At 70.4% G+C, this 164,341-nt stretch carries 168 protein-coding genes, 1 rRNA gene and 4 pseudogenes; 83 read left to right on the top strand and 90 right to left on the bottom strand.

Annotated elements, in window-relative coordinates:
• The 11 genes from rrf to HWD93_RS03135 form a co-directional block, all read left to right on the top strand.
• Positions 1-73: ribosomal RNA gene (gene rrf, locus HWD93_RS03185) — 5S ribosomal RNA — on the top strand; the annotation flags it as partial.
• Between the two features lie 1,387 nt (positions 74-1,460).
• Positions 1,461-2,201, top strand: a complete 741-nt coding sequence (locus HWD93_RS03180; protein ID WP_261646009.1) for a hypothetical protein — start codon at positions 1,461-1,463, stop codon at positions 2,199-2,201.
• A gap of 25 nt (positions 2,202-2,226) precedes the next feature.
• Positions 2,227-3,204, top strand: coding sequence for an HAD-IIA family hydrolase (locus HWD93_RS03175; protein WP_261646008.1), 978 nt, complete (start codon positions 2,227-2,229; stop codon positions 3,202-3,204).
• A 10-nt stretch (positions 3,205-3,214) separates the two neighbouring features.
• Positions 3,215-3,424, top strand: a complete 210-nt coding sequence (locus HWD93_RS03170) for a hypothetical protein (RefSeq protein ID WP_139199341.1) — start codon at positions 3,215-3,217, stop codon at positions 3,422-3,424.
• Complete coding sequence (locus HWD93_RS03165) at positions 3,417-4,262, top strand: TlyA family RNA methyltransferase (protein ID WP_229085522.1); 846 nt, start codon at positions 3,417-3,419, stop codon at positions 4,260-4,262. Before HWD93_RS03170 ends, HWD93_RS03165 begins: the two co-directional genes overlap by 8 nt.
• Positions 4,259-5,185 carry an NAD kinase gene (locus HWD93_RS03160; RefSeq protein ID WP_070417894.1) on the top strand — a complete coding sequence of 309 codons (927 nt, stop codon included), beginning with the start codon at positions 4,259-4,261 and terminating at the stop codon, positions 5,183-5,185. The genes HWD93_RS03165 and HWD93_RS03160 overlap by 4 nt, the downstream gene beginning before the upstream one ends.
• Positions 5,182-6,876, top strand: coding sequence for a DNA repair protein RecN (gene recN, locus HWD93_RS03155; RefSeq protein WP_261646007.1), 1,695 nt, complete (start codon positions 5,182-5,184; stop codon positions 6,874-6,876). Before HWD93_RS03160 ends, recN begins: the two co-directional genes overlap by 4 nt.
• A 173-nt stretch (positions 6,877-7,049) precedes the next feature.
• Complete coding sequence (locus tag HWD93_RS03150) at positions 7,050-8,765, top strand: CTP synthase (protein ID WP_070417896.1); 1,716 nt, start codon at positions 7,050-7,052, stop codon at positions 8,763-8,765.
• A 95-nt stretch (positions 8,766-8,860) separates the two neighbouring features.
• Positions 8,861-9,436, top strand: a complete 576-nt coding sequence (locus HWD93_RS03145) for an NUDIX hydrolase (protein WP_229085520.1) — start codon at positions 8,861-8,863, stop codon at positions 9,434-9,436.
• A complete protein-coding gene (locus HWD93_RS03140; protein ID WP_261646006.1) occupies positions 9,433-10,014 on the top strand; it encodes a DUF1349 domain-containing protein in 582 nt (193 codons plus the stop codon). Before HWD93_RS03145 ends, HWD93_RS03140 begins: the two co-directional genes overlap by 4 nt.
• A gap of 32 nt (positions 10,015-10,046) precedes the next feature.
• Positions 10,047-11,060 (top strand): site-specific tyrosine recombinase XerD, encoded by a 1,014-nt coding sequence (locus HWD93_RS03135; protein ID WP_229085528.1) that lies wholly within the window; start codon positions 10,047-10,049, stop codon positions 11,058-11,060.
• A 51-nt stretch (positions 11,061-11,111) separates the two neighbouring features.
• Here HWD93_RS03135 and HWD93_RS03130 read toward each other — a convergent pair whose 3' ends face one another.
• On the bottom strand, positions 11,112-11,591 hold the full coding sequence (locus HWD93_RS03130; protein WP_261646005.1) for a DUF2510 domain-containing protein: 480 nt from the start codon (positions 11,589-11,591) through the stop codon (positions 11,112-11,114).
• 91 nt (positions 11,592-11,682) lie between these two features.
• On the opposite strand from HWD93_RS03130, the gene HWD93_RS03125 reads away from it, so the two are divergent.
• Positions 11,683-12,222, top strand: coding sequence for an ASCH domain-containing protein (locus HWD93_RS03125; RefSeq protein ID WP_308202933.1), 540 nt, complete (start codon positions 11,683-11,685; stop codon positions 12,220-12,222).
• A gap of 7 nt (positions 12,223-12,229) precedes the next feature.
• On the opposite strand, the gene HWD93_RS03120 is transcribed toward HWD93_RS03125, so the two are convergent.
• Positions 12,230-13,261: an LLM class flavin-dependent oxidoreductase gene (locus HWD93_RS03120; protein ID WP_306576880.1), complete on the bottom strand. Its 1,032-nt coding sequence runs from the start codon at positions 13,259-13,261 to the stop codon at positions 12,230-12,232.
• A 56-nt stretch (positions 13,262-13,317) separates the two neighbouring features.
• On the opposite strand from HWD93_RS03120, the gene HWD93_RS03115 reads away from it, so the two are divergent.
• Both HWD93_RS03115 and HWD93_RS03110 read left to right on the top strand, forming a co-directional pair.
• A complete protein-coding gene (locus HWD93_RS03115) occupies positions 13,318-13,650 on the top strand; it encodes a TraR/DksA C4-type zinc finger protein (protein ID WP_071295664.1) in 333 nt (110 codons plus the stop codon).
• 130 nt (positions 13,651-13,780) lie between these two features.
• A complete protein-coding gene (locus HWD93_RS03110) occupies positions 13,781-14,224 on the top strand; it encodes a TIGR02611 family protein (RefSeq protein ID WP_070417903.1) in 444 nt (147 codons plus the stop codon).
• A gap of 18 nt (positions 14,225-14,242) precedes the next feature.
• Here the strand turns inward: HWD93_RS03110 and HWD93_RS03105 are convergent, their stop codons facing one another.
• Positions 14,243-15,499, bottom strand: a complete 1,257-nt coding sequence (locus tag HWD93_RS03105; protein WP_261646004.1) for an MFS transporter — start codon at positions 15,497-15,499, stop codon at positions 14,243-14,245.
• A gap of 111 nt (positions 15,500-15,610) precedes the next feature.
• On the opposite strand from HWD93_RS03105, the gene HWD93_RS03100 reads away from it, so the two are divergent.
• Both HWD93_RS03100 and HWD93_RS03095 read left to right on the top strand, forming a co-directional pair.
• A complete protein-coding gene (locus HWD93_RS03100) occupies positions 15,611-15,985 on the top strand; it encodes a helix-turn-helix transcriptional regulator (RefSeq protein WP_071295666.1) in 375 nt (124 codons plus the stop codon).
• An 86-nt stretch (positions 15,986-16,071) separates the two neighbouring features.
• Entirely contained in the window at positions 16,072-17,679 is a 1,608-nt protein-coding gene (locus tag HWD93_RS03095) for a methyltransferase (RefSeq protein WP_261646015.1), read from the top strand.
• Positions 17,680-17,682: 3 nt separating this feature from the next.
• On the opposite strand, the gene HWD93_RS03090 is transcribed toward HWD93_RS03095, so the two are convergent.
• Together HWD93_RS03090 and HWD93_RS03085 are read right to left on the bottom strand one after the other, a co-directional pair.
• Positions 17,683-18,546 (bottom strand): NAD(P)-dependent oxidoreductase, encoded by an 864-nt coding sequence (locus tag HWD93_RS03090; protein WP_261646003.1) that lies wholly within the window; start codon positions 18,544-18,546, stop codon positions 17,683-17,685.
• Positions 18,547-18,649: 103 nt separating this feature from the next.
• The gene (locus tag HWD93_RS03085) at positions 18,650-19,240 is read right to left on the bottom strand and encodes a TetR/AcrR family transcriptional regulator (RefSeq protein WP_083414008.1); all 591 of its coding nucleotides are present in this window, start codon (positions 19,238-19,240) and stop codon (positions 18,650-18,652) included.
• Between the two features lie 133 nt (positions 19,241-19,373).
• Here HWD93_RS03085 and HWD93_RS03080 point away from each other — a divergent pair, with 133 nt between their 5' ends.
• Both HWD93_RS03080 and HWD93_RS03075 read left to right on the top strand, forming a co-directional pair.
• Entirely contained in the window at positions 19,374-20,642 is a 1,269-nt protein-coding gene (locus tag HWD93_RS03080) for an MFS transporter (protein WP_229085513.1), read from the top strand.
• A 46-nt stretch (positions 20,643-20,688) separates the two neighbouring features.
• Positions 20,689-23,148, top strand: a complete 2,460-nt coding sequence (locus HWD93_RS03075) for a glycoside hydrolase family 3 C-terminal domain-containing protein (RefSeq protein ID WP_261646002.1) — start codon at positions 20,689-20,691, stop codon at positions 23,146-23,148.
• 420 nt (positions 23,149-23,568) lie between these two features.
• Here the strand turns inward: HWD93_RS03075 and HWD93_RS03070 are convergent, their stop codons facing one another.
• Positions 23,569-24,585: an LLM class flavin-dependent oxidoreductase gene (locus tag HWD93_RS03070; protein ID WP_092388340.1), complete on the bottom strand. Its 1,017-nt coding sequence runs from the start codon at positions 24,583-24,585 to the stop codon at positions 23,569-23,571.
• Between the two features lie 120 nt (positions 24,586-24,705).
• Between HWD93_RS03070 and HWD93_RS03065 the strand changes: the two genes are divergently transcribed.
• On the top strand, positions 24,706-27,294 hold the full coding sequence (locus tag HWD93_RS03065; RefSeq protein WP_261646001.1) for an RNA helicase: 2,589 nt from the start codon (positions 24,706-24,708) through the stop codon (positions 27,292-27,294).
• Between the two features lie 5 nt (positions 27,295-27,299).
• Complete coding sequence (locus HWD93_RS03060; protein WP_261646000.1) at positions 27,300-27,851, top strand: GNAT family N-acetyltransferase; 552 nt, start codon at positions 27,300-27,302, stop codon at positions 27,849-27,851.
• A gap of 3 nt (positions 27,852-27,854) precedes the next feature.
• Here the strand turns inward: HWD93_RS03060 and HWD93_RS03055 are convergent, their stop codons facing one another.
• Together HWD93_RS03055 and HWD93_RS03050 are read right to left on the bottom strand one after the other, a co-directional pair.
• The gene (locus HWD93_RS03055) at positions 27,855-28,376 is read right to left on the bottom strand and encodes a ribonuclease H (protein WP_070417909.1); all 522 of its coding nucleotides are present in this window, start codon (positions 28,374-28,376) and stop codon (positions 27,855-27,857) included.
• Between the two features lie 63 nt (positions 28,377-28,439).
• A complete protein-coding gene (locus HWD93_RS03050) occupies positions 28,440-29,267 on the bottom strand; it encodes a hypothetical protein (RefSeq protein ID WP_261645999.1) in 828 nt (275 codons plus the stop codon).
• 228 nt (positions 29,268-29,495) lie between these two features.
• On the opposite strand from HWD93_RS03050, the gene HWD93_RS03045 reads away from it, so the two are divergent.
• Genes HWD93_RS03045 through HWD93_RS03035 form a run of 3 tightly spaced genes read left to right on the top strand, consistent with a single transcriptional unit; the run spans position 29,496 to position 30,336 of the window.
• Positions 29,496-29,834 (top strand): hypothetical protein, encoded by a 339-nt coding sequence (locus HWD93_RS03045; protein ID WP_070417911.1) that lies wholly within the window; start codon positions 29,496-29,498, stop codon positions 29,832-29,834.
• A 47-nt stretch (positions 29,835-29,881) separates the two neighbouring features.
• Positions 29,882-30,118, top strand: a complete 237-nt coding sequence (locus tag HWD93_RS03040; protein WP_022908468.1) for a hypothetical protein — start codon at positions 29,882-29,884, stop codon at positions 30,116-30,118.
• A complete protein-coding gene (locus HWD93_RS03035; RefSeq protein WP_070417913.1) occupies positions 30,115-30,336 on the top strand; it encodes a hypothetical protein in 222 nt (73 codons plus the stop codon). Before HWD93_RS03040 ends, HWD93_RS03035 begins: the two co-directional genes overlap by 4 nt.
• 5 nt (positions 30,337-30,341) lie before the next feature.
• Here the strand turns inward: HWD93_RS03035 and HWD93_RS03030 are convergent, their stop codons facing one another.
• Entirely contained in the window at positions 30,342-31,160 is an 819-nt protein-coding gene (locus HWD93_RS03030) for an aldo/keto reductase (protein ID WP_261645998.1), read from the bottom strand.
• A 121-nt stretch (positions 31,161-31,281) separates the two neighbouring features.
• Positions 31,282-32,487, bottom strand: a complete 1,206-nt coding sequence (locus HWD93_RS03025) for an MFS transporter (protein WP_261645997.1) — start codon at positions 32,485-32,487, stop codon at positions 31,282-31,284.
• 356 nt (positions 32,488-32,843) lie between these two features.
• Here HWD93_RS03025 and nrdH point away from each other — a divergent pair, with 356 nt between their 5' ends.
• From nrdH to HWD93_RS02990, 7 genes are all read left to right on the top strand, one after another.
• Complete coding sequence (gene nrdH, locus HWD93_RS03020) at positions 32,844-33,077, top strand: glutaredoxin-like protein NrdH (protein ID WP_022904483.1); 234 nt, start codon at positions 32,844-32,846, stop codon at positions 33,075-33,077.
• Positions 33,078-33,185: 108 nt separating this feature from the next.
• The gene (gene nrdI / locus HWD93_RS03015; protein ID WP_022906556.1) at positions 33,186-33,602 is read left to right on the top strand and encodes a class Ib ribonucleoside-diphosphate reductase assembly flavoprotein NrdI; all 417 of its coding nucleotides are present in this window, start codon (positions 33,186-33,188) and stop codon (positions 33,600-33,602) included.
• Between the two features lie 17 nt (positions 33,603-33,619).
• Entirely contained in the window at positions 33,620-35,725 is a 2,106-nt protein-coding gene (gene nrdE, locus HWD93_RS03010) for a class 1b ribonucleoside-diphosphate reductase subunit alpha (protein WP_083295195.1), read from the top strand.
• A gap of 97 nt (positions 35,726-35,822) precedes the next feature.
• Positions 35,823-36,797 carry a class 1b ribonucleoside-diphosphate reductase subunit beta gene (gene nrdF / locus HWD93_RS03005; protein WP_071303048.1) on the top strand — a complete coding sequence of 325 codons (975 nt, stop codon included), beginning with the start codon at positions 35,823-35,825 and terminating at the stop codon, positions 36,795-36,797.
• A 236-nt stretch (positions 36,798-37,033) separates the two neighbouring features.
• Positions 37,034-37,558: an N-acetyltransferase gene (locus tag HWD93_RS03000; RefSeq protein WP_261645996.1), complete on the top strand. Its 525-nt coding sequence runs from the start codon at positions 37,034-37,036 to the stop codon at positions 37,556-37,558.
• A 216-nt stretch (positions 37,559-37,774) separates the two neighbouring features.
• A complete protein-coding gene (locus HWD93_RS02995) occupies positions 37,775-38,008 on the top strand; it encodes a PLDc N-terminal domain-containing protein (protein WP_042539513.1) in 234 nt (77 codons plus the stop codon).
• A gap of 342 nt (positions 38,009-38,350) precedes the next feature.
• Positions 38,351-39,250 carry a MerR family transcriptional regulator gene (locus HWD93_RS02990; protein WP_042539511.1) on the top strand — a complete coding sequence of 300 codons (900 nt, stop codon included), beginning with the start codon at positions 38,351-38,353 and terminating at the stop codon, positions 39,248-39,250.
• 155 nt (positions 39,251-39,405) lie between these two features.
• Here HWD93_RS02990 and HWD93_RS02985 read toward each other — a convergent pair whose 3' ends face one another.
• On the bottom strand, positions 39,406-40,248 hold the full coding sequence (locus HWD93_RS02985; RefSeq protein ID WP_052481828.1) for a DNA-3-methyladenine glycosylase: 843 nt from the start codon (positions 40,246-40,248) through the stop codon (positions 39,406-39,408).
• 5 nt (positions 40,249-40,253) lie between these two features.
• A complete protein-coding gene (locus tag HWD93_RS02980; protein ID WP_082046946.1) occupies positions 40,254-41,720 on the bottom strand; it encodes an MFS transporter in 1,467 nt (488 codons plus the stop codon).
• A gap of 304 nt (positions 41,721-42,024) precedes the next feature.
• On the opposite strand from HWD93_RS02980, the gene HWD93_RS02975 reads away from it, so the two are divergent.
• Positions 42,025-42,825 carry an SDR family NAD(P)-dependent oxidoreductase gene (locus HWD93_RS02975; protein WP_042539507.1) on the top strand — a complete coding sequence of 267 codons (801 nt, stop codon included), beginning with the start codon at positions 42,025-42,027 and terminating at the stop codon, positions 42,823-42,825.
• Between the two features lie 214 nt (positions 42,826-43,039).
• Here the strand turns inward: HWD93_RS02975 and HWD93_RS02970 are convergent, their stop codons facing one another.
• From HWD93_RS02970 to HWD93_RS02955, 4 genes are all read right to left on the bottom strand, one after another.
• Positions 43,040-43,852, bottom strand: a complete 813-nt coding sequence (locus HWD93_RS02970) for an AAA family ATPase (protein WP_071297642.1) — start codon at positions 43,850-43,852, stop codon at positions 43,040-43,042.
• Positions 43,849-45,240 carry a Mu transposase C-terminal domain-containing protein gene (locus tag HWD93_RS02965; protein WP_083420887.1) on the bottom strand — a complete coding sequence of 464 codons (1,392 nt, stop codon included), beginning with the start codon at positions 45,238-45,240 and terminating at the stop codon, positions 43,849-43,851. Before HWD93_RS02965 ends, HWD93_RS02970 begins: the two co-directional genes overlap by 4 nt.
• A gap of 6 nt (positions 45,241-45,246) precedes the next feature.
• Entirely contained in the window at positions 45,247-45,849 is a 603-nt protein-coding gene (locus tag HWD93_RS02960) for a recombinase family protein (protein WP_071297643.1), read from the bottom strand.
• A 708-nt stretch (positions 45,850-46,557) separates the two neighbouring features.
• Complete coding sequence (locus tag HWD93_RS02955; protein ID WP_240614499.1) at positions 46,558-47,622, bottom strand: TDT family transporter; 1,065 nt, start codon at positions 47,620-47,622, stop codon at positions 46,558-46,560.
• A gap of 165 nt (positions 47,623-47,787) precedes the next feature.
• Between HWD93_RS02955 and HWD93_RS02950 the strand changes: the two genes are divergently transcribed.
• Entirely contained in the window at positions 47,788-48,720 is a 933-nt protein-coding gene (locus HWD93_RS02950) for a LysR family transcriptional regulator (RefSeq protein ID WP_261646014.1), read from the top strand.
• On the opposite strand, the gene eno is transcribed toward HWD93_RS02950, so the two are convergent.
• From eno to HWD93_RS02920, 6 genes are all read right to left on the bottom strand, one after another.
• Positions 48,705-50,039, bottom strand: coding sequence for a phosphopyruvate hydratase (gene eno / locus HWD93_RS02945; protein WP_261645995.1), 1,335 nt, complete (start codon positions 50,037-50,039; stop codon positions 48,705-48,707). The genes HWD93_RS02950 and eno overlap by 16 nt on opposite strands.
• A 145-nt stretch (positions 50,040-50,184) precedes the next feature.
• A complete protein-coding gene (locus HWD93_RS02940) occupies positions 50,185-50,670 on the bottom strand; it encodes an inorganic diphosphatase (RefSeq protein ID WP_055960822.1) in 486 nt (161 codons plus the stop codon).
• Positions 50,671-50,696: 26 nt separating this feature from the next.
• Positions 50,697-51,068, bottom strand: a complete 372-nt coding sequence (locus HWD93_RS02935; protein WP_055960823.1) for a CrcB family protein — start codon at positions 51,066-51,068, stop codon at positions 50,697-50,699.
• On the bottom strand, positions 51,065-51,568 hold the full coding sequence (locus HWD93_RS02930; RefSeq protein ID WP_228506157.1) for a CrcB family protein: 504 nt from the start codon (positions 51,566-51,568) through the stop codon (positions 51,065-51,067). Before HWD93_RS02930 ends, HWD93_RS02935 begins: the two co-directional genes overlap by 4 nt.
• Entirely contained in the window at positions 51,565-52,308 is a 744-nt protein-coding gene (locus tag HWD93_RS02925; protein WP_055960826.1) for a 2,3-diphosphoglycerate-dependent phosphoglycerate mutase, read from the bottom strand. The genes HWD93_RS02930 and HWD93_RS02925 overlap by 4 nt, the downstream gene beginning before the upstream one ends.
• Positions 52,305-52,811, bottom strand: a complete 507-nt coding sequence (locus HWD93_RS02920; RefSeq protein ID WP_261645994.1) for a universal stress protein — start codon at positions 52,809-52,811, stop codon at positions 52,305-52,307. The genes HWD93_RS02925 and HWD93_RS02920 overlap by 4 nt, the downstream gene beginning before the upstream one ends.
• Positions 52,812-53,192: 381 nt before the next feature.
• Between HWD93_RS02920 and HWD93_RS02915 the strand changes: the two genes are divergently transcribed.
• Positions 53,193-54,008: a hypothetical protein gene (locus HWD93_RS02915; protein WP_261645993.1), complete on the top strand. Its 816-nt coding sequence runs from the start codon at positions 53,193-53,195 to the stop codon at positions 54,006-54,008.
• A gap of 8 nt (positions 54,009-54,016) precedes the next feature.
• Here HWD93_RS02915 and HWD93_RS02910 read toward each other — a convergent pair whose 3' ends face one another.
• The 8 genes from HWD93_RS02910 to HWD93_RS02875 form a co-directional block, all read right to left on the bottom strand.
• Entirely contained in the window at positions 54,017-54,556 is a 540-nt protein-coding gene (locus tag HWD93_RS02910) for an AAA family ATPase (RefSeq protein ID WP_261645992.1), read from the bottom strand.
• A gap of 433 nt (positions 54,557-54,989) precedes the next feature.
• Positions 54,990-55,376: a hypothetical protein gene (locus tag HWD93_RS02905; RefSeq protein WP_261645991.1), complete on the bottom strand. Its 387-nt coding sequence runs from the start codon at positions 55,374-55,376 to the stop codon at positions 54,990-54,992.
• Between the two features lie 83 nt (positions 55,377-55,459).
• Positions 55,460-56,215, bottom strand: coding sequence for an SDR family oxidoreductase (locus HWD93_RS02900; protein WP_261645990.1), 756 nt, complete (start codon positions 56,213-56,215; stop codon positions 55,460-55,462).
• 105 nt (positions 56,216-56,320) lie between these two features.
• The gene (locus HWD93_RS02895; RefSeq protein ID WP_261645989.1) at positions 56,321-57,064 is read right to left on the bottom strand and encodes an SDR family oxidoreductase; all 744 of its coding nucleotides are present in this window, start codon (positions 57,062-57,064) and stop codon (positions 56,321-56,323) included.
• A 65-nt stretch (positions 57,065-57,129) separates the two neighbouring features.
• Positions 57,130-58,077, bottom strand: coding sequence for an RNA polymerase sigma factor SigJ (gene sigJ / locus HWD93_RS02890; RefSeq protein WP_070417921.1), 948 nt, complete (start codon positions 58,075-58,077; stop codon positions 57,130-57,132).
• A gap of 117 nt (positions 58,078-58,194) precedes the next feature.
• Positions 58,195-58,635 carry a carboxymuconolactone decarboxylase family protein gene (locus HWD93_RS02885; protein WP_261645988.1) on the bottom strand — a complete coding sequence of 147 codons (441 nt, stop codon included), beginning with the start codon at positions 58,633-58,635 and terminating at the stop codon, positions 58,195-58,197.
• 129 nt (positions 58,636-58,764) lie between these two features.
• The gene (locus HWD93_RS02880) at positions 58,765-60,348 is read right to left on the bottom strand and encodes a cytochrome bc complex cytochrome b subunit (RefSeq protein WP_261645987.1); all 1,584 of its coding nucleotides are present in this window, start codon (positions 60,346-60,348) and stop codon (positions 58,765-58,767) included.
• Between the two features lie 37 nt (positions 60,349-60,385).
• Positions 60,386-61,729 (bottom strand): FAD-dependent oxidoreductase, encoded by a 1,344-nt coding sequence (locus tag HWD93_RS02875; RefSeq protein ID WP_261645986.1) that lies wholly within the window; start codon positions 61,727-61,729, stop codon positions 60,386-60,388.
• A gap of 144 nt (positions 61,730-61,873) precedes the next feature.
• On the opposite strand from HWD93_RS02875, the gene HWD93_RS02870 reads away from it, so the two are divergent.
• On the top strand, positions 61,874-62,650 hold the full coding sequence (locus HWD93_RS02870) for an arylamine N-acetyltransferase (RefSeq protein ID WP_261645985.1): 777 nt from the start codon (positions 61,874-61,876) through the stop codon (positions 62,648-62,650).
• Positions 62,651-62,667: 17 nt separating this feature from the next.
• On the opposite strand, the gene HWD93_RS02865 is transcribed toward HWD93_RS02870, so the two are convergent.
• The 4 genes from HWD93_RS02865 to HWD93_RS02850 all read right to left on the bottom strand — a co-directional run bounded on the left by HWD93_RS02865 (position 62,668) and on the right by HWD93_RS02850 (position 65,184).
• Positions 62,668-63,114: a GNAT family N-acetyltransferase gene (locus tag HWD93_RS02865; protein ID WP_070417926.1), complete on the bottom strand. Its 447-nt coding sequence runs from the start codon at positions 63,112-63,114 to the stop codon at positions 62,668-62,670.
• A 33-nt stretch (positions 63,115-63,147) separates the two neighbouring features.
• A complete protein-coding gene (locus HWD93_RS02860; RefSeq protein ID WP_070417927.1) occupies positions 63,148-64,128 on the bottom strand; it encodes an aldo/keto reductase in 981 nt (326 codons plus the stop codon).
• Positions 64,106-64,546 carry a MerR family transcriptional regulator gene (locus tag HWD93_RS02855; protein WP_261645984.1) on the bottom strand — a complete coding sequence of 147 codons (441 nt, stop codon included), beginning with the start codon at positions 64,544-64,546 and terminating at the stop codon, positions 64,106-64,108. Before HWD93_RS02855 ends, HWD93_RS02860 begins: the two co-directional genes overlap by 23 nt.
• Before the next feature lie 74 nt (positions 64,547-64,620).
• Positions 64,621-65,184: a TetR/AcrR family transcriptional regulator gene (locus HWD93_RS02850; RefSeq protein WP_070419389.1), complete on the bottom strand. Its 564-nt coding sequence runs from the start codon at positions 65,182-65,184 to the stop codon at positions 64,621-64,623.
• Positions 65,185-65,274: 90 nt separating this feature from the next.
• On the opposite strand from HWD93_RS02850, the gene HWD93_RS02845 reads away from it, so the two are divergent.
• Positions 65,275-66,294: an aldehyde reductase gene (locus HWD93_RS02845; protein WP_070417929.1), complete on the top strand. Its 1,020-nt coding sequence runs from the start codon at positions 65,275-65,277 to the stop codon at positions 66,292-66,294.
• Between the two features lie 179 nt (positions 66,295-66,473).
• Positions 66,474-67,211, top strand: a complete 738-nt coding sequence (locus HWD93_RS02840; RefSeq protein WP_070417930.1) for an SDR family oxidoreductase — start codon at positions 66,474-66,476, stop codon at positions 67,209-67,211.
• 133 nt (positions 67,212-67,344) lie between these two features.
• Here HWD93_RS02840 and HWD93_RS02835 read toward each other — a convergent pair whose 3' ends face one another.
• Positions 67,345-68,328: an aldo/keto reductase gene (locus HWD93_RS02835; protein WP_070417931.1), complete on the bottom strand. Its 984-nt coding sequence runs from the start codon at positions 68,326-68,328 to the stop codon at positions 67,345-67,347.
• 89 nt (positions 68,329-68,417) lie between these two features.
• Here HWD93_RS02835 and HWD93_RS02830 point away from each other — a divergent pair, with 89 nt between their 5' ends.
• Positions 68,418-68,822, top strand: a complete 405-nt coding sequence (locus tag HWD93_RS02830) for a MerR family transcriptional regulator (protein WP_261645983.1) — start codon at positions 68,418-68,420, stop codon at positions 68,820-68,822.
• Positions 68,823-68,870: 48 nt separating this feature from the next.
• On the opposite strand, the gene HWD93_RS02825 is transcribed toward HWD93_RS02830, so the two are convergent.
• The 5 genes from HWD93_RS02825 to HWD93_RS02805 all read right to left on the bottom strand — a co-directional run bounded on the left by HWD93_RS02825 (position 68,871) and on the right by HWD93_RS02805 (position 72,307).
• Positions 68,871-69,122 carry a hypothetical protein gene (locus tag HWD93_RS02825; protein WP_070417933.1) on the bottom strand — a complete coding sequence of 84 codons (252 nt, stop codon included), beginning with the start codon at positions 69,120-69,122 and terminating at the stop codon, positions 68,871-68,873.
• Positions 69,123-69,345: 223 nt separating this feature from the next.
• Entirely contained in the window at positions 69,346-69,783 is a 438-nt protein-coding gene (locus tag HWD93_RS02820; RefSeq protein WP_261645982.1) for a VOC family protein, read from the bottom strand.
• Between the two features lie 30 nt (positions 69,784-69,813).
• Positions 69,814-70,479 carry an alpha/beta hydrolase gene (locus tag HWD93_RS02815; RefSeq protein ID WP_261645981.1) on the bottom strand — a complete coding sequence of 222 codons (666 nt, stop codon included), beginning with the start codon at positions 70,477-70,479 and terminating at the stop codon, positions 69,814-69,816.
• A gap of 337 nt (positions 70,480-70,816) precedes the next feature.
• A complete protein-coding gene (locus HWD93_RS02810; protein ID WP_261645980.1) occupies positions 70,817-71,725 on the bottom strand; it encodes an LD-carboxypeptidase in 909 nt (302 codons plus the stop codon).
• A 156-nt stretch (positions 71,726-71,881) separates the two neighbouring features.
• Positions 71,882-72,307 carry a hypothetical protein gene (locus HWD93_RS02805; RefSeq protein ID WP_070417961.1) on the bottom strand — a complete coding sequence of 142 codons (426 nt, stop codon included), beginning with the start codon at positions 72,305-72,307 and terminating at the stop codon, positions 71,882-71,884.
• Positions 72,308-72,427: 120 nt separating this feature from the next.
• Between HWD93_RS02805 and HWD93_RS02800 the strand changes: the two genes are divergently transcribed.
• Positions 72,428-72,814, top strand: coding sequence for a hypothetical protein (locus HWD93_RS02800; RefSeq protein WP_261645979.1), 387 nt, complete (start codon positions 72,428-72,430; stop codon positions 72,812-72,814).
• A 62-nt stretch (positions 72,815-72,876) separates the two neighbouring features.
• Here HWD93_RS02800 and HWD93_RS02795 read toward each other — a convergent pair whose 3' ends face one another.
• A complete protein-coding gene (locus HWD93_RS02795) occupies positions 72,877-73,218 on the bottom strand; it encodes an SdpI family protein (protein ID WP_261645978.1) in 342 nt (113 codons plus the stop codon).
• Between the two features lie 96 nt (positions 73,219-73,314).
• Here HWD93_RS02795 and HWD93_RS02790 point away from each other — a divergent pair, with 96 nt between their 5' ends.
• Together HWD93_RS02790 and HWD93_RS02785 are read left to right on the top strand one after the other, a co-directional pair.
• Entirely contained in the window at positions 73,315-73,608 is a 294-nt protein-coding gene (locus tag HWD93_RS02790) for a PLD nuclease N-terminal domain-containing protein (RefSeq protein ID WP_261645977.1), read from the top strand.
• 52 nt (positions 73,609-73,660) lie between these two features.
• The gene (locus tag HWD93_RS02785; RefSeq protein ID WP_374115134.1) at positions 73,661-74,437 is read left to right on the top strand and encodes a serine hydrolase domain-containing protein; all 777 of its coding nucleotides are present in this window, start codon (positions 73,661-73,663) and stop codon (positions 74,435-74,437) included.
• A gap of 62 nt (positions 74,438-74,499) precedes the next feature.
• On the opposite strand, the gene HWD93_RS02780 is transcribed toward HWD93_RS02785, so the two are convergent.
• From HWD93_RS02780 to HWD93_RS02760, 5 genes are all read right to left on the bottom strand, one after another.
• A complete protein-coding gene (locus tag HWD93_RS02780) occupies positions 74,500-75,294 on the bottom strand; it encodes a CPBP family intramembrane glutamic endopeptidase (RefSeq protein ID WP_261646013.1) in 795 nt (264 codons plus the stop codon).
• 619 nt (positions 75,295-75,913) lie between these two features.
• Entirely contained in the window at positions 75,914-76,489 is a 576-nt protein-coding gene (locus HWD93_RS02775; RefSeq protein WP_261645975.1) for an HTTM domain-containing protein, read from the bottom strand.
• A gap of 310 nt (positions 76,490-76,799) precedes the next feature.
• Positions 76,800-77,354, bottom strand: coding sequence for a hypothetical protein (locus HWD93_RS02770; RefSeq protein ID WP_261645974.1), 555 nt, complete (start codon positions 77,352-77,354; stop codon positions 76,800-76,802).
• 227 nt (positions 77,355-77,581) lie between these two features.
• Positions 77,582-78,631, bottom strand: a complete 1,050-nt coding sequence (locus HWD93_RS02765; protein WP_261645973.1) for a methionine synthase — start codon at positions 78,629-78,631, stop codon at positions 77,582-77,584.
• A 20-nt stretch (positions 78,632-78,651) separates the two neighbouring features.
• On the bottom strand, positions 78,652-79,611 hold the full coding sequence (locus HWD93_RS02760; protein WP_261645972.1) for a DUF1852 domain-containing protein: 960 nt from the start codon (positions 79,609-79,611) through the stop codon (positions 78,652-78,654).
• Positions 79,612-79,686: 75 nt separating this feature from the next.
• Between HWD93_RS02760 and HWD93_RS02755 the strand changes: the two genes are divergently transcribed.
• The 5 genes from HWD93_RS02755 (at position 79,687) to HWD93_RS02735 (ending at position 85,062) form a co-directional block, all read left to right on the top strand.
• Positions 79,687-80,631, top strand: coding sequence for a LysR family transcriptional regulator (locus tag HWD93_RS02755; RefSeq protein WP_261645971.1), 945 nt, complete (start codon positions 79,687-79,689; stop codon positions 80,629-80,631).
• Positions 80,632-80,764: 133 nt separating this feature from the next.
• Positions 80,765-82,666 carry an ABC transporter ATP-binding protein gene (locus HWD93_RS02750; RefSeq protein ID WP_261645970.1) on the top strand — a complete coding sequence of 634 codons (1,902 nt, stop codon included), beginning with the start codon at positions 80,765-80,767 and terminating at the stop codon, positions 82,664-82,666.
• Between the two features lie 74 nt (positions 82,667-82,740).
• On the top strand, positions 82,741-83,313 hold the full coding sequence (locus HWD93_RS02745) for a DUF2510 domain-containing protein (protein ID WP_261645969.1): 573 nt from the start codon (positions 82,741-82,743) through the stop codon (positions 83,311-83,313).
• A 23-nt stretch (positions 83,314-83,336) separates the two neighbouring features.
• Positions 83,337-83,828, top strand: a complete 492-nt coding sequence (locus HWD93_RS02740; protein WP_261645968.1) for a GNAT family N-acetyltransferase — start codon at positions 83,337-83,339, stop codon at positions 83,826-83,828.
• Between the two features lie 121 nt (positions 83,829-83,949).
• The gene (locus tag HWD93_RS02735) at positions 83,950-85,062 is read left to right on the top strand and encodes a GDSL-type esterase/lipase family protein (protein ID WP_261645967.1); all 1,113 of its coding nucleotides are present in this window, start codon (positions 83,950-83,952) and stop codon (positions 85,060-85,062) included.
• Between the two features lie 59 nt (positions 85,063-85,121).
• Here HWD93_RS02735 and HWD93_RS02730 read toward each other — a convergent pair whose 3' ends face one another.
• Together HWD93_RS02730 and HWD93_RS02725 are read right to left on the bottom strand one after the other, a co-directional pair.
• Positions 85,122-86,594, bottom strand: a complete 1,473-nt coding sequence (locus tag HWD93_RS02730; protein WP_261645966.1) for a glycoside hydrolase family 32 protein — start codon at positions 86,592-86,594, stop codon at positions 85,122-85,124.
• On the bottom strand, positions 86,591-87,673 hold the full coding sequence (locus HWD93_RS02725; protein WP_261645965.1) for a LacI family DNA-binding transcriptional regulator: 1,083 nt from the start codon (positions 87,671-87,673) through the stop codon (positions 86,591-86,593). Before HWD93_RS02725 ends, HWD93_RS02730 begins: the two co-directional genes overlap by 4 nt.
• A gap of 137 nt (positions 87,674-87,810) precedes the next feature.
• Here HWD93_RS02725 and HWD93_RS02720 point away from each other — a divergent pair, with 137 nt between their 5' ends.
• The 7 genes from HWD93_RS02720 (at position 87,811) to HWD93_RS02690 (ending at position 94,157) form a co-directional block, all read left to right on the top strand.
• On the top strand, positions 87,811-89,217 hold the full coding sequence (locus tag HWD93_RS02720) for a sugar ABC transporter substrate-binding protein (RefSeq protein ID WP_070417978.1): 1,407 nt from the start codon (positions 87,811-87,813) through the stop codon (positions 89,215-89,217).
• Entirely contained in the window at positions 89,217-90,164 is a 948-nt protein-coding gene (locus HWD93_RS02715) for a carbohydrate ABC transporter permease (protein WP_071303032.1), read from the top strand. Before HWD93_RS02720 ends, HWD93_RS02715 begins: the two co-directional genes overlap by 1 nt.
• The gene (locus HWD93_RS02710; protein ID WP_083295207.1) at positions 90,161-91,069 is read left to right on the top strand and encodes a carbohydrate ABC transporter permease; all 909 of its coding nucleotides are present in this window, start codon (positions 90,161-90,163) and stop codon (positions 91,067-91,069) included. The genes HWD93_RS02715 and HWD93_RS02710 overlap by 4 nt, the downstream gene beginning before the upstream one ends.
• Positions 91,066-92,541: a glycoside hydrolase family 32 protein gene (locus HWD93_RS02705; protein WP_261645964.1), complete on the top strand. Its 1,476-nt coding sequence runs from the start codon at positions 91,066-91,068 to the stop codon at positions 92,539-92,541. The genes HWD93_RS02710 and HWD93_RS02705 overlap by 4 nt, the downstream gene beginning before the upstream one ends.
• 52 nt (positions 92,542-92,593) lie before the next feature.
• On the top strand, positions 92,594-93,523 hold the full coding sequence (locus HWD93_RS02700) for a carbohydrate kinase (RefSeq protein WP_261646012.1): 930 nt from the start codon (positions 92,594-92,596) through the stop codon (positions 93,521-93,523).
• Between the two features lie 63 nt (positions 93,524-93,586).
• Positions 93,587-93,823 (top strand): twin-arginine translocase TatA/TatE family subunit, encoded by a 237-nt coding sequence (locus HWD93_RS19035; RefSeq protein ID WP_308202932.1) that lies wholly within the window; start codon positions 93,587-93,589, stop codon positions 93,821-93,823.
• 31 nt (positions 93,824-93,854) lie between these two features.
• Entirely contained in the window at positions 93,855-94,157 is a 303-nt protein-coding gene (locus HWD93_RS02690) for a Sec-independent protein translocase TatB (RefSeq protein WP_261645963.1), read from the top strand.
• A gap of 78 nt (positions 94,158-94,235) precedes the next feature.
• Here the strand turns inward: HWD93_RS02690 and HWD93_RS02685 are convergent, their stop codons facing one another.
• A complete protein-coding gene (locus tag HWD93_RS02685; protein WP_261645962.1) occupies positions 94,236-94,796 on the bottom strand; it encodes a hypothetical protein in 561 nt (186 codons plus the stop codon).
• A 273-nt stretch (positions 94,797-95,069) separates the two neighbouring features.
• Here HWD93_RS02685 and HWD93_RS02680 point away from each other — a divergent pair, with 273 nt between their 5' ends.
• The 5 genes from HWD93_RS02680 (at position 95,070) to HWD93_RS02660 (ending at position 101,634) form a co-directional block, all read left to right on the top strand.
• Positions 95,070-96,131, top strand: a complete 1,062-nt coding sequence (locus HWD93_RS02680) for a LacI family DNA-binding transcriptional regulator (protein WP_261645961.1) — start codon at positions 95,070-95,072, stop codon at positions 96,129-96,131.
• A gap of 105 nt (positions 96,132-96,236) precedes the next feature.
• Positions 96,237-97,628 (top strand): ABC transporter substrate-binding protein, encoded by a 1,392-nt coding sequence (locus tag HWD93_RS02675; RefSeq protein ID WP_217637376.1) that lies wholly within the window; start codon positions 96,237-96,239, stop codon positions 97,626-97,628.
• A gap of 11 nt (positions 97,629-97,639) precedes the next feature.
• Complete coding sequence (locus HWD93_RS02670) at positions 97,640-98,584, top strand: carbohydrate ABC transporter permease (protein ID WP_229085480.1); 945 nt, start codon at positions 97,640-97,642, stop codon at positions 98,582-98,584.
• Complete coding sequence (locus HWD93_RS02665; protein ID WP_070417984.1) at positions 98,581-99,489, top strand: carbohydrate ABC transporter permease; 909 nt, start codon at positions 98,581-98,583, stop codon at positions 99,487-99,489. The genes HWD93_RS02670 and HWD93_RS02665 overlap by 4 nt, the downstream gene beginning before the upstream one ends.
• Before the next feature lie 3 nt (positions 99,490-99,492).
• Positions 99,493-101,634, top strand: a complete 2,142-nt coding sequence (locus HWD93_RS02660) for a beta-galactosidase (protein WP_261645960.1) — start codon at positions 99,493-99,495, stop codon at positions 101,632-101,634.
• A gap of 63 nt (positions 101,635-101,697) precedes the next feature.
• Here HWD93_RS02660 and HWD93_RS02655 read toward each other — a convergent pair whose 3' ends face one another.
• Complete coding sequence (locus HWD93_RS02655; protein WP_261645959.1) at positions 101,698-102,168, bottom strand: sigma-70 family RNA polymerase sigma factor; 471 nt, start codon at positions 102,166-102,168, stop codon at positions 101,698-101,700.
• Between the two features lie 432 nt (positions 102,169-102,600).
• On the opposite strand from HWD93_RS02655, the gene hisD reads away from it, so the two are divergent.
• From hisD to HWD93_RS02640, 3 genes are all read left to right on the top strand, one after another.
• Complete coding sequence (gene hisD / locus HWD93_RS02650; RefSeq protein WP_261645958.1) at positions 102,601-103,941, top strand: histidinol dehydrogenase; 1,341 nt, start codon at positions 102,601-102,603, stop codon at positions 103,939-103,941.
• 65 nt (positions 103,942-104,006) lie between these two features.
• The gene (locus HWD93_RS02645) at positions 104,007-105,545 is read left to right on the top strand and encodes an APC family permease (protein ID WP_261645957.1); all 1,539 of its coding nucleotides are present in this window, start codon (positions 104,007-104,009) and stop codon (positions 105,543-105,545) included.
• Positions 105,542-106,372, top strand: a complete 831-nt coding sequence (locus HWD93_RS02640; protein WP_261645956.1) for a nitrilase-related carbon-nitrogen hydrolase — start codon at positions 105,542-105,544, stop codon at positions 106,370-106,372. Before HWD93_RS02645 ends, HWD93_RS02640 begins: the two co-directional genes overlap by 4 nt.
• Before the next feature lie 9 nt (positions 106,373-106,381).
• On the opposite strand, the gene HWD93_RS02635 is transcribed toward HWD93_RS02640, so the two are convergent.
• Both HWD93_RS02635 and HWD93_RS02630 read right to left on the bottom strand, forming a co-directional pair.
• A complete protein-coding gene (locus HWD93_RS02635) occupies positions 106,382-107,275 on the bottom strand; it encodes a LysR family transcriptional regulator (RefSeq protein WP_261645955.1) in 894 nt (297 codons plus the stop codon).
• Positions 107,276-107,313: 38 nt separating this feature from the next.
• Positions 107,314-108,060, bottom strand: a complete 747-nt coding sequence (locus tag HWD93_RS02630) for an SDR family oxidoreductase (protein ID WP_254790857.1) — start codon at positions 108,058-108,060, stop codon at positions 107,314-107,316.
• Positions 108,061-108,152: 92 nt separating this feature from the next.
• Here HWD93_RS02630 and HWD93_RS02625 point away from each other — a divergent pair, with 92 nt between their 5' ends.
• Positions 108,153-108,782, top strand: coding sequence for a TetR/AcrR family transcriptional regulator (locus tag HWD93_RS02625; protein ID WP_071295699.1), 630 nt, complete (start codon positions 108,153-108,155; stop codon positions 108,780-108,782).
• Positions 108,783-108,794: 12 nt separating this feature from the next.
• Here HWD93_RS02625 and HWD93_RS19410 read toward each other — a convergent pair whose 3' ends face one another.
• Positions 108,795-109,361 carry a TetR family transcriptional regulator gene (locus HWD93_RS19410; protein ID WP_071295700.1) on the bottom strand — a complete coding sequence of 189 codons (567 nt, stop codon included), beginning with the start codon at positions 109,359-109,361 and terminating at the stop codon, positions 108,795-108,797.
• Between the two features lie 72 nt (positions 109,362-109,433).
• Between HWD93_RS19410 and HWD93_RS02615 the strand changes: the two genes are divergently transcribed.
• The gene (locus HWD93_RS02615; protein ID WP_071295701.1) at positions 109,434-110,420 is read left to right on the top strand and encodes an amidohydrolase family protein; all 987 of its coding nucleotides are present in this window, start codon (positions 109,434-109,436) and stop codon (positions 110,418-110,420) included.
• A gap of 27 nt (positions 110,421-110,447) precedes the next feature.
• Positions 110,448-110,978 (top strand): GNAT family N-acetyltransferase, encoded by a 531-nt coding sequence (locus HWD93_RS02610; RefSeq protein WP_261645954.1) that lies wholly within the window; start codon positions 110,448-110,450, stop codon positions 110,976-110,978.
• Positions 110,979-111,319: 341 nt separating this feature from the next.
• Here the strand turns inward: HWD93_RS02610 and HWD93_RS02605 are convergent, their stop codons facing one another.
• The 4 genes from HWD93_RS02605 to HWD93_RS02590 form a co-directional block, all read right to left on the bottom strand.
• Positions 111,320-111,841, bottom strand: a complete 522-nt coding sequence (locus tag HWD93_RS02605) for a hypothetical protein (protein WP_261645953.1) — start codon at positions 111,839-111,841, stop codon at positions 111,320-111,322.
• An 80-nt stretch (positions 111,842-111,921) separates the two neighbouring features.
• Positions 111,922-112,995 (bottom strand): low specificity L-threonine aldolase, encoded by a 1,074-nt coding sequence (locus HWD93_RS02600; protein WP_261645952.1) that lies wholly within the window; start codon positions 112,993-112,995, stop codon positions 111,922-111,924.
• Between the two features lie 4 nt (positions 112,996-112,999).
• The gene (locus HWD93_RS02595; RefSeq protein WP_261645951.1) at positions 113,000-113,683 is read right to left on the bottom strand and encodes an SDR family oxidoreductase; all 684 of its coding nucleotides are present in this window, start codon (positions 113,681-113,683) and stop codon (positions 113,000-113,002) included.
• Positions 113,680-115,128: a DUF6421 family protein gene (locus HWD93_RS02590; protein ID WP_261646011.1), complete on the bottom strand. Its 1,449-nt coding sequence runs from the start codon at positions 115,126-115,128 to the stop codon at positions 113,680-113,682. Before HWD93_RS02590 ends, HWD93_RS02595 begins: the two co-directional genes overlap by 4 nt.
• 218 nt (positions 115,129-115,346) lie before the next feature.
• Between HWD93_RS02590 and HWD93_RS02585 the strand changes: the two genes are divergently transcribed.
• Positions 115,347-115,856, top strand: a complete 510-nt coding sequence (locus HWD93_RS02585; protein WP_261645950.1) for a GNAT family N-acetyltransferase — start codon at positions 115,347-115,349, stop codon at positions 115,854-115,856.
• Between the two features lie 108 nt (positions 115,857-115,964).
• Here HWD93_RS02585 and HWD93_RS02580 read toward each other — a convergent pair whose 3' ends face one another.
• Both HWD93_RS02580 and HWD93_RS02575 read right to left on the bottom strand, forming a co-directional pair.
• Positions 115,965-116,381, bottom strand: coding sequence for a hypothetical protein (locus HWD93_RS02580; protein ID WP_261645949.1), 417 nt, complete (start codon positions 116,379-116,381; stop codon positions 115,965-115,967).
• Positions 116,382-116,424: 43 nt separating this feature from the next.
• Entirely contained in the window at positions 116,425-116,658 is a 234-nt protein-coding gene (locus HWD93_RS02575) for a PLDc N-terminal domain-containing protein (protein ID WP_261645948.1), read from the bottom strand.
• 262 nt (positions 116,659-116,920) lie between these two features.
• Here HWD93_RS02575 and HWD93_RS02570 point away from each other — a divergent pair, with 262 nt between their 5' ends.
• The gene (locus HWD93_RS02570; RefSeq protein ID WP_261645947.1) at positions 116,921-118,687 is read left to right on the top strand and encodes a hypothetical protein; all 1,767 of its coding nucleotides are present in this window, start codon (positions 116,921-116,923) and stop codon (positions 118,685-118,687) included.
• A 28-nt stretch (positions 118,688-118,715) separates the two neighbouring features.
• Here the strand turns inward: HWD93_RS02570 and HWD93_RS02565 are convergent, their stop codons facing one another.
• The 3 genes from HWD93_RS02565 to HWD93_RS02555 all read right to left on the bottom strand — a co-directional run bounded on the left by HWD93_RS02565 (position 118,716) and on the right by HWD93_RS02555 (position 121,572).
• Entirely contained in the window at positions 118,716-119,150 is a 435-nt protein-coding gene (locus HWD93_RS02565; RefSeq protein ID WP_261645946.1) for a hypothetical protein, read from the bottom strand.
• A gap of 80 nt (positions 119,151-119,230) precedes the next feature.
• Positions 119,231-120,859: a phospholipase D-like domain-containing protein gene (locus HWD93_RS02560; protein ID WP_261645945.1), complete on the bottom strand. Its 1,629-nt coding sequence runs from the start codon at positions 120,857-120,859 to the stop codon at positions 119,231-119,233.
• A gap of 26 nt (positions 120,860-120,885) precedes the next feature.
• The gene (locus tag HWD93_RS02555) at positions 120,886-121,572 is read right to left on the bottom strand and encodes a CoA pyrophosphatase (protein ID WP_374115133.1); all 687 of its coding nucleotides are present in this window, start codon (positions 121,570-121,572) and stop codon (positions 120,886-120,888) included.
• Positions 121,573-121,715: 143 nt separating this feature from the next.
• On the opposite strand from HWD93_RS02555, the gene HWD93_RS02550 reads away from it, so the two are divergent.
• The gene (locus HWD93_RS02550; protein ID WP_175473708.1) at positions 121,716-121,883 is read left to right on the top strand and encodes a hypothetical protein; all 168 of its coding nucleotides are present in this window, start codon (positions 121,716-121,718) and stop codon (positions 121,881-121,883) included.
• Positions 121,880-122,272: a hypothetical protein gene (locus HWD93_RS02545; RefSeq protein ID WP_261645944.1), complete on the top strand. Its 393-nt coding sequence runs from the start codon at positions 121,880-121,882 to the stop codon at positions 122,270-122,272. The genes HWD93_RS02550 and HWD93_RS02545 overlap by 4 nt, the downstream gene beginning before the upstream one ends.
• A gap of 41 nt (positions 122,273-122,313) precedes the next feature.
• Here the strand turns inward: HWD93_RS02545 and HWD93_RS02540 are convergent, their stop codons facing one another.
• Positions 122,314-122,898, bottom strand: a complete 585-nt coding sequence (locus HWD93_RS02540; protein ID WP_254790859.1) for a TetR/AcrR family transcriptional regulator — start codon at positions 122,896-122,898, stop codon at positions 122,314-122,316.
• A gap of 159 nt (positions 122,899-123,057) precedes the next feature.
• Between HWD93_RS02540 and HWD93_RS02535 the strand changes: the two genes are divergently transcribed.
• From HWD93_RS02535 to HWD93_RS02525, 3 genes are all read left to right on the top strand, one after another.
• Positions 123,058-124,422: an MFS transporter gene (locus HWD93_RS02535; protein ID WP_071295715.1), complete on the top strand. Its 1,365-nt coding sequence runs from the start codon at positions 123,058-123,060 to the stop codon at positions 124,420-124,422.
• A 107-nt stretch (positions 124,423-124,529) separates the two neighbouring features.
• The gene (locus HWD93_RS02530; protein WP_261645943.1) at positions 124,530-125,351 is read left to right on the top strand and encodes a sugar phosphate isomerase/epimerase; all 822 of its coding nucleotides are present in this window, start codon (positions 124,530-124,532) and stop codon (positions 125,349-125,351) included.
• On the top strand, positions 125,348-126,505 hold the full coding sequence (locus HWD93_RS02525) for a Gfo/Idh/MocA family protein (protein WP_261645942.1): 1,158 nt from the start codon (positions 125,348-125,350) through the stop codon (positions 126,503-126,505). Before HWD93_RS02530 ends, HWD93_RS02525 begins: the two co-directional genes overlap by 4 nt.
• An 80-nt stretch (positions 126,506-126,585) precedes the next feature.
• On the opposite strand, the gene HWD93_RS02520 is transcribed toward HWD93_RS02525, so the two are convergent.
• Positions 126,586-127,308: an SDR family NAD(P)-dependent oxidoreductase gene (locus HWD93_RS02520; RefSeq protein WP_261645941.1), complete on the bottom strand. Its 723-nt coding sequence runs from the start codon at positions 127,306-127,308 to the stop codon at positions 126,586-126,588.
• A gap of 95 nt (positions 127,309-127,403) precedes the next feature.
• Here HWD93_RS02520 and HWD93_RS02515 point away from each other — a divergent pair, with 95 nt between their 5' ends.
• Entirely contained in the window at positions 127,404-128,270 is an 867-nt protein-coding gene (locus tag HWD93_RS02515; protein ID WP_261645940.1) for a LysR family transcriptional regulator, read from the top strand.
• 67 nt (positions 128,271-128,337) lie between these two features.
• Here the strand turns inward: HWD93_RS02515 and HWD93_RS02510 are convergent.
• The 3 genes and pseudogenes from HWD93_RS02510 to HWD93_RS02500 all read right to left on the bottom strand — a co-directional run.
• Positions 128,338-128,451, bottom strand: a pseudogene (locus tag HWD93_RS02510) (DivIVA domain-containing protein); the annotation flags it as partial.
• Positions 128,452-128,496: 45 nt separating this feature from the next.
• Positions 128,497-128,592, bottom strand: a pseudogene (locus HWD93_RS02505) (DivIVA domain-containing protein); the annotation flags it as partial.
• A gap of 57 nt (positions 128,593-128,649) precedes the next feature.
• Positions 128,650-129,987: an NAD(P)/FAD-dependent oxidoreductase gene (locus HWD93_RS02500; RefSeq protein ID WP_261645939.1), complete on the bottom strand. Its 1,338-nt coding sequence runs from the start codon at positions 129,985-129,987 to the stop codon at positions 128,650-128,652.
• 147 nt (positions 129,988-130,134) lie between these two features.
• Between HWD93_RS02500 and HWD93_RS02495 the strand changes: the two genes are divergently transcribed.
• Complete coding sequence (locus HWD93_RS02495; protein ID WP_261645938.1) at positions 130,135-131,850, top strand: APC family permease; 1,716 nt, start codon at positions 130,135-130,137, stop codon at positions 131,848-131,850.
• A 60-nt stretch (positions 131,851-131,910) separates the two neighbouring features.
• Here the strand turns inward: HWD93_RS02495 and HWD93_RS02490 are convergent, their stop codons facing one another.
• Positions 131,911-132,555: a hypothetical protein gene (locus HWD93_RS02490; RefSeq protein WP_261645937.1), complete on the bottom strand. Its 645-nt coding sequence runs from the start codon at positions 132,553-132,555 to the stop codon at positions 131,911-131,913.
• 33 nt (positions 132,556-132,588) lie between these two features.
• A complete protein-coding gene (locus HWD93_RS02485) occupies positions 132,589-132,939 on the bottom strand; it encodes a hypothetical protein (protein ID WP_261645936.1) in 351 nt (116 codons plus the stop codon).
• A 134-nt stretch (positions 132,940-133,073) separates the two neighbouring features.
• Between HWD93_RS02485 and HWD93_RS02480 the strand changes: the two genes are divergently transcribed.
• Positions 133,074-133,679, top strand: coding sequence for an LppP/LprE family lipoprotein (locus HWD93_RS02480; RefSeq protein ID WP_261645935.1), 606 nt, complete (start codon positions 133,074-133,076; stop codon positions 133,677-133,679).
• A gap of 63 nt (positions 133,680-133,742) precedes the next feature.
• The gene (locus HWD93_RS02475; RefSeq protein WP_261645934.1) at positions 133,743-134,807 is read left to right on the top strand and encodes a YeiH family protein; all 1,065 of its coding nucleotides are present in this window, start codon (positions 133,743-133,745) and stop codon (positions 134,805-134,807) included.
• Positions 134,808-134,819: 12 nt separating this feature from the next.
• On the opposite strand, the gene HWD93_RS02470 is transcribed toward HWD93_RS02475, so the two are convergent.
• The 10 genes from HWD93_RS02470 to HWD93_RS02425 all read right to left on the bottom strand — a co-directional run bounded on the left by HWD93_RS02470 (position 134,820) and on the right by HWD93_RS02425 (position 146,048).
• Positions 134,820-135,653 (bottom strand): GntR family transcriptional regulator, encoded by an 834-nt coding sequence (locus HWD93_RS02470; protein ID WP_261645933.1) that lies wholly within the window; start codon positions 135,651-135,653, stop codon positions 134,820-134,822.
• A complete protein-coding gene (locus HWD93_RS02465) occupies positions 135,650-136,270 on the bottom strand; it encodes a TetR-like C-terminal domain-containing protein (RefSeq protein ID WP_261645932.1) in 621 nt (206 codons plus the stop codon). The genes HWD93_RS02470 and HWD93_RS02465 overlap by 4 nt, the downstream gene beginning before the upstream one ends.
• Positions 136,267-136,890 (bottom strand): isochorismatase family protein, encoded by a 624-nt coding sequence (locus HWD93_RS02460; RefSeq protein ID WP_071295724.1) that lies wholly within the window; start codon positions 136,888-136,890, stop codon positions 136,267-136,269. Before HWD93_RS02460 ends, HWD93_RS02465 begins: the two co-directional genes overlap by 4 nt.
• A 112-nt stretch (positions 136,891-137,002) precedes the next feature.
• The gene (locus tag HWD93_RS02455) at positions 137,003-138,460 is read right to left on the bottom strand and encodes an MFS transporter (protein WP_261645931.1); all 1,458 of its coding nucleotides are present in this window, start codon (positions 138,458-138,460) and stop codon (positions 137,003-137,005) included.
• Between the two features lie 43 nt (positions 138,461-138,503).
• The gene (locus HWD93_RS02450; protein ID WP_261645930.1) at positions 138,504-140,156 is read right to left on the bottom strand and encodes an amidase; all 1,653 of its coding nucleotides are present in this window, start codon (positions 140,154-140,156) and stop codon (positions 138,504-138,506) included.
• Positions 140,153-141,061, bottom strand: coding sequence for a carbon-nitrogen hydrolase family protein (locus HWD93_RS02445; protein WP_261645929.1), 909 nt, complete (start codon positions 141,059-141,061; stop codon positions 140,153-140,155). The genes HWD93_RS02450 and HWD93_RS02445 overlap by 4 nt, the downstream gene beginning before the upstream one ends.
• The gene (gene rutA, locus HWD93_RS02440; protein WP_261645928.1) at positions 141,058-142,170 is read right to left on the bottom strand and encodes a pyrimidine utilization protein A; all 1,113 of its coding nucleotides are present in this window, start codon (positions 142,168-142,170) and stop codon (positions 141,058-141,060) included. Before rutA ends, HWD93_RS02445 begins: the two co-directional genes overlap by 4 nt.
• Positions 142,171-142,201: 31 nt before the next feature.
• A complete protein-coding gene (locus HWD93_RS02435) occupies positions 142,202-143,239 on the bottom strand; it encodes an ABC transporter permease (protein ID WP_070418018.1) in 1,038 nt (345 codons plus the stop codon).
• Positions 143,239-144,870: a sugar ABC transporter ATP-binding protein gene (locus tag HWD93_RS02430; protein WP_261645927.1), complete on the bottom strand. Its 1,632-nt coding sequence runs from the start codon at positions 144,868-144,870 to the stop codon at positions 143,239-143,241. The genes HWD93_RS02435 and HWD93_RS02430 overlap by 1 nt, the downstream gene beginning before the upstream one ends.
• Complete coding sequence (locus HWD93_RS02425; protein ID WP_070418020.1) at positions 144,867-146,048, bottom strand: sugar ABC transporter substrate-binding protein; 1,182 nt, start codon at positions 146,046-146,048, stop codon at positions 144,867-144,869. The genes HWD93_RS02430 and HWD93_RS02425 overlap by 4 nt, the downstream gene beginning before the upstream one ends.
• A 641-nt stretch (positions 146,049-146,689) precedes the next feature.
• Here HWD93_RS02425 and HWD93_RS02420 point away from each other — a divergent pair.
• A complete protein-coding gene (locus tag HWD93_RS02420) occupies positions 146,690-147,205 on the top strand; it encodes an NADPH-dependent FMN reductase (protein WP_261645926.1) in 516 nt (171 codons plus the stop codon).
• On the top strand, positions 147,202-147,705 hold the full coding sequence (locus HWD93_RS02415) for a flavin reductase family protein (protein ID WP_070418022.1): 504 nt from the start codon (positions 147,202-147,204) through the stop codon (positions 147,703-147,705). Before HWD93_RS02420 ends, HWD93_RS02415 begins: the two co-directional genes overlap by 4 nt.
• Before the next feature lie 213 nt (positions 147,706-147,918).
• On the opposite strand, the pseudogene HWD93_RS02410 reads toward HWD93_RS02415, so the two are convergent.
• The 4 genes and pseudogenes from HWD93_RS02410 to HWD93_RS02395 all read right to left on the bottom strand — a co-directional run.
• Positions 147,919-148,866 (bottom strand): annotated as a pseudogene (locus tag HWD93_RS02410) (ABC transporter permease); the annotation flags it as partial.
• Positions 148,863-149,744 carry an ABC transporter ATP-binding protein gene (locus HWD93_RS02405; protein WP_070418024.1) on the bottom strand — a complete coding sequence of 294 codons (882 nt, stop codon included), beginning with the start codon at positions 149,742-149,744 and terminating at the stop codon, positions 148,863-148,865. The gene HWD93_RS02405 and the pseudogene HWD93_RS02410, both read right to left, overlap by 4 nt.
• Positions 149,745-149,881: 137 nt before the next feature.
• Positions 149,882-150,562: a response regulator transcription factor gene (locus HWD93_RS02400; protein WP_071295732.1), complete on the bottom strand. Its 681-nt coding sequence runs from the start codon at positions 150,560-150,562 to the stop codon at positions 149,882-149,884.
• Positions 150,544-151,809: a sensor histidine kinase gene (locus tag HWD93_RS02395; RefSeq protein WP_261645925.1), complete on the bottom strand. Its 1,266-nt coding sequence runs from the start codon at positions 151,807-151,809 to the stop codon at positions 150,544-150,546. Before HWD93_RS02395 ends, HWD93_RS02400 begins: the two co-directional genes overlap by 19 nt.
• A 64-nt stretch (positions 151,810-151,873) precedes the next feature.
• Between HWD93_RS02395 and HWD93_RS02390 the strand changes: the two genes are divergently transcribed.
• Positions 151,874-152,212, top strand: coding sequence for a YciI family protein (locus HWD93_RS02390; RefSeq protein ID WP_229085446.1), 339 nt, complete (start codon positions 151,874-151,876; stop codon positions 152,210-152,212).
• Here HWD93_RS02390 and HWD93_RS02385 read toward each other — a convergent pair.
• Positions 152,118-153,359: an MFS transporter gene (locus HWD93_RS02385; RefSeq protein ID WP_261645924.1), complete on the bottom strand. Its 1,242-nt coding sequence runs from the start codon at positions 153,357-153,359 to the stop codon at positions 152,118-152,120. The genes HWD93_RS02390 and HWD93_RS02385 overlap by 95 nt on opposite strands.
• 23 nt (positions 153,360-153,382) lie before the next feature.
• On the opposite strand from HWD93_RS02385, the gene HWD93_RS02380 reads away from it, so the two are divergent.
• On the top strand, positions 153,383-153,973 hold the full coding sequence (locus HWD93_RS02380; RefSeq protein ID WP_261645923.1) for a TetR/AcrR family transcriptional regulator: 591 nt from the start codon (positions 153,383-153,385) through the stop codon (positions 153,971-153,973).
• Between the two features lie 117 nt (positions 153,974-154,090).
• A complete protein-coding gene (locus HWD93_RS02375; protein ID WP_261645922.1) occupies positions 154,091-154,984 on the top strand; it encodes an alpha/beta hydrolase family protein in 894 nt (297 codons plus the stop codon).
• 212 nt (positions 154,985-155,196) lie between these two features.
• On the opposite strand, the gene HWD93_RS02370 is transcribed toward HWD93_RS02375, so the two are convergent.
• Positions 155,197-155,679, bottom strand: a complete 483-nt coding sequence (locus HWD93_RS02370) for a RimK/LysX family protein (RefSeq protein WP_092388521.1) — start codon at positions 155,677-155,679, stop codon at positions 155,197-155,199.
• Between the two features lie 64 nt (positions 155,680-155,743).
• On the opposite strand from HWD93_RS02370, the gene rimK reads away from it, so the two are divergent.
• From rimK to HWD93_RS02350, 4 genes are all read left to right on the top strand, one after another.
• The gene (rimK, locus tag HWD93_RS02365; RefSeq protein ID WP_070418032.1) at positions 155,744-156,937 is read left to right on the top strand and encodes a 30S ribosomal protein S6--L-glutamate ligase; all 1,194 of its coding nucleotides are present in this window, start codon (positions 155,744-155,746) and stop codon (positions 156,935-156,937) included.
• An 89-nt stretch (positions 156,938-157,026) separates the two neighbouring features.
• Positions 157,027-158,100, top strand: coding sequence for a 3-oxoacyl-ACP synthase III (locus HWD93_RS02360; RefSeq protein ID WP_070419407.1), 1,074 nt, complete (start codon positions 157,027-157,029; stop codon positions 158,098-158,100).
• The gene (locus HWD93_RS02355; protein WP_261645921.1) at positions 158,097-160,811 is read left to right on the top strand and encodes an alpha/beta fold hydrolase; all 2,715 of its coding nucleotides are present in this window, start codon (positions 158,097-158,099) and stop codon (positions 160,809-160,811) included. The genes HWD93_RS02360 and HWD93_RS02355 overlap by 4 nt, the downstream gene beginning before the upstream one ends.
• Positions 160,808-161,794, top strand: a complete 987-nt coding sequence (locus HWD93_RS02350; protein WP_261645920.1) for an NAD-dependent epimerase/dehydratase family protein — start codon at positions 160,808-160,810, stop codon at positions 161,792-161,794. Before HWD93_RS02355 ends, HWD93_RS02350 begins: the two co-directional genes overlap by 4 nt.
• Before the next feature lie 248 nt (positions 161,795-162,042).
• On the opposite strand, the gene HWD93_RS02345 is transcribed toward HWD93_RS02350, so the two are convergent.
• The 5 genes and pseudogenes from HWD93_RS02345 to HWD93_RS02325 all read right to left on the bottom strand — a co-directional run.
• The gene (locus HWD93_RS02345; protein WP_070418034.1) at positions 162,043-162,228 is read right to left on the bottom strand and encodes a hypothetical protein; all 186 of its coding nucleotides are present in this window, start codon (positions 162,226-162,228) and stop codon (positions 162,043-162,045) included.
• Positions 162,229-162,266: 38 nt separating this feature from the next.
• Complete coding sequence (locus HWD93_RS02340) at positions 162,267-162,683, bottom strand: MFS transporter permease (RefSeq protein WP_070418035.1); 417 nt, start codon at positions 162,681-162,683, stop codon at positions 162,267-162,269.
• On the bottom strand, positions 162,680-163,783 hold the full coding sequence (locus HWD93_RS02335) for an Asp23/Gls24 family envelope stress response protein (RefSeq protein WP_261645919.1): 1,104 nt from the start codon (positions 163,781-163,783) through the stop codon (positions 162,680-162,682). The genes HWD93_RS02340 and HWD93_RS02335 overlap by 4 nt, the downstream gene beginning before the upstream one ends.
• 78 nt (positions 163,784-163,861) lie before the next feature.
• The gene (locus HWD93_RS02330) at positions 163,862-164,035 is read right to left on the bottom strand and encodes a CsbD family protein (protein WP_070418037.1); all 174 of its coding nucleotides are present in this window, start codon (positions 164,033-164,035) and stop codon (positions 163,862-163,864) included.
• Positions 164,036-164,122: 87 nt separating this feature from the next.
• A pseudogene (locus HWD93_RS02325) lies at positions 164,123-164,341 on the bottom strand (hypothetical protein); the annotation flags it as partial.

The following is a 164,341-nucleotide window of genomic DNA, read 5'->3' as shown; positions in this document are numbered from 1 at the left end:
CCCGGAAGCTAAGCCTCTCAGCGCCGATGGTACTGCAAGGGGGACCTTGTGGGAGAGTAGGACGCCGCCGGACTCAATTTAGTAAGAAGATGTGGCCATCGGCCCTCCATCGAGAACTCGTAGGGGAGACCCTCGTTCTCGGGAGGCCGGTGGCTACTTCTGTTTCTGCCGCACCTCGCTCGACTCGTGCGCTCGTTCGTGATGGACTGGGTACACGCGCACGGGCGGGACAGTGCGGCGCCGACACACACAACGACACAGCGGACGATGGCCTGGGCGAGCGCTCGGGCACGCAATGAGGAGTAACGGTGGCGAACGACGACGATCAGCGGCGGAACGACGGCGATCGTGGAGACCGACGAGGTCGGGATGGCGACCGGTCCCCTCGGCGTGACGGTGGGAACCGTTGGTCGTCCGGGCCGCGCGACTTCGAGCGCCGCGAGGGCGACCGGCGCGATGCTCCCCGGCGCGACGCTCCCCGGCGCGATGGGGATCGTCCTGCTCGGGATGCTGGTCCGTCCCGTGACGGGGCGCGCTCCTACCGGGACGGCGATCGTCCGTTCCGCGATGGTGGCCGGCGGCCCGCCTGGCGTGGTGACCGTGACGACTCGAGTCGTCCTCCTCGTGGTGACGGTCCGCGCGGCTCGGATCGTCCTGCTCGTGACGGGGATCGCCCGTTCCGTGGGGGTTCCGACCGTCCTCGTCGTGATGGCGACCGTCCGTTCCGGTCGGACCGTCCGGCTCGCGATGGGGATCGTCCGCGTCGTGACGGGGACCGTCCGTTCCGTGGTGGCGACGACCGTCCGCGTCGTGACGGTGACCGTCCGTTCCGGTCGGACCGTCCTGCTCGTGATGGTGACCGTCCGTTCCGGTCGGACCGTCCGGCTCGTGATGGCGACCGTCCGTTCCGGTCGGATCGCCCCGCTCGTGATGGCGACCGTTCGTTCCGTGGGGGTACCGACCGTCCGCGTCGCGATGGTGACCGCCCGTTCCGTGGTGGCGATGACCGTCCGCGTCGTGATGGTGACCGTTCGTTCCGGTCGGACCGTCCCGCTCGTGATGGCGACCGCCCGTTCCGCTCGGACCGTCCGGCTCGCGATGGCGACCGACCCCGTCGTGACGGGGACCGTCCGTTCCGCTCGGACCGTCCCGCCCGTGACGGCGACCGACCCCGTCGTGACGGGGACCGTCCGTTCCGCGGCGGCCAGGACCGTGACCGCGGCGGCCGCGACGATCGTCAGCGCTTCGGCGACGGCAGCCGTCACGCCGGTGCGCGGTTCGGCGAGGCCTCGCGGGACGACTGGGAGGACCGCGACCCCTACGGCACCAAGTCGATCCGCCCCCGCCACGAGGACCCGGAGATCCCCGAGGACATCCAGGCACGCGATCTCGACAAGGTCGCCCGGGCGGAGCTCAAGACGCTCAGCAAGGACAACGCCGACTGGGTCGCCCGTCACCTCGTGGCCGCGGCACTCCTGGTCGACGAGGACCCCGAGACCGCGAACCAGCACGCACTGAGCGCGGCTCGTCGAGCCGGCCGGGTCGGCGTCGTCCGTGAGACGGCGGCCATCACGGCGTACCGCCTCGGTGACTTCGCGACGGCGCTGCGAGAGCTCCGGACCTACCGACGCATCTCGGGCCGGAACGACCAGCTGCCGATGATGGTCGACTGCGAGCGTGGTCTCGGCCGTCCCGAGCGGGCGCTCGAGCTCGGCCGGTCCGTCGACCGCGCGGCGCTGGACACGGCCGTGCAGGTCGAGCTCGCCATCGCCATGTCCGGTGCGCGCCTCGACCTCGGGAATCCCACAGCCGCACTCGGCGAGCTGGAGATTCCACAGCTCGACCCGTCCACTGCCTACAGCTGGTCCCCGGCGCTCTACAGTGCTTACGCGGCCACGCTCGAGGAGCTCGGCCGCCAGGACGAGGCCGACGAGTGGTGGGCCCGTGTCGATCGTGCGGCAGCGGCCCTGGCCGAGGTCGCCGACGAGAACGCTTGGGAGACAGTTGATGTGGTCGAGGAAACGCTCGAAGTCGAAGGACCCGCAGACGAGTTCGCCGGAGCCGTCGACGACGAGCCCGACGCCGAGCTCGCCGACGAGCCCCTCGGTGACGAGCCCGACGACGACGAACCGGCCGGAGACGAGCCCGGCGAGATCGACGACGACAACCCCTCCGACGTCGACGGGTCCGCAGCCGACTGACGCGCCGAAGCCGCCGACGGACGGTGTGGACGTCGTCCTCACCGACCTCGACGGGGTCGTGTACCGCGGCCGCAACGCGATCCCGCACGCGGTCGAGGCGCTGACCCGCGCCTCCCTGACCGCGCGCGTCGGCTACATCACGAACAACGCATCGCGCCGCCCCGTCGACGTCGCGGAGCACCTCGAGCGGTACGGGCTCGAGGTGTCCGAGGACGACGTGGTGACTTCGTCGCAGGCGGGCGTCCGGCTGCTCGAGACGCTCGTCCCCGCGGGTGCGACGGTGCTCGTCACGGGTGGTCTGGGGCTGACCAGCATCGTCGAGGCAGCGGGCTTCACCGTGACGTCCAGCGCCGAGGACTCGCCGGCGGCGGTCATCCAGGGGTTCTCCCCGGACCTCGGGTGGACGCACCTCGCCGAGGCGTCCTTCGCCCTGGCCGACCCGGACGTGCCGTGGGTCGCGACGAACATGGACTGGTCGATCCCGGTCGAGCGCGGCATCGCGCCCGGCAACGGCACGCTCGTGTCCGCCGTGCACCAGGCCGTCGGTCGGATGCCCGTGGTCGCCGGCAAGCCCGAGCGGCCGATCTTCGACGCAGCCCTCGCGCGCTTCGGTGGTGAGCGCCCGTTGTTCATCGGCGACCGCCTCGACACGGACATCAAGGGCGCGAACGACGCCGGCATCCCCAGCGTCCTCGTCCTCACCGGGATCGACAAGGCCAAGCAGGTGCTCGCGGCCGACCAACGTTCGCGTCCCACGTACATCCTCGACGACCTCCGTGGCCTGTCCGAGCCCTACCCGGTGACCATCCGGCGGGAAGACCCGGACGGTACCCGCTACGCCACGGTCGGTGCCGTCACGGTGGCGATGCGCGGCCACGTCGTGCGGGTGCTCGACGACGGCGACGCGATCGACCTGCTCCGCGCCGGGACCGCCCTCATCTGGGAGTCCGGGCTCGCGATCTACGGGCTCGACGTCGACCCGAAGCTGTACGGCGGCGAGTAGCGTGACCGAGGTGTCGAACGACGAGCGGGACCCCGAGCGTGACGCCCGCCCGGGCGATCCGGACCAGGTGCGGACGGACGACCATGCCGTGACGGACGACTTCGGGCAGCGCACCGCCGCGGCCGAATCGCTGCCGCTGGCCGAGCGCGCCGATGCGTTCTCCGCGCTGCACGACGAACTGCGGACCCGTCTCGAGAGCGGCGGCAGCACGAGTGCCTGACGAGCACGGCAACGGCGACGAGACACTGCAGGACGAACGGCCCGTCCGGCTCGATGCGCTCCTCGCTTCCCGCGGGCTCGCGAAGTCCCGCACGGCAGCGTCGAAACTGATCCAGGACGGCCGCGTGACCGTCGCCGGCACCGCGATCGTCAAGCCGTCGGCGCCGGTGCGGCCATCGGCCCCGATCCACGTCGCCGGTGCGGACGAATGGGTCTCGCGCGCTGCGCTGAAGCTCCTCGGCGCGCTCGACACGTTCGGCGTCGATCCGTCGGACCGTGTCGCGCTCGACGTCGGTGCGAGCACCGGAGGGTTCACCCAGGTGCTCCTGAGCCGCGGCGCACGACGCGTGGTGGCGCTCGACGTCGGGCACGGGCAGCTCGACCCCCTGGTGGCGCTCGACTCCCGTGTCGCCGTCGTCGAGGGCACGAACGCGCGCAACCTCACGGCCGAGGCCTACCTCGCGCTCGACCCCGCCGCGGCCGAGACGAGCCTCGTGGTGGGGGACCTGTCGTTCATCTCGCTCCGGCTCGTCCTGCCGGCGCTGGTCGAGTCCGTCCCCGCCGACGACTTCGTCCTGCTCGTGAAGCCGCAGTTCGAGGTCGGCCGCGGTGGTGTCCGTGAGGGCATCGTCCGTGACCCGGCGCTCCGGAACGACGCGCTCATGAACGTCCTCTGGGCAGCGTGGGACCTCGGTCTGGGCACCTCGGGGCTCGCGGCGTCGCCGATCGTCGGCACGCACGGCAACCACGAGTACCTGGCGCGTTTCCAGCGGGATGTCGGTACCAATCCGACAGAATGGATCGTCCGGGCGACCGAACTGACGGAAGGGACGGCATGAGCGACGACCGGCACATCCTCCTGGTGTCCCACACGGGCCGCCGCGACTCGATCGACGCTGCGGTCGAGGTCTGCGACCTCCTGCACGCCGCCGGTCTCGTCCCGGTCATGCCGTTCGACGAGTACGCCGACATCCGCCGCGCCGAAGCCTCGGTCGGGCAGGTCGACATCCTCGGCGTCGACGTCCAGGCCGACCAGCTCGAGATCGTCATCGTGCTCGGTGGCGACGGCACGATCCTCCGCGCGGCCGAGCTCGTGCGCGGGACGGGCGCCCCGATCGTCGGCGTCAACCTCGGACACGTCGGGTTCCTCGCCGAGAGCGAGCGGGACGGGCTCCGGGCGACGGTCGAACGAGCCCTGTCCGGCGAGTACCACGTCGAGGAACGCGTCACCCTGCAGGTGGACGTCGTCGTCGGCAACGAGGTCGTCTACTCGTCCTGGGCGCTCAACGAGGCGACCATCGAGAAGGCCTCCCGGGAACGCATGCTCGAGGTCGTGACCGAGGTCGACGGCCGCCCGCTGTCCTCGTTCGGCTGCGACGGTGTGGTCGTGTCGACCCCGACCGGTTCCACGGCCTACTCGTTCTCCGGGGGCGGGCCGATCGTCTGGCCCGACGTCGACGCGCTCCTCATGGTGCCGCTGAGCGCCCACGCCCTCTTCGCGCGGCCGATCGTGGTCGGCCCGGACTGCACCCTCGCGATCGAGGTGCTGCGTCGCACGAGCGGTGTCGGCGTCCTGTGGTGCGACGGTCGACGCACGCACGACCTCCCTCCGGGCGCCCGCGTCGAGGTCCGGCGCTCGCCGGACCCGGTGCGTGTGGCCCGCCTCAAGGACGCCCCGTTCACCGACCGGCTCGTGGCGAAGTTCCAGCTCCCCGTCGCCGGGTGGCGCGGCCCGCAGCAGGACGACGAGGACACCCTGTGATCGAGGAGATCTCCATCTCCGACCTCGGGGTCATCGGCGAGACCACCCTCGAGCTCGGCCCCGGCTTCACCGTGGTGACCGGTGAGACCGGTGCGGGCAAGACGATGATCGTGACCGCGCTCGGGCTGCTCCTCGGCGCCCGTGCCGACGCGGGGTCCGTCCGCCGCGGCGCGTCGACCGCCGTGGTCGAGGGGCGCTGGCACGTGCCCGAGCACGACGCCGTCGCCGAACGTGTCGAGGACGCCGGTGGCATCGTCGAGGACGGCGAGCTCATCCTGACGCGCACGGTCTCCGCCGAAGGTCGCAGCCGTGCGACCGTCGGTGGCCGCAGCGCTCCCGTCGCGGTGCTCGGCGAGCTCGCGGACCAGCTGGTCACCGTGCACGGACAGTCGGACCAGATCCGGCTGACCTCGGCGACGGCTCAGCGTGCCGCACTCGACGGCTTCGGCGGTCCGGCGCTCGAGAAGGTCCTCGCGGCGTACGTGCGGGCCTACGACACCTGGCAGCAGCACACCGGCGAACTCGAGACCCTCACCCGTGACCGTGACGACCGGGTGGCCGAGGCCGAACGCATCCGCGCGGCGTCCGACGAGATCGAAGCGGCGGATCCGCAGCCCGGCGAAGACGTCGAGCTGGCCGACCGTGCCGAGCGCTTGGGGAACCTCGAAGAACTCCGGTTGTCCGCGGGCCTCGCGCACGAAGCCCTCTCGAGCGAGTCGCTCGACGGCGTGCAGGACGTCGTGGGCCTCGTCGAGTCCGCTCGCCGGGCGATCGAGCGAGTCGCGGCGTCCGACGCCGAACTGCAGCCCGTGCTCGAGCAGCTCACGGAGCTCGGCATCCAGGCGTCCGAGGCCTCCGCGAGCCTGTCGAGCTACCTCGGCTCGCTCGAGCCCGACGCCGGCCACGACCTCGAACTCATCAACGAGCGGCGGGCCCTGCTCGCCGGCCTCACGCGCAAGTACGGCGAGACCGTCGACGACGTGATCGCCTACGGGCAGCGCGCGAGTGATCGGCTGCTCGAACTGGACGGCGACGACGACCGCATCGTGGCGCTGCAGCAGGCGGTCGAGCAGGACGAGCAGACGCTCGCCGGCGCCGCCGCGGCCCTGACGACGGCACGGACCAAGGCCGCGAAGGACCTCGCCAAGCGCGTCACCGCGGAGCTGAAGTCCCTCGCGATGGCCGGGGCGACCCTCGTGGTCGAGGTCTCGGACGCGGGCGACTACCGGCGCCACGGCCGCGACCAGGTGTCGATCCTGCTGCAGCCGCACTCCGGTACCGACCCGCGGCCGATCGGCAAGGGTGCGTCGGGTGGCGAGCTCTCCCGCGTCATGCTGGCGATCGAGGTGGTCATGGCGGGCAGCACGACGGTGCCGACGTTCGTCTTCGACGAGGTCGACGCCGGCGTCGGCGGTGCGGCGGCCATCGAGATCGGTCGTCGTCTGGCGAAGCTCGCGGAACGCACGCAGGTCATCGTCGTGACGCACCTGGCGCAGGTCGCGGCGTTCGCGAACAACCACCTCAACGTCGTGAAGGACGCCAGCGGGGCGGTCACCTCGTCGAGCGTCCGTCGCCTCGAGGGCGAGGACCGTCTGCAGGAGATGGCGCGGCTCCTGTCCGGGCTCGGGGACAGCGCCAGCGGCATGGAGCACGCGCGCGAGCTGCTCGACGTCGCCGGCCAGAAGGCCTGATCGCGTCGCCGCACGCCGATCCAGGAGGCGCGGCTCGCGCCCGCCTCGCACCGTGCGGCGGGCCTCGCCGCACGGCGCGACCACGGCCCGGAGACCCGGCCACACGCCCGACGCAACGCCCACGGCGAACCGAGGTCGCGCCTCCTGGCAGTTCTGACGTACGATGGAATCCCGTGGCGGACACTCTCAGCGGCGGAACCAATTCTTCGAACGCGACCCCGAAGGTGACGAAGCAGATCTTCGTGACCGGCGGGGTCGTCTCGTCCCTCGGCAAGGGCCTGACGGCGGCCAGCCTCGGCAACCTCCTCACGGCTCGCGGCCTCAAGGTCGTCATGCAGAAGCTCGACCCGTACCTCAACGTGGACCCGGGCACCATGAACCCGTTCCAGCACGGCGAGGTCTTCGTGACCGACGACGGCGCGGAGACGGACCTCGACATCGGGCACTACGAGCGCTTCCTCGACATCAACCTGTCGCAGTCCGCGAACGTCACGACCGGCCAGGTCTACTCGACGGTGATCGCGAAGGAGCGTCGGGGCGAGTACCTCGGCGACACCGTGCAGGTCATCCCGCACATCACCGACGAGATCAAGCGTCGGATGCGCGAGCAGGCGCAGAACGACCCGCAGCCCGACGTCATCATCACCGAGGTCGGCGGCACGGTCGGCGACATCGAGTCCCAGCCCTTCATCGAGTCGGCGCGGCAGGTCCGCCACGAGCTCGGCCGCAACAACGTGTTCTTCGTGCACGTGTCGCTCGTCCCGTTCATGAACGCCTCGGGCGAGCAGAAGACGAAGCCGACGCAGCACTCGGTGGCCGCGCTCCGCTCGATCGGCATCCAGCCGGACGCGCTGGTCCTGCGGAGCGACCGTCCGGTGTCGGATTCGAACAAGAAGAAGATCGCGCTCATGTGCGACGTCGACGAGGACGCCGTGGTGAACGCGGTCGACGTGCCATCGATCTACGACCTCCCGACGCTGCTGAACAACCAGGGCCTCGACCAGGTCATCGTCGACGCGCTCGGGCTCGCGGCGGGGCCGGTCGACTGGACCTCGTGGACCCCGGTCCTGCGTGCCGTGCACGAGCCGAAGAAGGACGTCACGATCGCCCTGGTCGGCAAGTACATCGACCTGCCGGACGCGTACCTGTCGGTCACCGAGGCGCTCCGTGCGGGTGGCTTCGCGCACGACGCGAAGGTCACGCTGAAGTGGGTCGTGTCCGACGACTGCACCACGCCCGAGGGCGCGGCGAAGCAGCTCGGCGACGTCGACGGCATCTGCATCCCTGGTGGGTTCGGCGTGCGCGGCATCGAGGGCAAGCTCGGCGCACTGCGGTTCGCGCGTGAGCAGGGCATCCCGACGCTCGGCCTGTGCCTCGGCCTGCAGTGCATGGTCATCGAGTACGCCCGGCACGAGGTCGGCCTGACCGACGCGTCGAGCACCGAGTTCGACCCGGAGACCTCGACGCCGGTCATCGCGACCATGGCGGAGCAGGTGGACATCATCGCGGGCGGCGACCTCGGCGGGACCATGCGCCTCGGCCTCTACCCGGCGACGTTCACCGAGGGGTCGCTCGCGGCGTCGCTGTACGGGGCTCCCGAGGCGTCCGAGCGGCACCGTCACCGCTACGAGGTGAACAACAAGTACCGCGAGCAGATCGCGGACGCCGGCCTGGTGTTCTCGGGCACGTCGCCCGACGGCACGCTGGTGGAGTACGTCGAGCTGCCGCGCGAGGTGCACCCGTTCTACATCGCCACGCAGGCGCACCCCGAGCTGCGCTCGCGTCCGACGGACGCGCACCCGCTGTTCGCGGGGCTCGTCGGTGCCGCGATCGAGCGGCACGAGGCGTCGAGCCTCTTCGACCCGCAGGAAGAGGAGCAGGTCGCGTAACGCGAGTGGTCTCTGACTGGAGGCGCGGTGCCAGCTGGCACCGCGCCTCCCGTCTGCCATGGGGTGGCGTCGGAGGCGCGTGCCAGGATGGTCGCGTGACTGACGCACCCATCGCTGACGAACCCGCCTCGTTCGAGGTCACCGAGTCCACCGTCGTGTACGAGGGCGCCGTCTGGGACGTGCGCCGCGACAGCATCGCGTACCACGACGAGACGATGGTCCGGGAGTACATCGACCACACCGGTGCCGTCGCGGTCTACGCCGAGGACGACGAGGGCCGCGTGCTCGTCATCCAGCAGTACCGGCACCCGGTGCGGATGCGCGACTGGGAGCTGCCGGCGGGGCTGCTCGACATGGCGGGCGAGGACCACCTGACCGCGGCACAGCGCGAGCTGGCGGAGGAGGCCGACCTCGAGGCCGACGACTGGGAGCCCCTCGTCACCTACAACACCTCGTCCGGCGGCAGCGACGAGTTCCTGCAGATCTACCGCGCCCGTGGGGTGCGCGCGACCGCGACGGCGTTCGACCGCGAAGCGGAAGAGGCCGACATCGTGAAGCGGTGGGTGCCCCGGGCCGAGCTGGTGGAGGCGATCCTCGACGGTCGGCTGCACAACTCCGGGCTCGTCGTGGCCGTGCTCGCGGTGGACGCGCTCGAGCGGCGCGCGGCGTGAGCCTCGCGGCGCTGCTCGACCAGGGGCAGTGGACGCACGAGCCCGCTGCGGCCACGCTCGACGGCGACGTCCTGCGGGTGACGGCCGTCGAGGGCAGTGACGCCTGGCGCACCACCTCGTACGGCTTCGTGCACGACTCCGAGCACGCGCTGCTCCGCCCGGTCGACGGGGCGTTCTCGGTCGAGGTGTCGTTCGTGCTCGACTACACGGAGCAGTTCGACCAGGCGGGGGTGTTCCTGCGGGTCGACGAGCGGAACTGGATCAAGGCCGGCGTCGAGTTCGCCGACGGGACGCCCCAGGTCGGAGCCGTCGTCACCCGCGATGCGTCGGACTGGTCAGTGGCCCCCGTGCCGGAGTGGACCGGGCGGGTCGTCACGGTCCGGGCCAGCCGCGACGGCGATGCCGTGACGATCCGGGCGTGGGCGGACGACGAGCCGCCGCGGCTCGTGCGGGTGGCGTACCTCGACCCCGATGCCCCCGTGTCGGCGGGGCTGCTCTGTGCGGCACCGTCCCGCCCGGGACTGACCGTCGCCTTCACCGGGTTCCGCGTGGGGGAGCCGGACGGGTCGCTGCACTGACGCTCCCCGAGCGGCGCTAGCCTCGTGGGGTGATCCCGTTCGAACGTGCCACGGAGACGTACCTGCGGCACATCGCGATCGAGCGGGGCCTCTCGCAGCACACGCTGTCGGCCTACCGGCGGGACCTGCTGACGTTCGCGGAATGGCTCGCGTCCGCTCCGATCGTGGAGTCGGACGGCGCCGACCGTGCCGGTGGATCGGCGGTGCTCGACGACGTCGGGAGGATCGCGCGCGCGGACCTCGCGGGGTTCGTCGAGCACCTCGCCACCCGACCGTCCGGCCCGCTCGCGCCGAGGTCGGTGGCGCGCATGCTCAGCTCGGTGCGGTCGTTCACCGCGTTCGCCGCCGGCGAGGGGTGGCTCCAGCTCGACCCCGGCGCGTCCGTGCGGCCGCCGAAGGCCCCGATGCGGCTGCCGAAGGCGATCTCCGTGCACGACATGGAGCGGTTGCTCGGGGCCGCGTCCGCCGGGTCGCCCGACGGTGCCGCCGACGACCTCGTGGGCCTGCGGGACCGGGCGTTGCTCGAACTCCTCTACGCCACGGGAGCGCGCATCTCGGAGGCCGTCGGGCTCTCGGTCGACGACGTGACGACGCTGTCCGACGGCTCCGGTGACCTCGACGACGGGCTGTCCGTCGTCAAGGTCACCGGCAAGGGCAACAAGCAGCGGGTGGTGCCGCTCGGCAGTTTCGCGCGGGCGGCGATCGACGCGTACCTCGTGCGGGCGCGGCCGGTGTTCGCTGCACGGGGAGCGTCGACGCCGGCGCTGTTCCTCGGCGCCCGGGGCGCACGGCTGTCACGGCAGAGTGCGTGGCTCGTGATCCAGGCGGCAGCGGAGCGTGCGGAGCTCTCCGAGCACGTGTCGCCGCACACGTTCCGGCACTCGTTCGCGACGCACCTGCTCGAGGGGGGAGCGGACGTGCGGGTCGTGCAGGAGCTGCTCGGGCACGCGAGCGTGGCGACGACGCAGATCTACACGATGGTGACGGCGGACATGTTGCGGGACGTGTACCAGACGGCGCACCCGCGGGCGCGGCGTACTTCGTGAGCAGGAACGGTCGGGTCGCCTGACGGCACCCGACCGTTCCTGCTCACGAGGTCAGAGCACGTGGAACTGTGCGGACGCCGCCACGGCAGCCGTCGCCACCGCGAGGACCAGGGCGCTCGCCGAAGCACTGCGCGCCAGCACCCGCCAGCCCCCGGTCGCCCCGGGCCACACGACGCCGAGCAGCCCCGCCACGATCGCCGCCGCGCTGCTCGCTCCCCAGGGGTTCACCACCACGGAGGCCGCCGCGAGCAGCACCGCCAGGGTCGAGAACGCACTGAACCGGTGGACGCCGGAGCCCCCGGACGCCCAGGAACGCGTCCGGATCGCCGCCGGCTGCACCGAGAAGGACGGTCCGACGGGCGCGACGACCACCGGGACGATCGGCTCGGTCCGGCTCGGCAGCACCCGTGTCGCCGCTCCCCAGGCACGCCCGTCCCACCAGCGCAGGCGGCTCGCGTCCTGCGGATCGGGGAACCAGCCGGCGGCCGGCAGCGTCACGGGGTGCTCCTCGGGGTGCGTGGGAAGGTGCACGTCGACGCTACGGGAGTGCGGGAAGCGGCCACAGTCCCAGCCCGGGTGTCGGCAGGAAGGGGGACCACCCGCGTGCAGTAGCGTCGAGCGGGTGACCTCGACGCTCGACGACTTCTGGCGTGACCGGCGCGACGAGCGACCGGAGTTGCCGACGGCCCTGCCGGAGGCGTGGTCGTTCGGCGCGACGCCGGCGCAAGCGGACGATCTGCTCGACCTCGTGCTGCGCGGGGTGAAGGACGGGACGGCGTCGTCGTTCTGGGACTACGAGGCGTCCGGGGACCGCGTGCCGGAGGTCGGGGACATCGGCATCGTCACGGACTCCACCGGGGCACCGCGGGCGGTCGTCGAGACGACGAGCGTCCGGATCGTCCCCTTCGACGAGGTCGATGCGGACCACGCCCGGGCCGAGGGGGAGGGCGACCGGACGCTCGCGCACTGGCGTCGGGTGCACGAGGCGTACTGGCGCGCGCACTCGGAGGACCCGCGCGGGTTCGATCCGCGGATGCCGGTCGTCTGCGAACGCTTCCGGCTCGTCTGGCCCGCACCGGCGACGACCCCGCCCGCACCGGCGACGTCCCCGCCCGCACCGGCGACGACCCGGCCGGCACCGGACCCGACCGCCGTCGCCTGACCGCCCGTCAGGCCGGGACGGGCGCCGCGTCCACCTCGCGCATGACGTCCTTGACCGAGGCGAGGAGCCGGGCGTTGAACTCGACGCCGAGCTGGTTCGGCACGGTGACGAGCACGGTGTCGGCAGCCCGCACGGCCTGGTCCGCCGCGAGCTCGGCCACCAGGTCCTCCGGCGACCCGATGTACGACCGGCCGAACCGTGCGAGCCCGCCGTCGAGGTGCCCGACCTGGTCCTGGCCCTCGACCTGAGCCCGGACACCGAAGTAGTGCCGCGACTCGTCGTCGATGATCGGGATGATGCTGCGGGACACCGCGACCCGAGGGGTCCGCTCCCAGCCGGACTCGGCCCAGACCCGACGGAAGCGTTCGATCTGCTCGGCCTGGAGCTCGTCGAACGGCACACCGGTGTCCTCGGTCAGCAGGGTCGACGACATGAGGTTCATGCCCTGCTCGGCCGTCCACTCCGCGGTGGCCCGGGTGCCGGCGCCCCACCAGATACGGTCGCCGAGCGAGCCGGAGAGCGGCGAGATCGGCAGGGACCCGACCGAGCCGGTCATCTGCGGGTTCGCGTTCGCCATCGGTTCACCGGCGATCGCCCGCCGGAACACCGACGTGTGCGCCCGCGCCATGTCCCCGCCGTTCTCGTCGGAGGCGTCCGGCACGTAGCCGAACTGCTGGTAACCGGCGAGGGTGGTCTCGGGTGAGCCCCGTGAGACGCCGAGCTGCAGCCGACCGCCGGAGATGAGGTCGGTCGCAGCCGCCTCCTCCGCCATGTACAGCGGGTTCTCGTAGCGCATGTCGATGACGCCGGTGCCGATCTCGATGCGGCTGGTCTTCGCTGCGATCGCGGAGAGCAACGGGAAGGGCGCCGCCTGCTGGGGCGCGAAGTGGTGGACGCGGAAGTACGCGCCGTCGACGCCCGCCTCCTCGGCGGCGACCGCGAGGTCGATCGCTTGAACCAAGGCCTCACGACCGCTGCGCACCTTCGACCCCGGCACGTCGCGCCAGTGTCCGAACGACAGGAACCCGATCTTCGTCATGTCGATACGAACGCATCCGACAGCACGGCCATTCCGGGCCGACTACGGTGTCCGGCATGGACGACCCTCGCCAGGCACTGGTCGCGGAGCGGGCGCGCAACGAGCGGCTCCTCGCGGACGTCGAGCGGAGCATGCGGGACGTCAGCGATGCCCGGCAGGACGCCAACTCCGACGACGAGCACGACCCCGAGGGCGCGACCCTCGCGTGGGAGCGCGGCTCGCTCGGCGCCGTGCGGGACGACGCCCGCGAGCGGATCCGGTTGGTGGACGCCGCGCTCGCGCGGCTCGACGCCGGGACCTACGGCCGCTGTGCGGTCGGTGGGGAACCGATCCCGGAGGCACGCCTCGCCGCCGTCCCGTGGGCCGCGACGTGCGTGGCGCACGCGTGACGCGCCTCCTGGCCCGCACCGTCTGACGGGAGGCGCGGGTCGGCCCCGCCACGCGCCTCCCGTCACGGACGCACCGCACGTCCACCGCGCGCGCCGCGGTTTCCCAGCCGCGCGCCCTACATTGCGGCACATGGAAGGCGACCCGAACGACCGGACCGACGCGGTCGAACGTGCCGAGACGCCGCACCGGCGGTTCCAGTGGTTCCACGACGTCCGCGCCTGGATCCACGCGCGTCCCCACCTGCACCTCTTCTACAAGGTGCTCGTCGGGATCGTCGGCGGGCTCGTCGTCGTGATCGGGTTGATCCTCGTGCCGCTGCCCGGGCCGGGATGGCTGGTGGTCTTCATCGGGCTCACGATCCTCGCGAGCGAGTTCCACTTCTTCCACCGGATCATCACGTGGCTCCGTGCCCAGCTGCACCGCTTCTGGGACTGGGCGAAGGCGCACGGGCCGCAGTGGCTCCGGAACGCCGCCGACCGCGGCAAGGCGGACGTCGACGCGGCGCACACCGGTGCTGCCCGGACGGTCGGGGTGCGCGGGCGCGGCGCGAAGCGGGCGCGCCCCGGGCACTGAGGCGAGCGCCCGTCGCGCCTACTCGGCGGGGGACACCCGGACCGAGCCGGTGCAGGTGCGCTCGAGCACCTCGGCGGCCTGCTCCTCGACCGCGGCGGCGTCCCGCGACACGAGCTGCAGCACGAGGGCGACGACCGCGGCGAGGACGATGAACGCCCCGTACCCGGCGATGACCGGCACGAGCCCGACGGTCGGCTCGAGCAGCCCTCCGACGACGGCCGGCACGCCGAACGCCAGGTAGCTCACGACGTAGATCGTGGAGAGCAGCCCCGCACGGTGCGTCGGTGCCGCGGTGGCGAGCAGCATCCGCAGCGGTGCCTGGAACCCGGCGCCGAAGCCCACGCCCGCGATCGCACTGCCCACGACGAGCCCGGGCAGGGAGTGCGCCATCACGAACGCCACCGTGACGATCGGTCCGAGCACGAGGGCGACCAGGCCGATCAGGACCGCACGACGGGCGTCCATCCGCTGCGTCGCGAGACCGGTCAGCGCGCCGACCCCGGTGACGACGGCGATCAGGGCACCGGCGGCGAAGTGGTTCGTGATGCCGAAGACCGCGCCCAGCGCCGAGGGGACGAGCGACAGGAACATCCCGCCGAGGGCCCAGCTCGCGATGAGCGACCCGGCGACGCTGCGGAACAGCCGCCGCGAGGACCGGGGCACGCTGATCCGGGGGACCAGGGAGCGGAGGGCACCCGGTCGCGGGGTGACCCGCTCGGGGACGACGACGAGTGCGATCACCATGAGGACGAGCAGCGCCCCGAAGAGCAGGTACACGAGCTGCTCCGGCGCGGGACCCCACTGCACGAGGGCGCCGCTCGACATCGCACCGGTCGCGAGGGCGATCGGCGGGATGACGCCGTTCAGCACCCCGGCGAGGGTGGGGAAGCGCTCGAGCGAGTTGTCGATGAGCGCTGCTCCGAGGGCGCCGATGAGCAGTCCGACGGAGACGCCCTGCACGATGCGGTCCATGATCAGGGCGCCGACACCGTCCGCGACCGCGAAGAGCCCGAGGGACAGCGCGACGCCGAGGCCGCCGACGACGAGCACGGGCTTGCGGCCGACGTGGTCGGACAGGCGCCCGGCGACGAGCAGGCTGGCCAGCAGCCCCGCGACGTAGATGGCGAACACGCCGGTGAGCATGAGCGGGGTGAGGTGCCACTCGGCGGCGTACACGGGGTAGATCGGCGAGGGGACCGCTGACGAGGCGACGGACACGAGGAGCATCGCCGCGAGGATCCAGAACCCGGCGACCGAGCGAGCTGACTGCGCCATGTGCGCCACCTTCCGTTGCGAGCGGGACAGTACGAAGAGAGTCGTACAGTATCGAGTCGTGCTGTACGACGCAAGTCGTACTACGAGCGGAACGGTGGTAGCGTCCCGTCCATGCCCGCGACCGTGGATGCTCCCGAACACCTGCCGCAGCCGACCGTGGCCGAGATGGACCTGCCGGTCGTGATGGACGCCCTGAGCGACCCGATCCGGCTCGCGATCCTGCACCGCTACCTCGTCGACGCCGCCGGTGGCATCCGCAGCTGCGGCTGGGTCGGCATCGACCGGCCGAAGTCCACGCTGACCCACCACTTCCGCGTCCTGCGCGAGGCCGGGCTCCTCGAGCAGCACCAGGAGGGGCTCACCCGGTCGAGCCGCGTCCGCATCGAGGACGTCGAGCAGCGGTTCCCCGGGCTCCTCGACCTCGTGTTCGCGTGGGAGGTCCCCGCTGCGCTCATGCGCACGGACCTCGTCGAGGGCGCCGCGTGAACGCCGCCGCCTCCGCCGACTTCGCCGCCTCCGCCGACTCCGCCGCCTCCGCCGCGTCCGCCCGGCCCCCGCACACGCTCCCGACGATCGGTGCCGACGCCGCCGTCACCGACGCGCTGCGCCAGGACCTGACCGACGCCGGGTTCACGGTCGAGCGGGTCGACGCCCTGTGGGGTGCCGAGGCCGCCGCGTCGCTCCACCGCGGTTCGCGCGTCGCAGCGCTCCGGGCGCTCGCCGCTCGCGACACGACACCGCTCGGCACCCTCGCGACGCTGTTCGTGCTCGGGCTCCCGGTCCGCCGCGCCGACGCGGACGCCGCGTTCCCGTCCGCCGGCGTGCAGTCCGTCGAAGCGAGCGGTCTGGTCCGCGTCGACGCCGACTCCGTCGCCCCAGCCGTGGACCTCCGCCCCTACGCCTTCGTCGACGACCTCGGTGCCGGCAGCTGGTGGATCGTCTCGGACCTCGGCGAACTCGCACTCGGTACGGCCCTCGGCGAGGAGCACGTCCTCGGGATCGGCGGTGCCACCACGACGCTCTCCGGCCTGCAGGTCCCCGTACCCGTCCGCCGCGTGCTCGACCTCGGCACCGGCTGCGGCATCCAGGCGATGCACGCCCGACGCTTCGCCGACGAGGTCGTCGCCACCGACATCTCGCGCCGGGCCCTCGACATCGCCCGGTTCAACGCGCAGCTCAACGGCATCGACGGCATCGAGTTCCGCTTCGGCTCCCTGTTCGAGCCGGTCGCGGGCGAGCGCTTCGACCGCATCGTCTCGAACCCGCCGTTCGTCATCACGCCCCGCAGCGAGGGCGTTCCCGCCTACGAGTACCGCGACGGCGGCATGGTCGGCGACGCCCTCGTCGAGACCGTCCTGACCGGACTCGGAGAGCACCTCGAACCCGGCGGGACCGCGCAGCTGCTCGGCAACTGGGAGTACCACTGGGGCACGGACGGCCTCGACCGCGTGCGGTCCTGGTTCGAGCGGGCCGACGCCGACGGACTCGGGCTCGACGCCTGGGTCATCGAGCGGGAACGGCAGGACCCCACCGCCTACGCCGAGACGTGGATCCGGGACGGCGGGACGAAGCCCGGGACGCCCGAGTTCGACCGGCTGGTCGGCGCCTGGCTGGACGACTTCGCCGACCGTCGGGTGACCGGCGTCGGCTTCGGGTACGTCGTGGTCCGGAAGCCTCGGCCGGGGCCCACGCGGGCCGGTTCCGGCGCGTCGCGGAGCCTGCGGAGCGACGTGGCGGCCGAGCCCGTGGGGAGAGGCGCGGCGCACCTCCGCCGCTTCGAGCGCGTCCCCGAGACGCTCGGCTCCAACCCCGCGGGTCTCGGCGCGACGGTCGCGCGGGTCCTCGACGCGGCCGCGTGGCTCGCCGCGCACGACGACGTCGCGCTCGCCGCCGCCCACCTCGCGGTCGCCGGCGACGTCACCGAGGAGCGCTTCTACTGGCCGGGCAACGACGACCCGACCGTGATGACGCTCGTGCAGGGCGGCGGACTCGGACGCCGCGTGGACGCCGACACCGCGCTCGCCGCGTTCGTCGGGGCCTGCGACGGGGAGCTGTCGGTGGCGGCGATCGTCGGCGCCCTCGCGCAGATCACCGGGGTGGACGAGCAGGTGCTCGCCGCCGACCTGCTGCCGGCGGCGCGCGACCTGGTGCTCGACGGCCTGCTCGTCCCGGCCGCCTGACGATCAGGCGCGGTGGTCGCGCCAGCTGTGCTCGGGGGCGTAGCCGAGCAGCTCGCGGGCCTTCTCCGACGAGAGCAGCGAGCTGACGCCGTCGATGTCCGCGCGGCGCTCGATGTCCGGCACGTAGCGCTCGACGAGCTCGATCGTCGGAGTGTCCATCACGGTGTCCGGGCTCGCGATCACGAACGCCTCGAACCCGGTGAGCTCGGCCTCGAGGGCCTTGCGCACGGCCTGGGCGCCGTCGCGGGAGTCGATGTACGACCAGAGGTTGAACGTCTTCGCCTCGGGGGTGGCGTCCCAGGGGAACGCGGGGTAGTCGGTCTCGTCCATCACGTTCGAGAACCGCAGACCGATCATCTTCAGCTCCGGGTCCCAGCGGGTGAAGTGGCGGGCCATCTCCTCCTCCACCGCCTTGCCGAGCGAGTACGACGACTGCGGGCGCACCGCGAACTCCTCGTCGACGGGCAGGTACGGCGGGTGGTGCTCGCCCATCGGGATGCCGAGCAGGGTCTCGCTCGACGCCCACACCAGGTTCTTGATCTTCGCGGCACGAGCGGCGTGGAAGACGTTGATCGACGACGTCACGTTGTTCGTGATGAGCGCGACGTCCGGCACCTGCCCGGGAGCGGGGACCGCGGCGAGGTGCACCACGGCGTCGACGTGGTCGTACCGGTCGTCGACGCCGAGCAGGACGTTGAGCACCTGGCCGTGGTCGGTGAGGTCGGTGCGGACGAACTGCACCCGTTCGGGCTTGTCGGGGAAGGGCACGCGGTCGACCAGGACCACGTCGTACCCCTTCGCATCGAGGTCGCGCACCACCGCTCGCCCGAGCTTCCCACTGCCGCCGGTCACCACTACACGCGTCATCGCGTCACTCCACATCGTCGTCGGGTCGCCCTCGCGGGCTGGCTCCATCCTGCCCGGCGCGACCTGACCCGACCAGGCCCTGTCCGTACCCCGTTGCCCGGGGTCAGGCGGTGGGGGCGACCTGGGCGATCGCGAGCCGTGCGACGAGCTCGACGTGCTGTGCCATGTCCCGCGTCGGGTCGAACAGCCACTGGATCTGCATGCCGTCCGAGACCGCGAGCAGCACGCTCGTCAGTTCCTCGACGTCGACGTCGACGCGGAGTCGTCCGTCCTCCTGCATGGCGCGGAAGTCGGAGGACAGGTCGCGGCGGCTGCGCTCGTAGCGCTCGCGGAAGTACTCGTGCGCCGGGTGCTCCGGGTCGGTCGCGGCCGCGGCGGAGAGGTTGACGAACATCTGCACGAGGCCGGGGACCTCGGCGTTGTGCCGCACGATCGCGGCGAGCAGCGCTGCCGGGTCCGGGGCGTGCCAGTCGTGCTGCAGGTCGATCTCGTCGCGGCGCCGCAGGATCTCGACCCAGAGCTCGTCCTTCGAGTCGAAGTAGTGCAGCAACCCGGCCTGCGTCAGCCCGACGGCATCGGCGATGTCCTTGATGCTCGTGCGACGGAAGCCCTGCGACGCGACGAGGTCGAGCGCCGTCGTGAGGATCTCCTCGCGCTTCGCGATGCCCTTCGCGTACGAACCCCGTCGTGCCATGGCAGGACTGTACCGCTCTCGGCGACCGCCCAGAAAACCTAGCCCCGGTTGGTTTTGGTGTTACGGTGGCACGAGCCGCCGACGAAGGCGTGCGAGTCGCCGACGCAGGCGGCGTCCCCGAGAAGAGGTTGCAGTGGCCAACGATGCCCTGACCGTCAACGACACCCCGACCGCCGTCGCCCCCACGCGCGGCCGGGGGAATCCGCTCATGTACACGCTCGGCATGCCGATCGCGATGCTCGGCCTGTACATCGCGCTGCTGCCGCCGGTGCTCGTCGCCATGGCGCTGAAGGTCGCCGAGATCGCGCCGGACAACCAGGCGGGCGTGCTCGGCCTGGCACTCGGTGTGGGCGCGTTCGCCGCGATGGTCGCCAACCCCCTTGCCGGTCGCTTCAGCGATCGGACTGCCGGGAGGCTCGGCATGCGTCGTCCGTGGATCATCGGTGGCACCGTGGTCGGCTTCGCGGGCCTCGTGGTCGTCGCGACGACCACCTCGACCGTCGTGCTGGTCCTCGCGTGGGGCGTCACGCAGATCGCCTACAACGCCACCATCGCGGCGCTGACCGCCGTCATGCCGGACCACGTCACGCGCTCCCAGCGCGGCCGGGTCGCGGCGCTGCTCGGGCTCTCCCAGAACCTCGCGCTCGTCGGCGGCACGTTCCTCGTGCAGCTCTTCTCGACCTCGGCGACGCAGATGATCATCCCCGGCGCGATCGGGTCGATCGTCGTCGTGCTCTACGCGCTCGTGTTCCGCGACCGCGTGCTCACCAACCGGCCGACGTCGAAGCTCAGCGTCGGGCAGGTCTTCGGGTCGTTCGTGTTCAACCCGGTGAAGCACCCCGACCTCGGCTGGGCCTGGCTGACCCGCTTCCTCATGGTCGCCGCGCAGTACACCGCGGTGAGCTACCTGACCTACTTCCTGCGCGACGACATCGGCGTCGAGTCCGAGCACGTCGCGAACGCGGTGTTCCAGGGCACGCTGTGGAACGTCGTGGGGATCGTCCTCACGTCCCTCGTCGCCGGGTGGCTGTCCGACAGGCTCGGCCGCCGCAAGCTCTTCGTCGCCGTGGCCGGTGTCGTCGGCGTGGTGGGCCTCGTGCTCATCGCACTCGCGCCGTCGCTCGGCATGGTGCTCGTCGGGGAGTTCGTGATGGGCGCCGGCATGGGTGTCTTCTACGCCGTCGACCTCGCCCTCATCACCGACGTGCTCCCCTCCGACGAGGACAACGCGAAGGACCTCGGCGTGGTGAACATCGCGCAGGCCCTGCCGCAGTCGATCGTCCCCGCCTCCGCCCCCGGCGTGATCGCCCTCACCGGCGGGTACAGCGGCTTCTTCATCACCGGCGCCGTCGTCGGACTGCTCGGCATCGCCTCGGTGTCCCGCATCCGCGGCGTGCGCTGACCACCTGTTCTGGCTCTGAACGAAAGGACCGACCACCGTGACTACCGTGGACGACGTGACAACTGCCTCCAGTACGGCCGAGCGCATCGAGGCGCTCGTCGGCCAGCTGACCACCGACGAGAAGGTGCAGCTCCTGACCGGGCGCGACTTCTGGACCACCTGGCCGATCGAGAAGATCGGGCTGCGCCGCATCCTCATGTCGGACGGCCCGTCCGGCGTCCGCGGTGAGGTCTGGGACGAGCGCGACCCGTCGCTGAACCTGCCGTCCGCGACGGCGCTGAGCGCGTCGTGGGACCGCGCGATCGCGAAGCGCTACGGCGCCGCAGCGGCCGTCGAGGCCCGCCGCAAGGGTGTCGACGTCGTCCTCGGCCCGACCATCAACCTGCACCGCTCGCCCCTCGGCGGCCGGCACTTCGAGGCGTTCAGCGAGGACCCGGTGCTCACCGGTGACCTGGCGGCGTCGTACGTCGAGGGCGTGCAGGAGAACGGCGTCGCCGCGACCCCGAAGCACTACATCGCGAACGACTACGAGACCGACCGCTTCACCGCGTCCACCGAGGTCTCCGACCGTGCCCTGCGGGAGCTGTACCTGCTCGCGTTCGAGAAGGCCGTGACCGAGGCGCACGCCTGGGCGATCATGTCGTCGTACAACTCGATCAACGGCGTCACCGCCTCCGAGAACGAGCTGCTCGAGACGCCGCTGAACTCCGAGTGGGGCTTCGACGGCATCGTCGTCTCCGACTGGACCGGTGTCCGCTCGGTCGACTCGGCGAAGGCGTCCCAGGACGTCGCGATGCCCGGGCCGAACCAGTGGTGGAGCGAGGGGCCGCTGCTCGCCGCCGTGCAGTCCGGCGACGTGCCGATCGAGGCGATCGACCGCAAGGTCCGCCGCATCCTCACCCTCGCCGCCCGCGTCGGCGCACTCGAGGGCTTCGAGCCCGTGGCCGCGCAGCCCGTGCACGTCGAGGACGGCGTCGCGTTCGTCCGCGAAGCCGAGGCCGAGGGCACCGTCCTCGTCCGCAACACGGGCGTGCTGCCGCTCGACGCGCCCGCCGTCTCCCACATCGCCGTGATCGGCCACAACGCCGACCAGGCCCGCACGCAGGGCGGTGGCTCGGCCACGGTCGTGCCGTCGCAGGTCGTCTCGCCGCTCGACGGGATCCGTTCGGCGTTCCCGGGTGCCACGGTGGACTACGCGATCGGTGCCGTCGTGCAGGAGGGCATCGCGGAGTTCCCGCTGTCCACCATCACCAACCCCGGCACCGGCGAGCCCGGCGCCCGCGTCGCGTTCGTGCGCGACGGGACCGAGCTGTACGTCGAGGACCGCCGTGCCACCGCGCTGTTCTGGTTCGGCGGCGACGCCCCCACGCGCGAGGCCGACCGGCTCGACATCACCACGACCTACACCGCGCCGTCCACCGGCACGGTCCGGATCGGCATCGGCGCAGCGGGTCGCTCGCGCATGTGGATCGACGGCGAGCTCGTGCTCGACGAGGACGTCCCGTTCGAGGGCGACCAGCTCGGCGCCGCGTTCCTCAACCCGCCAGCACGGTCGGTGCCCGTGTCGGTGACGGCCGGCCAGGACGTCGCGATCCGCATCGAGTACGACGTCATCCAGGACGAGACCCTCGGCGGCGTGCTCGCGTACCAGTTCGGTACCGAGCCGAGCGACGAGGACCCGTCGGTGCTGATCGACGCGGCCGTGGCCGCCGCGACCGGGGCGGACATCGCCGTCGTCGTGGTCGGGACCAACTCGAAGGTCGAGTCCGAGGGCTACGACCGCTCCTCGCTCGCGCTCCCGGGTCACCAGGACGACCTGGTCCGCGCGGTCGCCGCGGCGAACCCGAACACCGTGGTCGTCGTGAACGCCGGCTCGCCGGTCGAGATGCCGTGGCGGAACGACGTCGCCGCGGTCCTGCTCACGTGGTTCGGCGGGCAGGAGTACGGCAACGCGCTCGCCGACGTCCTCACCGGTGCTCGCGAGCCGGGCGGCCGTCTGCCCACCACCTGGCCGGTCGCGATGGCGGACGTCCCCGTGCTGGACGTCACCCCGGTCGACGGCAAGGTGTCCTACGACGAGGGCGTGCACATCGGCTACCGGGCCTGGCTCCGCGCGGGCACCGAGCCGGCGTACCCGTTCGGCCACGGACTCGGCTACACGACCTGGACGATCGACGGCGTCACCGCGACGCCGACCGTCCGCGAGGGCGACGCGGTCATCGTCACCGCGACCGTCGCGAACACGGGCGACCGGGCCGGCAAGCACGTCGTGCAGGTCTACGCGTCGCGGGAGTCCTCGGCGGTCGACCGCCCGGTCCGCTGGCTCGTCGGGTTCGCGCCCGTGCGGCTCGACGCGGGGGAGTCCACCGAGGTCTCGATCGAGGTCCCGGCCCGGGCGTTCGCGCACTGGGACGGTGCGTGGGCCCACGAGTCCGGCACCTTCACGCTGCACGTCGGCGCATCGGTGTCGGACGAATCCGGCACCGTGACGGTCCAATCCGCGTGAAGTCGTCCGGTTTCCGCGCTGACGCCGTGATCATTCAGTAACATCGATCTGCGCCAGGCGGCTGGTTACCGTCGGCGCGCGCACCGAGAACTGGGTCGCCATGCGTGCGACACGGTCTCCTGATCCGGCCGATGGAGCCCTGGTGGCCCTGGTGCGTCCAGAATGCGTCCCCGCGTCCGCGCGGGGGCGCATTCGCTTGTCCGGGGCAGGTGCCAACCGGTTGACTTCCGCCAGTCTGGGAGAAACCAGTGAACGAACGTCACTTTTTCGGTCCACGAACCGCAATCCGGTGTGACAAACCACTCGGTAGGTGGAACGATGGGTGCACCATCCCGTGCGGATCAGGGACGAGATGGTCATCCGGCCGGGCTCCCGGGGAGCCTCACCACCACCTGGTGCGGGCCCGCCGGATGCCCTGCATCACCGGGCTCGGACGGCCGGTGCGACGTCCTCGGCGACGATGCGCAGGATCCGCTCGTGCGACGCGGCGTCACCGTTCGCGGGCAGGGTGATCACGAGTTCGTCGGTCGACCGCACGGCCGGGTCGGCGAGCAGCGCGTCGACGATGGCCGACGGCTCGCCGGAGACGACCTTGCTGAAGCGGAACGGCGGGTTCCCCGAGAGCGGGCGCCCCTCGTCGTCCATGCCGCTCGCGTACCCGGTGAGGAACTCCTCGTGCACGGCACGGTCGTGGTCGTCGAGCAGCGGGACCACGATCCGGCCGACGGCGACCTTCGGGGTGCGGTCGGGGTGCAGCTGGGCGAAGCGCTCGCGGTACGCGGCGATCTGGTCCGCCTGCGCCTCGGCGAAAGGCGCACCGGTGTCCTCGGTGTTCAGGGTCGAGCAGTGCAGCAGCAGGCCCTTCTCGGCCGTCCGCACCGCGGTGCCCATGCTGCCGCCGCCCCACCACACGCGGTCGCGGAGTCCGGGGCTGAGGGGTTGCAGCGTGAGGTCGGCGTCGGCCGGGATGCTCTCGTAGCCCGTGCCGGCGGTGCCGAGCGGCTCGCCCTGCAGCACCTCGAGCAGGCGGGACGCGCGCGCCTCGGCCTCGTCGCGGAAGCTGCGGTCGGACGCGCCGAACACCGGGTCGAGGATCGGGCCGTAGCCCGCGATGCCGGTCGAGATGCCGAGCTGCACGCGGCCGTCGCTGAGGAGGTCGACCGTGCTGGCGTCCTCGGCGAGGCGGATCGGGTCCTCGTAGCGCATGCCGAGGACCGCGGTGCCGAAGCCGATCGTGCTGGTGCGCTGGGCGGCGGCCGCGAAGAAGGTCATCGGGCTGGTCAGGAACGGCTCGAAGTGGCGGCCCCGGACCCACCCGGTGCCGTAGCCGAGCGACTCGGCGGTCTCGAAGAGGCGCAGGCCGTCCTCGAGGGCAGCGGCGGCGCCGGCCGTGCCGCCGTGGTTCGGGACGAAGGAGAGGAAGCCGAGTTCGCGCACGACGTGAGTCTATGCGCGCGTATCGAGCCGCGCCTCCCGTCGCGTCTGACCGACGGGAGGCGCGGGTCGGCGCCGCCCCGCGCCTCCCGTCCGTCACCATGCACCTGGGAGGATGGTCCCATGACCGACGTCACCACCCAGCCCCCGCTCGTCGCCGCCCTGCCGGCGGCGGTCGACGGTGTCGTCGACCCGGACGCCGTGTACGAGGCGTTCGCGGCCTGGGCGGCCGAGGGTGGTCGCCCGCTCTACCCCGCGCAGGACGAAGCCGTGATCGAGCTCGTCTCCGGCGCCAACGTCGTGCTCTCGACGCCCACCGGCACCGGCAAGTCACTCGTGGCCGCGGGTGCGCACTTCGCCGCGCTCGCCGAGGGCAAGCGGAGCTACTACACGGCGCCGATCAAGGCACTCGTCTCCGAGAAGTTCTTCCAGCTCGTCGAGCTGTTCGGCGCCCAGAACGTCGGCATGGTCACGGGCGACTCGAGCGTCAACGCCGATGCCCCGATCGTGTGCTGCACGGCGGAGATCCTCGCGAACCTCGCGCTCCGGCAGGGACCGGACGCCGACGTCGACGTCGTCGTGATGGACGAGTTCCACTACTACGGCGACCCCGACCGCGGATGGGCGTGGCAGGTGCCGCTGCTCGTCCTCGAACGGGCGCAGTTCCTGCTCATGTCCGCGACGCTCGGCGACGTCACGACCATCGCGGACGACCTCTCGCGCCGGACCGGACGGCCCACCGCGCGGGTCACCGGGGTCTCGCGTCCGGTGCCGCTCGAGTACGAGTACGTGATGACGCCCGTGCAGGAGACGGTCGAACGGCTGCTCGAGGAGGGCAAGGCACCGATCTACATCGTCCACTTCGCCCAGGCCGCCGCACTCGAACGGGCGCAGGCGCTCATGTCGGCGCGCGTCGCGTCACGCGAACGCCGAGACCAGATCGCCGAGGCCATCGCCGGGTTCCGCTTCAGCGCCGGGTTCGGGCAGACCCTGTCCCGACTCATCCGGGCGGGCATCGGCGTCCACCACGCCGGCATGCTGCCGAAGTACCGACGGCTCGTCGAGCAGCTCGCCCAGCGCGGGCTGTTGCCGGTGATCTGCGGCACCGACACCCTCGGCGTCGGCATCAACGTGCCGATCCGCTCGGTGCTGCTCACCGGGCTGACGAAGTTCGACGGCACGAAGATGCGGCAGCTGTCCGCTCGTGAGTTCCACCAGATCGCCGGTCGTGCCGGTCGTGCCGGGTACGACACCGAGGGCGACGTCGTGGCCGAGGCGCCGGAGCACGACATCGAGAACGCCCGGGCGGTCGCCAAGGCCGGCGACGACCCCAAGAAGAAGAACAAGATCAAGCGGAAGAAGGCACCGGACGGCTTCGTGTCGTGGGGCCAGGCGTCGTTCGAGCGGCTCATCGCGGCCGAGCCCGAGCCGATGGTGTCGCGGATGCGGATCACGCACGCGATGGTGCTCTCCGTCGTCGCGCGCGGCGGTTCGGCGTTCGAGTCCGTCCGATCGCTCGTCTTCGACAACCACGAGCCCCGGTCGCGGCAGCTCGCGATGGCCCGGCGGGCCCTGACCATCGCACGGACGCTCATCAACGCGCGGGTGATCGAGAAGGTCGACGGGGAGTACCGGCTGACCGTCGACATCGCGCCGAACTTCGCGCTCAACCAGCCGCTCTCGCCGTTCGCGCTCGCGGCGTTCGAGCTGCTCGATCCTTCGTCTCCCAGCTACGCGCTCGACATGGTCTCGATCGTCGAGGCCACCCTCGACGACCCGCGGGCGATCCTCTCGCAGCAGCAGTTCAAGGAGCGCGGCGAGGCCGTGGCCCGGATGAAGCAGGAGGGCATCGAGTACGACGAGCGGATGGAGCTGCTCGAGGAGGTCACGTGGCCCAAGCCGCTGGACGAGCTGCTGACGGCCGCCTACGAGGCCTACGCCGCCGAGCAGCCGTGGGTCCTCGACTTCGCGCTCTCGCCCAAGGCCGTCGTGCGTGACATGTACGAGCGGGCGATGACCTTCGGCGACTTCGTGCGGTTCTACCAGCTCACCCGCTCCGAGGGGCTCGTGCTCCGGTACCTCTCCGACGCGTACCGGACGATGCGGCAGACGATCGCCGACGAACAGCGCACCCCGGAGCTCGACGACCTGATCGAGTGGCTCGGCGAGGTCGTCAAGCAGACCGACTCCTCGCTCGTCGACGAGTGGGAGGCCCTGCTGAACGGTGACGTCCTGCTCGCGTCGGAGGAACACGAGGAGATCGCGCCGCCGCAGCCCTCGCGGCTCACCGGGAACCCGCGGGCGTTCCGGGTGCTCGTGCGCAACGCCCTGTTCCAGCGGGTGCTGCTCGCCGCCGCCGACGACGTCGCCGGACTCGCGGCGCTGGACGGTGCGGCGGGCTTCGGCGAGGACGCGTGGGACGCCGTGCTCGAGGAGTACTACGAGGCGCACGACGAGATCGGGACGGGTGCCGACGCCCGGTCCATGCAGTACCTGGTGCTCGACGAGGCCGGGGCCACCGGGGTGTCCGGGGCGGCGGGCTCAGCGCGCATCTGGCGTGCGCGGCAGATCTTCGCCGACCCCGCCGGCGACAAGGACTTCGGGTTCTCCGCCACGATCGACCTCGACGCGTCGGACGAAGCGGGCGAGGCCGTGGTGCGGGTCACCGAGATCGGGCGCTTCGACGGCTGGTCGGACGTGGACGTCGACTGATGTCGGTGGTGCGCGAGCTCGGCGGCTCCTCGGCCGACGGTGACGTCGCCGCGCTGCAGGACTTGCTCGAGTCGGTGCCGGACTACGCGTTGCGGATCACCGGGTACCCGCCGGGGCCGTCCGACGGGCTGAGCGCGCTGCTCTCGGTGCCGGACGGGTTCGATCCGGCGGGGAAGGTCGGGCTCGGGCTGTGGGAGGGGGAGCGGCTCGTGGCGTTCGCGGACGTGCTGCTCGGGTACCCGTCGCCCTCCGTCGCGTACATCGGGCTGCTGGTCGTCCGAGGGGGCGAGCAGGGTCGGGGGCTCGGGCGGGCGATGCACGACGCGGTCGTCGAGCGGGTCCGTGCGGCGTCGGGGCGCTCGGGTGTGGGCCGCTCGGGCGTGGAGCGCTCGCGCCGTTTGCGCCTCGGGATCGTCGCGTCGAACGCGTCGGTGGCGGAGCCGTTCTGGCGGGCGCTCGGGTACGAGCCGACGGGGGAGGAGAAGCCGTACCGGTACGACCACCTCGTCAGCACGGTCGCGCTCTGGGAACGGCCGCTCTCGGAGCGGCCGCTCTGACGGTCAGAACAGGGTCGCGGGCGGAGTCGCCTCGGGCAGCGCGGCCGGCTCGGTGACCTCGACCCCGGGCCACCCCGGGCCGTGCGGCACCTCGGTGCCCTGCTGGTAGGCGGTCGCGGCACCACGGGCGCGGACGTCCGCAGCCTCGTTCATCTCGTGCCCGACGTGGCCACGGACCCACTCGAACGTGACCTTTCGGCCCTGCAGCTCGGCGTCGAGCTCCTTGATGATCTCGACGTTCAGCACGGGCTTGCCGTCGGCCTTCCGCCAGCCCTTCCGCTTCCAGCCCGCGAGCCACTCGGTGCACGCCTTGATCGCGTACTGGCTGTCGCAGAGGATGTGCAGCGGCTCGCCGGTGTCCTTCGTGGCGCGGAGCAGCTGGAGGACGGCCGTCAGCTCGCCCTGGTTGTTCGTGGCGTTCGGCCACCCACCGGCGGCCCAGCGGTCGTCATCGACGTACCAGGCCCAGCCGGCCGGGCCGGGGTTGCCGAGTGCTGAGCCGTCTGCTGCGGCGACGATCGTCACGGTGGGACCTCCTGCGTGTGGCGAGTGCTGGTCAACCGTAACGGACCGGACCGACCCCCGGCGTCAGCGGTTCGCGGGGGAGATGTTGAGGGTGGCGTCCTCGTTGAGCCACTTGTCGCCGCGGAGCTCGAGGTAGGGGTTCATCCACTCGAACTGCGCCGGGGTGACGCCGAAGCGCTTCGACACCGTGGTGAGGTCGTCCCCGTGCGACACCATGTACCAGGTGGGCGTGCCGTCGACGTCCTTCACGTACCCGTACGCACCCGGGCGGGCGTTTCCCACGGTGACGCGAAGGTCGGGGTAGGGGTTCGGGATCTTCCACGTCAGCTTGCCGACCGCGAGCACGGAGCCGACCCACGGACGGTCCGCGTCGCTGCTGCCGTCGCCGGACGACATCGGCACCAGGACGGCGCTCGCGAGGTAGTCGGGCCGTGCACCGGCGTCGAGCGTGTACGAATCGGGCGGTCCGGACGCGCGATCCCACTGCACGAACCCACGGGCGACCGCGTCGTAGCCGTCCTGGAACCCGGCGACGCGGTGGCGGAACTGGATCGACATCGGCTGCGGGTTCGTCGTCCGGTAGTCCGAGAGGTGCACCGTGAACACGCCGCCGGCATCGGCGGTGACCCGCACGTGGATCGACGTGTCCCCGGTCTTCGACACGACGTCGGTCTCGGCGGCGGCCGTCCCGGCGGGGAGGACCTGCTCGGGGGTCGGGGAGGCGGAGGGCGTCGGTCGCTCGGTGGCGTCCGGTCCCTGCACGGCCAGTCGGGTCGGACTCGGTACCGGATCGGGCCCGCTGAACACCGAGCAGCCGGTCAGTCCGATGGCTGCGACCGCCGACAGCAGCACCACCGCAGTCGTCCGTCCCCTCGTCACCGCTCGTCGCATGATCCCCCTCGTCCCCGGCCGGCGTCGGATCTCGCCTGGCCCGCGGCGATCGTAGCGTGGGGCCGAGGCGCGTTCCGGGCTCGTGACCGGATCGGTACCGATGCTGCGGGATCGAGCGGTCGCCCTCGGGCGTACCACCGGTCGGGTGCGTCGATCGGACCACCGGTCGGGTGCGTCGATCGGACTGCCGGGGGCGTCGCACGGGCAGCGAGGCCCACGGTCGGCGCCATGAGCGACAGCATCCCCGACGTCCCGGGCCCCGAGGACTCCGACGACCGCGCACGCACCGACGCCTTGCGCGAGGCCGCACACCACGAGGGCGCGGACGGCGTCGGAGAGCGTGAGCAGCGCGCGGCCGACACCTCGTACAGCCCGTCGAGCGAGCGGGAGACCGAGGCCTCGCAGACGTCGCAGCGTGATCGCGCCGACCTCGAGGCGGACGGCATCGACCCGTCGAGGATCGTCGCCGCTCCGGGCACGGGCGGCGCCGACGACGCGGGCGACGTCGAGCCGGAGCCCGGCGACCTGCACCTGCCGTGGCAGTCCGAGGAGGACCGTCGGGGCTGAGGTTCCGGGGTACGGATCGCCCAGCCCGCCGGCGTAGCGTCCCGCGCATGCCGGTTCCGTGGATGGAGCGCACTGGTCGGACCCCAGGCGGGGTCGTCGGTGCGTGGTTCAACGTCGTCGTCTGTGCGGCGCTCGTCATCGGATTGCCGCTGAGCGTGCTGAGCCGTGGGCACGACCTCGCGCACATCGTCTTCGCGATCGTCCTGACGGCGATCGCGGTCACCCTGGAGGTCGTGTTCGTCCGGAACCTCCGGCAGCAGATCGAGCGGAGGCGGGGGCGGTGACCGGCGCGACCTGGTTCGGCATCGGCGCGGTCGTCGCGGCGCTGTGGGGTGTCACGATCGCGGTGTTCAACCGGTGGGCGCAGTCCATCGGTGGCGACGAGCTCATGAACGGGAGGCCACTCACCCCGCGGTTCGTCCGGGTGATCGGCATCTTCCTCGCAGTCGTGGGGACCGGGATCGCCGTGGTCGCCTTCAGTGGGCTGCTCCCGACCGGCTGAGCGCGTCAGGACACCGAGTCCGGGTGGGACCCCGTGCGCTGCCCCGACTCGAGCGACGCGATCGCCGCGAGGTCGTCGTCGCTCAGCACGAACCCGTCGACGTCGAGGTTCGACCGGATCCGCGACGGCGTCACCGACTTCGGCAGCACCACCACCCCCTGCTGCACGTTCCACCGCACGAGCACCTGCGCCACGCTCACCCCGTGGGCGTCCGCGATGCCGGTGAGCACCGGCTCGTCGATGAGCCGCCCGCGTCCGAGCGGTGACCAGGCCTCGGTCACGATCCCGTGCTGCGCGTGGAACGCCGTGAGGTCGCGCTGCGGCAGCCACGGGTGCCGCTCGACCTGGTTCACCGCCGGGACCTCGCCCGTCTCGTCGATGAGCCGTTCGAGGTGCGGCACCTGGAAGTTCGACACCCCGACGCTGCGCGCGCGCCCCGACTCGCGCAGCTCGACGAGGGCGCGCCACGTGTCGACGTAGCGGTCGTTCGCCGCGGCCGGCCAGTGGATCAGGTAGAGGTCGACGGTGTCGAGCCCGAGTCGCTCGAGGCTCGCGTCGAACGCCCGCAGGGTCGCGTCGCGCCCCTGGTGGTCGTTCCACACCTTGGTCGTCACGAAGACGTCGTCACGGTCGAGCCCGGAGGCGCGGATCGCCTTCCCGACGCCGGTCTCGTTGCCGTACATCTCGGCTGTGTCGACGTGCCGGTAGCCGGCGTCGAGCGCGAGACCGACCGCCGTCTCGGCCTCGGTGTCGTCGACCTTGTAGACGCCGAAGCCGACGGCGGGGATCGATGCGCCGTCGCGGAGGGGGACTGAGGTGACCATGCACCCATCCTGCCGATCGTGGCGGGGGTGTGCCGCGCCTCCAGGCTGGGCGTCGCACCACGTCATCGACGTGACACCCGTCGATCGACGCACGGGACGTCGAAACACGCGTGTTTCGCGGCTAGGTGGGGATGTTCACCGGCTCCGTGTCGGGGATGGGGCTCGGCTCGCGACCACGCAGGTCGGGCAGCCAGCGCCTCGTGACGAGCGGCAGGACGACGCCCACCGCGGCCATCACGGCACCGACCATCATCCCGCCGGTCGCCCCCTGACTGTCGATGAGGAAGCCGGCGACCGCGGAACCGCCCGCAGCACCGATGAGCTGGCCGGTGCCCATCCACCCGTACGCCTCGGCCGTGTCGGAGAACTTCACCGTCGCCGAGACCGAGCCGAACATGACCGCGAGGGCCGGAGCGATGCCCGCGCCGGCGATGACCAGGGCGAGGCAGAGCCACCAGAAGTTCGTGCCGCCCACGGCCAGCGCGAGTCCGACGAACACGATCGACATGCGCGTCCACAGGGTGTTGCGCGAGATCGGCAGGTGGCCCAGCGTGAGGCCGCCGATGAGCGACCCGACCGCGAACACTGCCAGGACGATGCCGGCGTTCGGGCTGCCCTCGCCGAAGACGCTCGTGACGCTCGCCTCGACCGCGGCGCAGGCCCCGATGAGGAGGAGACCGGTGAGGGTGGCGACGACGACCGACGGCCGCTTCAGGACGACGCCGAACGCGCGCTTCGACCGCGGGATGCGGACGCGGCCGAGCTCGGGGGACGCGATGAACCACGTGCCGCCGACGACCAGGAACACCATCGCGACGACGATCGCCTGGACGGTGCCGACCTGCGTCGCGACGAACGTCGTGATGACCGGGCCGGCGACCCAGATGAGCTCCTGCGCGCTCGCGTCGAGGGAGAAGAGGGGCGTGAGCTGCGACGAGGTCACCATCTTGGGGTAGATGGTGCGCACCGCCGGCTGCACGGGCGGGACGGCGAGGCCGCCCAGGAACCCGACGACCACGTAGGCCCACAGCGGCATGACGAAGAACGCGATGACGGCCATGCTCACGAGCGCGACGAGGCTCGTCAGGACGAGCACCGGCCGCATGCCCCAGCTCCCCATCCAGCGGCTGGTGAGCGGACCCGCGATCGCCTGCCCGATGCTCGTCGTCGCGAGCACGAGACCGGCGGCACCGTACGAGTCGAAGACGTGCTCGACGTGCAGCAGGTAGGCCAGCGACAGCATGCCGAAGGGGAACCGTGCGGTGAGCTGCGCGGCGATGACGCGACCCACGCCGGGAGTCTTGAGGAGGGGGCCGTACGTGCTCACGAGACGAGTGTACGGACCGGACGGACGGCCCTGTCACCCGTCCGGGGGAGGTGTGGACGGCGAGCTGCCCGCGACACGCCGACACGCTGATTCCACACATGTGGATCGATGCTGTCCACGGGTGTGGGGAAGTGTCGGTGGTCCGCTGGAGAATGGCGGAATCACGGGCCTCTCCGAGCTGTTCACACTGTGGAGGAGCTTGTGGAGAACTACACGGCTGTAACACTTCCTCTTGTGGTCGGTGACTCCGCCAGCCACTAGATGTAGTGTGGAGGCATCGCAGCGGCCCCTCCCGGAACCTGCTGCACACAGGCATCAAGACAACCACCACAGCAACAGCAGAACCAGGGGAGATCATGGCCGTCACCGTCTACACCAAGCCGTCCTGCGTCCAGTGCACCGCGACGTACCGGGCGCTCGACAACAAGGGCATCCAGTACGAAGTGCACGACGTCTCCACCGACGAAGCCGCGCTCGAGCACGTCAAGAGCCTCGGCTACCTGCAGGCGCCGGTCGTCGTCACGGACGACGACCACTGGTCGGGCTTCCGTCCCGACAAGATCGCGACGCTCAGCGCCGAACTCGCGTAGTTCGACCCACGTCCGCGGGTGGTGACCCGAGCTCGTTCAGGAGGCTCGGATCACCACCGCAGGACACCCACGGTCCGTCTGTCCGCACCTTCTCATCGGAGGGGCACCATGAGCCGACTGGTCTACTTCTCGAGCGTGTCCGGGTACACCGCACGCTTCGTCGAGAAGCTCGGCCGTGACGCGGACCGGATCCCGCTCTACCCGAACGACCCGTTCCTCCACGTGGACGAGCCGTACGTGTTGGTGCTGCCCACCTACGGTGGCGGCAACGGGCAGGGAGCGGTCCCCAAGCAGGTCATCAAGTTCCTCAACGACGAACGCAACCGCTCGCTCATCCGCGGCGTGATCGTCGGGGGCAACACGAACTTCGGCGAGGCCTACGGTCTCGCGGGGGACGTCATCGCACGCAAGTGCAACGTCCCCGTCCTCTACAGATTCGAACTCTTCGGGACTCCTGACGACGTGTCAGCGGTCAACACAGGATTGGATGCATTTTGGACGCAGCAGTTGCAGACGTCGATCTGACGTCGCCGCAGACGGGGATGGACTACCACTCCCTCAACGCGATGCTCAACCTCTACGACGCGGACGGGAACATCCAGTTCGACAAGGACCGTGAAGCCGCGAAGCAGTTCTTCCTGCAGCACGTCAACCAGAACACCGTCTTCTTCCACAACCTGAAGGAACGGCTCGACTACCTGGTCGAGAACGAGTACTACGAGCGCGAGACGATCGACATGTACTCGCTGGACTTCATCCAGAAGCTCAACGACCTGGCGTACTCGAAGAAGTTCCGGTTCCAGACGTTCCTCGGTGCGTTCAAGTACTACACGAGCTACACGCTCAAGACGTTCGACGGCAAGCGCTACCTCGAGCGCTTCGAGGACCGCGTCGTGATGACCGCCCTCGGCCTCGCACAGGGCAACGAGCAGCTCGCGATCGACCTCGTCGAGGAGATCATCGCCGGCCGCTTCCAGCCTGCGACCCCGACGTTCCTCAACACCGCGAAGGCCCAGCGCGGCGAGCTCGTCTCCTGCTTCCTCCTCCGCATCGAGGACAACATGGAGTCGATCTCGCGCGGCATCAACTCCTCGCTGCAGCTCTCGAAGCGCGGCGGCGGCGTGGCCCTGCTCCTCTCGAACATCCGCGAGGCCGGCGCCCCGATCAAGCAGATCGAGAACCAGTCCTCGGGCATCATCCCCGTGATGAAGCTGCTGGAAGACTCCTTCTCCTACGCGAACCAGCTCGGTGCGCGTCAGGGTGCGGGCGCGGTCTACCTCAGCGCCCACCACCCGGACATCATGCGGTTCCTCGACACCAAGCGTGAGAACGCCGACGAGAAGATCCGCATCAAGACGCTGTCCCTCGGTGTCGTCGTGCCGGACATCACGTTCGAGCTCGCGAAGAACAACGAGGACATGTACCTCTTCTCGCCGTACGACGTCGAGAAGGTCTACGGCATCCCGTTCGGCGACGTCCCGATCTCCGAGAAGTACCGCGAGATGGTCGACGACTCGCGCATCAAGAAGACGAAGATCAAGGCGCGCGACTTCTTCACCACCATCGCCGAGATCCAGTTCGAGTCGGGCTACCCGTACATCGTGTTCGAGGACACGGTGAACAAGGCCAACCCGATCAAGGGTCGGATCAACATGTCCAACCTGTGCTCGGAGATCCTGCAGGTCAACACCCCGACGACGTTCAACGAGGACCTCTCGTACAACGAGATCGGCAAGGACATCTCCTGCAACCTCGGCTCGCTGAACATCGCGCTGACGATGGACTCGCCGGACTTCGGTCGCACCATCGAGACCGCCATCCGCGGCCTCACCTCGGTGTCGCAGATGTCGCACATCACGTCGGTCCGCTCCGTCGAGGACGGCAACGACAAGTCGCACGCCATCGGCCTCGGCCAGATGAACCTGCACGGTTACCTCGCTCGTGAGCGCGTGTACTACGGCTCCGAAGAGGGCATCGACTTCACGAACATCTACTTCTACACGGTGCTGTTCCACGCCCTTCGTGCGTCGAACAAGATCGCGATCGAGACCGGCGAGACCTTCGACGGCTTCCGCGACTCGAAGTACGCGTCGGGCGAGTTCTTCGACAAGTACACCGACCAGGCGTGGACCCCCGCCACGGCTCGCGTCGCCTCGCTCTTCGACAACGCGAACATCACGATCCCGACGCAGGACGACTGGAAGGCGCTGAAGGCGTCCATCCAGGAGCACGGCATCTACAACCAGAACCTGCAGGCCGTCCCGCCGACCGGTTCGATCTCGTACATCAACCACTCGACGTCGTCGATCCACCCGATCGCGTCGAAGATCGAGATCCGCAAGGAAGGCAAGCTCGGTCGCGTCTACTACCCGGCGCCGTTCATGACGAACGACAACCTGGACTACTACCAGGACGCGTACGAGATCGGTGCCGAGAAGATCATCGACACGTACGCCGCGGCGACGCAGCACGTGGACCAGGGCCTGTCCCTGACGCTGTTCTTCAAGGACACCGCCACCACGCGCGACATCAACAAGGCGCAGATCTACGCATGGCGCAAGGGCATCAAGACGATCTACTACATCCGTCTCCGCCAGCTCGCGCTCGAGGGCACCGAGGTCGAGGGCTGCGTGTCCTGCATGCTCTGATCGCTCGCGCGATCATCTTTGGACTGGAGGCGCGGGGCGGCCCCGCACCGCGCCTCCAGTCCGTCACTTAGTCACCATCTCTTGAAGGAAACGTGCGTTGGTCGAGAAGCTGAAGCTCATTGATCGGGTCCAGGCCATCAACTGGAACCGCATCCAGGATGACAAGGACGTCGAGGTCTGGAACCGCCTCGTCAACAACTTCTGGCTGCCCGAGAAGGTGCCGCTGTCGAACGACGTGCAGTCGTGGAACACGCTGACGCCGGCCGAGCAGAAGCTGACCATGCGCGTCTTCACCGGCCTGACGCTCCTGGACACCATCCAGGGCACCGTCGGCGCCGTGTCGCTCATCCCCGACGCGATCACCCCGCACGAAGAAGCCGTCTACACGAACATCGCGTTCATGGAGTCGGTGCACGCCAAGAGCTACTCGTCGATCTTCTCGACCCTCGCGTCGACGCCCGAGATCGACGAAGCCTTCCGCTGGTCCGAGGAGAACCCGAACCTGCAGAAGAAGGCCCAGATCGTCATGGACTACTACCAGGGCGACCAGCCGCTGAAGCGCAAGGTCGCTTCGACGCTGCTCGAGTCGTTCCTGTTCTACTCCGGGTTCTACCTGCCGATGCACTGGTCGTCGCGGGCGAAGCTGACGAACACCGCCGACCTCATCCGCCTGATCATCCGTGACGAAGCCGTTCACGGGTACTACATCGGGTACAAGTACCAGAAGGGGCTCGAGCAGCTCACGCAGGCCGAGCGCGACGAACTGAAGGACTACACGTTCTCGCTCCTGTTCGAGCTGTACGAGAACGAGGTGCAGTACACGCAGGACCTCTACGACGAGGTCGGGCTGACCGAGGACGTCAAGAAGTTCCTGCACTACAACGCCAACAAGGCGCTGATGAACCTGGGCTACGAGCCTATGTTCCCGAAGAACATCACTGACGTGAACCCGGCCATCCTCTCGGCGCTGTCGCCGAACGCTGACGAGAACCACGACTTCTTCTCGGGGTCGGGGTCGTCGTACGTGATCGGCAAGGCTGTGAACACTGAGGACGAGGACTGGGACTTCTGAGTCTGGTCTGAATCGTGGGGGCGCCCCGTTGGCTTCGGCTGGCGGGGCGTTCTTCGTTCGCGAGCACGGTCGCGCATCCGGCCGGATAGGGGGCGCTCATCGAGATTCGTTCCGGACGAGCTATGTGAGACGTGAAGGCTGTGAGCAGCTTCGCTCTGTGTCGCCCTTCTCGCTGCGCTCTGTGTCGCCCTGCGCTCTGTGTCGTGATCGCGTCCCGGTAGCCGATGCACGTCCGGATGTACCGCGCCGACTCGTATGCCAACCTTGAACATATGGGAATCGAACTCGTGGAGCACCGCAGCGCGAAGGACGTGCGCCGGATTCTCGAGGCGCTACCCGAATGGTTTGGTGACGTCGACGCCATCGACAACTACGTAGCGGCGGCGGAGAACGACGACTACGGGAGCCTGCTCGCTGTTGCCCCTGACGGGGTTATTGGCGTTGCACTGACACGACGTCACTTCCGCGAGGCCGCCGAGCTGCACCTCATCGCGGTGCATCCAGAGGCTCGCGGGACCGGTGTCGGGCGGTTGCTCGTCGAGCGCATCGCGTCACGGTTAGCGGTTGATGGTTGCACCCTGCTGTCGGTGCACACGGTCGGGCCGTCCTTTGAGAACGAGCCGTACGCGCAAACACGGGCGTTCTACCGCAGCGTCGGCTTTGTGCCGTTGGAAGAGCGCGACGGACTTGACTGGCCCGGACCCACTCTCATCCTGGTTCGCCCGTTGGTCGTTCAGATGCAACAGGACGGGTCCCGGTAGCCGATCCTTCATCGGGCGGTCTGGAACTCGAAAGCGCTTCCGGCCGGGTATGGGTCGCTTGCGAGGCGCGCGTGGGTCTGGACGTCGAAGCGCTCAGCACCGTAGCGCAGCTTCTGGCGTTCGATGCCTTCTGCCAGGAAGCCGGCTGCTGAGGCCACTCGGCACGAAGCCAGGCCGTGATTCTCGACCCTCCACATACGAAAGGACCCGGCGCCCGTGAACAACCTCGCCGCATGGCACCTGCTCGTCATCGCCGTCTATCTCGCCTTCATCATCGTCGCGCTCGTTCAGGTTGCTCGTGATCGGCGCCGGAGCGGGACGAACAAGGTCGTATGGGTGGTCATCATCGTGCTCATCCCGGTCATCGGGTTCGTCGGCTGGTTCATCGACTGGGTCCTCGGGGCCGTGACGCGCGGGCTCGACCGTCGCAACTCCCGCACTACCGGCTGACAACACCCAGTGTGCGGCTCCGGTAGGCGAGACCGGGCGCATCGCTCGTGCCGTCTAGTTGCATAGCGGTCCCCGTCGACCGGCTCTAGGCCGTCGGCTGAGCGCGTTGCGAAGGTGTCCGGACAGGGATTACTCACCGGTCACATCTTCGGCCCGTAAAGCAATAAGTCGCCGATCCTCACCACTGATCTAGCAGCCCTCAACAACAGGTGTTGCAGGCGAGCGATGTACACGCCAGCTGACCGGCGTCAGCGTCCTACGTGAGATCGGCTTGCACCTGCCGCAGCGTCATGTGGTCTGCTCGAAGCACGTTAAGTTTCGTCCCCAGCCCGGAGGCCCGCCATGCACCCATTCCCGACGCCTCCCCGTGAGGTCCTGATCGGCGACGCCGCGGCCTTCGTCGGCACCACTCCGCGCGCAATCCGCCACTACCACCAGGTCGGCCTGCTCCCGGAGCGCAAGCGAGGCAGCGACGGTCGACGCCGGTACGGCTATGCAGAGATCATCCGACTGCTCTGGATCCGACGCATGGCCGACGCCGGCATCGCCCTCGACGACGTCCGCGATGCGTTCACCGGTGGCGCACCCGCCGACGCTGACAGCGACGACGAGGTCGCCGGTGTCCTCGCGCGGCTCGAGGACACCCTCGTCGCGCAGATGGCCGAGCTGCAGAAGAAGCTCAGCTCCGTGCAGCGCATGCGTACCCTCGGCAGCCGGCTGGGGCTGCTCGACGACTTCGTTTCCAGCCGCCTCGAGGCCGCACCCGTGGGCTCGCTGCGCCAGGACGACCTCGACACCCTCCTGGTCACCGAGCGCATCTTCGGTCCCCTCGGCGCCATCGCTCAGGCCAGCCGCTTCCTCACCCTCGCCCTTCACCCCGAACTGCGCACCGAGTCCGACCGCGTCGACGCCGCTGAAGCGGCACTCGACGATACGGTCGCCGTCGATGACCCTCGCGTGGCGCAGGTGGCGGCCGAGCGGTACGCCTTCGAGACCACTCTGATGAGCGTTATCGAGGAGTCCGGTCAGCTGGAGGAGGACGACGCTCTCTTCGATGCCTGGGACGAACTGCACCTGCCCAAAGACACCGACACGGCGCCCGACTCCGACACGGCGAAGGACACACGGGTCACCAGCGCGGCGGAGGCGATCCAGGCCATGCCCTATGACTTCTCACCGGCTCGTCTGCGCTCGATGGAGCTGGCGGTGCGGCTCGGCGTATCGGCAGAACAGGCACCCTGAACGGAGCTCGCAGCTGAACCCAAGATCGGCTACCGAGACGGGTCGCGCTCGATGTCGACCCCGCGTAACGGCTGACGACGAGACGTTTACGAGCAGCTTCGCTCCGTGTCGTGGTCGCGTCCCAATCGACGTTCCGATGCGGTTAGGCGGAAGGATCATCTGCCCTCTGCGGCTCGCAGCGCGCGCAGGTGCACCGTGGCCCAGGAGCGATACGGCTTCCACGCCTCGGTGATCTCATCGAAGGAGCGATCGGTTCCGTATCGTCTCGTGATTTCGTCGCTCAGCTTGCCTTCGTGGTGTGGCAGCACGTCGGGGAAGTTCGCGCCGCGGATCACCACGAGCTCGGCCGAGAACGGTCCCATTCCCAGGATGCCCTGCACCTGCACGAACGCCTCAGCCGACGGCATCGATCGGAGGAACGAGCCGGAGAGCCTGCCGTCGAGCGCGGCCTCGGCGATCGCGTGCAGGTACTCCGCTTTGCGTCCGGGCAGGACCAGTGATTCCGCGAACAGCGCGGCTGGAGACGGGAAGGCTCCGTCGTCGCCGAGCTGCTGTGTGAGCCGTGTCTTGATCGCGGCCGCCTGCCGGATTTGCAGGCGTTGCGACAGCACCGACCAGACGGCGGCCTCGTAGGGCGAGAAGAAGCCGCACGGACGGAAGCCACGGAGCTGCGCCTGCGCCTCCGCGATGACCCCGTCGCGCATCGCGACGTCGGGCCAGCTGCGTCCGTCGATGTCGATCGACAGCAGCCGGCGGACCTGGTCGGTCGCGGCATCCAGATCCCCGGTGCCATCGACCACGATGCGGACGGACGGCCCGTCTTGGGTGATGACGGCGTCCACCCGCTGCCAGTCGGTGTCGCACAGGAAGGTGGTGTGGATGCCCGGTGCCTGCGTCTGGGACGCGAGCCTGCCGGGGGTGAAGCCCTCCCAGAACCGCCTGCTGGTGGCGAGCGACCAGGGCCCGACGACGTCGTGGACGGTCTCGAGTCGCGACACGGCGCTCAGTGCACGTACACCGCTGCCTCGGTGTCGGACACCTGGGGCAGCAGCTCGGACTTCGAACCACGGATGAACACGGCCGCGATGATCGATGCGAGCACCAGTCCGATCGCCGCAGCGAGGAACGCGACGGAGTACCCGCTGGTGAACGCGTCAAGTTGTGACCCGCCGGTGCCGAAGTCGGCCACGCGTGCGGCGTAGAGGGCGGTGAACACCGACAGACCGATCGACCCACCGATCTGCAACGCCGAGTTCAGCGTGGCCGAGGCTGCCCCGGCGTCGTGCGGCTCGACACCCGTCAGCGCGAGGTTCTGCAGTGGGACGAAGACGAACGCCATGCCGAGGCCGAGCACGATCAACGCCGGCAGCACCTGCACCAGGTACGAGCCGTCGGCCGTGACACGGCTGAGGTAGGCGAGGCCGATGGCGGAGACCAGGGGTCCGCCGATCATCATGGGGCGCGGGCCGATGGTGGACAGCAGCTTCGTCGCGATCGGCACCATGACCATGATGCTGAGCGTGATCGGCAGCGTCGCCAGGCCGGCGAGCAGCGGGTCCATCCCGAGCACGATCTGCAGGTGGAACGAGACGTAGAGCATGGCCCCGATCATCACGCTGCCGACGATCATCTGGACCAGGAACGCGCCACCGCGAACCGAGTCGGCGACGACCCGGAGCGGCAGCAACGGCTGCGCCACACGGCTCTCGATGACCACGAAGAGCACCAGCAGACCGGCACCCAGGGCGAGGAACCCGACCGTCTGGATCTGGCCCCAGCCCTGCTCGGCGAGGCTGAACCCGTACACCAGCGAACCCAGCCCGAGCGTGACCGTGACGGCCCCGATGAGGTCGTAACGGTTGTTGCCCGCGGTCTGGGACTCCGTCACCAGCAGCATCCCGCCGATGAGTCCCACGACCACGAAGAACACGTTCACGAGCAGGCACCAACGCCAGTCGGCGAACTCGGTGAGCACACCGCCGAGCACGAGTCCCACGGCCGCACCAGCGCCCGCGACCGCTCCGAAGACCGCGAAGGCGGTGTTCCGCTCCCGCCCGCTCGGGAAGGTCACGGTCAGCAGAGCCAGAGCAGCCGGGGCGAGCAGGGCTGCGAAGACGCCCTGGAGACCGCGAGCGACGATCAGTTCGGTGCCGTTCTGGGCGAGGCCGCCGAACGCGGAAGCCGCACCGAAACCGAGCATCCCGACCAAGAAGGTGCGCTTGCGGCCCCAGTAGTCCGCGACCCGACCGCCCAGGAGCAGGAGGGCACCGAACGCCAGGGCGTAGGCAGTCACGACCCACTGGCGTTCCAGGTCGCTGAGGCCGAGTTCCTGCTGCGCCTGCGGCAGCGCGATGGTGACGATGGTGCCGTCGAGCACCACGACGAGTTGGGTGAGCGCGAGGACGACGAGCGCCCACCAACGCTTGGGAGATGCGGATGTGCTGGGCGCGGTCCGCGACGACATGGCCATGGAAAACCTCCGGGCTTCGATTGGGAATGCCGGAGGTTTTCAGCCTCGGATCGACTGCGCTGGACCAGCAGGTCGACCACACCGATCGGAATCGGTCAGACCATCAGGGTACCCCAACCCCGGGCCGGTCGCCCGACCTGCGGACCGCCTCGGCAGCGCTACGATCGACTCGTTCACCTTCGTGAAGCGGTCGCCCTGCTCGGGCGGTCCGGGGCTGGAAACCCTCGCATCCAGCCCCGTTGACCCCGCGTCGACCGACGTCGCGAGTGGTGGCTGGCGTGCGTTCCGAGCACAGGAAGCAGCCATGCGCTTGCACAACCACACCTCGTCTCCCGCCGCTCCACTGAACGACCGGGTCGTCATCATCACAGGAGGGTCGAAGGGCCTCGGCGCGGCGATCAGCGCCCGCTGCGCGGCAGCAGGAGCCCGAGTCGTCCTCGTCGGCCGCGACGGTCAGGCACTGCGTGAGCACGCCGCGACGCTGGGGCAGGCTGCCAGCTGGATCCAGGCGGACCTGAACGACCCGGCGGCGCCGACCGAGGTCCTCGCACAGACCCTGGAACGCCATGGACGGGTCGACGGGTTGGTCAACAACGCGGGCACCGCGCACTTTGCACCGATCGAGCGGATCAGCGCGAGTGACATCGACCTGACGATGTCACTCGACGTCCGAGCACCGCTGCTGCTGTCCGGCGCGGCCGCGCTGGTGATGCGTGAAGGCGGGAGCATCGTCAACGTCTCGTCCACGTTGTCTGCTGTCGGTAGCCCGGCAACGGCGCTCTACGCGGCGGCGAAGGGAGCACTCGATGCGGCCACTCGCGCCTTGGCAGCGGAGCTCGGCCCCCGCAACATCCGTGTGAACGGTGTCCGGCCCGGTCTGACCCGCACCGAGGCGACCGAACTCGCCCACAGCGACGGCGTCTTGTTCGAGACGTACCGAGCAACGGTTCCCCTGGGCCGCACTGGGACCGGCGCCGAGGTCGGCGACGCGGTGGTGTTCCTGCTGAGCTCGGCCGCCGCGTTCATCACCGGGCAGACGCTGGCTGTCGACGGCGGGCACACCACCTCCAACCTCGCCGTCCGCCCATCGGCCGATCGGCACTAGGGGAATCGAGAACAGGCCCCTCGCCCGCGTCGTTCAACCGAGCGACCGGTGCGGGCTCGACCAATGGGCCGCCCAGATCACAGGCGCCGCCCGGTGTTCTCTTCCCCGTCTCGATAGACGATCGTTTACCGAGACGACGGGAGCTCGAGAACGATGCCCGAGAATGTGAGCAGCCTCGCTCGGTGTCGTCGTTTTCGCTGCGGTCAGTGTCGGGTCAGGTGGTGCCGATGACGAGAGTGCTGCGGGCGGCTTCTACGACGTCGTTGGTGATGACGTCGAGCTCGTTGATCTTCAGGACGCGTTGGATCTGAGGGAGGAGGCGCTCAAGGAGCCGGAAGTTGCCGCGGGTGATGCGTTCGACGGCGGCGATGGCTTGCGCGTCGGTGAAGTCGTCGGGGTTTAGCGTCTTGCCGAGCTTGCGCCATTGACGTTCGAGGACGAAGAGCAGCTCGTCGTGCCCGAGCGGACGGTACTGGTGGGCGAAACCGAGGCGGCTGTAGAGCTGCGGGTAGTGGCTGAACTGTTTCTCGATGCCGGGCATGCCGATGAGAATCATCGCGATGCCGGTGCGGTCGTACTGGTCGCGGAGCCACTCAATGGCGTTGCCGGTGAGGCGTTCGGACTCGTCGATGATGATCAGCTCGAGGAGGGACGGGTTGGGGCCGTGTGCGTGGTCGAAGTGGCGACCCTGGAGCAGGAGGTGTTCCTCGATGCAGCGTTCGGTGCGGAGCATGTCGTGCCGGAGGTCGTCCTGCAGGGCGCGCATCGTGGCGGAGACCTCGGGCGTGTAGAAGACGGTGCGGGCTCGGTGGGCGGCGGCGTAGATCTTCGTGTCGTCTTCGCTGCGTGCGGCCCATCTGGCGATGAACGGGCCGATGCTGTCCCAGTGGGCGTAGCGGCGTGCGGAGAGGGTTTTGCCGACGCCAGCGGGGCCGAAGCAGACGCCGATGGTGTTCTGCTTCCGGACGGCGTCGGCGAACTCCGCGAACCGACGGTGTTCCTTCGTGATGATGAACTGGCTCGTCATGACCGGTCCTCCTCGTAGGTCTTCAGTCGCGGTTGATCCGGCGCGGGTGCTGGTGGATTGTGGTCATCGGGTGTGGGGCGGACGATCGCGATGCGTTCGCGGATCTGCCCGCGCAGGGCTCTTCGTTGCGCGTTGCGGGCGGCCTGGATCTGCTTGAGACTGATGGTCTCGGTCTGATGCGCGGTACTGATCGCGGTGCACAGGAACGCGTCGCGGTGAAAGACACGGATCTCGGTGACGTCGCGGGGGTCGTACCGGACGCTGACGGTGCTGCCCACGAAGGGTGCGAGGGTGGTGGCGGTGTAGCGGAGCCCTTCGAAGTGGATGCCGTCTCGTTGCACGACGCGCGTGGTCGGGACGGTGAGCAGGAACCCGTCGAGATGCTCGAGGGAGTCCGGCATTCGTGGCAGCCACCCGTCTGCGATCCACGCTTCCAGTGGGCTCTTCCGGAGCTCACGGTGGATGCGGGCGTTGTAGCGGCGGATGAACGTGTTGATGGCGCTGTCGACGCCGGCGAGATCCAGCGCCGGCGTCGGCGCCGAGGCTCCGGGTGCGAGGTGGCCGGGGAGCGTTTGGAGCAGCTCGGTGTTGATGGTGCCGAAGAACCGCTCGATCTTCCCGCGGCCCTGGGGGCGAGCGACCTGCGAGTGGATGATGCGGAGGTGCAGCACGGCGGCGGTGTCGCCGATTCGGTGGCTGGTGAAGTCGGACCCGTGGTCTGTGTAGAGCACGTCTGGGATCCCGCAGACAGGCCAGTCCGGTTCCGGCTTGTGCCAGATCGCTTGCCGGAGCGCGAGCGCGGTGTTCGCGGCGGATGGGGCGCCGAGGAACACCATGTACCCGCAGACCGCGCGGGAGTAGTCGTCGAGGATCACCGTCAACCACGGCCGTTCCGGCTTGCCGTCGGGTCCGACGATGAGCAGGTCGAGCATTGTGTGGTCCGCCTGCCAGATCGCGTTGGGGTGATCCGCACGACGTCGGAGCAGCAGTTCGTGCTTGTCCCGATATGACGCGGGCCCCTCGAGTGCAAGCGTCACCATCCCGGGATCAAGCCCGTTCACGATCGACCGCACAACGGAGTACGACGGCGCTGAGAGACCTCGTTTGGTGCAGTAATTGTCGACCTGGCGGTGAATCGTGGCGATCGAGGGTCGTGGCTTGGTGAGTGCGAGCCCCTCAATCAGGCGCACCAGTTCCGGTGCCGTCCGTCGAGCGCCGTGATCGGTGCGGGTGCCGTCGGCGAGAGCCGGGTATCCGCCGGTTCGGTAGCGGGCCAGCCAGCGTTGCAGGGTGCGCTCGGCGACGCCCGTGGTGCGGGCCAGGGTGGTGAGCGGGATGGCGTCCTCGACGTGCAGTCGAAGGATGCCCCACCGCTCGCTCGCGTCCATGGCCAGCTACATCGTTGGGGAAGGCTTGGTTCGTCGCGCCGCGACGGGCTCGGCGTGCTTCGCGAGTGCACGGTAGATGGTGGTGCGGCTGACGCCGAGCACGTCGCCGATCTGCGCGACGGTCATGTCCTGCTGTTCGTAGAGCCGGCGTGCGGTGCGCACCTGGTCCGCGGAGAGGCGAGATGGTCGGCCGCCGGTGCGGCCGCGGGCTCGGGCGGCGGCGAGGCCGGCGTTGGTGCGTTCCTTGATGAGGTCACGTTCGAACTCCGCCAACGCGGCGAAGACGTGGAACACGAGCCGACCGCCGGGCGAGGTGGTGTCGATGGTCTCCTGCAGGGACCGGAACCCGATGCCGCGCTCGGCGAGAGCGTGCAGCTGATCGATGAGGTGCCGGATGGACCGGCCGAGCCGATCGAGTCGCCAGACGACGAGAGTGTCGCCGGGCCGGAGCTGATCGAGGAGCTTGTCGAGCTCGGGCCGGTGTTGGAGCGACCCGGACATGGTGTCGATGAACACGCGGTAGCAGCCAGCGGCGTTGAGCGCGTCGATCTGCAGCGACGCGTCCTGGTCTGTGGTGGACACGCGCGCGTACCCGAGGAGGTGACCCATGAAGAGAACGTAGCGAAACTCGACCAAGAGGGGTAGTGGCGGCACGTAGATTCCGGGACTGGGTTCCGGTACTAGACACGCCGGCTCGCAACCTGGCGGAGCGCCGGTACGGACAGTTGTAGCGGAATCGTTCGTATTTGTTACGTCTGCGCGCTCGCGCGGCGAGCCGGAGTGCTTGCACGGAACGGAGGTGTTGTTCCGATCGGTGGCGGCCGTTGGCGGGAGACGGATGTGGTGCTGCGATGACCGGAAGGAGTCGGGGGTGCTCGTCCAGGGTGAAGTGTCGCATGACGCCGTCGAGGGCAACGGCCCCGTACGTGACGATCGCAGTGAGAGCGGGGAGGGCCGCGAGCAGTGTGGCGAGGGCATGCCGCCCCTCGTCGATGTCCTCGAGTCGCACGCGGTCGGGCAGTTCCCATGGGACAAGGTTCCAGCGGACGTACTCGCCGCGTGCGAGTCCGGACTCGATACGGGCTGCTCGGAACGCGGCCGCGGTCGGGCCCGGGTTGTCCTCGCTGCAGATCGCTGCGTGCGCTGCGGCGATGGTCTGGGGGCCAGGCGACTGCATCAGGACCAGGACACGGCTGAATCTGCCGCCGGATCGTGGGTCGAAGCTCGGGACGAACCGTCGGCTGCCGTCGGGCGCGGTCCGCCACGTCTCCGCGAGACCGTTCAGCGATCGAACGTCAGCGAGTTCCTCGGGGGTACTCATGCCGGCTGTGGCGGTGCCAGCAGGGTGCCACGGATGACGGATCCGTGAAAGGTGCGAAGGGCAACGGTGATCCATGCGGCGACGAGGCCGGCGTAGTAGATGACGGCGAGGACGGCAACGACGGTCAGGCCTGAGTGCAGGGCGAGCCCGTTCAGGCCGGTGACGCAGGTCCCGACGGGGAACGTGAAGGACCACCAAGTCAGGCTGAACGGCAAGTGTTCGCGGGCAGTGCGGATGGTGATCGCGAGGGCGATGACGGTCCACAGCAGCGCGAAGCCGAGCATCGCGAACCCGTACACCAGCGCCACGACCAGCAGGGCATGCGCGGTACTCGCATCGACAACGGTGGGGGCGTTCGATGCGAGGAGGTTCACCGCGGTGATCGACTGTCCGACCGGCCCGAGGACGATCCACAGAGTCGGGACCATGCCGGCGGCCCCGACCTTGTGCTGCGCGAGACGGTTCCAGATCAGCGTGATCACGACCAGCGACGTGATGAGGCTGAGGCCGAAGAAGCCGTAGCAGGACCACAGCAGCGTCTCCCGCGCCTGCCCGGCGGGGGCGTACGGCAGCAGGAGCGCACCGGTGGAGGCGGACACCATCGGCGGGACGATCGGCATCAGCCAGCCGCCGAACGCGGAGTCGGGCTTGTTCTCGTGGCGGGTGAACGCCAGGTACGGCACGAGCACTGCCGTGAGCAGTCCTCCGATGGTGCCGATGGTCCACAGGACCCAGTCGATGGTGACGGCGGCGGGCAGGCCGACCCAGTCCTTGCCGAGCAGGAGTGTCCCGGCGCCGACGGTGAGGAACGCCATCGGTGGTGCGCCGTAGAAGTGCGAGATCACCGGGTTGAGCTGGTGCCCGGCTGCAGTGCTCCGGTAGCGGATCCAGTGCAGCACCGTCGCGGTCGTGAGGGCGACGAGGAGCACCGCGGCGATCGCCCACACGACCGTCGCCGCGAGGCGCAGCCCGGGGAACTGCAGCGGCAGTGACGCAGCTGCGACAGCGACGATCCCCGTGCCCATGATCGACGCGAACCAGTTCGGTGTGAGATTCGACACGATCAGGCCTGGCCGCTCCAGGTCACGGAACAACGCCGTCTGCGGCCGTTGGGGCAGCTGGCTACCGTTCGCGGGTGCAGGGTCCGTGCGGAGCGTTGTCATGGGCCAAGCCTGCGCGAATCCTGCCTCTGGCGGTACCCGGAACCTCTTGGCAGGGCACAATCAATGATTGTGGCACTACGGCGACTCACGGACCGAACCCTCGACCTCGACACACTCGACGTGCTCGCACGCGTCGCCGAGACCGGCTCCCTCTCCGCTGCCGCTGGAGCGCTCGGCGTCACGCAACAGGCAGTGTCTGCTCGGATCCGGGTCGCCGAGCGCATGGTCGGTCACTTGTTGGTGCACCGCTCGACCACGGGGTCGGTGCTGACCGAGACCGGCCGGCTCGTCGTCGGGCTGGCCGGACCGGTCCTCGACGCGTCTCGCCACCTCGAGGCAGGAGTGGCTGCGCTGCGGGCTCCCACGGGTTCGCTCGTCGTCGCAGCGTCACAGACGATCGCGGAGCTGCTGCTGCCGGGCTGGCTGCTCGAATTTCGCCGCCGCGAACCCGACGTGCGGGTGCGTCTGATCGCGGGCAACTCCGCCGCGGTGACGGACCTCGTGCAGTCGGGTGGCGCGAACCTCGGGTTCACGGAGACCCCGGTGACGGCGGCAGGTGTGTCCGCGCAGGTGATCGCGGACGATGAGCTCGCGGTCGTCGTTGCGCCGGAACATCCCTGGGCTCGGTCGACCGGGATCACTGCGGAGGTCCTGGCGGCGACGGCTCTGCTCCTGCGGGAAGAAGGTTCCGGAACTCGCGCGACCCTCGCCGCATGGCTCAGGGAGGCCGGTTTGAGCATGTCGGTTCCGGCCGCGGTGCTGGAGACCACGAGCATCATCCGGGCGAACGCGCAGGCTGGAATTGCACCGGCGGTGATGAGCCTTCGCACGGTCGCCGCCGACATCAACGACGGGTCGCTGGTGCGGGTCCCGCTCGCTGGGCCGCCACTTGCCCGGCCGTTGCGGGCGATCTGGTCGGGAGAGCCCCAGCCAGCTGGTTCTGCTTTCCTGCGCGTCGCCCACGAGGTGACCGGTCGGGGTCAGCGCAGCCCGTAGGGCAGCTCCGGATTGTTCTCCGCGATCTCGGTGAGCCGGTTGTACTTGGCGACGCGTTCTCCGCGGGCGGGTGCGCCGGACTTGATCTGTCCGGTTCCGGTGCCGACGACGAGGTCCGCGATGAACGTGTCGGTGGTCTCGCCGGACCGGTGCGACACCATGCTCCGCATCCCGAGCGAGCGTGCGACGCCGATCGCGTCCAGGGTCTGGGAGACGGTGCCGATCTGGTTCGGCTTGATGAGCGCCGCGTTCGAGAGCCCGTCCTTCCCGCCATCGCGGATGCGCTGCGGATCGGTGACGTAGAGATCATCGCCGACGATCTGGAGCATGTCGCCGAGCGCGAACGACATCGCCTTCCAGCCGCCGTGGTCATCTTCGGAGAAGCCGTCTTCGATGCTCCGGATCGGATACCGGCTGATGAGGTCGCGGTAGTAGTCGACCATGCCTGCGCGGTCGAGCCGGCGGTCCACGACCCGGTAGCTACCGTCACCGAGCGCGAACTCGTTCGCCGCCGGGTCGAGTGCGATCGCGACGGTGTCCACGCCGGGCTCGTAACCGGCGGCACTGATCGCGGCGACGAGGAGGTCGAGGGCCTCCTCGGGCGCGGCGATCGACGGGGCGAAGCCGCCTTCGTCCCCGAGACCGAGACTGCCGAACCGTTCCCGGACCAGTGCCGCCAGCGCGTGGTAGACGTCCGACCCGATCCGAACCGCGTCGGTCATGGTCTCGGCGTTCACCGGGGCGATCATGAACTCCTGGAAGTCGAGCGCGTTCGCTGCGTGCGCTCCGCCGTTGAGCACGTTGAAGTGCGGGACGGGCAGGCGGGGCGTGCTGCCGGTGACGTCTGCGATCCAACGCCAGAGCGGCAGCTCCGCTGCGGCGGCGAGAGCGCGTGCCATCGCGATCGAGGTCGCGACGACACTGTTCGCGCCGAGCCGGCGGTAGTTCGGGGTGCCGTCGAGGGCAGCGAGGGCAGCGTCGGCCTCCCCGATCGAGGTCCACGACTGGCCGGTGATCATCGGTGCGACGTCCGTCGTGATGAGGTGCAGTGCCTGGCTCACGTCGCGGCCGCCGTAGCTGCTGCCGCCGTCGCGAAGCTCGACAGCCTCATGCGCGCCAGTGGATGCGCCTGCGGGGGCGTCACCGGTGACGACGGTGCCGTCCTCGAGCTCGAGACGCACCTGGATCGTCGGGTAGCCGCGGGAGTCGAGGATCCGGGAGCCGTGCAGGCTGCTGATGGTGACGGGGCGGCTGGTGTGGGTCACGTACTCGCCCTGATGGTGGGTGGTGTGGTGGACGTTGCTGATGTAGTCGTTCACGGCGGTTGTCGCCTTTCGGGTTGGTCGTGCGGGTGTGGGCCGCGGGGAGGCGGAGGGACGACCTCCTGGCGATCACTGGGCGCCAGTTGCCTCCCCACGGCGGTTCAGGGCGCGCACTGGATGGTGTCGGGTGCGCGGGTGCCGGTCAGGGGTGCGGGGTGAACCGTTCCTGTGCGGCGCGGATGATGGCTTCGGCGTCGACACGGTTCGCCCACCCGTTGGTGGTGACGTGCTTGCCGTGCTCGATCTCCTTGTAGTGGGCGAAGAAGTGCTCGATCTCCGCCAGGACCGGCTCGGCGACGTCGGAGATGTCCTGGACGTGGTCGAAGCGGACGTCTCCGGCGGGGACGGTGAGGATCTTGTCATCGCCGCCGTTCTCGTCGACCATGCGGAGCATCCCGACCGGGCGGACGTCGATGACGACGCCGGGGAACGTGGGCCGGGGCAGCAGCACGAGCGCGTCGAGGGGGTCGCCGTCATCGCCGAGAGTGTCGTCGATCGAGCCGTAGTCCTGCGGGAACACCATGCTGGTGAACACCGCCCGGTCCAGGCGGATCCGTCCGGTGGCGTGGTCGACCTCGTACTTGTTGCCGCTGCCGCGGGGGATCTCGATCGTGATGTCGAAGTGCATGAGCTGTTCGTCTCCCAGTCGGATGGTCAAGTGAGGGTGCCGAGGGTGACGCCCCCGGCGGCTGCGGCGACGGAGACGACGAGCATCCCGAGCCCGTTCACGGCAGCCGCGGTGGTGCGGCCAGTGCGTGCGAGGCGGACGGTCTCGAAGCTGGCGGTGCTGAACGTGGTGTAGCCACCCATGAGCCCTGTTCCGAGCACCGCGACGGGGGTGGCGCCGAGGTGACCGGCGGCGCCGGTGATCAAGCCCAGCAGGAACGAGCCGGTGATGTTGATCGTCAGCGTCCCGACCGGGAGCCGGAACTGCCGACCCCGGTTGATCGCACCATCCACGAAGAACCGTGCGGCCGCGCCGACACCGCCAGCGACCGCGACGCTGAGGAAGGCCAGGGCGCTCATGATGTGGCCCCGTTCGGTCGGACCAAACCCGCGATCGCGAGGCCGCTACCGGTGGCGATCGCGCCGGCGAGGACCGTCAGGAGCGCGTACCCGGTGCCGGCCAACCCGCGGCCAGCGAGGAACAACACCGCGGTGCTGGTCGCGAGGGTGCTGTAGGTGGTGAACCCGCCGAGGACACCGGTTCCCAGAAGCAGGCGCAGTGTCCGGCGGCGACCCTCGTCAGGTCCGCGATGCGCGAGGTGTTCCAGCAGCACACCCAGTAGGAGCGCGCCGGCGATGTTGATCCAGAAGATCGCCCAGGACACCTCCTGCTGAGCGGGGAACGCGGTGCTGAGTCCGTCGCGTGCGGCGGTACCGATGGCGCCGCCGAGTGCGACGACACCGAGGTACCGCCACCGCAGATGCACTGGCCGGTCGATACGTTCCGGGTCGTTGGCGTCGATGTCTGGGTCGGGCGGGAGCTGCCCATCGGGCAGGTGCGTGTCCGTTCGGGAGGTCATGTTCCACCTTCCGCAGCGACCGCTGCCGCTGCTGCTCGTGCTGCCGGATGCAGGTACTCCCCACCCCGCGGACAGAACCCACCGTCGCCGTCGAACCGGTAGATCAGGGGTTCGCCCGTGGGGAGGTTCAGGTCCGCGAGCTCACCGTCAGTTAGGCCGTCCATGCAGGCACACAGTGCCCGCAGTGAGTTGCCGTGCGCGACGACGAGCACTGTCTGCCCGTCGCGGAGTGCCGGGGTGATGCTGTGCGACAGGACGGGTTGGACCCGGCGGATGACGTCGGAGAGTGTTTCGGTTCGACGAAGTGCCGCCCACGGCAGTCCACGAAGCGCCGGCGTCCGCCGGAGCGCCAGCCACGCGCGGATCGACATGCGTGGTGGCCGACCCGTGCGGGTCCGACGAACAGCGAAGAACTGCTCCGCCCCCAACGCCGCTTGCGCATTCTGCTTGGACATGCCGGTGAGGGCGCCGTAGTTCCGCTCGTTCAACCGCCACGTCGACTCGATCGGCGCATCACGTCCGAGGACGTCGGTGACGAGCTCCGCCGTGTGAAGCGCCCGCTCGAGCGTCGACGTGAGCACGAGGTCCGGTCGGATGCCGGCATGCAGAAGGAGCAACCCAGCCCGATTCGCTTCGGCGCTGCCCTGTTCGGTCAGCGCGACGTCTCGCAAGCCGGTGAAGGTACCGGCAGCGTTCGCAGTGCTCTGTCCGTGGCGGAGCAGAACAAGCTGGCCGGTCACGGGGTGTCCCACGGCAGTGGGGCATCGAACCCGACCGGATCAACGGGCACTACGAGCACTGAACGGTGCTGCTGATGGGTCAGCCGTACCGCGACCGACCCCGTGAAGAACTCCGCGATTCGACCCGCTCCCGTCCTGGCCCCGACAACCAGCATCGCCGCATCGCGGTCCTCAGCCACCTGCGACAGTGCCCGGCTCGGATCCCCGACACCGGCAACGAACGTGACGTCGACGCCGTAGGTCGTTGCGGCAGCACGTACTGCCGCCTCGTCACTGTCCGACAAGCCCCGCGGTGTCGTGTCAGCAGTGTCAGGGTCGATCGGTTCCACCATCACCGACCCGTCCGAGCGCGTACCGGCATCGATCAGCGATGCATCCACGCTGACGCACACCAGCGTCGTACCGATGCGGCGCGCGATGGACGACGCAACCTCGATGACCCCCGGCGCGAGGCCGGGCAGGACGCCGACGACGACCGGTCCGGTACCGATTGGTGCTGTCATGACACTCCCTACCTCAGGCGCGCAGAAACGCGACCAGCTGAGATAGGGACTGTTGTCGACAACTGTCGAGGTTGGGTCCGGCAAGCCCCACTACCGGGTCCGAAGACATCACCAGTATGCACCCGAATCCCAAGTCACGCGGGCCGTCTCGCGCACCCTCGACGTCCCGACACCGAAGGAAGCGATTCCGACGACACGGAGCGAAGCTGCCCACAGTGAAGGCCGTGGAGCGCGTGCCGCGGGAGGCGGTGTCCGATGGAGGACCGGCTATCGGACAGCCTTAATCAGACCTGAGGACCGCATCCGCTTCTCCTCGAGCGGTAGGTGGCATCCGGCACACTGGGGCCATGGCTACCGCCCCCACTTGCCCGATGTCGCGGCATGACTGAATCTGACCAGTCTCACGAAAGCTGGGACCAGCGCGTGACGCGTATGGCTGAGACGACAGATCAATGGTCGATTCGGACGAACGATGCGCCTCCGATCCTGCCGGGAAGCGCGCTTGGAGGGGACGATCACCCTGGCCTGCACGTCTCCGGAATCGCTTGGTACGCCATGGTTGTCGCAGTGGAGCATCTCGAGTTCACGTTCTCTGCGATGAGAGCGACGGGCACCTTGTACCCGACCGCGCAGATGACCGCGCTGCGGACTGCCCTACTGACAGGTTCGCAAGCCGTTTGGGTCCTAGCGCCAACGCTGCGCGCGGAGCGTCGGGCGCACGCAATGCGGCTCCAAATGCAGGACTCACGGGATGAGCTCGCGATGGTCCGCGGACTGTCAGCACTCGACGCTACTCAAGCGGCACTTCGAGCCGAGACCGAAGCGAACCTCGAGCAGCGGCAAGTGGATCGCAAGAACGTCGCCACAAAACTGGCCCTTCCATCTTCCGCTGTCGCCAAACTCAACAACACCGATGTGATCGCCGAGGCCTCCAGCTTTGTGCATCCCGAAGGCAACCAAACGCTCAACAGCGGCGTCAGCCTTCTCTGGCGCATGGGGAGCGCAGCGGCGCACGGCCAACGGTCGTACGCCGTGACCCGAGCAGGTCGGAACGAGCGCAGGACGGACGGCCGCGACACGATCGTCGAGCTGCGAGGCGACTTGGCTCGTGACATCGGGCCGTCTGCTGCCGCGGCAGTGTTGACCGTGAGCGAGGCCTTCCGGTTGTTCGATCTGCGCAATGGCGGCGCCCGGTAGCCGATCGGCTAACGATACGCGTCAACGAGACCGAAGTGGCGTGCGATCAGGGACGCTACTGAGCCCGAACTCAACCCGTCTGTGGCGATCGCGACCTCATCCAGATTGGATTCGGTGAGACGCTCGTTCAGTTGCTTCCAGCGGTCGAGGTGCCAGCGCAACTCGGCCTGTCGGGATGCGTCGTAGCGTGCGCGCAGACGCTCCTTGACAGTCGAAGGCTGTGCTGTGAGACGGACCGATCGCAGAGGCAGCGCTACAGCCTCCGAGTATCGACGCTTGTCGGCCACCTCGGCGATCACGCCGCTCATGACGAGCTGGCGCGGTCCGGCCGTCTGATAGTTCGCCCACACGGCTGCGATGTTTCGCGCTTCGATGATCTGGTTCCGCGGGTCGAACGCGGCAACGGGAGAAGATCGATGGAACCAGTCGACGTCGATCAAGCTGAAAGGGCGGCCCTCAGCGGCCAGCAGGTTGCCGACATGGTCGAGAACGGTCGTCTTGCCGACGCCGTAGGAGCCGTTGATGAAGATCCCGTACGAGGCTTCCATCTGAGAACCCTACGGGGGCGCGCCGCTTAAGCCGCTGCGGGCGACTCGGGCTTCGTCTCAGCCGTGGATCGGTTATCGAGACGGCTTCAGGCGTGACATTTTTGAAGGAGAGCGCGGCCCCCATCGGGGTCCCGGTGGGAGCCGCGTGCCGGTCGGTGCGTCATTCCGGTGTGTAGACGTAGAACTGGTCGCCGGGCGCTCCTTCGACGGCGGGAGTCGCAGCGACCCAGTTCCGTCTGCTGGTGGTGCTCAACACCTCGCTAGGAATCTTCTGGCTCGGCTTCCGGATCTGGATGTGGCGTTTCGGACTCCGCAAGTCGAAGGGCGACCGGTAGCGGATCAGTCAGAGAAGTGAGATGTCCGTAGGCATCTGGCCCGCGGTCTCGCCAGTTGAGCTTTCGGGCGATCCTGGGTCTCCGTGACCGGCGCTGTCTCAGTTGCGTGAAGTTCCGTGTCGCTCCGGTATGGCGATCGCAATTCCGAGAAGCGCTGCGACCGCCAGGACTATTAGCTGAGCCACGGCATCCTGAGCGGTCATGTGTCCGAGGTGCGTCGCGTGGTATGCGAAGTGGAGCACGCCAAAGCTGCCCCACGCGATGCCGAGGACGCGGTATAGGGGCTGTGATCGCCAGAACAACGCTGCGATGCTGCCGGCGCCGAGGGCGAGGTACTGCGCCCCGTGGTCGCGGATGAGGTGCTCGTTGAACGGCCCGTCCTGGGAGATCCACTCGCCGAGCAGCGAGGGGAAGTGGTCGTAGAACTCTCGCGGCAGCACGTAGGCCCAGATGCCGACAGCGACGGCGACGATGATCGTGCCCACGAGGCCGACGGTCTGCAGGGGGCCGATGCGGTCTCGCGAGGGTCGTTCGTGCTCCAATGGAGTCTCCTTGCTCGTCGGGTTGTTCAGCTGCGGTGGTCTGCGGAGCGGAGCCACTGGTCGAACGTCGTGCCGGTCACGCGCTGTGGCTCGGCCCCGCCTCGCAGGGCACCGGAAGCGAGGCCCCTGCCGTACGCGCCTGGGAGACGGACGTCGAGAACGCGGCGCCGGACGTTGTCGTGTTCGTACATCCGTCGGATCATCTCGGCGAGGGTGTCCTCCTCCGGGCCGACCAGATCGGGACCTCGACCCGCGGGGGCGGATTCGGCGACGCGGACGAGGTGCTCCGCGACGTCCCGTGCTGCGACGGGCCGAGACAGGGTGCGCGGCACTACTGTGACCGGTCCGATGGAGGTCTGTGCTGCGACCTGTTCCGAGAATTCGTGGAACTGCGCGGTCCGAGCCACGGTGTGCGGGACGTTCGAGGCGCGGACGAGACGTTCCTGCGCGAGCTTGCCGGCGTAGTAGGACGTGTCGATTCCGTCGATACCGACGATCGACAGGACGACGTGGTGCGCTGTGCCGACTCGTGTCTCCGCCGCGAGGAGGTTCGAGGTAGCGGTCGAGAAGAAAGCTCTGGCCGCTTTGGTGGAGAGCGTCGTGGTGTTGAGCACATCGATGACCGCGTCAGCGTCTTCGATCGAACCGGCGATACCGACATTGCCGAGCACGTCGACGCCGTGCTGTCTCGAGAGGACGACGACGTCGTGCCCTCGTTCAAGTGCTGCATGGACGACGTGGCGTCCGACGGTGCCGGTGCCGCCGGCGATCGCGATCTTCATGTGGTCTCCCGGTTCGGCGCGTCAAGCCGCGCTCTTGCTCACACTGACGAGGTCGGGGCGCAGAGTGTGAGGGCGCGCTTCAGTTGGAGTGGGGGCGAGCGCTGGCTACGGCTGCGTCGTGGGCACGTCGACGGGGTAGCGGCGGGTGCCGGTGCGGTGTGCGCCGAGCGGTACGAGGGAGTCGGGAGCGTCGGCGCCGAGCGCAACGCCGGGCGCTGTCGCGACCTGACGGCTGTCCGCGGCTGCCGAGAGGGTTGCGCGGAGGATTTCGTCGAGCCGGTAGCGGTCTGGTCCGGCGAGGTCGACGGTGTCGTTCACGGGCTGCCTGGTTGCGGTCTCGGCCAGGAGGTCCACGACGTCGTCGACGTCGACAGGCTGGAGCAGCATGCCAGGTGCGCGGACGACGCCGTCGTCTGTGAGCCAGTCGGCGATCGTGGGGATGAAGTCGTGGAACTGCGTTGCGCGGACGATGGTGAAGGGTATGCCGCCGTCACGGACCGCTTCTTCCTGGGCGACCTTGCCGACGTAGTAGCCGTTGGCGAGTGCGCGGTCCGCGCCGACGACCGAGAGCAGCACGTGATGGCGGACGCCGGTGGTGTGCTCGGCCGCGAGGACCCGTTCGGTGGATCCGCGGAAGAAGGCGGTTGCGGCTGCAGGATCCATGTCGACGGTGTTCAGCACGTCGACGACGACGTCGACGTTGGCCATGGCGATGCCGAGGCCGGCCCCGGTGACGGCGTCGACTCCGTTCGTGCGTGATGCGACGATGGTGTCGTGTCCGAGCTCGTTGAGGCGGAGCGTGAGGCGGGTGCCGACGTGGCCGTTGCCGCCGAGGATGAGGATCTTCATTTGTGTCCCTTTCCGGGGGCTTCTGCCGCCGCCCATGTGACGACGCTGGGCGGCAGGGTGTGAGGTCAGCTGATGGACCAGGAGGTCAGTTTCTCCGGGTTGACCTGCATCCACACGTCGGTGATGCGCCCGTCACGCACCTTGACGTTGACGATGGCGAGCAGCTGATCCCCCTCCATGGCGGCGAGCGCGACACCGTCACCGGTCAACTGTTCGCGGAATGCGAGGGAGGGCCGCTTGCGAGCGGTGCCGAGCATGAACCGAGCGACGTTGGAGACACCGAGGACCGCGCGTCGAGCGGCGTTGACGACGCCTCCGCCGTCGGAGCGGAGTGTGACTGAGGGGTCTAGGAGCGCCGTCAGCGCGGCGAGATCTCCGCTGCTAATCGCGGCCGCGAAGGCGAGCATGACGTCATCGTGCTGCTTCCGGTTGCGTGGGTGCATGTCGTGATCTCGCACGCGGCGTCGGGCTGACGTCGCGAGCTGCCGGACGGCTGTGGAGGTTCGACCGACGATGATGGCAATCTCGTCGAACGGCACGGCGAATACGTCGTGCAGGACGAACGCGACGCGCTCCGCCGGTGTCATGCTCTCCATGACGATCAGCAGCGCCGTGCTGACCTCGTCGTCGAGCGTCACGCGGTCCAATGGGTCGGCGGTTGCTGTCCGGTCGCTGGCGCTGCCGGTGAAGAGGTTGGCAGGTACCGGTTCGGGGAGCCATTCCCCGACGTATCGCTCACGGCGTGCCCGTGCGGACCCGAGGACATCGAGGCACACCCTGCTCATCACCCGCGTGAGCCACCCCTGTGGGTTCGTGATCGCGGCTCGTTCGGCATCCGTCATTCGGTACCAGCGGACGTAGGTTTCCTGCACTGCGTCCTCGGCTTCGGCGAGGGTGCCGAGCATGCGGTAGCCGATCGAGATCAACCGTCGGCGTTCGTCGAAGACGTCTGGGAGCTGCTCGCTGGCGCGGGCAGCGTCCGTTCCGGGCTTCTGTGGCTCGCTGTCGGTCATCGTCGCTCCTGTTCGTGCTGTGATCATCATGACGACGGCAGGTGCCGGAATGTGAGGCGATACGGCGGGGAAGGCCGGGGCGAAGGAGTTGCACCCGGCCTTCCTCTTGGTGTCAGGTCAGGGGGCTACCGGGTAGTGGCTGGTGATCGCGACCCGGTTCCAGGCGTTGATGACGATCGCAACCCAGGTGATAGCGGATACCTGCTCGTCGGATAGCGGTGCCACCTCCGGCCGGCGCGTCACGTGCTGGTCGCCGATGCCGGTGATCTGCTCCGCGATCAGGAGCGCGGCCTGCTCCTCGGGGGAGAAGTACTGCGATTCCCACCAGGCCGCGACGACGGCAAGCCGATCGGCGGTCTCGCCGGCGGCGATGGCGTCGCGGACGTGCATCCGGAGGCAGAACGCGCACCCGTTCAGCTGCGAGGCGCGGATCTTCACCAGCTCCACGAGCTTCTTGTCCAGTCCCGCGTCGGCGGAATCGTGTTCGGCCTGGCCCGTCAAAGCCATGAGCGTTTCGTAGTTCTTCGGCGCGTGCTTGCCGATGTTCACGTGCTGCATCCTTGTGCTCCTTTGATTGTCGAACGACGCCGCACAGCGACGCCCCGAGATCCGTCGCTGTGCGGGTGTCTGTTGCTGTGACGACGTGCGTCTACTCGGTGTGAGGTTGTGCTGGGGAAGTGAGCATCGTCATGCTTTGACGACCGGAGCTTGCGTGGCGTCACCGGCGGCGACAGGCGCGGCGTGTTCTGCATCGACTGGGGGTAGCGGCGCGAGGCGGTCCGTGAAGAAGAAGTGGTTCAACTGAGTACGGATTCGCATCGCGGTGGTGGTGCGGCCGTCTGCTCTGGGCTGCAGGATGACCGGTTCGGGCCGTTCGGCGGCGAGGATGCGCCATTGCTCTTCGGCGCTGATCGATGCGTGGACTTCGATGTGGTCGCCGTCGGGGAGTCGGACGATGCGTCCCGTTTCGTAGCCGTGGAGGAGTGCTTCGCGATCCTTGCGCTGGAGTGCGAGCGCGGTCCGGCGGGCGAGCGCGAATGCGATGAGCGGTCCGACGATCAGCAGCGTCTGCTCGGTGTGGATGACGGTCTCGAGTGCCAGTTGGAATTGGTGCGCGAGAACGTCCGCGCTGCCGGCTGCCCAGAGGATGCCGTAGAAGGTCATGCCGGCAGCGCCGATGGCCGTGCGTGTCGGGGTGTCGCGTGGTCGCTGCAGCAGGTGGTGATCGCGCGCGTCGGCCGCGACCCACTGCTCGAGGAATGGGTACAGCAGTACGAGGACCATGAAGGCGCCGATCGCGAGCAACGGGACGACGACGGCGAGTGTCACGGTTCGTCCGAGGATGACGATCTCCCATCCGGGTGGCACGAGGCGAAGGGCACCGTCAAGGAAGGCCGTGTACCAGTCCGGTTGCGACCCCGCGGTTGCGTTGCCGGGGTCGGACGGGCCGTACTCCCACACCGGATTGATCGTCACCGTCGTCGCGATGACGACCAGGATCCCCACCACAATGATGAAGAAGCCGCCGAGCCGGATCAGCCCGTTGGGCCAGAGCGCCACCCCCGTCGTCGTCGCTTCCGACCTGCCGGGAGCGGGGAACTGAGCTGGTGGTTCCGCGAGGGCGACGACGGCTTGGACAGTGAGCAGCAGGGCCATGGCGATCGGGACGACGCCGAAGTGGATGACGGCGAGTGTCTCGATGATTCGGCCGGGGAACGGGCCCCCGAATAGGAGCCCGGCGACGTCCGTTCCGATCAGTGGGATGCCAAGAGCGACGCCTTCGACGATGCGGAGTCCGCTGCCGGAGAGCATGTCGTCCGGTAGCCCGTAACCGCTCCATCCGCCGGCGAGGGCGACGACGTACAGGAGGAACAGCAGAACCCAGCGCGTGCGGCGCGGCTTGCGGAACCCGCCGGTGAAGAAGGTGACGAGCATCTGCATGATGATCGTCGCCGGGAGGAGCTGCATCGACCAGTGGTGCAGTTGGCGCAGCAGCATACCGCCATGCACGTCGAAGGCCAGCCGCAGCTCCGACGCGTACGCCGCGGAGACACTGTGACCGTCGAGGGGTGCGTACAACCCGTGGTAGACGACTTCTTCGGTGGACGCATTGAACAGGAACCCCATGACGAATCCTGTGCCGAGATAGACCATTGCGATCGCTGCGGTCGCGACGCCGAACAAGCTGGTCCAATGCAGCGGTACCGGGCGGTGCCGCATCCAGATGAGGGCCGCGGCGGACAGCCGTCCGAGCGTGGTGTCCGCGACCACGGCCGCTAGGGACCGGCGGGATGGTCGGGTTCGACGATCAACGGGCATCGGTCGCTCCCGGGACGGTGTCGGGGACACCACCGGTCACGAACGCTCGGCGAGGCTCGGTGATGGAGCCGAGGGAGGCGATGTCGCGGCCCGCGAAGACAGCGCTGATCCAGACCAGAAGGACACGGAACTTCCGCTCCCATGTCGGAACGGCGAGCACGTGGTAACCGCGGTGCATGACCCACGCGGGAAAGCCCGTGATGACGATGCGCTGGTACTGGAAGATCCCGTGTCCGAGGCCAAGAGTCGCGACGACACCCAGGTTGTGGTGCACGTAGTCACGGGGTGCTTCGCCGCGGAGCGTTGCGACGAGGTTCTTCGCGAGCCGCTTGCCCTGTCGGACGGCGTGCTGAGCGTTCGGGACCGTGAGTGCCCCCGGCTTCGGGGAGGCAAGGTCCGGTACGGCTGCGTCATCGCCCGCGGCCCATGCGTCCGGAACGATCCCGTCGTCGCCCTCCACGCGCAGGTCTGCACGAACGCGGACCGACCCGCGGGCGGTCAGTGGCAGGTCAGTATGGCGCTCCACGACGGGGTTCGCTGCGTTACCGGCAACCCAGACGATGAGGCCGGAGTGGTACTCCTCGCCGGTCGAGAGGACCACGCGGCCGCCGACGGCGGAGAGCATCTGCGTGTTCAGGTGAACGTGACCGCCTCGTCGTTCGAGGTGTCGGACGACCCACCTGCCGGGTTCGTCGGTGACCTCGGGCAGGATCCGTCCCTGCGCTTCGACGAGGTGGAACGAGATGTCGGCCATGCTCAGCTCCGGGTACGACTTCAGCAGCGCGGTCGCGAGGGCGAGGGTTTCGCCGAAGCCTTCCACGCCGGAGAAGCCACCTCCAACGAACGTCACGGTGAGCAGCTTCTGCCGCTCGGGCCCCGGGGGGAGGACCGAGGCGCGGTCGAAGGCGGTGAGGATGTGGTCGCGGATCGCGACGGCTTCCTCGACCTGCTTCATCCCGATTGCTTCATCGACGAGCCCGGGGATGGGGAACTTCCGCGTGACTGCCCCGGCGGTCACGACGATGGTGTCGTATCGCACCGGGAACGGCTCGCCGTCCTTCGGTGTCACGGTGACGGTCCGGGCGGCGTGATCGATGTTCGTTACCGCGCCGGCGATCAGTCGGGTCCTGCGGAGGTGGCTACGGAGGGAAACGGCGACGTGGCGCGCTTCGACGGAGCCGGCAGTCACCTCGGGGAGGAACGGCTGGTACGTCATGTAGGGACGTGGATCGATGACGGTGACGCGCGCTTCGCCGCGGCGGAGCTTCTTCTCCAGCTTCCACGCGGTGTAGAACCCGGCGTACCCGCCGCCGACGATGACGATGTCCTTCACGGTGCGACCTTCTTCCTGTCCAGTCAAAGGTCTGACGGCGCAGCTCACGCTTATGTGAGTCATCACCGGAATCGCCGCTCGGCCATCACGCTCACCGTGCTGGCGTCGTCACAGAGGGGAGACCATCAGACAGGAGCGAACCCGATGGACACGCCCACAACGGTCGTCGACGACTACCTCCACAGGCTCGCCATTGACTACGTCCCCTTCGCGGACCTCAGGAGCCTCCAGACACTGCACCGCACACACCTCGCGACGGTTCCGCTCGAGGAACTCGGCGGATGCGAGGACGCAGCCGGCTCCTTGCCCGGGCTCCTCGACCGCATCACCCAGCAGCGGCGCGGTGCACCCGCGACGCAACTGAACCTGGCGTTCGCGATGCTGCTGGTCGGCCTCGGCTTCACCGTCACCCCGCTCACCGTCACCCCGAACCGACTCCCCAGCGCCCGCGGGATTCCCCGATTGGCTCTCGCCGTGCGCCTCGGGGCGGACCCGTACCTGGTAGATGTGTCCGGAGCCGGCGCCGACGAACCACTGCGCCTCCAGGACAGGCAACAGCAGAGAGGTTCGATCGACGGCTTTGAGATCCACATGCTCAATGGCGAGCTCGGCGTCCGAGGATCGGACGGTCCTCGCTACACGGTGGCATCCGCTCGAGGTCTTGACGACACCCTCCGCTTCGACGCTCTTGTCCGTTCCGACACGCTCGGCCGGCGGGTTGGCGCCGATGCACCTGTCTTCTCAATTCGTCGGCAACGCGGACGGACGACCCTCATCGGCGATCACCTCATCGAGACGAACGGGACGGCGCGCACGGATGTGCTGCTCGCGCCGGGCCAAGCCCCGCAAGCGATACGCGAGCGATTCGGTGTCGTGCCCTCCGCTCGGGAAGAGCGGTGTTTGTGCGGTCGATCTCGTTGACTCGGCGTGCTGCTTGATCAGCTGGTGAGGCTGCGTTCGAAAAGGCGGTACGCACCGTCCGATCCGATGTGGCGAAACCCGTGGGACGTGTAGAGCCGTTCAGCGCGAGTATTCGACTCGTGGACGCCGAGCGCGGCCGTCGGTGCACCGCCAGCGGTCGCTGCACTGACGAACCCTTCCAAGAGGCGGCCGCCGACACCGGCGCCCCGCCGCTCGGGCACCACGTGCACGGCGACGAGTGTCGCGACGGCGGGCTGCAGTTGCCAGACGGCCAAACCGGTGACCATGCCATCCGCGTCCGTGATCGCGCCGCTGGTGGGCAAGCAATCGATCCACAGCTCGAGATTCCGGTCCAAAGCATTCGTCCATCCGGCGACACTGTCCGGCTCAACCTCCTGCATGTACGCCCGTTCCAGACGGAACAGCAGCGGGAGATCCTCGGGACGGATTGTGCGGTAGCTCATGGGCCGATCATGCCGTTCGGGAGAATGTTCACGTCAGCGGTCGATGCCGATTGGCGCGTCGACACCGTCCCGTGAACCGATGACGTCCTCGGCCGGGATCGCGTCGACGAGCGCGCTTCGCTGTGCGTCGGTGAGCCGAATACCTGCGGCTGCCGCGTTCTCGTCGAGGCGGGAGCGGCGACGTGTTCCAGGGATGGGTACAGCGCCCTCGGCGAGGAGCCACGCGAGGGCCACCTGCGCGGTCGTCGCACCGATCTCGCTGGCTACCCGCTCGACGCGTGCGACGAGCCGCCGGTTTGCAGCGAACGCTGCGGGCTGGAAGCGCGGGAGACCTCGCCGGGCGTCGTCCGGCGCCAGATCGTCCAGGCTGCGGACGCCCTCGGTGAGGACCCCGCGTCCGAGCGGGGAGAAGGCCACGAAGCCGATGCCGAGTTCGTCAGCGGTCGCCTTCTCCTCGTTGTGCAGCACGTCCCGGGAGAACAGGGAGAACTCCGATTGCACTGCAGCAATCGGGTGAACGCTGTGAGCGCGGCGGAGCGTGGACGCGGCGACTTCTGAGAGGCCGATGTGTCGCACCTTCCCCGCTGCGACCAGGTCCGCCATCGCACCGACGCTGTCCTCGATCGGTACCGCAGGGTCGGCGCGGTGGAGGTAGTACAGATCGATGGTGTCCATGCCAAGGTGCCGGAGGGACCGGTCGCAGGCGCGTCGGATGTACTCGGGGCTGCCGTTGCGGCCGTGGACGGTGCCGTCGTCGTCGGTCTCCGCTGATGCCTTCGTCGCGATCGTGATCTCGTCGCGACGAGACCCCAGGGCGCGGCCGATCAGCTGCTCGTTCGTGAACGGTCCGTACGCCTCGGCGGTGTCGATGAACGTGACACCGATCTCGACCGCGTGCTGCAGCGTCGCGATCGACTCCTGCTCATCGCTCGGGCCGTAGAAGGCGTTCATGCCCATCGCGCCGAGACCGATCGTGGAGACGGTCAGTCCGTCACCGAGCTGTCGTGTCTGCATTTGCAGGGGTTCCTTTCTCGACGATCGCCCGGTAGGTGGCAATATTCTGTTCGATCGCGGCGAGGTGCCGCTGCGTCCGTGCGAGGTCTTCGAGGACGTGCTGCCGGTGGTCCTCGAAGAACCGGAGCCGGTCCTCTTCCGTGCCGGGCCGTCGACTGAGTTCAGCGATCCCGCGGATGTCGGCGATCGACATGCCGGTCTCGCGCAGCATCACCAACCCGCCGACCCAGTCGAGGTCGGGTTGGTGGTACCGGCGCTGCCCGGACGGTGTCCGCGGCGTCGGGTCGAGCATCAGGCCAGCCCGGTCGTAGTACCGCAGGGTCTCCATCGGGAGACCCAGCGCGGCCGCGGCCTGCCCGATGCTCAGCCCGTCCGGTGGGACGGCTGCATCGACTTCGGGGAGGGGAACTTCGCGCATGGCCTCATGCTCACACCCGGAGTGCGCTCCAGGTCAAGCGCTCGTCACGGTCCGCCCGCTCACCGGCGGACGACCTACGCCACCACAGCGGCGACGACGAGATCCAGTACACGATCACGCTGCCGGCGGTCCGTGCCGCTCGTCTCCGAAGCCACCGCTGTCCCTGCCACCAACAGCAGCACGTCGTCCGAGGCCACACCGTCACGCAGCCGTTCGGCTCGTTCCAGCGCAGCCAGCAGCACCTGCAGCGCATCGTTCAGACGGCCGCGGCTGTGCTCAAACGGCTGGGCGCCGCCCGCAATCGCAGCCGTCAACGCCGAGCTCAGACCGGCTTTCGTAGCCAAGTAGTCGACAAACCGGTCCAACCACTCACGAAGGGCAGTCGCCGGTTCCTCGTTCGCTGCGAGGTGCGCAGCAGCATCGCAGACAGCGTCGAGCTCATTCCGGTACACAGCTTCGACCAGGGCGATGCGCGAGGGGAAGTGCCGGTAGACGGTCCCGACACCGACGCCCGCCGCGGCTGCGATCGCGGTGAACGGCACGTCCGCGCCTTGCATGGATACCAACTGCACTGCTGCATCGAGCACGCGCGCCCGGTTGCGCACGGCATCCGCGCGAAGGCCGTTCCGATCGCTCATCCCCACCCCTTCCAAACGGAACGCTTTCCGTTTACGCTGTTCCGGAACGCGTTCCGCTTACCACTGTACTTCCACGAGAACGGATCGAACATGACGACCAACCCAGACGCCACCGTGCTGGTCACCGGCGCGAACGGCTACCTCGGCGCGCACATCACCGCGGCGCTACTCGACCAGGGCTACAGCGTTCGCGCCACCGTCCGCAGCGCAGCCCGAGGAGCGGCGCTGCGCGAGGATCTCGACCGTGCAGGGGTGCTGTCTGCCGACAGGCTCGATCTCGCGTACGCCGACTTGAGCTCCGACAACGGTTGGACCGAGGCCATGTCCGGGGCGCGGTACGTGATGCACGTCGCTTCTCCCTTCCCCGGCGACACCCCGCAGCACGAGGATGACGTGATCGTGCCGGCACGAGACGGAGCACTCCGCGTCCTCGCGGCTGCTCGCGATGCCAGCGTTGAGCGAGTCGTGATGACGTCCTCGTTCGCAGCCGTCGGGTACTCACACAAAGCTGTTCCGAGCTTCACTGAAAGCGACTGGACCAACCCCGAGGATGACCTGCAGCCCTACATCAAGTCGAAGGTCGTCGCCGAGCGAGCCGCGTGGGACTTCGTTGCTCAGCAAGGGGAGGGGCTGGAGCTCTCGGTCGTGAACCCCGTGGGCATCTTTGGCCCGACGCTGAGCACGAAGCTGTCGACGTCAGTCGCGTTCATCAAGGCGATGCTTGACGGTTCGATGGAGAGCCTGCCGGCACAGTCGTTCGGCGTTGTTGATGTGCGCGACGCTGCTGTGCTCCACCTTGCAGCGATGACGCGCTCAGAAGGGGCGGGGGAGCGGTTCCTGGCAGTCGCGGACGGACCATCCGTGAGCTTCCGCGATGTCGCTGTCCTGCTCCACGAGGAGCTCGGCTCCCTCGCCTCACACGTTCCATTGACCGAAGCAGCCGCCAGCAGCGACGGATCGGACAGCTCGGTTGCGCCCGTCATCAGCAACACCAAAGCCAAGAACGTCCTCGGCTGGGAGCCGCGCCCCGTGCGCGAGACGCTGCTCGACACTGCGATGTCCCTCGTGGAACTCGGCCTCGTCGGCAAGGACGAGCCAAGTCGTCGATGACGCTCACGCGGTCCTAGAAGGGCGCCTGCCGTAACTCGATGTGGCGGGCTCGCACTGGTCTCACGCGGTGGCGGTGCCAGGACCGTCAGCGGCGCGAGGCATTTGGTCGCCTCACAAGTCGGTGCTGTCCGTCGTCAAGCCCTCGGCGAGATCTCGTCAAAGACAGAAGAAGGGTGAACATGAGGGTCTTCATCGCGGGCGGTCGTGGCCAGGTGGGAGCGGAAGTCGCTGGGGTGCTGAAGGAGGAGGGCGTTGAGGTAGTCATCGGCAGTCGCGCCAATGGCGTGGACGCGACGACGGGCGACGGGCTGGACGCCGCGCTGGTCGGAGTGGACACGATCGTGAACACGCTCAACATCGCGCGCTTCGACGACGAGGCGACGGCGTTCTTCGAGACGACGACCCGGAACCTGGTGCGTGCCGGGAACCGGGCAGGGGTTCGGCATCATGTCCTGCTGTCGATCGTCGGTGTCGGTGAGGAGGACGGACCGGACAACGGGTACTGGCGCGGCAAGGTCGCCCAGGAGCGGTTGTTGAAGTCAGCAACGGTACCCGCGACGATCGTCCGTACGACCCAGTTCCACTCCTGGGTCCCGGTGCTGGCAGACCAGCACACCGTCGACGGACGGGTGATCGCGGAGCGCTCACTCATCCAGCCAGTCGACCTCTCCGAGGTTGTGGACCTCCTCGCGACGACCGCGCACGACCCGGAACCGTCTGATCGTGAGATCGACCTGGCTGGACCGGAGCGCTACTTCTTCGACGAACTTCTTCGCGGAACGCTGGCCGCAGCAGGCGACGATCGTGAAGTCGTGACCGTCCCGCGCACCGGGCCGATTGACCTGATGGTTCCGCGCGGCCGGCATCAAGTCGGGAACAAGAAGTACCCAGTCCCCAACATCCCACTCGCTCACTGAGGGCAAATCGCGACCTGGCTTACTCTCGTCCGGAAGCGGAGCACTGGATGCTGCACGTCCGGTGAAGGATCGGATATCGGACGCGATGGACGCCCCGTTGGACCTGCTGGTGCTGCGGGGCGTTCCGTTCAGCTCAGCCGCGGTCGCGTGCCATTCCTGCTTCGGTGTTGCGAGTACCGACTGCGACGCCGTGCGGGGATGCAGCTTCGATCCGGGCGAGGTCGCTCGTGGTGAGGACGACGTCGGCGGCGGCGACGTTTTCCTCGATCCTGTACGCCTTCGTGGTGCCGGGGATCGGGACGGTGCCGACCTGCATCAGCCACGCGAGCGCCAGCTGCGCGGTCGTGACTCCCTTCTCGTCAGCGATGACCTTCAGTGCCGAAACGACGCGGAGGTTCGCGTTGATCGCCTCGTCTGAGAACCGGGGGAGGTTTCGCCGTGCGTCGCCCTCGGGGAGGTCGTCCTTGCGGGTGAGGGTGCCGGAGAGGAACCCGCGGCCCAGCGGCGAGAAGGACACGAACCCGATGCCGAGCTCGCGGGCAGTGTCGAGGACGCCGTTGTGTTCGGCGTCGCGCTCGAACAGGCTGTACTCGGACTGGATCGCCGTGATCGGGAACGTCGCGTGCGCACGGCGCAGGGTCTCGGCCGAGGTCTCGGAGACCCCGATGTAGCGCGCTTTTCCGGCGGTCACGGCTTCAGCCATCGCGCCGATGGTGTCCTCGATCGGGACGGTCGGGTCTGCCCGGTGCAGGTACCAGAGGTCGACGTGGTCGGTGCCGAGGTGGCTGAGGGACCGGTCGATCGCGCGGCGTGCATGTCCCGGGGAGCCGTCGAGGCCGATTGGTGTGCCGTCGTCGGTGAAGTCCGTGGCGAACTTCGAAGCGATGACTACTTGTTCCCGGTCGGCACCGAGGACCCGGCCGAGCAGTTTCTCGTTCTCGAACGGTCCGTACGCTTCTGCGGTGTCGAACAGGGTGATCCCGAGGTCGAGGGCTCGTCGGATGGTCTCGACGGAGCCGGTCTCGGTGGCGCCGCCGTAGAAGGCACTCATGCCCATGCACCCGAGACCGAGGGCGGACGTGACGAGGCCCTGGGAGCCGAGAGGGATCTGCTGCATGCGTGTTCTCCGTTCGTCGCCGGGATCACCCGGACGATGACGACCCTCCACCCTGGTGCGCACACCATGTCAAGTGGGAGACTCGACCCATGCTGCTCCCGGAGGTCCACGTCGATGAGCCGGTCACGATCAGCGCTGCGGCAGAGTTGCTCGGCATCACCGTCGACACGATCCGTTACTACGAGAAGGAAGGCATCGCGCCGGCTCCTGATCGTGGGCAGCACGGGTGGCGCCGTTACGACACGGCTGCGCTGAGCTGGCTCGCCGGGACGGTGATGCTCCGCGGGACCGGGATGAGCGTGCAGGAGATGCGCGAGTACGCGTCCGCGTACAGGGCTGGCGCTGATGATGTCGCACGGCTCGCGCTCCTCGAGCAGCATCATGCGACCGTCCTCGCTCGGCAGGCGGAGGTGCAGCGGCACCTCGCGGCGCTGGAACGGAAGATCGAGGCGTACCGCGAGACCATTGCCGCGACCGGCCGATCGGCGGCATGACCTCTGCCCGGTCGACCATCGGCTCCCGGACGCGGCATAGACGTGGAATCAGTGGGCAGCGGTGTCGGCTTCGGCTGTCGGAGCTCGCCCGTGCTCCTGCTTGCGGGCGTAGTAGGCGGCACTGAGTTGGACGATGGCGAGAACTGACCACGTGATCGCCATGAACGTGTGGAATCCGGACGGGTCGACGATGGCCAGAACGATCCAAATCACAGCCAGAGCGGCCCAGGTCCACGCAAGCCACGGGAGGGGCTTCCCAACGATTCGTTCGAGGATGCTGCGCCGCTTCATCTCGGTCATGTACGTGACCCTATGGGATGGGTTCTAGCTGTCAGACGATGTCCGGTAGCCGATCGACTATCGGACACACGAACCAGTGCTGGAGCAGCGTCTGCCCATGTTCGCTGCGGGTGCATCAGGGTTGTGGATCGCGCTGCCCCTAATCGGGGCCGTGATGGTCTACGGCATCGTCCTCGGGGTCATCCGCAAGCGAAACGGCAAGGAGTGACCGCACGCCGACAGGCTAACGGGACGGGGTGCGCGGAGTGACGAAGATGCAAAAGGGGTGCCCGGAAGGGTCAGCGAAGACGATGAGCGGTTCGACGGCGTCGGCGGATCGGTCCGTTAGAACTGCCGCTCCGAGGCGTAGGGCACGAGCCCGCTGCTGTTCGAGGGCTGCTGTCGAGTCCACTGTCAGGTCGAGGTGGAGCATCTGCGGGGGTGAGCCTGTCGGCCACTGAGGTCGCGGCAGGTCAGGAGCGAGTTGGAAGGCCAGACGGCGAGTTCCGTCGTCGGCGGTCAGCACCAGCCACTCGGGCTGCTCCGACTCGTCGGTGTCGGGTGCGTCACCATCGCGGTACCGGAGTCCCAGGAGTGACCGGTAGAACTCGGCCAGCTCGCGCGGTGCAGGCGTGTCGATGACGGTCTGCAGGAGGTGTGGGACGTCGTCCGAGGAGGGCATGCCCCTGTCTACCGTCCGGACCGCCATGGGCTACCGGTCCGCGGCCCGGCCCAACACCGCGGTCGCGACATGCTGGGGCTGCGAGATGTACGGCGAATGGCTGGCGCTGAGCACTTCATGACTGCTGCACCGCTTCGCCATCCGCAGTTGCAGAGCGGGGCTCATCGCGCGGTCGTCCGAGCAGACGATGTAGTGACTGCCCGAGCGCTCCCACGGTGCTGCTTCGACGACACCTCTCCCGTGCCCCGACGCCTGCGGCACGAGCAGGTTCACGGCCCGCCGTGCTGCCTGCGGATCACAGTCGGCGTAGAACAGCTCGACCGCCGCGTCAGCCGGGATGAACGTGCCAGCTTGTGGGTGTGGCCGCACGGCAGAGTTCACCGGAGCGTCAGGGCCACCAAGCTGCGCGCAGCTCTCCCCGACCCTCGGCGTGAACGCTGCCATGAACACGAACGAGGCGGCCCCCTCCACCCCGGCGGTTACCGCACCGCCGTAGCTGTGGGCGACCAGCACGGGCCTGTCCTGACACGCGTCAACGACTCCTTGCACGGCCTCGGTATCGGCCGCGAGCGACCCCCGGTGGAGGCGGGGAACGTGGACGGTGGCGCCACGCGCTTCGAGCGTTTCCCGGAGCGGCTGCATGTGCTGCGGCTGGTGGTACAAACCGTGTACGAGGATCACTTCGGGAGACGTCACACTCTTAGCCAAGCCGGGAACGATCCTGCCAGCAAGTGAGCTACTGAGCTGGCTTTTGACGAGCCACTTCCGGGCACTTGGGTGCGCCGCGTCTCCTCCGAACGACGGACACCGGTCGTTCAGGGGGCCGAGGTGGCGTGCGGCCGCTTCTGCAGCCGGGCTCGACCGGCTCATCGCGGTTGCCCAGGTCGATAACGCCGCGTCGCGCCGAGTCTGTCTGCGTCTCGGGATGACGGAGCAGGGACCGACGACTCGCTACCACGACGCGGAATACGAGCTATTCGATTCGGGCCCGCTCCGCACTGATCCGTCCCACTGACCGCGTCCCACTGGACGATCAGGTTCCGGACGGTGCGGAGACTGTCAAGCGAGCGTGGTCGACGTCGAGGACGGCGTGCGTGCCGAGTGGCACGGTGACGAGGTCCTCGATGTGACCGAGTGGCAGGCCGCCGAGGACGGGGACGCCGAGCGCGTCGAGGTGGTCGCGGAGGGTGTCGAGGATCGTCCAGCCCCGGTCGTCGTAGCCGGCGAACTGGTCAATGCTCCCGAGTGCGACGCCGGCAACGCCGTCGAGCGCGCCGGAGTACCGCAGCTGAGTCAGCGCGCGATCCACCATGCCCAGCCCCGCGGCGCGGTTGATCTCGAGGAGGAAGATCCTGCCCGCGAGGTCGAGGTTCACGACCCCGACCGATCGCGCCAGCATTTCGAGGTTGCCACCGAAGAGCACCCCCTCCGTACGCCCCGACGTGGAGAGCTCCGCCGACAGGGCGCGATCGTCAGCATCGACGACGGTCTCGGCGCCCTCCATGAGCAGCCGTCGGACGTGGTCAGCGTGAGCGCCGGCGATCGCGCCGTGCAGCGTCGGGACGCCGGCAGCGTCCCACACGCAGTGCAGAGCAGTGATGTCGCTGTACCCGATCAGCACCTTGGGGTCGGCGTGGAGGCCGTCGACGTCGACCTCCGGGACGATCCGGAAACTGCCGCACCCTCCGGTTGACGCGATGACGGCTCGGACCGCCGGGTCGCGGATCACGTTGTTGAGGTCGTCGATGCGAGCGGCATCGGTGCCGGCGAGGTAGCCGCGGTGGTCAAGTGCGTGCGGTGCGATGACTGCTCGAAGACCCCACGACTTGACCTGCTGCGCAATCCAGCCGGGCACGGAGTCCTCCGGCCAGGACGCCGGCGAAACGATCGCGACGGTGTCGCCGGCGACCAGGGTGCGAGGTTCAAGCGTCGTTGCTTTCATGCCTCCGGACCCTATCCAGCACCTCCGTCACAGCGTCTCGATAGCCGATGGTCTGTTGAGGCGCCGGCCGACGCTCGACTCAAGACTTCCTAGGGCACAGCGGCGGGACTCGCCGAGGAGTGCTGCGAGAAAGCGAATGTCCGCGCTGTGGCACCATCACGCCGGCGGCGTCGTGCCTGCACCCTCGGTATCATCCGCGCCGGCAGGCCCTGTCCCGGCCTGATCGAGGTTCTCGTTCGGGTCGCCCATGTCTCCGGTTGCCGCGCCGGCTGCGGACAACCCGAAGTGCTTGCGGACTGCGTTCGCCTCGGCGAGGGACAGGGTGTGTTCGGGGCCGAGGGAGGGTGCGGCCTGGATCGCATTCTTGGTGTACCCGACGTGCAGATCCGTGCCGTCGAGGGTGGCGTCTTCGACCGGGACGAGCGTTTGGTGCCTCCCGAGCAGCCCCGTCGCGACGCTGACGTAGGCAGCACTGCCGTCCTCGTCGGAGGGGAACACCTGCGTCACCTTGCCGACCGTCGCACCGTCGCGATCACGAACGGTCGCGCTTTCCACCTGATGGATGAGGCCCTTTGAGATCATGGGCGTAGTCAACGCCGTCCGCCTGACGCTTCGCGGCGACGCGGTCAGGCGTGTGCCACGCTGCATTTGGTACGCATCAAGATCACCTCTGTCGCCAACGAGCACGTGGAGTAGCCCGCCTTGGTCCTCACGAGGACGAACGGGGTCGTCATCACCGTTCTGAACGACACGTTCCGCCCGATCGATGACCAGACCTGGCGTGCAGGCCCGCAGGAAGTCATCGATGAGTACAGCGACTCCTACGTGCAAGCCGGCGACACGGCCGAGAAGATGAGCGTCGAGTTCCGTCGTCTCGAAGACGACGGTGAGTACCGCTTCTTCGTCGTGGGCCGAGATCACGATCTCACCGAGCCAGTCACCGAGACCATCGACGTACAGGCTGCACACGAGCCGCGGCATCCGGCAGAGCTCTTCACAGCCGACCATGCAGCATCGGTGTTCGTGCACTTCGTCGAGCACCAGACCGTTCTCGAGGGCTACACGCTCCGCGTCAGCGCCGACATGTGAGGCCAGGAGCCGCCGTCGCGTTGACGCGTGTCGCCCACGTTCCTCGGGGGGCGAGGTTGTCATCAGCGATCGGGGAAGGATCGGCGGACGGCACGGTGCGCCACCGGGATCGACAGGAGTGCACCGCCGACGAGCACTCCTGCGGCCACGAGGACGGAGACCGGACTGCGGAGCGGGGCAAGACCCATGCTGATCAGGCACCAGGTCACGGCGATCGTTCCGCTGATGATGGTTGGACGCAGCGCTGCACGATGAGCGATGCGCCATGCCTCGTCGCTGGACATCGTGATCCGTGTGCGGACGCCGGCGAGATCGTTCCGAGCCAGCGATCCGCTCGCGGCTCTCCAGGTCAGCCAGGTGACGAGAACCGCAGCACCGACCTCGAGAGACAGCGCGAAGACCATTGCTCCATCCATAGTTGTGAAGCTAGTGTTTTGACATGTCAAAGGCAACGTTTCAGTTGTCGATGAGTATTGTCAGCGGGATGGGGAGTCTGCGAGATGTTCAACCTGACCACGGCTGGGAGCGTGAACCCGCTTCTGCCGACAGCGCTGGACGACGCGACGATGAGCATCGCCATCGTCGGATTGGTGCTTGCTCTCGGAGCCCTCGTGTCGCTGCTCGCAGCCTCGTCACCGACGGGGTGGCCCGTGCTCGCCTGGGCCCTCGTTGTCCTGTTCGTGCCCTTCGTCGGGCCGGTCTCGTGGTTCGCTGCCAGGCGCCGCGAACGGCTGCTGCGGTTCCGAGACCTCGATCACACATCAGGGGAAGGGCGTCATGCGGACCCCACATGAGGCCGCCGGGCTCTGGCGCGCGAGTCTTCGCGCGGCGGACGGCTGGAGGATCGTGCGCGAGCCCCGCGGGCCGTACGCCACCGCTTCGATGCTCGAGTGGGGGAGCATCACGAAGGGGCTGGTCGGGGCGACCGCGTGGCTCACACTCGAGGTCGACCGGCCGGTCGCGTACTACTTGCCAGGGGTGGCCGACGACGAGATGACCGTGGCTGACCTCGTCCGCCACACCTCGGGGCTGCCGCGACTTCCGGTGACGATGCGTGACAGCCTCTTCGGCGACCCGTACCGGAAGGCCGTCGGCGTGCCTCTGGATCTCGATACAGCAGTGCCGGTCACGCCACGAGGCCACTTCGTGTACTCGAACCTCGGCTACGCACTCCTCGGTGCCGTGCTCGAGGGGGTGCACGGCGACTGGTTCGCCGCCGTGCGCCAGCACGTCCTCGTGCCGGCGGGGATCAGCTCTGCCACGCTCGTGCCTGCTCGGGCAGAACGTGTGGTGCCGAAGCTCTTCGGTCAAGCGGTCAGGCCGTGGGCGCTCGGGGAGTCGTCGTTCGCGGCCGCAGGCGGCGTCTGGTCAACGTTCGAGGACCTCTGTCGCTATGCCGAATGGGCGCTCGAGCCTGGCGCTCCGCCCTCCCGCACGGTGAGCTGGCAGCGGCAAGGGGCATCGAACTGGATCAACGGCGAGGTGCGAGCGGCAGGCGCGGTCATCGCCAACGCCGCAGGAATCACCGCGGTGGTCCATGCGCTCGCGAAGGCTCCGCATGCGGCCGATGCGATCGCCACGGCGCTGATCGAGCGGGAGGTGCGAGAGAAGTGCGACGGCTGATGCGGCGGTGATCCGGTGAGCCCCCTGTCTTCCGAGCGGACCTCATGGGCCCATCTGCTCGGCTACTGAGACGCCTCGGTGTTGCGGATCTCGTGGCTGCCCCGTTCTGAGTCGCGTCGCTGCCGAAGTCGAGTTGCCCGTAATGCGCCGGTCACGATCAGGACCGTCATGACGATCCACCCGGTGATCGCGAGCGGCCCGACAAGGCGTTGGTCGAACGGCGGAAAGAGGATCGACTGGTACGTGGCGAAGCTGTTGAGCGCCGCGTGTGCGAGGACGCAGGGCAGAAGCGATCCGCTCGCAAGCCGGAGCCACCCGATCAGCACGCCGGCACCGACGCAGCCGATGGTCATCATGATGATCCCGAGCGGGTCACGTTGCTCGTAGTTCAGGCCGAGCAGGATCGCGGGGGCGTGCCAGAGACCCCAGATCGCCCCGCTCAGGCTGAGGGCCCACCCGGTTCCGAGCGGCAGCAGTTTCGGGAGGAGCCAGCCGCGCCAACCGATTTCCTCGCCCGTCGCAGCGATCGCCGTGATCGCTATCCCGATGGGGAGGTTCACCAGTTGCAGCAGCGCAAGGAGCGCCATCGGCATCGGCGGCTGCTCGCCCGTGACTCGAATGATGAGCTCTCTCGCCACGGACCGTTCAGGATCGAGCTGCACCCACTCGAGCAGCAGGCCGAGACTCCAGCTGCCCAGAACCAGCACCGCAGCTCCGGCGATGCCGGCGCCAGCGAAGCGCCAGCCCTGACGGGTGAAGAATCCTGTCAGACCGAGCTCAACCAGGAGCGCTTTCCCGCGATGACGCTGGAGCATGACTGCGACCAGCAGCGCTGCGAGGCCCGGTGTGAACATCATCGCCACGGTCGCGATGTAGGCGCCTGGGCTTCCAACGGGATCCGAGAGATCCGCGCTCGTCTGAACCGCTGGCCAGAGCAGCCCCCACGCTGCACCGTACGCCAGGCACACGAACACGCTGACCGCACCCCATCGGGTGCCCCGCGGCCTGCCTGCCGTGGTCTCCCTGTGGTCCTTTCGCGCCGTGATCTGCCTCACGGTGCCTCGTTGTCGATGCGAAGTAGCCAGTACGGAACGACTGCCCACGCCGGGCCTGCCAGGAGTGCCCACCACGCTGCTGGTGCCACGATCGAGGTCGCGACTCCCGCGATCATCAGCCAGCTGATCGCCACAGTGGCGATGAACCCAGCGGTTACCGCGCAGGCGATCCGACCCTTCCGTCGATCTCGCGCGAAGGCCGATCCGACCGCCGCGACAAGAAAGAGGGTCTGCACGGCAGCGAGAAGGCTCACCGTCCCCAACGGGGTCCCGTATCCGCCTGGGCTGCTGTCCGGACCGAAGGTCGTAGCGATCCGATCGGGGAGTCGGTTCCACCACGCACTCGTGACTGCGATCTCGATGAAGACGGGGACGGCGTCGGCGAGGGAGCCAAGAGACGCGCTACGCACGTGCTGCGCGCTCACCGGACCCCAACGCCATTCACGCTAGGGCTGTGCACGGTGGCGAGGTGCCTTCTGCCGAGGCGGGACCAGAACTGGTGCGTCTGCTCATGCGGCGTGTACGGCATCGCGGCGATGCCGACGATCGCAATCATGATCAGCCCGAAGCTCCAGAGCCCCATCGTGATGATGATCGCCCCGTGCAGCACCACGCACAGGACCAACGCAATCGAACGACTTCGCGGGCCACACAGAATCAGCACACCGATCGCGATCTCCGCTATCACCGCACCCCAGGTCACGCCCACCGTCACAGCGGGCAGTGTCGTCGCAGCTCGTAGGACAGGAGCAAGCGGTCCGCTTGCCCCGAAGAACGGGTCCCGAAGGACGTAGTACTCGGCTGTGCCGTTGACCCATTCGGGTGCAAACAGCTTGGCGATCGCGGCGTTGAGGTAGATCGCAGTGACCTGCACTCGCATGACCATGAGACCTCCGAGCGCCACTTGTCGGCGCCAGCTCGCGACGGTCCGCGGCGGACCGAGCAGCCAGCGACGTCGGTCGGCGAAACTGACGGTGACAAGGAGCAGGGTGCACACCGCGGCCGCTTGGTCGCCCCCGTCGGGGAGCGAGATCGACCCAGCGATCGAGAACGCAACCCACGCGTGAAGGACCGCCATCACGGTCGGCGCAACCCCAGCCGCAACCCCGATGCCCCTGCCCCGTGAACAGCTCGATCACGTTCCGATCGGAGAGCGGGGCTCGCTCGGCGGCGAGGTGATGCGTCGTCGGTGTTGCTGCCTGGGCAGGCAGCGCCGGCACTGTGATTGCAGCGGAAACGGTGAGCATCACGGCCGCAGCCGCGATCATGATCTTCGACATCGAAGGTTTTTCCTCTCGAGGTTCTTGTCAGTTGCTCGACGGCAAAGCAGCCGCCAGTTCGGCCGCGAACTGTTCCTCGGTCAGGGCGGAGCCGGATCGGCCAGCAACCCAGACGAGGACGCCCAACCAGAGCGTGGCCGCGACCGCGACGGCGATCAGCAGGGCGCACTTGCCGTCGCCGGTGATGGCGGCAGGCTGTGAGGTGGCGATGCGCTCGGTCGCGGTCTGGAAGGCATGCAGCGCGTCGAGGACCCGGTACGGGTCGCCGCTCTGGAGCGGGATGGTGATGTTGTCGTGGAACTGTGAGTAGGCGTTCTGGTACTCCGCGGTCACGGCGGTGATTTGCGCAGCTGTCAGCTTCTGCTCGCCGCTTGGTACGAACTTCGCTAGTTCAGGGTGTTCGGCGATGATCCGCCCCTGCCCGGTGAACAGCTCGATCACGTTTCGATCAGAAAGCGGAGCCCGTTCCACTCTGACGTGTTGCGACGTTGGTGTTGCTGCCTGGGCAGACGGCGCCGGCACCGTGGTTGCAGCGGAAACGGTGACCATAGCGGCCGCAGCCGCAATCATGAACTTCGACATCGAAGCCCCCTTCTGACGCAGCCCCTCCGCGCCGAAGACAACGTACACATACCGAAGTGTGATGCGCAACATATCGATGTAGCCCTGGCCTCGTACCAACGCAACCTGTCAGCCGGACGACAGTCGCGCCTCCAGGCCGGATCGAGAGCCGCGCCCCCGCGGCGGACGCAACACGAACGGCGGCTCTCCGCCTTCCGGAAGAGAGCCGCCGTTTCGCCTCGCAGTGGTCAGCGCGCGGAGGGGACCTCCGCGCCGACGAGCTCGGCCCGCACGATGTCCGCACCAGCGGACAGCGCACTCAGCTTCCCCAGCGCCGCACCCCGCGCCAGCGGCGCCATCCCACAGTTCGAGCTGGGGATGAGCTTGTCCGCATCCACGAACTCGAGCGCCCGCCGCAGCACCTCCGCGACCTCGTCCGGGGTCTCCACGACCTCGGTCGCGACGTCGATCGCCCCGAGCATGACCTTCTTCCCCCGGATGAGCTCCACGAGGTCGAGGGGCACGTGGGAGTGGATGCACTCGAGCGACACGATGTCGATCGACGACTGCTGCAGCAGGGGGAACGACTGCTCGTACTGCCGCCACTCCGCCCCGAGCGTCTCCTTCCACTTGTTGTTCGCCTCGATGCCGTACCCGTAACAGATGTGCACGGCGGTCTCGGCGCGGAGTCCCTCGGTGGCGCGTTCGAGGGCGGCGACGCCCCAGTCCTGCACCTCGTCGTGGAAGACGGTGAAGGCGGGCTCGTCGAACTGGATGATGTCGACGCCGGCAGCCTCGAGCTCGCGGGCTTCCTGGTTGAGGATCGTGGCGAACTCCCACGCCAGCTTCTCGCGAGACTTGTAGTGCTGGTCGGAGAGCGTGTCGATCATGGTCATCGGCCCGGGCAGCGCCCACTTGATCGGCCGATCGGTCTGCGCGCGGAGGAACTTGGCGTCGTCGACGAACACCGGCGCGGGGCGACTCACGGCGCCGACGACCGTGGGGACGGCAGCGTCGTAGCGGTCGCGGATCCGGACGGTCTCCTTGCGCTCCTGGTCGATGCCGTCGAGGTGCTCGATGAACGTCGTGACGAAGTGCTGGCGGGTCTGCTCGCCGTCGCTGACGATGTCGATCCCGCGGTGCTCCTGCTCGTGCACGGCGGACCGGAGTGCGTCCTGCTTGCCCTCGGTCAGGGCGGCGCCGTCGAGCTGCCAGGGGGACCAGAGGCGCTCGGGCTCGGCGAGCCAGGACGGCTTCGGCAGGCTGCCGACGATCGCGGTGGGGAGGAGAGAGCTCATGGAGGTGACGGTCCAGACGGTCAGCGGGCGGGGACGGGCTCGGCGGCGAACTGCGAGAGGAGCGCGTGGTGCGGCGTCACGAGGTGCTCCTCGGTCCACCGGCCCTGGGTGATCCCGAGGCGGCTGCGCTCCTCGCGGTCGTAGGTGACCGGGGTGGGCGTGAAGTCGGTGTGGTCGAGGGTGGGGCGGTAGGTGCTGCCGGCCGGGGTGTTCGCGGCGTAGATCTCCGGGCGGTAGATCTTCTGGAACGTCTCCATGGTGGCGATCGTGCCGATGAGCTGGAGGTCCGTGTAGTCCGTGGTGACATCGCCGCGTGAGTAGAACGCGAGCGGGGCCGACGCTCCGGCGGGCTGGAAGTACCGGACCCGCATGCCCATCCGGCCGAAGTAGTCGTCGGTGAGCGAGGAGTGCTCGTGCTCGTACTCGGCGCCGAGGACGGGGTGGACGTACCCGGTCCGGCGGTAGGTCTGGCTCGTCGAGACGCTGATGCAGACGACGGGCTCGGCACTGAATCCGTCGTGGAACGCCGAAGACGAAAGGAACCGCTGGAAGAGGGCCCCGTGCAGCACACCGAAGTCGGACGGCAGGCCCGGCGACGACGGCAGCAGCACCGAGAAGTCGTAGTCGCGCAGGTACGACGAGAAGTTGTTGCCGAGGATGCCGTGGTGGTGCTCGCCGGTGTGCTGGTCGACGATCGTGACGTCGAGCATCTCGAGCAGCGGGAACTCGGCGTCCGATCCACCGTCGGAGAACTGCAGTGCGGCCGAGACGATGTCGAGCTGCAGGCGGTAGCGATCACCGGCAGCCGAGAGCTCGTTCGCGCGCCCGTCGATCATCGCCAGCGCAGCACGGAGGTTCTCCTGCCGCCGCTCGCCGCGCGCCAGGTTGGCGAAGTTCGTGGTCAGCCGGGAGCTGTCCGACGGGGAGTAGTCCTCGTCGAACCGGGTCCGGGTGATGCTGAAGGTGATCTCGCTCGCCATGATGCATCGATCATGACGGGATCCCGTGGCCATCAGGTAATACCGAGACACTATGCGGCGGTATAGCCTCGGCCTATGGCCCGGGTCTCGAACGACATCACCCTGCAGCAGCTCCGGTACTTCATCGAGGTCGCGACCGAGGGCTCGATGAGCGCCGCGGCCGATCTGCTCTACGTGTCGCAGCCGACCATGTCCGCGGCGATGAAGGACCTCGAGACACGGATCGGTCGCCCGCTCTTCACCCGTTCGGCCCGGGGCGTCGTGCTCACCGTCGACGGTGTCGAGTTCCTCGGGTACGCCCGGCAGGTCGTCGAACAGGTCTCCCTGCTCGAGCAGCGGTACGTCGGGCGGCAGGCGTCGCGTCGGTTGCTCGGGGTGTCGGCGCAGCACTACTCGTTCGCCGTCGAGGCCTTCGTCCGGATGGTCGAAGCGGCGGCCGCGGACGAGTACGAGTTCTCGCTCCGCGAGACGCGCACCTGGGACATCATCGAGGACGTCCGCACCCTGCGGAGCGAGGTCGGCATCCTCTACCGCAACGACTTCAACAAGCAGGTCCTCGGCAAACTGCTGCGGGACGCCGGCGTCGTGTTCACCCCGCTGTTCGTCGCTCAGCCGCACATCTTCGTCTCCCGGCGGAACCCGATCGCGTCCCGGGAGCGCGCGACCCTCGAGGACCTCGCCGACATGCCCCGACTCACGTTCGACCAGGGCGCGAACAACTCCTTCTACCTGGCCGAGGAGATCCTGTCGACGATGTCGAGCAAGCGGGAGATCCGGGTCTCGGACCGGGCGACGATCTTCAACCTCATGATCGGCCTCGGCGGGTACACGATCTCGACGGGCCTCATCAGCGACGACCTCGACCCCGAGATCGTCGCCATCCCACTCGACGTCGACGAACGCATCGAGATCGGGTGGATCGCCCACGCCTCGGTTCCCCTCACCGTCCAGGCGCAGGCGTACCTGGACGAGTTGCGAGCGGTGGTCACGAGCTACGGCGTCGAACCGCTCGCGCGGTGACCAGCCTGGAGGCGCGACCCGCCTCCGCCAGGCGGGTCGCGCCTCCAGGCTCCCGCGACCGGCGCGGGGCGCGACGGACCGCCGTATCCTGGCTGCCGGCCCGCGTCGACTCCGCGGTGCGGAGGGAACTGCCATGAGCATGGAAGGCGCGGCCTGGAGCTCGCTCTACAAGATCTCCACCGCCAAGGACGGCAGGAACGGGTTCTCCCGCGAGTCGCTCCGGCGCATCATGACGTTCGCGACGCCGTACCGCGCCAAGCTCGTGGTCTTCATCGCGCTCTCGATCGTCGGCGCGTTCCTCGCGGTCGCGACTCCGGTGCTCGCCGGCCAGGTGGTCGACGTCATCGCCGCTCGTGGCGCGGTCGGCACGATCGTCTGGCTCGCGGTGGTCATCGCCGTCGTCGCCGTGGCCGACGCTGCCTCGTCGCTCGCGACCCGGTGGTACTCCGCCCGCATCGGTGAAGGGGTGATCCTCGACCTGCGGACGGCGGTGTTCGACCACGTGCAGAAGATGCCGATCGCCTTCTTCACCCGGACCCGGACGGGCGCGCTCGTCAGCCGCCTCAACAATGACGTGATCGGAGCGCAGCAGGCCTTCAGCGGCACGCTGTCCGGCGTGGTCACGAACCTCGTGGCGCTCGTCCTCACCCTCGCCGTGATGCTCAGCACGTCGTGGCTCGTGACGGTGATCGCGGTGCTCATGCTGCCGCTCTTCCTGGTGCCGGCTCGCCGCATGGGTGGTCGACTCGCGGCCCTGAGGCGCGAGGCGGCCGACCACAACTCGGCGATGAGCACGCAGATGACCGAGCGCTTCTCCGCTCCCGGAGCCACCCTCGTGAAGCTCTTCGGTCGGCCGGAGGAGGAGTCCGAGGAGTTCCGCGTCCGTGCGGCGCGCGTCCGGGACATCGGCGTGCGCACCGCGATGCTGCAGTTCGTCTTCGTCACCGCCCTGACGCTCGTCGCGGCCCTCGCCCTCGCGCTCGTGTACGGCCTCGGCGGGGTCCTCGCGCTCGGCGGCCAGCTGAACACGGGTGACGTGGTCACGCTCGCGCTCCTCCTCACCCGGCTGTACGTGCCGCTGACCAGCCTCGCGAACGCCCGCGTCGAGATCATGAGCGCGGTCGTCAGCTTCGAGCGGGTGTTCGAGATCCTCGACCTCGAGCCGCTCATCCAGGAGAAGCCCGGCGCCGTGGCCGTGCCGGACGGTCCGGTCGCGGTGGAGTTCGACGACGTCCGGTTCGCCTACCCCTCGGCGGACCGCGTGTCGCTGGCCTCGCTCGAGGAGGTCTCCACGCTCGACACCCGCGGCGGGGACGAGGTGCTGCACGGCATCTCGTTCCGGATCGAGCCCGGACAGACCGTCGCGCTCGTCGGGACCTCGGGCGCGGGCAAGTCCACGATCGCGCAGCTGCTCTCGCGGCTCTACGACGTCGACCAGGGCGCCGTCCGGCTCGCCGGTGAGGACGTCCGCGACGTGACCTTCGAGTCCCTCCGGCACACGATGGGCATGGTGACCCAGGACGGGCACCTGTTCCACGAGACCATCCGCTCGAACCTGCGGCTCGCGCGGCCGGACGCCTCCGACGACGAGGTGTGGGACGCGGTCCGCCGCGCGCGCCTCGAGACGCTGATCCGGTCCCTGCCGGACCAGCTCGACACGATGGTGGGGGAGCGCGGCTACCGGCTGTCCGGCGGGGAGCGACAGCGGATGACGATCGCGAGGCTCCTGCTCGCCCAGCCGCGGGTGGTCATCCTCGACGAGGCCACGGCGGCCCTCGACTCCACCTCGGAGGCCGCGGTGCAGGCCGCGCTCAGCGAGGCGCTCGAGGGACGCACGGCGATGGTGATCGCGCACCGACTCTCCACCATCCGGAGCGCGGACCAGATCCTCGTTGTCGAGGACGGCTCGATCGTGGAGCGCGGGACGCACGAGGAGCTGCTCGCGGCGGGTGGCCGGTACGAGGAACTGCACCGGACGCAGTTCGCGGTGCAGAAGGACGTCGCTCCGGACGAGGTGGGTCCGGCGAGGGCGTAGGTGCACTCGGCCGCCGTGCTGCACTACGGTCGGGGCGGGGGCCGACGCTCCCGTCGACCCCCGAGGAGCGCACCGTGTCGTCACCGACGCCGCCAGGCTGGTACCCCGACCCGTCCGGTCAACACGCCACCCGGTGGTGGGACGGCACCCAGTGGACCGTGCAGGTCGGCCCGCCGCCCGCACAGCTGCCCCGCCAGCGCCTCCCCGAGCATGTGCCGACGGACACCGTGTTCGTCTGGGTCCTCGCGCTGCTCCCGCTGCTCTCCCTCCCCGTCACCTTCCTCTACGAGCCGCAGGTCCGGTACGGCGTCGGTCCGGGAGGCGTCCGGACGGTGGACCCGACCTCCATCTACACCGCCGGGTACTTCCTGCTGCAGGCGTTCTCCGTGCTCCTGTACGCCGCGAACGTCGTGCTCGCGTTCTTCGACCACCGGGCCCTCGGGCGGCGCGGCGTCGTCCGGCCGTTCTCGTGGCCGTGGGCGTTTCTGTCGCCGATCGTCTACGTCATCGGCCGGTACGTCGTCGTCCGCAAGGTCGCACCCGGACGGCCCATCTGGCCGCTGTGGATCAGCATCGCCGTCGTCGTCATCGGCATCATCGTCGGGATCGGTCGGGCCGTCGCGGTGTTCCAGCAGCTGCTCCCGTAGTCGTCACCGGACGAGGACGAGTCGTGCCCTGCACACGAGCGACGAGCGACGACCTGGACGAGTTGCGGACGTTCCTGCTCGAGGCCGACCTGACGGTCGCCGGCCTCGACTCGCTGGCCGTGCAGATCTGGCTCGAACGCGGACCCGAGGGCGGGATCATCGGCAGCACCGGATTCGAGCTCAGCGCGGACGGCGCGCACGCCCTGATCCGGAGCGTCGCGGTGTCCGGCTCGATGCGGGCGTCCGGGGCCGGTACGCGGCTCGCGCGCTTCGCGCTGGCTGAAGCGGCTCGAGCGGGCGCGGGTCGAGCGTGGTTGTTCTCGCGGCGGTCGGGGCCCTTCTGGCAGAAGCTCGGCTTCACTCCCGCAGACCGCGACGTGCTCGCTTCCGTCCTGCCCGGGACGCAACAGGTGCGCCTCTTCACGTCGACCGGGCAGCTCGGACGCGAGGTCGCGTGGTCACGCGAGCTCGTCAGTGGCGACGCCTCGTTCCGGGTCCGCGAGCGGGGCGCGTAGCATTGCCCGACCCGGCGCTCGGTCGCGGAACACACCCCAACGCACGGGAGGCAACGTGAACGGCCCACTGCGGAGCACTGTTCGTGGACGGCGTCGAGGGGGAGCCCGGGTCGTGGCCGGTGTGGCCGTCGCACTCCTGGGCATCGTCGTGTCGGGGTGCTCCACGCAGACGGCCCCGAAGGCCGCCGATCCCCTCGCCACCTGGAACGCTGCCGTGGCCGACCGGGCCGACGAACCCGCGAACTGGGTCGCCCTGGGAGACTCGATCACCGAGGGGCAGGGTGCCTCCGCCCGCTCCACCCGGTGGATGGACCTCACGCTCGACGGGCTCCGCACGGAGCACCCGACGGACGCTGTCACCGGTGGCGCCGGGTACCTCCCGGCACAGTTCGCCGTGTACGGCCCGGACTCGACGTGGGGTGACTGGGCGACCGCGAGCACGGGGTCGAGCCAGTTCGACGCCACCGCACCCGACCTCGGTTACCGATCGGTCGCGATGCAGGCAGGCGCTTCGCGCACCTACGCATTCACGGGCACCGGGATCGACATCTGGTGGGCGCGCTACCCCGGGTCCGGCGACTTCACCTACAGCGTCGACGGAGCCGCACCGGAGACCGTCGCCACGACGGGGAACGCCAGCACCGGCACGACGACGACGGTGGACGGGTTGTCGAGCGGTGAGCACACGGTGACCGTCACCGCTGTCTCGCCGTTCTCCCTGCTGGGGTTCACGATCTTCGACGGCGACCGGGGCAAGGGCATCCACCGCTACGACTCCGCCCACTCCGGAGCGACGATCGCGACCTTCACCGAGGACCAGGAGGGCTTCCTGACAGCGGTGCGTCGTGCTGCTCCGGACCTCGTCACGATCACGCTGGGTGGCAACGACGCGTCGAAGCTCACCCCCGAGGAACTCGGGACGCAGTACGTGGCGTTCCTGAAGGCCCTCGCGGCACTCCCCACGAAGCCCTCGCTGCTCGTGATCGGTGAGTTCGACCCGGCCTCGAGCATGACGGACGGCATGGCGAGCCCGTGGTCGACCTACCTCGCCGAGATCGAGAACGCCGCATCGAAGGGTGGCGCTGCGTTCGTCGGCCTGGCGGACGCTCTCCCGCAGGCCGACCACTCCGGCACGGGGATCTACTCGACGGACGGCATCCACCCGAACGACTCCGGCCAACGGCGGATCGCGAAGCTCGTGCTCGCCACCCTGGCTGCGCACGAGGACGACTGACGGACTGGAGGCGCGGTGCCAGCTGGCACCGCGCCTCCAGTCCGTCAGTGCGGAGCCCGTCAGCGAGTGCTGACGGTGACCCGGGTCAGCGCGAACGCGCCGTCCTGCGCGAAGAGCGCGAGACGCCCGGACGGGCGGTCGTAGAGGCGCGTGCTCAACGCGACGGAACCGTCGACGACGGCGACGCAGAGGTCGCCGTCGAGGTGCACGTCGATGCGGTGAGGGCCGGGAGCGAGCGGGACCGGGCGCTCGAGCTCGACCGCGTGCGGGACGTCACCGAGGATCTGCCACTGCTCACCGCCGGTCGTACCGCGCGGCCACCGATCGAGGACGAGTCGGGAGCGGTCCGGTTCGAGGCGGAGCGCGTAGCCGGCTTCCGCGTCGTCGCTCGTGCGCAGGAGCACACCGAACGACCGGGTGTCCGGGGCGACGTCGAGCTCGATCGTGACGAGTGCCTCGGCGGGGAGTTCCGGCCCGGTCCAGGATGCGAAGCGGCTCGATGCGCCGTCTCCGACGACCGGTGCTGCGCCGTTCACGGGTGTGAAGACATCGGTGACGTCGACCTCGTTCGCGTACGCCGCTCGGAGCGTCCGGGGGAGGTCGAAGCGCAACGACCCGTCCGGTCGCTGGTGCGCCTGGAGGGTCGCCATGGTGCCGGCCCACTGCCACGCCCCGGCGTCGCGCTCACCCTCCTTCGTGGCGATCCACCCGACGAAGAAGCGGTCCTCGCCGAGGGCGACGGTCTTCGCGGCGTAGAACGCGCGGCCGTCGACGGTGTCGTCGGCGGGCGCGAGCCACGGTCCGTCGGGCGACGTCGCGACGCGGTAGCGCGTGCAGAACGCGTCGGAGAACTCGGAGTACACGAGGTACCACCAGTCGCCCCACCGGAAGACGTCCGGGCACTCGTGGGCGATGAACCGGTGCGGCGCCCAGATCGGGTCGGCGTCGCGCCAGGTGACGAGGTCGTCCGACTCGAGGCGGGCGACGAGACCGGAGCGGCGGTAGGGCTCGTCCGGGCGGCGGGTCGCGAGGAGCATCTGCCAGGGGCGCTCGGGCGACGGGCGGAAGACGAACGGGTCGCGCCAGTCCTCGGGCGCGTAGCCGGGGAGTGCTGGCAGGTCCCACTCGGGGTGCTTCGTCCAGCGCGTGAGGTCGCCGTCGGAGGTCGCGTGGCAGACGACCTGGACGTCCTTCCGGCCGAGGCCGGTGTCGGTGGTGATGCGCGGGTTGTGGCCGGTGGAGAACAGGTGCAGGAGCCCGGAGTCGTCGCGGACGACGCTGCCCGTGTAGCAGTCGAAGTCGCTGGCGTCGGGTCCGCCCGAGGGGAGCACGACGCCGTGGTCCTCGAAGGTCACGAAGTCCGTCGTCGAGACCGCGCCCCAGGGCATGCCGGTCGCACGGTCGACGGGTGCCGCGTCCGGCCGTTCGTCGAGCAGGTAGTACAGCCACGCCCGGTCGTCGGCCGCGAACGGGATGACGTCGCCCACGAAGCCGTTCGGCGGGCGGAAGTGGGTGCTCGGTTCGGCGGTCACTCGGACTCCTGCGGATCGGTTGCGGGTGCGGGTGCGGGTGCTGGGGCGTCCCGTGGCGTTGCGAGGGAGCTTCGCGGGACGTACTCGCAGGGCACGAGGTGGCGCCCGGGATCGTGCGTCTCGGCGAGCAGGAGTGTGCCGGCGTCGAAGCCCATCTGCTGGTGGGGGAGCGCGACCGTGGTCAGCGGCGGGTGCATCTGATCGGCGAGGTCGGGCTGGTCGTCGAAGCCGACGATGCTGACGTCCTCCGGGCAGCGGAGCCCGAGGGACTGCGCCGCCATCAGCGCGCCGACGGCCATGCGGTCGTTCCCGCACACGAGCGCGGTCGGCGGGTCGTCGGCGAGGAACTCCATCGCGAGGTCGTAGCCGGAACCCACCTGGTAGGTGCCGTACCGGACGGGGACGGCGTCTGCTCGGAGACCGGCTTCGGCCGCGGCCTCGTCGAACCCGCGTTTGCGCTCGCGGCAGGCGTAGTCGTCCTCCGGACCGCCGAGGAACGCGACGTCGGTGTGCCCGGCGGCGAACACGGCAGCGGCGACGTCGTGGCCACCCTGGAACTCGTCGGCCAGCACGGTGACGGCCGGGGCGCCGTCCGGCGGGAAGCAGTTCACGAAGACCGTCGGCACGCCCTCGACGCCCGACACCGGCGTGACGTCCTCGGGGCCGGGGGCGGCGTAGATCAGACCGGCGACGCCCTGCTGCACGAGGTTCGCGACGGCCGCCGTGCCGCCGTCGGACGTCTGCGCGGTCTCGACGACGAAGCAGACGTACCCGGCTTCCTGCACGGCCTGCTGCACACCGAGCACGATGTGACCGGCGTAGGGCTGGGAGACGAGCCGGTCCGCGATGACCCCGACCGTGTAGGACCGGTTCGACCGGAGGGACTGCGCGGCACGGTTCGGCTGGAAGTTGAGCGCCTTCGCCGACTCGAGCACGCGGGCCCGGGTGTCCGCAGCGATCGAGACGTCGCGCCGGTCGTTCAGCACGAACGAGACCGTCGGCTGCGAGACGCCGGCATGCCGCGCGACGTCCTTCATCGTGACGCGGTGCGACGGTTCCGTCTGCTTTCGGCTCGCCATCTGTCCTCCTTCGACATGCTCATCATGGCAGAAGCAAATACGTATTGCCTCATCTGGGAGACGTGTGTACAGTCAGCGAGCAAATACGTATTGGCTCCGACTCGACGGGGCCACGATCGCTCAGAGAGGAGCGACCCATGGCGAACGGATTCAGCACTCCGATCGACCGACGCACGCTGTTCAAGTTCGGTGGTGCCGGACTCGCACTGGCCGGCATCGGATCGCTCGCGGCGTGCTCCACCTCCGGCAGTGGCGGTGGCGCGACGGGCACGATCAAGATGCTCTACTTCGGGGAGCAGAGCGCGGCGACCGCACTCCAGAAGGCCATCGAGCCGAAGATCCGGCAGCTCGACAAGACGGCGAAGCTGCAGGTCACGGCCATCAACGGCACCGACTGGAACGACTTCCTGGCGAAGGTGCTCACGCAGATCGCTTCCGGGGACGTGCCCGACATCGTCAGTGTCGCGACCGAGGGGCAGCAGCTGCTCGCCTCGAAGAACCTGCTGACGCCGCTCGACGACCTCGTCACCAAGAACCTGTCCGGGCTGTCGACGTACTTCAGGGGCATCCACCCCTCGCTGGTCGAGTCGACGATGTACCAGGGGCACCTCTACACGCTGCCCGACAGCTTCAACGCCGGCAGCATGTTCTACTCGACGTCGCTGTTCGACAAGGCGGGGCTCTCGCGTCCGGCTGCGAACTGGTCGATGGACGACTTCCACTCGTCGGCGGAGAGCCTGGCCAAGGTCGGCGGCAGCACCTACGCGTTCGACTGGGTCGTGCGGCTCTGGGGCAGCTGGACCTCGTTCCTCTACGCGAACGACGGCAACCTCCTCGAGGAGGGGCGCTACTCCGGCGGCGACTGGCTCTGGGGCAGCAAGGCGTTCGACGGCAACGCCGTGGGCGTAAGTGGCCGCAAGGGCGGCTGGAAGTGGGGCGACCCGACGGCGAACTCCGACGCCGCGGTCGAGGCGCTGCAGTACGTGATCGACCTGCAGAAGTCGGGGGCGTCCCCCTCGCCCGACGTCGGCGGTGGCGGCACGCTGCAGGGCCTCTTCGCGTCCGGGCGCATCGGCATGACGATCGGTGGTGGGTTCTGGGCGGGTGGTCTCCACAACGCGGGCATGAAGGACGGCAGCTTCGACGTCGTGGAGTTCCCGACGTGGAAGAGCAACAAGTCGCTCTTCGGTGCCGGCGGGTACGGCATCTTCGACTCGTCGAAGCAGAAGGACCTGGCGTTCGAGGTCATCAAGCTCATGGTGCAGCCGGAGAGCTTCGACGCGCTCTGGCCCGGCAACGTCACGACACCGGCGCAGAAGTCGCTGCTGACGGCCGATCGGTACAAGACCACGGGGCCGGAGCACTGGTCGGTGTTCTACGACCAGCTCGACAACTCGGTGCCGATCTCCGCACCGCCCTACTACAACGCGCTCGCGACGGCCCTCAACCAGCGCACCACCCAGGCGATCTCGTCCGGCAACGCGAAGAAGGCGCTCGACGGTCTGCAGGCCGACATCGAGAAGGCCGCCGCGCAGGCGTCGTGATGACCGCGACGACAGGATTCCGCTCCCGGCGGGCTGCCGAGGTCGCAGCCCGCCGCCCGGCGGCCAAGCGCGTCCGGCGCCGTGAAGCCTCGTTCGGCTACGCGATGATCGGACTGGCGGTGGTCTTCGTCGCCGTCTTCACCTTCATCCCGATCCTCGCGTCGCTCGGGCTCTCCTTCACGTCGTGGGACGTGATCAGCAGCCCGGAGTTCGTCGGCCTGGACAACTACGTGCGGCTGTTCACCGACGGTCCGGTCCTGGCCTCGTTCGGGGTGACCGTCGTGCTCGCGGTCTGCATCGTCGCCTTGCAGATCTCGCTCGGCATGTTGTTGGCGGTGCTGGCGAACAACCGGAAGCGCAACGCCACGCGCGTGTTCTTCCGGACGTCGTTCTACCTGCCGCTGCTCGCGTCGTCCGCGGCGGTGTCGATCTTCATGGGCTACATCTTCGACACCAAGTTCGGGCTCATCAACTACTACCTGAACGAGATCGGGCTCCCGGGCGCGCACTGGCTCAACGACCCGTTCTGGGCGAAGGTCACGGTCGTACTCGTGGTGGTCTGGCAGCAGGTGGGCTTCACGTTCGTCCTGTTCGTGGCCGCCCTGATGTCCGTGCCGGTCGACGTCCAGGAGGCCGCAGCGATCGACGGAGCCGGGCCGTGGCGCACCCTCTTCCGGATCAAGATCCCGTTGATCAGCCCGACGATCCTCTTCGCCACCGTGATCGCGATGATCAACGCGATGCAACTGTTCGACCAGCCGTTCATCATGACGAAGGGCGGGCCGGGCACCGCGACGACGACCGCGACCATCTCCCTCTACCAGGCCGGCTTCCAGAACCTGCAGTTCGGGTTCGCCTCCGCCATCGCGATCCTGTTGCTCGTCATCATCGGCATCATCACCGGGATCCAGTTCATCGCCGCACGAAAGCTGGTGTTCTACCAATGACGACCACCGACGTCATCAACCCGCTCCACGCGCCGGAGACCGTCGCGCAGCCGAGCGTCGCCCACATCGTCCGTCGCCGCCGACCGGTGGCGAAGGTCGGCAGCGTCATCGGGCTGGTCATCCTGATCATCGCCGCGGTGTTCGCGCTCGGGCCGCTGCTCTGGACCCTGACCACCTCGCTCCGCACCCCGGCCGAGTCGTTCGACAACCCGCCGCAGTGGATCCCGCTCTCGTGGGACTTCAGCAACTACGCGGCCGTGTTCAACCAGATCCCGATCGGCCAGTTCTTCGTGAACAGCGTGCTCGTCACACTGCTCATCGTGGTCGGCCAGACCATCACCTGCACGCTCTCGGGCTACGCGTTCGCGATGATCAGCTTCCCGGGGAAGAACACGATCTTCGGGATCTTCCTCGCCACCATGATGGTGCCGATCCAGACGATCATCATCCCGGTGTTCGTCATCCTGAAGGACATGGGACTGACCGGCTCCATCGCCTCGCTCATCGTCCCGGCCCTCGGCAGCGCGTTCGGCACCTTCCTGATGCGGCAGTACTTCATGCAGATGCCGAAGGAGCTCGGTGAGGCGGCGCGCATCGACGGAGCGACGCAGTTCGGCGTCTTCTGGCACGTGTACTCGCGGATGGCCAGCCCGGCGATCGCGACGCTCGCGATCCTGAACTTCTCCGGGTTCTGGGCCGAGTACTACCGGCCGCTGATCTTCCTGAACCAGCAGGACACGTTCACGCTCCCGCTCGGGCTGGTCGGCCTGCAGGGCAACCTCGGCACCGGCTCGATCTCGGTCGTGCTCGCCGGCGTGGTCCTGACGATGATCCCGAGCGTGCTGCTGTTCATCGTCGCCCAGCGGTACTTCATCGAGGGCGTCACGGCGGGGTCGTCACGATGACCGACACGCCCGTGACCGAGGCGCCTTCGGCAGTGGCCCCGCCGGCCGACGCCCGCGCCGTCCCCACCCCGTCCCAGGAAGCAGCACCGACCGTGATCGCACCAGCCGACCACCACCTCCCGCAGTTCCACGTCCGCCTTCCCCGCGGCTACGTCAACGACCCGAACGGCCCGATCGACATCGGCGGGCAGGCCCACCTGTACTTCCAGTCCCGGCCGCGCGTCGACCTCGACGTCCCGGTGGAGTGGGGGCACGTGACGAGCGACGACCTCGTGCACTGGACGCTCCACCGTCCGGCGATCGTGCCGGTCCCGGGCGGTGCCGACTCCGGTGGTGCCTGGTCGGGCAACACCGTCCTGCACGACGGGGTCGTCCGCGCCTACTACTCCGGCAAGGTCGACCACAGCCCCTTCCAGTCGGTGCTGCTCGCCGAGTCCACCGACGGCGGAGCCACCTTCGGAGCCCCCGTGCAGGTCGTCGCGGACCCCGGAGCCGAGGAATCGATCACGATGTTCCGCGACCCGTTCGTGTGGTCCGACGGAGACGGGTGGTCGATGGCCGTCGGCGCCGCGGACGCCAACCAGGTGGCGTCCGTCCGGCACTACCGCTCGACCGACGGTGTCGACTGGGCGTTCGTCGGCGACCTCGTCGCCATGCCGCGCGCGACGGTGCACGGCATCGACACCGGCGAGGGCTGGGAGTGCCCGCAGATCATCACGATCGACGGTGCCGACGTGGCGATCGTCGCGTCGTGGTCCCATGCGGAGGGGCCCGGCGACGTGCTCGCGGTGCCCCTGACCGGTGACCCGCGGCCCTCCCGGATCGACGACGGGCAGCACTTCTACGCGGCCTCGGTGATGCGGACGGGGTCGTGGGGTCCGGTGCTGTTCGGGTGGATCACCGAGGGCCGGACCCGGGAGTGGACCGAGCAGGCCGGCTGGTCGGGTGCGATCTCCCTGCCGCGCCGCGCCTGGGTCGCGGACGGACGGCTCCTGACCGAGCCCCACCCGGCCCTCGATGCGCTGCGCGTCGGTTCGGCGACGGACGGCCGCGCGGAGACGATCGGCGCCCAGGCAGAGATCGTGCTCCAGGACCCGGTCACCGGTCGCATCCGGGTCCGGTTCTCCGACGCCGAGTTCCTCGACATCGTCGTCGACACCGAGGCGGACACGCTCACCGTCGACCGGTCCTGCGCCAGCACCGACCAGCGCGCGGACCGGCGCCCCGCCGAGATCCGTCATCCGTTCGACGCCGCGGCGGACCGCCCCGCGGTGCGCGTGCTGCTCGACGGTTCCGTGGTCGAGGTCTTCACCAGCGCCGGACGCTCCGTCACGACGCGGGTCTACCCGGTGCAGGCACCGCCGTGGACCGTCGAGGCCCCGGAGGGCGCGTCGTGGTGGCCGCTCGAGTGCTCGGTCACCTCGGTGGCGTCCGCTCCGCGGGCGGTCGTCGCCGGCGCCGGGACTGCCTGATGTCGCTGCGGTACGGCCCCGTCGCCGGTCCGGGGAGGACACGGACGTGTCGATGATCACCGTCGCCGGCGAAGCGCTGGTCGACGTCGTCGGTCAGGGCCGCGAGGTCCCCGGCGGCGGGCCCGCGAACGTTGCGCTCGGCCTGGGGCGGCTCGGCGCCGAGGTCGAGTTCGCGACCTGGCTCGGTGCGGACGAGCGAGGACAGCGCGTCGCGCGGCACCTCGAGGCCTCGGGCGTGCAGCTCGTCGCCGGCGGCTTCGGCGCGGCACGGACGTCGTCCGCGACGGTGCTGCTCGGTGCGGACGGGCAGCCCAGCTACGCGTTCGACATCGAGTGGGACCTCCCGCGCCTCCAGCGGACACCGGCGTGGTTGCACGTCGGATCGATCGCCGCGTTCCTCCAGCCGGGGGCGGAGAAGGTGCTCGCTGCGGCCGAACGGACCACGGCCGCCGGTGGGATCGTCTCGTTCGACCCGAACGTCCGCCCCGCCCTGCTCGGCACCCGGTCCGGAGCACGCGCCCGGTTCGAGGAGCTGGCGGCCCTGGCGACCGTGGTGAAGCTCTCCGACGAGGACGCGGCATGGCTCTGGCCCGGGCGTGACACCGACGCGGTGCTCGACGCGATCATCGCGCTCGGGGCGGAGCTCGCCGTCGTCACCGCCGGGGCATCGGGATCCGTCCTGTCCACGGCCTCGGAGCGGGTGACGGTGCCGGGGGAGCGCGCGGCCGTCATCGACACGGTGGGCGCGGGGGACACCTACACCGCGGCGCTCCTCTGGCAGTTGACCCGCTCGCGCCCGTGGCCGGCGGACTCGTCGTCGACGGGCAGCGACTCGTCGCTGGGACACCTCGACGGCACCGCGTTGCGCGAGCTGGGTCGGACGTGCTCCATCGCCGCGGCGATCACGGTCGGGCGGCGCGGGGCCGACCTGCCGACCATCGACGACGTCCGGCTGGCCTCCGGCCCGAAGGCCGTCCGGTGACCGCGTCGACCGTGCGGACCCACCGACCCTCGTCCACGACCCGAACCCTCGAAGGAGAACACCGTGCTCGGCAACCTCACCGGCATCCACCTGCTCGTCATCCTCGGCATCGTCATCCTGCTCTTCGGCGCCACCAAGCTCCCCGCCCTGGCGAAGGGTCTCGGGCAGTCGCTCACGATCTTCCGCCGCGAGGTCCGCGACACTGAGCCGCACGGCACCCCGACCAGCGACTCCGCTCCCGCCGCGACCGGCGACTCTGCTCCCGCCGCGACGTCGACCCCGACGACGCCCGTCGAGTGACGACACCGCCTCGAGCTGAGCGGAGCGCACCGTGGACGCCGAGAAGCTGATCGTCATCGGGATCGTCGCCGCGGTCTTCGTCGGACCGCACCGCCTCGTCGGTCTCGCGCAGCAGTTGGCCGGGTTCGTCCGACAGCTCCGTCACTGGGCGGAATCCACGAAGGCCCAGGTCGAGGAGGAGATCGGCGTCGAGATCGACTGGTCCGAGCTCGACCCGCGTCAGTACGACCCGCGCCGGATCATCCGTGATGCGCTGACACAGCCGTCGTCAGCGAGCGAGTCGGGGGAGCGGGCGTCAGCGGCGACGGCTGTCACCCATGAGACTCAGCAGTGATGCCCCGCGCCGCTCCGCGGAGCGCGTGAGTTCCCCGACCACGCGATCCGCGGTCGAAGCGTCTGATGCACGGACGCCTCAACGGACATCAGCGCTCGACCAGAGCCCGCGCGCGAGTCCCCACGCCCGGCGGAGGACCGGATGCAGTTCCGTGGCTGCCGCGACGAGCAGCGTGCAGGTCTGCGCGATCAGGAACACCACGAGCGCAACCGACGCGAACGCGGTGACGATCCACGCGGTGGCCGGCACCAGGAGCAGCATCCCGAGCACGCGGACGGCACGGGGTTCCACGGGCCGCCGCACGGAGAGGAGCCCAGCTGCGACGAAGGCGAGCGGGACGAGTGCCTGCAGGACGAGCGCGATGGGGAACCACAGCTGACTGCTGGTCGCCGGGGACAGCGTCGCCACGAAGCCGACGACGCCAGCGGCGACGAAGATGCGCACGGCATCGCAGGTGAACGCTCCACCAGCGACAGCCATCGACCCTGCTGCCACCGACGTCGCGGCGAGGACGGGTACGGCGATCGCGCCGAGGACGTGGTGCCCGGTGAAGCCCAGCAGGTTGTCGATCGCGAGCAACGCCGCGCAGCAGGCGCCGACGGCGAGGACGACGGATGGTCTCGTTCGCGACCCCCTCATCGCTCGCTGCCGTCGATCGGTTGCGAAGAGTCGCCGGTCCCTCCGTGCGCAGTCGACGATCGCCGCTCGTCTGCGCTCAAGTTCATCCTCCCCGAATCATCGCCACGGGCACGGCGACGAAGCCCAGAATGCTGCACATCAGCGAACGGTACAACCTCACGGGTGGGAGCAATACGGGGAAGATGACCCTTGACTACGTAGACAACCCCGTGGTTACCTGTCTCCCACACCCGATCCCCCTCGGGTCCGAGGCTGCAGCGAAGGAGCTGGCACATGAGCGACACCGCCCCCGTCCGCCGCCTGCGCCCGGCCTCGATGACCGACGTCGCCGCCCTCGCCGGTGTCTCCCAGAAGACCGTCTCCCGCGTGGTGAACGACGAGCCCCACGTCACCGAGGCCGTCCGCGCCAAGGTCGAGGCCGCGATCTCCGAGCTCGGGTTCCGCCCGAACGCCGCCGCCCGCTCCCTGAAGTCCCAGCGCTCCCGTCGCGTCGGCCTCATCACCATCGGCACGAACCTGTACGGTCCGACGGCGATGCTCACCGGCGTCGAGCAGGCCTGCCGCACGAACGGCTACAGCCTCGCCGTGGTCCGAACGGTGACCGCGACCGCCGAGGAGCTCCAGCCCGCGGTGGACTCCCTCATCGGCCAGGACGTCGAGGCGATCGTCTTCTCCGAGCCGGTCGACAACCAGATGGACCAGCTCCGCATGCCCTCGGGCGTGACCGTCCTGACGCTCGGGCCGCCCGACGTCGCCGACCGTGAGAACACCCTCGCGGTCGGCCTCGACGAGACCGGTGCCGCCTTCGCTGCGACCGACCACCTGCTGGCCCTCGGTCATGAGACCGTGTGGCACATCGCCGGCCCCGGGAACTGGACCTCGAGCCAGCGCCGGGAGACCGGTTGGCGCGCGGCCCTGCAGGATGCGGGCGTCGCCGAGCACGAACCGGTCGAGGGGGACTGGTCGCCGCAGAGCGGCCACGACGCGATGCGCGCGCTCCTCACCCGACCCGACGTGACCGCGGTGTTCGTGGCGAACGACCAGATGGCGATCGGCGCGATGTCCGCGATCCAGCAGGCGGGTCTGTCCGTCCCGGGCGACCTCAGCATCGTCGGCTTCGACGACATGCCGATCGCGGCGTTCCTGCCGGTGCCCCTCACCACCATCCGCCAGGACTTCGACGAGGCCACCCGTCTCGCGATGCACCGCCTGTTCCGGACGCTCGACGGCCACCCGCCGGCCGAGCGGCACCGGATGCTCCCCGGCCAGCTCATCACGCGCGCCACCAGCGCGCCGCCGTCACCGGAGCGGCGTCACCTCCGCCCCGCCGACTGAACACCGGACGGGAGGCGCGGCTTGCCGCCGTCCCGTGAGTGAGCGCTCACGCGCGCTCGCCTCCACACCCGCACCCACCTCGACGACGACGTCAGGAGACGACACGTGACCCCAGTACCACCGCGACCCGGCACGACCGCCGCAGCCGCGCCTCCCGACCGGAACGCGAGCCCGGGACCCAGCCGACGCGACCTGCTCCGATGGGGCGCCGCTGCTGGCGGAGCCTTCGCGCTCAGCGGTCTGCTGGCCGCCTGCTCACCGCAGTCGACCGCGGCCGTCCGCTCCGGACGCGCCGACCTGGCGTTCTGGACGCACGACCCCGGCTACGAGAAGTTCTTCACCCAGGCGCTGCCGGTCGCCGACCGGAAGTCCGACTTCCGGTTCGCGCTCGACATCACCACGATCGCGGCGGCCGACATCCCGACGAAGCTCATCGCCCAGGCGGTCGCGGGCACGGGCACACCGGACGTCGCGGGACTCGAGATCGGAGCGTTCTGCCGGATGCTCCGCGGCGACATCGCGAAGGAGCTGCTGAGCGACCTGTCGCCGTCGGTGGCCGCGCAGCAGGACGACCTGATCGCCGCACGACTGACGCCGTTCTCGAAGGACGGACACCTCTACGCGCTCGACTCGGACACCCCGCTCTGCGTCTACTACCACCGTGCCGACCGGTTCGAGGCCCTCGGCATCCCCGACGACCTGACGACGTGGGAGGAGTACATGGACCTCGGGGCGAAGCTCAACAAGAGCAAGGGCGTCTCGCTGCACGCGGTCGCGGTCACCGACCCGGGCGGCACGCTGCAGAGCTACCAGATCCTGCTGCTCCAGCGCGGCGGCGACCTGTACGACGAGGACGGCGGCATCGCCATCCAGACCCCGGAGGCCGAGCGCACCCTGCAGTTCCTCGTCGACGGCGTGCAGTCCGGAGCGATCGCCACGGTCGCGGACATGTACGGGCCGAGCCTGCAGTCCGGGCTGAAGGGCGGCACGATCCTGGCGGTCGACATGCCCTCCTGGTACGCCAGCTACGGCATCAAGCCGAACGTCCCCGAGCAGAAGGGGAAGTGGCGCGTCCGGAACCTGCCCCGGTTCGCCGGTGGCGGCAGCACGACGAGCGTCGGCGGCGGGACCGGGTTCGCGGTGCTCCGCGACAAGCCCCTCACGAAGGCGGGGATCGACCTCGTGCTCGCGGCGTACCTCGACCCGGACCAGCAGGTGAAGCGGTACCAGGACCTCGGGTACCTGCCGACCCTGCGCTCGGTCTACGACGACCCGCGTCTCGCCGCGATGAGCGACCCGTACTTCGGCGGGCAGCAGCTGTTCGGCGTCTACAAGTCCGTCGTCGACGACGTCCCGTCGCAGCACCAGAGCGCCGACGCAGCGATCCTGCAGACCGTCCTGAGCGGCTACATCATCAAGGCCTACAAGGGCCAGATCTCCCCGAAGCAGGCGCTCGACGCCGCTGCGGCCGACTTCCGCGGCCAGACCCGCGCCTGAGGAGGACGACGTTGTCCACATCCACCGCCACCGGCATCCCGGTGTCCGCCACCACGGCTGATCCGCCGGCCCGACGACGACGGCTCAACACGAACGGCGGCAGCGCGCCGTACCTGTTCATCGCGCCGTTCTACGTGCTGTACGGCCTCTTCATGATCGTGCCGGTGCTCGCCGCCGTGTACCTGTCGCTCACGGAGTGGGTCGGTCTCGGTGCCCCGAACTGGATCGGGCTGTCGAACTACGCGAACCTGTTCCGCGACACCAGCTTCGGCACCGCCCTGGTGAACTCGCTGATCTACACGCTCATCGCCGTGTTCGTCATCGTGCCGGTCTCCCTGCTCGTCGCGCAGGCGCTCAACGCCAAGGGGCTGCGCGCCCGTGACCTGTTCCGCGTGACGTTCTTCATCCCGATGGTGCTGTCACCGATCGTCATCGCGCTCATCTACAGCCTGGTGTTCGACACGAACTACGGGCTGCTCAACGCCTCGCTCAAGGCGCTGTTCGGGCTGCCGAACACCGACTGGCTCGGGGACCCGACGCTCGCGAAGGTCGCGATCGGGTTCGTGCTCCTCTGGCGCACGGTCGGGTACCTGACGATCTTCTTCCTCGCGGCGCTCCAGAACGTGTCGCCGGAGCAGTACGAGGCCGCGTCGCTCGACGGTGCCGGCACGTTCCGGAAGTTCACGAACGTGACCCTGCCGGAGATCCGACCGGTCACGAGCTTCGTCGTCGTCACGTCGTTCATCAGCGCCGCGCAGCTCTTCGACGAGCCGTACCTGCTGACGAAGGGCGGCCCGGGCGAAGCGACCCTGTCCGTCGCCATGTTCATCTACCGCGCCGCGTTCGAGCGACAGCAGTTCGGGTACGCGGCCGCGGCCGGGGTCGTGCTGTTCGTCATCGTCTTCGGCGTCAGCCAGATCCTCAACCGCGCACTCGCCATCGGGAGGGACGCATGACCGCCACCACCGACCGCCCGACCACCCGGGCCGTCACGACCGCCGGAGGTCGGGCTCCCCGCTCCGGCCCGCCCCGCACGCGCGGGTGGGTCGCCCGCCGTGGGCTGCTCTACGCGACCCTCATCGCCCTGCTGCTCGTGTTCGTCTTCCCGCTGCTCTGGGCCCTGTCCGGCTCGTTCAAGCGACGCGGCGACATCTTCGCGACACCGCCGTCGCTGATCCCGAACCCGGCGACCGGCGAGAACTACTCCAACCTGCTGTCGACCCAGCCGTTCTGGGCATGGTTCGGCATCAGTGTCGGGACCGCGCTCATCGCCACCGTCGTGTCAGTCTTCGTCTGCGCGATGGCGGGCTACGGGTTCGCGAAGTTCCGGTTCCGGGGCAAGCGGGTGCTGTTCGCGGTGATGTTCTCGTCGCTGTCCGTGCCGTTCGCGGTGATCCTCGTGCCGCTCTTCATCCTGGTGGTGAAGTCGGGGCTCACGAACCCGTGGTTCTCGCTCGTCGTGCCGTGGGTGGCGCCGGCGTTCGGCATCTTCATGATGCAGCAGTTCATCGTCCAGGCGATCCCGGACGAGATCATCGAGGCCGCCCGCATCGACGGCAACTCGGAGTTCGGCACGTTCCGTCGTGTCGTGCTCCCGTTGCTCCGGCCGTCCCTCGGCGCACTCGCCGTGTGGAGCTTCCTGCAGAGCTACAACTCGTTCCAGTGGCCGCTGGTCCTGTTGTCCGACTCGAACCAGTACACCCTGCCGCTCGGCCTCAACGCGATCTTCGCCTCGGAGAACCGCTCGTACGACCTCGTGCTCGCCGGCGCCGTGCTCGCGAGCGTGCCGACCATCCTCGTGTTCCTGCTCCTCCGCAAGCAGTTGCTCGACGGCCTGACGGCCGGCGCCGTGAAGGGCTGAGACATGACCCGCGACCAAGCACCCTCGAACGGAGTACCCCGCACCATGCAGCACGACCGCGTCCTCTTCGGCGCCGCTTACTACCACGAGTACCAGCCCACACCCCGGCTCGACGAGGACATGCGCCTCATGCAGGAGGCCGGGTTCTCGGTCATCCGCGTCGGCGAGTCCGTCTGGAGCACCTGGGAGCCGGAGAACGGCCGGTTCGACCTCGAGTGGCTCGCCCCGGTGCTGGACGCCGCGCACGAGCACGGCATCCGGGTGGTCCTCGGCACGCCGACCTACGCGGTGCCGATGTGGCTCGCCCGCATCGTGCCGGAGATCAACGTCCGGCGACGGACCGGCGGCGAGGCGATGGGCTGGGGGGCTCGCCAGGAGATCGACTACGCCCACCCCGCGTTCCTGTTCCACGCCGAGCGGGTCATCCGGAAGATCGTCGCCCGGTACGCCGACCACCCGGCCGTGATCGGGTACCAGGTCGACAACGAGCCGGGCAACGAGCTCATCGCGAACCCCGAGGTGTTCCAGCGGTTCGTCGACCACCTGCGCCACACCTACGGGAGCGTCGAGCGGCTCAACGAGGAGTGGGGGCTGACCTACTGGTCGCACCGGCTCTCGACCTGGGCGGACCTGTGGACCCCGGACGGCAACGCGCAGCCGCAGTACGACCTCGCGTGGCGTCGGTTCCAGGCCTCGATCACGACGGACTTCATCGCCTGGCAGGCATCGGTCGTGCGGGAGTACTCCCGTGCGGACCAGTTCGTCACGACGTGCATCGCCTACGAGCGGCCCACCGTCGAGGACGAGGTGCTCACCCGTTCCCTCGACGTCACGGCCGGCAACCCCTACTACCGCATGCAGGACGCGCTCGAGCTCCCGAGCACCGACGAGCCGGCCCAGTTCTGGACGTCGTCCGGAGCCTGGTCGATCGTCGCGTCGGGCGACCGGATGTACGGGTCGAAGCAGGCGCCGTTCCTCGTCACCGAGACGAACGCGCAGGCCATCGGCTTCTCGTGGATGAACGAGCCGGCGTACGAGGGACAGTGGCGCCAGGCCGCGTGGGCGCTCGTGTCCCGTGGCGCCTCGATGATCGAGTACTGGCACTGGCACACGCTGCACTACGGGGTGGAGACGTACTGGGGCGGGGTGCTCCCGCACTCCCAGCAGCCCGGGCGGACGTACGAGGAGATCGCCCGGATCGGTGCCGAGTTCGCGCGCGCCGGGGACCGGGTCGCCGGACTCCGGCCGCGCGCCGACGTCGCGCTGCTCTTCTCGAACGAGTCGAAGTGGGCGTTGAACGAACACCCGGCGCTCGGCGACGGCATGGAGCCCGACCGCCGATCGTGGCAGACGGTCTACGACGCGTTCGCCCGCGGCGTGTTCGACGCCGGGCTCCAGGCGAACACGGTGCACCCGTCGCAGGTGTTCGACCGCGACCCGGAGTCCTTCGCCGCCGAGCGCCCGGTCCTCGTCGCCGCGGCGTTCACCATCGCCACCGACGCGCAGCTGCAGTGGCTCGCCGCCTACGCCGAGGCCGGCGGCCACCTCGTGGTCGGCATCCGCACCGGCTACGAGGACGAGGAGGCGCGTGCCCGGCTCGAGCGCAAGCCCGCCTTCCTCGACGTCGCGGCGGGCGTCCACTACGACGAGTTCAGCAACCTCGGTCGCCGCATCCCGGTGTCCGCCGGGGCCGCCGCGACGGACCACGGGTTCTCCGTGCCGGTCGGGGCCACGGCGACCCGGTGGGCGGACGGCCTGCTCGTCGACGACGCCGACGTGCTCGTCGGGTACGACCACCCGCACCACGGCCGGTTCGCCGCGGTCACCACCCGTGCGCACGGTGCCGGACGGGTGACCTACGTCGGGACCGTCCCGGACCCGGCGCTCGCCGCGGCGCTCGTCGACTGGGCGGCTCCAGGGGCGGACGGAGCACCCGGCTGGCGTCCCCAGACCGACACGCAGTCGGTGCAGAGTTCGGTCAACGGACGCGGGGAGACCGTGCACGTGGTCCACAACTGGTCGTGGACGCCGAGCACCTTCCAGGTGCCGGTCGCGGCGGAGGACGTCGTCGACGGCACGGCGCTCGCCGCCGGGTCCGAGCTGTCGCTCGGGGCGTGGGACGTGCGGGTGCTGGCCGTCCGGTAGGCGACCACTGCGGGACGGGAGGCGCGGTGCCAGCTGGCACCGCGCCTCCCGTCCACCGTCAGGTCACCGCCACGCCGCCAGCTCACGCGAGAGCGTCGCCCGCGCCCGGACGAGCATCCCGCGCACGGTCGAGACCGGCAGGCCGAGCGCAGCGGCGACCTCCCGGTAGGACAGCTGCTCGACGTGGCGCAGCTCCCAGCACCGGCGCTGCGTCGCGGGCATGGTCGTGAGCACCGCCGTCGCAGCCTGCGCGAGGGACGCACGCTCGGTGACACCGGTCGGGGCATGGTCGTCCGCTGCGGGCGTCGACTCGTCGAGCCGGCCGGTGACCCGCGCGGCGGCCCCGCTGAACCGGTCGTAGCTCCGCCGCCGAGCGGTGGTCACGAGCCAGCCGCCGATCGCCGCTGCATCGACGATCGACCCCAGGTGCGTCCACGCTGCGAGGAACGTCTCCTGCACGACGTCGTCGGCGTCCGCGTGGGAGTGCAGGACGCGCATGGCGGTGGCGTGCACGAGCGGCGTGTGCCGTCGCACGATCGATGCGAAGTCCGCGGATTGCGGTGGTGCTGCGGTGGGGGCGCGCATGAGCACGGTGGGCTCCGATCCTCGGGTGGATGCGTCCAGGGGATTCGGAATCGGGTCACGCCGAGAGGGTCGTGGTGCTTACCCCAGATCGTGGGGGACCGGGCCTGGTGCCGGGCCGCCCGACCAGCGCCGGATGGCGTCCTCGTCGAGCGCGGTGATCCCGTGGTGCACCGGGAGGGTGACGTGGAGTGCGATCTTCGCGTCGTCGGGTGCCAGCCGATCCGCGAAGGGGAAGAGGTCGGTCCCGTGACCGTCGGACGCGGATCAGCAGGGACCGCCAGCACGAGGCACGACCGCGTCGTGGGTCCCATCGTGTTTCCCGATGGACCTCGGCTGCCATTCGGGCTACCTCCCCGCCCCACCCGTGGCCAGGGTGGACCCATGCAGCTCTCCTCCCGCTTCACCACCCGCAACGCCGACCGCTTCCGCTTCGTCAAGGCACCCGGCCTCGACACCCCGCCCGCGCAGCGCGACCCCGCGGTCATCGAGACGGTGAGCCGCATGCTCTCGGAGATCGAACGCGGTGGCATGGACGCGATCGCCCGGTACGCCCGGGAACTCGACCGGCAGGACGCACCTCTCGAGCTGTCCGCTGCCGAGGTCGCGGCGAGCGGTGATCGACTCGCGCCGGACCTGCGTGAGGCGATCGAGCTCGGCTCGGAGCGGACCAAGCAGTTCGCGGCGATGCAGCGGGAGCACCTCACGGACTTCGAGGCGGAGCTCGCCGACGGCCTCGTCGTCGGCCAGCGCTACGTCCCGGTCGGCAGCGTCGGCGCGTACCTGCCCGCCGGGCGCTTCCCGCTGACCGCGAGCGCGTTCATGACGGTCGGGGTGGCCAAGGTCGCTGGTGTCCCGTCGGTCGTCGCGTGCACGCCGCCGCAGCCGGACGGTGGCGCGAACGACGCGGTCACGTACGCGGCGCACCTGTCCGGAGTCGACCGGCTGTTCGTCCTCGGTGGGGTGCAGGCGCTCGCGGCGATGGCGTTCGGTCTGCTCGACACCGACCTCGACCCGGTCGACATGCTCGTCGGCGCAGGCAACGCTTACGTGGCCGAGGCGAAGCGCCAGCTCTTCGGGACGGTCGCGATCGACCTGCTCGCCGGTCCCAGCGAGGTGGCGGTCATCGCGGACGACTCGGCGGACGCGGAGATCGTCGCCGCGGACCTGCTCGGGCAGGCCGAACACGGGCCGAACTCCCCGGCGGCCCTCGTCACGACGTCCGAGCGGCTCGCGCACGAGGTCGTGGCCGCCGTCGAGCGGCAGCTCCCTGCACTGTCCACGAACGCGATCTGCGGGCCCGCCTGGCGCGACCACGGTTCGGTCGTGCTCGTCCCGACGCGCGAGGACGCCGTGCTCGTGATGGACGAGCTGGCTCCGGAACACCTCGAGGTCCAGACCACCGACGACGAGTGGTACCACGACCACCTCACCAACTACGGCTCGCTGTTCCTCGGGCACTGGAGCACCGTCGCCTACTCGGACAAGGGCATGGCCGGCACGAACCACACCCTGCCGACCGCCGGGGGAGCGAAGCACAGCGCCGGACTCTCGGTGTCGCGCTACCTCAAGCCGCTCACCTACCAGCGCATCGCCCGCGAGGCCACCCCGTCGGTCGCGCACGCCGTCGACGTCATCTCGGCGAGCGAGGGCATGAGCGCGCACCGCGCCACCGCCACCATGCGTCTCGACACGTACGCACCCGTCGCAGCGAGCAACGACTGACCCCTGTATCACCCCCGTACCTCCCACCCCACCCGACCCGAACACCGACCGCATCGGAGCCAGCGATGACCACCGAGCACCACTCCAGCCCAGTCCCCTCGAGCCCCGGCGCCGCCGGCCCCGGCCTGAAACGGGAGCTCAAGGTCGCCGACGCCGCGGCGTTCTCCGTCGGCCTCATCGGACCCGTCGGGGTCATGGCGCTCCTCGGGGCGGGTGCCGCGGGCATCCTCGGCCGCGGCGCCACCTGGGCCTTCGTGTTCGCGCTCGTCGCGGTGTCCCTCGTCGCGTACGGGTTCGTGAAGCTGTCGCGGCACATCGCGCACACGGGCTCCGTCTACGCCACGGTGGGCCTCACACTCGGCGCGCGAGCAGGGTTCGTCGCCGGCTGGGCGCTGTTCTTCGGCTACGTGACGATCGGCGCCGGGTCCGGCATCGAGATCAGCCTGTTCGTCACGCAGCTGCTGAACGACGTCGGGCTGGACGTCGCGCCGGACTGGATCTGGGTGACGATCGTGGCGCTCGCCGTCGTCGTGCTGCTCGGACGCCGCCCGGTCCACGTCATCACGCGGTCGTTGCTCTACGCCGAGCTGATCGGTGCCGTGCTCGTCACCGTCCTCAACGTCGTCGTGCTCGTCCGGCTCGGGGTCGGTGCGGCGCCCGCCGGTCGGCACCTCAGCTGGGACTTCCTCGCCCTGCCGAGCGGCACCGACGTCGGTCTGATCGCGGGCGCCGCGGTGTTCGGGTTCCTCGCGTTCGCCGGCTTCGAGGGCGCGGCGACCCTGGGCGAGGAGACGAGCAACCCGAAGCGGGACATCCCGAAGGCCCTGAAGATCGCGATCGTCGTCGTCGGAGCGTTCTACCTGCTGTCGATCGTCGCGCAGTCGCTCGGCTACGGCACCTCGGCAGCCGGGGTGAAGCAGTTCGCCGGCTCGGCGGCCCCCTACGGCGACCTGGCCCGCACGTACGTCGGCAGCTGGCTCGCGGACCTGCTCACCCTCGCCGCCGTGGTCAGCCTGTTCGCCATCTTCCTCGGCACCCTGTCCGGAGCGTCGCGCGTCCTCTTCGCCCTGTCCCGCGACACCGGCATCGCCCGGCCGGTCGCGAAGCTGTCGCCGCAGGGATCGCCGGTCAACGCCCTGAGCGTCGTCGCGGTCGTCGTCCTGCTCGTCGTGGTCGGGGAACGGCTCTCCGGCGCAGCGGTGCTCGACGCGACGTACTGGGCACTCACCGTCGGGACCATCGCACTGCTCGTCGCCTACGTCCTCGCCACCGTCGGGGCCGTCCGGTTCCTCTTCTTCTCGCGCCGGACCGACACCCCGAGGTGGCAGATCGTCGTGCCGGTCCTGGCGCTCGCCCTGGTGCTCTACACGATCTACAAGAACGCCGTCGGGCTCGATGCGCCGTACAGCTGGTTCCCGTACATCGTCGCGGCGTGGCTCCTCGTCGGGCTCGCGATCACGTTCCGGACGGGGCTGGTCGAACGGGTTCGGGTCGCCCTGGCAGCGTCGACCGATGACGGCCGGGAGGCACCTTCCGCAGTCGACGACGGCACCGCACCGCCGCAGCGACCCGCGTCCCGTGACGACGAGGACGTGGTCGCGTGACCCGCGTCGCCGCGGTGCAGCTCGCGCCCGTCGTCGGTGACCTCGCGGCGAACGCCGCGACGGTCGGGGCGGCGCTCGCCGCCGTCCCGGACGACGTGGACGTCGTGGTCCTGCCGGAACTCGCGACGAGCGGCTACGTGTTCCGCGATGCCGCGGAGGCCCGCTCTGCAGCCGTCCCCGCGTCGGACCCGACCGTGACGGACTGGGCGACCACTGCCTCCCGGCTCTCCGGCGGCGCCGGTGGCGTCGTCGTGGGCGGCTTCGCCGAACTCGGCGACGACGGTGTCGTGTACAACTCCGCCGCGGTCGTCGACCCGTCCGGGGTGATCGGCGTCTACCGGAAGGTCCACCTGTGGGACGGTGAGAAGGAGTGCTTCACGCCGGGGTCCCGGCCGCCGCTCGTCGTGGACACCCGGCACGGGCGCATCGGCGTGGCCATCTGCTTCGACATGGAGTTCCCGGAGTGGACCAGGCTCGCGGCGCTCGACGGTGCGGACGTGCTCGCGGTGCCGACGAACTGGCCGTACGTCGAGCGCCCCGCGGGGGAGCGTGCCCCCGAGGTGCAGATCGCCATGGCCGCCGCGCGGGTGAACCGGATGGCGATCGTCTGCGCCGACCGGTGCGGCACCGAGCGCGGGGTCGACTGGAACGAGGGGACCTCGATCGTCGATGCCGACGGATGGGTGCGCGCCGCGACGGGACCGGGCCCCGGCACGGTGGTCGTCGACCTCGACCTCGTCGCCACCCGGGACAAGACCCTCACACCGCGCGCGGACCTGTTCGGTGACCGACGGCCGGAACTCTACGGACCGCTCACCAGCCGGTGACGACGCCGGTCACCCCTCGGTGAGGAGCTCGCGGGCCAGCCGAGCGAGCTCCGAAGTGGCCGCCGACAGGATCGACCCGTCCCGTTCGACGAGCGCGACGGTGTCGTGGACCGGCTCGGCGAACGGCGTCCAGTGCAGCCCGAGACCCGCGGCGGACACCTCGGCGACCGCCCGGGCGATGAACGTGTCGCCCACTCCCGACGCGACGAGGGCGAGCGCGGTCTCGACCTGCTCGACCTCGACGTGCGGCTCGAGGGACACCCCGGCGAGTCGGGCACGTTCGGCGAACTGCCGTCGGGTGGGGTCGCGCCAGCCGTAGTGCGCGTCGTACAGGACGAGGCGACGAGCGGCCATGGCCTCGATCGTCATCGGCTGCTCGGCGACCGACGGGTCCCGGCTGACGAAGACGACCTCGTCACGGCGGAGCGGCGTCACCCGGAGCCCGTCGGTGTCGATCGGCAGGACGACGAGCCCTGCTTCGAGACCGCCCGAGGCCACCTCGTTCGCGACCTCGACCGAGTTCAGCCCGATGACCCGGAGCCGCACGGCCGGGTGCGCGGCGTGGAACCGGGTGAGGAGCTCGTCGAGCGCGTAGTACTTCGCGTTGCGGAGCAGTCCGAACGACGCCGTCCCGCCGACCAGTGACGTCACCGCGCGGAGCGCCCGGTCCGCCGAGTCGGCCTCGGCGATGATCCGCTCCGCCATCGGCAGCAGCACCGCGCCGGCGTCCGTCAGGGTCAGGCGCCGCCGGCCTCGGACGAACAGTGCGGTGTCGTACGCGCCCTCGAGCCGGCGGACGAACTCGGAGACCGACGACTGCGAGCGGAGCAGGGCCGCCGCGGCCGCCGTGAACGAGCCGAGGTGGGCGACGGCGACGAAGACGCGCAGCTGCACCAGGGTCACGGCGGCAGCCTACTGGTGTCGTCGGCGGGCGGCGGTGGTCAGACGATCGTGCTGCCGCCGTCGACGAGCAGTTCGCTGCCCGTCATGCCGGCGCTCTGGTCGGACGCGAGGAAGAGGACGGTGGCGGCGACCTCCTCAGGGCGCAGGAGCCGTCCGAAGGGGAGTCCGCTGGCGACCTGGTCCAGCCACGCGTCCGAGTCGCCGGGGGCGAGTCCCACGAACCCCGGTGTCTCGGTCGGACCCGGAACGACGGTGTTGATCCGGACGCCGCGGGGAGCGAGTTCCCTGGCCCACGTGCGGGTCAGCGCCGCGACCGCTGCCTTCGAGGCCCCGTACAGCCCGAGCATCGGTTCGGTGCCCGCGGCCGACGTCGATCCCGTGACGACGATCGTCGACCCGTCGTGCAGGAACGGCAGCGCACCCTGCACGGTGAGGAGCGTTCCCCGGACGTTCGTGCCGAAGGTCGTCTCGAAGTCGTCGGCGGTCGCGGACTCGAGGGCCCCGAACTCGCCGACTCCGGCGTTCGCGTGCACGACGTCGAGCCCGGTCCCCCGCTCGGCGACCGCGTGGAAGACCGCCGCGATGCCGTCCGGACGCGTGGCGTCGGCGCGGACCGTGGTGACGGCGTCGCCGAGTTCCGCCTGGATCGCGTCGAGTGCTTCCTGGCGCCTCCCCGTGACGACGACGTGGGCGCCCTCGGCGACGAAACGGCGCACGACCGCGAGTCCGATCCCCGACGTCCCGCCCGAGACGAGTGCTGTCTTGTCCTGCAGTGCTCCGGTCACGAAGCCCTCCGATGTGAGTTGTTGACTGATTGATCCAGAACGGTACATCATAATGGACGGATCAGTCAACAACGAGACCCGGAGGAGCCCCGGTGCCACGACCACGCAAGTTCGACGAGGCGGACGTGATCGAGCGGGCGCGGCGCACGTTCGCCGAGACCGGGTTCGAGGGCACGTCGCTCGACGACCTGCTCGAGGCCACGGGGCTCGGGCGGCAGAGCCTCTACAACGCGTTCGGCGGCAAGAAGGAACTCTTCATGCGGGCCTTCCTCAGCGACACCGACGGTGCTGTCGACGCGGTGAAGACCGTGCTGCAGGGCGCCGAGCACCCCATCGCCCGCATCCGCACGCAACTCGTCTCGGCGGCGGTCGAACACGGCGCCGCGCAGGCAGCACCGTCGCTGCTCGTGCGCGCGTCGGTGGAGCTCGCCGCTCGCGATCCGGAGGTCGCCGCGACCGTCACGAAGGCCTTCGACGCGATCCGTGCCGACTACGCGGCCTGCATCGTCGACGCCCAGGTGGCCGGTGAGATCGAGGCGGATGCGGACGCCGAGGCGCTCGCCACCTACTTCTGCGCGGTCATCGAGGGGATGGGTGCCATCGGGCGGGTGGGAGTGTCGCGTGCGGAGCTCCTGCGCGTCGGTCTCACCAGTCTCGCCGTGGTCCCGATCACGCCGCTCGGTGAACAGCACCTCAGTGCGGAGGGCGGCGCCTGGAGCTGACTGATCGGTTGCTCAGTCGTCCTCGGTGCCGCCGAGCAGTGCCGCGAGCCAGGGTTCGACGACGTCCGCGACCTGATCGGGCGTGCGGGAGCCGGCCGCTCCAGGGTCGAGGCCCGGCAGCCCGATGAAGTGCCGGGCGATCGTCAGCCCGAGGATGCTCGACACGACGACGGTCGCCCGGAGTTCGGCGTCCTCGGTACCGCTGGCGTGCGCGAGTGCCTCGACCCGTTCCTGCAGGTAGCTGCGCATGAGCTGCGCTGCCTGCTCGGACGTGAACATCGAGCGGATCAGCGCGCGGGTGGCCGGGGGGAGTTCGAGGAGCCGCGCGTCGAGGACCGTCCGCAAGTGGTCGTCGACGTCGTCCGCGCTCACGGAGGCGACGGGCTGGACGGCGAGCGTGAACAGGTTGTCCTTCGACCCGTAGTGCTGCAGCACGAGCGAGGGGTCGACTCCGGCGCGCTGCGCGATGCCGCGGATCGTCGCACGGGTGCCGTGCACACCGAACTCGGTCTGCGCGGCCTCGAGGATCCGGGCAGCGGTGGCGGCTCGGCGGTCCTTGCGGGAGAGTGACTCGGGCACGAGTTCACTCTACAGACGGTGAGCGGAGGTGCTACGGTTCACTCAACAGTTGATGAGCGAAAGGGTGACGTCGTGGCGGATCTGCTGATCGGGATCGAGGAGCACTGGGTGCACGAGGGGATCGACCGTGCGCAGCGCGCGTTGCCGGCTGACCGGCGCGACGACAGCCTCGTCCTCAACGACCACGGCGATGCCGCGCGGCGCCTCGGCGACGTCGGGAGCGAGCGCCTCGCCGCGATGGACGCACAGGGCGTCGACATGCAAGTCCTGTCCCTCGCCCCTCCGGGCACGCAGGGGCTCGACGCCGCCGAGGCGGTCGCGCTGAGCCGCGACGCGAACGACGAGGTCGCTGCCGCGGTCGCCGCACACCCGGACCGCTTCCGGGCCTTCGCGACCCTGCCGCTCGCCGACCCGCACGCCGCCGCCGTCGAACTGGAGCGCGCCGCGGCACTCGGCCTCGTCGGCGTCATGCTGCACGGCCGGACCGGGGACGTCCTGATCGACGACCCGCGCTTCGAGGAGCTCTGGACCGTCGCGGAGCAGCTCCGGCAGCCGGTGTTCATCCACCCGCAGATCCCGCCGCGGGCCGTCCGGGACGCCTCCTACACCGGGCTCGGCGGCCTGCCCGACCTCGCGCTGGCGACCTTCTCGTGGGGTTGGCACCTCGAAGCGGGAACGGCGGCGCTCCGGCTCATGGCGCGCGGCGTGCTGGATCGCCACCCGTCGCTGCAGCTCGTGCTCGGGCACTGGGGCGAGCTCCTGCTGTTCTGGCACGACCGCGCCGACGGACTCGCACGTGCGGCCGGCCTCGAACGGTCGATCACGGAGTACCTGCGCGAGAACGTCTGGATCACGGCCTCCGGCGTGCTCGACCCGGCGATGCTGCGGCACGCCCTGAGCATCACGACGCCGGACCGGCTCCTGTTCTCGACCGACCACCCGTTCCAGCAGCCCACCCGCGAGGAGATCGCCGCCTTCCTCACGGCACTGCCCGATCAGCAGGCCCGCGAAGCCTTCGCGTCGGGGAACGCCCGCCGGCTGTTCGGTCTCACGGGCTGAGCACCCCGCCGCCGGTACGCTGCGGACATGCCGGGGGACTTCACGATCCGAACCACGACCGAGCGCGACTGGGAGCAGGTGCGCGCCCTCCGCATCGAGAACGCCACGGACGACCCGATCTCCTACGGCGCAACGCTCGAGTACACGCTCGCGATGACCGAGGACGACTGGCGGCTCCGCGCCAGGCGTGGCGAGGAGACGGAGACGACGAGCGTGGTGGCGATCGACCGGACGGGCCGCTGGATCGGGATGATGAGCGGCCAGGTCGGTGACGCGTACGGCAACGATCCCGTGCTCACCGGCGTGTACGTCACGCCGTCGGCCCGTGGCCGGGCGAACGGCGTCGCGGATGCGCTGCTCGACCACGTGGTCGGGTGGGCAGCGGGGCACGGGGAGCGGCTCCGCCTCGAGGTGTACGACCGAGCGGTGCCGGCCGGTCGCTTCTACGAACGTCACGGGTTCCGGGCGAGCGGTCGCTCCCGCGACTTCCGACTGCTGGGGCAGGGGCGGGACGCCCCGTCGCTGCGCCTGGTCGAGTTGGTGCGGACCGTCACGTGACCGGCTGACGGACGGGAGGCGCGGTGCAGCCCCGCCCCGCGCCTCCCGTCCGTCGCTGTGGTGCGTCGGCCGCGGCCCAGACCGCGATCACCGCGCAGACACTGCCGCGATGGCCTCGCTCACCGTCGAACCGGGGTGTTGCTCCCGCCAACGCCGGACCTCGGTCGGGTCCGGTGTGCTCCCAGGCGGCACTGCTGTCGAGCCGATCACCGGCGACGCGAACGCGGCGTAGGTGAGCGTCCCCAGGGCCGCCACGCAGGCGTACACGAGATCGAGCGCGTACCAGGCGCCAGCGGTGGCAGCGAGCCCGCCGCAGACGATCAGTGCCGGGCCCCAGCGTCTCACCGGAAGCACCCGCGCTTGACGGCGGCGACGCCGAGCAGCTCGGCCCCGAGCGCTGCGGCAGCCCCGCCGAGCGCGCGGATCTTCTCCCAGCTGAAGGACGCGCCCCACATGACGCGGACGGCCTTCGTGACGCCGCCGAGCGAGTTGATCAGGCGCTTGATCTTCAGGATCTTCGCGACGGGGAACGCGGTGGACGCGATCAGGAGCGCGATCGCGCCGGTGCATTCGAGGACACTCGCGCGCGCCGCTGCCAGGACGTGCTGGTTCTCGGCGATCCATGTGTCGTACGCCGCCTGCCCCTCGAGCAGGACGCGCTCGGGCACTCGGTCGATCAGCTCGAGACCGCCGGCCATGTCGGCGGCCTGGAATTCGAGTTCCATGGAGACCGTCGCCGTGTCGACCGCGATCGGGCCCTGCGTCGCAGACGCCGGCGGCGCTGACAACAGCGGTGTGCAGAGTCCGGCCGCGAGCACGACGGCGACGGCGATCTTCGACGGTGACGAGGTGGATGACTGCATGTGCGTTCCCTCCGGTCCGGCACCCCTTGCCGGTGGCTCCACCCTGCCGGTAGCCGGTGAAATGCGCAAATGTCAGCGGATCAGACGGCGGCGAGCTCCCGCGTCAGCGCCGCCACGAACGCGTCGATGTCCTGCTCCGAGGTGTCGAACGAGCACATCCACCGCACCTCGTTCCGGCTGGCGTCCCAGTCGTAGAACCGGAAGTGCTCGCGCAGCCGGTCGGCCACGCCAGCCGGCAGCGTCGCGAAGACCCCGTTCGCCTGGGTCTCCTGGCTGAACCCGACGCCGCGGATGCTGCCGTCGGCGATCCCCGTCTCGAGGGCGCCGCGGAGCCGCTGCGCCATGGCGTTCGCGTGCCCGGCCGACCGGAGGTAGAGGTCGTCGGTGAGCAGGGCGATGAGCTGTGCCGAGACGAAGCGCATCTTCGACGAGAGCTGCATGTTGAGCTTGCGGAGGTAGTGCAGACCCTCCGATGCCGTGGGGTTCAGGACGACGATCGCCTCGCCGTAGAGCATCCCGTTCTTCGTCCCGCCGAAGCTCAGCACGTCGACGCCGGCGTCGGTGGTGAAGTCGCGCAGGGGGAGCCCGAGGCTCGCGGCCGCGTTCGAGATGCGGGCGCCGTCCATGTGCAGCGTCATGCCGAGCGGGTGGATGTGGTCGGCGATCGCGCGGACCTCGTCCACCGAGTAGGCGGTGCCGAGCTCGGTGGTCTGGGTGATCGAGACGACGAGCGGCTGGGCGCGGTGCTCGTCGCCCCAGCCCCAGGCCTCCTTGTCGATGAGCTCGGGGGTGAGCTTGCCGTCCGGCGTCTCGACGGGCAGGAGCTTGATCCCGCCGACGCGCTCGGGGGCGCCGGCCTCGTCGGTGTGGATGTGCGCGGTCGAGGTGCACACGACGGCGCCCCAGCGGGGGAGCATCGACTGCAGTCCGACGACGTTCGCGCCGGTGCCGTTGAACACCGGGAACGCCTGCGCCTGCGACCCGAAGTGCTCCCCGACGACCTCGTTGAGGCGTGCGGTGTACACGTCTTCGCCGTAGGCGATCTGGTGGCCGTCGTTGGCCGCGGTGATCGCCGCGAGGATCTCGGGGTGGATGCCGGCGTAGTTGTCCGAGGCAAAGCCCCGCAGGTCCAGGTCGTGGAGTCGAAGGGTCACGCGTTCATCCTAGGTTCGGGGCGTCGCCCGCCGAGAGCGGGATGCGGGTGCCGTTCACGGCTGCGGGGTCGGCCGACCAGAGCCGCACGACCTCGTCGCCGAGTCGCGCCTCGAGGCCGGCGAGTGCACGCACGACGAACACGACCGCGGCGGCGGTGTCGGGCGCGTCCGTGCCGAACCCCTGGGCGACGGCGCGGACCCAGGCGTCCGAGGCGGCCTTCGCGGCGGCGTAGTTCGCGGCGCCGGCGGTGGGCGAGTCGACGGTGGTGGAGGAGACGAAGGCCAGGCGTCCGGCGGGCGAGGCGACGAGGTCGGCGAAGAACTCCCGGGTCGTGTTCCGGAGCGTCCGGAAGGCCCGGTCGAAGAAGTCCCAGTCGTCGTCCGACTGGCCGGCGATGCTGCCACCGCCACGCCAGCCACCGACCAGGTGGACGAGCCCGTCGATCGGCCCGAGGTCCGCGTGGATCCGTGACGCCAGCGTGGCGACGTCCGCACGCGACGAGAGCTCGCACGTGTGGGTGGTGACGCCCGGGACGGCGGTGCTGAGCGCCTCCAGGCCTGCCGCCCTCGTGCCGACCGCGACCACCGTCGCACCGGCGGTGACCAGCGACCGCGCGACGGCCTCGCCGCTGGTGCTGGTCGCGCCCGCGACCAGCACCACGCGACCGGTGAGCGACCCATCGCTCACGCGGCGACCTCCGTCGTCCCGGTGATCCCGGCTGTCGAAGCGATGACCGGCGCCATCTTCTTGTTGAGCGCCTCGTAGAACATCGACAGCGGGAACTCGTCGTCCATGACCGCATCGGTGTAGCCCTTCGGCGGTCCGGCGAGCGTCTCGGTGGGGAGTCCGCGCGCCCAGGCCGAGGCCGGGTGCGGCGTGAGCGTCCGGGTGAGCATCTCGTACGCGGCGAGCCAGTGCGCCGCCTTCGGCCGGTCGATCGAGCGCCGGTACAGCTCGTTGATCTCGTCGCTGAGGGCGATGATGACGTCCGGGACGGCCTCCCAGTCGATGGTGAGCTGCGTGTCCGTCCAGTGCAGGACGTCGTGCTGGTGCATCCACGCGAAGAGCAGCTGGCCGCCGAGGCCGTCGTAGTTGCGGACACGGCTGCCGGTGATCGCGAAGCGGAAGATGCGGTCGAACACGACGGCGTACTGCACGAGGCGCGCGTGGTCACGGATGGCCAGCTGCGCGTCCTGGAGGCTCGCATCCGGCAGCGCCGAGAGGGTGCGTTCCAGACGCACGGACTCGCGGAACGCGGTGAGGTCGCAGCGCAGCTCCTCGAGCGAGTAGAGGAAGAACGGCATCCGCTGCTTGATCATGAAGGGGTCGAACGGCAGGTCCCCCCGCATGTGCGATCGGTCGTGGATGATGTCCCACATCACGAAGACCTGCTCGGTGAGCTCCTGGTCGTCGAGCATCGCGCGCGCGTCGTCAGGAAGGTCGAGCTTGGTGATCTCGGCGGCCGCGCGGACGACCCGGCGGTAGCGGGCGGCCTCGCGGTCCTGGAAGATCGCGCCCCACGTGAACGTCGGCAGCTCGCGCATCGCCACGGTCTCGGGGAAGAGCACGGCGGAGTTCGTGTCGTACCCGGGGGTGAAGTCGACGAACCGCAGCGCGACGAAGAGCGCGTTGCCGTAGTCCCCGGCCTCGAGCTCGGCGATGAACTCGGGCCAGATGACCTCGACCAGGACGGCTTCGACGAACCGCGAGGAGCTGCCGTTCTGCGTCACCATCGGGAACACGACGAGGTGGCCGAGCCCGTCGACGCGGTGCTGCTGCGGCTGGAACGTGTTCAGGGAGTCGAGGAAGTCGGGGACGCCGAACCCCTCGTCGCGCCACCGGGCGAAGTCGAGCTGCACGGCCTCGAGGAAGGCCGCGTCGTGCGGGAAGTGCGGTGCCAGCTCGGCGATGGCCGGGACGATCGTCGCGACGTGCTCGGTCGCGGCAGCGTGGTCGGCAGGCTCGGGCACGGAGCCGTCCTGCACCTGGACGGTCTGCAGCGCGGTGACGGCGTCCTGCAGCCGGAGCCAGGCCGGGTGGGCGGCGACCTCGCGCACGGACAGGCGGTCCTCGACGACCTCGGGTTCTCCGACGATGGCGTCCTTCGAGAACTCCTGGACGAACTGCGACATGTCGTACCTCCCGTCGTTGGGCTGGCTGCGGGTGCGCTGGTGCATCGAGCCTAGGGAAGATCGAGGGACGCAAAGTTGCCCATCTGCGGCGGAAACGTGCGCGTCCGACGGTGGCGCGCTCCGAACTGATCGCACCGCGCAAGGTTCCTCCGTTGTAGGGCTGGACTGCGCTCGACATCGCTCCACCGGTACGGTCGCAGTGAGCTTCAGGGAGGACCGTGGACGAACGGATCAGCGACGGGTCGAGCGTCGACATCGAGGTCGTCCACCCCGGTGACCCGGTGGCCGACGGGATCGTGCGGACGTACCTCGCCGAGGTCGCGTCGCGCTGGTACGGACGCCCGGCGACCGAGGACGAGGTCGACCAGGCGCTGCGCGACGAGCCGTACGACGACCTGCAGGGTGCGTCCGGGGTGTTCCTCGTCGCCGTCGAGCAGGGTCGAGCGATCGCGTGCGCCGGAGCGCGATTCGGTGCCGGTGTCGGTCTCCGTGTCGCCGAACTCACGAAGGTCTTCACCCTGCCCGAGGCGCGTGGGCGGGGCACGGCGGCCCGGCTCGTGCGCGAGCTCGAGGCGGCGTGCCGTCGCCGCGGGATCGGCGTGCTCCGGCTGGACACCCGTGCCGAACTCGCCGAGGCCTGTGCGCTCTACGAGCGGCTCGGGTTCGAGCGCGTGCCCGCCTTCACCGACGACCCCTACTCGGACCGGTGGTACGCGAAGCGGCTCTGACCCGCAGCGACCGTGGGTCGGGAGGCGCGGGTCGGCGCCGCACCGCGCCTCCTGGTCGAGCCGTGGTCGCGTCCACGGCTGCCGGGTCGACGACCGGACCCGGCTGGGTCAGCGCCGCCGCCCCGCGCGGCGCATCGGGACGTGGCCCCACCAGCCGAGGCCGTCGGCGTCCACGTCGAGGTGGTCGAGCCACCGGCCGAGCGGCTCGCCGATGTTGAAATCGGCGACTTCCCAGCCGAATTCCTCGGGTGTGGCTTCGTCGCCGGTCGTGTAGGCGTCCAGCCAGTCGATCGTCGTCGAGCGCTCGCGGACGATGCCGACGCGCGGGCCGCCCCACGGAGCGTCGTAGACCACGCGGAAGCCGTCCTCGGTCGCCCAGGCATCGTGGACGACCACGGACTCCGCTTCGGTCGGGCCGCCGTCGCGGAGCTTCCGCAGGCAGGCGAGGAGTGCCCGCGGACCCCACTCGTCCGACGCCGCCGCTTCGAGTTCGGCGATCAGTTCGGCATGTCGCTCGCTCAGCACCCGGACACACCGCCGGGTCCTGTCGTCTCGACCACGCTGCGCGTCAGGCGCTCGGACCGCTCGTCCGGTTCAACCGGTCGGCCGCACGCCCGAGGAGCCAGTTCACGGCCCACCCGACCACGCCGATGACCGGCACCGCGACGATCACGACGGTCCAGACGATCTTCACGAGGTCGCTCCGACGTCGGTCCCGCCACACCTGCACCAGCGCCAGTGCGTCCAGCGCCAGCACGACCAGCAGGACCAGCACGTGTGCGCCGCCCAGGTTCTCGAGCACGTCGTTCTCCCCTCGTCCGCCGCGCGCAGGGATGCGCTTCGCGGCTGTCCAACGATAGGAGGGCGCGGCGGGTGGTTCGTCAGTCCAGCGGTTGACATCGCTGCTCGCCGGGCGGGCCGAGCACGAACGCGCACGCTGGGCTGTCCGGGGCACGTCCTGGTCCTCCGATCGTCGGACTGCTCCCGGGCACGGTCGGGTCTACCGTCTGTTGCGTGCGGCAACGACGCCGCACGATGACGAATCGAGCATCATGCAACGACGGATGAAGCACCTCGTCGCGATCGCGCTGAGCGCCGGTGTCGTGGGGGCACTGCTGCCTGCGGTCGCCGCCCAGGCGGTCACGACGAGCGACACCCCGGACTTCGGGAGCAACGTCAAGATCTACAGCCCCTCGACGCCGACCTCGACGATCCAGGCCGACGTCGACGCCGCGTTCAACGCACAGCTCCGGAGCACGACCGCGCAGTTCGGGACGCAGCGCTCCGCCTTCCTGTTCAAGCCCGGGAGCTACGGACGGGTGTGGGCCAACCTCGGCTTCTACACGACGGTCGCCGGCCTGGGGAAGAACCCCGACGACGTGACCATCAACGGCGCCGTGAACGTCGACTCCGGGTGGAACGCCGGTGACGAGAAGAACGCGACGCAGAACTTCTGGCGGTCGGTCGAGAACGTGGCGATCGTCCCCGAGGGCGGCACCGACCGTTGGGCGGTGTCCCAGGCCGCCCCGATGCGGCGGGTCCACATCAAGGGGAACCTCACGATGGGGCCCTCGAACCAGGACGGCGGCCAGGGGTACTCCTCCGGCGGGTACATCGCGGACACGAAGGTCGACGGGACGGTGACCTCCGGCTCGCAGCAGCAGTGGTACACCCGCAACTCGTCGATCGGGTCCTGGCAGGGCGGCAACTGGAACATGACGTTCTCGGGCGTGCAGGGCGCTCCCGCGAACGACTTCTCGAAGAGCTACACGACCCTGTCCACCACGCCGACGACCCGCGAGAAGCCGTACCTGTACGTCGACTCGTCGGACAAGTACCACGTGTTCGTCCCCTCGCTCCGGCAGAACTCGTCGGGCGTGACCTGGCCGAACACCGCCGGCACGGACATCCCGATGCGCAACTTCTACGTCGCCCACCCGGGTGACTCGGCGGCGACGATCAACAGTGCGCTGTCGCAGGGCCTCAACCTGTTCTTCACACCGGGCACCTACCAGCTGAACGCTCCCATCGCGGTCACCCGTCCCGACACGGTCGTCACCGGGATCGGCTTCCCGACGCTCGTGCCGACGCAGGGCAACGCGGTGCTCACCTCGACCGACGTCGCCGGCGTGAACGTCTCGAACCTCGTCGTCGACGCCGGTTCGCAGAACAGCGCCCAGCTGGTCCGACTCGGCACGAGCGGCTCGCACGTCGACCACGCCGCCGACCCGCAGAGCATCCAGGACGTGTTCTTCCGCGTCGGTTCGAGCATCCAGGGCAAGGCGACGACGACCCTCCAGGTCAACGCGGACGACACCCTGGTCGACCACATCTGGGCCTGGCGCGCCGACCACGGCGGAGCGGCCACCGGGTGGACGGTCAACACCGGCGCGACCGGCGTCGAGGTGAACGGCAACGACGTCCTCGCGACCGGTCTGTTCGTCGAGCACTACCAGAAGTACGAAGTGCAGTGGAACGGCAACAACGGACGGACGATCTTCTTCCAGAACGAGATGCCGTACGACGTGCCGGACAACGCGTCGTGGCAGAGCCCGACCGGTGCCGGCTACGCCGCCTACAAGGTCGCCGCGAACGTCACGAGCCACGAGATCTGGGGCGGCGGTGTCTACTGCTTCTTCAACACGAACCCCGCGGTGCACGCCGACCGAGCGTTCGAGGTCCCGCAGGCCGCCGGCGTCCGTGCGCACGGGCTCGTCACGGTGTCCCTCGGTGACACGGGCACGATCTCGAGTGTGATCAACGGGGTCGGGGGAGCGGTGCCGACGCCGGCGGGGAACACCTCCCCCAACCGGCTGGCGTCCTACAACTGATCCCGAGCGGGTCCCCGGCCGAGGGTGGCTAGAACAGGTTGCCCCCGCTGGCGACCTGGATCGCGACGAGGGCTCCGGCGAAGACCACCAGCACGCCGACCAGTGTCGCGAGTGCGACGGGCCACCCCGTCCGGCGTCGGGCACGGCGCGCGACCGAAACGACGATCCCCGCGACGAGGACGACGAGCGTGAGGACGAGGTGCCAGTTGCGCACGGCCGCACCGGGGTCGTCAGCACTGCTGCACCCCGGTGACGGTTGCGCGCACCCGGCGAACGCGAGCTGGCCGATGAGGACGACGAACCACGCCGCCGGGCTCACCAGGACGGCCGCGCCGAGGAGCAGGACGGTGGCGACGAGGTCGACCGAGCCGGGGTCGCGGGGTGGCGGCGCCTGCTCGGCTCGCGGCGGGTGCAGCACCAGGTCGTCGCCGGGATCGTCCCACCAGTCCTCGCGTGCCCCCATGCACCCAGCGTAGGCGGGGGCGGTGGACGCGAGTGGACGGCGGACGGGAGGCGCGGGTCGGGCCCGCACCGCGCCTCCCGTCAGAAGCGGGTCGAGCCGCGCAACCGGCGCGGCCGGCCGTCGGGGTCCACGGCGAGGCGCGCGGCGGGACGCGCCCACAGATGCTGCAGCGCGGAGACCGCCTCCGGCTCGTGCTGGCGGATGCGCCCAGGGGGTCGCGGGCCGGGCTGCCCGTCCTCGTGCCAGTGGTCGAGCGCACGTGCCGTGGACCGCCAGAGGGCGAGCAGGTCCGCGCCGGACCCGGTGAACCGTTCGTCGTCGGGCGTCGTCGCGAGGTGCTCCGCCCAGAGCTCGTGGCGGAGGTCCCGGGCGAGGGACCGGTCGTCGTCCGAGGTGTCCACGACGGCGCACGTGAGTTCGCTGTCGGACGTCCACGAGCGGCGGTTGAAGTTGTCCGAGCCGATCGTGAACCACTCGTCGTCGACGATGCAGACCTTGGCGTGGATGTAGATCGGGCGGCCGTCCTCGTGCTCGAGGTCGAAGGCGCCGACACGGTCGGGTGCGGTGCGACGGAGCGTCCGGAGCGCCTCGATCTGGCCGAACCGGCTCGGGGGACCGCCCAACGGCCCGTCCGAGTTCGGGTACCGCGGCACGAGGACGACGACACGGAGGTCCCGGTTGCGTTCGAGGGCCTCGGCGATGCCGGTCGCGACCTCGCGGGACCAGAGGTACTGGTCCTCGATGTAGAGCAGCGATCGCGCTCGGGCGAAGGCCTTGCCGTACGCGCGGGCGATGCTCCGCTCACCCAGGGGCGCGAACGGGAACGGCGGGCGCTTCACCCCGTACGTGCGGAGGAGCTGCACGGCGTGGTGCCCGGCCGGTGGTGGTGGCGCCGTGCGTTCGGGCAGCGGCTCGGGGCGGCGCGGCATGTGGACGAGGCGTTGCAGCAGCATCCGGTACGGCAGGCTGCGGTCGAGGGGGAGCGGGTCGTCCCAGCGCTCGGCGAACACGGCGAGCACGTCCGCGACGACCGGCCCGCGGAGCTCCATCGACGCGTCGTGCCAGGCCGGGCGCTCCCCGTAGCGGGCGTCGATCGAGACGGGCTGCGGATCGCCCTCGTGCGCGGCGTCGTCGCGACGGCTGTGGCAGAGGTCGATCCCGCCGACGAAAGCGACGTCGCGCGAGGGGTCGTCGCGGTGCTGGATGACGAAGAACTTCTGGTGGTGCGAGCCGAACACCCGGACGCGCTGGTCGAGCAGCACCTGGCCGCCGGCGTCGTTGATCTTCCGGCCGAGCAGCTCGTTCGACCGGGCGCTGATCGACGCCGAGACGCGCTCGCCGTGGGACCGCCAGATGAGCCCGCGCACCTCGATGCCCGCTCGTGCGCGGTCCGCCAGCAGGTCCCCGATCGTCGGGCCGTCCGGCAGCAACCGCTCGTCGGCGTCGCCGCGCCAGTCGGTGAACCACACGCGGTCGCCGGGGCGGAGTGCGGTCAGTTCCGCGTGGATGCGGTCGAAGTAGGCGGCGCCGTGCACGAGCGGCCGGACGTGGTTGCCCTCCGACCACGGTGCCGCATCGGCGCCGGTGTCCCCCTCGGCGTCGGGCCGGTTCCGGTCCGTGTCGTCGTCGGGGTGTCCCGCGTGCACGCCGGTGGCGAGGTTGCCTCGCTCGTCGCGGGAGAGGAACCAATCAGCTGGACCGGTACGCACAGTCGAACAGTACGGGACGGCGCCGTTCAGGGGCGCGAGCCCGGCAGGGGGATCTCGTGGCGGTCGTTCCACGGCTCGGCCCAGCCGAGGCGGTCGAACAGGGCGTCGAGGAGCATCGCGGTGAAGCCCCAGACGACGTGCTGCTCGGGGCCGGAGTCGATCGTGAACGCCGGGCCACGCCACTCCTGGCCGCCGCGGCGGATCACCGTCACGCCGCGGCGGGCGGGGTCGAGCAGGTCGGCCACCGGCGCCCGGAACACCGCGGCGGACTCGGCCTGGTCGACGACCCGGACGGGCGAGGGCTCGCGCCACCACCCGAGCACCGGCGTGACGAGGTGTCGCGAGAACGCGAGCGGCACCGGGGCGATCGTGCCGAGGACGTCCACGCCCGCGGTGTCGATGCCGGTCTCCTCGCGGGCTTCACGGAGTGCCGCGGCGGTCGCGTCCGTGTCACCGGGGTCGACCCGGCCGCCGGGGAACGCGATCTCGCCGGGGTGGGCGCGGAGCGTGGTGGCCCGTGCGAGCAGCAGGACGTCGAGGTCCCGCGAGACGTCGGTGCCGGCGGCGGGGCGGTCGCTCGGGACGTCGTCGAGTTCGCCGAACAGGATGAGGACGGCCGCGTTGCGGGAGGCGCTGGCCACCGGCATGCCCGTGACGAGCGGGGCGGCACCGGGACCGACGAGCGCGGAGAGCTGCTGGCGCGCCGAGTTCACGTCGTCAGCCTAGGTGCTGCGCTCCGAGGCGGAACATCCGGAAGGTGCGCCCCCGGGGGATCTCCGAGGCACGACCCGTACGTTCCGAGTCAGCACCACCGGGACCACGGCGGTCCCGAACCGACACTGCACGGGAGCAGACCATGAGCGACACCGACGGCACCGCACCGAAGAACGACCCCGAGGGCACCCCGAAGCCGGACGGCCTCGGCGAGGACGGCACGATCCCCAACGAGCCCGACGGTCTCGCCGCCGGACACGTGGGCGACGACTCGCACTTCAACCCCGAGGAGGACGACGGCACGGAGTGAGGACACTCGTCACCGCCACGATCGGGGTCGGGCTGGCCCTGGCGCTCGCCGGGTGCTCGTCGCCCGGGTCCGCCTGCGCCGACTACGGGCAGGGCAACACGGTGAACGTCGTCGTGCCCGAGCACCTCGCGGACGCCGTCGAGTCGGTCGCGGTGTGCATCGGGACCGACTGCACGCCCGAGCAGGAGTCGGCGACGTCCGAGGTCGACGGCGCGACCTGGACGGTCCCGGTCGAGCAGACGCAAGACGAACGCGGCCGTGTGGCGCTCTTCGGCGCCGACGGTGCGCGGCTCGACGAGCGCGGCGTTGAGCTGGCCTGGACGGACTACGGCTTCGGCGCACCCCTGCAGTGCCGGGGGAGCGGTGTCGCCGGGGTCAGACTCGACTGACGGCCCGAGGCGCGGGCTGCACCGGACTGTGAGCTCGGAGGCTAGAGCACCCGCTCCAACAACCGCAGCGTCCCTGCGATGTCCACGTCGCGGTCGAGCAACCACTGCACCTGCAACCCGTCGAACGCCGCGATGATGAGCGACGCGACCTGGTCGAGGTCCGCATCGCTGTGCCGACCGGTGGCGACGAGCTCGTCGCGCAGTTGCTGCGCCAGATCAGCGCGCGCCGTGGCGAACCGCGCCGCGAAGTACGACCGCGCGGTCTCGTTCCCCGCCTCCACCGAGGCGCCGAGCAGCGTCGTGTAGAGCGTCACCAGGGCCGGCTCGCTGACGTTCCGGTGGGCGACGAACTCGAGCCGGGGGAACACGCCGCCGGTGTCGCCCAACGCCCGGTTCGACGCGTCGTCACGCTCCCGCAGCACCTCGACGAGCAGGGCCTCGCGCGACGAGAAGTAGTGCCGGAGTGCGGCGTGCGAGATGCCGATCGCCTCGCCGATGGCCCGGAGCGAGGTCCCGTCGATGCCGCGGGAGGCGACGACCTCGAGCGTCTGGTCGAGGATCTCCTGCCGGCGCTGCACGCCCTTGGCGTACGGCCCGCGGCTGCCGGTTCCATCGTTGGAGGTCACCCGGACCAACCTACCGGCAGCGATGAGCCGCCGAAGTGCTCGCGCAAAGTACCGAAACAAAAACTTCCGGTCGGAGGTTTTGAGTGCTACTGTCCCGATCACCTAGTAGCACTAGGGATTCAGCGGGCCCCGAAGCCCCCTATGACTCGAGGAGGAGTCATGTCGACACCGACGTCGAAGGAAGAACCCACACGCGGCATCGCCGGAACCGCATCCCCCGCGGTCACCGCAGCCGCCGGCGCCACCGCCACGGACGCCGCAGCGTCCCGAGCGTTCTCGGTCGAGGGCATCACGCAGTCCGTCAGCACGATGCGGGTCGGCCGCGGCTACCTCTGGGGCCTCAGCTTCGCCCAGTTCGGCCTCTTCGTCGCCCTGCTCACGCCGGTCTTCGTGAGCATGTCGATCAAGGCGACCGAGCTCAACCCGTCGAACCCCGAGACGATCGTCGGTTCGGTCCTGCCGTTCGGCGCGATCGGTGCCCTGCTCGCGAACCCGCTCTTCGGCGCGATCTCGGACCGCACCCGCACCCGCTGGGGTCGTCGTCGACCGTGGATGGTCGGCGGCGTCATCGTCTTCGTCGGTGCGCTCGCCTGGCTCGCGTTCTCGCCGAACGTCCTGCAGCTCACCCTGGCGTGGGTCCTCGCGCAGGTCACCGCCAACGCGGTCCTCGCCACCCTGACCGCGAGCTTCGCCGACAACGTGCCGGAGTTCCAGCGCGGCAAGGCCTCGAGCGTCATCGCGCTCGCGCAGAACACCGCGATCCTCGCCGGTCTGTACCTGGCCGTCTACCTGGTCGGCAACCTGCCGATGCTCTTCATCGTCCCGGGCATCATCGCGATCATCGCGATCCTCGTCTACTCGTTCGTGGCCCGCGACGAACTGCCCACGACGCCGATCAAGCCGTTCAGCTGGGTCAACCTGATCAGCTCGTTCTGGACCAACCCGATCAAGCACCGCGACTTCGGGCTCGCCTGGTGGGGGCGCTTCCTCATCACCTTCGGCACGTTCATGTTCACGACCTACCGCCTGCTGTACATGGAGGACCGGATCGGCCTCCCGCAGAAGGAGGCCGTCGGCATCGTCGCGTTCGGTGTGCTCCTCTACACCGTCGCCCTGCTGGTCAGCGCCGCGCTCTCCGGGTGGGTGTCCGACCGCGTCGGCCGCCGCAAGGTCTTCGTGTGGAGCTCCACGGCCCTCACCGCCGTCGGCCTGGTGATCCTGGCGCACGTCGACACGGTCGGCGGGTTCTACTTCGCCGAGATCGTGATGGGCTTCGCCTTCGGCATCTACTCCGCCATCGACACCGCCCTCATCGTCGACGTGCTGCCCGACCCGGAGCGCCCCGGCAAGGACCTCGGCGTGATCAACATCGCGAACGCGCTGCCGCAGTCGCTCGCCCCGGCCGTCGGCCTCTTCCTCCTCGGCGTCGGGGGCGGTCAGAACTACACGCTCATGCTCTGGGGCGCGGGTGTCGCGGTGATCCTCGGCGCACTCGTGATCTTCCCCATCAAGTCGGTCCGGTAGACGGCGCACCAGCGCACGGTCCTGGAGGCGCGACCCGACTCGCGAAGGCGAGTCGCGCCTCCAGGCGGTCACCGCACACACCGCAAGCCTCCCTGAAAGGACCCGTCATGGCACCCGCCATCTCCCTGCAGCTCTACACGGTGAACGCCGCGCTGGAGCCCGACCTCGACGGCGGCGTCCGCCGCCTCGCCGACATCGGCTTCGACACCGTCGAGGCGTTCGCGTTCGTCGACCGAGCAGCGCAGCTCAAGGAAGCGTTCGACGCCCACGGCATCACCGCGAAGACCGGCCACGCCTTCCTCGTCGAGGAGACCATCCCGCTGCCCGACGGCAGCGTGATGACCGCTCCGTCGCACGCCGACACCTTCGCCGCGGCGAAGGAGCTCGGCCTCGAGATCGTCATCGACCCGTTCGTCGGCCCCGACCACTGGACCACCCGCGAGGGCGTCGAGCGGGTCGCGGCCCGACTCAACGCCGCCGCTGCCGAGGCGGCCGAGCACGGCCTCCGGGTCGGCTACCACAACCACGACCACGAGCTCCGACCGCAGATCGACGGCCAGCCCGCACTGCAGGTGCTCGCCTCGCTGCTCGACCCGGGCGTGGTGCTCGAGCTCGACCTGTACTGGGCCTCCGCCGCGGGCATCGACCTCGTGCCGTTCATCGAGGAGCTCGGTGACCGCATCGTCGCCGTGCACGTCAAGGACGGCCCCATGCGCGACGACATCTCCACCGCGACGATCCCCACCGACCAGACCCCGGCCGGCCAGGGCGACGTCCGGCTCGCCGAGGCGCTGCGTGCCGCGACGGCCCTCGAGTACGCCGTGATCGAGTTCGACGGGTTCGCGGGGGACGTCTTCGACGGGGTCGCCCAGTCGTACGAGTGGCTCGCCGCGCAGCTCGCACCGAGCGGATCGGCGGTGTCCGCATGACCCGCACGGGCAAGGTCGGCATCGGCTTCATCGGCGCCGGCATGATCAGCGAGCAGTACCTGGCGAACCTCACGACCTTCCCCGACGTCGAGGTCGTCCGGATCGGCGACATCGACACGGAACGGGCGGCGGCGTCCGCGCAGAAGTGGGGCGTCGCGGCCTCCGGCGACGGAGCGTCGGTCCTCGCCGACCCCGACGTCGAGATCGTCATCAACCTCACGCTCCCGGCCACGCACGTGGCGGTGTCCACGGACGCCCTCCGCGCGGGCAAGCACGTGTGGAGCGAGAAGCCGATCGGGGTCGACCGAGAGTCCGCTGCGGGCCTGGTCGCCCTCGCCGACGAGCTCGGGCTCAAGCTCGGCATCGCGCCCGACACCGTGCTCGGCCCGGGGTGGCAGACCGCCAAGCGGGCGATCGAGGCTGGCGCGATCGGCACGCCGCTCACCGCGGTCACGAGCATGCAGTGGCAGGGGCCGGACGTGTTCCACCCGAACGCGTCGTTCCTCTACGCCAAGGGCGCCGGCCCGCTGTTCGACATCGGCCCGTACTACTTCACGGCGCTCGTGCACCTGCTCGGGCCGATCGACTCCGTCGTCGCGACCGGGTCGCGGTCCCGCGAGACTCGGGAGCTGGTCGTCGGGCCGAACGCGGGCCAGTCGTTCCCCGTCGAGGTGCCCACCCACGTGTCCGTCCTGTCGTCGTTCGAGCAGGGTGGCAACGCGCAGTCGCTGCTGTCGTTCGACACCCCGCTGTTCCGGCACGGCGTCTTCGAGGTCAACGGCACCGAGGGCACGATCGTCCTGCCCGACCCGAACACCTTCGGCGGCGGGCACCCGATCCGGATCGCCCGACCGATCCCCGTCGGTGCCTCGTGGCCGTTCGAACAGGAGTGGGAGACGCTCCTCGACGAGGAGCCGACGGTCGGCCGAGGTCTCGGCGTGCTCGACATGGCACGGGCCATCCGCGGCGGCGGTGCGCACACCGCGACCGGCGCCGTCGGGTACCACGTGCTCGACGCGATGGTCTCGGTGGAGGAGTCCATCGAGCGGCGGTCGTTCGTCGAGGTCGAGTCCACCGTGGGGGCGATCGCGTCCCTGCCTGAGGACTTCGACCCGTTCGCTGCCACGCTGGAGGCGGCGCCGGCTGCGGTCTGACGACCGGGGCACCAGACAGGAGGCCCTGCTCACGTCCGCCGCGTGCGGAACGTGCGCAGGGCCTCCCGTCGTGTCCGTGGTCACCAGGGGACGACGCCCGCGTCCTCGAAGAAGCCACCGCGCGGGCCGTCGTCCGGCAGCGTCGCGAGCCGCACCGCGGTCGCCGCGCCCTGCGCGGCCGTGCGGTCGCCGCTGAAGCCGTTGAAGTCCGTCGCGACGAGCCCCGGGCATGCAGCGTTGACGATGACCGGGGTGTCCGCGAACGCCCTCGCGTACTGGGTCGTGATCCCGTTGAGGAACGTCTTCGACGGGGCGTACGCGGCCATCACCGGACCCGGCTGGCGGCCGAGGGAGCCCATGCTGCTCGACGCGTTCACGATGCGCGGCGCGGGGGAGCGGCGCAGCAGCGGCAGCATCGCGTTCGTCACGCGGACGACGCCGTAGACGTTGACGTCGACGACCTGCCGGACGACGTCGAGGTCGAGCGTCGTCGGGTCCTGCGTCCACGTCACCGGGTCGAACGGTCCAGAGATCCCGGCGTTGTTCACGAGGACGTCGAGTCGGCCGAAGCGCTCCTCGACCTCTGCCGCGGCGGCTGCCACGCTCTCGTCGCTCGTCACGTCGATCCGGACCCCGTGGGCATCGACCCCGCTCGCCCGCAGTCGTTCCACCGCTTCCTCGCGACCGGTGTCGCTCCGAGCGCCGACGAGCACGCGCATCCCCGTCGCACCCAGCTGCTCGGCGATCGCGTACCCGATGCCCTTGTTCGCGCCGGTCACCAGCGCGGTCGTCTTGTCGTCCATGTGCTCGATCGTCCGTCCGGGGTGGTTCCCGCGTCCAACACCGATCGGGTGGGTGGTGATACTCGCCGGGTATCGGTCGGCGTAGGCTGCCGGTCGTGGACGATGTCGAGACGCGCGAGCTCCGGTACTTCGTCGCCGTCGCCGAGGAACTGCACTTCGGCCGCGCGGCGCTCCGGCTCGGGATGGCGCAGCCGCCGTTGTCGCGGGCGATCCGGCAGCTCGAGGAGCGGATCGGCGTCCGGCTCTTCGACCGTGACCGTCGCGGCGTGACCCTCACCGACGCGGGGTCGGCGCTCCTGCGCGAAGCCCCGGCCGCCCTCGACGCCGTGCGCGCTGCCGTCCGGCGGACCCGACGCGCGGGGGCACCGGAGCAGCGGCTCGTCCTCGCGACGAAGGCCGGGTCGTCGCACGAGTTCCTGCAGGCCCTGCTCGACGCGGCCCCCGAGGACGTGCCGGTCGACGTGGTGCTCTGCGAGATCGGTGAGCAGGCGGGACTCCTCCTCGACGGCACGGCGGACGTGGCGGTGATGCACCGGCCGTTCGACGACTTCGCCGGGATCGAGTCGGTCGACCTGTACTCCGAGCCGCAGGTCGCGATCGTCCCCGCGTCCCACCCGCTCGCCGACCGCCGGTCCCTCACGATGGCCGAGGTGTCGTCGGTCCCCGACCTGCCGATGGCGCGGTGGCCGCTCGCCGACTGGACCTACCCGCCGGGACCGGGGCCGGAGGTGCACTCGCAGTCGCAGCTGGCGCAGCTCGTCGCGCTCGGTCGGACGCTGCTCGTGATCCCGCGCTCGAGCCGCGCCTGGCAGTGGCCCGAGCACGTCGCGGTACCGGTGCTCGACGCGCCCCTCGCGACGACGGTGCTCGGGTGGCCGGTCGGGCGGGAGACGCCGGCGGTCGCGGGGCTCGTGGCGACCGGGCTGCGGATCGGGGAGGCCGCGGGCGCGGTCAGCGCCTGACCGGGCCGGTCAGCGCCTGACGGGTCCGGTCAGCGCCTGACGGGTCCGGTCAGCGGCGGGTGGTGTGCTGCCGCAGCGCGACCACCACGCGGTCGAGGAAGTCGTCGACCTCGTCCTGGCGGTAGCCCTCGCGGAACTTGGTCGGCTGGAAACGCGCCAGGGTGACGTCCTCGGGCGTCAGCGGGTCGACCGGACGTCCGGCCTCGTACCCGGCCAGGGTCGCCCGGACCCGGTCGAGGAAGTCGTCGACCTCGCGCTGGTCGTACCCTTCGCGCCACTTCGTCGGTGCGAACTTCGCGTTCGCCACATCGCTCGCGAGCATGCTCTCCCCCTCGTGCCGGACCCCTCGTGCCGGCGTGTTCGACGATCCTCGCACAGGTCACGCGGCGGGTGTGCCCGTCCAGACCCGGTCGATCGGCACCTCGTGGCCGAGCACCGCGACCGCCGCACGGTGCCCCGAGTACAGCGCGCCGGCCACGGTCGCCGGGTCGTCGGTCCACGTCGCCTCGCCCGCCAGGTGCACGCGCCCCGCGATCGGCACTGCGAGGTCGTCGTGGTCGCTCGTCGTCGACCCCGGCAGCATGTGCGCGTACGAGCCCCGGGCGAACGGGTCGTCCTGCCACGCCGTCACGAGCACCGACGTCGGCGTCCCCACGGCGTCGCCGTACAGTCGCCGGAGCTGCTCGAGCACCGAGTCCGCGACCCGCTCCTCGCTCCAGCCCCGGATCGCCCGCGCTGCCGGACCGGCCGCGAAGGTGAGCAGCGTCGGCACCCCGTCGAGCCGCGTCAGGTCGTACCAGGAGTGCCACCACCGTCCGGCCGGACCGAGCTGCCGGACCGCGTAGACGTCGGCGTCCCAGAAGCGCTCCGGGAACCGCAGGACGACCTTCTCGAAGGCGTTCATCCGCAGCCGTCCGAGTGCCTGCCGGTGCCGTGCGGGCAGCGGTGGCTCGATCACGAGGTCGCCGGCCTGCAGCACCCCGACGGGCACCGTGACGACGACGGCCTCGGCGTGGAACGGGCCGCGGCTGCTCGTGACCACCACCCCGCCGTCCCCGTGGTCGATGCGCTCGACGACGTGCCCGAGCCGGACGTCGAGCCCCGCGGCGAGGCGTGCGGGCAGGGCGTCGTAGCCGTCCGGGAACACCACCTCGTCGCCCGCGATCGTGTCGTCGTCGAGCCCGTGCGCGGCGAGCTCGTCGCTCGCGACCCCGTACTGCTCCTCGCTCCGGTGCTCGAGGTGCTCGCTGACCCGTTCCGCCCGCTCGGCGTCCCAGCGCTGCGCCGCGACGGCCCGGGCGACCACGTCGCGGTAGCTGTCGAGCGGCGCCGATCGCTCGACCTCGTCGGCCAGGGCGCGGTCGACCGTGCGCACGTCGTCGGCGAACCGGGCGGCTGCACCGGCCTCGAGCTGACGACCGTCGGGCCCGTGGTACGCGATCGGCCGGCTGTCGACCTGGTACCCGCCGACGGTGAACTCGACCGTGCGGATGCCGAACGCGGCGACGGCGTCGGCCACGGCGTTGTCCTCGACGCCGTGGATCCACGAGGCGCCGAGGTCCGTCACGCGCCCGTCGGTCCGGTCGGTGTGGACCCGACCGCCGATCCGGTCCCGGGCCTCGAGCACGACGACCCGGCGCCCGGCCCCGGCGAGCACCCGTGCGGCCGCGAGCCCCGCCACGCCCGCACCGATCACGACGACGTCGGCGTCCTCCATGCTGGTGCTCCTCTCGGGACTGGATCAAGATTGACACAGCCAGGTGCGGAAATCGTTGCTGGGGTCTAGTTTCAGTGCTCGTATCCACAGAGTCGTGGAGCGACGGCGACGGTTTCCGTCGCTCGCCATCGAGAGAGCGTGGTGGTCATGCGAGACGAACGGGTCGTGACGGTGTCGACCGAGACCGTCGGCACGGAGAAGGGACTGCGACCGGGGGCCATCGGTCTGGTCGGCAGCGTCGTCATGGGCATCTCGTCCACCGCGCCCGCCTACAGCCTGGCCGCGAGCCTCGGGTTGGTCGTGGCCAGTGGGGGAGCGCTCCTCGCCGGGGTGAAGGCCCCGGCGATCATGCTGCTCGCGTTCATACCGATGTGGATGATCGCGGTGGCCTACCAGGAGCTCAACCGCGAGGACCCCGACTGCGGCACGACGTTCACCTGGGCGACCCGGGCGTTCGGTTCCGTGACGGGGTGGCTCGGCGGGTGGGGGATCATCGCCGCGGACGTCATCGTGATGGCGAACCTCGCCCAGATCGCCGGCTCGTACGGGTACTCCTTCGTCGGCGTCCTCACGAACGACCCGGCGATCAGCGCCCTCGGGAACAGCACGCTCTGGTCGACCGTCGCCGGTGTGGCCTGGATCGCCGTGATGACCTTCATCTGCTACGTCGGCGTCGAGGTGTCGGCCCGGCTGCAGTACGTCCTGCTCGGCATCGAGGTGCTCGTGCTCGTGATGTTCGCTGCCGTCGCGCTCGTGCGGGTCGGCACCGGCAACGGCGTCGAGGGCTCGATCACACCGTCGCTGTCGTGGCTGTGGCCGAGCGGCATGGACTTCGGCTCGGTCATCGCCCCCGCCATGCTCACGGCGATCTTCATCTACTGGGGCTGGGACACCGCCGTCTCGCTCAACGAGGAGACGAAGGACCCCGAGAAGACCCCCGGTCGCGCAGCCGTCATCAGCACGGTCCTGCTCCTCGTCATCTACGCCCTCGTGTCGATCGCGGCGATCGCGTTCGCCGGCGTCGGGACGAAGGGCATCGGCCTCGGGGCGCAGGGCAACGCGGACGACGTGTTCTCGGCGATCGGCCCGGCGCTCTTCGGCAACTCGTTCCTCGGGCACGCGGCGATGGCCCTGCTGTCGTTCTCGATCCTCACCTCGGCGTCCGCCTCGACGCAGACCACGATCATGCCGACCGCACGGACATCGCTCTCGATGGCGGTCTACAAGGCCCTGCCGTCGCACTTCGCCCGGATCCACCGGCGCTTCCTCACGCCGACCTGGTCGACCATCGGGATGGGCATCGCGTCGATCGGCTTCTACGTGCTGTTCACCGTCATCTCGACGAACCTGCTCACCGCCCTGATCGGTTCCGTCGGCCTGATGATCGCCTTCTACTACGGGCTGACCGGCTTCGCGTGCGTCTGGGTCTACCGACGGACGCTCTTCAACACCGTGCGGAACTTCGTCATGCGGGGGCTCGTCCCGTTGCTCGGCGGCCTGACGCTCGCGGTGACGTTCGTCTACGGACTCGTGCAGTTCGCCCAACCCGACTGGCTGCAGGGCGACGACGGGAAGGACGTCACGATCCTCGGCATCGGAGCGGTCGCCGTGGTGGGTGTCGGCGCGATCCTCATCGGTGTCGTGCTGATGGTCGTCTGGTGGGTGCGGTCCCCGGACTTCTTCCGGGGACGGACGCTCACGAGCACGAGCAACATCCTCGTCCTCGACGGCCCGGGTGGCGTCCCGGAGTCGACCGTCATCGCGCCCGACTTCTCGAACCTGCCGACGGGCAGCATCGCGGTCGACGAGGAGACCGGCAAGCGGTTCCGGCGGACGCGGTCGCGTCGCCGCGACGACGACTGATCTCGCGCACCGGCGGCGGACGGGAGGCGCGGGGCGGGCCCGCACCGTGCCTCCCGTCCGTCAGTCCACCAGCTCGCGCCGCAGCGACCGCAGCACCGGCAGGAGCGTCTCCAGACCGCCGGGTCCCACCTCGAACGGGCGGCCGAGGGCCGTCCGCGGCGGCAGGACGAGCTCGCCTCCACCGACGAGGTCGAACCAGAGCGCGTAGTCCACGCGGGAGCCGCGTGCGTCCTTCGTCGCGAGGTCGATCGTCCGGATCCGCGACCAGGGCAGATCGATCACCGGCGCCTCCCGGTCCGGCGCCCATCCGTGCATGCCGGCACGATCGAGCGTCCACACCTCGGGACGGGGACGCGGGAGGTCCTCGGAGGTCCGGATGCCCTTCGTCAGCACGGGCAGGAAGAACGCGGGTTCGCGACCGCCCGCGCGGATGCGGGCGAGTGTCCTTCGGTCACGACGTCCGCTCCACCAGGTGCCGACCGACATCACGATGCCGACGACGGTCAGGAACAGCTCGACGAGGACGACGCTGCCCACGCGACTGCTGCGGTCCATCTGCTCGACGAAGGCCGGCGAGCCGAACTCCGCGACGATGAGTGCCGGTGCACCCAGCACCAGGACCGCCGCAGCCAGGTGGATCGGCCACTGCCGCGGCGCGGTCCCGTCACGGAGCCGTCGCACCCACCCGTCCGTCACGTCCTGCACGGCCCCATCCTGCTCGGACGTCGGTCGGTGCGGTCAGCGCCGGTGGGACCGCCGCCGGCCGAGGATCGCGTCGATCACCCGCGAGAACCGCGGACGCCGCGCCACCGGCTTCGTCTCGATGGACCGGGTCGGAGCGCGGAGCGCGAGATCGTGCAGCATGTTCCGCTTCGAGCCGTCCCAGTTCGCGAACAGGTACGCGCCGCCGAGGAACGACAGGCTCCGAACCGGCGTGCGCTTCCACGAGTCGGCCGCGACGTAGTACCCGCCGTGACCGGCGTGGATGTGCTTGATCACGGTGTCGACGTCGATGACGCTGGTGGTCGTCACGACGGCGGTGATGCCCGTTCGGTCACGGGCGACGTACTCGATGAGGTGTTCAGACACGAGGGCTCTTGGTCGGGTCGGGGCCCGTCGAGGTCGGGGAACGCGACACGACGAGGCATGGCCGGAATCGTCGTTGCTTCCGAAACCAAGAATACGCCGAGAACTCTGTGCAGGGCGAGGAGGAACCTGTCCGGATGCGCACCGTGAACACCACCGGGGGGATCCTGTTCGCCGCCGTCCTGGCCGTTGCCCTGACCGGGTGCAGCGGCGGGACGACCGCCGGCCCCACCGCCACCGCCACCGCCACCCGCACCGTGACCGCCACGCCGACTGCGGTCGCCGAGAGCCCGACCCCGACCCCGACGTCGACTCCGACCCCCACGCCGACGTGCGGCCCGTCGAGCGGTGCCGATGCCGCCGCCCAGCCGATCGCCGACCTGCCGCTGCCGGCCGGGCTCGAGGACGCGAAGTGGGACGCCGCACGGGCCGACACGTCCGGGTACGAGGCGTGCGCCCCGCTGTCCTGGGTCACGGTGGGCCTGGACCTCGCGACCGGCAGCTCGCCCGTCGCGATCCTGCTCTTCCACGACGGCCGGTACCTCGGCACGGCCACGAAGGAGCAGTACGGCTTCGTCCCGGACATCAGCCGGACCGACCCGTCGACGATCGCGGTCGCCTACCGCTACGCGAAGCCGGACGAGTCGACTGCGGACGCGAGCGGTCGGGCCGACGCGACGTTCCGGTGGGACGACGCTGCCGGGCGCGTGGTGATGACGGGGCAGGTGCCGCCGGCCGGCTGAGCCGCGACGCCGCGACGCCGCACGCCGGCTGCCGTTCGCCGTGGGCCTGTCATGCTGGACGCCATGCCGTTCCTCCGCACCGCCTGGCCGGGCGTCGCACTCGCCCTCGCGATCGGGCTCGCCGCCACCGTCGTCGGCCGCGAGGTCCCGGTCGTCGGCGGCCCGGTCCCCGCGGTCGTGCTCGGCGCCCTGGTCGGGTGGCTCGTCCGCCGACGACGACAGCACGACGGCACCGGTGCGGGCTCGGGCGGTGATCTCGGTCTTCTGCAGCCCGGCGTGAAGTTCGCCTCGAGCCGGGTCCTGCAGTTCGCCGTCGTCCTGCTCGGCGCCCAGCTCTCGATCGCCGAGGTGCTCCGCATCGGCGGCGAGACGCTGCCCGTGATGCTGACGACCCTCGTCGTGTGCCTCGTCGCAGCGTGGGGGATCGGTCGGCTGCTCCGGGTCTCGAGTGCACTGCGCACGCTCATCGGCGTCGGGACGGGGATCTGCGGCGCCTCGGCGATCGCGGCCGTCACGCCCGTGATCGGCGCGGTCAGCGCGGACGTCGCCTACGCTATGTCGACGATCTTCCTGTGCAACATCGCCGCCGTCTTCGTCTTCCCCCTGGTCGGTCACGCACTCGGGCTCTCGCAGCACGCGTTCGGCGTCTTCGCCGGCACCGCGGTGAACGACACCTCGTCGGTGGTCGCCACGGCAACCGTCTACGGTCGGCAGGCGACCGACACGGCGGTGGTCGTGAAGCTGGTCCGGACGCTCATGATCATCCCGATCGTCGTGGGGCTGGCCGGCCTGGAGGCACGGCGCACCTCCCGCGAGCAGGTCGCGTCCGGCGTGGACACGGGCCGCGCCGGGGGCGTCCGCGTGTTCCGGTTGGTCCCGTGGTTCCTGATCGGGTTCCTCGTGGTCGTGCTCCTCCGCACCCTCGGGGTCCTGCCGGCCGCAGCGGCCCCGGGGTTCTCCACCGCCGCGACGTTCCTCATCACGGTGGCGCTCGCCGCGATCGGGGTCTCGACGGACTTCGGCGCGCTCCGGCGGGCGGGGTTCCGGCCGATGCTGCTCGGGATCGCGCTGTGGGTGCTCGTGGCGGGGACGAGCCTCGGCGCGCAGGCGGTGTTCGGGCTCCTCTGACGGCGTCGAGGCTCACACGATGCGGGAGTCGATCACCGCCCGGTCGCCCCGGTACCGCGAGAACCCGTACTCCACCGGGGTCCCGTCGGCCAGGCACATCAGCCGCTCGATGTGGAAGATCGCCTGCCCCGGATCGATGTCGAGCAGGTCCGCGCTCCACTGGTCGGCGTTCACCGTGCTGAGCAGCAGTCGACGAGCGACCGGCCGCTGCTCCACCCGTCGCACGAGCACGTCCGGCACGTACTCGGTGAGCGGCTCCGACACGAGGTCCGGGAACCGCTCCTGCGGCACCCAGCTCGTCCGCACCCGGCTCGGCTCCCCGTCGAACGAGATGAGGCTCTCGACGAAGTACGCGGCGCTGCCGTCCATCTCGAGGTTCCGCCGGACGGTCTCGGGCGCGGGCACGAGCTGGACGCACAGGTGCACGATGCTCAGCCGCGGGGAGTCGAACACGCTGCCGCCGGTGTTCTCGCCGTAGATCGTGACCTCCTCGGTGGTCCGGGCCAGGCTCACCGAGGCCACCGGACGCACGCCGAACGTGCCCGACCGCGGTGCCCGGGTGAGCAGCCGCTGTTCCTTGAGGAGCGTCAGCGCCGCGCGCAGGACGTTCCGCGTCGTGCCGTACAGGTCGAGGAGCTCCCACTCGTACGGCAGCGGTCCGGTGAACCGACCGGCGACGATGTCCGCGCGGATGAGGTCGGACACCTGCCGGGCCGCGTCCGAGCGTCGGTTGAAGCCGATCCAGTGCCCGGGCGTGACGTCGCCGATGGCCATGTCCGTCCACGGCGGGACCGGACGACGTCCCGCCGTGCCGTCCAGTCGGTCGTCCGGTGCGACGTCGGTCACGAGACCACCCCCACGGTCGTGGTGTCGCCGGTCCACCCGGCCCACCGGAGGAACTCCCGGGCGAGGCGCACCGGGTAGTCGGGTGCCTGGATGTCGATGGACACGAACACCCGGCGGTAGAAGGTCGGACCGCCGAGCAGGTCGACGGCGATCCCGAGGTCGACGTCGGGCCGCAGGTCGCCGGCGTCCATCGCCCGCTGGAGCATCGCGTTCACCCGGACCCGTCGGTCGAGGTGCCACGCGGCGACCGCCTCGGCCACCCGGGGCTCGTGCGAGGCGAGCTCCACGATGAGCGGCAGCGCCCGGCCGACCGGGGTCGCGACGAGCGCGTGCACCCAGCCGCGGGTGAGCCCGAGGACACCCTCGTCGATCGGGGCGTCGAGGACCGTCGGGATCGACTCCTCCATCAGACGGATGACGGTCTCGGTGAGGAGCACGTCGCGGCTGGACCAGCGCCGGTAGATCGTCGCCGCCCCCACCCCGGCGGCGTCGGCGACCGCCCGGATGGTGAACGCCCGGGGGTCGCCCTCGGCGAGGATCGCGATGCACGCCGTGTACACGGCCTCGTCGACCGCGGCGTTCCGGGGCCGTCCGCGGACCGGGGCCTCGGTGCTCACGCGGCGCTCCAGAGCGCGAGCACCCGGTCGATGCCCCACACTTCGCCGATCTTCGCCTGGATGTCGAACAGGTTCGCCTCGTGCACGCTCGGCAGCCGGTCGCCGACGGCCTCGCGCACGACGATCGGCACGAAGCCGTGCTGCATGGCGTCCGTCGCGGTGGCCCGGATGCACCCGCTCGTCGAGAGTCCGGCGATGAAGAGCGTGTCGACCCCTCGTGCGACGAGGTCGGCGGCCAGCGAGGTCCCGAAGAACGCGCTCGGGTACTGCTTCGGCACGAGGGTGTCCCCGTCGACCGGCGCGAGCCCCTCGATGAACGCGCCGGTGGACGTGCCGGGGAGGTACGCCGCGAGGGCCGGCACCTTCCGGAAGAACACCCCCGCGTTGGAGCCGTCGGCCGACAGCGCCATCGTCGTGACGGCGACGTGCACGCCGGCCGCCCGGGCCGCGGCCGTGAGCTCGCGCATCCGCTCGACGGGTTCCTCGACGCCGGCGTACAGCCCGCACGCCGGGTCGACGTAGGCGTTCACCGGGTCGACGACGACGAGCGCCGCCCGTCGGCCCGGTTCGAGCGCACCGGTGTAGCCGGCCGAGACGTAGTCGTCGTGGTCGTCGGTCATGCGGTCCTGCTTCCGTCGTGGGGCTGGCTGGTGGGGGCCTGGAGGCGCGGCGCGACCCCGGCACGTCGGCCGGCGGTCGGCCCGTGCGCGCGGTCGGTGCCCGTCGTGGCGGTCATGCGCTCGTCCCCGGCTCGGGCACCGGGCCGGACGTGTCCGGTCGGAGCGGGGCCTGGCGGTCCGGGGGGCCGAACGGGCCGAACGCGACGATGAGCGCGCCGGCGACCGCGCACCCGGCGAACGTGAGCGCGGCGGTGCGCACGCCGTCGACGAAGGCTTGGACGTCGGTCGCCGGCAGGCCGAGCAGGCTGCCGTCGTACGCCGCGGCCTGCTGCGCGGCGGAGAGCCCACTCGTGGCGATCGCCAGACCGAGCGCCGTGGAGAACAGGAAGCCCGCGTTCTGCAGCGCCGACCGGATGGCGTTCGCGATGCCCCGGCGGTGCTCCGGGACACGGGTCATCAGGGCCGAGGTGCTCGGCGTCATGAACACCCCGACGCCGACCCCGACGGCACCGAGTCCGACGGCCGTCACGGCGTAGGCACCGTCGTCGGCGAGCGACCCCGCGAGCACCGCTGCCCCGACCGCGATGAGCAGCATGCCGATGGTGGAGAGCGTGCGCGCGGGCACCCGGCGGGCGAGGACCCCGGCGCTCGCCGCGGCCACGGTCGTGCCGATCGGGGTGGGGAGCACCCAGAGCGCGGCCTCGACGGCGTCCTTGCCCGAGACAGCCTGGAACGACAGGGACGCCAGGAGCACGAGGGCGTAGCTCGACAGCGCGCAGAGGCCGGCGGCCGAGAAGAGCGTGATGGTCGCCCGGTCGCGGAAGATCGCCGGGTCGACGAGCGGGTGCGGGACCCGGCGCTGGGTCCACACGAACACCGCTCCGAGCAGCACCGCGCCGGAGGCCATGGCGACGACCGGGACGGCGGCCCAGCCCGCGGATCCGCCGACCGACACGGCACCGACCAGCAGCCCGACCGCGGCCACGGAGAGCACCGAGCCCGGGACGTCGAGGCGTTCGCCGGAGCGTGGCCGGGCGGTGCGGGGGATGAGTCGCAGCGACCAGACGAGCCCCGCGAGCGAGATCGGGACCCCGGCGAGGAAGATCCACCGCCAGCCGAACGACTCCGCGACGAGGCCGCCGACGACCGGACCGATGACCTGTCCGACGGCGGCGACGGTGGCGTTCAGCCCGAGGCCGAGCGACAGGATCGACTCCGGGAACACGTCGGTGAGGAGCGCCGTGGTGTTCGTGACGATGGCAGCGGCACCGACGCCCTGCACGAGTCGGGCGGCGAGCAGGACGGCGGCGTCCGGTGCTGCACCGCACGCGAGCGAGGCGAGGAGGAAGACGAGGATGCCGGCGATGTACAGACGGCGACGCCCGACGAGGTCCGCGATCCGGCCGAAGACGAGGATGAGCGTCGTCGTCGTGAGCATGTAGCTGAGCAGGACCCAGCTGGACTGCAGGGCGGAGGCGTCGAGGTCACGGCTGACGTCGGGGAGCGCGACGAGCAGGGCGCTCGAGGAGATGAAGACGAGGACGACGCTCAGGCTCGACGCGCAGAGCACCTGCCACGCGCGTCGGCGGGCGCCGTCCTCGTCCGTGGTGCGGTTACTGATCGGTCGACCCTCTCGTGGCGGATGCCGGCGGCACCCGGTGGTGGTGGTCGGTGACCTCCTGGAACGCGGCGGCGGCGGACAGGACGAGTCGGTCGTCCCACGGGCGTGCGACGAGCTGCACGCCGACCGGCAGGCCGTCCGGCGCGGTCCCGGCGGGCATCATGAGCGCCGGGAAGCCGACGTAGTCGAAGACCCGGGTGTTCCGGGGGATCACGTCGTGCAGGTTGTACGGCACGCCGTCGACCGTCATCGTGAGGTCGTCGAGTCGGGGCGCCGTGGCACCGATCCCCGGCGTGAGGACGACGTCGACCCCGGCCTCGTCCATCCGTGCGACCATCGCGGCCTGCACGAGCGGACGGCGTCGGAGGGACCGGAGGTAGTCCGCGGCCGTCGGCGTGAACGCGACGTCGAACCGCGCACGGGTGCCGGCGTCGAACAGGTCGGCGGTGGCGGCGTTGGCCTCCTGGTTGGCCGCGAGTTCGCCGTAGAAGACGGTCCAGCACTCGGCGTCGATCGCCTCGAGGTCGTCGAACTCGATCGGCACGATCTCGGCCCCGAGTGCCGCGAACCGGTCGACCGCGGCCGCGTGCGCGTCGAGCACCGCACGGTCCACCCGCTCGGTGAACCAGGCCCGGGGCACGCCGATGTGCATCCCCGCGATCCGTCCCGGTGCCGCCTCGACGAGCGGGACCGCGGTGTGCGTCGTGGGGTCCTGCCCGTCGCCACCGGCGATCACGGCGAGCACGAGCGCGAGGTCCTCGGCGGTGCGGGCCATCGGTCCGACGTGGTCGAGCGTCCACGACAGGCTCGCGACGCCCGTGCGCGGGACGAGGCCGTACGTCGGCTTGATGCCGGTCGTCCCGCACAGCGCCGACGGCACCCGGATCGATCCGCCAGTGTCCGACCCGAGCGCGAGCGGGACGATGCGTGCGGCGAGGGCGGAACCGGAGCCGGTCGACGACCCGCCCGTCCAGCGCTCGGGGTCCCACGGGTTCCGGACGGCGCCGTACCGGGCGTTGTGCGGGCCGCCGCAGGCGAACTCGGTCGTCGCCGCCGTGAACACCGGGATCGCCCCGGCCGCACGGAGCCGGGCGACCACGGTGGCGTCGGCGGGGGCCACGCGGTCGCCGGTCTGCAGCGAGCCGCTCGTGACGACCGTGCCGGCGACGTCGATGATGTCCTTCACCGCGAACGGCACGCCCTCGAGCGCACGGGCCTCGCCCGCGGCCCAGCGCCGGGTCGACTCGACCGCTGCCTGCTCGGCGCCGTCGACCAGGCGGAGGACGGCGTCGGACCACACGTCGTCGCTCGTCCAGTGCGGGGCGAGGGCTCCGACGACGGCGGTGGGGGTGGTGGAACCGTCGCGGTAGGCCGCGAGCAGCTCGGTGACGCTCGCCGCCGCGGGGTCGGACGCCGTCGCGGCCGTGGACACCGTGGACGCCGGAGCGGGAGCGACCGGTGCTGCCGGGGTCGGTGCCGAGTCGATCGCCGCCGCGAGGAGCCGGGTGAACAGCGCCTGGCTGTGCCCGGGCTCCGCCGGCAGGGACGACGGGGCGGCCGGGAGCGGGTTCGCGCGGCTGTCGTGCAGCGCCTGCTCCAGCTGGGGCGCGATCGTCCCGCGCACGACCGCGAACACGTCCGTCACGCCGGCACCGCCGCGGCGTGGGCGTCCGCGAGGTAGCGGAACACCCCGGGCTGCCGGTCGCGCCCGAGCGGGAAGTCCTCCCGCACCGCGGCCACCTCGGCGACGTCGAGCGTCGCCCGGACGATGGGTCCGGCCTCGTGCGCCGGGGCGGAGACCACGAGCTCGCCGCGGGGCGACACGACCGACGAGCGGCCGAAGTAGCTCACGGTCTTGCCGTCCACGGTCTCCTCGCCGCCGCGGTTCGGGGCGACGACCCAGGTCTGCGTCTCGAGGGCGCGCACCTGCAGCTCCTGCGTGAAGAGCGTCTCGCGGAACCCCATCGAGGAGACGAGTACGAGCATCACCTCGGCACCCGCGGCCCGTGACGCGAGCCAGTACTCGGGGAAGCTCCGGTCGTAGCAGATGAGCATGCCGAACCGGGTGCCGAGCGCGTCGAACACGACCGGCCCCGACCCCGGCGCGAAGTAGTGCTTCTCGTCGACGTCGGAGATCGCGTTCGTCGGGATCGACGTCTTCCGGTACGCCGGCACGCGGTCGCCGTGCACGTCGGTGCCGTGGACGAGGGTGCCGTCGGCGTCGATGAGCACCGCGCTGTTGTACTGCGCGTCGCCGGCGTCCTCGTAGAGGCCGAAGACGACCGCCGTGCCGAGTCGTCGCGCGGCCTCGGCGAACCGTGCCGTCGCCGGACCGGGCACGGGCTGCGCCCAGGCCTTGCGGCTGTCGTTCCGGACGCCGCAGAAGTACGGCGTCGTGGTGAGCTCGGGGAAGACGACGAGGTCGGCGCCCTCGGCGGCCTGCTCGAACAGCGCGATGAGGCCGTCGATCGCGGCGTCGCCGTCGGCGGGGATCTGCCCGGCCTGGACGACCGCGACCTCGAGGGTCGGCGCCGTGCTGCCGGCCGTCATGCGGTGACCGCGCTCGGGGTGACGGCGGGCGCCGACGACACGACGCCCTCGCGGGTGCGCATGAGCGGCTGGATGCGGGTGCCGAAGTCGTCCATGCCCTGCAGGAAGTCGTCGAACACGAGCATGATGCCCTTGGTGCCCGCGACGTCGGCGGCCTCGTCGAGCATCGCCGCCACGTGCTCGTAGGAGCCGACGAGCGTGCCCATGTTCATGTTCACGGCACCCTCCGGCAGCGAGATCCGCTTCGCGGTGTTGCCGTCCTCGCCGTTCGTGTCGGTGAGCGCCTGCCCGGTCATCCAGGCGATGGCCTCGACGTCCACGCCGTCGCTGTACCGCTGCCACTTCTCCTGCGCGGCCTCGTCGGTCTCGTCGGCGATGACCATGAACAGCACGTAGGAGCCGACGTCCCGCCCGGTCTTCTCCCGCGCGGCGAGGAGCGTCTCGTTCTGCTCGGCGTACGCGGTCGGGGTGTTCACGCCGACGCCCATCGAGAAGTTGTAGTCCGAGTACTCCGCCGCGAACGCCATGCCCTGCGAGGACTGCCCGGCCGAGACGATCGGGATGTGCGACGTCGGCTTCGGCAGCATCCGGCAGTCGTCCATCTGGAAGTACTCGCCCTGGAAGTTGCTGACGCCGTCCTCCCACAGCTCCTTCATGACCTGCATGTACTCGGTCTGGTAGGCGTACCGACGCTTGAAGTGCACCTCGTCGCCCGGCCAGAGCCCCATCTGGTCGTACTCCGCCTTCTGCCACCCGGCGACGAGGTTCAGCCCGAAGCGCCCGTGCGAGATCGAGTCGATCGTGGCGGCCATCCGTGCGGCGATCGCCGGCGGGATCGTGAGGACGGCCGTGGTGGCGAACAGTCGGATGCGCTCCGTCCGGGCAGCGAGGCCGGCCATCAGGGTGAAGGACTCGAGGTTCTCGTCCCAGAACCCGCTCGGGCCGCCGAAGCCGCGCAGCTTGATCATCGACAGGGCGAAGTCGAAGCCGTACGACTCGGCCTTCTGCACGATCTCGAGGTTGAGGTCGAACGATGGCTTGTACTGCGGCGAGGTGGTGGAGATGAGCCAGCCGTTGCTGCCGATCGGGATGAAGACTCCGATGTCCATGGGGGACTCGCTTTCTGTGTGTGGAGGAGGGTCAGGACTGCTTGGCGGCGGCCTTGGCGGCGCTCGCGACGGAGTGCCGTCGGATCGTCTGGGAGACCGCGACGGCGACGATGAGCGCACCGCCGTAGAAGAGCTGCTGGACGAAGTTGTCGGCGCCGAGCATCTGGAGCCCGACGACGCCGGAGAACAGGAAGTAGACGGCGATGAAGGTGCCGATGGCGTTGAAGCGTCCGGGGATGATCGCGGTGGCCCCGAGGTAGCAGGCGGCGAACGCGGGGAGCAGGAACGACTGCCCGCTCGAGGGGTCCGCCCCGCCGAGCGTGCCGGCGTAGACGACCCCGGCCACCGCGGCGGTGAGGCCCGCGCCGACGAACGCGCCGACGCGGAGCCGGCGGACGTTCAGGCCGGAGAGCTCGGCGACGGTGCGACCGGTGCCCACGAACAGGAGCCGTCGACCGACCGGGGTGGCGCTGAGGACGATGAGGACGACCACGGTGGCGATCAGGCCGTAGACGAACGCCAGGGGCAGCCCGGCGAGCCCGCGCCACCCGACGGTCGCCTGGACGAGCGCCGGGTCGATGCCGGTCACCGACGAGGACGCGCTCATCCACTGGATGATCCCGATCATGAAGGTCGACGTGCCGAGCGTCACGATGAACGAGTCGATCCGGAACGCGACCGTGAGCAGGCCGTTCACCAGGCCGACGACCACGCCGATCGCCAGGCCGACCAGGATCGCCGGCAGCAGCGGGATGTCCATCTTGGCGTTGAGGACGGCGATCGTCATGGCGGAGAGCGACATCGTCGAGGCGCCGGACAGGTCGAACTCACCCGCGGTCAGGGGGAACAGGAAGCCGAGCGCCAGGATGAGCAGCACCGACTGGGACCCGAGGATGTTCTGCAGGTTCCCCAGGGTCGGGTAGGTGTCGGGGAGCGCGATGCTGAACGCGATCACGATGACGAGCCAGGCGCCGAGCAGGGCGTAGCGCTCGGTGTGCCCCCACGAGAAGCGCGGGCGTGTGGGGCGGACGATCGACGTCTCGAGGGCGGGTTCGGCGGTGGTGGACATCAGGCGGTCTCCTTGACGGGGGAGGAGTCGGGGGAGGAGGGAGCGGGGTCGACGAGGCTGGCGACGACGGCTGCCGCGATGACGTCGCGGTCGATCCGGTCGCCGGTGAGCACGTCGTGGACGCGGCCGTGGGCGAGGACCACGACCCGGTCGCACATCTGGGCGAGCTGGTCGTAGTCGGTCGAGGCGCAGACGATCGAGACGCCCTGGTCGGCGGTCCGGCGGAGCATCGAGAAGATCGCCGCACGGGCGCCGACGTCGATGCCCTGCGTCGGCTCCTGGAGCAGCACGAGCCGCGGGTCGTCCTGCATCCACTTCGCGAGGACGGCCTTCTGCTGGTTGCCGCCGGAGAGCGTGCCGAAGAGCGCGGAGGGGTCGGCGGGACGGACGTCCCAGTCGCGGACGAGGCCCTCGACGTGCGACCGCTCCCGCGCCGGCGAGAGCCCGAGCAGTCCGCGGAGCTTCCCGAGGACGGGCAGGGTCACGTTCTGCTCGACGGACAGGGTCAGGGCACCGCCCTCGCGCTTGCGGTCGGCGGGGACGTAGACGACCCCGCGGGCGATCGAGGTCGCCGGGCTGGTGGCGCCGAGGTCGACTGCGGCGTCCCGGACTGTGAGGGTCCCGGTCGCCGCCCGGGCGCCGTACAGGCCTGGAAGCACGTCCTCGACGCCCGAGCCGGCGAGCCCGGTGATGCCGACGACCTCGCCGTCCGCGACGTCGAACGAGAGCCCGTCGACGACACCGGCCCGGAGGTCCCGGACCGTCACGACCGCGTCGCCCGTGGTGGCGGGGCGGGCACTGCGTGCGGCCGCGCCGTCGAGCCCGCGTCCGACGATGAGCGAGACGAGCTCGTCCGCGGTCGTGGTCGCGGTGTCCCGGTGCGCCTGGACCCGACCGGCCCGGAGGACCGTGACGCGGTCGGCGTGCTCGAGGACCTCGGACATGTCGTGCGACACGAGGAGGGCCGACGTGCGGCCGTCGGACACGAGGTCCTTGACGACGCGGAAGAGCAGGTCCGCGTCCTCCTTCGGTAGGAACACGGTCGGTTCGTCGAGGACGATGAGCGCCCGGTCGTCACCCAGCTCGGCGACGGCCCGCAGGATCGCGACGAGCGCCTTCTGCGTGTCGGTCAGTTCCTCGATCCGGGCACGCGGGTCGATGTCCACGCCGTAGCGGGCGAAGAGCTCCGCGGCCGCCCGGTGCTCGGCGCCCCAGCGGACGAACGGACCGCGGCCGGCGACGACGGTGGCGAGCCGGAGGTTCTCGGTCACCCCGAGCGACGGCACGAGGGCCAGGTCCTGGTGGACGAAGCTGATGCCGACGCGGCGGAAGTACCCGGGAGGCACCGGCAGCGGGAGCCGGGAGCCGCGGACCTCGATCGTCGCTCCCGGGTCCGGCGCGTAGGTGCCGGACAGGATCTTGATGAGGGTCGACTTGCCGGAACCGTTCTCGCCGAGCAGCGCGTGCACCTGGCCCGGACGGACCTCGAGTTCGACGTCGTCGAGCGCGGTCAGTCCGCCGAACCGCTTGGTGAGCCCGCTGATCCGCAGGACCGGCGCGGTGGTCGCACCGGCCTCGACGACCGCAGCGGACGCTGCGGGGCTGCGCCGTGCCTCCCGGGTGGCGCTCACTTCGCCGGACCCCAGATCTCCTCGTACCCGGTCTTGTACGCGTCGCCGTAGCCCTTGCTCGGCGCGGGCGGCGTGCCGGCCTCGTCGACGTTGTCCTTCGTGAACACCTTGAGCGGGGTCTGCTCGTCGCCGTCCTCGATGATCGGGGTGTCGGTCAGGACGCGACCGGCCTGGTCGAGCGTGGCGTAGGCGAGCCACTCCATGTTCTCGCCGATGTCCATCGTCATGACGTTGCCCTCCTGCAGGATCTTCATCACCGCGGGCGTCCCGTTGTACGAGGACGTGAAGACCTGGCCGGTCTTGCCGGCCGCCGTCACCCCGGCCTCGACGAAGAGGGCCATCGAGTCGTACACGGGCAGGACGTAGTCGAGGTTCGGGTCGGACTGGATCGCGGACTGGACGGTCGACGAGATCTTCGTCGCCCAGTCGGCGACCGGCACGTTCGTCACCTTCACCTTGCAGCCCGAGCAGTACTCGTCGAACTCCTCCTGCATCGCCTTGACGATGCCGTCCGACGGCGGGACCTCGGACGAGGTGATGATGAGCACGTCACCCGCGCCCTTCGTCTCCTTGATGGCCCAGTCGGCGTTGAGCTTCGCGGCCTCGTGGAAGGGCGCGGTCACCTGGGCGGCGACGAGGTCCTGCAGCTGGTCGGGGAGCGCCTCACCCGTCTGGTACGTGTGGCTGATGAGCACCGGGATGCCGGCGGCCTTCGCACGCTTGAGCGCCGGGACGATGAGCTCGCCGTTGACGCCCTGCGCGAGGACGATGATGTCGGCCTTCCGGCTGATCGCCTGGTCGATGCCGGCGGACTGCTCGGTCGGCGTGCCCTGGTTCGTGTACTCGATCCACTTCGCGCCGTACTCCTCGGCGAGCTGCTGCCCGGCCTCGTCGACGGACACGATGAACGGCACGGCGGACGAGTTCGGGATGTTGAAGATCGTCTTGCCCGCGATCTTCGACATGTCGAACGGCTTGCCCTCGAAGGTGAACTCCGGGTCGACGCTCGCCGCCGTGATCTGGCTGGTGGCGTGCTCGACCCCGGCGGAGTCGTCGGACGAGTCGGTCGAGGCCGTCGAGGTGGCGGAGCAGGCGGACAGGAACAGCACACCGCTGAGTGCGGCGGCCAGGAGCGCGGGACGTGCGAGCCGCGTTCGGGTGGGTGCGGGGGACGACATCGGTCGAGGACCTCCAGGACGTGGTGCGGGGACGGGTGACGGGTGCGGGTGCTGCCGGTGCTGCGGGTACGCCGAACACCCCGCGGCGCGGGGTGGGCGTGACGACGAGGGGCGTCGGTCACTTCGGGGTGTGGGAGAGCGCTCCGCCGGGGGCGATGCGTCGGGGATGACGGGGCCGCTCCGGTGGGGCTGATGCGAATGTAACGGGCTGCGGGCCGCCAGCGGGTGCCCGGCGGTAACGGTCCTGTTAGGCGTTTGTTTCGCCGGTGTTAGGCCACCGGCGCCACGGCGTCGACGAGCCGCCGTGCCGCGCCGTTCCGGGGCGGGCGATCCCGCCGCCCCACCCCGGAGCGGTGCGGATCCGCGCGTCCGTGCGGCGGCGCCGCCCGGGCGAAACACCCCGGAAGCAATCGCGCCGACTTCCGGTAACGCGTCTCTCACAAGTCCACGGTCGGCCGAGCGGACCCCGCTGGCGGAATGCGACGGACCCGCCCGGAGCGGCAGCCGCTGACCAGGGCATTCCCCGCCGTGGCATCCGGCGCCCCCTGGCGTAACCCACCCGATACGGGCGCGCCACGGAGGCGAAACGAACGGCGGATGGACTGCAGTCGCACACCGTCCCCGACCGCAGGAGCAGATCGATGATCACCACCGTCGTCGCCGGCAACCCCAAGCCGGCATCGCGGACGCTCGACGCGGCCACGGTCGTGCTCGAACGCCTCACCGGTCGGGCTCCCGACAACGTCGTCGACGTGATCGACCTCGGCCCGGGCCTGCTCGGCTGGGGCGACGACGCGGTGTCGGACGCGGTGCGCACCGTCGCCGCGTCCGACCTCGTCGTCGTCGCCTCGCCCACGTTCAAGGCGACCTACACCGGCGTCCTCAAGCTCTTCCTCGACCAGTTCGCCACCGGGGACGGCCTCGCCGGTGTCGTCGCCGTCCCGCTCATGCTCGGCGCCGGCCCCGCGCACGCCCTCGCCCCCGAGGTCTTCCTCAAGCCCGTGCTCGTCGAGCTCGGAGCGACCGTCCCGGCTCCGGCCCTGTACCTCAACGACAAGCAGTACTCCGAGCCCGCATCGACCGAGGTCTGGCTCGCCCGGTGGCGCGACGTCGTCCTCGGCGCGACCGCGAGCCTCCAGGAAGGAACCCGCTCATGATCAGCCCCTACTCGCCCGAGGCCCCCGACCTCGGTGCCCTCCGTCAGGCGTTCTCCGGCTTCCCCTGCGGGGTCGCGGCGCTCGCCGCCGTCGTCGACGACGAGCCCACGGTGCTCGTCGCCTCGTCCTTCACCGTGGGGGTGTCGCAGGACCCGCCGCTCGTGATGTTCGCGGTGCAGCACACGTCGTCGACGTGGCCGGTGCTGCGTGCGGCCGGCACGATCGGGGTCTCGATCCTCGGCGAGGGGCACGCGCAGGTCACCCGGCAGCTCGCGTCGAAGGACAAGTCGGTCCGGTTCGTCGGCGTCGACACGACGGTGTCCGAGTCGGGGTCGGTCTTCCTCGAGGGGGCTCCGATCTGGCTCGAGTGCGCCGTCGAGCACACCTACCCCGCGGGTGACCACGACATCGTCGTGCTGCGGGTCCTCGGACTCATGTCGGACTTCGCGCACAGCCCGCTGGTCTGGCACCGGTCCGCCTTCGCGACGCTCAGCGCCTGAGCGCGCTGACGCAGGGACGGGAGGCGCGGTGCGGGTGGGGGGGACCGGCCACGCGCGCGGCGCCCCCCGTCCGGCTCTGCCGGGTCTGGCGCGCAGTGCCTCCGTCAGCTTCACCCGGCTGCCGGTGCGCAGCAGCGCGTTCTCGTAGATCCGGGCGCCGACGACCACGACGAGCACGACCGAGACCGCCACGATGACGAGGGACAGGATCGGCTCCCACCACTCGGCGGTCCCGAGGAAGATCCGCATCGGCATCCCGATCGGCGCGCTGAACGGCACGTAGGACATCACGCCGAGGATCGTCGGGTTGTTGTAGGCGACGATGATGAGGATGTACGGGATCATCACGAGCATCATCACGGGGGTGGTGACGCTGCCGACGTCCTCCTGGCGGGAGACGAGCACCGCGGCCGCCGCGAACAGCGAGGCGATGAGCACGAAGCCGATCGCGAAGAACCCGACGAACCAGAGCATGCTCGGGCCGAGCACCGTGAACATGTTGTCCTGCCCGGTGACCGCGAGCGTCACCGCCGCCGCGATCGCCACCGCGACGATCTGCGCGAACGCCATCACGCTGTTGCCGAGGACCTTGCCGGCCAGGAGTGCCCGGGCCGGGATCGCCGCCATCAGGATCTCGACGACGCGGGTGGACTTCTCCTCGACGACGCTCTGCGCGATCGACTGACCGAAGGTCACGGCGGACGCGAAGTACACGACGCCGAAGGCCAGCGCCACGATGTAGACCAGGCCGCCGGGGATCGCGTTCGGGTCGAGCAGCTCGATGCGGGGGGAGACGCTCAGCGCCTGGACGACGTCGGTCGGGGCGTCGTCGAGCCCCACGACCTTGTAGCCGAGCGGGTCGTCGGACGGCAGGACCGCCGCGTCGACGTCACCGTTCTCGACGAGTCGTTCGGCGGCGGCAGCGGTCGGCGCCTCGGTGACGTCGAGCCCCTTGCTGGTCGGCAGGCTGACCCCGTCGACGACCGCGACCGGGGTGGTGTCGCCCGCCGTGGCCTTGCCGACGATGCCGCCGACGACGATCGACGCGACGACCATGAGGATGAGGATGCAGGCGGACACGACGAACGCCTTGCTGCGGACGCGGGCCTGGATCTCGCGCGCGGCGACGAGCCGCACGGACTGGACGAACGAGCCGTTCATCGGACGACCTCCCGGAAGACCTCGCTGAGCCGCGGGACACGCGGCGAGAACGACCCGACGGTGCCGTGCTGGACGGCCCGCTGCAGGACGCGCTGCGCGGTGGCGTCGTCGGCCTCGAACACGGCGTACCCGCCGTCGAACTCGCGGACGGTGACGCCCGGTTCGTCGCGGAGCCAGGCGACGTCCCCGTCGACGAGGAGCTCCCACGCGGCGGGGCCGGCCTGCTTCCGCAGTTCGTCCTGTGGGCCGGCGGCGCGGATCGTGCCCCCGGCGATCACCACGACGTCGTCGCAGAGCCGCTCGACGACGTCCAGCTGGTGGCTCGAGAACAGCACGGGCACGCCGCCCGCCGCTGCCTCGCGCAGGACGGCGAGCACGACGTCGACGGCCATCGGGTCGAGGCCGGAGAACGGCTCGTCGAGCACGAGGACCTCGGGGTCGTGGGCGAGCGCGGCGGCGACCTGCACGCGCTGCTGGTTGCCGAGGGACAGCTTCTCGACGGCGTCGGTGGCGTGCGGCGCCAGGCCGAGCCGGTCGAGCAGGTCGGTGGTGCGGCTCGCCGCGGTGCGCTTGTCGACGCCGTGCAGCCGGGCGAAGTACGTGATCTGCTCGGCGACCGGCATCTTCGGGTAGAGCCCGCGCTCCTCCGGCATGTAGCCGAAGCGGCGACGGTCGGCCGGGCCGATCGTGGTGCCGTCGATGGACACGGTGCCGGCGTCGGCCTGGAGCACGCCGAGCAGGATCCGCATCGTGGTGGTCTTGCCGGCACCGTTGCCGCCGACGAACCCGGTCAGGCGTCCGTCGCCGACCGTGAACGTCACGTCGTCGAGCACGCGGCGGTCGCCGTACTGCTTGGTCACCCCGTCGATGGTGAGCATGTCGTTCCCCTCTCGCGGCGGTTCGCTCCGCCTGCGTCGACGCTATTGCGCGGGGTGCGACGGGCGCCTCCGGCTGGCGACGGGGATCGGGGCACTGCGGGCTCCGCCGCGTGGGGGAGCGCGGGTCGGACGGGGGTCTAGGCGGGGGTTCCGGCCACGCCGTGCTCGAAGGCCCAGACGACCGCCTGGATGCGGTCGCGCAGTCCGAGCTTCTGGAGGACGTTCGACACGTGGGTCTTCACGGTCGCCTCACCGACCCACAGCTCCGTCGCGATCTCGGCGTTGCTCAGCCCGCGGGCGAGCAGCCGGAGGACCTCGGTCTCACGCTCGGTCAGCCCTGCCGTGACGACCGCCTCGTCGCCGTCCGGTGCCGCGGGCGCCCCGGACCCGGCGGTCGCGCGGCTGATCACCCGGCGGGTCACGTCCGGGGCGAGGAGCGCATCGCCGGCGGCCACGGTGCGGACGGCGTCGATCAGCCGCTCGGGGGAGGCGTTCTTCAGCAGGAACCCGCTCGCCCCGGCCTCGAGCGCCTGGAAGAGGGCGTCGTCGTGGTCGAAGGTCGTCAGGACGAGCACGGCCGGTGGCTCCGGGAGCGCGGCGATCCGACGCGCCGCCTCGAGCCCGTCGACGTTCGGCATCTGGACGTCGAGGCACACCACGTCCGGTCGGAGCGTCCGCACGGCCTCGACCGCCTCGGCGCCGTCAGCGGCCTCGCCGACGACCCGGAACCCCGGCTCGGACTCGAGGATGACGCGGAAGCCGGCCCGGACGAGGTCCTGGTCGTCCGCGAGCACGATGGTCAGGTCGTCGGCAGCCATGCCCGCACCAGCCAGCCTCCCCGGGCGCGCGGCCCGATCTCGATCCGTCCGCCCACCGCGGCGACGCGTTCGCGCATCCCCACGTGGCCGAGTCCGCTGCCCGCGGTGTTCCGCGGTGCCCGGTCGCCGTGTCCGTCGTCGGTGACCTCGACCTCGACGCCGTCGTCGAGGTACCGCACCCGGACGTCCGCCCGGGCCGTCGGGCCGGCGTGCTTGAGGACGTTCGTCACCGCCTCTTGCGCGATCCGGTAGGCGACCGCCGAGACCGTGGGCGGGACGTCGCGGACGCTGCCCACCACGACGTACTCGGTCGGGTGCCCCGCCGTCCGAGCCGAGTCGGCCAGCTCGCCGATCCGGCCGAGCCCCTCGGTGCTCGGAGCCGCTCGGACTTCGTCGCCGCCGTCCTCGTCGGCACGGAGGGTGCCGAGCATCCGGCGGAGCTCCTCGACGGCGGTCCGGGCGCTCTGCTCGACCACGCCGAGCGACGCCGTCGCCTGCTCGGGGTCGTGGCCGATCACGCGTCGAGCCGCGCCGGCCTGCACCCCCATGAGCGACACGTGGTGCGCCACGACGTCGTGGAGTTCGCGGGCGATGCGCACGCGCTCGATCGTCACCGCCTGGGCAGCGCTCCGCTCGCGTTCGGCGGCGAGCTCGGCGGTGCGGAGGTCGAGCTCGTGCTTCGCCACCGCCGACGCCCAGGCCCGGTTGCCGGCGTACCAGGCAGCGCCGAAGTAGATGACGTTGATCACGATGTTGAGCAGCGAGAGCGCGATGTACGGCGGGATGAGGCCGCCGTCGTCGTTCGGCAGCGCGTTCGGCACCGCCCAGCCGAAGGCGATCGCGACGAACAGCCAGGCGAACATGCCGCCGATGACCACCCAGCGCACGAGCTCGGCGCGCACACGGTCCGAGCACCACGCACCGACCGTGTACAGGGCGATGAACAGCGTGAAGTTCACGAGGAAGACCTCGGGCACGTGCAGGATCTGCGTCGCCGCGAAGGCCAGCGCCGAGACGACCGCCATCGTCATCGGCCAGCGGCGGCGGAACGCGACCGGTGCGGCGTTCGCCACGACGAGCAGTGCCGAGACCCACCACGCTGCCTGGTCGTCGCCGTAGGTCCCGGCCGACCCGTAGAGCATCGTCGTGATCGCCAGTCCGGCGCCGAGGACCAGTGCGAGGAGGGCGTCCTGGCGGAACTCGCGGCGCCCCACCGGCAGCCGTGACCACTCCGCGGTCGTCCCCATGGTCACCACGGTAGCGGGTGCGATCGCCGGAGTAGCCTGCCGCCAACCGAACAGGGGAGGCACCATGCAGTTCCTCGTCAACGTCATCGACGACGGGCAGGCCGAGGCCGCCGGTCGGACCGAGTCCGCGACACGGGCCGAGGCGGACGCGGTCGACGCGCTCAACGAGCGGCTCGGCGACGCCGTCGTCTTCGCGGCCGGGGTGTCCGCGCCGTCGGACGCCGTGGTGGTCGACGCCCGTCGCGCCGAGCCGACCACGACCCCGGGGCTCGTCGGGGACCCGGCCGAGTTCGTCGCCGGGTTCTGGGTCATGGACCTGCCGGACGCCGAGACCGCGCTGCGGGTCGCGCAGGAGGCGTCGGTGGCGTGCAACCGGAAGATCGAGCTGCGCCCGCTGCTCTGACCCGCGCACCGAGCACGGCACAGGCGGCCGTCACGAGCGCCCCGGCCCCGAACGTGCCGAGCGACCCCAGCGGTTCGACGACCGCTCCGGCCGCCGCGGCACCGCCGGCCTGGCCGAGGACGAGCGCCACGAAGAGTACCGAGGTGCCGGCCGAGGACCGCTCCGGATCGATCTCGGTGGTCCACGCGATCAGGGCCCCGGTCGCCGCCGTGTACCCCCAGCCGAACACGGCGCACGCGACGAGCGCCACGGGCGTCCACTGCGGCACCGTGCCGAGCGCCAGCACACCGAGGGCGACGGCGGCGGTGGTGAGCGTCCACTGCGTCCGGGCACGGAGCCGACTCGTCCACCGGGCGGTCGCCACGACGGCGGCACCACCCGCGCCGAGCGCGATCCACGCGGACACCGAGACGGCGACCGGTGCGCCGGCGTCGACGAGCACCGAGCGGCCGTAGGTCCACACGACCGCCGACCCTGCGCCGAAGAGCAGGGCGAGCACGAGGACCGCACGGTGCGCCGTCCACCACGCCCGGTCCGGGGCCGGTGCTCGCTTCGTGGGGGTCTGCCCGGCCGTCGCCGTCCGGCGGGGCGACCACGAGGACGCGAGCAGGACCACCCCGATGACCAGCGCCGCGATCCCGGACCACGTCCACGCGGTCCGCCAGTCGGGCAGGAGCACGAGCGCGAGCACACCCGCGGCGACGAGGCCGGGGCCCGTCCCGGCGTTCACCACGGCCTGCGCCCGGCCCTGTGCCGGCTGCGGCACGAGGGTCGTCACGAGACTGACGAGTGCGGGCGAGGCCAGTCCCGCGCCCGCCGAACCGACGACCGACGCGATCGCGAACGCCGTGGGATCGCCGGCCGCGGCCATGCCGAGTGCACCACCGCCTGCGACGACGGCGGCGACCGACACGAGGACCCGGGGCACGCGGCCGGCACAGCGGTACCCGACCACGGCGCCGACGCAGTACATCGCCGAGGCTCCGGACGAGACCCACCCCGCAGCGTCGGCGCGCAGCCCGAGGTCCCGCTGGACGTCGGGCAGGAACAGCCCGTACGCCAGCCGGACCAGGCCGTACGTCGCGGCGATCAGGCCGAGGCCGCTCCCCAGGAACACCGACTGTCGTAATGAAAACGATCGTTTCACTTATGAGAGCCTAGGGTGCTTTCATGGCGATGCGTCCAGGAACCGAGCAGAAGCTGCTCGACGCCGCCGAGGAGCTCTTCTTCACCCGGGGCATCGCCGCGACGCCGATCGACGCCGTCCTCGAGCGCGCGGGGATATCGAGCGCCACGCTCTACCGCGGGTACGCCAGCAAGGAGTCGCTCGTCGCCGCGGCTTTGGCCCGTCGACACGACGACTGGCTCGCCGGGTGGGACCGGGCCGTCGACGCCGCCGATGACGACCGCGGCCGACTGCTCGCGGTGTTCGACGCTCTCGACGACTACCGCTCCACGCCGTCGGGGTCGCGGTGGTGCGCGTTCCTCGGCACGGCGGCCGAGTACGTCGACGCCCCGTCAGACGTCCGCGCGGTCCTCGACCGCGAGACGGACACCCTGCGGCGACGCCTGACCGAGTCGGCCGAGCCCGTGGTCGGCGCACACGCCGGGGCGCTCGCCGAGCAGCTGCTGCTCCTCGTCTCGGGGTACCTCGCGATGCGCCTCCGCGAACCGGGCCTCGGGACCGCTACCGCGCGTGCCGTCGCCGACGCGCTCCTCGTGTCGGCGGAGCGACCGGTTCCTGCGCGACTTCACACCTGACGTCCGCGTGTACCCGAGGTCCTCCGGTACCCGACTCGGTAGCTTGCCCGGTGTGCAGCGGATCCCCTCGACCCTCGTGATGACGCGTGTGACCGCGGACGGCATCGTCCCCCTCGCATGAGCAGCTCGCGCGCGGCCCGGATCACCCGCCGCTCCCTCCTCGCCGGCGGCGCCGCGGTCGTCGTGGCCGGTGCCGCTGCCGAGGCCGTGAACCTCCGGCTGCTCCCCGGCCGCTCGACGATGTACCGCGTGCTCGGCCTCGACGGCCCGGCGGGCACCGTCCCCGACGTCACGCCGGTGCCGACCGTGTCCGGGTCGTTCACGTCCCGCGCTCGGAAGGACCTCGAGGTCGGCTGGACGATCGCCGCGCCGCACTCCGACGGGCCCCTGCCGATCGCGGTCGCCCTGCACGGCTACGGCGACGACCACGCGGACTTCTTCGGCTCCCACCTCGGCTACGACCGGTTCCTCGCCGCGCACGTCGCCGCGGGCGGAGCGCCGTTCGCGATCGCCGCGGTCGACGGTGGCAACCGCTACTGGCACCGGCGCGCGGACGGCGACGACCCCGCCGCGATGGTCGTCGACGAGTTCCTGCCGCTGCTCGCCCGCCGCGGGTTCGACACCGCGCGGCTCGCGTTCACCGGCTACTCGATGGGCGGCTACGGCGCGCTCCACATCGCCGGCGTGCTCGGCTCGGCGCGGGTGCGTGCGGTCTCCGCGATCAGCCCCGCGCTGTGGCGGTCGGCGGGGGAGACGGCACGTGGCGCCTTCGACGGCCCCGCGGACTTCGCTGCGAACACGGTGCTCGGCCGACAGTCCTCCCTCGACGGCGTCGCGGTCCGCGTCGACTGCGGCACCGGCGACGGGTTCGAGACCGCCGTCCGCGCGTACGTCGACGGCTTCGCGACCGCACCGGCCGGCGGGTTCGAGCCGGGCGGGCACACCACCGCCTACTGGCGGCGGCTCGCGCCGCAGCAGCTGCGCTTCCTGGGTCGGCACCTGCAGGCCTGACGCGCGCCGACGGCGGCCTGGAGGCGCGGGTCGGCCCCGCACCGTCCCTCCCGTCCGTCGGCTGGTCGAGCCGACTCACGTTCCCGGTCTCGTCGGTGACCGTTCCGGTTCACGATCCCCGGGATCTGCGAACCGGAACGGTCACGGCGCGGACGACTTCAGCGGATCCCGCGCAGGCCGCGCACCGCGTCGGCGGCGAGCTCGGCGAGCCGTCAGGCGCGACCGCGGTTGCGGCGGCGGATCTCCTTCGGCGCCCGGCCGGCCATGAACGAGCGAGCCGGGTCGACGAGGAACCCCTGGCGCAGTGCCTCGCGGCCGACGAGCATCCGGAAGCCCATCTGGTCGCGGTTGCTCAGCGTGACCTCGGCCTCGAAGACACGCCCGGCGAGGGACATCTCGGTGAGGACCACGATGCGCTCCTGGGTGTGCCCGGTGGAGCTCCGGACGATGCGCCGGTCGTGCACGTCGCACTCGATCGTGACGGCGTCGGCGTCGGTGTCCTGCCAGGGGTGCACCGAGAAGCGGACCCGGTCGCCGGGGAGTTCCTCGAGGTCGAAGGCGTGCAGCGCCGAGCTGCGCGCACCGGTGTCGAGCTTCACCTTGATCCACGGGATGCCGAGGCTCGGCAGGGCCGCCCACTCCCGCCAGCCGGCGACCACGAGACCGCCGTTCGGTGACTTCGGTTCTCGGGCCATGTGCCCATCCTGTCGCATGCTTGGATGGAGCGTCGCCGTCGATTCCAACCCCGGAGCCTCCCCGATGAAACTCGCCATCCTGTCGCGTGCGCCGCACGCGTACTCGACGGAGCGCCTCCGGGCCGCCGCGATCGACCGCGGGCACGAGGTGAAGGTGCTCAACACGCTCCGGTTCGCGATCGACCTGACCGGCGACGACCCCGACCTGCAGTACCGCGGCAAGCTCCTGTCCGACTACGACGCCGTGCTGCCGCGCATCGGGAACTCGATCACCTACTACGGCACCGCAGTGGTCCGGCAGTTCGAGCAGATGGACGTCTACACGCCGAACACCGCCAACGGGATCACGAACTCGCGCGACAAGCTGCGGGCGAACCAGATCCTCTCGCGGCACGACATCGGCATGCCCGCGACGACGTTCGTGAACGGCCGCGCCGACGTCCGCGGGGCGATCGAGCGCGTCGGTGGAGCGCCCGTCGTGATCAAGCTGCTCGAGGGCACGCAGGGCATCGGCGTGATCCTCGCTCCCGAGGCGAAGGTCGCCGAGTCGATCGTCGAGACCCTGCACTCCACGAAGCAGAACGTGCTCATCCAGAGCTTCATCTCCGAGAGCCGCGGCAAGGACATCCGCGCGCTCGTCGTCGGTGACCGGGTGGTCGCGGCGATGCGGCGGAGCGCCTCCGGCGACGAGTTCCGGTCGAACGTGCACCGCGGCGGGACGGTCGAGAAGGTCACGCTGACGCCCGAGTACGAAGAGGCCGCCGTCCGCTCGGCGCAGATCATGGGCCTGCGGGTCGCCGGCGTCGACATGCTCGAGGGCAACGACGGGCCGCTCGTGATGGAGGTCAACTCCTCCCCGGGGCTCGAGGGCATCGAGCGTGCCACCGGCCTCGACATCGCCGGCGCGATCATCGACTTCATCGCGAACCAGGTGGCGTTCCCCGAGATCGACGTCCGGCAGCGGCTCTCCGTCTCGACCGGCTACGGCGTCGCCGAGCTGCTCGTGCACACGAACGCCGACCTCGTCGGGAAGACCATCAAGGAGTCCGGTCTCTGGGACCGCGACATCACCGTCCTGACGCTGCACCGCGGCTCGGGCGTCATCCCGAACCCGCGCAGCGGCGTGGCCCTCGAGCCCGGTGACCGCCTGCTCTGCTTCGGCAAGCTCGAGGAGATGCGCTCGATGATCCCCGAGCGCCGGAAGCGCCGCGCGAAGGTCCGCAAGCTGCCCAAGGAGCCGCGTCAGCCCGAGGCGTGAGGCACATCCGAAGTGCACTGTCCCCCGCCTGTCAGCGCATCCGGATCGCGTACCCAGGCCAGATGCGGAAGTATGTGTCGGTGACGATCATGACGGAACGGCCGGTCGACCAGGCGACGAGCACCGAAACGGAGCGGCCCGGCAACGCCACGGCCAAGCACGACAACGTCGCGCTGCTCTCCGTCGCGACGACCGTGGCGGAACGCGTGACCACCTCGGCCGACATCGAGGAGAAGCTCCGCGGGGTGCTGCGACGCCTGCGCCTGCCGATGGGGCTCCTCGAGCGCGTGGCCGGCGTCAAGGAGCGCCGGAACTGGGGCGAGGGCCAGTCCTTCCAGGACGCCGCCATCGACGCCGGACGCCGCGCCATGGCCGAGGCGGGCATCCGCCCCGAGGACGTCGGCCTGCTCATCAACACGTCGGTGACGCGCCCGCACCTCGAGCCGTCGGTGGCCGTGCGCCTGCACCACGGGCTCGGTCTGCCGTCGTCCGCGATCAACTTCGACATCGCGAACGCCTGCCTCGGGTTCGTCAACGCGATGAGCGTCGCCGCGGGCATGATCGACTCCGGTCAGATCAAGTACGCACTCGTGGTGGACGGCGAGGACGCCGACCAGGTGCAGCTCAACACCATCGAGCGCCTGAACCAGGGCGGCCGCAACCGCAAGGACTTCATGAGCGAGTTCGCGAGCCTGACGCTCGGGTCCGGCGCCGCAGCCGCCGTGCTCGGCCCGGCGGACATGCACCCGGGCGGCCACCGGATCGTCGGCGGCGTCACCCGCGCGGCGACGCAGTGGTACGACCTCTGCGTCGGCAGCGTCGACGGCATGTTCACCGACGCGAAGATGCTCCTCAAGGGCGGCATGGAACTCGTCGTCGCCGCCTGGAACGAGGCCCGCTCCCACTTCGACTGGGCCGACATGGACCGCTACGTGCTCCACCAGGTCTCCGACGTGCACACGAACGCCTTCGTCGAGGCCATCGGCGTCCCGCGCGACAAGGTCCCGACGACGTACGAGCGCTTCGGCAACGTCGGTCCGGCGTCGATCCCGATCACCCTCGCGGACGAGGTCGCCCGCGGTGCCATCCGCCCCGGTGACCGGGTGTTCCTCGGCGGTGTCGGCTCCGGCATCAACACGGCGATGATGGAACTGCGCTGGTGAGGTCCGGCCTCCCGCGCGTCGCCGCTGCCACGGCTCCGGCGACGCCCCCGCCGCCCCTGCCCGGACTCGACCCCGCCTGGTCGCGCATCGTCACGGTCCCCGCCGCTGCGGATCCAGGAGGCACGGCTCGCCCCGAGCGGTCGTGGCACCTCCTCGACACGGCCGGCTCCCTCGCCGCGCTCGGTGTGGAACCCGTCGGCACGCTGCTGTGCGTGCACGGCAACCCGACCTGGTCGTACCTGTGGCGGTCGGTGCTCCGCACCTCGCTCGACGTCGCCGCCGCCGGTGGTCCGGCGTGGCGGGTCGTCGCGGTCGACCAGCTCGACATGGGCTTCTCGGAGCGCACCGGCGTGCAGCACGGGCTCGCGGACCGCGTGCGGGACCTCGGCGCGCTGACCGACGAACTCCGGCTGTCCGGCCCGGTGGTCACCCTCGGGCACGACTGGGGCGGTGTCGTCTCCCTCGGCTGGGCGGTCGACCACCCGGACCTCGTGGTGGCCGTCACGACGTGCAACACCGCGGTGCACCAGCCCGACGACGCCCCGATCCCCGCACCGCTGCGGCTCGCGCTCCGTCCGGAGCTCCTCGGCCGTGCCACGGTGCTGACGCCGGCGTTCCTCGAGACGACGCTCGCGATCGCCCACCCGCGGCTCGACCGTCCCACCGCGGATGCGTACCGCGCGCCCTACCGCGGAGCGGCCCGTCGCGGGGGCGTCGGCGGGTTCGTGGCCGACATCCCCGTCGACGGCGACCACCCGAGCGCACCCGAGCTCGACCGGATCGCCGCCGGCGTCGCCGCGCTCGAGGTCCCCGCCCTCGTGATGTGGGGGCCGCGCGACCCGGTGTTCCTGGAGCGCTACCTCGACGACCTCGCGGAGCGGCTGCCGCACGCGGACGTCCACCGCTTCGAGGGCGCCGGGCACCTGCTGCCGGACGACGCCGACGTCGCCGGGACGGTCGTCGAGTGGCTCGGTGACCACCTGCCGGACGGGCGCGTGCCCGTGGGGGCCGAGCCGTCCCTCCTGGCCCGCACCCATGACGACGCCGACGTGCGCCGCCCGCTCTGGGCCGCACTCGACGAGCTGCGCGACAGCGACGAGGCCGCGCTCGTCGAGATGGCCGCCGCCGGCGGTCCCCGGACCGTCACGTGGCGGTTGCTCGCCCGTCGGGTCGACGAGATCGCGGCCGGACTGGTCGACCTCGGCGTCCGCGCCGGTGACCGCGTCTCGCTCCTCGTCACCCCCGGCGCGGACCTGACCGCCGTCCTGTACGCCAGCGTGCGCATCGGGGCGGTCGTCGTGGTGGCCGATGCCGGGCTCGGCCTGCGCGGCCTGACCCGTGCGGTACGCGGTGCCCGTCCCGACTGGATCATCGGCGCGCTGCCCGGCCTCGGGGCCGCACGGGCGCTCGGCTGGCCCGGTCGGCGCATCGCGACGGCGTCGTTGCCGGCGCCTGCTCGTCGGGCGCTCCGGGTCGAGCACACGCTCGTCGAGGTCGCACGACGCGGAGCGCAGCGCCTCGCACGGGGCACCGCGCTGCCCGGTGCGCCGTCGTCCGACGCGCCGGCCGCGGTCCTCTTCACGTCCGGGTCGACCGGGCCGGCCAAGGGCGTCGTGTACACGCACGGGCAGCTCGGCGCGGTCCGCGACACCCTCGCGGCGCAGTACGACATCGGCGTCGGCACCGGCCTCGTCGCCGGGTTCGCCCCGTTCGCGCTCCTCGGTCCCGCGCTCGGCGCCCGGTCGGTCGCACCCGACATGGACGTCACCGCGCCCCGGACCCTGACCGCTCGGGCGGTCGCCGACTCTGTCACCGCGGCGGACGCCACCGTCGTGTTCCTGTCACCCGCGGCCGTCGCGAACGTCGTGGCCACCGCCGGCGCACTCACGGCAGCGGACCGTGCGGCGCTCGGTCGCGTGCGGCTGTTCCTGTCGGCCGGTGCTCCGGTGTCGGCCGAGCTGCTGACCGCGGCCACCGAGCTCATGCCGAACGCGAGCGCCCACACGCCCTACGGGATGACCGAGGGGCTGCTGATGACCGACGTCGACCTCGACGGCGTGCGCGCCGCAGCCGCCGACGCCCCGGACGAGGACGGCATCTGCGTGGGCCGACCCGCCACCGGCGTCCGCGTGCGGATCGCCCCGCTCGACGACTCCGGCGAGCCGTCCGGAGCGCTCACCGAGGACCCGGGCGTCACGGGCGAGATCGTCGTCGCGGCGCGACACGTCCGCGAGCGGTACGACCGGCTCTGGCGCCAGAACAGGGTGTCGCGGCTCGGCGTGGCGGACCCGCGCGGGCACCGCACGGGCGACGTCGGCCACCTCGACGATGCCGGTCGGCTCTGGGTCGAGGGACGCCTGCAGCACGTGCTCACCACGGCGGACGGGGTCGTCACGCCCGTCGGTCCCGAGCAGCGGATCGAGCGCGTCCCCGGTGTGGGCCGCGCCGGGCTCGCCGGCATCGGGCCCCGCGGCACGCAGCAGGCCGTCGCCGTCGTGGAGACGACCGGTGGGCGCCGCACCCGTCGGCCGGCACTCGCCGACCCCGACCTCGCCCGGGCCGTCCGGGCTGCCGCGGGGATCCCCGTCGCCGCGGTGCTGACGGTGCCCGAGCTCCCGACCGACATCCGGCACAACTCGAAGGTCGACCGTGCACGGCTGTCCCGGTGGGCGGCCTCGGTGCTGTCCGGTGGACGGATGGTCCGGCCGTGAGGGTCCTCGTCACCGGTGCGAGCGGGTTCCTCGGGCAGGCGACCGCTGCGGCCGTGCGTGCTGCGGGGCACGAGGTCCGGACGTTCCAGCGACGGCCCTCCGGGGTCGAGGGAGTGTCGGACGTGCTCGGCAGCATGACCGACCCCGCAGCCGTGGCCCGGGCCGTCGACGGCATCGAGGCGGTCGTGCACCTCGCCGCCAAGGTCTCGCTCGCCGGCGACCTCGACGACTTCGTCCGCGTGAACGTCGACGGCACCCGGACGCTCCTCGACGCTGCACGTGGCGCCGGGGTCGAGCGGTTCGTGTTCGTCTCCTCGCCCTCGGTCGCGCACACCGGGTCGTCCCTCGTCGGCGCGGACGCCGGACCCGCCGAGCCCGCGCGGGCCCGCGGCGACTACGCCCGGACGAAGGCCGCGGCCGAGCTGCTCGCACTCGCCGCGGACGCCCCTGGGTTCGCCGTCGTCGCCGTCCGCCCGCACCTCGTGTGGGGCCCCGGTGACACGCAGCTCGTCGGCCGGATCGTCGACCGTGCTCGGTCGGGGCGCCTGCCGCTGCTCGACTCCGGCGCCGCGCTCATCGACACGCTCTACGTCGACAACGCCGCGTCCGCGATGGTCGCCGCGCTCGACCACGCCGCCGACGACGGGGTGCACGGCACCGCGTACGTGGTGACGAACGGGGAGCCTCGGCCGGTCGGGGACCTGCTCGCCGGGATCTGCACCGCGTCCGGGGTCCCGGCGCCGCGGGTGCACGTGCCGGCCGGGGTGGCCCGGTTCGCAGGGTCGCTCGTCGAGGCCGTCTGGCGGGTACGTGCGGGCGAGGACGAGCCGCCGATGACCCGGTTCCTCGCCGAGCAGCTGTCGACGGCGCACTGGTTCGACCAGCGGCGCACCCGTCGTGACCTGCAGTGGACGCCCGCGGTGTCGATCGACGAGGGGCTCGGCCGGCTCGCTGCCGCTCAGGCCTCGTCGGCGGCGACGTAGACCCAAGCCGTCGCGCCCGACCCGAGGGTCACCTCGACGCGCTGGTGGTCGGCGACCTCGTAGTCGTCGACGGCCCGCATCTGCCACTCGTGGCCGAGCGTGAGGGTCGCACCCTCGACGCGGTCCCCCGGGGTGCCCAGGCGCAGGATCGGGTGCCGGTCCGAGCCGCTCGGGGAGCGACCGTAGCGGACTGGAGGCGCGGTGCACGTGACCCAGATCGGGTCACGTGCACCGCGCCTCCGGTGGTGTCAGTGCTTGGTCGCCTTGGCGATCTTCTTGCCGAGCTTCTTGCGTGCCTTCCGCGAACGCGGGTCGTTCCACAGCTCGCGCGCGGTCTGGGTCTTCGACTTCTTGTTCACGGGGCGGGTGGCGCGCGCGCCGAACCAGAACCCGATGAAGACGATCGCGCCGATGAGGATGATGCGGTTGCGCATGGGGACTCCTTCGATGGTGGTGCGGGCGGCCGAGGACCTCAGCCGGTGAAGCGGTTCCAGAGCTCCGTGACGATGGGCCACACGTCGCCGGCGCGGTCGGCCGAACCGACGGCCACCAGGACGACCGGGACCGCGGTCACGGCGATGCTGACCAGGACGGCGAGCACGACGGCGATCGTCGCCGTGGTGGTGTGCCGTCGGGTGAACGCCAGGAGCAGCAACCCGAGGACCACGACGGCTCCGAGCAGCGCCACGATCGTCACCCGGACGAACGGGAACGGGACGAGTCCGGCGGTGGTGGCGGTGACCCCGCCGAGGAACCCGACGAGGGGGAGGAACGCACCGAGCAACGTCCCGAGGACCAGGACGACGCCGATGCCGCTCGCGATCCAGACGCCGCGGGGGCGGGGCCGCCGGACCTTCGTCCGGCGGTTGCCCGACCACGCGGTGGTCACGAGCGGTCCTGGCGGTGCCGACCGGCCTGCGCGTCGGTGTCCGACCCGGCCGGTGCGTCGTCAGCGGCCGCCTGTGCGGCTGCGTCGGCTGACTCGGCCGCTGCTGCGGCTGCGTCCTCCGCGGCGTCGGCAGCGTCCTCCGCTGCCTCGGCAGCCGCAGCTGCACGATCCGCGGGCGCCGCGGACTCGGTGGCAGCAGGTTCGGTCACGGTGTCGACGACGGCGTCACGTGCGCCGGCCGCGGCGTCCTTCGCCGAGTCGGCGGCGTCCGCTGCCAACTCGGAGGACCGGACGAGCGCCTCCGCTGCCGCGTCTCGGACGTTGCCGGTGGTCTCGGTGGCGCTGTCGACGGCGCGCTTCGTGGCGTCGGCGGTCACGTCGGCCGCACGACGGGTGGCGTCGGCCGTGGCATCGGCTGCCTTGCCGGCCTGCTCGACGGTGGCCTCCGCGGCGTCGCGGGTGGCGTCGGCGGCCTGTCGGGCGACGTCCGCCGTCGCCTCGGCGGTGCGCTTCGTCACGTCGGCCGTGGCGGACGCGGCACGCTTCGTGGCGTCCGCGGTGACCGTCGCGGCCTCCTTGAGCGCCTCGCCCGTGGCGTCGGTGGCCCGCTTGGTGGCGTCGGCGGTGGCGGTCGCGGCCTGCTTGACCGCGTCGCCGGTGGCCTCTGCCGCGCGGCCGAGCGGCGACTGCTCGTCGTCGAACGGGCCGTGCACGTCGAGCACGCGGACGTCCACCGAGGTCGGGACGTCCGAGAGCTGGCGCGTGGCCGACGTCACCTGCTTGCGGACCTCGTCGGCGACGGCGATCACCGGGTGCGGGTAGCTGACGACGACGGAGACCTGCACAGACAGTTCGCCTTCCTCGTCGTCGACCTGGACCCCGGCGGTCCCGGCACTGCGGCCGAGCTGCTTCCGCAGTTCGTCGGCCGCCCGCGAGGCGAAACCGCCGAGGTGGTGCACGCCGGGGACGCCCAGTGCGGTCTCCGCCGCGGTCCTCGCCACGATCGTCACGGTGTTCGCGTCGTCTGGCAGCGGCTGCGTGAGTTCCGCGGGCAGTGCCACCTCGGTGACCTGCGTGTGCGCATTCGGGTCGTGCTGCATCGTTCTCTCCTCGTTCGGTTCCGCCGGAACGCGTCGGGGCACTCGACCAGGCGAGTGCCCCGACACGGTTCGTGCGTCCTACTTCTTGAAGACGTCCTTGACGTCCTCGCCGGTCTGCTTGACGCTCGCGGCGGCCTGGTCCTTCTGGCCCTCGGCGACCTTGGAGTCGTCGTTCGTGGCCTTGCCGACCGCTTCCTTCGCCTTGCCGGCGAGGTCCTGAGCAGCGTTCTTGATCTTGTCGTCGAGTCCCATGACGGGTCCTTTCTTCGGTCGGGCGTGTGCCCGGTGGGTGGTGATCTGGTGGGCCGGGAGGCCCGGGTCACGTCCGGCTGACGGGTGTCAGTGGACGCGGGTGGGTTTGGCGAGGGTGGAGCGGGTGCCGCCGGTGAGGTGGACGAGGACGGGGATCTGCCGGCCGAGGGTGCGGTCCAGGACGGTGATGGCCTGGTCGACGGCGGTGAGGACGGTGACGGCGTCGCCGCCGCGGCGGACCGCGACGCGGATGCGTGCGGCGCGTTGCCGGCGGACGAGGTACGTGTCGACGCGGGCACTGATGAC

The organism is Curtobacterium sp. C2H10 (genome assembly GCF_025407985.1).
Taxonomy (GTDB): Bacteria; Actinomycetota; Actinomycetes; order Actinomycetales; family Microbacteriaceae; genus Curtobacterium.
This window is presented reverse-complemented; position numbering and strand designations above follow the sequence as displayed.

Bases quoted from the DNA above. Each gene is read 5' to 3' on its own strand.
- HWD93_RS03160 (WP_070417894.1), top strand. From the start codon at position 4,259: ATGAGCGACGACCGGCACATCCTCCTGGTGTCCCACACGGGCCGCCGC.
- HWD93_RS03120 (WP_306576880.1), bottom strand. From the start codon at position 13,261: ATGACGAAGATCGGGTTCCTGTCGTTCGGACACTGGCGCGACGTGCCG.
- HWD93_RS03115 (WP_071295664.1), top strand. From the start codon at position 13,318: ATGGACGACCCTCGCCAGGCACTGGTCGCGGAGCGGGCGCGCAACGAG.
- HWD93_RS03110 (WP_070417903.1), top strand. From the start codon at position 13,781: ATGGAAGGCGACCCGAACGACCGGACCGACGCGGTCGAACGTGCCGAG.
- HWD93_RS03105 (WP_261646004.1), bottom strand. From the start codon at position 15,499: ATGGCGCAGTCAGCTCGCTCGGTCGCCGGGTTCTGGATCCTCGCGGCG.
- HWD93_RS03100 (WP_071295666.1), top strand. From the start codon at position 15,611: ATGCCCGCGACCGTGGATGCTCCCGAACACCTGCCGCAGCCGACCGTG.
- HWD93_RS03090 (WP_261646003.1), bottom strand. From the start codon at position 18,546: ATGACGCGTGTAGTGGTGACCGGCGGCAGTGGGAAGCTCGGGCGAGCG.
- HWD93_RS03085 (WP_083414008.1), bottom strand. From the start codon at position 19,240: ATGGCACGACGGGGTTCGTACGCGAAGGGCATCGCGAAGCGCGAGGAG.
- HWD93_RS03065 (WP_261646001.1), top strand. From the start codon at position 24,706: ATGACCGACGTCACCACCCAGCCCCCGCTCGTCGCCGCCCTGCCGGCG.
- HWD93_RS03050 (WP_261645999.1), bottom strand. From the start codon at position 29,267: ATGCGACGAGCGGTGACGAGGGGACGGACGACTGCGGTGGTGCTGCTG.
- HWD93_RS03045 (WP_070417911.1), top strand. From the start codon at position 29,496: ATGAGCGACAGCATCCCCGACGTCCCGGGCCCCGAGGACTCCGACGAC.
- HWD93_RS03040 (WP_022908468.1), top strand. From the start codon at position 29,882: ATGCCGGTTCCGTGGATGGAGCGCACTGGTCGGACCCCAGGCGGGGTC.
- HWD93_RS03030 (WP_261645998.1), bottom strand. From the start codon at position 31,160: ATGGTCACCTCAGTCCCCCTCCGCGACGGCGCATCGATCCCCGCCGTC.
- nrdH (WP_022904483.1), top strand. From the start codon at position 32,844: ATGGCCGTCACCGTCTACACCAAGCCGTCCTGCGTCCAGTGCACCGCG.
- nrdI (WP_022906556.1), top strand. From the start codon at position 33,186: ATGAGCCGACTGGTCTACTTCTCGAGCGTGTCCGGGTACACCGCACGC.
- nrdE (WP_083295195.1), top strand. From the start codon at position 33,620: ATGGACTACCACTCCCTCAACGCGATGCTCAACCTCTACGACGCGGAC.
- HWD93_RS03000 (WP_261645996.1), top strand. From the start codon at position 37,034: ATGTACCGCGCCGACTCGTATGCCAACCTTGAACATATGGGAATCGAA.
- HWD93_RS02990 (WP_042539511.1), top strand. From the start codon at position 38,351: ATGCACCCATTCCCGACGCCTCCCCGTGAGGTCCTGATCGGCGACGCC.
- HWD93_RS02980 (WP_082046946.1), bottom strand. From the start codon at position 41,720: ATGGCCATGTCGTCGCGGACCGCGCCCAGCACATCCGCATCTCCCAAG.
- HWD93_RS02975 (WP_042539507.1), top strand. From the start codon at position 42,025: ATGCGCTTGCACAACCACACCTCGTCTCCCGCCGCTCCACTGAACGAC.
- HWD93_RS02970 (WP_071297642.1), bottom strand. From the start codon at position 43,852: ATGACGAGCCAGTTCATCATCACGAAGGAACACCGTCGGTTCGCGGAG.
- HWD93_RS02965 (WP_083420887.1), bottom strand. From the start codon at position 45,240: ATGGACGCGAGCGAGCGGTGGGGCATCCTTCGACTGCACGTCGAGGAC.
- HWD93_RS02960 (WP_071297643.1), bottom strand. From the start codon at position 45,849: ATGGGTCACCTCCTCGGGTACGCGCGCGTGTCCACCACAGACCAGGAC.
- HWD93_RS02950 (WP_261646014.1), top strand. From the start codon at position 47,788: ATGATTGTGGCACTACGGCGACTCACGGACCGAACCCTCGACCTCGAC.
- HWD93_RS02940 (WP_055960822.1), bottom strand. From the start codon at position 50,670: ATGCACTTCGACATCACGATCGAGATCCCCCGCGGCAGCGGCAACAAG.
- HWD93_RS02935 (WP_055960823.1), bottom strand. From the start codon at position 51,068: ATGAGCGCCCTGGCCTTCCTCAGCGTCGCGGTCGCTGGCGGTGTCGGC.
- HWD93_RS02930 (WP_228506157.1), bottom strand. From the start codon at position 51,568: ATGACCTCCCGAACGGACACGCACCTGCCCGATGGGCAGCTCCCGCCC.
- HWD93_RS02920 (WP_261645994.1), bottom strand. From the start codon at position 52,811: ATGACAGCACCAATCGGTACCGGACCGGTCGTCGTCGGCGTCCTGCCC.
- HWD93_RS02915 (WP_261645993.1), top strand. From the start codon at position 53,193: ATGACTGAATCTGACCAGTCTCACGAAAGCTGGGACCAGCGCGTGACG.
- HWD93_RS02910 (WP_261645992.1), bottom strand. From the start codon at position 54,556: ATGGAAGCCTCGTACGGGATCTTCATCAACGGCTCCTACGGCGTCGGC.
- HWD93_RS02900 (WP_261645990.1), bottom strand. From the start codon at position 56,215: ATGAAGATCGCGATCGCCGGCGGCACCGGCACCGTCGGACGCCACGTC.
- HWD93_RS02895 (WP_261645989.1), bottom strand. From the start codon at position 57,064: ATGAAGATCCTCATCCTCGGCGGCAACGGCCACGTCGGCACCCGCCTC.
- sigJ (WP_070417921.1), bottom strand. From the start codon at position 58,077: ATGACCGACAGCGAGCCACAGAAGCCCGGAACGGACGCTGCCCGCGCC.
- HWD93_RS02885 (WP_261645988.1), bottom strand. From the start codon at position 58,635: ATGCAGCACGTGAACATCGGCAAGCACGCGCCGAAGAACTACGAAACG.
- HWD93_RS02870 (WP_261645985.1), top strand. From the start codon at position 61,874: ATGGACACGCCCACAACGGTCGTCGACGACTACCTCCACAGGCTCGCC.
- HWD93_RS02865 (WP_070417926.1), bottom strand. From the start codon at position 63,114: ATGAGCTACCGCACAATCCGTCCCGAGGATCTCCCGCTGCTGTTCCGT.
- HWD93_RS02860 (WP_070417927.1), bottom strand. From the start codon at position 64,128: ATGCAGACACGACAGCTCGGTGACGGACTGACCGTCTCCACGATCGGT.
- HWD93_RS02855 (WP_261645984.1), bottom strand. From the start codon at position 64,546: ATGCGCGAAGTTCCCCTCCCCGAAGTCGATGCAGCCGTCCCACCGGAC.
- HWD93_RS02850 (WP_070419389.1), bottom strand. From the start codon at position 65,184: ATGAGCGATCGGAACGGCCTTCGCGCGGATGCCGTGCGCAACCGGGCG.
- HWD93_RS02845 (WP_070417929.1), top strand. From the start codon at position 65,275: ATGACGACCAACCCAGACGCCACCGTGCTGGTCACCGGCGCGAACGGC.
- HWD93_RS02840 (WP_070417930.1), top strand. From the start codon at position 66,474: ATGAGGGTCTTCATCGCGGGCGGTCGTGGCCAGGTGGGAGCGGAAGTC.
- HWD93_RS02835 (WP_070417931.1), bottom strand. From the start codon at position 68,328: ATGCAGCAGATCCCTCTCGGCTCCCAGGGCCTCGTCACGTCCGCCCTC.
- HWD93_RS02830 (WP_261645983.1), top strand. From the start codon at position 68,418: ATGCTGCTCCCGGAGGTCCACGTCGATGAGCCGGTCACGATCAGCGCT.
- HWD93_RS02825 (WP_070417933.1), bottom strand. From the start codon at position 69,122: ATGACCGAGATGAAGCGGCGCAGCATCCTCGAACGAATCGTTGGGAAG.
- HWD93_RS02820 (WP_261645982.1), bottom strand. From the start codon at position 69,783: ATGCCCTCCTCGGACGACGTCCCACACCTCCTGCAGACCGTCATCGAC.
- HWD93_RS02810 (WP_261645980.1), bottom strand. From the start codon at position 71,725: ATGAAAGCAACGACGCTTGAACCTCGCACCCTGGTCGCCGGCGACACC.
- HWD93_RS02805 (WP_070417961.1), bottom strand. From the start codon at position 72,307: ATGATCTCAAAGGGCCTCATCCATCAGGTGGAAAGCGCGACCGTTCGT.
- HWD93_RS02795 (WP_261645978.1), bottom strand. From the start codon at position 73,218: ATGGTCTTCGCGCTGTCTCTCGAGGTCGGTGCTGCGGTTCTCGTCACC.
- HWD93_RS02790 (WP_261645977.1), top strand. From the start codon at position 73,315: ATGTTCAACCTGACCACGGCTGGGAGCGTGAACCCGCTTCTGCCGACA.
- HWD93_RS02780 (WP_261646013.1), bottom strand. From the start codon at position 75,294: ATGATGTTCACACCGGGCCTCGCAGCGCTGCTGGTCGCAGTCATGCTC.
- HWD93_RS02770 (WP_261645974.1), bottom strand. From the start codon at position 77,354: ATGTCGAAGTTCATGATTGCGGCTGCGGCCGCTATGGTCACCGTTTCC.
- HWD93_RS02765 (WP_261645973.1), bottom strand. From the start codon at position 78,631: ATGAGCTCTCTCCTCCCCACCGCGATCGTCGGCAGCCTGCCGAAGCCG.
- HWD93_RS02760 (WP_261645972.1), bottom strand. From the start codon at position 79,611: ATGGCGAGCGAGATCACCTTCAGCATCACCCGGACCCGGTTCGACGAG.
- HWD93_RS02755 (WP_261645971.1), top strand. From the start codon at position 79,687: ATGGCCCGGGTCTCGAACGACATCACCCTGCAGCAGCTCCGGTACTTC.
- HWD93_RS02750 (WP_261645970.1), top strand. From the start codon at position 80,765: ATGAGCATGGAAGGCGCGGCCTGGAGCTCGCTCTACAAGATCTCCACC.
- HWD93_RS02725 (WP_261645965.1), bottom strand. From the start codon at position 87,673: ATGGCGAGCCGAAAGCAGACGGAACCGTCGCACCGCGTCACGATGAAG.
- HWD93_RS02720 (WP_070417978.1), top strand. From the start codon at position 87,811: ATGGCGAACGGATTCAGCACTCCGATCGACCGACGCACGCTGTTCAAG.
- HWD93_RS02715 (WP_071303032.1), top strand. From the start codon at position 89,217: ATGACCGCGACGACAGGATTCCGCTCCCGGCGGGCTGCCGAGGTCGCA.
- HWD93_RS02710 (WP_083295207.1), top strand. From the start codon at position 90,161: ATGACGACCACCGACGTCATCAACCCGCTCCACGCGCCGGAGACCGTC.
- HWD93_RS02705 (WP_261645964.1), top strand. From the start codon at position 91,066: ATGACCGACACGCCCGTGACCGAGGCGCCTTCGGCAGTGGCCCCGCCG.
- HWD93_RS02700 (WP_261646012.1), top strand. From the start codon at position 92,594: ATGATCACCGTCGCCGGCGAAGCGCTGGTCGACGTCGTCGGTCAGGGC.
- HWD93_RS02685 (WP_261645962.1), bottom strand. From the start codon at position 94,796: ATGAGGGGGTCGCGAACGAGACCATCCGTCGTCCTCGCCGTCGGCGCC.
- HWD93_RS02680 (WP_261645961.1), top strand. From the start codon at position 95,070: ATGAGCGACACCGCCCCCGTCCGCCGCCTGCGCCCGGCCTCGATGACC.
- HWD93_RS02665 (WP_070417984.1), top strand. From the start codon at position 98,581: ATGACCGCCACCACCGACCGCCCGACCACCCGGGCCGTCACGACCGCC.
- HWD93_RS02660 (WP_261645960.1), top strand. From the start codon at position 99,493: ATGACCCGCGACCAAGCACCCTCGAACGGAGTACCCCGCACCATGCAG.
- hisD (WP_261645958.1), top strand. From the start codon at position 102,601: ATGCAGCTCTCCTCCCGCTTCACCACCCGCAACGCCGACCGCTTCCGC.
- HWD93_RS02645 (WP_261645957.1), top strand. From the start codon at position 104,007: ATGACCACCGAGCACCACTCCAGCCCAGTCCCCTCGAGCCCCGGCGCC.
- HWD93_RS02610 (WP_261645954.1), top strand. From the start codon at position 110,448: ATGCCGGGGGACTTCACGATCCGAACCACGACCGAGCGCGACTGGGAG.
- HWD93_RS02605 (WP_261645953.1), bottom strand. From the start codon at position 111,841: ATGCAGTCATCCACCTCGTCACCGTCGAAGATCGCCGTCGCCGTCGTG.
- HWD93_RS02590 (WP_261646011.1), bottom strand. From the start codon at position 115,128: ATGTCGCAGTTCGTCCAGGAGTTCTCGAAGGACGCCATCGTCGGAGAA.
- HWD93_RS02570 (WP_261645947.1), top strand. From the start codon at position 116,921: ATGAAGCACCTCGTCGCGATCGCGCTGAGCGCCGGTGTCGTGGGGGCA.
- HWD93_RS02565 (WP_261645946.1), bottom strand. From the start codon at position 119,150: ATGGGGGCACGCGAGGACTGGTGGGACGATCCCGGCGACGACCTGGTG.
- HWD93_RS02550 (WP_175473708.1), top strand. From the start codon at position 121,716: ATGAGCGACACCGACGGCACCGCACCGAAGAACGACCCCGAGGGCACC.
- HWD93_RS02535 (WP_071295715.1), top strand. From the start codon at position 123,058: ATGTCGACACCGACGTCGAAGGAAGAACCCACACGCGGCATCGCCGGA.
- HWD93_RS02530 (WP_261645943.1), top strand. From the start codon at position 124,530: ATGGCACCCGCCATCTCCCTGCAGCTCTACACGGTGAACGCCGCGCTG.
- HWD93_RS02525 (WP_261645942.1), top strand. From the start codon at position 125,348: ATGACCCGCACGGGCAAGGTCGGCATCGGCTTCATCGGCGCCGGCATG.
- HWD93_RS02520 (WP_261645941.1), bottom strand. From the start codon at position 127,308: ATGGACGACAAGACGACCGCGCTGGTGACCGGCGCGAACAAGGGCATC.
- HWD93_RS02500 (WP_261645939.1), bottom strand. From the start codon at position 129,987: ATGGAGGACGCCGACGTCGTCGTGATCGGTGCGGGCGTGGCGGGGCTC.
- HWD93_RS02495 (WP_261645938.1), top strand. From the start codon at position 130,135: ATGCGAGACGAACGGGTCGTGACGGTGTCGACCGAGACCGTCGGCACG.
- HWD93_RS02480 (WP_261645935.1), top strand. From the start codon at position 133,074: ATGCGCACCGTGAACACCACCGGGGGGATCCTGTTCGCCGCCGTCCTG.
- HWD93_RS02475 (WP_261645934.1), top strand. From the start codon at position 133,743: ATGCCGTTCCTCCGCACCGCCTGGCCGGGCGTCGCACTCGCCCTCGCG.
- HWD93_RS02460 (WP_071295724.1), bottom strand. From the start codon at position 136,890: ATGACCGACGACCACGACGACTACGTCTCGGCCGGCTACACCGGTGCG.
- HWD93_RS02445 (WP_261645929.1), bottom strand. From the start codon at position 141,061: ATGACGGCCGGCAGCACGGCGCCGACCCTCGAGGTCGCGGTCGTCCAG.
- rutA (WP_261645928.1), bottom strand. From the start codon at position 142,170: ATGGACATCGGAGTCTTCATCCCGATCGGCAGCAACGGCTGGCTCATC.
- HWD93_RS02435 (WP_070418018.1), bottom strand. From the start codon at position 143,239: ATGTCCACCACCGCCGAACCCGCCCTCGAGACGTCGATCGTCCGCCCC.
- HWD93_RS02425 (WP_070418020.1), bottom strand. From the start codon at position 146,048: ATGTCGTCCCCCGCACCCACCCGAACGCGGCTCGCACGTCCCGCGCTC.
- HWD93_RS02420 (WP_261645926.1), top strand. From the start codon at position 146,690: ATGATCACCACCGTCGTCGCCGGCAACCCCAAGCCGGCATCGCGGACG.
- HWD93_RS02415 (WP_070418022.1), top strand. From the start codon at position 147,202: ATGATCAGCCCCTACTCGCCCGAGGCCCCCGACCTCGGTGCCCTCCGT.
- HWD93_RS02405 (WP_070418024.1), bottom strand. From the start codon at position 149,744: ATGCTCACCATCGACGGGGTGACCAAGCAGTACGGCGACCGCCGCGTG.
- HWD93_RS02400 (WP_071295732.1), bottom strand. From the start codon at position 150,562: ATGGCTGCCGACGACCTGACCATCGTGCTCGCGGACGACCAGGACCTC.
- HWD93_RS02395 (WP_261645925.1), bottom strand. From the start codon at position 151,809: ATGGGGACGACCGCGGAGTGGTCACGGCTGCCGGTGGGGCGCCGCGAG.
- HWD93_RS02390 (WP_229085446.1), top strand. From the start codon at position 151,874: ATGCAGTTCCTCGTCAACGTCATCGACGACGGGCAGGCCGAGGCCGCC.
- HWD93_RS02380 (WP_261645923.1), top strand. From the start codon at position 153,383: ATGGCGATGCGTCCAGGAACCGAGCAGAAGCTGCTCGACGCCGCCGAG.
- HWD93_RS02375 (WP_261645922.1), top strand. From the start codon at position 154,091: ATGAGCAGCTCGCGCGCGGCCCGGATCACCCGCCGCTCCCTCCTCGCC.
- HWD93_RS02370 (WP_092388521.1), bottom strand. From the start codon at position 155,679: ATGGCCCGAGAACCGAAGTCACCGAACGGCGGTCTCGTGGTCGCCGGC.
- rimK (WP_070418032.1), top strand. From the start codon at position 155,744: ATGAAACTCGCCATCCTGTCGCGTGCGCCGCACGCGTACTCGACGGAG.
- HWD93_RS02360 (WP_070419407.1), top strand. From the start codon at position 157,027: ATGACGGAACGGCCGGTCGACCAGGCGACGAGCACCGAAACGGAGCGG.
- HWD93_RS02345 (WP_070418034.1), bottom strand. From the start codon at position 162,228: ATGCGCAACCGCATCATCCTCATCGGCGCGATCGTCTTCATCGGGTTC.
- HWD93_RS02335 (WP_261645919.1), bottom strand. From the start codon at position 163,783: ATGCAGCACGACCCGAATGCGCACACGCAGGTCACCGAGGTGGCACTG.
- HWD93_RS02330 (WP_070418037.1), bottom strand. From the start codon at position 164,035: ATGGGACTCGACGACAAGATCAAGAACGCTGCTCAGGACCTCGCCGGC.